Raw genomic sequence first — 230,686 nt, 5'->3', positions numbered from 1 at the left:
ATCTCTCATGATCGAATTTATGAAGTCACACTACTGGGATCCTTATGTAGCCAATTTTGTGAGTCCGAAGAAAAAATTCAAGGTAAAGCTCAAAGACGCCGACAAAGAATTCATTTTTGATGAGACCAAAGCCGACCTCAACAAGTTTGACAGACTGATAGACGAGGTAGAACCGGGAGAACTGAGGCTTCCTGTGCTTATAAAAAAATACATCAAGCAAAATGCCAAGTGTGTTGCCTTCAATGTAGACCCCTTATTCAATCATTCTGTAGACGGGTTGATGTATATCCGTATTGCCGATCTGCCGGAGAGTACCGTCAAGCCGGTCATGGAAGAATTTCAGATCGAACTGGAAAACCGGTTATCAGGCAAGACCAAGGAGAAAGAATAAATATCGTATGCTATTTTTTCAGGAGAAGTCCTTCGAAAAAATTTGATCAGAATTTGGAGCTTCTGCGCTCCAGCAGCACATTGTCGTACCATTGACCCTTTCTTTTGGCAATACGCTCTCTTATGCCCAGGATCCTGAAACCATTTTTAATATGCAGTCTTAAACTGGATGTATTTTCAGGAAAAACAGCAGCATGCAACGTCCAGACCCCGTGCTTCTCACTTTCATCTATGAGGGTTTTCATAAGTGCATCTCCCACGCCTTGTCGGGCAGTAGCTGGGTGCACATAAATACTTACTTCCGCAACACCGCGATATACCAACCGTGTTGAAACCGGACTTAAAGCAGCCCACCCAACCACTGCATTATTCTGCACAGCTACCAGTCGGGCAAATTCCAGGTGCCTCGCAAACCAGGAATCTTTATCGGGTACGCGGGTTTCAAAAGTTGCAATGCCTGTATCCATCCCAAGCTGATAAATATGGCTTACCTCCTTCCAATGTTCAGGCATCATGGGCAGTACAGACAGGCTCGTCATGCGTTAATAACAGTTCTCGTGGGTGGTATTCAGAAAGTGATTCAACACCTGTTTTACCTCGTAAAGTTTATCGATATTGATACGGTAGTACATTTTTTTACCATAGGCTTTCCCTTCAATGATGCCGGTCTTTTTCAACTCGATCAGATGCTGGGAGATCGTAGATTGCGCCAGGTCTATTTCCTCTACCATATCGGTACAGATAGAGTCAGGCTGGGTAGATATATACTGAAGAATTGCGATCCTTGCCGGATGTCCGAACGCTTTAAAAAGTTCTGCAAGCTGATTTTGTTCCAGGGTATGAGCCATGCGCTTGGTGTGTCCCATAATAGCAAGGTTTTAATTTATGCCGTCAAGAGTTCCTTCAGAACCAGGGTTTATCGCCGGCAACATAGGTGTTATAGAAATCAATATCGGTTTTAGTCAGGTAGATCACCCCCTCTACAAACCCTAAAATAGCAACCAAAGAAGCAGCCATTCCACAGGTAAAAGGCGACAACACCAAAGTGACCCCAAGCATGATCAATCCCTCTTTAGTGTAGCCCAGCAAAAATTTATGAACTCCAAAAGCCCCTAAAAACAGGGCTGTCACCCCGGCAAGTATTCTTTTATTCTCCCCGTTACCAAAGGTCTCTTTTGCATTCTCAGAAAACTCTCTTGCCGTTTCCCTGGCCTCTTCTCCGGCTTCATTAAAGAATTTCCTGGCCTTTTCTCCAAGATTATCCTCCTTATCGGTCATGGGTGTTCAAGTTGATTGCTCCTATCTAAATTAGTAAAAATTAAATCTTTGCGCTTAAAATTCGTTCAAAGGCTGCCATAATTCTATCTTATTCCCTTCGGGATCGAGAATCCAGCCGAATTTTCCGTAGCTAAACGTCTCGGGGCTTCCCACGATCTCTACCCCTTCTTCTTTCAATACCCCCAGCAACGCATCGAGATCCTCTACCCTGAAATTGATCATCCACCGCTGTTCTGAAGGCTTAAAATAATCGGAGGTATCAGAGAACACCCCCAACTGGGTCAATTGTGCAGGCATCGTGTCATTCTCCCATTTAAATGACCAGCCATATTCGTCGGTGTCAATACCAAGATGTTTCTTATACCAATCCAATAACGCCTTCGGGTCTTTGGCCATAAAAAAAACACCTCCAATGCCGGTTACCCTCTTTTTCATCGCTTTACATTCTTTTCATAGAGTTCTATCCATTCATCAGGAGTCATTTTCCCAAAAAGTTCTCCCAACAGATCATAAGGTATGTCATCCATCCTTTTAAAACGAATACAGCTCTTACCCATATCCAGCTTTCTGCCGGAATGATTTGGATACTCCTCCACGAACCATTTATAAAGAGCCTCATTGGCATAAACACCACTGTGATATACGGCCACATGATTTTTCTGAGAAGCAAAATTCAAAAAGGGTAATGGCAGTTGAGGATCACAGTGATACCCTGCCGGGTAAAGTGTATGAGGCACCACGTAACCGATCATACCATAACTCATGGTTTCTTCAAATCCTTCCGGCAGATGATCCGCAGCCAGTTGTCTAAGCCGTGCGATCACCTCTTTACGATCCTCCGGCAAAGAATTCATATAATCATCGGGGGTATTCACATCGTATTTCATGATCTACGGGATTTCGATGTTTTCTTAAAAAAGGATATTCTGATCTTATCAACAATGGTTTGGGCCAGCTTTTCCTTACTCTCCACCGTCCATCCGGCTATATGAGGTGTAAGTACCACCCTGTCTGAATCAACCAGGTACTGATACGATTCAGGGGCCTCCCCTTCTTCAAAAAGGCTTTCAAAAGATGCTTTTTCGTATTCCAGCACATCAAGGGCCGCCCCGAGCACCTTCCCGGATTTAAGGCCTTCTACAAGGTCTTCGGTTACCACACTTTTACCCCTGGCCGTATTAATGAACCAAAATGGTTTTGCAAAAGAGTCTATAAACTCTTTATTAACCAGGCCCAGGGTTTCAGGTGTTTGAGGGGTATGCAGACTTACCACGTCAGCATTTTTGCAGAATTCAAGGATACCCACCTGCCTTGCATTATCATCGCCAACACCGCCTAGAATATCATAGCAGATCACCTCAGCATCCATTCCCCGCAGTTTCCTGGCAAAGGCCTTCCCCATATTACCGTAGCCATAGAGCCCTATAGTTTTACCTTCGAGCTCTACCCCGCGATTTTCTTCACGAAGCCATATTCCCTGCTTCACTTCGGTATGTGCCTTGCCCATCTTATTCATCAACATAAGCAGCATACAAAGGGCATGCTCTCCTACGGCATTACGGTTACCTTCCGGCGCATTAAACAACAATACATCGCGCTGCCTGGCGTATTCCGTATCAATATTTTCCAGGCCGGCCCCGACCCTGCCAATAAATTTCAGGTTTTTGGCTGCATCGAGAAACTCCCTGTCTATAGGAAACCGACTGCGTATGATCAGACCGTCATAAGTGCCGATCACTTTCATGATCTCAGCTTTTGAAGAGGTGTAATCTTCATGATTAATGGTGCCGAGCTGCTCCAACTGCTCCTTGAGCAACGGATGATTGCTATCAACGTGAAGTATTTTCATCGAATAAATATTCCTGGATTAAGCGGATGAGAAGTTCAACGCAAGATCTTCCGGAGGACTTATCTCAAAGTTAGTAATTATGAGGTGATTCTCCCTGAAACTCTTCGTTTAAAAGCCTAAAATTACTTTGGCGATATAAAAGAAAAGAAAGATCCCGAAAATATCATTGCTGGTAGTAATAAAAGGTCCGGTCGCGATGGCGGGGTCGATCCCTCTTTTATCAAGAATGATAGGCACAAAGGTACCGATAAGGGCGGCCACAACGATCACCGCAAGCATGGACAGGGCAATGGTAGCACTGACCTCCAAAGGCTGATTGATCAAGAATCCGAAGGCAATCACCAACAAAGCGAGGGCGCCGCCATTGATCAGGCTCAGGCTCACCTCCTTTATCAAACGCTGCAATAAACTACCTTTCACCGCATCATTGGCAAGTCCCTGCACGATGATCGCAGAAGACTGCACCCCTACATTTCCGGCCATCGCTGCGATGAGAGGTGTATAAAAGAAAAGGCTGCGATAATTCGGATTCGACATGACCTCTTCAAAGCCTTCCATGATAAACACTGCTCCAAGACCACCTAACAAGCCCAGTACCAACCACGGTAAACGCGCTTTGGTAAGCTGCCAGACACTGTCATCAGCCTCTACCTCCTGGGTAATACCCGCTGCAAGCTGGTAATCTTTTTCGGCTTCCTCTTTGATCACATCCACCACATCATCAATGGTAATTCTACCCACCAACCTGCCGATCTCGTCGATCACGGGAACGGCTTCCAGGTCGTATTTAGACATAACCCTGGCCACCTCTTCAGCTTTATCTTCTACCCTTACGTAATCTACCTTTGGAATGTATACCTCGCTGATCTGCGTTTTGGTCGAGGTTGTCAAAAGGTCTTTAAGAGACAGGCGTCCCTTTAATTTATCCTCGTCATCAACCACATAGATAGAATGCACCCGGGTTACATTTTCTGCCTGTCGGCGCATCTCTTTCACACAGGTAAGTACATTCCAGCTTTCTCTTACTTTGACAAGCTCTTTTGCCATCAACCCCCCCGCAGTGTCCTCATCGTAACGCAGCAGCTCCACAATATCACGGGCATGCTGCCTGTCATCGATCTGACTGATGATCTCCCTTACCCGCTCTTCAGGTAATTCAGCAATAATATCTGCGGCATCATCGGTATCCAACTCCCCGATCTCCTCTGCGATCTCACGGGCAGATAACCTTTCCAAAATCTGCTCCCGTTTATCTTCATCGAGTTCCGTAAGCACATCAGAGGTGCGTTCAGTATCGAGAAGTTTGATCAGGTAGGTCCCCTCTTCCAGGTTGAGCTCGTCAATGATCTCCGCAATATCAGCATAGTGAAATTCACTCATGAGCTCCAGGAGCGACTGATCGCTCTTGGATTCCACAAGACTTCTGATTTCTTCAAGAAGTTCATCACTAAGCTTAAAAGGAGTCATTGGCAATATTTTTTTGTGGACGATTCACCCCTGTGAAACCTTGCTGCGTAGTTTCACGGGGTTTCGTGGGTTACTTTTCTGCCTCCAGCATCTGAACCAGTTCGATGAACTCATCGACACTTAGGGATTCCGGACGCCGACCAAATATAGTATGTTCTTTTAAATTATCGGGCACCCCTAAGGTTTTTAAGCTGTTTCGAAGGGTCTTCCTTCGCTGCTGAAAGGCCTGTTTGACCACCCTGAAAAACAATCGTTCATCACAAGGTAGATGAAAATTCTCCCTGCGTTGCAGCCTCAATACTCCCGAATCAACTTTAGGAGGCGGATTAAACACTCCCGGAGGCACTGTAAAAAGATACTCCGCCTTATAGAATGCCTGGGTTAATACAGATAAAATACCATAGGTTTTACTCCCTTCCTTTTCACAGATACGTTGAGCCACTTCCTTCTGAAACATTCCTGTGAACTCCGGAACCTGTTCCCGCCATTCGAGGGCCTTAAATACGATCTGCGATGATATATTATAAGGGTAATTCCCGGTAATGGCAAAGGGCTCATTGCCAAAGATCCCGGCAAGGTCGCATTTTAAAAAATCTTCTTCGAGCACCTTGAAAACTTTTTCCCGTTTGGGCAGCTCCTGGTATTGGGGGGTAAATTCTTCTTTGAGATAAGCTACCGACTCTGTATCCAGGTCCATGGCGTACACGTCTATCGACTTTTCCAATAAGTACTTGGTAAGCACCCCCATACCGGGCCCGATCTCCAGAACCCGTTCATACCCATTCAGCGTCAGGGTGTCAGCGATCTTACGGGCAATATTCTCATCTTTGAGAAAATGCTGACCCAGATGCTTTTTTGGTTTTACCTTACCACCCTCCGCAGCGGTTCGGGCAGGATGTGAGCGGGAACTTTTGTTCTTTTTCATCTCAATGTTCACTTATGACCTCCAGCTCCGTCCTGAAAGCCACGAATTTATTCGGAAACTTCCTTAGAGCATCCGCACGAAGCCTTTCGGCATCTTCCCGGTAATAACGCTCCAGGGTATTTTTATCTCTGGTATAATATTGCACTGAATAGGTGACACCTCCCATTTCTTCTTCTACCAGCACCCTGACCATGCGTGCACCGGTAAATTTACCCGTGCCTATCATATCCGGTATATGCTGTTCCCGCATCCATTGCACCCACTCTTCTTTTACCGCTTCTTCAACATTGATGGTGACGTTATAAATAATCATAAACTTATGTTTAACCGTTTGGAAAATCTTCTTAATTGACCGCATCTCCCCGAAGCTCTCTGAATTTCTTCCTGGCCTCCGGGAAATAAACGCTGTCAGGGTGGTCAAAGATAATACGTTCTAACAAGGGTTTTGCTTTTTCAGGCTGGTTGAGTTCATCAAGGTAAAGACCTGCAAGGTTGTAAAGGGCGTCATCCATGTAAATATCATCAGCGTAAAACTCTATAACCTTCCTGTAATTCATAACTGCCTTTTCCCAATTCCTGTTCTTTGAAAAAAGAGAGGCCTGCATCATAAGGGCTTCGTCTTCCACCGCTTCACCCTTATGAACCTCGAGGATCTCATCAAGCAGTGCTGCAGCGGCATCATCCTGCCCCTGGTACGCCAAAAGATGGGCGCGCGCATATTTTTTCAAGGCTCGCTGTAAGGTATCCTGAACAGAATTATCAGAGATCACCAATTTCAACTGCAAGGCATCATTGGCAATGAGCTGAGAGGTCGATGATTTAAGCACCTTAAGCTGGGCTTCTGCCCAATCAAAGTCTCCTTTGTAAAAACTGGTCTGTGCCACCTTGAACCGGGCTTGCTGTCCGACCACATCGTTTTTCAGCTCCTTTTGAATTTGCGAGTAATAGATCAGGGCCTGGTTAAAATTCTCCTGGTAGACTAAAATATCTGCAAGCTCCATTTTTACCGCCGCCCTGCTATACCTGTCCATAGGCAATTCCAACATTCGTCTGAGGTCTTTGACTGCCATCTCGGGCTTATTCATTACAAAAGCCATAAAGTTGGCCTTTTCCACCTGTATGGGTATGGTTTCCTCTTCGGTACCGTAGGTAGACAGCAGCTTATCAAATTCTGCAATCAATTCTTCTTCATCATCCTTTCCGGCATCCATTACTGCCATCTTCATCAGGTAATAATGTGCCTGAATCTTCAGCGAAGGATCAGCAGAATTGACCACCATAAATTCATAGGCATCACGTGCCACTTCAAAATCTTCATCATTAAACGCTATCAACCCAAGATCGGCAATCCCGTCCAGGGTAGGCTCTTCGGCGCGTTTATAGATCGCTTTTTCCTGCGTAAAAGCATTCCTGTATAGCTTCTGCTGAATAAACAACCAGCTCAACAACTCGTTCCAAATAATATTGGGGTCGGCCTGTACCCTTTGCAACAACACCTTACGCAATACCTCATTACCTTTTTCATTACCATCTTCAAAGAGAAACCTTCCAATATTGCGTTTAATATTTTCTTTCATGTTGGTGCGCATCAGGATAAGATCCAGATAGGTATTATACATCTTTTCCAGATCACCCTGTTCTCCATATATATAAGCCAGATCGTAGTTGAAATTCAGTTTAGGGTTTAACTCCATACCCCTTCTGAATGCGGTAACAGCCTGATCCAGCAGTTGTTTTGACCGAAATCCCTGTCCGACCATATAGGCATAAGAAGGCTCCTCTTCTATGGCCTGCATTGCCTTTTCATAGGCTGCGGCTGCCTCTTCTTCTTTGTTCTGTAACTGGTAATTGTATCCCAGTTCTATATAAATAGCAGGATGCACCCTGGGACGTTCCAGCTGCATCAATAAAAGGGCTTCTGCCTTTTCTGCCTGCTCCAGCTGCTGATAACATTTAACCAGCGATTGGAGGTAATTCATATTGTACGGGTTACCATCGTAGAGTTTTTCGTAGTAATAAAGTGCCTTTTCATATTGTCCTTTATCGAGATAGGTCTTAGCCAGCGCATCCTCTGCCTGGGCATAACCCGCCAGAAATACACAGCCGAATAAAAGGGTTAGAAAAAATCTTTTCATGATTATCGCACTTACTCAAAGATAGTTCACAGCTTGCAAACTTGCTGTTAATTTAAAAATATAAAGCCCGGGAACTGAGCAGTCCCGGGCTTGATGTATCATAGAGGATATCTTATTTCTCTTATGAGATCATATCAAAACCGGTGTAGGGTCTAAGCACTTCAGGGATCACGATACCTTCAGGGGTTTGATAATTTTCCAGGATCGCTGCCAATACTCTTGGAAGGGCCAAAGCACTTCCGTTCAGCGTATGCGCAAGACTCTTATTGCCATCGGCATCTTTAAATCGGAGTTTCATCCTGTTGGCCTGAAAGGTTTCAAAATTAGAAACCGAACTGATCTCTAACCATCGTTCCTGGGCCGTAGAAAACACTTCAAAATCATAGGTAAGGGCCGATGCAAAAGTAAGATCGCCACCGCAAAGTCTCAAAATGCGATAAGGCAGCTGGAGCTCTCTTAAAATACCTTTTACATGATCAACCATTCCTTCCAGCGCCTCATATGATCTATCAGGGTGTTCAATACGAACGATCTCCACCTTATCAAATTGATGCAACCTGTTCAAACCGCGTACATGAGCGCCATAACTCCCCGCCTCTCTTCTGAAACAAGGGGTATAGGCCGTACAAAGCTTCGGAAGTTCTTTTTCTGCAAGCAGTTCATCTCTGAAAAAGTTCGTAACCGGAACCTCAGCGGTGGGTATCAGATACAGATCGTCCTGACCTATATAGTACATCTGTCCTTCTTTATCAGGCAACGAACCTGTTCCCAGACCTGAAGCCTCGTTCACTACATGCGGCACCTGGTATTCCCGGTAACCGGCATCGGTATTCTTATCCAGGAAATAAGAGATGAGGGCTCTTTGCAATCGCGCGCCTTTGCCCTTGTACACAGGAAAACCGGCTCCTGTGATCTTAGCCCCCAGGTCAAAATCAATGATGTCATATTTCTTTGCCAGTTCCCAGTGTGGCAATGCCCCTTCTGCTAACTCTGGCACAGAGCCTTCTTCGAAGACCACTTCATTATCTTCATCTGTAGTCCCTTCCGGAACAGATTCATGAGGAACATTAGGCAGGGTATAAAGCAATTCGGTAAGTTGAGCCGACACCTCATTTAACCGTTCTCCAAGTTCTTTAGATTCTTCTTTTAAACCGGCGGTTTTCTTTTTAACCTCATTCGCCTCTGCTGCCTTCCCTGACTTGAAAAGCATCCCTATCTCCTTAGACAATTTATTGGATTCGGCCAGGGTGGCGTCAAGTTGGGTTTGGGTAGCCCGACGCTCTTCATCCAGTTGCAATACCTGCTCGATCAGTTCAGACACTTCCAAATTTCTTTTGGCCAGCTTGCTGATCACTTCTTCTTTATGGTCTCTTATAAATTGTACCTGAAGCATAAATTAAAGGGATTTAAAAATTGACCAGGCCCAGGCGGGCCTGAATTAAGACCACAAATTTAATGGCAATATGCCATTTTAGGAAATCTATTCTTCTTTTTTAAAGGGCAGGATCCAGGGTTGATGTTTCCACCAATACCAGGACGAGGCCGCAAGATCGGTTTCAGGGTCAACAAATGGCTGATATGGCCTGCCGTTAACACTAACCCCACTCCGGCTCACATATACTTCAACATCCCTCCCCTGGGCTGCATACTTCTCTTTGAGGTGTTGGGCAAATTGCCAGATCACATCAGGCTTACTTACAATAATGCCCTGCTGTTTCCTTGAAAGATAGTCTTTTGGCTCTATCTTGTATTCTATTCCCGTTTCCTTATCCTTTACCCGGAAAGTAATGTACCCCGATTTACTTCTCAACATCATCCTCCAGCTTAACCGATGACCTTCTTCGGTCCATAACACATCACCAGGTATTGCCCAATGTCTCAAAGGCAAAAGAAGCTGCACCAACAAGTATACACCCCCAACCCCAAGCAACCAGGGCCTGTAATTGGGCAACACCACTTCTCCGGCTGTGTAGGCCGGCTTCCTTTTCAGGAAGATCTTTCTTATGGTTTCCGGTTCAAAAAAGAACAGGGTAAAGGCCAGGGCCAAATACGGGAAGATCCCGATATGAAGCACAAAGGAATTGAAAAGATGAAAAAAGACAGAAACCAAAAATGCAAACTTACGGGTAGGCTTCCATAACAAAAGAGGCACTATAAGGAGGTCATAAAATATGCCGGTGTAAGCAATGGCAGCATGCACCCATGTTTGCTGTAAAACTTCTCCAACTACAGGAAAATGGGCTCGCGATTTCATCAGGTTGGCTGCAAAGGTCAGATCAAGCCAGTCAGGGTACCACTTGGCAACAGAGGCGTAAGTATACACGATCCAAACCTGGATAATGATCAGCCAGGCACACCACCTGGGCATCCATAACCTCTTAAGTGTTGGATCTCTTTTCACATCAAGAGAGGCATACCTGTGTACGGGAAGTATAAGCATGATAAAGCAAAGCAGCATCAGCAGGTAATAGTGATTATTATAACTGGCCTTCTGCATCAGGTACACCCCGCACCACATGAGCGTAAACACCAGCATACTCAACCGGTATCGGTATCCCAGCATTACCAGGAAGCCGGCAAGCCCCATCACTGCGAAATAAATATACATGCCATTTCCGGGCAGGGGTTGCAGGAAATCAAATCCGATAAAATTAAAGGTGAAATCAGGGTCGATAAGGGTGCGCTTAACCCATCCTGTAAAAATAGCGCCCACTGACTCCAGAAAGATCAGCAGACCAAAAAAAATACGAAAAACGATCAGGGCACTGTTATCTATGCGTTTAAATAACCACGTATTAAGCATAATATTGAGCAATGTAGGCCAGAGAGCGTTCTTTATCCTTACGCAATTGTTGTTTTAATTCATCAAGCGAATCAAACCTTGTCTCATTGCGCAGACGATGCAGTAAGGACACCCTCACCGGCTTTTCATACAGGTCTTCGTCAAAGTCAAAGAAATGTACTTCAATGGATTTTTGCTTTCCATCTACCGTTGGATTATACCCTATATTCATCATCCCAAAAACTTCGCGATCGCCCAGCCGGCTCTTCACGACATACACCCCGTTTTCAGGCACCAGTTTATAAGGCTCTTCGATATGCAGGTTTGCTGTTGGAAACTCCAACTGCCTTCCCAGCCCTTTCCCTCGTGTTATAATCCCTGACAACATATAACTATACCCCAGGTATTGGTTGGCCGTCTCAATATCTCCAACCGCTAACGCCTTCCTTATCTTCGTAGAACTCACAGACACCTCGTCAACCTCTTCTACAGAGATCTGCTCAACATCAAACCCGTATCGTTCTCCGTAAACTTTCAGATCCTCAATAGTGGCTGTGCGGTTTCTGCCAAAACGATGATCGTATCCGATGATCACTTTTTTAGCCTGAAGAGCCCCTACCAGCACATCTTTTACGTATTCCTCAGCCGTCATGCGCGAAAACTCTTTGGTAAAAGGATGAATAATGAGCTGCTCTAAGCCCGTTGCTGCAAGAATTTCCTTTTTCTCATCAAGGGTATTAAGAAGTTTCAGATCACTGGCCTGCTGCAATACCATTCTGGGATGAGGAAAAAAGGTAAGTATGGTCGACCTGAGATTATTGGCCTTGGCATTGGCTACCAATTTTCGAATGATCTTCCGGTGCCCCACATGTACCCCGTCAAAAGTCCCGATAGTTACCACCGTATGATGGTTGTCTTTAATCTCAAAAAGGTTACGCTTTACGATCACTTAAAAGCTCTTTTAATAAAACATGGTAGCTACCACAAATTAACAAATTATAAACCGAAAAAATAACTATTTCAACGAGAGGGTGAAGAATTGCCTCTTTTACGCCAAGGTATTTTTATTAAATTTACCGTACACCGATGCAGAATGAAAAAGAAATTACACCTTACTATACTTACTACCCTTGTTTTAAGTTTACAATTTTTCTATGCCCAGCATGAGAATTTCTGGCAACAAAGCAGCGATCTGACGGCACATCCCACCCTCAGGCAGGGAGTCACGGTAAACAGTTTCAGACTCAATACCGATCGTTTTACAAATACGCTGAAGCAAACCCCGGTCAGAAATATCAAATCAGGGGTTTTTAACAAGGACGGGGTTCTCATGAATTTTCCGACCCCGGAAGGAAAAACAGAAACCTATGTGGTGAGCAAAACCAGGGTTATAGCTCCTGAATTAACCGCCAAATATCCGGGGGTGGTCTCTTATACCGGTATTTCTGCAGAAAATCCGGCCAGGAAGATCTACTTTACCATTGACCCATCAGGCTTTCACGGGATGATCAGAGAATCCGGACGATCCTGGTACCTGGATCCTGAGAGTTACGGAAGTGACCGGATTTTAGTGGCTTCAAAATCACAACTATCTCCTTCCGACTTCAACTGTTTGACGGAAGACAAGATTGTGAAGGAGGCTTCCCGAAAATCGCAGGTACAACAACGTCTGTTAAACGATGTCACCCTGAGAACCTTCCGGCTGGCACTTGCCTGCACAGGAGAATATGCAAACTATCATATTTCGGAAGCCGGGGTAACCGGTGGTACAGACGCAGAAAAAAAAGCAGCGGTTCTCGCGGCTATGAATACGACGATGACTCGGGTAAACGGGATCTTTGAAAACGATCTTTCGATCACCATGGAGATCATATCCAATAATGATGAGCTTATATTTCTTGACCCTCAAACCGACGGCCTGACCAATAGTGATGGGCCTACATTACTCGATGAAATCACCACTGTAATAAACAGTGCCGTAGGTTCCAGCAGTTACGATATAGGACATGTATTCAGTACCGGAGGAGGAGGAATCGCCCAGGTAGCCTCTCCCTGTACTTCAAATAAAGCCAAAGGGGTAACCGGGCTGGCCAGGCCGGAAGGACGTACGTTTGAAATTGATTTTGTAGCCCATGAAATGGGCCATCAGTTTGGAGCCACCCATACCTTTAACAACTCCTGCTCAGGAAACCGAACTGATATTACGGCTGTAGAACCCGGCAGCGGATCGACCATTATGGCCTATTCCGGGATATGTCCTCCCAATGTTGTGGGCCAAAGTGACGAATATTTCCACGCCATCAGCATAGAACAGATCTGGACGAACATCACCATAGGCAATAGTCAATGCGGCGCTGTTTCCACCCTGGCAAATGCACCTCCTGTATTGGCCGAACCCATGGAATATGTTATTCCTGCAGGAACTGCTTTCGTTTTGGAGGCTACCGCCACAGACCCCGACGGTGATATTTTGACCTATAGCTGGGAGCAGCAAGACAATGAGATCACCACCCATCCTCCCCTGCCCAATGCAAGTGAAGGTCCGGTATTTCGTTCCCGACCACCCAGCGAAAGTCCGAACCGGTTCTTTCCGAATCCCGAAGCACTGCTGGCAACCAATGTTTCCAATAACCTGGCACCCACCTGGGAACCTATTCCTACCGTATCAAGAGAACTTAATTTCTCTATCATGGTAAGAGATAATAACGCTGTAGGTGGACAAGGAGCCAGGGCCGATACAAGGATCGAAGTTTTTAAAACAGCTACCCCTTTCAGGGTCACTTCTTTAAATGAATCGACCATACTCGAAGCCAGTGAAGTACAAACCATTACCTGGGAGGTAGGAGAAACCAATATGGAACCCATCAACACCAATGCGGTTGACATCTACCTTATTGTTGACGGTGATTTCGACAATCCGGTGGTCATAGAAGAAAAAACACCCAATGACGGAAGCCAGGAAGTGGTGATTCCTGCCGGAATAACCACCAGCAATGCGCGGATCATGGTAAGAGGTTCAGACAACATCTTTTTTGCCATCAACAAGGCTCCCTTAGAAGTACGACAATCTGAATTCGCTCTTGAATTGAGTACCCTGGAATACAGTGCCTGCCAACCTGACAACCTGCTTATTCCCTTTACCTATCGCGCCTTTGCAGGTTTTAATGAGACTACCACCTTTTCGGTGGCGAACCCCAGCCCCGGACTGGCCATTGACTTTAATACCCCAACGGCCAATTCTGATGAAACGGCAGTGGTTGCCACAGTAAGCGGTACAGCTAATGCCGCAGCAGGGGCTAATGGTTTTACCCTGGTAGCTACGGCCTCAGGTGGCCAGGTAAAAGAATACCCCATTACTGTTAATGTATTTGACAGCAGCTTTGAAACTATCACCCTGAACTCTCCAGCCAATAATGCAACCAACCTTTTGGTAGAAACTGAGCTTATCTGGACCCCCATTCCAAATACGATAGGATACAGGGTTGAAATTGCTACCGACGCAGGTTTTACAAACATTATTGAAGCAGCCGACGTGAGCAATCCCGTTTACCTGCCTGAAAATCTTGAAGGCAGCACCCAATACTACTGGAGAGTACGGCCTGAAAACGACTGCGGACAAGGAGCTTATACAAATGTGTTCAATTTTACGACCATAGCGATAAATAGTGCGCAATTTGAAAACAATGAGGTGATCGAGATCTCAGAAAACGGAACTCCTATAGTTTCTTCCAGTATTTTGATCAACCAGGAAGGCGATCTCAACAAATTAAGGGTAGGGGTTAATATCTCACATACCTATGTGCAAGACCTGACGGTAACCCTGACCTCGCCAAATGGTCGTAACGTCACCCTGTTAAACCTGCCCTGCGGAGAGAATGACAACATCGATGCGATCTTTGATGACGAAGGCAATGATCTCAGCTGTGGTAACAACCCGGCCGTGGGGGGTATTATAAAACCCCGCGACCCGCTTTCAGCATTTAAAGGAGAACCTATCCTGGGAACGTGGACCCTGACCGTTATTGATGGGTTTGATCTTGATGGTGGGTCGATCAACAATTTTAGCCTTGACATTTTCGTGAACGGTAATTTTGAGAATGATTCAGACGGAGACGGTGTTCTTGACATCAATGATGCCTGTGATAACACTCCCCCGGGAACCAAGGTTGACATTACCGGCTGCCCCCAGTTCTCTTTAGCAGCCTCTAACTACCTGATAAGAACAGAAGGAGAGAGTTGTATAAACAATGAAGATGGCCTGATCGAGATCAATACAGAAGAAAACCTGAATTATACTGCCACACTTACGGGTACCTCCACAAACTTAAGCAGCAGCTTCACTACCTCTACGAATTTTGAAGGGCTGTCTGCAGGGAATTATGAGCTCTGTTTTACCGTAGAAGGGCAGCCTGAATATCGGCAGTGTTTCGAGATCTCCATACAGGAACCACAACCCCTCTCAGTATTGTCAAAGCCAGATTTGGAGAACAGAACTCTTGAGCTGGACCTCAACGGAGCATCCCTTTATTTCATCGAGCTCAACGGCGTAACAACTTCAACAACTGAAAACAAAATCACCCTTACCCTGAATGACGGGCTGAATTCTTTAAAAGTCAGCACAACCAAAGGGTGTCAGGGCGTGTTCACCAAGGAGTTTGTGGTAGGAGACCTGTTCAGAGTTTACCCCAACCCGGTTAACAACAGTCTGCAACTTCAAACTGCGGAACGAAACACTAAACTTGATCTCGCCATCTATGCGGTTACCGGGCAACGCATCTGGCAGGGAGAAGTAACCACGAATGATTCCGGCCGCTCAGATTCAGACATGTCATTCTTGTCGGGAGGCATCTATATTCTTGAAGTGAAGGGTGGCAACACCCATAAAAAGATCAAACTGATAAAACAATGAGAACAACGGGATATATATTTCTTTTAGCATTGGTTTTAAGCCTGTTTTCCTGTGGAGGGGATGAGAGTCCTGCCGGTCCGCCCGAGTCACCCCGGCTGGTATTTCCTGAGAATAACAGCGAATGCCTTGAAGGCGAAGTAAGCGCACAAAGTCCCAATATATCCACTATTCAGTTCCGCTGGGAAGCATCTTCCGGTGCCTCAGGTTATACCCTGACCATAAGAAATCTGAATTCAGGAGTTACCATTACAGAATCGACCACTTCAACCTCTTTTCCCGTTACACTGATAAGAGGAACACCCTATGCATGGAGTGTAAGAGCAAATTCTGAAACCACCAGCTCTCCCGAAAGTGCTACCTGGAAATTCTTTAATGCAGGAGACGGCGTCACTTCATATGCCCCTTTTCCGGCAGACCTGATATATCCTAAATCGGGTGCTACAGTAAACCTGGATGCTTCGGGAAGCCTGGAACTAAGATGGGAAGGCGCCGATGTAGATAACGATATCGCTGCCTATGAGGTGCTTTTCGATACCCAGGACCCCCCGGTGACCAATATTGGAGGTAATGGTCCGGCAGAATCATTAATGGTCAATGCATTGCAGCCTGGAACCACCTATTACTGGAGAATCATCACCACCGATGAATCGGGTAACCGCTCAACGTCTGAGGTATCTCAATTTGCAACCGCCAATTGATCAGGTGTTATTAAAAGTATTCATGGTATTGGCCATTCCGGCTGTACCGAAGGATCGCACCAGGGCAGCGCTGCGTTTCAGTCGCTCCTTCAAGACATCAGCCTCCTCAGGGGTCCATTCGCCAAGAACATAATCGACCTGTCGTCCTTTAAAAAAATCAGACCCGACCCCAAAACGAAACCGGTTGTATTTGGTGGTGTTCAGCTTGGCCTGAATATCTTTCAATCCATTATGTCCGCCATCGCTCCCTTTTCCTTTGAGACGAATGGCACCAAAAGGAAGGTTGATATCATCAGTGATCACCAACAGATTCTCCGGCGCTATCTTTTCCATCTGCATCCAATAAAGAATGGCTTTTCCGGAAAGGTTCATGTAGGTACTTGGTTTAAGCAAGATAAAGGTGCGTCCTTTATACCTGAAGCTGGCCATATCGCCTAATTTCCTGGTCTCAAAACTCACCCCCTCTTCTTCAGCCAGGGCATCGAGCACCTTAAACCCTATATTATGACGGGTTTCTTCATACTTAGCTCCGATATTTCCCAATCCGGCGATCAAAAACTTTTTCATATCAGGCTCGCTTTCTTTTTTAATAATTCCCAAGCGCTCTAAAAGGGCGTTGAACATAGGTAGTTTTTTAACAAAAATAAAAAAGCACCCCAATTCAGGGGTGCTTTTATTTGAGACTTTAAAGAAATTACTTCTTCGCAGCTTCTTTTTCTGCTTTGGCAGCTTCCTGAGCAGCTTTCATAGCCGCACGTGAGATTCTTACCTGACATACAACCGTGTTGTCCGGGTGCATGATCTTAAAGTTCTCCTGAGAAATAGCTGTAACATAAAGTTTGTTACCGATCTGAAGCTCAGATACGTCTGCATCGATAAAATCAGGAAGGTTGGCAGGAAGTGCCTTTACCTTCAGTTTACGCTGGTTCATACGTAAAACCCCACCGGCAATAACCCCCGGAGAGTTTCCTTTCTTTCTAACAGGAATGTCGATAGTAACTTCTTTGTCTTCGAACAATCTGTAGAAGTCGATGTGCAGGATTTCGTCAGATACAGGGTGGAATTGAATATCCTGTAAGATCGCATTTTGCTCCTTACCATCCTCCAACTTGATCACCACAGTGTGTGCATTTGGAGTGTAAACCAAATCTTTAAATGCAATTTCATCTGCTGAAAAGTGCAGTGGCTTATCCCCTCCGTAAAGCACGCAAGGAACCTTTCCAGCATTACGTAAGGCTTTAGTCGCTGCTTTGCCCACGCTTTCTCTTTGAGATCCTTCAATAGTGATAGACTTCATTATATATAAATTAAATTAATATTCTACATTAAAAACTTCGAGGCGATCGAAGTATTGTGGTGCACCCTGTGCATCACATCAGCAAAAAGATTGGCACATGTAAGTACTTTGATCTTTTCACTTTCCTGTTTAAGCGGGATCGAATCGGTAACGATAAGCTCGGTAAGCTTTGAGTTTTCGATACGCTCATAGGCATTTCCTGAAAGGATGGCATGGGTGGTAATTGCTCTTACGCTGAGCGCACCCCGCTCCATCATCAGGTCGGCTGCCTTGGTCAGGGTTCCGGCAGTATCTACCATATCGTCAACCAATACCACATGACGTCCTTTTACTTCCCCGATAAGCTCCATATGGTCAATCACATTGGCCTGCTTACGCTGCTTGTAACAGATCACTACCTCACTACCCAGGAATTTCGAGTAGGCATAGGCCCTTTTCGAACCTCCCATATCGGGTGAAGCTACCGTAAGGTTCTCCAGCTTCAGGCTTTCCAGATAAGGCAAAAAGATGGTAGACGCAAACAAATGGTCGACCGGTCTTTCAAAGAACCCTTGAATCTGATCGGCATGCAGGTCCATCGTAATAATACGGGTGGCTCCTGCCGCCTCTAATATTTTAGCGATCATCTTGGCCCCTATCGGAACCCTTGGCTTGTCTTTTCTGTCCTGACGCGCCCATCCGAAATAAGGCATCACGGCAGTAATATGACGTGCTGAAGCTCTTTTCGCTGCATCCAACATCAGTAACATTTCCATGAGGTTGTCAGAGCTGGGGTGGGTAGACCCTATGATAAACACACGGGCACCGCGCACCGACTCTTCAAATGAGGGTTGAAACTCCCCATCGCTATACCTTGAAAACTTTACATTTCCTAATTCCTGCCCAAAAGCCTTGGCTATTTTTCGCCCGAGTTTCTCACTCTGGGTACAGGCAAAAATCTTTGGATCCGGTACTGAATATGGCATCTTAATGTTCTGTTTAGTAGTTCGTTAATGTTGTGTTGTTTTAAACAGGGTGCAAATTTAGAAATTTATTCGTAGTGGTAAAGGATAAATCTTGGTAATTTTAGTTTTGCAAATAAAAATATTTTATAGTTTTGCACTCTCAATGCTCGAGTGCCTGCCTGTCGGCAGGCAGGTCGGAATTGGTAGACCTGTCTGCCGACAGGCAGGCGCGCTGGATTCAAAATGATTTACGTTTACGCCATATCAAGTTTGGAACACAACTATATTTATGTTGGTCAAACGAAGGATATTGAAGAACGAATTCGGCGACATAATAAAGGAAGGGAAAAAACAACCAGACATTATCTTCCTTTTAAACTAATTTATCACGAAGTTTGCAAGGACAGAAAAGAGGCCAGAATTCGTGAAAAATATTGGAAGTCTGGAATTGGAAAAGAAAAATTAAGATCTCTCCGAGATCAAACATAATGCTCGAGTGGCGGAATTGGTAGACGCGCTGGATTCAAAATCCAGTTCTTTCGGGAGTGTGGGTTCGATTCCCACCTCGAGTACTTTTAAAATTCCAATTCACATCAAAACCCCGTAAAACACCAGTGTTTACGGGGTTTTTCTTTTTTACTGATTTCATTTGATATCAAAAAATATCACTTGAAAGGTGTCTAATTCGGTGACTATCATCAGCGCAGATCTTGCGCCACCGAATTAAACGCAAACCCTTGAAAACAAAGGCACTCCCGTTTTATTTTAAGATTCTTTTCGTCTATCTTTAATTAGAAATCAGGCACTTTTTTATGCAAGATCTGCTTTCCATATTGTTCTACATCAGAAAAAACAGGCTTAAAGACCCGGAAAAAGGGATGATCTATTTACGCATCACCTACAATGGCATGCGTGCAGAAGCCAGCACCTTCCTCTCTGCAAATCTCAAAAGATGGAATGCAAAGGCCAATAAGGTGATGGGACATTCAGCAGAGGCAAAACATGTAAACCACCATCTGGATATTATCAGAAAGCATGTATTTATCACCTATCAGGAATTATTAGACCGGGAAGAGGAGATCACAGCTAAAAGGATCAAGAACAGATATCTCGGTATTGAAGAGACCCACAGGTACATCCTTGACGTTTTAGAAGTTCACAATCAGAAGATGGAGAAACTGGTAGGCAAAGAATTCTCCTTCCGCACCCTTCAGCGCTATAAGACCACCAAGAGCCATCTTAGTGACTTCATTCAGGCCAATTACGACGCTGAAGACATCAATGTCAAACGCATTCAAACCACCTTTATCAATGCGTTTATATACTACTTAAAAACAGAGAAACACCTGGCACATAACTCGGCAATGAAATACCTGGCATACTTTAAAAAGATCGTCCGGATATGCTATGGTAACGGATGGATCGACCAGGATCCCTTTTACAACTTTAAGGTGAGGCTTCAACAAAAGGAAAGGGAGTTTTTAACCCGCAAAGAATTGGTGAGTATCATCCAAAAGGAATTAAGGTACAAGCGCCTGGAACAGGTAAGGGATCTGTTTATTTTCTCCTGCTATACCGGACTCTCCTATAGCGATGTCTGCAAACTTACCCCGGACGATATTGTTCTGGGTATTGATGGTGATCAATGGCTAAGGGTGAAGCGAACCAAAACAGGAACGATTAGTAACATCCCCTTACTGGAAATGGCCCAGGAAATCATTGAGAAATACAATGAACAGGAATACCCTAACAACGCCCTCCTACCCTATTCCAGCAATCAAAAGACGAATGCCTTTTTAAAGGAGATCGCTGTGCTCTGCGGCATCACCAAAGACCTTACCTTTCACATGGCCCGTCATACGTTTGCCACCACGGTAACCCTGGCGAATGGCGTACCTATTGAATCGGTAAGTAAGATGCTAGGTCACCGATCCATCAAAACCACCCAGCATTACGCCAAGATCATCGACCGAAAGTTGGGAGAAGACGTGGGTCTGCTCAAAGAAAAATTGAAGCAACTGGACCAAAATAACTCCGCTATCAAATAACCCTTCTTTCCCTATTAATTTTTCACCCTTTTATGTTTGGCTTGTTTGGATGGTTTCCTGAAAAGGGAAGTATAAAATAGCTCGTTTACCTAGCCTGGTTTGAGGGCCTGTAAACGAGATGAAAGGAAGTTTTAATTATGCTTTATATACAGAATTAGGCAACGTTTTTTATTACATTTTTAAGAATCATGGCAACAAATTCAACTAATTCTTTAGATGTCTTTTTATCAAAAATCTCATTCAAAGCTAGTACTATCCATTTATTTTTTCTACTTGTTCCCAATTCCATCCAACCTTCTAATTCGCCAACTGGTAAAATAAAAATATTCTTTTCATTGAGCTCCTCTATTATTTGATTCACTTTTGGTTTTATTTCTTCACTGAAACCCTCAACCCCATTTTTTTTTGGTAAGCTCCATTTTGAAGTTGCTTTTCTAATCCGATTTAATGCTCCTCTAGCCCCTCCAAAAGAATGTTCATTATCATTTAACTGTTGATAGAATTCTGCGATATTTTCTTTTAAGTTTTCTAATGCTTTTTCTTCAGAAGAATTATCAACTGATTCAGCAATTTCCTTTCTAGAAGCAAGTAAATCAGGTGGTGTTACTGATTTAGTTACGGCTTCATAAAGATTTTTAAAATCAGTTTCATCATTCAAAATATCGATATCGGAAATAACTCCTACTGGAATTTTCGTAGCAATAAGTAAAGAGGCAACATCTTTAAGGGTTTGCTTATTATGAGAATAGACAAAAAGAATTTCTTGATTATTATGATGTAGGGCAGAAACAGTCTGATAAACAATTCTATCAGCATCAGCTTCACAGACAATTACGGCTTTGTGGAAAATAGCTTCAAGAACTCTTTGACTAGACAGCATTGGCGATTTTGATAAATTTTCAGTTGCATCTGGTGGAATTAACTGGAATGTTGTAACATCATCCACTCTATTTAGTCTATATATATCTACTAATTTATCACTTTGCAGTAGTCCACTTAAAAAGTTGGAATTGTGTGTAGAAACAATAAGTTGTCCAGAAAGTTTATCTGAATTATCTGCAATCCACTTGCCCAAATAACGAGCTTGAGCTGGGTGTAGGAATGCCTCTGGCTCGTCTAATAATACAATTCTATCTTTTGAAAATAGCAAGCTCAATACAATGCCAACAAAACTTCTAAAACCATCACCTTGATTATCTATCTTATTAAAGTCTTTTGTAATCAAATAAGCCTTGCGTGGGTCTTCAGGTATTTCTGGAAACTCTTTGGCAACCCTTAAGCAAAAATCCTTTAAACCACTATAATCAAGCATAATTTGCATACTAAAGGCTTCATTGAAAGCAAGTCTCAATAGTTCCTCATTTTTCTTATTTAGAAAAAGATTTTGAAGAATATTAGTAGGGTCTTCTGAATCTGGATTAAATGAGTGTGTTGTTTTAATTAAATTTAATCTGGTCGAGGAATCTAAATGAGATACTTTGAACTTTGCAATATTTCCAAGAATCCAGTCCAAGTTTTCTTCCTGTTCAAATCTATTTTTTGAATGATCATAATTCAATTCAAAACTATCTTGTTCAGTTAGATTCTTATTAATTCCAACGATTATTTTATTGCCTATGTGTCGTGGACTGTCAGATACTTTCAAAGCGGATAATAAATCATCGAAACTATCTGGTTTTTCAAAATTAATATGCTCTAGTAAAACAAATTTACTCGCCAAACCCTCTTGCATTCTCCCTTGAATATCTCTTAAAGTTTGGGATTTACCTACATTGTTTGCACCAACAAGTACCGAGATTTTACCCAATTCAATTCTTTGCTCATTTTTTAATTCTAAACTTTTAATTTTCATAGGTCTATCAACTGTTTTCTACCAGTATGGCAATGCACAGACGTGGGTATCTGGCCTTGTAAGGTGACACTGGCCGTTGCCTCTCGCAAGGGCTATGGCAACAAGTACGAGAGCATTAGTTATTAATGCTGATGAATATAAAGAAAATAGTCTAATTCTTACAGGAAAGTAGCTTTGGGTATAACCGAAGTTGCAACAAGTTTTACATTTAAGATCATATTTATTTATCCGATTCAAGGTTTTTAATTCTATAAAGATCTAATTGTTTTTTGTGGTAATTAAACTGTTTAACTGCAAAAATGAGATAAAATATGATAGGGGATAAAACTGAGTACTTATATGGGTTTATTGGGGGCAGAACTAATTGATTAATTTTCCAATTAGCCTCTCTTAAATGGAGGATGTAAAATATCAGAAAACACGAAAATATAAATAAAGTCAAGTATCTTACTTTGACCTCCCATTTCGCTAACTCCTTTTTGTGCAGACTTATATACTTTCCTATGTTACCTTTTTTAGCCATATTACCCAAATAATACTGACGTAAAAATATTTTATAACTAGCTGACAACCACCTTGTTGGTCGAATAGTTATCAACGTGATTTTGTAATATATAGTTATATTCTAATAGAAATTTTGGGTTATCCTGATATATTAATAATGATATCTGTTAAAATATGCTATAATATATAGTTATATTACAAAAATTGTTGACAAATAATTGCTATGAAGATTTATATAGTTAAGGGAGTTTCTTTAAATGAAGGACCAGAAACATTCTCTATTAAAAAATTAAAAAGATTTAATGGATATTTCACAAACCTTAAGGAAATCTATAATCAATTTGATAAAGCCACAATTCAATCGTATTCTACCATTGCAACAAGGATTAGAGAGAAATCTTTCTGTAAATTCGAAGGAGCTAGTTTTAAAATAGAAGATAAATACGTGAAATTTGAACAAATTTCAATTGCAAAAATTGAAGCAAATAAGGTGTATTTAGAAGAAGAGTATTTTAATGTTAGAAAACTTATTTCTGAGCAATTAAGAAGGTTCGATTAGTTTGTATTTTCTAAAAATGAGTTACAACGGTCCGGCTAACCGCAGGCATAATTAGGGCCAGTGGCGGACCTTTTGGCCTTTGACGTACCTGCTACCATCAGTTGGGGCGGAGACGGCAACCGAAATGCAGGGGCAATTTTCCTTTTCTGGTAATAGCCTTAAAATTAAATATTCTAATTCTTATAGAAATGTAAGCATTTGAATAGATCAAATAGCATGACCCCCCTTTAATAATACCCTTTGCCTTTTATACAATGCCTAATGCCCCCTCTTGGATTCTCCATATCTCCCAAGAACCTGGGAATTACATGACAATGAAAATGCATAACGGTTTGACCTGCTGCCTCACCACAATTCATCCCGATGTTATAGCCGTCCGGTTTATGATCCTTTTCTATTATCCTCTTTGCCTCTTGTATCAGGGAGGTTAGCTCATTCTGCTCCTCTTTGTTTAACGAGAAATAATCTAGCTTCTCTTCTTTAGAAATGATTAGAATATGTCCGGGAGATACCGGGTATCCGTCATAGATCAAAAAGAAATGCTTCCCTGAATAGATCCTTTTGTCTTCTGGTATAGTTAAAAATACGCTCATTAAAATGTTCCTTGAAGTTCTTCACTGGGCGTCCAGGTTACGATGGAATTTTCCAGTGCTATATTATATTGTTTTTCTAAAAAGGCACGCCTTACCTCTTTTGATTTGCCAGTCTGATTGATGATCGTTTCAGCTAACGGATGTTTACTGCTTATATAAAACTCATTGCGGTTGAATAACCTTTTCAGAAATTTACGATCCGGAACTTTCGCACCCTTCTCCTTAGTGCTATTCATAGATGAATGCGCCAAAACCAAATTCCAAACACCATTGATGTTTGCCCCGGCATCTGCATGAAATTGCTTATTTACATGAGGTAGAAAGTGATCCACATGACATATATCTGGGCTCCCCTGGATTATTGAAATGTCCATAAAGCTGTAGAAGCATTTGCCCTTTTGGTATCCATTGAGAGAATCTCTAACAGAGGTGATATCTACTCTTCTCATGAAATCATTTTCGAGAAAGAAGAGCGAAGCGGCTTCGTCATACTTCACTTCGAGAAGGTTGGGATTGATCTGTAAATTCCAGGCAGTTTCGACTAATTTCCACCTTGCTTCCGTTTCGTTTTCAAAGTTTTGAAAGTGAAAACTTTCCTTAAGTCTTAGCAGGTCGTCTGTAATTACGATTCGCTTATCCCCTTTAGAATAATCCTTTTCATAAAATAAGTTTGGAATTTGTCCGCCATTCACGTTCTGAAAGGCGTCAACTACGTTTACAAAGCCTAACTTTTCAGTCTGTTTTAATAATTGAGCTTCATCAATAATCCCATTGTTATAATTCCTGCAAAAGTTTAAAAACTTACTTGAGCTGGAATTACCTTGTTTATCGCTAAGCTTTAGGTGTTCTGTTATGTTTCGGGAAAATGGCCTGGCTAATTCTTCTAAGGAGATGGAAGTAGTCTCTTTTTCAATCAATTCTAAAAGACTTTTCGCGAAAGCGAATTTATAGGTCGCTGAATTTTTCCCAAATAGAATTAATGCCCTCCATTGAGATTCTAAACTAGGATCGTTTATTTGGAATTCAGTCATTTGCCTTTAATAAAGCACTACACCCGTAATAAGGCATAGCATTATGCACAGTTAGTTTTCTTCGAAAAAGTCGTTGTCAAGTTCCTTAACTTCATAAACAGTTTTCACCTGTACCCCAACATTATATTGATGCATTAAATCAACCAGTTTAGCACCATCAATTAAAATAATTGAGTGATGGGCTTCCCTTGCCTTTTTAATAGCTGAATCGTCAAATGTAGATGTAGTTATAAACACCCCTTTACTTGTATCACCACTCATAGCACCAATGAAGTTCCTGATGTCTTTCTCTCGGACCTTGTTTTCATTATAACGCTTTGCTTGGGTATAGATTTTTTCTAACCCTAATTTGTCTTCATTTATTATTCCATCAACCCCACCATCACCTGACTTGGAAGTTTCAATGAAGTCACCATAGCCCATTTTTTTCAGTAGGATCAGGATTACCTTTTCAAAGTAATAAGGATCTATCTCCTTAAGCTTTTCAAGCAATTCCGTCTTCACCTCCGTTTCTATCGTCGAAAATCCTGAGTCGATTAAATCTTGTGGAGAAGCATTCTCGACTTTAATTGAATCAATTTCAATCTCCGATTCTTTTTCACTTTTAACCGCATTCCGATGACTGATGAAATCCGGGTCATTTTGAACTTCTTCCAAGGGTAAACTACCTTTGTGCAGCTTATTTTTGCCTTTTTCGGTTATTTGCACCATTCCTCTTTTAGGATATGAAACAAATTTTGCCATTTTCAAATATGACTTACCCCAAAGTATTCTATCTATAAGGACGTTAGCACCGGAGCTAGTTTTTTGAGATAACAACTCTTTTGGTAAGTATGCATAATACTCATCACGAACCCTGGAAGCCAGGTCACGACTTTTAATAGACTCTACCGTATTTAGAATTTCTAAAATCGGGATAAAGGTTTCATGATATTTTGGTAGCTCCATAAGATTCTTTACTTTTTTCTTTCAATGATTGGCTATGACTCGTGGGAGGCGATTTTGCTTAAACTAATCCTTTGAACTTTCACTCGGATTTTCCAAATCTATCTATCTCAGGTGAAGTTGATACTGTCTTTGCCTTAGCCTTAACCATAGTTTCAGATACAAATACCACCTGTCCCTGTTTATTCACAAATTTTTTAGATCGAAGGTGTCTAAAATGACCTTTCCTGAAATGTGGTCTTCTTGAGGGATTGGAACCTTCTATTTCCTTGACCTTATCCGATAATTGCAACGAAAAATTCCTTGCCGACAAATTTTCACTTCGTTCTAACAAATTCTTTGGAACTCCATCAGCCACACATTCGGGGAAGCAACTCATGTAAGTGATTGTATTAATTGCCAGACGAAACATTTTGGAGTGTGTTAATGAGATTTCGTCATTTTTATTGTTGACGTCTTTATAGAACTTATCAGACATACGCCCTCCATTTTCTGCTCTGGAGTAGTACAGTTCTATGCTGCCATCTTCTTCTACACTTATAGAAAAAGCATATCCCTCAGATTCATATGGAATATGTAAAGCAAATTGAAATACTATGTGTTTACTCTGTTTATTTGAATATAAATGAAATACACTTCGGTTATGGCCCTGTTCCAGGAGGAAGTCTTTAATACCTTCTAAATCCGATAAAGTCGTGTTTTCAAGGAAATCCTGTAGGTCTCTGTCAACAAAAAATACATGAAGAAGTTCACCTTTAGCGTCCATCCTCCACATTTCCCACCCTGAAACAATCAATTGTTTTGATGCCGCTGTCTCAAAAGCTGCTGCTGGCTTATTCAAAATATTATTTCTTATTATTTCAAATATTTGATCATCCGTATATTCTGGGGTGTAATTCTTTTGTGTTCGATAAAGATGCTCCCAAAAATATTTGAGTGGCTTACTATAATAAACTTTCCTAGCCATGTTGATGTTTGTTCATGGTTTAAATTTTTTCTATACTAGTCGGGCTATTATTCGTAGCGAGCAGTATTGATAATTCACCCGACAAAGATTGAAAGCCTTCCAGGCTCTTGAATTTATTATTTTTTGAGGTAATAAACTAGCTATGAAGCATAGCCAATGAAAGCTACAGTGCTTTTTCTTTCTTTAAAAAGTTCTCTATTGTTGCATTTATATCATCCTTATTTAAAATTGGTTTAAAGCTTAGTTCATTTCTAAATCGTCTTAATTTTTTCCTGTTGAATTTAAAAGAATAGAACAATTTTCGTTTAAGATGTTTTCTATCTTTTTTGTTTTTTATCCTGATTCCAATGCGAATAAGCATTATTTGATAAAGTGACCAAAGACTTAGGAAATATAAAAACGGTATAAATGATAATGTTAGGATTATTGGCAGTAAGAAACTTTTCAATGTTTTTAAACTAGCGAATTCATTAAATCCTTGCAGTATATTAAACATCGTATAGCCTAATATTATTAGTGAGAAAATAAAAGTCAAGCTATTTAGAAACCTTTTAAGATCTTTATTTTTTTCCTTCTCTTGTGTCAATAATGTAGTAAATGCTATAATGGTCATAACTGGAATTAGAATGAGTTCAACCAACAATGAAAAGCTATAAACATTCGCAATAAATTCAATGATTATTATTCCTTTAAAGCTATTTTGCAAGATTGAATACAGGTATTGATCTTCATCATTTATGGAGCTAAGTTTCATTGCTAGGGGAAAGGCGATAAAAGCTACAAATAGTAAAGTATCTTTTAAAAGGTATATTTCCCAAAATTCAATAAGAGTTAATCCAAGAATTATAATTTCAAAATAAAGAATAATAAAAAAGACGATATCGATTATGCCTTCACTAAAGAAAACATTTATCAACCTCTTCATAGATTTTCGCACCCCTTGTTTGGTTATGTAGTAGGCTAGAAAAATGGAAATCCATAAAAAAATGGCCCATTCACGGTTACTGAATATTTCAAACATATTAAAGTTCAGGCATTTTAGCTAAATGTATTTTAATGCAATAATCTCTTGAATTTAACTAAAATAAAAATGGTTTAAATGTGACTAACCATATTTATGAATGTTGAATGAAATAAAAGGGGAATAGCAAGAGGGCAACGCGCTGAAGCTCGTTGCTTTTATCCATAATTCCCCTTAGCCCCTATCATTACTGAAGAAATCGCATGTTGCATCATGAACATGTGAATTAGCGTTTTTACCACAATTTTATCCCAAACATTGCATAGGTTAGTTATGGAAGATATGGGGGGACCAAGCGTTAAAAAAAGGTCCCGTGGACCTTTTTAGCGCAGGTGCCAGCCGGCGCGAGGGCATACATAGCAAATTCGGGAATGGAAAGGGGGTTGAAAGCATCATCTATGCAACAACCCTCCCCGTCTCAGGGTTGCACCCTGAGCCACCCCGCCCTAACTAGGGCGGGGATCCCATATTTTGTTTTAGTTAATAGAAAATCCATCCAAATCGCAGCAGGATTCAAACGCCAGGAAGTTAAACTTTGTTAAAAGTTTCGCATTCGGTGGCACTCCAAAAACAACCTCTGGAAAGATCTATAAACACTAGGAAGAAGCCCCTTCAAACTACTCCCACCTCGAGTACAGATGAATACAAAGCCAGGACGAAAGTCCTGGCTTTTTTGTTTCCAGACGGGCGTCAAAAGCTTGCTTTTGAAAGGCAGGATGGAAACAAAAAAGTAAGACCCGAAGGGGCTTGGCTTTGTATTCTCAGAATGACGTTAAGGGAATCCAGCGACCGAAGGGAGCTAACTCCCGCCACAGGGGACGAGTTACGAGGTACGGGTTACGAGTTTTTCGGAACTCCCGAAAGCCTGACTGTCGTCAGACAGGCTTACTTTCAAAGGAGTGCAGGGAAACAAAAAAGTAAGACCCGAAGGGGCTTGGCTTTGTATTCTCAGAATGACGTTCACAGGAGGACCGAGCGTTAAAAAAAGGTCTAGTAGACCTTTTTAGCGAAGGGGCCAGCCGGCGAGAGGGGGCAGAAGGGAGCTAACTCCCGCCACAGGGGACGAGGTACGGGTTACGAGTTTTTCGGAACTCCCGAAAGCCTGACTGTCGTCAGACAGGCTTACTTTCAAAGGAGTGCAGGGAAACAAAAAAGTAAGACCCGAAGGGGCTTGGCTTTGTATTCTCAACATGACGCACCGGGAATCCAGCGACTGCAGGGAGCTAACTCCCGCCTGCGGCTAACCACCCCGTCCTATGGCAAAGCCATGAGACACCCCTCCTTTAGAACCACCCCGGCGTATGGCCACCCCTCCTTGAAAAGGAGGGGAGTTATTACGTTTTCAAAACAGGCTTTTGTACCGGAAGGCTTTCCGGCAAAGATTCCACCAATAAAAATCACAGATCTCATAAATATGGAGCATTCTACTTCAAAAAAGACTTTCTTCTGCCGGTCTCTTTAAATGTCTCGCTATCTTTGCCCTGCATTTCGGAGGGCTCCGTTTATCCTTCCAATTAAAAAGCAAAACCATGTCATCTTTTCAAGAATTCAATTTTTCCAAACGATTACAGCAAGGCCTGAGTGAACAGGGGATTACCAAACCCACCCCTATTCAGGAAAAATCATTTTCGGTTATTAAGTCCGGGTCTGACATGCTCGGAATAGCACAAACAGGAACCGGAAAGACCCTGGCCTACCTGTTACCGGTTTTAGATCAACTAAAATATTCTAAAGATCCGCATCCCAGGGTACTTATCGTGGTACCTACAAGAGAGTTGGTCGTTCAGGTTGCCGATACTGCTGAGACCCTATGCAAGGATCTGAATCTAATGGTTCTTGGGGTATATGGAGGCACCAATATCAACCGTCAAAAAGAAATGCTGAGTTTTGGCTGTGATATCCTGGTAGCTACCCCCGGAAGGCTATACGACCTGGTCATTTCCCGGGCTGTACAATTACGTGCCATAAATAAATTCATACTTGATGAAGTGGATATTATGTTGGACCTCGGGTTCCGTTTTCAGCTTACCAATATTTTTGATCTGCTTCCTGAACGCAGACAAAACATTATGTTTTCTGCTACGATGACTGAAGATATTGAAGCCTTTATATTGAATTTCTTCACCAATGTGACCAAGGTTTCGGTAGCCCTAAGCGGAACCCCTCTCGAAAACATAACCCAAACAGCCTATGCCGTTCCCAACTTTTACACCAAAGTAAATCTGCTGCGTGATCTCCTTGCAGATGAGGATGAATATCGAAAGGTGCTGGTGTTTGTTTCCAATAAAAAAAGTGCCGACCTGCTGGCTGGAACCCTGGAAGACACCTTTGGAGAATCGCTTGGAGTTATTCATTCAAATAAAACCCAGAATTACCGCCTGCGGTCCTTAGAGCAATTTGAAAAAGGAGAACTGCGCATTTTGGTAACCACTGATGTGAGTTCCCGCGGACTCGATCTCGATAAGATCTCACATGTGATCAATTTTGACACCCCGCATTATCCGGAAAACTACATTCATCGTATAGGGCGTACCGGCAGGGCCAAAGAAAAGGGAACCTCTATATTACTGTTCACTGAAAAAGAAAAACCCCTGAAAGAAGCCATCGAAACCCTTATGGATTTCAAGATTCCTGAAATTGCGATGCCCGAAGACATCACGATCGCAACCCAGCTCAGCCCCGAGGAACGGCCACATAAAAAAGAAGCCCACAATCCATTGACCTATACTGATAGCGATGCCCCAGGACCGGCATTCCATAAAAAAAAGGAAAAAAATCAGAAGACCAACCAGGGAGGCTCCTATCGCAGGACCATCAAACAGAAATATAAAAAGCCTAAAACCAGAGGTGATAAAAGATCTAACAATCGCAAAAAAAAGAAATAGTCCTCCCGGGCTTCAGACACTTTATCTTACAGAATCACTGCACACCTGAGGTGTTACCCTCCTTCATAAGGAGGGGAATAATTTCGATTTCAAAATGGGTTTCTGTGCTGGAAGACCCCCTCAGTCCAACGCATCGCCTGGCTCCCTCCCTGAAAGGAAGAGGAGAAAGAATATCATTAAACATTCAGTAAAAAAAAGCTCGTTTACGCGGCCTGGTTTGAGGGCCTGTAAACGAGCTTTTGGAATTATTACTTGTAGTATAGATACGGTTGTTAGCAGCTTTTATTTTTTATAGTTCAGCATCTCTTCTCAACGGGTTAAAACGAAAACTTTGTCATGAATTGTATACGTTCAGCCCGTCCAAATGCATCATTGGTTGTTCGTTGGGCTCCCCATATATATTCCAGGCCTGTTGAAATATGATTGATTGGGCTATAAATGAGGTTGAGGTGTCCAATGCCGCCTCTTTTCAGGGAAAAAGGTGCTCGTTCGGGTGGTGCTTCCAACCAGCCATAGGCGTAATGAATGTTCGAAGCCCATTTTTCAGTCCATTTGAAATTCAAGCCTACGCTGGCAGATAATGCGGGTATGGTTTTCAGGCCTTCATCGCTTAGTACTGCATTTGCATTGCTTCCTGCAAAAGCAATAATATTCTCTCCTGCGCCCATACCATAGGTTATTCCCGCTGTAATGAAGCCCTTGTTTTTAAGGTAGTATTGTCTCAGGGCAACTGCCCCATTAAGCTGAATGGCTTCATGGTTTTGTCCATTTATACCGCCATCCCATGCAAGCTGCGCAAAGCTTCCACCAGCAAACAACACCCCCGTTTTCCAACTATAATCCATTCTTAATGCTAAAAGCGGCAATTTTCTTGTTGCCTGGCCGGGTAATGTATCGGGATTCTCTATACCCAGAAAACTGAGTTGTTCTAAACCTGCCGCAAAGAGAATTTTTTCATTGACTTTTTTTTGGTATCTCACCTGAACGGTGCGACCTCCATACAAGGCATCACCCGCGGCAAAATCAAGCATATCAGGCATCGCTTCCAAAAATGAAAGTGTAGTCCAGGTTTGTCCAATAATAAAATCACCAACTACCATGTAAGCATGGCGCAGGCGGAAACGCGTTTCATCATTAAAAAAATCACCTTCTAAAAATAGTTTAAGCGGCACTTTACCCTGTTCAATTCTGCGAACATCTATGTTGAATCGGGTTTCTTTAGCAAAGAAATTCACATAACCTGAATTGCCATATTCTGGTTGACCTTCCACTGGTATGGTAGACATCAGAAATTGTGAATTATCCAAAGTGCCATCCAGGTCGGCCACAAAGTCTGCCTTCACATAACCCCCTATTTTCATTCTAAGGTCAGTGCCGAACATAGGCCAAGAGCCTGAAAATAATTCATCAACTAAATCGCCTCCGGTATGGAGTACATTTTGTTCTTTGCGGTCACCCTCGGGCACGATTTTCTTGGTCAGATTCAAGGAGTCTCTTACTATACTATCTTTAACCACAATAGTTTGCCCATTGCTAATTACCACAAACCCCAGGAACAAGATGAGCAATAAGGAAAATCTTATTTGCAGGATTTTCATTATTAGTTTTTAGCCGAATTTTTATAAATCGCACCATCTTTCATGATTAGAACAAAATTCTTTTCCGGATCAGACACCAATTCAATATCCTCAAGTGGATTACCATCCACGAGAATCAGGTCAGCAAGAGCACCTTCCTTTATAACACCTAAATCACCTGGATAAGGATCACGTGGGCCACAAAGTTTAATTAGTTGTGCATTGTCGTGCGTTGCCATTTTTAAAACTTCAAAGGGCGTGTAATAGCTTTTTAGTTTGGCCAAAAGCTTACCTTGTTTATCTGCAAGTGCCGGATCAAAGATCACGTCTGTACCAAAAGCGGTTTTAACACCATACTTCTTTGCCAACTCAATTCCTTTTGCCGTGCCATCTGTGACCTGAACAAACTTGGCCTGATTGGGAGATCCGGCTGGAAAAGGGATGGCATCTTCGTCATTGAAAATCGGCTGCATGCTAAGCCATGCCCCTTTATCGGCCATCATTTTAAAGGTTTCATCTGTCATCAAATTACCGTGTTCAATACTCATAACACCGGCTTTTAACGCAGACTGAGCGCCAGCATCGGTAAATACATGCACCATCACATAGGTGTTCCAGGTCTTGGCAACATCCACAGCAGCCTTTAACTCCTCGTAGGTGTATTGGGAAACATCAACGGGATCAAAAGTCGAGGATACGCCACCACCAGCAGCTAACTTAATTTGTGACGCACCCAACCGAAGTTGTTCGCGTACACGCTTCGTCACCTCCGGCACACCATCAGCAACCATAAGCATACTGTTGCGCTCTTGATATGTCAACGGATCGGCCGGATTGGCAGGGACATCATTGGGCCCGCGAAAATCGAAATGACCCGAGGTCTGGCTGATCGGGGCACCCGAAGGATAGATACGGGGTCCCGGAATCATCCCCAGATCGATCGCTTTTTTCACGCCAAAGGCATTACCTCCTGCCTCACGTGTCGTTGTAAATCCACGCATGAGCGTTTTTCCAGCCCCCTGGGCCGCCGCAATATTGATAAAACCAACATTCGAAGTTATTAATTGGGCCTGTGAGAGATAGGCGAACATGGTATGCCAGTGAGCATCAATCAATCCCGGGATAAGGGTTCTCCCATTTGCATCAATGACCTCTGCATTTTGCGCCTTGAGATTTTTGCCAATTTCCTTAATCAAATTACCCTCTACCAGCACATCTACTTCGTTCAGAAGTTTTTCATTTACGCCATCAAAAACATTCGCATTTGTGATTAATATCTGCTGTTTGTCCTGTGCCCTGAGGCTCATACTCATTGACAGTAGGAATGCTACTAATAATGTTACTTTATTCATGATTTTAATTTTTATTACAGGTTGTTTAACGTCTTTCTTAAAATTACTGCTAACGGTTGGGGTCTTAGGTTTGCTCTAGGTGTTTTTCGGTTAAGAATTTTCTTAAAAGTAAGATACTATAATTAGAGCAACAATATTCATATCAACAAAAAGGGATAGCATGGTCGGGCTAGATATATAGTAATGATATCCTTGCATAGAGTTAGCTCCCTTCTTTTTACTTTTTTCGAAACTGCCCTTATAAAAAACATACTGAGCATTAACAATACAGAACACTAAAGCTTAAAAAAACACCCCTCATAATGGCCGGAATACTTTTGTCAGCAACCTAACCCTGGCCAATGGGGTCCTTTTAAATACGTAAGTAGGATGCCAGGTTATCTAACCCACAAAACTACCCAGTATTACGCTAAAATCATTGAGAGAAAGCTCGGAGAAGACGTAGGTTTGCTCAAGGAAAAATTGAAGCCACTCGATCAGAGCAATGACGCTACTAAATAACCCGAATCCTTTTTATTTTTTACCCTTTATAAGATTGGCTTGTTTGGGTGGTTTCCTTAAAAGGGAAACATAAAAAAAGCTCGTTTACCCGGCCTGTTTTGAGGGCCTGTAAACGAGCTAAAGAAATTTTAATTATGATTTATTCACCGTGTTTAGCTACGGTATGCTGAAATAGCTATTCATTAACATGGTCTATTTTCTTTACTAATAATTCTGCCACCAATTCTGATGAAGCCGGGTTTTGACCTGTAATTAAATTTCCATCTTCAATAGCATACGCTGCCCAATCATCTTTTTTAGAGTAGATACCCCCGTTCTTTATCAACATATCTTCTACTAAAAAAGGCACAACATCAGTTAGTCCCACTGCTGCTTCTTCAGAATTTGTGAATCCTGTTACTTTTTTACCTTTTACTAATGGATCTCCATTTACACCTTTAACCTCCTTTAATGCAGCCGGGGCATGACATACAAAGGCAATAGGCTTTTCCTGGCTATTAAATTTTTCGATTAAAGCAATAGAAGTCTTATCGTTTGCTAAATCCCACAATGGGCCATGTCCGCCCGGATAAAAGACAGCATCAAAATCGTCCGGATTCATATCTGCCAATACTTTTGTGTTCGCAATTCTTTCCTTTGCTTCGGCGTCATTGTTAAAACGTTCTGTATCTTCAGTGGCGGCATCCGGCGAATCACTACTCGGATCAATTGGAGCAGCACCTCCTTTTGGTGTTGCAATGGTAATATCTGCCCCCTGGTCTAATAATGTGTAATATGGATTCGCAAATTCCTCCACCCAAAATCCTGTCTTTTTTCCTGTATCTCCTAACTTATCGTGAGATGTTAATACAAATAATACTTTCATTTCTTTTGGTTTTTGTGATTCAATGTTTTCTTCTGAAACTTTTTCAGAAGATGTTTCTTTTTTTGTGTCTTTACAGCTTGATGCTGTAATACACATTAGTAGTAACACTACTATTTTCAATCTCTGCATAGTTGACGTTAATAAGCCATTTCAACAATTTCCCTGACTTTTTCGGGCGATAATGACTGATGTTCTCCTAAACCTAACCAACCACGGTCTGTAAAACGTTTTGCAATTTCTTCTGCTGTTCCTTCGTAATCGTTCGTATAATCAGACAGTTTCGTGTCGATTCCCAAAGATTTGAAAAATGCAGTTGTTTTTTCGATAGCGGCATGGGCTTTATCGTCTACACTTCCTTCATTAATATCCCAGACGCGTTCACCATATTGTGCTAATTTTTCTTTTTTAGCTTCAAAATTATATTTGTAATGACTTTGTGTTATGATCGCTAATGTTCTCGCATGATCTATACCATATAAAGCTGTTAATTCATGTCCCATGGCATGAATAGCCCAGTCTGTAGGCACTCCTTTCTGAATTAACCCGTTCAAAGCCATGGTGCAACTCCACATAAAATTCGAAGCTGCTTTATAGTCAAATTCCTCCTTCAGCATGGTTGGTGCAATTTCAATCAACGTTAGTAAGATGCTTTCTGCAAAACGATCTTGTAGTTTAGCATCTACCGAATAGGTCATGTATTGTTCTAATACATGGGTAAAGGCATCTGCTAAACCATTTGCTATTTGACGTTTAGGAATCGATTTTATGACTTGCGGATCCAGGATTGAAAATTTTGGAAATAAACCCGGCCCGCCCATAGCAAGCTTTTCCCTGGTTTCCTTACGGGTAATTACAGCTCCGGAATTCATTTCAGAGCCTGTTGCCGGCAAGGTAAGCACCGTTCCAAAAGGCATTCCTTTTTCGGTCCTGATATTTTGGGTTAAAATATCCCAAGGCGTATCACCCTCGTATACGGCTGCGGCTGATAAAAACTTAGTACCGTCAATTACAGAACCCCCACCAACAGCTAATAAATAGGTGATATTTTTTGCTTTAATCACTTTTAAAGCGTCCATTAATATTTCATATTCCGGATTTGCAGGAATCCCCCCAAACTCCGTGAAATCGACATTTGCTAATGCCGTTTTTACCCCGTCGTAAATACCATTCTCTTTAATACTTCCTCCACCATAAAGTAATAGTACTTTAGCATCTGCAGGAATTTCTTCTTTTAGTTTTTCTATGGTATCCTTTCCAAAAATAATTTTGGTTGGGTTTTTAAATTCAAAATTGTTCATCTTTCTTTCCCTATTTTTTTATAGTAAATCAGTTATTCAATTACTGTTACTAAATCTTCTGTGCTTTTTCTAACCTTCACGAGATTTACCAACCAATCGTTTTCGGCATCTCTGTAACCAAGGGGTAGCATTACTGCACTACGCAAACCTTTCGCTCTTAAACCCAGTATTTCATCTAACTTATCAGGATCAAAACCCTCCAGAGGGGTTGCATCCACCCCTTCGTAGGCGGCAGCAGTAATAGCTTGTGAAAATGCAATGTAAGCTTGTTTGGCAGCGTGATTAAAGTTTACTTCTTCATCCTGAGACGGATACATTTTCAACAACATTTGACGGTAGTTTTCCCAACCTTCATTTTTGAAGCCTCTAATCTCGTTTGTTAAATCAAACATATAATTAATCCTATCTTCTGTATAGGTATCCCAGGCAGCAAAAACCAGCAGGTGAGAACAGTCTGTTATTACAGATTGATTCCATGCTATTGGTTTAATTTGTTCTTTTATCTCTTGATTTTTAACTACAATGATTTCGAAAGGTTGCAAGCCACTCGATGTAGGAGCTAAACGCGCTGCTTCGATAATATTATCAATTTTATATTGAGGCACTTTCTCACCATTCATTGCTTTTGCTGCATACCTCCAGTTTAATTTGTCTAATAATTCCATTTTTTGAATTTTTATTTATTGTAATCCTTTTTCATTTAGCGTTTAATACTATCCCAGGCTGATAGAAATGCTTCTTCAACATGTGTTTTATTCAATTGAAATTCGTACTGTTTTTGAGCTATCATCAAATATGATAAAGGGTTTATCGAATAAGCATATAAAATATAATCTGAAATGGGCTTGATAACCCCTTCCTTCTTCCCGCGTTCCCAAAGGTCGAGCAAGGGTTGCAGATGCCTTATGCCTTCCTTTCTGCTGGGCTCATCAATTATTGGAGTGTTATTGCATTGATTTAAAAAAAAAGAATATTCACATTCATTAATGTTAAATTCTGCAATACGCTTCCATATAAGTTCAAAGCCGGTTTTAACGGATGTACTCTCATCATAAGTCTTAAAAACAAAATCTGTGTATTTCGTTTTTACTTCTAAATACGTTTGATTTACCAGGTCTTGCTTATTTTCAAAATATAGATAGATCGTTGCAGGGGAGACATTTGCCATTTTCGCAATTTTACTCATAGGCGTTGCATGGAAACCACTGTTATTCACTAATTCGATGGTAGCCTTTATGAGTGCATTACGCTTATCTATGCTTTTTTGAAGTTTAGCCATGAAATTGTGTTTGAGGCTACAAAGATACAAATAAAAATGAATGTTCATTCTTTTTTGTGAAAGCCTTAAGAATTGCTTTGAAGGTAAAGGGCAGCCTTCGATAGCTGTTAACGGCCATGCCATGAAGCGTTAGCTAGCAGCGCTGAAAGCGGTGACGGAAGGGGTCGTCCTGTACTACTTAAAACAGCTATAAAAAATCCCTTCCTCGTTCATAAACGTGCTATCCTTTCTGTTCAGATCCAATCTTCCTCCTGCAAAAGTGGTTGCAGGCAATCCCAATTCATAGAATATACATGCGGTAGCAGCAAAGTCCCATATGCTCCCTCCGCCTGCTTCCTTTTTCGGAAGCTTTAGCATACATGCCGGACCGTTTTCGAGCACACGAATGGCATTCAGCACCGAACCCGCTCCTGAAAGTTCTACTACCCCTTTTAAGTTAAGTTTTACCACCTGTTCATACAGTAAAGCTTCTATTTCGGAGGCCCGAGGTGTATCCTTTAATTTCTTATCGGTAACATAGGTTAAATAGTCGTTTGTAGGGGTTATCCTCCAGGGTTCACCCTTCTTAAAAGCCCCTTTCCCTTTAACAGCGTGATACAAGGTATTCGTTGCAGGATCAAAAACCACTCCGATATACGGGGTTCCATCTTTTGCGATCAAGGCTATAGATACTGAGAATCCGGGTTGCTTATTGATAAAGGGAAGGGTGCCGTCCATAGGGTCAATACACCAAAAATAATCGGCTTCGAACCTGCTCCCGTCATCTTCGATCTCTTCTGATAAAAACCCCAGACCGAACGCTGCACAGGTGGGGTGCAGATGCGAAAGAATGTCTTTTTCACAGGCCATGTCTACCGCGGTTACGACCTGAGAGGCGTAGCCCGAACCTCCCTCTTTTTTCATTACTTCAATGTCATCATTCATGTATTGCTGAATGACTTTTCCTGCGGCAATGGCGGCTTCTATGGCTATATCAGTAAGTTTTAAAAAGTCCATGGCTACAAATTATCGATCACTTCTGCGGTGACACGTTCACTATAATCATTGATCTTCCAGTGACCGGGACTCCACCCTTTCAGAAAGCGATGAAAATCTGCCCAGGCTACCCGATATAATGATCGCCATTCAGCTTCCAGGGCCTCATTTCTTTGTTTCAATGCTCCTTGTAAATACTCAAAATAGGTATCAAGGATAAGACCTTCCAAACGCTCACAATCCTTATCACGAAGGCAGCTTCCAATAAAATAAGCGACATCTTTCATCCCGCATCCGCCACCGACATACTGAAAATCCACCCCACTCACCTGTCCGTCTTTTGAAAAACAGAAGTTGGCGAGTTTCGCATCACCGTGAACAAAGGTTTTGTACTGACAGGTGTTTAGTTTTTCATCAATGACCGGGGCTGCCTCTTTCAGCCTGAGATCATCCAAGGCTTCCAACTCCTGGGGCCTTGTTTCCAAATGCCAATACGTCCCTGTTTCCCAAAGGCCTTCCGGAGCTGCCCCCAGGTAACTGGCATGAAATCTAGCCAGCCACTCCAGGCACCGGGCAATCTCATCCCATGAAACCATATCCTTACGCAAAGAATAGCCGGCTTCATCAAGATCTTCCAGGATCATAAGCACCTCATCTCCTTTCTTCTCAATACCCAGACATTTCGGCAAACGGGCAGCGCTGACCTCGCTGTAGCGATCATACCAGGTCGTTTCCACTTCATATGACTTCACCTTGCGCTGATGACCGACATCGGTATTCCATCCGCGGGGGTGATTGCTTTGTGTGGGCATCTGCACATGCTTTACCACCACACTGTTTACATGAGCATGTTCCAACCCTACCCGCATAATTTTTCCGTACCCACTCCACAATTCCTGGATCATCTCCTTTTCAGTGCAGGAAGAAGCCCCTGTTTTTTGCAGAATGAACGATCTAAAAGATGCTTTCATAAGGGCGTAAAGATAGCAAAATACAGATGGGAGGATAGGTCGACACCATTACACCTTTGCCCCTAAAGCTAATGAGTCTAACCAAGCGTACACCAACGTTTGCAAGGCTTAAGAATATAAGAAAGGCTACATCAACTCATAATAACTTCTTCAATCCTCCTATTATCATCCTTACTCTGAACGTGCTTAGAATGCTCAAGCAGCACACCTGCCTTCAAGGAGGGGAATATTCGTTTTGCTCTTTTGAGCATTTTTTTTCCCGGAAAGATGACGTCATGACGCGCTGCAAAAATGGTTATCGGGGTTTTGATACCGGACGCTTTTTTCGCATTGATCACAGGTACCGGGGTAAAGTCCATGTCGAACTCGAGAAACACTTTCGAAAGGAATTGAATTCCAAATTCGTCCCTCTCTGTGAAAACCTCAGCCAAAAACTGCTCTACATATTTGGGTCTTTTGGTCTTCATATACTGCTTCATCGGAATAAAGACTTTGAACAAGGCCTTTAAGGGATTGCCATTCACAATATATGCAGGTGCAGATAAAAATACTTGTTCAATTCTACTTTCATCGTATTCGAGCGTTTTCAGGATCACTAACCCCCCAAACGAAAAACCTGCCATGGTAACAGCATCCAGCTCCAGATTCCGGATAATCTCATTCATCCATTTCCCATACGATTCATCTTTCATGCTTAACCTGGTCTCGGCACTTTTATTGGGCTGAGCCAGGACGTCAACAGCATATACCCGATAGTTTTTGTAAATATTTGGGTAGGTTTCCAGGGCGATAGGAGCACAGGCATTAGAACCATGAACCAGGAGGATTGGTGGATTTGACGGGGCTCCCGCAGAAATTATGTTTGTCTCTCCATACGATGTTTTTACTTTAAAGGAGTCATATGGAATTTTAAGTTCATCAAGCTTTTGATCATAAAGCTGTAAAATATCCTGTTTTCCTTTTGCCGTTTTAAAGAGTGACTTCATATGCTTGTATACATTAAATGGAGAATAGTGATGGACTCTGCTTTCTTATTAAAAAAGTTTCTGACGTTATCAAGACACTTCTTCAGAACACTTTTTTCAAATTCCAAAAACCTTTATTGTTTCTATAAGTCAAACGTAAATGATTTACTGGGCGGAGTATGATCCTTTGATTGTAAAAGCCTATTTACAAGGGTTAATAAGAACAACAGGAATTCGTTACCCAACATTGCAAGGCAGCAAAGTTATTTATAAAATTCTTGCTCATTCACTTTAATTGTTGTCAGCTCGACAGTATGCCCGTCAGGGTCTTTGGTGTAAATGGAGTCAAAGTAATAATGGTCCTGGATCTTAAACTCCAGACCCAGTTCCTGATACTTTTCTTTAGCTTTTTCGAAATTTTCCCGCGTTACGTTAAAGGCAAAATGGTCGATCTTCACATTTTTAGAATTCGGATCCATTTCAGGGTCGGCCACATTAGCAGGGAACAAGGCAATGCCCGACTTTTTTGACATCATAAAAATCGGGTAATCACCCCACTCAGGCAGCCGGCAGGGCTTGAGACCTAAAACATTTTCATACCATTGCGCAGAAGCATTGAGATCTGACACCCGTAGGGCTATATGGTCTAAAAATTCAATATCTATATTATGCTCCTTATCTTTCAATTTACACGAATTATACACCACTACAGATCAAGTTAAGTAATATAGACGAAACTTGTGGGAGACCTTTGTAGGTTTACAGCCATTGTTTGCCGGATTGGGAATCATCTAAGGTAGGTTATTGACTAATTGATGACTTTTCCGGATTGCTGCATGCACCGGGCATAAGCAGGGCGATCAATACTGTAATTTGACTTTTTATCCTTTAGATGTATTTATTTTAATTCTTACCCAGCTCCTGTAGAAGAGAACTTGCCTTATCTTTCAAAAGATTCTTAGCGATCAGATCTTCCAGTATTTCCGTTGCTTTCTCTTTTTCACCCAAGGATTGATACGCCTGTGCCAGTACCATTTGAAGGTTTTCATCGAAAAAATAAGGCATACTCAATTCGACCATCTTCACACCCTTCTTCATTTCATTTTGGTCTTCTGCAGAGGCCAAGATCTTGTAATACCCCCAAACAGCGATCAACGGCATATCATAAGCTGCCTGATTTTTCTCCAATTCCACCACAGCCGATTCGAATGATCTTTTGCCATCAGACACCTCCTGAACAAGGTAGATACTGCGTTCATCTTTATAGAGATCTCTGGGCGCAGGGGTTATTCCCAGGGCTTTCACCACTGCCTCTGCAGATCCGGTCGTAGAGAATGGATTCTGGCCGGTAATGAACTTTCGGGATACAGCCACCCCCGAAAGCATAAAATCGGCCTGAGAAAAGACAGCCCCCCTGGCTTTGAGCTGATCCTCCAATCTAAAGGGAAATTCCTTTACCCATTTCTTACCAAAGAGGTCTTCTTCCAGATTGCAAAACCCGGTCATCTCTATGCCTTCAATGATAAATTTATCCCCATCCTTTACATTTACAAATGCAGCGGGACCATGACATACGGCAGAAATTACCGTTCCTTCCCTTCGGTATAAATTCAACAAAATATCCTGAAGCGAAGGGTCGTAGGGCAAATCGAACATAGCCCCTTTCCCCCCAACAACATAAACGGCATCATACCCGGAAGGATCTACTTCAGATGTTGCCAGAGTACTACGCAAAACCTTCATCACTTCCTGGTCATTCAAAACGGCCTGGTTATAGATCTTATCTTTATTGAACTGATCGGCTTCGACACTTCCTCCTTTGGGACTGGCCACATCTACCACGAGACCATTTTTCTTAAATATCAAATAAGCCTGGGTAAATTCATCAAACTCATATCCCGGTCTGGTCTCTCCTAAATCCTTACCGTAGCTGCTTACCACCATGAGGATCTTTTTAGGATCGTTCTTTGCCTGGGCTAAAAGCATAAAAGGCAATATAAGGACAAGGCATATCATTGCTTTTTTCATAATGTAATATTGTTTTAAATACATGTTTAAACTCGACGAGGAGGTCAAGGATTTGTTACATGGGTAGTTTTTAAATTAAAATGCTCTCAATACTTGATCTCCTTATTCGATCGACGGAGCATTTAGATGATATTTATGACTATTCCGACTTGGCATAAGGAGCATTCCAAGTACTAACAAACACAAATAATAAGGATAGGAAGTTCATAGTCTTTTTCATTTTATTCATCAATTAGGTGTTATACTAACCAAGACTTTCAACTCCATTAGATGTTACCAAAAGCCCTGTAAGAATTCTGCGATCATACCAAAAAAAACCCCAAAACATCCATGATAGCTGCGCCCCTGCTTACCTCCCTATCCAACTATACCCCGGAGTGAGCTATATTTGCATAAAATTGTTGCAATGGCCAAAGATTCGGCATTAGAACAGGCAGTAAGATTACTACAGAACGATGAGCTGGTAGCCATTCCTACCGAAACAGTATATGGTTTGGCGGCAAACGCCTTTTCTGACACCGCTGTGGAAAAGATCTACCAAACCAAGAACCGTCCGGCAAATAATCCGCTCATTGTTCATATTGCCAACAGGGTTCAATTGACAGACCTTGCTGTCAACATCCCGGAGCAGGCCCTCAAACTGGCGGAACACTTCTGGCCGGGACCCTTGACATTAGTACTCGAGAAGGCCCCACATATTTCAAAGAAGATAACGGCAGGAAAGAACACCGTTGCGGTGCGGATGCCAAATCATGAGCTCACCCTTTCCCTGCTCAGAAAACTGGACTTCCCATTAGTGGCCCCCAGCGCTAACCGGTCGAACCATATCAGTCCTACCCGCCCCGAACATGTGAAAGAATCTCTGGGCAACAAAGCCCCTTTTATTCTAGATGGAGGAAGTTGTACGAAAGGGATAGAATCTACTATTGTAGGATTTGATAACGGGCAACCTGTCATCTACAGGCTGGGAACCGTGTCTAAAGAGGACATCGAAAATGTACTGGGCAGATCTGTCCGAATAATGACAAAAGAAAGTAAAGAGGTGGTCACCCCGGGAATGTTTAAAAAGCACTATTCTCCTAAAACGCCCTTTATAGCCACCCACGACCTGCATTCCGAGATCGAAAAACACCCCGGAAAGAAACTGGGTATCATCAGCTTTACCACTTCAGTACTTCCAACCGACGAACACATTTGGAAGGTACTCTCTCCGGGGAGAGACCCCATGGAGGCTGCCTCCCGGTTATATGCCCTCATGCATGAACTCGATGGGGCCAACCTCGATCTTATCATAGCAGAATACCTGCCTGAGCAAGGGGTTGGGGCTTCGGTTAATGACCGGATGAGAAGGGCTTCTTCAAAGTAAGTTTTTTGGGTTAAGGGTACGGGTTACACGCTAAAGGCTAATGGGGTAAGAAAACCAAATCATCCATCAAAAAGAAGATCCTGCGCCCCGGCGAAGGACCTCGCCATCCTAACATTCTACCCAAATCCCCACATCCCTTAAGTAAAACGTATTATCAGATTTTTCTGATATTATTATATATTTACCCCTTAGTTTATGAAACCAACCATCTTATGAGATTCCTCTTGCCAACCCTGCTACTCACCCTATTGTTCATCACCTGCAAGGGTTATGCTCAACGGGCAAATTTCATTCGGGTATACGACCTCGACGGAGAAAAGCTTTATAAAGGGTATATCACGGAAGCCGACGAGAATTTTCTTCACCTGAAAAGAGGTGGTATGAATTACTCTGTACCCTACAATGCCATCGGCCACATCAAAGGCTATCGTTCCTTCGGGCATTACGCCGGAGGAGGTGCCGGGTATGCTGCCCTGGCAGGAGTTGGCGCCGGACTTGTTATATTTTCACAGTCAATGAATGATACTTCCGGAATCGGGGGAGCCGTTGGAGCGGGTATGGCTGCTGTCACCCCGGTGGTTTTTGCCCTTGCGGGTTATATCGGGGGTTTGGTGATCTATGCCACCAAGAAAAAGATCTCCTATGACGTCAATGGAAATAAAACGCAATGGGACTACTTCCGTAATGTTTACTATGGCACCACAGAAGATGCCACTACGGTAGAGAATGAAATAAATAACGGCTTATTATCACCGGACACTAATGGGATATAGCTGTGGACAGGCCTTCCTACCCTAAGATGGTGAATGGGTTAAAAATTCAGGTTACGGGGTACGGGTTAAGGGCTAAGGGCTAAGGGCTAAGGGCTAAGGGCTAAGGGCTAAGGGCTAAGGGCTAAGGGCTAAGGGCTAAGAAAACTAAATCATCCATAAAAAATAGATCCAGAGCTCGCGGGAGAAGCTCCCATTCTTTACAGTGGCCCCACTGCACCACCTATCGTACCCGATTAAAGGCGAGATATTAAAAAAAACAGTTGTTTGCCAGCGCACCTCCCGAGGCGTCAGGATGACTCCCCTGGCTGCCGCCAGGCAGGCCTGTTTGCCGACAGGTAAATTCGCTAAAAAGGTCTACTTCCCCACGCACCACCTGGCTCCTCACTATGAAAGGTTCACAGAACCTTCCATTGCCGTTCGGCCCTTTAAACGCTCGGTCCCCCCACATCCCCATATCCCCACATCCCCACATCCCCATATCCCCATATCCCTAAAATATTCCGTATCTTGATAACAGCTTTCGCTCGTTGAAAAACCACCATGAAAACCACTGAAAAATTTGCGCAACACCTGAAACAGCTCTACACAGGAGGCAACTGGACCGGTGTCTGTTTAAAGGATGTATTAAAGGATGTCACCTTAAAAATGGCGACCCAAAAAGTACAGAACCTCAACAGCATCCTGGCGCTTACCTATCACATCAACTATTACATCGAGGCCGTATCCGGGGTACTGAGTGAAGGGGTTTTAGATGCCCATGACAAATTCAGCTTCGATCATCCTGAACTCACTACCGAGAAAGAATGGCAGGACTTTAAGGATGAAGTACTGCTGAATGGCAGCCACCTTTCTGAAGCCATTGCTGCCCTGCCCGATGAGATCCTGGATACCTTTTTCACCGATGTTAAATACGGCTCCTACCACCGGAACTTTATAGGCCTGCTGGAGCATACTCATTACCACCTGGGTCAAATGGCCATCCTGAAAAAGATCCTTCCCTCCTGAATTCATTTAAAACCCGGTAGCTTATCGGTACTTACTGTCATATACCGATAAGTCTTACAAAACCTCTGAAATTGAATATCTTGAAAGTTATTTTTGCTTTAAAGCACCTGCCATGAAAAGACTCTTCATATTACTTCTGATCTGCTGCTATAACGGTTTACAAGGACAGGAACCCAATATCCTGACTCCTGATGATGTGGCCCGCATTCAGGAGGCTAAACAGGTCCTGATTACGCCCGATGGCGAGCATATCTTTTACACCATCACTGTTCCTGCAGATCCGAGGGCAGAAAATGCCCTGCCCGCCACCGAATTATACCGTTATGATACTGACAGTGGAGTAAGTATTGCGTTGATCAATGAAAAGGCGATTGCCAACCTGGCACTGCGCCCCAAACACAACACGCTCAGCTTTACAGCCCGACCCGGCAACCGAAAGAATACAGCCATCTATGAGCTTTCCATTGAAGGGGACTACCTCTCCATGATCGCTTCCTATAAAACCTCTATAGCTTCTTATACCTGGAGTCCTGACGGTACAACGATCTTATTTACAGCTCCGGAACACCCGAACCAACCCAAACCGGAACTGCCTTACCAGCCCGAGATCTTTGAAGAAGATCTGAAAAGAAATGCTGCATATACTTTAGAAGTGGCTTCAGGTGCAGTTAACATACTGCCCATTGCAGGTCATGTCACTGCGGTTAATTGGAGCTTAAGCGGCGATCAGATAGCACTGCTTGCAGCTCCCAGCTCTTTGATCGATGATATCTACACCAGCCAGAAGATCTATTTTCTAAACCCTGAAAACTACACCGTTTCTTCAGAGATCGATCACACAGGAAAAAAAGGTGAAATGACCTGGGCACCCGATGGTACCCGTCTGGCCTTTATTGCCGGAGCCGATAAGCACGACCCTATTGCCGGTCGCCTTTTCCTGGCATCCGGTAAAGACAGCAAACCTGTGCTTATGACTGCAGCAATGGGAATGACCTTTGAAAAGCTTCATTGGAAAGACAATAATTCACTTTGGTTCTCAGCAAGCAAAGGAGTAGGCACCATACTGGGTGAAATGAAAAACGGAGGCACCATCTCCCCCATTATCCAATCTGATCAATTAGCTATTCAGGATTTCAGTATAGCCGCTAACGGCAGTTTAGCTTTTATTGCAAACAGTCCGGAACATCCCAATGAAGTCTTTCTGATAGAGAAAGGAAGCAAGAGCCCGAAAAAGATCACAGACCTAAACCCCTGGCTTCAGGAAAAAGAGCTGGGCACACAGGAAGTGATCACCTATAAGGCTGCAGATGGCCTGGAGATAGAAGGGTTATTAATAAACCCTGTAAAGCAAACCGGCCTGACACCAATGATCACGGTGGTACACGGAGGGCCCGAGTCCCATTTTAATAATGGCTGGCTAACCACCTATTCCAGACCGGGGCAAATGGCTGCCGGGAAAGGGTATGCTGTATTTTACCCCAATTACCGCGGCAGTACCGGAAGAGGGTTAGAGTTTGCCATGTCGAGCCAGGGTGATCCGGCAGGGAAAGAATTTGACGATATCATTGACGGCATCGATCACCTCATTGAAACGCGAAATATTGATAAAAGCAAGGTTGGCGTTACGGGAGGATCTTACGGTGGATATGCCACGGCATGGATGGCCACCAGGCATACCGATCGGTTTGCAGCGGGAGTCATGTCTGTCGGTATAAGTAACAATCTCTCCAAATGGGGCACCAGTGATATTCCGGAAGAGATGTTTCTGGTACACAGCAGAAAACGTATCTGGGATGACTACGAGTTCTTTTTGAAAAGAAGTCCGATCTATTACGCCGATCAGGCCAAAACACCCTTGTTGATCATGCACGGTAAAAACGACACCAGGGTAGATCCGGGGCAGTCTTATGAACTCTACCGCCATATCAAAACAAGAACAGACACTCCGGTACGCATGGTGCTCTATCCCGGAGAAGGTCATGGAAACCGAAAGTCTACCGCCCGATACGATTTCAGTTTACGCATGTTACAATGGTTTGACCATTACCTAATCGAAAACAAAAAACAACTTCCCTCCATGAAGGAAGAACTTCTATTTAAAAATTAATATTTAAACCATGTTTAGGATACTCTTACTAGTATTTGTTTTGTGTCCCCTCTTATTGAGCGCTCAGCTCAAGGCGAGTGATGTAGACACCTTCAGGCTTGACAATGGAATGAAATTTCTGGTTGTCGAAGATTTTTCCATTCCCAATGCCAATATGTATCTCTTTTATAAGGTAGGCAGCAGGAATGAATACCAGGGCATCACCGGTCTGTCTCATTTCTTTGAACACATGATGTTCAACGGTGCTAAAAAATACGGTCCAAAAGAGTTTGACCGTGTCATGGAATTCAATGGAGGTGCCAACAACGCCTATACCACCAATGATGTAACCGTATATACCGACTGGTTTCCGGCCGCGTCTACAGAAGTGATCTTTGATCTTGAAAGTGACCGCATCGCCAACCTGAGTATTGCACCGGAAATGGTAGAGAGCGAGCGAGGCGTTGTTCTGAGCGAAAGAAGAACAGGACTGGAGAATTCACCCTGGCGTGAATTGATCTACCTGATCAATGGAATGGCCTTTATGGAACACCCGTACCAATGGCCCGTGATCGGTTATGAAGATGACATGAAGAACTGGACCCAGGAAGACCTGGAAGCCTATTTCGAAACTTACTATGCTCCCAATAACTGTGTGGTGGTTATCTCCGGAGCCATCACCACAGAGGAGGTTAAAAAGCTGGCAGAGCAATACATGGCCCCCATTCCTGCTCAGCCTTCCCCCCCCAAGGTTCACATCACAGAGCCTGAACAAAAGGGAGAGCGGCGCTTCACCCATTACCGCGAGGTAGCCACCCCCTATATGATGATCAGCTATCATGTGCCTGAAGCCACCCATGAAGATTATTATGCCCTGAGCTTATTAAGTGCTGTGCTGAGCAATGGAAATTCTTCCAGATTATATTCAAGCCTTGTTGATGACAAACAACAGGTGTCTCAAATAGGCACCCTGTTCGATGCCAGTTTTGACCCGGGATTATTTACCATATATGCCCTTGCCAGCCCTGAGGTCAATACAGAGGCCATTGAATCCGGTATTTATGAGGAAATAGAAAAGATCCTGACCGAAGGGATCACCGAAGAAGAACTGCAAAAAGTAAAGAATCAGAAGCTTATAGAATTTTATCAGCAGATACAGACCATCAACGGTAAATCTAACAATATAGGCACCTATGAGGTGTTTTTTGGAGATTATGCAGAAATGTTTAATGCACCCGAGGCCTTCAATAAGGTTACCCAAGAAGAGATAAAGGAGGTCGCCCAAAAATACCTTACCCATCAGAACAAAACCGTGGGGATTATTCGTAACCAACCAGAAAATTAGTCATGAGATCAAATATTCAACACCACATCATCTTCATAGGGATACTTTTTTTAACAGGCAATGTCCTGTTCGCCCAGAGCTATACATTCCCCGAATACACTTCTTATCAGCTGGAAAATGGCCTGACCATTAATCTGATGGAACAAAAGGAGGTGCCTTTGATAAGTATCTCAGCGCTCATCCCCGCAGGGGCTGTCAACGATGATACTAAGCCGGGGATTGCCTACCTTACGGCAACTGCTCTCAAACATGGTACTACCAACTATTCTAAGGAGGATATTGATAAGACCCTTGATTTTTTAGGGGCAGAGATCAATACCTATGCAGGGAAAGAATTCGCCGGCTTAGAAGCAGGGTTCATTTCCAAAGACCTCGATAAGGTAATGCCCATCCTGGCTGAGATCATGACCCAACCAGGTTTTGATGCAGAAGAACTGCAGAAGGAAAAAGACCGTCACCTGGCCGGGTTAGAACGCAAGAAAGAGCAGCCAAGAGCCGTTATTGGTCAGTTCTTTGACCAATTGATCTACAGCGATCACCAGTATGGCACCATTACCGATGGCAACCTGAGTTCGGTACAGTCAATCACAAGAGAAGATATCCGGGAGTTTTTCAACGAACACTATCATCCTTCAAAAGCTGTGATAAGCATCGTAGGCGATTTTGACCTGGAAGCCATGAAAGAACGTATGGAGAACTATTTCGGCTCATGGAAAGGAAAAGAGGCTGAGAGCACCTCTGTTGACGGCCTTCCCGAATTGGCCGAGAGCAACCAGGTACTCCTGGTTAACAAAGATGATGCCACCGAAACCACCTTTTATATTGGTGGTAGAGGTATCAGCAGAAACAACCCGGATTATCTCGGCATCATGGTGGTAAACACCTTCTTTGGAGGACGTTTTACCTCCATGCTCAACGATGAATTAAGGGTTAATTCAGGGCTTACCTATGGTGCCAGAAGTCGGTTTGATACTATGAAAGAAGGCGGCAGCTTCTATATAAGTACCTTTACTGCCACCGAAACCACAGAAGCAGCCATGGATAAGGCCATTGAAGTACTTAAAAAACTGCATGATCAGGGAATCTCAGAGCAGGATCTTACCTCAGCAAGGAATTACGTGAAAGGGCAATTTCCTCCTCGATTTGAAACCAGTGGTCAACTGGCCGGTTTACTCAGTGAAATGTTCTGGTACGGTTTTGACGAATCGTTTATTAACAATTTCAACACCAACGTTGATCAAATGACCACAGAAAAGGTCAAAGAGATCATCAGCATTTATTTCCCGAAAGACCACCTTAAGATCGTCATGATAGGAAAGGCTACAGAAATTGAGGGTATTGCCGCCAAATACGGGGAAGTAAGTAAGGTTGAGATAGAAAGTATAATTCAATAGATGAACACATAGAAAAGGTGTCTTAATAAGGCAGCATTGGGATAGCTCTTATGGAGAGTTTTTCTCCTTAATGCTGCTTATTTTACCCTCGTAATTGATAAAATCTCTGTTTGAACTGTTGACCTTCAAATAAGCGGTACGCCCCGGGTATACGGTAAGGATCATCCAGTAACTGTTTGTTTTATCGGTTACCTCAAAGCGCACTTCATAAAGTTGTTTCTCGGGTTTATAGGTTAGCTCGAAACCCTGATAGGGTTTATGAAAGTTAAAGCCATTCTTTCGAGGGTCTAAGGATACGTTCATTCGTTGCACCCCGTAATACGGCAGGTTAACGTCCACCGAGTCACCGGTCATACGAAGATAATTGGGGTTACCAACAAGGTTGATCCTGTTTGGGGTATCGCCATTTCTCAACAACCCTGCATTGGCCAACGCCGCCATTTCCCGGGTGGTCTGCGGCAGCGCCCAAAGCGCCTGGAATTCAAAATCCCTTTCTTCCAACAGTGCTTTCAAAGAAGATAATTCTTCGGGTGTAGGCTCTGATTTTGACGAACCACAGGAGACCATCAAAAGCACTAGCAGACAAAAAACAAACAACCTTTTCATTTTCAAATATTTGCCTGATTAATTTACAATCTTTACCTTAGATAATTATGGTCTGACACTAATAAAACATCAACTTTAAAGGAGGGTGGAAACTATTTTATCTCTGCATGAAAGGAGTCTGGCATAAAAACTGCTATTTCGATCATTCAAACTTCAAAATTTTATAAAACATGAAAAACGCTAAAAGAATTCGGCTTAACATCCCTTATATCATGATCTGGGCATTGATCGTGATGGCCGGCTGCGGACCCGTAAATGAAAAAAACAAATCCGCCAACCAAGGCAATGATTCCATAACCGGAACCGAAGAAAGTATGAGCTCCGGAAAGACCGTTACTGAGGCTGCTGACCTTACCGACGGACAATGGATACTAATCAAGCTTGGCGGAGAGGCTATAAATCCTGAGGAGGGGCAAAAACCGGCCTACCTTGTTTTTGATGAAGAGAACAGTCGTTTTGGTGGCAATAACAGCTGTAATGATATCGGAGGAAACTACAGCCTTAAAGAAGGAAATCGCATAACATTTTCGCAGATCATTTCTACCCAAATGGCTTGTATGCCTAATGAGATCGAACTGCCGTTTATGGAAGTACTGGATAAGGTTGACAACTACACTATTAATGGAGATACCTTGTCTTTGAACAAAGCACGTATGGCCCCTTTGGCAGTTTTCGTATTAGGTAAAAAGGAGTAAAAACTTTGAACTCAGGGCATGCTGAAGTTTGAAGTTCAGGAAAGAGGATTCGGGAAATGGTCAGATTCATCTTCATTGGGCCGTTTATGCAGGCATTTAAAATCTTTTTCCACCAAAATATAGGGAGTTGGCAACACGCCTTCCTTTTCCCGGTTATCGAAACCAACCTGCCCGGTTTCCGTCCATTTCCGGGCTATGGCCTTCGGAACGTGTATTGTAATACTGTTATTTGAAAAGGAGGCGCAGAGTTCCCTGCCATTCTCTTCTGTTACCAGGGCGTATTCCAGGGAAGATGATGACGGGGTAGAAAAAGTAGTCGTATCGGTGACGCGGCCTGTATTACGAAATTCATCCACCTCCCCCTGTGTGAGTCGCATTCGAATGGTATCACCCTTAATTCTCAATTTCATGGCTATGGCTTATTAGGTGTTTTATAAACTACAATTCCGGGTAAACTGAACAGTATTTCTACTTTAAAATCCAAATTATTTCACAATTTATGCCGTGATCAGCCCAATTTCATCAGGGTATATAGATTTTATCTATGATCCTCACCAATGAGACACAATAGCAGGAATTCAAACGATATCGAGTTTGACATAATATGGCCCTTACCCCCTATGCCATAAGCTCTAAGAGAGCCCATACACTTAGGATCAGGTCATGCCCGAATGGCACCTGTGAACATACTAATTTACTTCTTTTTCTGACAGATATTCCGGAAAATTCTATTTTACATAAGATATAACTATTTGACTTAAGAGCCTGAAATAGCGTTATTTGCTACAATAATTCTATAGTATGTCTTTAATAAGCATTAGCAGAAAAACAAGATTAGAAAAAAGGTACAGCAAAAAAATGGGAAGTATAAGCGTGAAAGTAACTTATGTTAAGAAGATGCTTTTAGGTTTGGTACCTCTTCAAACATTGCACAAGTACCGCGAAACCTATTATGGAAAGGTAAAAGATTGTAAAGACTGTGTGATCACAGCTTAAGAAAAGAAAAGCCCCGGAAAGGGGCTTTTTTTATAGCTTAATCTTTTCAAGCGTTTTTTCGAGATCTTTCTCTACTTTCTTAGCTTCTTTTTCGATGGCTTCTCCCGCTTTTTCTGCAGCTTCTCCGAGATCTTCACCCGCCTCTCCGAGCTTTTTGCCTGCTTCTTCTAGCTTACTTCCCGCATCTTTAAAGGAGTCTTCTATTTTCTCTGCGGTGGTCTTTTCACGACAGGAAATAGTGGTTAATCCAACGCCCATCAGGATTACTCCGAACACTAACATTTTTCTCATAGTCTCATTATTAAGGTTAAATTCTTCAGGTAATTATTATTCCGCTGACGGAACCTCACCGGCAGCAACTTCGGCTGAACGATCGATCTTCTTCACCAATCCCTGGAGTACTTTTCCGGGGCCTACTTCCGTAAATAACTGAGCTCCATCTGCGATCATTTGCTGTACACTTTGGGTCCACTTAACGGGGGCGGTTAATTGTGCTATTAAATTCTCTTTGATGGCTTCAGGATCTGTTACCGCAGTAGTGGTTACGTTCTGATACACGGGACAAACAGGGGTATTGAAAACAGTCTGTTCAATAGCCGTTGCCAGGGCCTCTCTTGCAGGCTCCATTAAAGGAGAGTGAAAGGCACCTCCCACGGGGAGTAAAAGCGCTCTTTTTGCTCCTTTTTCCTTCATGCCCTCACAAGCCTTTTCAACAGCTTCGATCTCTCCCGAGATCACAAGTTGTCCGGGGCAATTATAATTGGCGGGTACCACCACTCCGTCAATACTATTACAAACCTCTTCTACCACCTCATCGGCCAGTCCAAGAACAGCCGCCATGGTACTCGGTTTCATTTCACATGCCTCCTGCATGGCCAAGGCTCTTCTGGAAACAAGCTTTAGTCCATCTTCGAAATTCAAAGCTCCATTGGCTACCAGAGCAGAAAATTCGCCAAGAGAGTGACCAGCCACCATATCCGGACGAAAACTGTCTCCCATTACCTTACTCAATATAACCGAATGTAAAAAGATTGCCGGCTGGGTTACTTTGGTCTGTTTCAGGTCATCTGCAGAGCCTTCAAACATGATATCAGTGATCCGGAATCCAAGGATCTCATTGGCCTTTTCAAAGAGCTCTTTTGCCTCGGCCGATCTTTCATAAAGATCCAGACCCATTCCTGTGAATTGCGCACCCTGTCCGGGAAATACATATGCTTTCATCCTAGTTCTTTTGATTATTTAAATGCAAAAGTAGCTAATTAATTCAAACGTCATCACCCTCTGTAAACCAGGAGGCGTAGGTTACATAATTATTAGCGATACGTTCGATCTCACCGCTGCTCAATTCCGGGCGCACCTTCGCGATCTTTTTCGCGGGAACACCGGCATAAATATATCCTGACTCCACCCTGGTATTGGCGGTAACCACTGCACCTGCCGCTACAATGGCATTCGATTCCACCACACAATCATCCATCACAATACTTCCCATACCGATAAGCACATTATCATGTATGGTACAACCGTGTACGATGGCATTATGCCCTATAGAAACATTGTTGCCAATATTTACCGGGCTCTTTTGATAGGTACAATGTATGACGGCTCCATCCTGAACATTTACCCGGTTGCCCATTTTGATGTAATGGACATCGCCCCTTACCACAGCATTATACCAAACACTGCATTCATCACCCATGGCGACTTCGCCAATAAGGGTAGCTGTTTCTGCAAAGAAGCATTTTTTACCATATTGCGGTTTGTTACCGCGAACCTCTCGTAAAATCATAGTCGAAATTTTATCTGGTTGTAGATCTTTTTTCAAGGATCACATCAGTAATTTACTGCCGGGCATTTACAATCATAAGGTTGTTTACCTTTTAAGAAATCGTAACCCAGGGTTATCTGATGAAATCCCCCGGCATCAAATATAGCATCTCCTGTCTGATAAGAATAGGTGTACGAAAACATAAAATTCCCGTAATTAAAACCTGCAAGAGCGGTTAACAGATCAAGGCCCTGTCCATAAGTTGCTGCATTCAATGCTGCTTTGCTTCCGGATTCAAGACTGGTTCTGTACGACATCCCTCCCCAGAGTGTTATACCTGTGAGCTGCTTGTATACCTTGAAATTAAGGTCAGCCATAGACTCACGGGTATAGTCTGCATATTGAAACAGTACCGATGGTTCATATTGCCACGAATTTTTTCCGAAAACGTATCCTGAAGTCACCAGGTATCGCCTCAGGTTATCGATCTCTTCAACGGTGTAAAGGTCTCTCCCTGTACCCAGGAGATTTTTAAGGGTAACGTGAAAGAAGAATTCAAGGAAATGATAGGATAAACCGAGGTCAACGTTGTAGTATGTACTCTGCAGGTTACCACCACTTACTATAGGGTCGGGAACCAGAGACATAAACTCAGATTCATCTAACCGGCTTTGCAGTAGTCCAACATTCAATCCAAAAGAAAGCTGATGGAGGTCAATCAGATCTCTGGAAAACCGAAGGTGATGTGCATAGGTAAGTTTTATTCCGGTTTGAGAGTGATAGCCATTCTCATCATTTAAGAGAATGATCCCTGCCCCGCTGCGGTCGCTTATTCGCATATGAGCATTAAGTGTTTGTAAGTTGGGAGCACGTTTTGCGTCAAACCATTGCTTTCGGGCGGTAAGTCGCACCTTCCCTCCCTGGCCCGCACCGGCCATAGCCGGATGTATCAGGTACCAGTTATCAGAAAGATAATCGTGATATACCGGGAGTCCCTCCTGGCTGGAACACAAAACAGGGAGCAGGAAGAAAAGGAACAGTGCCGTTAATTTAGAAATGGCCATCCGGGTTGAGATTACTGTTCAAACAGAACCATCTCAAATATAAGACAGTTCGCCAGTGATTTTGTAATTTTGCACCAAAATATAGTTAATGAATAAGATAGAGATCCAAATAAAGCCTACTAACAGGCCTGCTATTGTAAAGTTTGAAGCTAACAAGTTTATTTCAAGAGATAAAAACTACGAATTCAGGAATGTAGATGAAGCAGCCAACTCGCCTCTGGCCAAGCAATTGTTTTATCTGCCTTTTACAAAAACAGTTTACATCTCCGGAAATTTCATTGCCATAGAGCGCTACGATATCGTACAGTGGCCCGATGTTCAGGAAGAGGTGGCAGAACAGATAGAAAATTACCTGAATTCAGGAGAGCCTGTATTTATTAACCAGGACTCTAATGAAAAAGTTCCTGTAACGGTTTATGCCGAGTCTACGCCGAACCCTGCTGCCATGAAATTTGTGGTTAATAAAAAGCTGGTATTGGCTCCGTATGAATTTAAGAACATCGAAGAAGCTAAACCCTCACCATTAGCAACCGGATTATTTCATTTTCCATTCGTGAAAGAGGTATTCATCGACGAAAATTATGTTTCAGTATTGAAATATGATATTGCTGAGTGGAATGATGTTGCCATGGAACTCAGAGAATTCCTGAGAAGCTATCTCGAAGAAGGAAAGACCATTGTTAGTGATGAGGCTGTAAGCGTACAACCCGGTCAATCGGCCGATACTGCGGCATCAGCAGCCGCTTCGCCAGCCCGACCCGATCTTTCCGGTCTTGATGATACCTCACAGCAGATCGTTGCCATTTTAGAAGAATACGTAAAGCCGGCCGTTGCCAGCGATGGAGGAAATATCATGTTCGACTCCTACGATGAAGCGTCAGGAACAGTGAAGGTAATACTCCAGGGAGCCTGCAGCGGTTGCCCTTCTTCTACTTTTACCCTGAAGAACGGAATCGAGACTATGTTGAAGAATATGCTCAATGAAAAAGTAAATGAGGTTATCGCCATAAACGGCTAAAACATATACCACAATATAAAAAGCCGCAAGAATGCGGCTTTTTTATTTTTTTGACCTTACGGTTTTGTCGGGGGAAGCCCGTAAAGTAAGCATATCAGATTTACAGTATTACCGATCAGATCGCGGGTGTCTTTTAGAAGGTTAACATAAAGTTTTATGTTAGATGCCACGATCCGGTCATCTTTCAACCGTACCTTCTGCGTTTTGGTAAGTCCCGAAACATACTTAAATAATGAAAAAGACTCCTCCAGGTCTCTTTGTATGTTCTTCGGCCTCCTGTTTTCAAAATAAGCGTTTAACAACTCAAAAACACATTCAGAACGCTCGTATATTCTCCTGAGCTCCCTGATCTGATTGAAGCTTAAATTACGATGATGGTTAAGTAGATGGTCATAACTATCAGCAGTAATATTTCCTACCGATCTGATCATGCCCTGTAGATGATCTAAAATGGAAATATAGGGTTTACCGATCTTTACAGAGGTCTTTTCCGATGAACAAAGAACAGCCCTTATTTCTTCCGATATTTGACCAATTTCTGCTTCCAGGGCCGATAGTTTGACCATATTTTTTTGCAGGTCCTCAGGATCTTTTATGGCCAACCCTCCTATCGTATCCGTGTAGATCATGCTGACCTCCATGATCACCTGCCTCATCCTGCCTGATGCGCCGGGCACCCAAGTATCTAGTTCATCAAGCCTGTAACCTCTTCTCTTCAAGAGTGGTTTCCTTGTTGTCAATAAATAAACTGCAACACCCAGACATAGTATGGTCAACATCAGAATGAACCATCCATTTGTACCATTAATAGCACAGGAAAAAATACGCAGTATTCTCCCGGCAAATAAGGGAATATAGTATTTGACAAATGGAGAAAAGATCATATCACAGAAGTAATTCAGCCGCTGTATTAATAGTGCAAAAGTGTTACAGTCTTGAAAAAGAGCTGTTTCCGTAACATTAAATAATAATTAACTTAAGAGCGCTAAGCTTTTAACTATTTGTTTTACAGTGCTTTATCTTTATTTCAGATATGAATCATTATCTTTATTGCTAATACGTATTGTTCAACCTAAAAATCAAAACCAATGTCTGTTTTAAAAGTTATTGAAGTACTGGCCGATTCTGATAAAAGCTGGGAAGATGCAGCAAAGAAGGCTGTAGAGAAAGCCTCTAATTCTGTTGATAATATAAAATCGGTGTATATTAATGAACAAAGTGCCACGATCAAGGATGGAGAGATCCAGTCTTACCGGGTAAATGTCAAGATTACCTTTGGTATAAAATAATTCCATGAAGGGAATCTATTGATCAACGTCCCGGGAGGGACGTTTTTTTTGTAGAAAAAATCTATATATGACCAACGAACTTCACACTTCAAATAGTCCGTACCTTTTACAACATGCCGGTAATCCGGTACATTGGCAAGTCTGGAACGACGAAACGCTTCAAAAGGCCAAAGCCTTGAATAAGCCAATCCTTATTAGTGTTGGTTACGCCGCATGCCACTGGTGTCATGTCATGGAAAAGGAATGCTTTGAAGATCCAGCGGTAGCACAGGTTATGAATGAAAACTTCATCAATATCAAGGTAGATCGGGAAGAACGTCCTGATATCGATCAGGTGTATATGTCGGCCCTGCAGATCATGACCAACAGCGGAGGCTGGCCCATGAATATTGTTGCCCTTCCTGATGGAAGACCTTTCTGGGGAGCCACCTATCTTAAAAAAGAACAATGGGTATCTGTTTTAAAACAACTTGGGGAACTCTACCAAAACGAACGTGATAAAGTTGAGGATTACGCCTCGCGGTTAACCGAAGGCATAGGGGTTCTGAATAGTTTAAACCCCCCTGCCGATAGTGACCTTCCGGGAAAGGACTTGTTACATACCGCAGTTCAACATTGGAAACAATATATGGATCAGGAGTATGGTGGCAGAAAGGGAGCCCCAAAATTCATGATGCCAGTAAACCTCAATTTCATGCTCGCCTACACCCACCTGGAGAAAGACGAATTTACAGAATCACATCTTGAAACCACCCTGAAAAAAATTGCCCATGGAGGTGTTTACGACCAGCTGGGGGGCGGATTTGCACGGTATTCCACTGATAACAGGTGGCATATTCCCCATTTTGAAATGATGTTGTATGACAATGCCCAGCTATTATCTGTTTATGCCCTGGCCTATAAAAAGTATAAGGATCCTGAATACCTAAGTGTTATTGATGGCATACATTCATTTATTAGCAGAGAACTTACAGGGCCTAAAGGAGAGTTTTATTCCAGTCTTGATGCCGACAGTCTAAATGAAAAGGGTGTTCAGGAAGAAGGGGCATTTTATACCTGGACCGAGAAGGAATTGGAAGAACTTTTGGGTGAAGATCTTGAGATCTTCAGAACGGTATTTAATATCAATGCTAAAGGATATTGGGAAAACGGACGCTATGTATTATTCCGAAGCTCAGACTTCGGCAGTATCGCTGCTGATAAGGGTATGGATAGCACCGAATTTGACGAACTCGTTAAAAGTATGACCGGCAAGCTTCTTTCTGCAAGAAGTAATAGACCACATCCCGGTCTTGATGACAAGTGCCTGACCTCCTGGAATGCGATGGCTATAACCGGACTCGTTAATGCCTTCCTGGCTACAGGTGAAAACAAATACCTGGAAACCGCGCTTCGTAATATTACCTTTCTCGAGCAGCATATGTTCAGTAACGATAACAGCTTGCTGCACAGCTTTAGAAAGGGGAAGGCTGCTATATCGGGGTTCCTGGAAGATTACTGTTTTCTGATAGAGGCCTACATTCTTCTCTACCAGGCAGGCTGTGGTGAAAACTATTTGATTCGGGCCAGAGACCTGTGTAACTATACTCTTGATAATTTCTTTAATGAGAAGCACAAAATGTTTGGGTTCACCTCAAAGAACGAACCCGGCCTCATAAATACTCCTGTTGAGAAAAGTGACAATGTGATCCCTGCTTCGAATTCGGTCATGGCCCACAACCTGCATACCCTGGGTACTATTTTCGGCAATACCGCCTACTTGAACCTTTCAGAGGCCATGTTGGTGCGTATGAAGGATGATATGAGGTCTTACGGGTATAGTCATGCCAACTGGCTTCACCTGGCCCTGAAATTTACCTACCCTGCATTCGAAATTGCAATTACCGGGAGCAATGCCATGCAACACACCCTGGAAATCCAGAAAACCTACCTCCCCAACGTGGTGGTTGCTCATGCAGAGATACCCAGTAATATACCCCTGCTAAATGGGCGTTTTCAAAACGGAAAAGAACTGTTCTATGTTTGTCGCGATCAACGATGTGACCTCCCGGTCTCTGATCTTTCGTCTTGCTTAAAACAGGTTACAAATAGCTCAAAATAACGACCTTAATCGCTGTTTAACAGGTTATTTAATCGGGTTTGTAAGTAGTTTTCTTAAATTTGTTAAAAATTCTATTATGCAAGAAAGCACTCAATCAAACGATTTTCTGGAAAAAGCTCTTGAATTCATTCAAAATATTGATCTGCAAGCTATAGCCCTTAAGGTCCTCGCCGCTATTGCTATCTATATTATCGGGGGATGGCTTATTGGCCGTGTTGTAAGAATTGCCGATAAGATCATGGCCAAACGCGATTACGAATCCAGTTTGCGCGGATTTTTGAAAAACCTTATCAGTTGGTCACTAAAGATCTTATTAATTGTTGCCATTTTAGGCACCTTCGGGATAGAAACCACTTCTTTTGCCGCAATCATCGCTGCTGCCGGTCTGGCCATTGGTCTTGCTTTGCAGGGCTCTATGTCTAATTTTGCCGGAGGCGTATTGATCCTGATCTTTAAACCCTTCAGAGTGGGCGATTTTATTGAGGCCCAGGGCATGTCAGGAACTGTTAAGGAAATAGGCATTATCAATACACGTCTGAGTACTTTCGGCAATCAGATCGCCATTATACCTAATGGTAAGCTTGCCAATGACAACATTCTCAACTACAGTGCTGAGAACACCAGAAGGGAAAACCTGACCTTTGGGATCAGTTATGATTCTGACATAAAGAAAGCTAAAGAAATACTCACAGATATAGTAAATAACTTTGACAAGGTCATGAAAGACCCTGCTCCGCAAGTCATGGTAGCCGAACTTGCAGAGAGTTCTGTGAATTTATCATTGCGTTATTGGGCCACCAATGCTGATTTCTGGGATTGCCGCTGGCATATTATTGAAGAAGCCAAGATGCGCTTTGATGCCGAAGGTATTGAGATACCGTTCCCACACATGGTAGAGATCCAGAAAAAAGCTTAATCTCCCCAAATACCAGATTGCTTTCCCTTCCATTGCAGGTTATTAATCACTAAACCTTAAAATTACTATTATGGAATTGGAAAATTGGTTAGACAAAGGTATTGATGCTATAATTCTCTACGGTCCGAAGATCATCGGAGCCATCCTTATATGGATCATAGGTTCCTGGCTCATCAAGCGAATTGTAAAAGTATCTAAACACCTGATGGAGAATCGGGAGTACGATATTAGTCTGACCAAGTTTCTTCTAAATTTCTTAAGGTACGGTCTCAAAGTACTACTGGTGATTGTCATTTTGGGCACGCTGGGAGTAAGCACGGCCTCCTTTGCTGCCATCATTGCCGCTGCAGGTTTGGCCATAGGTCTGGCGCTGCAAGGCTCACTTGGCAATTTTGCCGGGGGTATCCTTCTCATGATCTTTAAACCCATCAGGGTTGGTGATCTTATAGAGGCCCAGGGAGAACTTGGTGTAGTTGAGGAGGTCCAGATCTTCAATACCGTGATCATTTCCCCGGAAAATAAGACGATCGTTATTCCCAATGGAGCCCTCTCTAACGGTAATATTGTAAACTACAGTAAAAAGGGCACCCTAAGGGTCGATCTGGAAATAGGAGTTGATTACGGATCAGATCTTCAAAAGGCTCAGGAAGTTCTGATAGAAGCTATTACCTCACACCCGAAAACCCTTAAAAATCCTGCGCCCACTGTTGCTGTTTCAGCCCTGGCAGATTCATCGGTAAACTTTGTGGTAAGGCCATGGGCAAAAACAGAAGACTACTGGGATGTCCGTTTTGATTGCTTGAAGGCCTGTAAGGAAGCCCTTGACAAGGCCGGAGTGGAAATACCTTTCCCACATATGGTTCAGATACGAAAGCAATAGATAAAAAGCCGAAAGTGGTCAGGCTTTTTTAGGAGTAACCATAAAATCCTTTAAATAATAAGGCTCAAAATAAGCCACATCCTGAAACAGATTTTCCTGAAAACGGTGTTCTGCAAGCATTGCCATTTCTTTTGCCGAAGGTAATTGCAGGTCAGTATGAAAGATGGCGTTGGGGTCCTGTATTATTTCAGCAGTTTTTTCGCTGGCATTTCCTAAAAAGTGCACCTTCCCCTTGCGCAATTCCTCCCCGAAAGAATGTTCATCAAGGATCACAGCTCGGGTCTCAACGACCCGGGTGCCTTTAATATCATAAACAGCCGCATAAACTTCCATACGTCTGGCATCAAGCATGGGTATAACCAACCCTTCGTTAGGTTTCAATTGGGCATTTAAGATATCAAGGGTGGGTATGGCAATAAGCGGAAGATCTGCAGCAAAACAAAGCCCCTTAGCCGCCGAGACTCCTATTCTGAGTCCGGTGTAAGACCCTGGGCCCATGCTCACGGCAATGGCGTCTAATTCAGCATAGGTCAGTTGCAATGCTTCCATCCCTTCTTTTATAAAGGTGTGTAGATTTTCAGCATGTGAATACCCCTGCCCAGCTGTTTCGCGTAAAAAAGCCACCTCCCCTTGCCTGCCAATACTAACAGAACAATTGGTGGTGGCTGTTTCTATATTTAAAATGGTTGCCATGTCGCAAAATTACAACTCGTCTATGGGCACCCCAAAATAAAATTCTAATACTTTTAAATTAAATATATAATTGTATTTAGCCCTGATCAATTCTGCCTCAGCATTATCAAGACGCGCCTGGGCCTGACTGAACTCAAAACTATTCATCAAACCTACATCATAACGCTCTTTGGCATACTGATACGCCAGTCTGCGTGCTTCTACCGATTTGGTAGCCGCCTCATACGATTTATACGATCCTTTTACATCGGCATAGGCCTGGTTTACATTGGTCTCCAGATCCAGTTTGTCACTTTCATACTGTAGGCGTTGACGGTCTAAGGCTATCCGACGACGCTCAATATTATTTCTCACCCCGAATCCATTCAAAAACGGAATATTTAATCCGAAACCATACGAGATACCATCATTAAGCCACAACTGTTCAACAAAGGGAATAGTATTAAAACTCTCATCAACATTTAACTCACTATAACGAGTGTTGTAATTCATACTCGCTCCCAATGTAGGGTATCTTGCACCCTTTGCAATTGACAGGTCTTTCTCGGCTAATTCTACAGTAACCTCAGAGGCTTTTATAACATTAACCACCCCCAGCGACTTGTTATAGATCTCTTTCGGAGTGTAGTTAAGAATATTAGACTCAGGAATGATGTATCCCTCATCCACAACATCAAAATTCTCATAATCGGTGATCTGCAATAACTGGGCAAGGTTGATCCTCGCGATCAGTGTGTTATTTTCTGCATTGATGATCTGCTGTTCCTGGGTAGCAGCGGTCGATTCGATCTCGAGTAGATCTCCTTCGGGCAGCACCCCATTCTCTACCAGCTCCTTGGTACGTTTCAGATCCTGTTCGGTAGCCCTGAACTGGGCTCGAAAGGTATTGGCAGTTTCTCTGTTAGCCAACACTCTTAAATAGGCATTGGAAACTGAAAGCCTGATATCATCTTTCATTCCTTCTAAACGATAGCGTGCAGAAAGCGAACTCAGTTTAGCCCTGTTGAGCTGATTAAAGTTTCGCATCCCGTCAAATATGGTCAGGTTAGAAGAAACACTTGCATTAGCCGAAACAATATTTTCGGTAACGAAGTTGTTGGTTGTCGGGTCAATAGTAAGACCCTTATTAAACCCAACACTCGAATTTGCATTTAAACTCGGAACAAAATTCCCGATCGCATCTTTCTTATCAACCATGGCATTTTCCAGGTCGAGTTCAAATTGCTGTACGGTAATATTATTCTCTATGGCATATTCTACACACTCCCTCAAGGTCCATTTTTTTTGCTGGGCCAGGGAGATATTCATCCCGGAAAGGCACAACAAAATAACAAACAGCTTCAGGCTATTTTTTAGTCTCATAATAGTAGTTATTAGAAATTAGGCGTCGTCTTTATCCGTATTTCTCTTTACGGGTTCAGTTTTATTCCAAACCTTGATCTTATCGTTTTCATCAATCCCGGATAGGATCTCAACATTAATTCCGTCTGATATTCCAAGTTCAACATCTCTCCGTTCAAATTCCTGATCTCCTGTTTGTACTTCCACATATGGATCATCAGTTTTTTTATCGTATTGCAGTAAGGCTTCCTTAATAGCCAGCACCTGCTCTTTACGTTCCAGGATCATAGACGCATTGGCACTGTAACCGGCACGTATAAAAGAGTTAATGCTGTCAAGGTTGATATCTCCTTCGATCTTGAATTGAACAGCACCCTGTTCTTCTACTCCTTTAGGTGCGACGAATTTAAGGTCGGCCAACAACGTCTCTTCCTGAAGTGCCCCAAGACTGATCTCTAATGGCATGCCAAGTTCAAGTTTTCCAACCTCAGCTTCATCTACCTGCCCTTCAAAGATCATTCTGCTCATATCGGCAATGGTAGCGATGGTGGTACCATCGTTGAAGTTATTAGCCTGGATCACCTGGAAACCTTCTTCAACAGGTATTTCAAGAATAGTTCCTGAAATGGTTGCCCTGATGTTGGTATTGGCGGTTGCCTCTCCTCCGGCAGATCCGCTTTTGATGATCTGGTAGTCTACCTTGGCGTTTTGCAATTCCTGAAGCGCCTGGTTGTAGCGCAGCTCAATGGTAAGAAAGTCCTGACTTGCCACTACCCCCCGGTCAAAAAGGGTCTTGTTTCGTTCGTATTCAATTTTGGCATTTCTTAAAGCAATTTCTGCATTGCTTACCCGACCTCTGGCACTCATTAAAGCCTGTTCGTTCGGTACTACCTTGATGCGGGCAATAAGGTCGCCTGCTTTAATCTGATCGCCTTCCTCTACCAGGATCTCATCAATGATCCCTGAGATCTGAGGCTTAATAAGTACCTCTTCCTTGGGGATCACTTTTCCGGTAGCCACCGATTTCTCTTCGATATCGGTTTTGAAGGCCGTTTCGGTTTCATAGGTTATTGGCGATTTTGCATTCGATTTTATAAAGAATGCTGCCGCTCCCAGGGCACCGATCACCAATATGGCTATTCCTAAATATTTGACGATTTTCATTGGATTTGAATTAGGTATTTAGTTTTCGTTATAAATTATTCTTCTCTTAAGGCATCAATCGGTTTAATGCTTACCGCTCTTTGCGCCGGTATAAGTCCGATGAGGGTTCCAAGAACCACCATGATCACCAGGGCACCCAGTACAAAAGGAATAGGTACCGTTGGATTTGTATAGGGGAAATCTCCGTCTTCAGGCAGTGTCGCTTGTATCAGGGCCAATACACCTGCTCCCAGGATGATCCCAATAATTCCGGCAACCACCGTAAGAAAAACAGACTCGAGCAATATTTGTGCTTTTACTTCCCTAGGGGTTGCCCCTAAGGCTCTTCGCACTCCTAATTCTCTTGTTCGTTCCTTAACAGAGATCAGCAATATATTTCCGATGGCAATGACTCCGGCAATAATGGTGGCTAACCCCACCACCAATGAAAGAAGGTTCATTCCTTTTGCAAAACCTTTGATCCTTCCAAATTCTTCACCAAGATTAAATCCTCCCACTGCCCGCTCATCATCAGGATGAATATCATGAAGCTTCTTGATGGTACTTTTCACTTTATCTTCCAGGGCCACAATATCAGCGTTATCATAAGCAGCTACGACCATCCATCCAACTAAATCTCCGGAATTATAGACCTTCCTATAAGTGGTAAATGGCATAAAGATCGAATCATCGCCTTCGAAACCAAAGTTGTTTAATTTATAAACACCTATCACCTGAAAATAGATGCTTCCAATCTTTATGTAGCCCCCTACAGGGTCTTCATCCTTATCAAAAAGCTCATCGCGAACCTTTTCACCGATCACTACTACCTTACGGTCATACTTAATATCATCATCGTTTAAAAAACGACCTCCATCAAATATTTTCTTTTTATTCACCTTGTCAACCACCGGGTAATCTCCAAAAACCTGGTAGGTACCGGTTTTAAATCCTCTCACCACCTGGGGTGGCTCTCCTCCGAAAACTCCCTGTACATTTCTAGGTGCTATAAACTGAATTTCCGGATGTTTATTCTTTAAGGTTTCTACATCGCTTACTTTAAGATTAAATCTCCTCCCGGTTTTAAATCCTTTATGAGGTATACTGGTGCTCTGGGCCCAGATGAACATACTGTTACTGGCAATATCCTGAAACTCCTTTTCAAAACCATTGTCCAGACCTTTTGCCGCTCCTGATAAGGCAATGTATACGAAGATTCCCCAAAGTACGCCAATAACCGTAATTACCGTACGAATCTTATTCTTGCTTATGGAGCCCCATATTTCCTGCCAGGTGTCTTTATCAAATATAAATCTGAACATCTTATTCGTCTCTTAATGCTACAATTGGTTTAATGCGGGCCGCTCTTCTGGCAGGAATATAACCTGCAAGTGCTCCGAAAAATATCAGGATGACCGTAGCCCCGACCAGGGTGCCAACACCCACTGAAGGATTCACAATAAAGTAATCTTCCAGGCTGTCTCCCATAGAGCGCAGGATCAGGATACCGATCACCAATCCGATATAACCGGCAATAGCGGTGATAAATACAGATTCCTGTAATACCAGGCCAATCACCGACCAGGGGGTGGCTCCAAGGGCTTTTCTGACTCCCAGTTCTTTGGTTCGTTCTTTTACAACGAATACCATGATATTACTGATACCAATTACCCCGGCTATCAGGGTACCGATACCTACCAGTAAAACGACCATCTGGATAACATTGGCAAACATCATGTTCTGCTGTACGATATCAGCCAGGTTTCTTATAAAGATCCCGCTGCGGTCCTCCGGTGCTATGTTGTGCTTATCCTTAAGGTACTCTGTAAGACTTCTTTCAAAGGCCATGGCCCCGGCATGCCCAATAGAGGTATCATAACCCAGGACGATCCTGCTAATTTCATCGTTATTTTTTTCTACCAGCTGCAAGGTGGTGTAGGGAACATAAAGCACGCGTTCTTCGTTATCTCCTCCGTCATCCTGGAAAACTCCAACAACCTTGTAAGCCACATTATTAAAAACAATATACTCCCCAATGGCGTTGGCATCCTTACCAAAAAGGTCTCGTTCTACCAGACGTCCTATAACCGCAACCTTCGTTCTATTATCTATATCGTGCTGATTGAGGTAACGCCCCTTCATCATAATGGTCTTCTCGTTCAATCGGTAAGAGGGTCCCACGCCGCCAACACTATAGGTATTGCTTTCGCCCTGGTATTTAACCATGCCTCTACGCTGAATATTCGGGCTGATATAATCCAGGAAATAAGCAAAGTCTTTCTTTATATCTTCTACATCATCATTCCTGAATTGAATTCGCCTACCTTGTTTAAATCCTCTGTAAGGTTCAGTCGTGCGACCGGGAAAAATAAAGAAGGTATTGGTGGCATCGTCCATGAAAAATTCCATAAAGGCATTCTTCAGACCATTACCCATTCCAAAAAGGACGGTAAAAATGAGGATTCCAAGAGTCACGGTGAACCCTGAAAGAAAGGTTCTCAGTTTGTTCTTTTTGATCGTATCAAAGATCTCCTGCCAGCGGTCTCTGCTAAACATTTGCCTCTGCTCTTTGTTGTTCTACAAACTCGTCACTAACAATCACCCCATCTTTAAGATGCACGATACGTTTACACATATGAGCAATATCCTCTTCGTGGGTTACCACCAAAATGGTTCTCCCTTCGTCATTGATCTTTTGAATAAGGGCCATCACCTCGTGAGAAGTAACACTGTCCAGCGCTCCTGTAGGCTCATCAGCCAAAAGCACTTTAGGTTCTGCCGCCATTGCCCTGGCTATGGCTACCCGTTGCTTCTGTCCACCGGATAATTCACTGGGCAAATGTTCAGCCCAGGGCTTTAAGCCGACAGTTTCCAGGTGGTGCAGGGCCCGATCCTTACGTTCCTTTCTTTTAATACGCTGATAATAGAGAGGCAGGGCAACATTCTCCCATGCCGACTTATAATTGATCAGGTTAAAAGATTGAAAAATAAACCCAAGAAATTTATTACGGTAATTGGCTGCTTTTGTCTCGTTGAGATCCTTGATGAGCACCCCATCGAGATGGTAGCTCCCGGTATCATACCCGTCAAGCATTCCCAGAATATTAAGAAGTGTGGATTTTCCGGAGCCCGATGACCCCATGATGGCAACTAACTCGCCTTCTTTAACAGAGAAGTTTATTCCTTTCAGTACATGCAGGGAGTTACTGCCCGTCCTGTAAGACTTGTGCAGGTCTTTAATCTCGATCATGATGGTTAGTGTATTTTAACAGCTCAATTTGAACTGTAAATATTATTAACATACCCATAAGGGTTCATCATGTAAGACTTTCGAGACCGGCTTTTGTTACAATGATATTACTAATATATTGTTAAAACTGCCAAAATAAAGGTGAATCACTTCATTTTCCGATAGATGACGTAACCCAGAGCACCTATCAGAACATAGGGTACCGCCATGAGGTAGATAATTCCATTATTCAGTCCTTTGGCAACTTCCTGGTCATCTCCACTTTCCAGAACAGCACGACACATAGCGCACTGGGAAAACCCTTCTGCAGGCATCAGCAGCATCAGCAGCGCAAGAAGGAGAAAAAGATACTTGAATTTCATAACAGCTAACAACTTAAGATTACTGGTAGTAGGGAGATATCATCAGATAAACAATAACCCCTGTTACTGCCACGTACAACCAGATCGGAAAAGTGATCTTTGCGATCTTTCTATGTTTGTCGAACCTTTGAGAAAGGGCTTTCACAAAACTGATCAACACCAGGGGAATAACACCAATGGAAAGTACAATATGACTAACCAGCAAAATAAAATAAACAGTTTTTATCATCCCCTCTCCTCCAAAGGGAGTTGGGTCTGAAGTCATATGATAGGCCACATACATTACCAGAAACGCTAAAGATAATCCTATACACACCTTCATCAGGTTCTCATGAAGTGTTCGGTTACCCTTTTTGATAGCCACCACAGCCCAAACCAATAGGACAGCTGTTAAGGCGTTAATGGAGGCGTAAACCGGGGGTAAAAAGCTCAAAGGCTCCACATTGGGAATTCTAACCCGAAAAAGTACCGCAACCGCTACCGGGATAACTACTGATAAAACCCAGATATACTTATTGTACTTCTTTTCTAATGCTTCCGGTGATGCTGACATATTACTCATTTAATAAGGTTCTGATATCCTGTTCAATTAAACTAACTCCTTCATCGGTGGTACCGTCATAGTAAAAAATAGGATTGCCAAACTGATCGGTTCTGGAACGAATCCTTCCCTCTCCATCTATAAGGGCAAACATTCCTGAATGTTCAAATCCGCCTTCCACATTAGGATTTACCCCCGCATAGAGATTAAAACCTGTGTTAGAAAGAGCCATAACATCCTGAAGGTCTCCTGTAAGCAGGTGCCAGTTCGGATGGGTTATCCCATAGGTTTCTGCATACTTGGTCAAGACCTCAGGAGTATCATTTTCCGGATTGATGGAAATGGAGGCCACCCCAAAATTATCACGATCTTTAAATGCGCGTTGTAACTTCACAGTATTGCTGGTCATAACCAGGCAAATAGTAGGACAGGTTGTAAAAAAGAATTCCACTACATAAACCTTACCCTTATAATCTGCATTGGTTATGGTATCTCCGTGCTGGTTAATAAAACTGAATTCGGGTACTTCTCCCATTACAGGTAATTCATCTGCCGAAAAAGATCTCACTCCGACCTGATGACGATCGGTATCTACTACCTGGCCGGATCGCAACCTGGAAATAATATCAGGAATAAAAATAACACCGAAGACCACTACAACCAGGGCGGTCAGGATATACTTCTTGTTTTTCATTGTACGTTCTTTTTGAGGATGGAATTTCTTCCTCCCTCAGATCCATTATTGTTTTCTTTCTTTGCTAAACGATATTCCGCAAGGATGATCTTTACATCATCTACCATTATATTATTGATCACAGCAACAGAAGTTGCATCATACCCATAAAGAGGCTTTTCGTTATCATCCTTTTCACGTCCTCTTAAACGACCTTCCTTATCAATGATAAAGACCTCATTACACCCGTAATACTCATCAAGAGTAAGAGGTGTTCCTAAGCTGTTAAAAACCTCGGAAACCTGATTTGGACCGGCCTGAATAAAATTCCAATTGGATATATCGGCTAATTGCCCCAGTTCTGACTTCAGCTCTGCTATCTTATCGTCATTACCCTCCGGCAATAACATCACGAACTGCAGATCATCAAAACCATTAAATCGCTTATAGATCTTTTGGTTCAAATTAAGAGCATTCGTTTTCTTTTGATCGAGCTGATCTCCGGGAAAGCCAAGAATAGTAATCCTGCCTTGCAAAGAAAGCCCTTCCACAGACGGAGCTGTAACATCATCATTGAGTATCGGGAGCTTCCCAAAGTTATTTACCCCTGAAGCAAAGAACATATAGGCGAGAATAGGAAGTACGAATAAAATTCCCAGGACAAGATACTTTTTCATGGAGCATTAATTTATGTGCAAAAATAAAAAAAGACGGTTGAAAAACCGTCTTTTATACTGAGTTTGTATGTCTTAGAAATCCCACTTTACAAAACCTGCGCTATACACATCGTGAATGTAGTTTCCTTCTACCAGCAGTATAAATGCCAGGTAAGGAATCAGGATCACTAATGGTAGAACGATAGACCATCTAAAGCTTCCCTTTTCACCTTCAAGGTGCATGAAAGCCCAGGCAATATAGTAGGCCTTAACAATGGTCAGGATAATAAAGATCCAGTTCAGGATCTTCATCCCTACAACCGGTACCATTGACCATTCGGGTTTAACGATACCCAATGCTACCTCAACTATAGTTACGACAGACAGGATAATAAAAACTGTCCAGATTCTTGACGTGTTAGATTCGTGTGCGTGTGCCATTTTATACTTTAAATATTTTTTATACCAGATAGAAGAATGTAAATACGAATACCCATACAAGGTCTACAAAGTGCCAGTACAAACCAACCTTCTCAACCATCTCATAATGACCTCGCCTTTCATAGGTTCCGAGAATAACATTGAAGAATATAATGATATTAAGTACTACCCCTGAGAATACGTGGAATCCGTGAAAACCTGTGATAAAGAAAAAGAAATCAGCGAACAGTCTGTTTCCATATTCATTGTGTACCAGGTTAGCACCTTCAACAACCATCACCGCCTGAGTTAAACGCTCTTCTGACTCTGCTCTTGAAAGAACCGTTTTCTCTCCCTCTTCGTTCAAACGCTCAGTTCTTACTACCAGGTTTTTATTTGCCTCAAATCCGGCTAATACTTCTTCCAGAGAATAGGTTGGCAACCCACTCTCAGACTGGTACCAAACACCATCTTTAGACTGATGCGTAACACGGTCTGAAGCTACAGGTACCGCGAATTCAGAGATAGCCACTCTTTCACCGGTAGTACCATCCAGAAACTGAAGGATCCTTCCTGATTTAAGCTCTACCGCTCCGTACTCTCCTTTAATGAAGTTTTTCCACTCCCATGCCTGAGACCCAACGAACACCAGACCTCCTATAATGGTAAGCAACATATACCAGGTAACCTTGGTCTTCTTCATTTGATGTCCGGCATCTACCGCCAATACCATGGTTACAGAAGAGAAAATAAGAATAAAGGTCATCAATGCTACGTAGTACATTGGCGCATCAACCCCGTGTAAGAAAGGGAAGTGAGTAAACACCTCATCGGCAATTGGCCAGGTCTCGATGAATTTAAATCGAGAAAATCCGTAGGCCACCAGGAATCCTGAGAATGTCAGGGCATCTGATACGATGAAAAACCACATCATCATTTTCCCATAGCTGGCCCCAAGAGGTTCATTGCCTCCGCTCCATACTTTTTCTTCTGTAGCTGTTGTAACAGTAGCTTCCATAAACGTTTTTAAGTAATCTGTTTTAAAAAATTTGTCAAATTTACGGTTTTTATTTATCTAAAGAAATAGAAAAAGAAAATGAGGTAGACCCAGAGAAAATCAAGGAAGTGCCAGAAAGAAGCTCCCAGCTCGAAACCAAGCATTTGAGTCGCATCGTACTTCTTTTTAAAATGATTATAAATTACCACCAAAAGCACAATAAGTCCCGCAATAACGTGCACCACATGAGAGAACACGATCGCATAAAGAAAAGAGGTCGTTACCGTACTTTCCATTCCTGTAAAATAATACCCTGCATCGATCACTTCTGCGAACCCGGCAAATTGCAGGTACACAAAGGCAAGTCCTAACAAAAGAGTACCCATAAGCAAGCCCGAAGCCTTTTTATCGTTTCCTGACCGTATACTTCTTCCGGCCAGATGAAATGTAAGACTACTAAGCACTATTGCTACGGTACTGTAGTAAAAAGCAACGGGAATGGAAAAATCCTGAAGCCAGTCAGGCCTCGATTTACTCACAACATAAGCCGAAGTTAACCCGGCAAACATCATGGCAATACTGATCATACCGAACCACAGCATCATCTTTTTAGCTCTGGCATTCTTCTGTTCAAAATTACCGTCGGTCAAATCCATAGATCTATAAAAATTTATCTACTACATAAACGATCTGCATCAGGGTGATATAACTCACACTGGCAAGCATAAGTTGTCTTGCAGACCGATTACTTCTGTTATTGTAAAGTTTAAAGGCAAAAAGCAACATCCCAAGCCCCAGTATGAATACGATCACCGCCGCAGGCACACTAAGGGTTAACGTCCCTGTAAGCCCGGTTACCGGAAATACTGAAGCCAGGATCATCCAGAAAGTATACATAATGATCTGAATGATGGTTGCTGTATCTTTTTTATCTGTTGGCAGCATTTTAAATCCTGCACGCTTATAATCATCATCAAGCATCCAACCGATTGCCCAAAAATGAGGAAACTGCCAAAAGAACTGTATCATAAACAAGGTTCCCGGCTCTATTCCAAAGTCATTGGTAGCTGCCACCCACCCAAGCATGAACGGAATTGCACCCGGAAAGGCCCCTACAAAAACCGCCAGTGGCGTACGAGTCTTTAAGGGTGTATACATACACACATACATAAAAATAGAGATGGCCCCGAACATAGCCGTCTTAGGGTTTACCACATAAAGGGTTACCACACCGAGAACAGTAAACACACTTGCAATGGTTAAGGCTGTAGGCACCGACATCCTGCCTGAAGGCACCGGGCGTTTTCTGGTACGTTTCATCAAAGCGTCCAGATCTTTTTCAATAACCTGGTTAAAGGCGTTTGAAGCACCTACCATAAAATAGCCCCCAACAGAGAGCAGCAGTAAGACTGTAAGATCTATTTGATCTGCACCCAACAGGTAACCGGCAATAGAAGAAAATACCACGCTGAAGGCCAGTCCGGCCTTGGTAATTTGCTTGAAATCAGCAATCGCCAGAGGCAATGTCCTGGTCTTTACTGCGGTATTAATTGCGGTCTTCATGTATTATCTGTAAAATGGGGTGCAAAGATAACTCACAAAAGCTTCCTATGCAATGGTTTAACAGTTTTATCAGGACCGCACCCGCAGCGGTAAAAAGCCAATTCATGTAATGAGCAAAAGGTTCTTAGCAACAAAAAAAGCCCGGACTTTCATCCGGGCTTCAATATTTATACATCTTATTCGTTTAGTTCAGTTTGAACACGATAGGATAAGCAAAGGTTACAGGAGTTGGATTTCCTCGCTGCTTACCAGGAATAAGCTTTGGCAGCTTATTGATAATACGTCTTGCTTCCTCATCAAGAGACTTATCGGGAGCACGGGTATTAAGAATAGTAATCGTACCATCTTTGTTAATACGGAAGTTCACATATACTCTTCCCTGAATTCCCATTTCCTGAGCGATCTCAGGATATTTGAAGGTTTTACGCACGTGCTTATCAAGATTCTCTTTGAAACAAGCAAACTGCTGAGCCTTTGGCACTCCCTTACAAGCAGGGAACATAGGCTTATCTTCAATTACTGTAAACGGTACATCTACAGCAACCTCTTCTTCAACTTCTTCGATCTCTTCTACCTCAACGATCTCTTCTTCCTGGTCAGTTTCAGTAGACTCGATAATAGTCTCTTCAACCTCTTCCTCATCTTCTACAACCTCGATCACCTCGGGAGCTGCCGGTGGTGGTGGTGGTGGTGGCGTATTTAACTGTTCTGTAATTGGCACTTCTTCGTCTAAAAGCTCCTCAACTTCCATCGTGTATTCGAAGTTTTCTTGCTTTTCATAAGTCTTCCAGTCAATGGCCTGCCACGTTATGAACAGCACTAATGCCAGTCCAATCGCGAAGTAGAGTCCACTATTTCTCGTCAGATCCGCTTTGGGATTCTTTTTCGGTTCCATAGGTTATAGATGTTTATGTTCGCTAATTTAATTATTTATTCACATTAATTGCAACTAAAATTTACCCTTTCCCTGACCCGCAGGGCTTAAAACAAACTTTATCAGCATAATAGCTAAAAGGATTCCGAAACCATTCGCCATCATGTCTGCCCATTCAAAACCTCTGTTGTACGGAAGGGCGTATTGCAACACCTCAATAATCATTCCATACCCAAAACAAAACATGGCGATCTTTAATAAGATTCGGGGTTGTTGGCTGTTTCGAAAATGCAAATAAAGCAAAAAAGTGGCAACCATGTAAAACGCAGCGTGCACCAATTTATCTAAATAGGTCACATCAACCTCAACATCCGGAAGATAATTAGCAGATATCAGGCTCGCTACGGCTACAGAAAGAAGCCACAGGGAAGCTGCTAAAAGAAACTTCAGTCTTTTAAGCACCCACGAGTTGTTTATAATCATCACTACTCATCAGATCTTCCACCTCGGAAGTATCGGTCATTTTAATCTTGATCATCCATCCTTCACCATAAGGGTCTGAGTTTACCATTTCAGGCTCTTCCTCAAGCGCTTCGTTGAATTCAATGATCTCTCCGGAAACCGGCAAGAACAGATCAGAAACAGTTTTAACAGCCTCTACGGTTCCAAAGACCTCTTCCCGCTCAAGCTCTTCATCTACAGTCTCTACTTCAACATAAACGATATCTCCCAGCTCACCCTGGGCAAAATCTGTAATACCAACAGTGGCAATATCACCTTCGATCTTTACCCACTCGTGATCTTTGGTATACTTCAATTCCGACGGAATGTTCATAATTATAGTGATTTAATATTCAGAAGCACAAATGTAATTCATTCTAACCTTCCATTCAAAGGCCTCCGGAGTTAATTTCCAAAATTGTAACGCAGGGTAAACCCTGAGCGTATGGTAGTCTGAGGAAAAGCTGTAGACACTTTAAATTGTGAGAAGGTATGATCGTAAAAGAACAATACATTCAGACTTTTGGTCAAGGCATAATCGGCCGTAAACTTCAGGGCCCAGATATTCTGTCCGGCTGTTACCTGATTGGTATTGATATCAAGGTTTCTGATCACGGTTACGTTATCCCTCAATGAAAGGTCTGCTTTCAGATTAATATCTCCTCTTAAGATGGTTTGTCTGCCTCCAATATTGGTGGGCAGTCTCACGTCTGAAAAACGATACCCCAAGCCAACAACATACTCATCTCCCCACTGTTCGGTTAGCAGGTTATTATCAAAACTAAGAGCCAGGGCCCGATCTTTTCTTAACTCCGCCTGAATACTGACCGAGTTCTTCATCTCAAAATCAACCCTTACAAGTGGGTTAAACATCTCGATCAGGGTAGCATTGGTATACAAGATCTCATTCTTAAAATTCCCCGCCTGATCAAAGCCGGTACCATCCTCATAATCCAGGTTGGCTCTGAATCCATTAATACTGTAACTGGACCTGTAAGCATGGGTCAGGGAAAATCTTCTGAACTTCTCTCTGAACCAGCCCATTCTCATCAAACCGGTATATTTCATGGTCCAGTTGGGCAGTGGCACATCTCTAAAAGCCTTCAGTGCAACATCATTCGCATCCTGCCCTGTATAGGCCGCCACAAAAGCAGGCAGTAAAACAGACTGATTGGTAGGGCCATACCCGGCAGGGAATTCTGTAGCATTCGGATCGGCAGGCTGCCCGGCCAGGCGCTGAGCGATCAACAGGCGATTTGCACTAAACTCATTAAACAAGTCTGAATTATCCTGAGATTGTGAAGAGAAGGAGGTCTTCAGCATGATCCCTGAAATAGAAAAGTCTCCAAACCTGTTTTGGATCAAAGGATTATAATCCAGCAACCCATCTCCGTCAAGATCAGTAACATTGTAATTCTCTGAGTAGTTCTCAGAAAAAGTCCTGTCGGCCACGAGATCTATGGTCAACTCCGGTAAGGGTTCAAGATTAGCAGTCACATTTAACTGCTCTCTCTCGCTTTGAGTATACTGCTGGTTGAATTCGGGGAAGGTTGTTAACCATCCCTTCCTGGCGGCTTCATACCGCACCTCTGCCTGGCTTCCGAAAACGAATCCCGGAGATGGCCGCAAGGTTCCCAGAAACCCGATAGACTGGGTATACCCGGGAAGTAATTTACCGCGGTTATTGGTATAGGTCATATTGATCCGTTTCAGCATAGTCACCAATCCAACAACAGTGTTCCTGAAACCATATTTCTTGTTCACATTCACGGGCCCTCGTTCATCTCTTCCCCCGTCCTGATCAGGAATAGCACTCCTGCCCTGTCTACGGGCCGAGGTACCACTGCCGTCTTTCTGCACCAGCCCCAGGTAAGAATAAAGCCTGTCCATCCCTAAGGCTGCATTAATATCATGGGTGCTTGCATTCTGGACCGTATTCAGATCTTCTCCGGCAACCTGGTTTAAGACATCACTTCCTCTTTGCCAATTAAAATCACCGGTATAAGAGTAGGTCGCATCAATAAAATTAAGGAGCGGAATCTTATTAAATGGCAGCGTATAATTAAGTTGCAGCTGCTGATTTCTTCGGTTAGGATCACCTGTATTCCAAAAATCATCCCAGAGCCCAAGCGCAGGGTCTACTATACGATCTCCATTAGTATCCTGGGTAAAATAATTTCGTACGATATTATTATTAGAAGCCGTAAAATTCAGCTGCAATGATCTTGAGAGATTGTAATTAAGGGCAAACTGCCAATCATAAAGATAGTTTCGCTGTTGAAGCTCGGGAAGCCCTAAAAGGTCTGCCCCACCACCAAAACCGAGCACCTGTCGGAAACTCTGACGGTTAAAGGTCCTGGTATATCCCGTATTGGCAGAGATACTTGTTGGCAGTAAATTAAAATTGAAATCTTTAAGCCATTGCCAGTAAGCTCCCTTCAAAATGGAGTCGGCATTTTTAAAAGGTACTACTTCAGCGGGCTCAAAATTATAACTGTACAATACGCCGGTCTTTACATTCTGATCGCGGAAATTTTCAATTTCGAAGTCCCTGTGATCAGTTTGATTATAGGCATAATTAAAGGTGAAGTTCTCTATATCAAAGAAATCAGCGCGCTGCTCCTCACCCCTGGCCTTACGAACCCCGATCAGGTTGATACTTTTTCTTTTGGTATAGTCCTGGGCCTGTTCTTCAATGATCTGTGCTTCCTGAGGCGTTGCGGCGGCCGCAATACGGTCGTCCAGCTTAAGGTCCTGGTAGAGCGGATCAAATTCAGGAGTGATCAAAGCCTCAGACACACTGTAATTCAACGGCACCTGGATACCCCAATTTTTTGGCAACAACTGACCGAGATTCACATTGGTATTCAGGTTGTACTGTTGCACATCTTCGCGCGCCCTGTCGTTTGGCAACTGATCAAGGGCTCCAAAACCGGAGGTGCTCATACTTCCGGTAGCAGAGATATTGGCAAAATCGGCCAGATTGGCATCAATGGTAGTAATGGCCGCCCAGCCTCCCTCATTATCTAACTCAGCAAGTCGTAATTCGTTAAACCACACCTCACCGCAAACATCATCACCCAGGGTTTGGCTTGGGTTCTTTACCCCTACCATAACAGCCCTTATATTTCCAATACTCGGATTCCCCTTGATCCCGATACGCTGCTCCCCTATTTGTCGCGGCGCGAATTCAGGAACCGGATTTCCCTGTTCATCGTAAAAGGTAAGCTGCTGCAGACTCCCTGAGGCAATAGCCTGTGATTTCACATCAGAAAGCACCGACATCAACAGGTCGATACTGTTTTCTTCAGGCCAGATCCCGGCAGGATCTGAAGTCCCCGGCGGGGTAACTCTTAAGGGCACTTCTACCTGGTAATAGTTTTCACTGAAATCGGTACCAAAACGCAAAAAGCCAACCAGCTCTCTATCCCGGAGAGAGACGTTATTAAAGGCTTCAGCGTGCATGAACATCTTCAATCTTTTATATTGACGAATGTCTATGTTCACATTTTTAAACACCCCTCTGGAATCGGTAGGTTCCAGGTCGCAAACTGCAAACGAGAGCGATTGCTCATTCTGCCTTACAATGGTATTGTTGTTATTTAACTGCTCGCGAAAAACTCCGGGAGGTAAGCGGTAAGGTATCGGGGTACGCTGCTCGTTCTCAAGAATGTTTACTGTATTCACATCTACAAAGGTGCCGTCATCTTCCGGGTTCGGATCAGTTTCTTCCTGGAAGCTGCGGGTAAAGTTTCGCCAGTCTCCACGAACCAGGTCGAGGGTACCAAACCTCAAGGTTACCGGTTCAGCAAATCCTGTAAGAAACATTCTCATATAACTGATTGAACGGATGTCGGTAATGCCCCCTATAGCTTCATCAAAATCGTCAATCGGAACTTTAAACTGGATCCATCGTACACGGTATTGCTGATTATCGGGAGTCTGAATATCTACTTCCCTGATATCGGATACATAGTCGTCGGTACGTTGAATATTAGGCGTGATAGGTATTCTGTATTGAAAATAGCTATCTACCGTATTCATGGTAAGGTCGCGATTTATATCCTCCACATCAGGAAGGGTCGTGGCTCCTCTGCTGGTATTATCAACATTTACCGGAGAGTTCCCCTGGGGGTTATTGTAATTGAAATATCTTTCCTGAATACCTCCACTACGACTCAGGTAAAACTCGTAATTATCAAGGGCCGGATCAGGTCCGTTATTCCCATAGATCACCGCCTCTTCATCATCCAGCAATCCGTCAAAACCAGCATCCTGTATACTTCGGTTGGCCGTATCTGCATCAAAGGCGTAAACCAACGACTGAGAAGCCGGCACCTTACCAAAACTGGTGGTGTTTACCAGGGCAGGGTTATCGGTTACAGGCAACCCGTTCTCATATTGCTTTCGACCGTCTTTCAGGATATCTTCATTGATATTACCAAGATTAAAGACGAGCTCACCTCCCTGACCCGGCTGTACTCCATCCTGATAATATGGATCTAAAAGCCAAAACTGAATGTACTCCACATTGGCCTGCTCAAAGTTGGTACTGCTTACTGAACGCATAATACCACCCCATCTTTGATCGGCACTCAAAGCATCAAACGAGTTATTGGCATTATAAGGCCCCTTAGTATCCGGATAATACACCACATCAAGGGTAGGCTGCACCAGGGTTTGTCCCTGGGCAACATCCTGCTGCGGAAAGATCTCATCTATAAAGATCCTTCGGGTCCTGTTATCAGAAAGATCTGCATTGGTTACTCCATCGGGACGCTGCGAACTGTAAAAGATAGGGTCAATGGTATACCACGACATCTTAGCGCGCTGACCTCCCGAAGCCAGGTTATTATTTTCCAATTCACCCCCATACCCCAAGGGCGCACTGGCCAGCGACCAGGCCAGGGCCGATCGAATATCTATAAAAGCCTGGGCTCCTTCAAAATCGTCGAGGTAAGAAGTTGTTTCCCCATTAAAATCGGCATTTTTAGGAGATCCCGGCAACAGGTATGCAAAATCACTACGCACAGAAATATTGGAAGGAGCATCCGTATCAATATTCGGAAGCTTATTGACCAACCTGGTCATGAATGGCATTTCTGTGGAATAATTGAGATTTACCCCAACAATGGTATTGTTTACCGGCTCTACCCCGAAATTGGCTTTTTGGGTGAGAGGTCTTTCGTTTAAATTAAGTAAGGTACCTCCAAGAGTTAACTTCTTACCAAAGCGATGCTCGATGTTCAACCCTGAGAATCGCCTGGTCTGCTGACCGAAGACCGCATTATTTTCAACAGAAACCTCTATTGGAACGTTGGAAGCCCTTAACCCCTCATCAAGTATCTGCACCGTACCGGCCTGGTAATTTACAGTGTAATCAATCCCTTCCTGCAGCAATCTTCCACCTGCCCGAACCTGTACCGAGCCGCGGGGTACATTAAAGGCCCCAATGGGAATTCCGCCGGAACTCTCTGCCTTATAGCGTCCCTTAAGCATGAACTTGTTCTTGTCTGCTTCTTCAAGCGCTGCCGCCTTAGTCAGCTTATAAAGGTCCCGAAACACATAACGCTCCTGGTTGGGGTTGTTTGGGGTAAAATTAGGATCATCGTAATTAGCTCCATCTCCCAAAAGATCGTACAAGTACTCTCCAAAAGGTTCCACCTTAGTGAAAATAATACGTCCGTTCTGGGTATCTACCGTAATCCCCGGCAGAAAATCAAAGAAACCATCTCCACCATTCTGTGGGTCATTGTAAATATTAAGTCGATCCAGGTTAAACACATCCAGTAAGATCCGCTCTTCAAGGCCCTGGGGCCAGGTAGTCTCATCAACAGGAGAAATATAATTTACCGGACTGGGGTCTACATAAAGCAGGTTCATACGAAAATCTTCCTGTAATAACTGGTAGGCTCCGGTGGCATAGATATTCTTCATCATCAGGTCCCAAACCGGATCGTTCACATTGGTTATGTTACTTTTTAACATCTTCAGCACCAATGCCTGCGGATTTACTGCGGAAACGATCCCATTGGTAGATTCGAAGGTGGTGGCATTTACCCCATCATTGGCAAATTCACCCACCTGGTAGACCTCTCCGTTATAGGTATATTGATAGGCTACTGCCAAAACCTCATCATTACTGAGCTTCTGTGTAAGGGAAATATATCCAAGCTGTGTATCCAATTTAAAATCCCGACCCTCCTGCAATTTCCTGGCATTCTCAAGAATAGCGTAATCAAAGCCCTGGTTGGTCATATAGGCCCCGGTATTGAACCCTTGCTGTACCGTGGCAATATCTCTGATATTGTCGTTAAGCGCAGAGCCCGCTCCTCCCATATTTAAAGGGTTATAGGCATTGGCATCATTCCTTGGCAGATTATTACCCAGTGCAAAAAAGCCAGCCGGAGCATTTGCATTGATCCTTGTATTTTCAGGTGTAGGCTCCCCAAGATCTTGTACTGCAACAACATTTCTTACATTTTCGGTACGTTGGATCCTGTTGGTTACCCAAACCTCAATTCGGGTAATCTGCACCTGGCTTCTGATAAAGGGATAATTCTCTAGAGCCGTGTCATATTGATCCCTAAAAAACTGAGACAGGAAAAAGTGCCTGTCTTCGTCATAATCAAGGGCAAGAATTTCGAACTCATTTATGGTACCCCCTCCCTGGGCGGTTATATTTCTGCTTTGTGATCGTTGCTCTGAGAAAACGCCGGTTACCGTTGTATTTCCGAACTGCAGCTGTGTCTTAACCCCGAAGAGGCTTTGAGCCCCTTTAATCAGGGAGCTGTTAATGGGCATAGACACATTACCGATCTCTATTTTTTGAAGTATCTCATCTTCAGTGGGGGTGTACTCCATCTTTATGAGATTCTGAAAATCGAAGGTAGCTTCAGTATCGTACTGGGCATTAATATTCAGCCGTGTACCGATTTTCCCTAACAGACTCAGCGAAATACGCTGATCAAAGTCAAACGAAAAATTACTTCTGTTTCGTGGCGATAAGGCCGGGTTGTCATTTTTCTGATATCGCAATCCGAGATCCATTGCCACAGACCCCTGGGGTATTACTTCTATGGTATTACCTCCGAAGACACTTTGAAAGAAATCGGAATTCACATAAAACGAGGGCAGTAGATTTTTCTGCCCCTCTTCATCGCCTGACCTGCCCGTAACAGCATCGATCTTTTCATGAAAATAAGATCGCATCTCCTGCTTTAATATCAGTTCCCTGTATTGGTCGGGAGTGAGGATCAAAGGGTACCTGGTATCAAAAGCCCCTACTTTTTCCGTATAGATATACCTGTCAAGAGCAGGGTCATAGGTGTATTTACTGATGATGTCAGCCGGGTTTTTCAGCTTAATCTTTCCAAGCGATACCCCGGTCTGTACCGAGTCTTGCGGCTGTGGATCTGTCTCCTGAGCGTAAGACAGCACACCTACAAAAACACAGAGAATTGTGAATACAGCTTTTTTAAGTTGGTTAAGCAATTTGTTGGCTGATTTGATAAATCCACAGAGCGCCTATAAACTTTTCAGGGCTCCTTTAATTATTTCTTCCACTCCGGAGTCGGGGGACTCTTTCATGATCTTATTAACTACTTTTTCTGATTGTTTTCTTGTATAACCCAATACCTCTAATGCAGATAACGCTTCATCTCTTGCCGTATTGTCCTGAACTGCGGCCACTTCTTCCATGCCGTACAATTTCACCACCTTATCTCTAAGGTCAATGATAACTCTTTGGGCTGTTTTGGCTCCGATTCCTTTGACCGACTGAATAGAAGTTACATCATTAGATGCTATAGCCTCCATGATCTCCTGTGGTGTCATTGAACTCAACATCGTTCGGGCAGTACTGGCTCCTATACCGGAAACAGAGATCAGTAACTTAAAGATCTCCCTTTCTCCCTTATCAAAAAAGCCGTATAAGGTATGAGCATCTTCCCTGACGATAAGATGAGTAAACAATTTAATGTTTTCTTGCGAAGGAATTCTGGAATAGGTGTAGAGTGAAACGTTGATAAAATATCCTACTCCATTACATTCCACGATGACCTCGGTCGGATTTTTCTCAACGAGTTTTCCGTTAATATGTGCAATCATTACAGCAAATAGGTTAACGCCTCAAATGTACTAAAATAAATCACAATTAAGGCATTAACCATCTGCTGCCACCCGCCTTAGGGGACGGATTATAAATTAGCCCTCTTCTCTTTCTCCTGGGCGTCTACCACTGCCACAGCAGCCATATTAACAATTTCATCTACCCCGGCTCCCAGCTGCAATACGTGAACCGGCTTTGCCATACCCAGTAGAATAGGACCTACCGAGTCGGCATTGTCCATCTCCTTGATAAGTTTATAGGTGATGTTTGCCGATTCAAGGTTCGGAAACACCAGGGTATTCACCTTCTTCCCGGCGATCTTTGAAAATGGGAATTTGCTCTTCAACATTTCCGGGTTAAGGGCAAAATCCGATTGGATCTCCCCATCTACACAGATCTCCGGAAAATATCGGTGAAGATATTCCACTGCTTCACTTACCTTGGTTGCATTCGGGTTCTTAGACGACCCGAAGTTAGCATAAGACAACATGGCAATTACAGGTTCTTCTCCAAACAATTTTGCAGCCTGAGCTGTTAACTGAGTGATCTTTGCAAGTTCTTTGGCTGTAGGATCTATGTTGATAGAGGTGTCTGCCAGGAACAACGGACCGCGATCAGTGATCATCAGGTTCATAGCCGCTACCCTTGACACTCCCGGAGCCTTTCCGATAAGCTCAAACAAAGGCTTTATCACTGTTGGGTATGAGCGGGAATATCCCGATATCATGCCGTCTGCATGACCTTCATTAACCATCATGGCCGCATAATAGTTGCGGTCGCGAATTTTTTTCTGCGCCTCGTATAAGGTGATACCATCGCGTTTGCGAAGTTCCCAAAGATTTCGGGCATAAAGTTCCTTATTAGGATCTTTCTCATCACCCTTAGGGTCTATGATCTCGATATCACCTTCAAATTCGATCTCTTCCATCAACTCATGGATCACTTCTTTTCTTCCTAAAAGAATTGGAATAGCGATCCTTTCATCATAAACGATCTGGGCAGCCTTTAAAACATCGAGATGATCTCCTTCGGGGAAAACAATTTTCTTCGGGTTTGTTCTTGCCCTGTTATGAAGTAACCTTACCATTTTATGGTCGTTACCCAGTCTTTGCAGCAGGTCTTCCTTATAGGCCTCCCAATCTGTAATAGGTGCTTTAGCCACTCCACTATCCATAGCTGCTTTGGCTACTGCCGGAGGAACAGAACCGATCAGTCTCGGATCAAAGGGCTTTGGTATGATGTAATCTCTGCCAAAAGTCAGCCTGGTCTCACCATAGGCAATATTTACCTGCTCGGGCACCGGTTCTTTAGCCAGTTCGGCCAACGCTTTTACCGCTGCCATCTTCATTTCTTCATTTATACTGGTAGCCCTTACATCCATGGCTCCCCTGAAAATAAACGGAAAGCCAAGTACATTGTTCACCTGGTTAGGGTGGTCTGAACGCCCTGTAGCCATAATGATATCTTCTCTGGTATTGATAGCCAGATCGTACTCGATCTCCGGATCAGGATTTGCCATGGCAAAAACAATAGGATCATTGCTCATAGATAACAGCATTTCCGGACTCACGATATTGGCTATAGACAGCCCGATAAACACATCAGCATCCTTCAAGGCTTCCTCGAGGGTATCTATTTTTCTATCCGTGGCAAATTCCAGTTTCTCAGCAGAAAGGTTCTCGCGATCTTTACGAATAACTCCTTTACTGTCAAGCATTACGATATTCTCTGAACGGGCTCCAAAAGCCTTGTAAAGACGGGTACAGGATACTGCTGCTGCTCCGGCCCCACTGATCACGATCCGAACATCTTCTATCTTTTTTTCAGCGATCTCTAAGGCATTTAACAAGGCAGCCGCAGAAATTATGGCAGTACCATGCTGGTCATCATGCATTACAGGAATATCCAGCTCTTCTTTTAAACGTCTCTCGATCTCAAAAGCCTCAGGAGCCTTGATATCTTCGAGGTTGATCCCTCCGAACGTAGGTGCAATGGTTTTTACGGTCTCCACGAACTTGTCAACATCTTTGGTATCCAGTTCAATATCGATCCCGTCAAGGTCTGCAAAGATCTTAAAGAGCAACCCCTTCCCTTCCATTACAGGCTTGGAAGCTTCCGGACCAATATCTCCCAGTCCGAGAACCGCAGTTCCGTTCGAGATCACAGCCACCAGATTACCCTTGATGGTATACTTGTAAACGTTCTCTACGTTTTTCTCGATCTCAAGGCAGGGCTCTGCCACCCCCGGCGAATAGGCCAGGGCCAGATCTCTTTGGGTTGAGTATTTCTTAGTAGGTACGATCTTGATCTTTCCCGGCCTGGGCTTGGCGTGGTAGATCAAGGCTTCTCTTCGTTTAGTAGCTTTGCTCATAGTCGTTTGTTTGTCTTGCAAAGTTAAAAGAATAATGAAGCTAAAATCCTAATAAACGGAAATGAAATTGAAATTAATTAGAGGGCCTCTTCCGGAGGTACAAGCGCATCGAGTTTAATCCGCAGGTCATCAGAAATGATATCAAGACCCAGCTGGTATGACGCATTCATCCATCCAAATCCTGAGGTAGTAATATAGTCGAACTCGGTACCTACATTACCGTATTCAGCATACACCTTATGGGTACATTCAACCACATCGTACTTTTCAGGAATGGTGCCGTTGTAATCAACAGCGTTTTTGGTGATCATCCACAACCAACGGTAAGCCAACTCCTCGGCCTCCTCCTGGTATCCGTACCGCTGCAATCCTGACCAGATCATCATTTGGTGAGGTGCCCAACCATTTGGGTAATCCCATTGCCGTTGAATATCATTGAGCGCATACTTCTCTACCGATTCTTTTGAGGTTGAAGCAATACCACAGTGCTCTACCAGGGTTTCATTTAACCGGTTGAGCATTAATTCAGCCTGTTCAGCACTAGCCAGCCCGGCCCATAAAGGAATATAATTGGTGGCCGATTCAAAATCTGTTCTCGATCCTGTTGCAAGGTTATAATCATAATACCCTCCTTTTTCCTGGTCCCACATAAGAATATTCATCATTTCTCTTCGCTCCTCTGCCCTCTCCTCCCAATAAGAAGGGGTATAACTTTTACCATTGGGATGATCAAAGTTGCCACCAAAATACTTATCGATCAGAAACGCAAGGTCCTTTTCATATTTATACAACAGGGCGTTCAAGCCTACCGTATTAAGATCGGCACACACCTTCTCCAGTCGCCAGGAAGTGTCATGACCGCTTTCACGTAGGCTGCGATCATGTAAAAAGTAGTTATCCAGTAACGGATCAAGGATCTCTCCCGATTGATACTTTTCTACGAATTCGTGCATGGTTAACCCTTCCTTTTCAAATGAATCTCGAGATTCGTTATACCGGTCAGCAAATTCCTGAAGTATTTCGTCAAAATGCCCCTCTTCCGTCTCTGGCGGTATGCCTATCCCTTCTGCATAATACCTGTTCAGTCCGTTGGGAGTCATCCGCTTATTTTCAACCATCCAAACGGTTTCATATTCATCTATGGCTACGCCGGTAACATACCGCAGCCATTCCAGGTCCTCCACCTCCATGGCTTCATATACCCCCCTGATAAAAGAGCTGAGAAAAGGTGGTTGGGTTCTTGTAAGATAATAGGTGCGATTGGCGTTGAGGATCTTTCCGTAATGATCTATCTGGTAGCAGAAGTTATCTACCATTGCCCTGGCAAGGTCTATTCGGCCATCAAGTATGAGACCGATGCTTTCAAAATAACTGTCCCAGCCATACATTTCATTAAACCGTCCGCCGGGCACCACAAAAGGCACCCCTTTACCATTCTCTATCTTAAGTGATAGTATACCGGGTTTATCATTTATTGACTTCACATATTCAGGTGTAACATCTTCGGGAAGAACTTCCATTTTAAAATTGGAGAATTCCCTTTGTAAAGCCCTGAAATAATTCTGAGCAAGGGTGTCTTTAAACGACACATAGATACGTCGGGTTACAGTATCTGATGACTTAGTATCCTCCAGAACACGTTTCAACCCTTTTCGGTCTACCGTTCGGGTCAGGTCGTCCCAATACACCTCCCTAATATTTCTTGAAATTCTTCCCGAAGGGGCCTCTTCAATTCTTTTGATATCAAGAATAGCCACAGAATCTCCCGCTTTCTTTCTCAACGCAAGTTCCTGCAACAGGTTCGAGATATGATAAGTAGACTTGATGGCCACTTCCTTCCCGTTGAGCAAAACAAGCTCAAATCGTTTATCTCCATTATCATCTTTGGTGATCTTCTTATCGCCATCAGTATCTTCATCTTTCAATAAAGCCTCAATACTTTTATTCACATCAACTTCAAGAACTATGTTCTCATGGTTCTTACAACCATAAAATACCATAACACCTAAAACAAGAAAACAAAACAGTTTAATCCTCATAATTTTATGATTACCAAAAATATCCTACAATAAAGGCTGTTAACACCAATAATATTACTGCAAGCTTACGATAGTTCTTATACCAGGGCAAGGCCTGCATCTCTTTGGTTTCCTGGTGAAACAAGGCTGTTTTATAGGTATATTCTTCAACCTTTTCTGGTGCAGGAGGCGCTGTTGCCAACGAAGCTGCCACCAGTATAACAACGCAGATCAAAAACAGAAGCGATGCCTTGGCCAAAAAGTGAATATCGTTAACCACCGGCAGCCATTCATAGATCTGAGAGAAGATCATAAACAACGCCAAAGCTCCACCGGATAATAAGCTGACAATGGCCCCGGTACCGTTAGCCCTTTTCCAAAATAATCCAAGGACAAAGGCTGCTACCGCCGGCGGACTCGTATAAGCGATCACTAATTGCAAATACCCCCATAAAGAATCACTGACACGTTCAATGAACGGCACCCACGCAGAGGCCAGGACCACAAGAATAAGCGTGGCTATCTGCCCAGCTCTTACCAGCTGCTTACTGGTTAACCTGGGATTGATGTTGCGTACAAAATCCATGGTGATCAGGGTTGAAGCAGAATTAAAGGTTGCCGACACCGAAGACATCATGGCGGCCAGCAACCCGGCCACTACCAACCCAAGGATCCCTGTTGGCAATAATTGAAACAGCAATACCGGGTAAGTAAGGTTAGGACACTGAGAAAGATCTGAACAAACCCCTCCGTCAGGCAGGGGGTAATTCAATCCGGAAATATCAAGCCCCTTAAAAAGCATGATGGCCAGAACTCCCGGCACCACCATTATAAAAATTACGGGTAGTTTTAAGAACCCTGCAAACAAGGCTCCCCACCGACCGTGATTAAGATCTTTTGCACCCAAAACCCGCTGAACCATGAACTGGTTATTGGCCCAGAAATAAAAACCGAGCAAAGGTACCCCTGAAAGCAGTCCCCACCAAGGGAGAAATTCGTCATTCCCGGGACGGACAAGGCTGAATACCTCATCTGAATTTTCAGGAATATAATACCCTTCAGCGGCCCTGTTCCCAAATTCAACCTCTCCGTTATTAAGCATGGTATCAAGCCCTGTCATCATTGCCTCCCAACCGCCACCTAACTGATCAAAGGCAAAATAGGTTAATAAACAAGAGCCGATGATCAGTAAAATTGCCTGTATCACCTCAGTCTGTATCACAGAATTCAACCCACCCGGTATCGTATAGGCTGCTGCTGCAATTGCCAAGACAATAATGATGGTGGTTGAGGAGATATCAGGAAAGAGCAACTTTAATACGATACTCCCCACATACAACCCTGCTGCCGTATCAACCAGCACATTCCCAACAATGGTTATAAATGAAAAGTAATACCTAGATCGGCGGTCATAGCGCCTTTCTAGAAATTCCGGCATGGTATACACCCCGGAGCGCAGGTAGAATGGAAGAAAGAATATCGCAAAAAATATGAGTACTACTACTGCATACCATTCATAATTGTATACATGAACATTGGTCTGGTAGGCATCAGATGCCAGGCCTACCAGGGTAGAACTGGAAATATTCGCAGAGAATAATGCAATACCCACAATGGGCCAGGTCATGGTTCTTCCTCCTAAAAAATAATCTTCAGAGCTGTTTCTTTTAGATTTGGAGATTCCGTAAATGATGATCCCAACAAGGTATAGCAGGATCACGATCACATCCAGCGTTTGTAATGAACCCATAATAGTTTTCGGTCTAGCAGTTTAGTATGATCCCCGGAAGCTGTTTTTTCAACTTCCTACATTCCGGGGCAGATTTATGCGTAATTCCTATAAATCATCGCATTTGCTTCCAATATACACAATATTAGACGATAATAAAATTAGGATTATTCCTTCTCCGGTGGAAGCAGAAAGTCGAGGTTGCGTCTTAAACCACTATACTTGGTACGCTTTACGGCCGACTTCTTAAACACCTTTTTAAAAGTCTCTTCCGTGAGTTCAAACCAGTCTTCCCGAGTCATGTCAAGAAGTTCCGGATGGGGTTCAAAGGCTTTTTCCTGGTGAGGTCTTGCAAATCTGTTCCACGGGCATACATCCTGGCACACATCACATCCAAACATCCAGTTGTCCATTTGATCACGAAATTGCCCGGGAAGCTCGTTTTTTAATTCGATCGTCAGATAGGATATGCATTTACTGCCATCTACCACATAGGGCGACACGATGGCTTCAGTAGGGCAGGCATCAATACAGGCCGTACAACTACCACAATGATCGGTTACAGGAGTGTCATATTCAAGTTCAAGATCGATGATTAGTTCTGCTATGAAATAAAAAGAACCCTGCTGCTTGGTAAGAAGGTTGGCATTCTTGCCGATCCACCCCAAACCACTCCGCGCGGCCCATGCCTTGTCAAGTACGGGAGCAGAATCTACAAAGGCCCTGCCATTTATCTCCCCTATCTCGTCCCTGATAAATTGCAGAAGCGACTTGAGCTTATCTTTGATCACAAAATGGTAATCGGTTCCATAGGCATATTTAGATAGTTTCGGTGCCTCAGGGTCTTTTTGCCCTTCTGCAGGATAGTAATTTAACAGCATAGAAACAACAGACCTGGCCCCATCTACCAGCAGAGTCGGGTCGAGTCGCTTATCAAAATGATTTGCCATATACCCCATCTCTCCGTGCATATTCGCATTTAGCCATGACTCAAGTCGCGGAGCTTCCTCCTCCAAAAAACCGGCCCTGGAAATACCACAGGAAAGGAACCCCAGTCTTTTGGCTTCTTCCTTAATAATCCGGCTATATTTTTCTGCCTTACCCATCAACCCAAAGGTAAACAATGATTGAGTTTAATGACGCTAAAGTTATTCCAATAAAAAATGGCCGCTACCCCGGTTGAAGCAGTGACCATCTTTAATCTGTTAAGTTTTGGATCGGCCTAGTTAGAAGAGGCAACGATTGATTTTACTTCATTAATTTCATCAGCAGGAACTCCCAGGGTTTCTGCATGCTTCCTGATTAATTCCTTGTTCTTAGCCTTGTAAATACAGTAGATCTTATCTCCTGTAAAATAACTCTGAACCCACTGTATATCTGCAGACCCCATTTCATGCAATACACCGCAGGAGCCTTTGGTAACCCCCTGAAGATCGGCTACCGAGGAATTCCCGATACCTTCTACATTTCTTTCAATTACATAAGTTTTCATTTCAGAGGTCTCATCGAGCTTTACGATATCCATGTCACCTTCTTTAGCAGTCTCCTGGGCGGAAACAGCAGAAGCGGAAACAACGAACATAGACAGAACAAGAATGCTTTTCAAATTAGTTTTCATATCGATTATTTTATTGGTTACGCTATATTACAACCTCCCTGGCATATACAGCTAAACATTTCAATCAATTCCTACTACATATCATTCACAGTGGAACTTGACAAAATATAATCTGTAGGGTTCATACCATAAGACTGCAGAAAGCAGCGTGTAAAATAAGAAGGGGTATTAAAGCCGCATTTAAAACCTACTTCTGAAATTGAAAGCAAATCATCCCGGAGTAATTTCTTGGCCTTGTACAGACGAAATACACGAACAAAACGGTTTGGTGACATTCCGGTATATTCCCTGCACATCCTGTATAATTTTGAATTGCTGTAATTCATCCTGGCCGAAAGCAATCCAACATCCAGTTCCGGATTCATATAAGAGGCTTCCAGGGTCTGAACCAGTTTAGACAGGAAAGCCTCACGGTCTGCGCTAATGATCTCAATAAGCTCTGAATGCTCTTTCAGACGAGAGTGAAGTAAGCCCTTTGTGGCTCTGCCCAATTCTGAGGACACCAAAATATTGCCACGAAAAGCAGGGTAACTAAGTGATCTTATAGTGGAAAAGGCTTTTTCAAAAAAACCTGAATCAGGGGTTAAAGGCTCTCCTCCACCAACAATAATCTTCAGCTCAAGGGCCGGGGACTTTTGCAAATAAGTGTTGCGAATTTGAAGTGCACATTCCAATAGCTTTTCCAGGGCGACAAACGAATACAAAAACTGACCTTGTTTCAGCATCACCCTTCGGCCTTCAAAAGTACCTGCAAAATTATTCAAAGAGTCATAGGCATAATCTTCCAGAAGTCTAGCCTCATCACGACCATATTGACCGGCCAGCAGGTTAAAATCAGGCAACTTTACATACATCAGGTACCGATAGGCAGAATCTTCGAATATCTTCAATTCTGACCCTTCAACAGCTACAGCGTCTGCGGGATCGGTGAGTCTTCCAAGAAAAGACTCTACAAGGGAGGGATCAACGGGAACAACCTGATTCGGGATCAGCCCATGAGCTTTTTTATGCAACTCATTCACGGCAGCCTCGTCAGGTGCTTCTATCAGGCAAAAAGCCTTGCCCCGTTCTTCATCGAACCAATACGTAATGGCCTTGCAACCATATTCATCCTGGCAATACAAGTCTTTAACGTGAGCTTCTGCAACATCCTCGGCTTTTGCACCCGGAATGATATGCAAATCCATGAACAATGGCATCGGTATTATTGGTTGGTTTGTTAAGAACGTGAATTTAATGAAAATAATCGATATTTAATTGTTTAGCGTTGATTTTCAATACAATGAACAAAAGAGTAAGTCTTTTTTAGGGATGTGTGGTAGGGGGACCGAGCGTTTAAAGGGCCAAACGGCAATGGAAGGTTCTGCGAACCTTTCATAGTGAGGAGCCAGGTGGTACGAGGGGAAGTGGATCTTTTTAGTGAACCTGCCTGGCGGCAGCCAGCGGGGGGCATCCCGACACTTCGGGAGAGGAATTGAGGAATCGAGGAATCGAGGAATCGCGAATTTGAACCTCTTTAATCTCTTAGTAACCAAGTCACTCAGTAACCTGGTCACTTAATTCTGGTCTGTGGTCGGAATATTGTAAGACTGAGGTCCCGACACTTCGGGAGAGAAATCGTAAAATTGATGATCACTTAGGAACCTGGTCACCCGGTAACATTAACCCAATGGCTTATCCGCCAATTTGCCTTATAAGGAAAACAGGTTACTCTGCCCTCCTCCGGGAGTACGCCCAAGGTGTTTATAGGCTAGTTCTGTAACTTCTCGGCCTCTAGGGGTTCTCAAAATAAATCCCTGCTGTATAAGAAAGGGTTCATACACCTCTTCTATGGTCTCGGCACTTTCAGAAACGGCTGTAGCCAGGGTGGTTATTCCTACGGGGCCTCCTTTGAACTTATCGATTATGGTTGCAAGGATCTTATTATCCATCTCATCCAGGCCAAAGGCATCTACATTTAATGCCTTAAGGCCGAATCTTGAGATCTCAATATCGATCTTTCCATTCCCTTTGATCTGGGCAAAATCGCGCACCCTTCTTAATAGGGCATTGGCTATTCTAGGCGTACCGCGACTTCGACCGGCTATCTCGATAGCGGCCTCCATGGTAATGGGTACTTTTAAGATCTGCGCACTTCGCTGTACAATATCTGCAAGAAGTTCGGTGGTATAGTACTGTAATCGGCTGCTAATTCCGAATCTCGCGCGCATGGGTGCGGTGAGCAACCCCGATCTGGTGGTGGCCCCCACCAGGGTAAAAGGACTCAGGTTGATCTGCACAGTACGTGCATTCGGGCCGCTTTCGATCATAATATCGATCTTATAATCTTCCATGGCCGAATACAAATACTCCTCAACCACAGGACTCAGCCGGTGAATTTCATCTATAAAGAGTACATCGCGTTCTTCCAAATTGGTAAGCAAACCGGCCAGATCGCCGGGCTTATCGAGTACCGGTCCTGATGTTACTTTAATATTCACGCCTAACTCATTAGCAAGAATATGGGCCAGGGTAGTCTTTCCCAGTCCGGGGGGACCATGAAAAAGGGTATGGTCAAGAGCCTCGGTTCTCAGGTTAGCCGCCTCGGTGAATACCCGGAGATTCTCCAGCACCTGGTCCTGCCCGGCAAAGTCATCAAAAGACAATGGGCGTAAGGCTCTTTCGATATCGGTTTCTTCCGGGCTAAGGTGGTCTCCTGTGGGGTCTAAGTATTCATTCATATGGCGCGAATATGCAAGCCTTAGGGCTTTGGACAAATATAAAAAAACAAATACTAGCAGGCCACGTACTTATTTAAGGAATAGCTACATAAAAAAACCCCGCCAATAGCAGGGTTTATTAAAAATATGAATTGTGATTTATTCCGCTTCTGCAAGAATGGTTTTTACCTCGTAATCTCCCTTGTATTTGTTGAGAATGGCAATTCCTTCTTCGCGTGTGGTATTGGCATCTATTTTAAGATCCGTTCCATCAGGAGTATGAACAATATAGAATCCATCTTTGAAAGAGCTTAAAGGAATAACTTCCCCATTGGGCTTAATGGCATTCCAGCTTTTTTCATGTGGCCGGTAAACAAGATCTACTTTTTCACCGGTTTTAGGACCATCTACCACCTCGATCTGCATACGATTTGTAGTGGCAGTCATTTTATACTTGTTACCATCCCTTTCTACGTACTGAACCTCCTTCTCTCCTTCTTTCATGGCCACAGGATTGTTACCGGTCCAGAATTCTAAAACATTAAAAATAAAAAGGTCACCTACAACGAAGATCTCATAGACAGGCAGGATCCAGAGACCCCAAAATACAAGGTTATTAAGGAATTTACTGTCGGTCATTCCCATATTCCAATCTTTCAATCCGTTGAAGGCTGAAAACGAACCGAGGCAGCTCGAGAACATTAATGAGCTCGCCAAAGCGATACAGATAATTTTTTTCTTCATAATGATAGCTTTTAGTTGCCTTTTAAAGATAGAAAAAATATACTATAATTTCATCCAACTACCTTATTATTAAAATGTTATCGTTGTACAGTGTCATCTGACCGCTAAAATTGGCACATAAAAAAACCCTTTCAACGAGTGAAAGGGTTTTAACTATCTTCTTTATGCTTTCTTAAGCCTCGAAAGGCTCGATAGAAACATAAGATTTATTATCTCTCTTCTTCTGGAATCTTACGATACCGTCAACTTTAGCGTGCAGGGTATGATCTTTACCCATGTAAACGTTCTCACCCGGATTATGGGCAGTACCACGCTGTCTTACGATGATGTTCCCGGCGATAGCAGCCTGACCTCCGAAGATCTTCACCCCGAGGCGTTTCGATTCTGATTCTCTACCGTTCTTGGAACTACCAACTCCTTTTTTGTGTGCCATTGTATTAGAGTTTTATTTCGTTATCAGATTAAACAATTAACTCAATGCCTCGATCAGCTCGGCTTTCTTCATTGAAGAATATCCGCTGATCCCTTTGTCCTTAGCCATTTCTCTAAGCTCGGCAACGGTCATATCTTTAAGATCGTTAGTTGCTTCTGCTTCGGCCTTAGGGGCATCTGCTTTTTTAGTTTCTTTTTTAGGCGCAGCCTTTTTTGCTCCGCTTGCAGTGATCCCTTCGATCACGATCTCAGTAAGGGCTTGTCTGTGTCCGTTCTTTACACGGTACCCTTTACGTCTTTTCTTTTTGAAAACGATCACTTTGTCACCTTTAAGGTGCTTTACGACTTTTGCCTCTACTGCGGCTCCGTCTATAGCCGGGGCGCCAATAGTAACGTTACCGTTGTCATCCAGAAGAAGTACATTGTCAAAAGACACTTTTTCACCTTCTTCAGAAGCCAAACGATGCACGTAAACCTTTTGGTCTTTCGCAACTTTAAACTGCTGCCCTGCTATCTCTACAATTGCGTACATATACGTATGAATTAATAAATTAACTTCTAACTCGATCCTAAAAATTAGTTTTTAGGCGGGTGCAAATATACTGCTAATTCATTAAAGCGCAAATGTTTTTATGCCTTTTGAGCTGTTTTTTTAGGATTCCAGCTTGGCTTGAATTTTTGCATAAAGGCCAGGGTAAGCACAACTGTAGAGGCAAACCCCTCAACAACCAGAACAAACATAAGAATACCCGGCCCCTGGTAGTAGTCTTTCATCCAGGATTCCATGAGTTTTTCGGGAAACCCGGGGTCAATATGAAACATATAAACAGCCATAAACCCAACAAAAACAAGGGTGGCAAGAAAGCCGGAATAGAGCCCTGTTTTAAATCCTTTATAATAATCAAACTTTTCTCCTTCCAGAATTCTGCGCAACCGAATGGCAGCATAAACCCCATAGGCCATAATACCTCCATTGAGTAGTCGAAGCCATGGATTTTCATGTAATCCGAAAAGACGAACCAATAAAAAGTAGGCAATAAGAACAACAGCAATAATGAGACCGTATCTGATGTGTATTTTACTGGGATTCATTTGGATGACTTTTCAATTTATGTTTTCTAATTTACAAAAAATCAGAGGGGTAACATTTATATTGGGGTTAATTTTTATTTGCCTTAACATTGCAACGAGGGAAATTTCCTATATTTCGAACAAATTGAACTTTGGCTGCCTTAAATACAGCTACAACACATCTTTTTAGAACCAAACCTATCATCAATTATGAAAAAGACTATCCTATCCTTATTCTTCCTGGCTACGGGAATAAGCATGACCGCTCAGGAAGTAGCTTTTGAAGAATACGATCTGGACAATGGCCTGCATGTTATTCTTCATCAGGATAACTCAGCTCCCGTGGTTACCACTTCAGTAATGTATCACGTAGGAGGTAAAGACCGTGAAGACGGAAGAACCGGTTTTGCACATTTTTTTGAACACCTTTTGTTTGAAGGCACTGAAAACATCGAAAAAGGAAAATGGTTCGAGATCGTTAGCTCAAGAGGCGGAAATAATAATGCAAACACCTCCAACGACCGAACGTATTACTATGAAACCTTTCCTTCGAACAACCTGAAGCTTGGATTATGGCTGGAGTCTGAAAGAATGCTGCACCCCGTGATCGGACAGGATGGTGTAGATACTCAGAACGAGGTGGTAAAAGAAGAAAGAAGAAGCTCTTATGACAACAGACCCTATGGAAATCTTTTGAGCGCAGTTACCGAAAACCTTTTTAAAATTCACCCATACAAGGATCCGAACATTGGCTATATGGAAGATCTCGATGCGGCAACGCTTGAAGAGTTCCAGGCCTATTTCAAAAAATACTACGTACCCAACAATGCAGTATTGGTAGTTGCCGGAGACATTGAGGTTGAAGAGACCAAAAAAATGATTCAGGACTATTTCGGACCAATTCCTTCTGGAGAACCGGTAGTTCGAAATTTCCCGGAGGAAGCTCCCATCTCGCAAACCATTAGGGCAACCTATTACGACAAAAACATACAGTTGCCGGCGCTGATCAATGCGTATAGAACTCCCGGCTTTGGACATAAGGACGCTTATGTACTTAATATGATCTCTACCTATTTAAGCGATGGAAGAAGTTCTAAGCTTTATAAAAAACTGGTAGATGATCAAAAGCAAGCCCTGCAGGTAGCTGCCTTTAACTTAGAACAGGAAGACTATGGCATTTACCTGGTATTTGCCCTGCCTTTAGGTGACACCTCCCTTGAAACCCTTGAGCAGGAGATCGAAGAAGAGATCCAGGCCCTGCGCACCGACCTGATATCGGAAAAAGAATTCCAGAAACTGCAGAATAAATTTGAGGCAGATTTCATTAGTTCAAACAGCAGTATCCAGGGAATTGCCAACAGCCTGGCCAGGTACCATATGCTTTATGGCGATACCAACCTGATCAATTCTCAGATAGACATCTATAGAAAAATCACGAGGGAAGACATTCAAAATGTAGCCATCAAATATCTGATGCCACAACAAAAAGCTGTTATTGAATACCTTCCGGAACAAAACCAATAAAAAAATCGTTATGAAAAATATATTTGCACTACTACTGTTATTCAACCTGGCCATAGTTTCAGCCCAGGTAGATCGCACTGTTATGCCCGAACCGGGGCCCAGCCCGGAGATCAACCTGGGTAGCCCGAAAGAATTCACCCTTCCCAACGGCCTTCAGGTGTTGGTTGTTGAAGATGCGAAACTACCAAGGATCACCTTATCTCTCGACATAGATAACCCCCCAATACTGGAAGGTGATAAGGCCGGAGTTTCAACCCTAACTTCCAACCTTTTGGGTCAGGGATCAGTCAATATTCCAAAGGACGCATTCTATGAAGAAGTAGATTTTATGGGTGCCCGCCTCAATATTGGTATCAGCGGAGCTTTTGCAACCGGGTTATCAAAATACAGCGAAAGGATCATGGAGCTCATGGCCGAGGCTGCCATCTCTCCGAACTTTACACAAGAGGCGCTGGAACTTGAAAAAACCAAGTTAAAAGACAACCTTAAGAGCAGTACTAAGGATGTTGGTTTCATAGCTACTCGGGTTTCCAGTGCGCTGGCCTACGGCAAGAAACACCCTAAGGGAGAATTCACCACAGCTGAAACGGTAGACAATGTTACCCTTGAGGATATAAAATCATTCTATAGTAACCGATTCGTGCCTGCCAACGCCTACCTGATCGTTTCGGGTGATATTACTTTTGAAGAGGCCCGGGAAATGGCAGGCAAATACTTCTCTAAATGGAAAAAGGCTTCTCCGTTAAACCTAAGTTACTCCACTCCAAAAGATGTGCAGTATACCCAGATCAATTTCATCGATATGCCCAATGCGGTACAATCTGAGATAAGGGTGCAAAACCTGATCGACCTGAAACTGGGCGATAAAGATTACTTCCCTGCACTGTTAGCCAACTATATCTTAGGTGGCGGTGGTGATGCAAGACTATTCCAGGTATTGCGAGAAGAAAAAGGATATACCTATGGTGCCTATTCAGGTGCTCGTCCAAGCAAATACGGAGCCTCATTGTTCCGTGCACAAGCCAGTGTAAGAAATGAGGTTACCGATAGTGCCGTTGTTGCCTTTTTAGACGTTATAAATGACTTTAAAAACAATCCTGTCTCACAAAAAGAGCTTGACATAGCCAAGGCAAAGTATTCAGGTAATTTTATCATGTCTCTGGAAGATGAAGAGAGGGTTGCCGAACTTGCATTGAACATCAAGCAAAATGAGCTGCCAGCCAATTTCTATGAAAACTACCTGGAGCAGATCAATAAGGTAACTGTTGAAGACATCAGCGATGCAGCACAGCGATTACTTCAACCTCAAAACATGAGAATTGTTATTGCCGGTAAAGGCAGCGAGGTACTGGAAGCGCTCGAAAAGATGACTTATAATGGTAAAAAGTTGCCGGTTAAGTACTTTAACGCCGAGGGAGATCCTGCGGAGAAACCTGATTATACTGCACCCCCTGCAGATAATGTTAGCAAGAAAGAAATCCTTCAAAAATATATCAAGGCTATCGGAGGCACTGAAAAACTGCAGAGCATTTCGACTATGTATGCCAGTGCTTCTACCAGCATACAAGGCATGACTCTTGACATTGAATTTAAAAAAGGGAACGGGAAATACCTGATGGATACCAAAATGCAAGGCAACAGTATTAGTAAACAAGTCTATGACGGGGAAAAAGGATTCACTTTTGCCCAGGGACAGAAGATAGAGGCGACAGGAAAGGCTGCAGAGGAAATGGCAAAATCGGCGATCATTTTTCCTGAGTTAAAATGGTTAAACGATGAGAGTGTGGTTGTTGATCGGGTTGACATGGTTGAAGGTAAACAGGCCTATGTACTGAAAGTCTCTGATGACAATTATTCATTCTACGATACAGAATCAGGACTGAAGATAAAACAGGAAAGCTCAACACAAATGGGCCCTAATACCATTAAGTCGACATTACTGCTGAGTGATTACCGTGAGGTTGAGGGGGTAAAAGTACCTTTTAGCATGCAGCAGAACGTTGGGCCTCAAAGTTTTGATCTTGAGGTAACTGAAGTAAAATTCAATGAAGATTTCCAGGTGTCAGATTTTGAATAAACACCACCTTATTCCAAAAATAGCCGGTCTGTTTCAGATCGGCTTTTTTATTTACGCCCCCTGTTAACCAGGTACACCCCCATAAGAATGATCAGGGCACCCGCCACCTGTATAAATGTGAATTTTTCTCCATCCAATACCCCCCAAAAAATACCAACTACGGGGATCAAATAGGTCACTGAAGTCGAAAATACCGGGGTAGAGATCTGAATAAGCCTATTAAACATGATCTTAGCCAGTCCGGTGCCAAATACCGATAACACTCCTACGTACCCAACGCTTGACCAAAAACGTGAAGGCAGTTCTTCCGAGCCACCTGCAAACGGCAAAAAAGAATAGACAGTGAGCGCAATGGCGGCAGGTAACATAAGAAGGAAGCTACCTGTGGCAATAGCCATAGCAGGCATTTTCTGAAGTTTTGATTTGATAATATTGGCATTAATTGCATACATCAAAGCAGCCAGCACCACCAACAGGGTGTAAAAATAGTTCTGATCAGGGTTCACCTTAGCCCCCTGAAAAATAAGAACCCCTGCCCCTGCAAGCCCTAACAATACCCCTATAACCTGCGACCAAAAGGTGCGTATCTTAAAAACAACAAAGCCTATTATAATTGTAAATAGGGGCACCAGCGAATTAAGAATAGAAGCTATAGCACTGTCGATCTCCGTTTCGGCATAGGCAAACAGAAAAACCGGGATGAAAGTCCCGCAAAGAGCTGATGCGGCCACCCACTTCCATTCTGATCTTTTGATCTTCTTTACAGAGCGCAAACCTACCACAGCAAGAAAAGCTGTTGAGAATATGATCCTTACCCCACCAAGCTGGATCGGATTCAGCCCTTCCAGTCCTTTTTTTATCAGGATATAGGAACTACCCCAGATCAGGGAAAGTACTACCAGGTAAAACCATTTGCGCTGTTCGTTGTTCATACAGAAATTTAAGCCGCAAAATTCAGGTATTTTTTTGAAATAAATGACCCCCGCCCCTACTTCATTCAACAACCGCCTCTGCACAGCTGTATATTATCAATTTCATAGACAGATTAACCCTTATCTTTGTTATTGCAATTAATAGGTGATCTCCTCATCAAAACACCGATCCTTTACATCTGATAACATGAAAAAACTCCTGTTTACCGCCTGCATCTTAACAACAATATTACTTAGTGCCCAGGCTCCTAAGGAAGATCTGTGGACCGCTGACCGTCCGGACGGACAGGCTCCGATATCGGTATTGGGTGATCATATGCATAATAAAGGGGAATGGATGTTTTCATACCGTTTTATGCAAAAGGATATGGCCAACCTGAAGACCGGAACTGATGACGCCTCTTTTGCAGATGCCCTGGACCGTTACATGGTTAGCCCTGCTAATATGTCGATGCAAATTCATATGCTGGGAGTGATGTTCGCACCTGCCGAACGGATCACCTTGATGGTCAGGGCAAATTACATTTCTTTGGAGATGGATCATACCACCCGAATGATGCCGCAAGATCCGGGAGTATTTACTACTCAAAGCTCTGGTTTCGCCGACACTAAAGTAACTTTGATGTATGGGATACACAATGGTTCAGGGACACACTTGCATGCGCAGTTGGGGGTATCACTCCCAACAGGAAGTATTGACATTACGGATCAGACACCTGCCTCTGCCCCCAATGAAATGATCCTATCCTACCCAATGCAGCCCGGTAGCGGGACCTACGATCTGGAGCCCGCAATGACCTGGCTTGATCAATGGAAAAACCTCTCCTCAGGCATGCAGATCAGAGGTACTTTCAGGTTGGGCGAAAATGACAATGACTACCACCTGGGGCACCGCATAAGTATACAGAAATGGCTTGCCGGGAAAATTTCACCCTGGCTCAGTATTTCAGGAAGACTGGAATGGGGTGCTCACGGAAAGATCTCAGGTGCAAATCCAATACTTACCCCCTCCACGGCACTGACTGCTGATACAGAAAACTCCGGAAAAACCTACGCCAATGCAGGGTTTGGTGTCAACCTTTATGCTTTCAAAGGAATTTTGAAAGATCTGAGACTGGGCGCTGAAGCTATTTTACCTGTTTATCAAAATCTTTATGGAATACAACTCAAGGAAAAAAACACCCTGGTGCTGGGGTTACAATATACCTTGTGATCGCAACAAAAAGTAATCTTAAGATGAAAAATCGAATTTAAACGTAAACAACACACCCATGAAACAACTTCTATTCGCATTTGCATGTCTTGTCGCAATTACGACTTCCTGCAAGCAAGAATCAAAAAAAGAGCAACCAAATAGTAAAATGGCAGAGGTTATGGCCATACATGACGAGGTGATGCCAAAAATGGGCACCATAGGCAAATTAGTTGCAGAATTAAAACCCATGGCTGACACCAGTCAGACAGACTCAACCTATATCAAGGCAGTGACCGACCTTCAGGATGCGCATAGATCAATGATGGACTGGATGAAAGGATTTGGAGAAAGATTTGACTCTGAAGAGATCCTAAAAGGCAAACCATTAACCCCTGAAAAGCAGAAGTGGCTTGAAGAAGAAGAGATCAAAGTAAAAGCCATGAGAGATGAAGTAAACCAAAGCATAAAAAACGCTGAACAACTACTATCCCAATAAAAAACGCCCCGAACGGGGCGTTTAATTTTTACTAACTAACTAACCTGAACTTCATAATGAACTTCAGGGCTAAAATAGCACAAGCTTTTAAGTATAATTATATGATTAAGAATTATTTAGGATTTTCACTCCCAACTCAGGGTCTCCATGATAGTTCTGATATCCTTGCCAAGGTAATGGGCGGCAGGAAGTACTGAATCGTAATTAGGTTTCGCTTCAAAATACAGGGACCCGGTAACAAAGTGTTTGATACTGTCAGTGAGATAAAACTGGGTCTGAGAAGCAGCATTACCCTCAACATTATAGAACATACCGTACACCCTGTCCTTCTCATTTACGAAAGGCTGTTCTGTAATATTATCTGCTTTCACCACGTGTTCGTAGGTGAGCTTTTGAGCATCTCTAAGCAGTTTATCAAGGTCGTTATCCACCTCTTTATAGGTAAGGAAGATATTAGCATTCATTTCAGGGTATTGCATCACGAAGGAACAATCGGATTCACTATGCAATGATGCTTTGGTATTTTTTTCAAACTGAAACGGACATGGAAGGTCGGTCATGGCATATTTCTGCCCCGAATACTCCAGTCTAAGCATAGCCTTAGGTTTCGGTACGGGAGGCTCTGAACATGCTGCTGTAAGCAATATCAAAACAATAACTCCCATAAATCTTTTCACCACATTCCTCATGAATCAAGCATTACTTTTATTTGTTTTATTCTACGGTTGTCAAGGGCTTCAATAACAAAGGTATATTGTTCAAACCTAATCTTCTCGCCCTTTTTAGGAAAGCTTCCGGCAATCTCCAGAACAAAGCCGGCAACTGTTTCTGACTCTCCCTTGTTAGATTCAAATAAAGTATTATCATCAAGCCTTAACACGCGATAGAAATCCTTAAGAGATGTCTTCCCTTCAAAGACATAATTGTTCTCGTCCAGCTTGGAGTAAATAAGGTCTTCATCATCAAATTCATCACTGATATCACCAACGATCTCCTCTATGATATCTTCAAGGGTCACAAGTCCGGAAGTACCCCCATATTCATCAACAACAATGGCCAGGTGATTCTTCATGTCCTGAAACTCTTTCAGAAGATCATCCAGCTTCTTATTTTCCGGCACAAAGTAGGGCTCTCTTTTGAGGGAAACCCAATCAAAAGATTTACGGTCCAGATAGGGCAAGAGGTCTTTTACATACAACACTCCGGTTACCTGGTCCATATGTTCTTTAAATACGGGCACCCTTGAGTAACCGTGATCAATGATCTCAGCGACTACTTCCTCAAACTTCATTTCTTCATTCAGAGCAAAAATATCTATCCTGGGGCGCATGACCTGTCTTGTATCGGTATTACCGAAAGTAACGATACCTTCCAGGATCTTTTGTTCTTCGCGGGTGGTGTCTTCTCCGGAGGCAAGCTCCAGGGCGTGAGAAAGCTGATCGACAGAAATATTAGACTTCTGTTTTCCCAGTTGATCCTGCAGATAAATGGTTACGCTGCGCATGGGTATATTAAGGGGAGCAAACAGCTTATTCAGAAAATGAAGCGGATAAGCCATGAATAGTGAGAACTCCACCCTATTCCTGTTTGCATAGATCTTTGGAAGGATCTCTCCGAATAGCAAGATCAGAAAGGTAGCTACCACCACCTCAGCAATAAATCTAAGAGGAATAATTCCGAGGATCTCCCCGTCAATACTGCCAAAGAAAAATGTACTTAGAGAGCTTATCAGTAAAACGATGGCAATATTAATGAAGTTATTTGCCACTAAAATTGTAGCCAGCAACTTTTTGGGTCGCTCTAACAGGGCAGTTACTATATGGATACGCTGATCACCTTCGTTTCTGGTTTGTAACATATCTGAAGGGGTCAGAGAGAAAAAAGCAACTTCGGCTCCGGAGATCAAGGCAGAACTTAAGAGCAGTATGAACAGCACCGCAATCTTTACGACCGTGACTATATCTACAGCAAGGATAAAAGAAACTAAACTCGAGGGTTCAGGGTCCAAGTGAAAACAATTTAGTTAAACTCAATTAAAATGGCAGATCGTCATCTTCCTCTTCCTGAGAGAGAGAGGGTGATGAAGGCGAATTCTGAACAGGTCTTGCTTGTGTGGGAGCTTCAGAGCTGGTTGACGCTCCTCCGTAAGCACCCGGATTGGAGCCGGGCTCAGGCTTATTAGATAGAAATGTAAAGTCGGTTACATGCACCTCTGTGGTATATCTCATATTACCATCTTCTCCTTGCCATTGACGGGTTTTAAGGCGGCCTTCCACATACACCTTATCGCCTTTCTTTAAATACTTTTCACATACTTCGGCTGCTTTATTTCTGACAACAATATTATGCCATTCGGTATTGGTAACCCGTTCTCCGGTCTGACGGTTGGTATATGTTTCATTGGTAGCCAGTGGGAACCGGCCAAGGCAATTACCTCCTTCAAAATAATTCATCTTCACATCGTCACCCAGGTGACCGATCAGCATTACCTTATTTAATGTTCCACTCATTATAGTATGGTTAAGTTTTTAAGTATTTATAAATGTATTTAAAATTTACCTAATTGGAAAATTCAAATTCATGCACAAAGTTAGCCAGTAACACGGGCATGGCATAATCCTTCACCCTAGATTTTTTGACTGCTCCCGGAAGCTCATCTTCCAGGTTAACGATCCAGAATCGGGTAAAGATATGCTGGTGAGACAATTTATGCACTATATCATCCTGGTTATAAAGCCAGATTTTTGACGGATCTGCTCCGGGAATAGAACGAAATCTCTCTTGTGCAATGATCTGATCAAGATTTGCCGGGCCTTGAGTTTCAATGAGGGGGAACTGATAAAGATCTCTCCAGATGTCTTTCCCGGTACGCTTTTCCAAAATGATCTCCGTGCTGTTGAAAGGCACGAGATAATTAAAATAACGTTTTTTGATCTTTCCTTTCTTGAGTTTAACCGGCAAGGAAGCAACCTTCTTTTCCTGAAGGGCCACACAAGAGGAGTTTAACGGGCACTGCTCACAATCGGGGTTTTGAGGTTTACACTGTCTTGCTCCAAACTCCATAACTGCCTGATTATAGGTGGCAGGATCAGAGGTATGCATCACCTCCTCTGCGAGGGCTTTGAAATACTTAATCCCCTCGGTCGCATTAATAGGCAGATCCACCCCGAAGTAACGGGAGAGTAAACGGTAAACATTCCCGTCTACTACGGGTGCAGGCTCATCGTATGAAAAGGAAGCTATGGCTGCCGCTGTATATTCACCAACCCCTTTCAGCTTTTTCAGATCCTTATAATTATCAGGAAACCTTCCGTCAAGCTCGTGGCTTATATATTTTGCCGTGGCATGCAGGTTCCTGGCCCGTGAATAATACCCCAGACCTTGCCACATCTTCATTACCAGATCTTCTGATGCTGCTGATAAATGATGTACTGTAGGAAACTTATTAACAAATTTATTGTAATAAGGGAGTCCCTGCTCTACACGGGTTTGTTGCAGCATTATCTCCGAAAGCCATATTTTATAGGGGTTACGGGTATTTCTCCAAGGGAGATCACGCTTATTATCTGTATACCAGTTAATTATGTGTTGATAGAAAGTCATTAACAGAACTAATTATTTTTCCTATATTGCCTTTAGTTGATTAAATTTTAATCAATTACACTTTATTTATTGACTAATTAATTTATATATTTGCAACCCCTAAATTATAACACTTAAACAAAAATACTAAAATGACAAAAGCAGATATCGTAGCGAAGATTTCAGAGAAGCTTGGAATGGAAAAAGGTGATGTTCAAGCCACTGTTGAATCATTCATGGAGGAAGTGAAGAATTCTCTGGAGAGCGGAGATAATGTTTATTTGAGAGGTTTCGGAAGCTTTATCATCAAGACAAGAGCTGAAAAGACAGGAAGAAATATCTCTAAGAATACTACTATCAAAATACCTGCTCACAACATCCCTGCATTCAAGCCTGCGAAAGTATTCGTAGAAGGTGTAAAAACCAATGTAGAAGTAAAGTAAATAAGTATTAATATAAATTCATTAGTCAATGCCAAGTGGTAAAAAAAGAAAAAGACATAAGGTAGCCACGCACAAGCGTAAGAAAAGAAGAAGAGCTAACCGCCACAAGAAAAAGTAGTTAGATTAACTACTTTTTCTTTTTTAATGGTATAACTATCCTATACTATTCGTTCCTTGAAATAGGAATAAGCGGCCCACACGCCGGTTATTCTGCCGGGTTATAATTTAAAACCTGTCAAACATCAAAAAAGATTTAAAAACCTCAGGTTTTTAGATGATTGTTTAATCCATCGGTCCGGGATATCCGGACAGATATAAATTCATTCAGAGTGAATAAAGAATTAATCGTAAGATCTGGTTCCTCTGACGTTGATTTTGCCATATTAAAGGATGGAAAACTTACTGAATTACACAAGGATCAGGAAAGCAGCGACTTCTCGGTGGGCGATATCATGCTTGCCAAGGTGAGAAAACCGGTATCGGGACTCAATGCCGCTTTTGTTAATGTAGGTTATGAAAAAGATGCATTCCTTCATTATCACGACCTGGGCCCTCAATTGAGGTCCTTGCTGAAATTCATTAAACGTGTAAGCACAGGTAAATTAAAAGATTTTTCTCTTAAAGGCTTTCCTTTTGAAAAGGATATAGACAAGAACGGTAGCATCAATGATGTACTCAAGGCCAATCAGTCTATATTGGTCCAAATCGTAAAAGAACCTATATCTACAAAAGGACCCAGGATAAGTTCAGAGCTTTCAATAGCTGGACGATACCTGGTATTGGTTCCTTTTTCTGACCGCGTTTCTGTTTCACAAAAGATAGAGAGCAAGGAAGAAAAAGACCGTTTAAAAAGGCTGGTACAAAGTATTAAACCGAAAGGATTCGGAGTAATCGTACGTACCGTAGCCGATGGCAAAAAAGTCGCCGAACTAGACAAAGACTTGAACAATCTGCTGGTCAAATGGACCGCAATGTGCAAGAAAATCTACAAAGCAAAGTTACCGTCAAAGGTACTCAGTGAACTCAATCGTGCCGCATCTATTTTAAGAGATGTATTTAACGATGATTTTACCGGAATCCATGTTGACGATGAAACGCTTTATTATCAAATTAAAGATTATGTGCAAGAAATTGCACCTGGAAAAGAATCAATTGTAAAGCTGTATGATTCCAACGTGCCGATCTTCGAAAAATTCGGGATCGAACGTCAGATCAAAACTTCTTTCGGACGCACAGTCTCTACCAGTAAGGGTGCCTACCTGGTTATTGAGCATACCGAAGCGCTTCACGTAATAGACGTGAACAGCGGGAATCGCTCAAACAAAGCCAAAAACCAGGAAGACACAGCGCTGGAGGTAAATCTGATCGCAGCTAAAGAAGTAGCCAGGCAACTCAGACTTCGCGATATGGGAGGTATTATCGTGATCGATTTCATCGATATGTCCTCTGCTGATAACCGTAGAAAACTATATGATCATCTGCGGGAAGAAATGAAAGACGACAGAGCCAAACATAAAATACTGCCCCCAAGTAAATTTGGGCTTATACAGATTACAAGACAAAGAGTGAGACCGGAGGTTAATATCAAAACCAGAGAAGAGAATCCTAATGGAGCGGGCGAAGTTGAAGCCCCCATTGTTCTCATTCACAAAATGACCGCCGATCTTGAACGAATCATTTCCAACAAGGCCCATAAGAACGGGATCATACTTAATGCGCATCCCTTCATTGCAGCCTATGTTACCAAAGGATTTCCATCCGTTCGTTCTAAATGGTTTTTAGAACACAAAAAATGGGTTAAAGTCTTACCCAGAGATGCTTACACTTATTTAGAATACCGTTTTAAAGACAAAGACGGAAAAGAATTAAAATAAAAAAACCACGCCTTCCGGCGTGGTTTTTTTGTTTATACCCATTTGAAAAACACCTGCTGCATTAACCCTTCCCTTCTTCTCCCATAACAGAAGCGTCCAGTAACAAGCCTTTTTATACATTTGCAGGGTGAAGTCACAGATATCATATACCGTAGACGAGGCCACCCAGAAAATGGAGCATTACTGCGCCTATCAGGAGCGATGCCATAAAGAGGTTATTGCCAAACTGAGATCTATGAACATGATACCCCTGGCTATAGACACCATCATTGCTCACCTCATAAAACACAATTACCTGAACGAAGAACGTTTTGCCAAGGCCTTTGCAAGAGGAAAGTTTCGCGTAAAAAAATGGGGCAGGAACAGGATCGTAAGAGAGCTGAAATTTCGTGATATCTCCAGGTTTAATATTCAAACAGCCTTAAAAGAAATTCCTGAAAAGGAATACCTGAACACATTTCATGAGCTGGCCCTTAAAAAGCACAAACAGATCAGGGAAACCAATAAACTTAAGGCAAAAAAGAAACTCGCAGACTACCTGCTCTACCGGGGCTGGGAACCTCACCTGGTGTATGAGAAGGTGAATGAGGTTATGGGGTAATGAGGTTATGCGGTTATGCGGTTATGCGGTTATGCGGTTATGCGGTTATGCGGTTATGCGGTTATGCGGTTATGCGGTTATGCGGTTATGCGGTTATGCGGTTATGCGGTTATGCGGTTATGCGGTTATGCAAAACTAAAATTTTGGAAATAGAGCTCGTTGAAGCACAGTACAACAGACCTACTTCCCTACCTCCCTACATCCCTAAAAAAAACGGTCACCCTACTTCTGTAAGATGACCGTGAAAATTTTAAGATCTATTTATTTTGCCGACTTACTTATCGGCGTTTTTTAGCTCTTTCGCTTTTGACTTTGCCTCTTCATTTCTATCGATCTTATGACCGGGGCGTGTCCATTTGGGCTTTTCACCAAGTGCCTGGAATTGAGAATTCTCTGCTTCTACCGTTTGCGGCTGCATTTTCTTTATAAAAGGCTTCTGTGGGTTCAAGCCCAATTGACGAAACATATCCATATCCTCATTTACATCAGGATTTGGAGTCGTCAGCAACTTATCTCCGGCGAAGATCGAATTGGCTCCTGCAAAGAAGCACATAGCCTGTCCTTCACGACTCATTTCAGTTCGTCCGGCAGAAAGTCTTACCTGGGTTTCCGGCATTACGATCCTGGTCGTAGCTACCATACGGATCATCTCCCAGATCTCTACCGGTTTCTGATCTTCCATCGGAGTACCTTCTACGGCCACAAGGGCATTGATCGGCACTGATTCCGGCTGAGGGTTCAGACTGGCTAAAGCTACCAGCATACCGGCTCGATCTTCAGCAGACTCGCCCATTCCTATAATTCCCCCGCTGCAAACGGTAACATTGGTTTTACGAACATTGTCTATGGTCTCCAGACGATCTTCATACCCACGGGTAGAGATCACCTCCTTGTAATACTCTTCAGAGGTATCCAGGTTATGATTGTATGCGTACAATCCTGCTTCTGCCAAACGTTTCGCCTGGTTTTCGGTGATCATACCAAGGGTACAGCACACTTCCATATCAAGCTTATTAATGGTTCTTACCATTTCAAGCACCTGATCGAATTCCGGACCGTCCTTAACGTTTCTCCAGGCAGCTCCCATACACACCCTGGAACTCCCGGATGATTTAGCACGAAGTGCCTGAGCTTTTACCTGCTGCACAGTCATCAGGTCATTTCCTTCAACATCGGTATGGTACCTTGCTGCCTGCGGACAATACCCGCAATCTTCAGGACATCCTCCCGTCTTGATAGACAGCAGGGTAGATACCTGAACAGTATTTGGGTCATGATATTTTCTGTGAACGCTGGCCGCCTGATAGAGCAGATCCATCAATGGCTGGTTATATACTTCCAGTATCTCCTCCTTGGTCCAGTTAAATCTTATGTCTGCCATATACTTCTATTTCTGCCCGATATTCTCAAAAGGGCAACACGGGTTGATTAGTTTTCTCTGTGACAAAAATAAAGAAAATGCCCTTGGCCACCTCAAAGCATTGTAATTAATTAGGGGGGAGAATAAAGCCTCTGCTGTCATACAGTTTATGGATCAATGAGAAGACCCCTACGTATAAGGTTTATGAATATTATCTTACTTGCGCTATCTTTAATGAAAATGCAATCTTCACATTGGTCAGGTCAATCATTATTACGGGAATACTCCTAACGCTTCAAGTTAGTGGCCAACACGTGGCAAAAACTGAAAATCACTTGCACAAGCCCGCCCGCATTATTGGCGACAGCCTCTGGGTATCTAAAAGCGCCTATGCCGACAAGCTATACGGCTTTTGGCTGGGGCAGTGTATCGGGAATTGGACAGGATTGGTTACCGAAATGGATAAGATAGGGAACGTTGGTGATACTAAAACCGGGGCATTTTATACGAGGGATGAATGGGGACAACCCGATGAACCCAGCATCTGGGGAGAGGGAGTGCCAAGTGAATTATCAAAAAATATTGATTTTGTATTTAAGGGACAAGGAGAGATCTGGGGAGCAGATGACGACACCGACATGGAGTACATGTACCAACATCTACTTTTGACACATAAAACTCCTTACTTAACCCCGAAGCAAATAAGACAAGGTTGGCTGCACCACATTCACGAGAAAGAAGAAAATTATTTATGGGTATCTAATCAAAAGGCTTTTGACCTCATGCAAAATGGCATGCTGCCCCCAGCTACCAGTGACCCAGAGAATAATCCGCACTTCGACATGATCGATGCCCAGCTCACAACCGAGATCTTCGGTCTTTTTGCTCCTGGCCATCCGGAAACAGCATTGAAGATGGCCTGGTTACCTATAAGAGTTACTGCCAGAAAGGAGGCTGCCCTAATTGCAGAATTCTACATTACCATGCACTCCCTGGCTATACTGCCTTCAAACCAGGAGCCTGAATCACAGATTATGGAAATAGCCACGATAGCCAGGGCACAGGTACCTGACACCACATATGTGGCGAAGATGTTTGATTTTGTAGCATCGTGCTACATATCCGGAATACCCTGGGAAGCCACCAGAGATTCTGTTTACAACCGCTATCAGGTACAACAAATGGACGGCTACACTGTAACTTCCAGAAACCTATACTGTAACGGATGTTTCGCTGGAGGCATTAATTTTGCTGCAAGCCTTATCAGTCTGTTTTACGGAAAGGGTAATCTCCCGGAAACCATTAAAATCGGAACACTCGCAGGATGGGATTCAGACAACCCGACCGCGACCTGGGGAGGCCTGCTAGGGTTTATTTACGGGAAGGATGGCATTGAGAAAGCTTTCGGCAGATCATTTTCAGACAAGTTTAATATTCACCGAACAAGGAAAAATTTTGAGCCTTATGCCATTGATAATTTCAGGCACATGGCCATTAATGGGGTCAAGGTAACAGAAATGACTATCCTTAAAGAACTTAACGGAAGAGTAGATAAGGGCTCCAACTCCTGGGTAATTCCATGGAACATCCCCAAAAAATAGAATTTAAAATCGTTCAGTCTATCGGGATCCTATTGACTTTTCTCCATATCTGCATGGGTAAAGGTTTCTAAAAAATCCCGCAAACCATCTTCATGAGTTATCCCTAACTTCTTTCTTAACCTGTATCGCGCCGATTCCACTCCCCGTAAAGAAAGATTCATGATCGGAGCAATTTCTTTATTGGTAAGGTCCATTTTTATCAAAGCACATAACTGCTCTTCTTTTTTGGAAAGATTAGGATTTATACTTTTTAACCGGGAAAAAAAATCCTGGTGAACTCTTTCAAAATTCACATCAAAAATCTCAAGATACTTTTCCCCAATGCGACTACTTTCCAATTTTCTGAATACAGAATTAATTGCCTTTTTAGATGCAGGCTTTTGAACTTTTAATCTAAGTTCCTGCAAATCTTTATAGATCTCATTAAACAGCTCTTTTCGTTTACTTAAAAGCAGGGTATAATTAGCGAGCTCTTTGCTTTTATCGATTACATTCTGCTCGAGAAAAATCTTTTCCCGTTCCATCTCTCTTTGCTTTGCAGTTAACTTATACTTTTCCATTTCCAACTGCATCATTTTCCTGGTATGTTTTACTTTTTTCTCTGCTATCAACTGTTCTTTTCTGATTCTTTTAATCACCAGAGTTCTCAACCCAAGCACAAGACCCGTAAACAAAAGAATAAGAACACCCTGCCAAAAAGCAGTCTCATACCAGGCAGGACTTAACACGAATGCATAACTCACGCTTTCACCCAAATCGCCCTCCGCATTCCTGCTTTTTACCTTCAGAGTATAGTCTCCACTATCCAATCCGGTAAATGTGATTTCAGGGTCATTGCTCCAGGCAGACCAATCCTCATCACTACCCTCAAGAAAATGACTGAAATACACTTTTGACCGGGTGCCAAGCTTTGGATTTGCCACGTGAAAAGCTAAAGATCCCAAGGGGTTATTGCCAATTACTAAAGGCTTTTCCGGTTTAAGAGGCAACATCTGATAACCATTCTTTTTCTCCAATCCCACCCTATTTATCATTGTCTTGGACATAACTCCTGATTTCTCAACCCTACTCCTGATATCAAAAAGATAAAGTCCGTTAATGGTGCCCACAGCCACAAGATCCTTAGTTAGTGGCAGCAAGCTTTCCATAGATTTCACAAAGGAGTTACTCAAAGGAGCAAAGGCCATGGTGTGCAATGATGCATCTGCATCCTCTTTCAGGTAATATCCCAATTCATTTCCATTGACAAACCATATTTTATCAAAAGCGCTTTTAAGAAGGGTAGTATTCTTTTTTGGATTTAGAATTTTATTGAGGTCGGGGTCTTCAACAAACTTATGTCCCTCTTCATCAAAAGTAAATACACCGGTATTCGTTGTAAAAATCAACTGATCTTCAAAAGTACGTGGCATGATATTAAAGGGTGACTCCAAGCCATTGTAAACTGTAAAGAATTCAGTAGATATTACACGGCTGTAATTCTTGTCGAACTTCACGCGAAAAACCCCCTTATACCCATGACACACCCAAAAAGTAAAAGGATCTGTCAAAGAAGGGGAAACGTCCCGTGTAGATTCATCAAAACCTGACACCCGTTCTCCAATTCTAAATTCACCATCTTTATAATGCACTTTATAAAACCCACTGTAGGTAGTACCCAAGTAAAGATCCTCCCTGCCTGGTACAGGGCAAATTCCCCAAAATCCAGTTTCCTTGCTAACGGAGATGGCTCGATCTTCACGAATCTGAAACAGGCCGTCGTTATGACCAACCAGTAAATGATCATCTATTTTATTGATACTCCAAGCCTGGCCGGGCAAATTATGTACCTTTTGAGACACCCCTGTATACAAAGAATCAAGTGACAACATAAACACTCCCTGATTTGTGGCGGTGTAAATATTACCTTGATTTAAGGCAACATCATAAACAGGTATATTATCTAAAACCTGGGTATAACTGGCATCAAAAGAAATGTGGTCAATACCCTGATTTTGCAAAACCCAAAGATCACCTTCCTCATCCAGGTAAACATTCTCTACCGTTCGGTTTTTTATCTTTGGATTTAAATAAAAGTTACGATTTACAGTATTATCCGGTCTGATCTCCACAAGTTTACTACCCTGAGTGGCGAGAATATAACTACCGCTCTGAAGCTGAATGGCCCTGTTTACCTGATCAATTTCCTCCTGATCAAACACCTCCAGTACCTTGAAGACTCTTCCTGTGCTAAGATCAGCTTGAAAGTATCCTCCTTCCTTGGTGATCAAGACAACTTCCCGTTCAGATTTACCCGGAAGAATGGCCTTTACACTTTGATCATAAATGGCCTTGGCGCTGATACGCAATTCTAACTCAAGTGTAATTTCATTAAGTTCAAAAATACCATGATTCAAATCCTGAACCAGAAGTCTGTCGTGCACCTTTTCAGCATGAAAAAGAAAATTTCGCGCTTTAATTCTCGCTGCAATATTATCCTTGATTACCACCAAATCGCGATCGTATCGCAATACCAATGAGTTTCTAAAAGGGATTATTTGCCACAAGTTCTCTAAATCTGAATCAGTTAAACCGAGTTCAGCAGTCATCGATTTGAAATGATGCTCACCTTTGTCATCTTTCTCTAGCGTACCGACCTCATTATATCCTCCAACCCAAACTTTGCCTTTATGATCAAGACCAAGGCTTCGTACAGAAGAAAAATTGGGTAAAACAACAGTCTCCCATTCAGCACCATCCCAGATCAATACCCCCTCATTATTTCCAAACAATAAAATTCCATTATCCATCTCTTCCATGGTCCAGAATTGAGCATCAGATTTAAAATCAGATTTCCCATAATAAGCTACCCTGCTTAGCTTCAGCTCTGAAAGTTGCGGAAGATTTTGTTTAACCTGTGCGGAGAGATAAAAAGTCTGGAAACAGATTAAGAAGAGGAGTGAAATAAAGGGGCTATGTGATTGGAATTTCTGGAAATGCATGAGAGATAGCTGGGGTTAAGGTCAGATAAATATAGTTAAAATTTAATTAAAATTTAACATTATAACAATCCTGTTTTTCAGTCTCATAAGTGTAAATGCGTAGCTAAAACGTAGTGTGATTCTTCTTTCTGGCGTATTCGTGAAGTAATAAAAAAGCCTGTTCAATATTAAGGGAAGCTTAATTTTCGATGGTTAAAATTATCGAATTCTCAAATTCAAACGATTTCGAATAATGAATTCTGATTTATCAGGATAATGTCCTTAAAGCATTAAACAAACTAAAACAACCCAAAATCCAATTTATAAATGAAAATTCAATATTTTTTGACCTGTTTCTTGCTGTTCGTTGTAGGTATAATACACGCTCAGCAAGCTCAAATTCAGGGTAAGGTGGTTGAGTCTGAAAACCAGGTTCCCCTACCCGGAGTGAACATCGTCATTAAAGGTACTGACCAAGGGGTCGCTACCGATTTTGACGGTAATTTTTTTATCAGCGCTGACATTGGTGATGTACTTGTCTTTTCCTATATCGGATTTCAAAATCAGGAAGTGGAAGTAACCGGCAGCACGAATTTAGAGGTGATTATGCAGGCTGATGACACTTCTCTTGAAGAAGTGGTTGTTGTAGGTTACGGAACCCAAAAGAAAAGTGTGGTAACCGGGTCTATTTCAAGTATCAAGGCTGAAGACATTCAGGTGGTTCCCAATAACGGCCGGGTAGAAAACGTGCTTCAGGGGCGTACTTCCGGGGTCGTTATTGCTGCCAATTCCGGACAACCCGGTTCAAATTCGACCGTGAGGGTACGTGGTATTACCACCTTTGATACTTTCGGAGGGAATGAACCCCTTTGGGTAGTAGATGGTGTTATTGTTGATGCTGGCGGTATCGGATTTATTAATCAATCAGACATCGAATCTATTGAGGTTTTAAAAGATGCTGCTTCCCTGGCTATTTATGGAGCCAGATCAGCTGCAGGGGTTATTCTAATTACCACAAAAAAGGGCCGTGCAGGCAGAATTACCGTTAACTATAATGGTTACTCCGGCGTATCCTCCCCTTCCAAGACACTCAATCTCCTTAATGCCACCGAATATGGGGCAATCATGAATGAAAAATCTGTTGCAGACGGGGGCGACATTCTCTATCCTGACTTATCAATATTAGGCAGGGGAACCGACTGGCAGGATGTGATCTTTAATAATAATGCGCGCCGATATTTGCATGAAGTAAGTATTACAGGAGGTAATGATGTTTCCAGCTTCTTCAGTTCATTCGGAACTGTTGACCAGGAAGGAATCGTAACACCGGAAATATCAAAATACAACAAAAAGAACTTTCGACTTAACTCAACTCATAAACTTTCCAAGATTTTTACTTTAGGACAAAGTTTCGGGTATACACACGAGAAAACCACGGGAATTGGAAATACCAATAGTGAATTTGGCGGCCCCTTAAGTTCTGCTATTAACCTAGACCCTCTTACCCCGTTTGTGGTTACTGATCCGGCAGAGGCCGCAAGTAATATTTATTCTGACCCCCGAGTTATTAGAGATGCAGATGGCAACCCTTATGGCATTTCAACCCTTGTGGGCCAGGAAATGAGTAATCCTGCCGCCTATGTCCAAACCCGATTGGGCCAATATGGCTGGTCTGACAACCTGGTAGGAAATGCTTACCTGGAGGCCAATCCATTGAAAGGCCTGAAATTCAAATCTTCTTTTGGAGGAAAGCTGTCCTTTTGGGGGTTTGAAGGGTATACACCAGCATTTTATCTAAACCCATCCAATGCAAATAGTCAAAACAACCTAAGTAGAAACACCAACAGAGGATTTGGCTGGAACATTGAGAACACTCTTTTATATAATCAATCTATAGGAAAGCACAATTTTTCAGTACTTCTGGGGCAGGGTGCCTATGTAGACGGTATCAGTGAAGGAACCGGAGTCACGTATTTCAATCTCCCCGTAACTTCTTATAAAGACGCCTCCTTTAATTTTGACATTCCAACAGAAGACCGTTCAGTTTACGCCTGGGACGGAGCTGAACATAAGCTCACTTCCTATTTCTCCAGGGTAACCTATGATTTTAATGAAAAATACCTCTTTACAGGAATTGTAAGACGTGATGGATCCAGCCGCTTCGGCCCTAACAAACGGTATGGCACCTTCCCTTCTTTCTCCCTCGGTTGGGTCTTATCAAACGAAGGGTTTTGGAATGAAAATGAGGTTTTCAATACCTTTAAAATTCGAGGTGGTTATGGAATCACCGGTAATGACGGCATAGGTGATTTCGGCTATCTGGCTCTTATTTCGGGAGGACGTAACTATACCTACGGCAACACCGGCTCTACCATTGTGACCGGGTACAGTCCGAACGCACCCGATAATCCGGACTTACGCTGGGAAGAAACCGCTCAGGGTAATATCGGTTTCGATGCCCGATTCCTGGGGTATATGAACCTAACCGTTGATTATTTTAACAAAACTACTACGGGAATTCTTCAGGCGGTTGAAATACCAGGTTTTGTAGGAGCCCCCGGAAGTCCGTTAGGAAATGTAGCAGACATGGTTAACCGTGGTTTGGAGGTTGAATTAGGATATCGCAATCAATGGGGAGATTTTAATTTTAGTGCTAATGGTAATTTCTCTTACCTGGAAAATGAGGTTACCTATCTCGGCCAGGGAAAAGAATTCATTACCACCGGCACCGCTGGTTTCCAGGCTATGGGCCCTATAACACGTACCCAGGTAGGACAGTCATACAACTCTTTCTTTGGATTTGAAACCGATGGCATCTTCCAAAATATGCAAGAGGTAATGAATTATACCGGAGCTGACGGCACCCCAATACAACCAGGAGCTGTTCCGGGAGATTTCAGATGGAAAGACACCAACGGAGATGGAAGCATTACTAATGACGATCGTGTCTTTCTTGGTAGTCCGCTTCCAAAATACACCTTTGGTTTGACCATTAGCATGAACTGGAAAAGCTTTGACTTTACAATGTTTACCCAAGGAGCCGCCGGAAATAAGATCTTTCAGGGTTTGCGAAGGCTTGACATACTTAATGCCAACTACCAAACCAAAGCCCTCACCAGATGGACAGGAGAAGGAACATCTAACGATTATCCCCGTCTTTCTAACTCCGATCCAAACATGAACTTTAGCAGAATGTCTGACTTCTTTCTCGAGGATGGAGACTACCTGAGATTAAAAAACCTACAGATCGGTTACAGCCTGCCAGTAGGTGTTATTCAATCTATTGGAGCAGAACGTTTACGAATCTACATGACAGGAGAAAACCTGCTCACCTTCACCAATTACACGGGTTACGATCCGGAGATTGGAGGAAATGTACTCGGTATTGATCGCGGATATTATCCTCAAGCACGATCTTTCATGCTTGGTCTGGATGTACAGTTTTAATAATTAGAAAAAGAAGAACACAATGAAAATACTTAATTATATTCTAGCACTGGGGTTACTTTTTCCATTGGCATCATCTTGTTCAGACGATTTCCTGGAAGTAGAACCCAAGGGACAATTCTTATCCAGCAGTTATTACAATACGGAAGATCAGGTTTACTCGGGTCTGGTTTCAGTATATGACATTTTACGCAAAAACACCGGTGGTTTTGAGAATATGGTCGCCCTTTTAAATTCAGGATCTGATGACCATGTTGCCGGAGGCGGTGGAGCTACCGATGGTATTCAGCTACAACGCTTTTCTACGCATGATTTAAGCTCTACAACTGTGGGGGCAAGCTACTGGGACGATCACTATGAAGGCATCTTCAGAGCCAATGTTATGATCCAAAAATTACCGGAAGCACCTGTAAGTGATGCGTTAAAGGCACGTTATACAGCAGAGGTAAAAGCCTTAAGAGCCTTGTATTATTTTAATCTTGTCCGGCTTTTCAGAAATATTCCTCTTATCACTGAACCCCTGACCCAAGACCAATATAATACCATCACTCAGGTAGATCCCGGCGAAATATACGGACTCATTGAGGCTGACCTCAAGGCAGCAATACCAAACCTTCCGGACGTTATACCCCTGGATACAGAAGCAGGAAGAATTACCAAAGGAGCAGCAACAGCCTTATTAGGAAAGGCCTTATTGCAGCAAGGCAAAAACAGTGAGGCGGCTGCCCAACTTGCTTTGGTAAACGGCACACCGGGAACTCCAAGTCCTTATGGATATGAACTACTGAGTAATTTTGAAGATCTCTGGGTTGTGGACAATAAGTTCAATTCTGAATCTATTCTGGAAGTAGCCCACACCAATAAAGGAGAAAGTCATTGGGGAATATGGGGAAGTGGAGCCGATGAAGGCAACACCCTCAACGTGATGGTTGGCCCAAGAGGTTACAGTAAAATCAGTGAAGATGCACCGGAAATACCTTCCGGATGGAGCTTTAATGTATTCACTCAAAAGTTTTACGACATCATGGCGGGCGACCCCAGATTTGAAGCCACCATCCTAGACCTGAAAACCATGAAAGAAAATGGAGAGGTTGATTATATAGCCGGATATGAAGATACCGGGTACTTCCTGAATAAGTTCACTCCAACCATAGCTGTAGAACATACAGGGGCGGGTGATGCTGTTCTTAACTACAGACAGAATTCTTACATCATCAGACTGGCTGACACCTATCTGATGGAGGCAGAAGCACTTGGCGGAACAGGAGCACGAGCGCAGGCACTTCTCGATGCCGTTCGTGCACGGGTAGGGTTGCCCTCGGTACCGGTATCTCCTGATGCTATTGCCCTTGAAAGAAGAAAAGAGCTGGCCGGAGAAGGCCATCGATTCTTTGACCTGGTAAGAACCGGAAAAGCAGCTGAGGCATTATCTGACAGAGGCTTTGATACCGGAGTGGATGAAATTCTTCCTATTCCATTCAAGGAACTGGAAAATACGCAATTGGTACAAAATCCGGGTTATAATTAATAAAGCACAGTACTATGAAAAAACTTTCGATATACCTTAGCGGCCTGCTTCTTCTGGCAGCAAGCACAGCCTGCACTAAAGACGCGCTGAACGATGTGGACGCCAACCTGCACAATACCGTTCCAAAAGAACTGAATGCCGTATTAAATATTTCTGAAGACAATTCCGGAAATGTCCAAATTACCCCAATGGCAGAAGGAGTTTTGGAATTTGTGGTAGACCCCGGACATGGAGAAGACGGTGCCGTAACTCTAAAGCCCGGAGAAAGTCTTCATCACAGTTACCCGGAGGGCAATTATACCATTGACATCCAGGCCAAAAGCATTACCGGTGCTATCCAGGCCTCCACTCACAATCTTGACATGGTTTATCGTGCTCCTGAAAACATCAGTATTTCTGCTAGCCAGGACGCCTATAACCTCACCATTTCAGCAACAGCCGATTTTGCCAATGGATTCCTGGTTTTCTTTGGCGATGATCCAAATGAAGAAGGCACTCCTCTGAGTGTTGGAGAGACCCTCCCGGCTCACACCTATGCCTCAGCAGGTTTATACCAGGTAAGAGTAATTGCCTTAAGTGGAGGTGCTGCCACCTCAGAGGAGGTCATTGAAGTACAGATCTATGATCCCTACGGCTTACCGATCACCTTCGAAGATCTTAATCAAAACTACGCTCATGGAGGCACCTTCGGTGGAGTTGATACGGCCATAGTTGACAATCCTGCCCCGGGTGGTATTAACACCTCTGCTAAGGTTTGGCAATACACTAAGAATACTGCTGCCGCCACGTGGAGTGGTACATGGACACCTTTGCAAACTCCCCTTGATTTATCCCAGGGTAAAAAAATCAAGATCTGGGTATACGCCAATGAAGTTGGGAAAGAAATTAACCTCGAGCTGGAATGGGCAGTGGATAACGTTGTAGAAAATGGAGTAGCTGTTCTCAAGGTGGCTAACACCGTTGCTAATGAATGGGAAGAGCTCACCTTTGACTACAGCACGATAGCTGCCCTGCCCGATGACGTGAAGTTTACTCAATATGTATTCAGGTATAACGATAGCGCTGAAGGCACAGGAGAAGTGATCTATATTGATAATATACACCAAACTAATTAATACAACGAAGGAGATGAATAAACTATCTAAATATGCCGCCATAGCCCTTGCAGGGTTAAGCACCTTATTCTCATGTGATGGCAACGAAGATTACACTCTGGACGAACTAAATGGTCCTTCTGACATACAGATCATCGCAGAAGTTGTGGGGCAGGATGAATCCAATCCTAATGGAGACGGATCTGGAGATGTCTTATTTACCATCACAGCTAAAAATGCCATTAATTATAAAATCGATTTTGATGAATCAGATGGCATCAATATGGAATCCATTCCAGGGGGTATGACTACTAAAAAGTATACTACCATTGGTACCGAAACCTATACCGTGAATGTTGTGGCCTACGGAGCTGGAGGCAGCAGTTCTAATGCAAGTACTTCAGTGAGCGTTCGGTTTGAATACCAGCCGGATCCCGAAATTGTTACAAATCTGACCAATAATGCCTCAAAAACCTGGGCTGTAGACCCGTCGCTTCCCGGACATATGGGCGTTGGACCCTGGGATTTCGACGACTACACTACTCCTAACTGGTGGGCATCAGGAGTTAATGAGAAGGTCGGTGTAGCTGACTGTCTCTACAGCAGCACTTATACTTTTGGTTATGATGAAGGTGCAAATTCATACACTCTGGATGTTCATACCCCGGAGGGTGCCTTCACTAAAACCGGGAATCTAAGTGCAATTCCCAACATACCAGAAAGCGGAGATGAAGGGTGCTATTCCTATAGTGACAGTAGTTCAAGCTTTTCATTTATACCATCCTCCAGCATATTAGATGAATCCCTTTCTACAAGAACGAGTATCGTTCCAAATGACACCTTCACTTTTGTAGCCTTTGGACATATGATACGGGAATATGAGATTCTTGAGGTTACCCCTGACTATTTATATATCCGATCTCAGGGTACCGGGGAACCATGGACCGCCTGGTATTTTAAACTGACCCCTGTGGAGTAAGTTATAAGTAAGGATTAACATTGTTTTCATATAGTTTCAACACCACCCTGAATCGGCTTGTCGATCTGGGGTGGTTACCTTAAAAATATGGCGAGCAGATCGCGGGTTTGATTTAATCACGGAAATGAATTTGTTTTAGTTCGTACGCCCTTCAGCGTTCAATCAGCATCTGCTCCCTTTTTTAAGGCAAACATTCACGGTTTAATATCTATCAACTAAATTATGAGTAACAGTTTTAACTATTTATTTATCCTTAGCTCATTCTGCCTGTTCATTATTTCAGGCTGTCAGGAGGAAGGACTAATATCGAAGGACGACCCTCCGCAACAGATCCCGGAACAAACCGGGGAGGTCAGTTATTGGATAACCTTACCGGATGAATCAGAAAAGCTAAAAGCGTATCCGAACCAGCTTTCCTTTTCAAGCACTCCCAATACGCATCCAAATATTTCACTTGATCCTCAATCAACTTTTCAGCAAGTTGATGGTTTTGGGTTTACACTTACCGGGGGAAGTGCTCAACTGATCAATGAATTAGATCCTACAGTCAAGGCAGACTTATTAAAAGAATTATTTGGTCGTGGCCGAGAGGAGATCGGGATTAGCTACCTGCGAATAAGCATCGGCGCTTCGGATCTCGATGCATCTGTTTTCTCTTATTGTGATTTACCGCCAGGAGAAAAAGATCCTGAGCTTCAAAATTTTTCAATTGCAAACGATCAAACCCACCTTATCCCTGTACTCCTCGAAATCTTAGCCATTAACCCTGAGATCATGATCATGGGAAGTCCATGGTCTGCCCCGGTATGGATGAAAGATAATCAACATAGTATTGGAGGCAGTTTACTTCCTGAATATTATGCTTCCTATGCAAAATATTTTGTAGAGTATATCAAGGCTATGAAAGCAGAAGGCATTCCTATAGATGCCATCACCCCACAAAATGAACCCTTACATCCTGGAAATAATCCCAGTATGTATATGACTGCCCTACAGCAGTCAGATTTTATTAAAAATCATCTGGGGCCAGCATTTGAGGAGGCCGGACTAACAACCAAAATAATTATTTATGACCACAATTGTGATCGTCCCGATTACCCCATCAGTATATTAAACGATGCCGACACCCGTAAATATGTAAACGGATCTGCTTTTCACCTTTATGGCGGTGATATATCTGCTCTGAGTAAAGTCCATCAGGCCCATCCTGATAAGGCCCTTTACTTTACAGAACAATGGACCTCAGGTAATGGGCACTTTGGGGAAGATCTTTCATGGCACACAAAAAATGTAATCATAGGTAGTCTGAGAAACTGGAGTCGTGTTGTCCTGGAATGGAACATGGCCAGCGATCCGGAATTTAAGCCCCATACCGAAGGAGGTTGTACCTTATGCAAAGGAGCTCTTACTATTCATTCTCCTTTTACCATCAACAGAAATGTCAGCTATTACATTATTGCACATGCCTCTAAAATGATTCCTCCAGGCTCTGTTCGCATTGCCTCTACCCTTGCAGGAGAAATTCACAATGTGGCTTTTGTAACCCCGGAAAATAAGACCATCCTGATCGCAGTAAACACCTCCGATAAAGATCAGATGTTTAATGTGAAATATCAAGGTAAGTGGTTTACAGCATCGTTATCCAAAAATGCTGTTGCCACCTTTGCCTGGTAAAAAATAAAAAATATGAAATATTGGTGCTTAACCCTTACTCTACTCTTTTTGTCAACACCTGCTATCGGTCAACAGGTTACCATTTACACAAGTAGTAAGGACAGTCATGACAGACTAACAAGAACCGCCCAAAGTTCATTTACAAAAATGGATCAACCTTTAGAGACACAAACCTGCATATTTGTAATGCCTGATAAGGAAAAGCAAACCGTACTTGGGTTTGGCGGAGCTATTACAGATGCAAGTGCTGAAGTATTCGCGACCCTAAAACCCAAAGTACAACAAAGGTTTTTAGACGCCTATTTTGATCCTGAAAAAGGTATTGGATATAATATCTTGCGAACTAACATACACAGCTGTGACTTTAGCTCGGAGAGTTATACTTACATAGAAGAAGGCGACAAGGCGCTCAATACGTTCTCTATCGAACACGACAGACAATTTAAGCTTCCCTTAATTAAGGCGGCAATGGATAAGATAGGCGACAAAGCAGTCTTTTATGCAAGCCCATGGAGTCCGCCTGCTTTTATGAAGGATACCGGAAAAATGTTGCAAGGAGGTAAGCTTCTACCCGAATACTATCAGAGTTGGGCTGAATATTATATCAGGTTTATTCAGGAATATGAAAAAGAAGGGGTCCCTGTCTGGGGTCTCACCATACAAAATGAACCTATGGCAACTCAACGATGGGAATCGTGTATTTACACGGCAGAAGAAGAAAGAGATTTTCTTAAAAATTATCTTGGCCCCACCCTTCATAAAAATGGTATGGAAGATAAGAAAGTTGTGGTTTGGGACCACAACAGAGACCTGATCACCCAGCGTGCTACAACTATTCTCGATGATCCAGAAGCTGCAAAATACGTTTGGGGCGTAGGCTATCACTGGTACGAAAACTGGAGCGGGGGTGACAATATGTATCAGAACGCAGGTATTGTTGACGCCCTTTATCCTGAGGTTAATATGTTATTTACGGAAGGATGTGTGGAAAAATTTAACCCGGAAAACTATCAGCTCTGGGAGAACGGAGAGCGATACGGGAGGTCCATGATCAATGATTTCAATAACGGAGTTGTGGGCTGGACTGACTGGAACATCCTCCTTGATCAAAATGGAGGCCCTAACCATGTCGGGAACTTCTGCTTTGCCCCTATTCACGGGGATACTGTAACCGGAGAATTAACCTTTACTCCCTCATATTATTTTATTGGTCATTTTTCAAAATTTGTAAATAAAGGCGCAAAGGTGATAGCTTCAGCTACCAGCAGAAGTTCACTACTCAGCACTTCCTTTAAAAATCCAGGGAACACTATTATTACAGTAGTTCTCAATCAAAATGATAAGCCTGTTGAGTACTACCTGAATACAGGAACTTCTGCAGCCCCTGTAAACATCCCGCCAAGATCAATTCAAACTCTTGTTTATAAAATGCCCTAAATACTAAAGAGCTAAAAATTCATTAATGGATACCCAGCTGTAACAGGCTGGGTTATAAACTACTAGTACGAGGTTCAATCCTGAGCCTCTATAAGAGTTATGACTACAAGGAATTACCAGATACCCTCTAACAGCACGCTAACAGCATTCCCCCCAAAACCTACGGCATTCACCATTACTTTTCTAATGGTTTTGGGAACACGGAAATCCTTATTTCTCGTAAAGGGAACCCCAATGAATTGCTGATGTTTCAGCATTAACAATCCCAACTCTAAGCTCAGAGCACCTGAGGCGCCAAAAGTATGGCCTATCTTCCATTTATTACTGGTTACTGCAGGAAGACTATTTCCAAAAACAGCCTCTATGGCTTTTAACTCTGACGCATCGCCTTTAATGGTTCCGGGCGCATGCATAACCACCACATCCACCTCTTGCGGTGAAAGCTCCCCCAGCGCCATCCTCATGGATTTCTGAAAGCATTTAGCATCTGATGAGATGGAAATATTGTGCTTTAATCTTTCTGTCGCGTAACCTATTCCCTTGATATAACCAAGAGGTACTGTGTGAGGTTTTGATTCCATACAGATCACAGAAGCACCTTCCCCCAGCACCATGGTATTTCGCCTTTTTGCCATATCCAGTGCCTTACACGGGTATTGCTCTCCTGCAGAAGCATATATCTTCAGCGAACGCATTTGGGCCAGCGTAAAGGGCGTTAAACTCGCCTCACTGCCTCCGGCCAGAAATTTGTCCGTCAGTCCTGATCTCAGCCATGCATAACCATTGAGTACGGCATGCAAGGCGGTAGAGCAGGTAATGGAATGTGAAATTACGGGTCCGTCTGCCTGAAGGTCATGCCCTACCCATGATGCAATATTGCCAAGTGTGGTTGTGGGTGAAGTAAGGGTTGGTGCATATCCTTTGTCAAGGTAGGTCTCATGATATTTTTCAAAAAGACCTGTAGCGCCCCTGGAAGAACCAATGTTCACGCCAAAATGATCGCCTTTAGTCCAACCAGCACCCTGTACTGCCCGTCTTGAAGCCTCTATAGCAAACAAAACCGAAAGATCGAGGTCCTTGTAGCGATGGTCGGAACTTCTGAGAGTATCGATCTTTTCCATTTCTTTCTTGCCAACAAGGGCAACCGGATATATTCTACCCTGATCCTCTTGCTCTGTAAAGCAATGGTCGGCATCCAAATACCGTTGCCACACCTCTTCTGAGGTACCTCCTATTGGCGAAATACTGCCTATTCCTGTAATTGCTATTCGTTCTCCGGTCATTGCTGAAGATTATAAAACCCGTCTCATTCCGTTCTTCCTATCCGACTACCGCGACCTCTTCAAGTAAAGATTCTACAGCATCATAAAGGATGTTCATTTGATCATTCGTAGTAACATAGGGAGCCAGAATATAGATGGTATTACCGAGGGGTCTCAAAAATGCACCCTTAGAAAGAAAATATTCATACAGCCTTTTTCTCAGATCACCATACCTCTCCATTTCCACGTCCAGATCAAGGGCATAAATGACTCCCAGCTGCCTGGTTTGCTTTACTCTTGGGTTATTTCTGATCTTCTGATCAAACTCCCGATGAAGAGCTTCGATCCTTTTTATATGAGCTTGCATTTCAGCTGAAAGCAACAGCTCAATCCCGGCCATGGCAGCAGTACATGCCAAAGGATTAGCGGTATATGTGTGCCCATGAAAGAACCCCCGCCCGATCTCATCATCATAGAATGCTTCATAGATTTCCCGTGTGCAACTGGTGGCGGCCATAGGCAATAAACCAGCCGTAAGGGCTTTACTTAAACAGATCATATCGGGTTTAACTTCCAACTGATCACTGGCAAAATTTGTTCCTGTCTTCCCAAAACCGGTCATTACCTCGTCTGCAATAGTGATCACCCCGTGTTCCTTTGCCATAGACATTAAAGCCTCCAGACCATCCTTATCATACATGATCATTCCTGCCGCCCCTTGTACCAGAGGCTCGAAAATAAAAGAAGATACCTGCTTGTTTTTCAGGATCTGCTCAAAACGCTTTAAAACTTCCTCATTATTCTCACCGGTAGGCAGCGGCAGTCGCTCTACTTCAAGAAAGAGATCCTCAAAAGGACCGTTATATACAGACAGACCTGAAACCGACATGGCCCCAAAAGTATCCCCGTGAAACCCGTTTTCGAAGGCTACAAGGGTATTTCGTTTCTGACCACGATTAAAATGGTATTGCAAGGCCATTTTTACAGCAACTTCAACAGAGGTAGACCCATTATCAGAGAAGAAGATCTTAGCCTGGTTGTCAGGAAGGATCTCCATCAGCATTTCCGATAACCGCACAGCAGGTTCATGGGTAAGCCCGGAAAAAATAACATGATCAAGCTGCTGCATTTGCTCCTGTACTCTTGAGATGATATGAGGGTTGCAGTGGCCATATACACAGGTATACCAGGACGCAATTCCGTCTACATATTCATTTCCTGATTCATCAATAAATACAGCACCTTCAGCCCTGGTTATACCCAACATATCCGGATGGGTCTTATGCTGGGTTAAAGGGTGCCATAAATACTTCTTATCTCTGTCTGCGATCGTCATCTTTTCTGCCGTATTTCCGGAGTTACTTAAGAGGTACAAAGATGCTAATATTTAACCTTAAGAAGAAATAACAAAAGCATAGATATTGGCAGATAGCAAGGGCAGATCAAAGCGCCTGAAGTCTTTCCCGGAATTTAGATGCGTAATTACGTATAACCTCCTTGGTGAATTCCTTTTCTTCATCGATCCTGCCAATAACAGGCACCCCGGTCATTTTTTCAATGATCTGCTCTGTAGTTGGATGCTTTTTACCACTAAAAATGATGGAAATATCAAATCCTTTCTGTTTCAGGAAATGAATGGTAAGTAAGGTATGATTAATACTCCCCAAATAATGACGGGAAACTACCACCACCTTATAATCAGGTTTCATGATATCAAGAATGGTAGCATGATCATTTAAAGGCACTAATAGCCCACCGGCTCCTTCTATGACCAGACTGTTTTCCGTCTCTGGCTCCGTGATGCGCTCACTGTGAATGGTAATACCATCAATAGCCGCAGAAGCATGCGGACTTATGGGTACCTTAAGGGCATAACTATTCGGGTGAAATTTAGTTACGGGGTTGCTCACCATGGCCTTTACCCTGTGTGTATCTGAATTTTCAAGATCTCCTGACTGAACAGGTTTCCAATAATCTGCCTCGAGGGCTTCAACAATGATGGCAGACGCGATGGTTTTGCCCACATCGGTAGAAATCCCTGTAACAAAGATCCTTTTACTCATAAATCATTATCATGTAATAGTTAAACATCTAACAGATAGGGCTTAACAAAAATAAGAAGTCTGTCGAAAAGACTTTCAATTTCTTCAAAAGAATTATACGAATGAAGGCAAATACGCAACCTCTCTTTCCCCTTGGGTACGGTAGGCGATACTATAGGCTTTACCCGGAAACCTTCATCATTGAGTAATTTTGCCACCTCTTTTACATTTTCATTACCGGGTATCACAATAGTGGCAATAGCAGAATCGCCACCTTTAAACTCCATGAGCACTTCTGTGGTGTTTAATTTGTTCTGAAAGCACCTTATTCTGTCCCATAACTGATCTCGCCTGCCATCATCGATCATCAAGCGGTGAGATGCCATAATACCGGCCACGGAGTGAGGTGGCAAGGCCGTGGTATAGATCAGACTACGACAAAAATTCACCAGATAATCTTTAAGTTTTTGGGAGCCTAAAACAGCAGCCCCGTGAACACCGGGTCCCTTGCCAAAAGTTACAATTCGAGCAAAAACAGACTCTCTGCGGCCTTGGCTGAAAGTAAGCCCTTTACCCTTTTCACCCACAACCCCTACTGCATGTGCCTCATCTACCACCAGGTTCACATCATAGGCCTTACACAAGTTGATCAATCTGTCTAGATCGGGAGAATCTCCATCCATAGAAAATACAGATTCTGTAACCACATAACATTCGTTGTCATCAACAAGATACTTTTTTAACAAAGATTCCAGGTGTTCAAGATCATTATGTCGGAACTTAAAGCTGCCTGCATTTCCCATACTTAAACCATCGCGTATGGAGGCATGTATGTATTCATCGTAAAACACAATATCTCCCCGCTGAGGAACCGATGAGAAAAAACCTATGTTGGCATCGTATCCGGAGTTAAAGATCAATGCTGATTCAGATGCATACCAGGTGGTAAGCATATCTTCTGCCTCCTTGTAAAGCTTATGATTTCCACTAATAAGACGAGATCCCGTGCTACCTTCACCAAAATCATACCCCTCTAAGATCTCCCCGATGAACTCCTTTAGCTTCGGATCACGAGATAAACCCAGGTAGTCATTTGAGCAAAAGTCAATACCCTCTGCTGCTGAGGGAAGTCGCCTGAAAGCATTATCCGCCAGCCGTTGTTCAAGTTTCTTATTGAGCCTCTTCGGGAATTTCATCAGATGGAAATTTTTGCAGGGTAAAAATACAACACTTAAAAAATTCCTCCTTCCAAACCCTGTATAGAAAGGATAATAATCGATAAATTCATGATCTCATTAATTTACCCATTCTATGAAACCTTTAATTACTTCGCTATTTATATTGACTTCACTTTTAACATTCGGTCAGCCGACTGTTACCTACCATCTGAGTTTTGAAAACGCCTCCCAACATGAGGCAAGGATAAAAGTTCAATTCAATCAACTTGATAATGACCCGCTGCTCATTACCATGAGCCGAAGCTCTCCGGGCAGGTATGCTTTACATGAATTTGTAAAAAATGTGTACGACCTGCACGCTTTTAATGCAGAAGGTGAAGAACTGAAATTGATCAGGAAAGATCCATATAGCTGGGAGCTAAAAGGTCACAACGGAACCGTAGCACTCCATTATACTCTTTTTGCAAACAGAGCTGACGGCACCTACAGTGATGTTAGTGAATCGCATGCCCACCTGAATATTCCCGCTACCCTGATCTATGCTCCTGCCCTTGCCGACAGAGAGCAGGTACTAAACTTTAATTTACGGGAAGACCTGAAATGGAAGGTGGCTACCCAATTGGTAAAAGAAGATGAAGACACATATACGGCCCCCAACCTTTACTACCTGATGGACAGCCCTGTTGAAATATCGGATCATGAGGTAAGGTCATTTAAGATTGACGGACCCCAGGGAGAGCAAACAATAGAATTTGCCCTTCACCACCGTGGGGGCTCCATGATCTTTGATGAGTTTTTTGAAGGGGTAAAAAAGATCGTAACAGAAGAGATAGCCGTATACGGGAAGGCTCCGGAATTTGACTATGACAGGTATACCTTCCTTGGCTGCTACCTGCCATGGGCGAGTGGTGACGGTATGGAGCACAGAAACTCAACCATTGTAACAAGCAGCAGAGAACTTACCTCCCCTGAAGGTATGAGAAACCTAAGCACGGTAGCCCATGAATTTTTTCATGCCTGGAACGTAGAAAGATTACGGCCGAAAAGCCTTGAGCCTTTTGACTTTCAAAAAGCCAACATGAGCGGCGCATTGTGGTTTGCAGAAGGCTTTACTTCCTATTATACGAACTTGATCCTGAAAAGAACCGGAATAATTGATGAGGCAGCCTACCTTGAGTCGATCACCCCCACCTTTAACTACGTATGGAATTCTCCCGGAAGGCAATTTTTCAACCCTGTGGAGATGAGTCAACAGGCACCTTTCGTAGATGCGGCCACCTCTGTTGATCCGGTCAACCGTGGCAACACCTTTATATCCTATTATTCATACGGTCATATGCTTGGGCTGTCCCTGGACCTCTCGCTTAGAAACAACGGGAAAACCCTGGATGGTTATATGAGCTTATTATGGGAGAAGTATGGAAAGGAAGAGAAGCCATACACCCTGGAAAACCTGCAAACTACGCTGGCCGAATACGGGGGCAAGGCCCTGGCTGAAGAGTTCTTTGAGAATTATGTTTACGACAGTAAAATGCCCGATTACAATGATCTATTTAGTTTGGTTGGTATCCAGGCTCAACGAAATAAGGATAGGGCTTTTACAGGAATGACGGTAAACAACAGTGTGGTGAGCAACTACCCTGTTATAGGGGGACCTGCAGCGCAGGCCGGAATAAGCAAAGGAGACAAGATCTTATCGGTCAACAATAACCCTGTAGACAATCTGCATACTGACGATTTCACCAAGGATATGAAACCCGGCCAGGAAATCATACTCGAAATTGAAAGATATGGTCAAAAGATCACCAAAAGCATTACACTGGGAAGTGACCCTAAATACACCCTTGAATTAATGCCCATTGAAAGTGAAAAGACCGGGACGGCCCGCACATCCTGGTTGGGCGCTCAATCCGAAAAGTAATAAAACAAAAAAGCGCCGGTAATACCGGCGCTTTTTTTATATCTAAAGTACATGTCTTAGTCTGCAAGAACGATCACTTTGTTATCGTTCATTTCTATGGTTCCACTGTTGATGGGCAGAATGGTCTCATTCTTTTCACCCTTTGAAAACCGCCCTGCAAACTCTTTGGAAATATTAACATCTCCGTAGATCTTCACCTTACCTTTTCCTAAAATAGAAACGATAGGGGCGTGGTTATTCAACATCTGGAACTCCCCGTCTACACCAGGAACGGCAACTGAGGTTACCTCTCCTTTAAAGATCGTAGCTTCGGGTGTTACTATTTCTAAATACATAGTTTATAATTTTCAGTATTCAACATTGGGTTACCCCAGGGAAACCGGTTTCAGATTATGCTTCAGCAAGCATTTTCTCTCCGGCCTCGATAGCTTCCTCGATGGTTCCTTTAAGGTTGAAGGCAGCTTCAGGAAGATGATCAAGCTCACCATCCATGATCATGTTGAATCCTTTAATAGTATCTTTAATATCTACAAGAACTCCGGGGATACCGGTAAACTGCTCAGCTACGTGGAATGGCTGAGAAAGGAAACGCTGTACCCTTCTGGCTCTTGATACTGCCAGCTTATCTTCTTCAGAAAGCTCTTCCATACCAAGAATAGCAATAATATCCTGCAGCTCTTTATAACGCTGTAGAAGCTCTTTAACACGTTGTGCACACTCGTAGTGATCTTTTCCGATAATCTCAGGAGCAAGAATTCTCGAAGAAGATTCTAATGGATCTACCGCAGGGTAAATACCAAGCTCAGCGATCTTTCTTGAAAGTACCGTAGTGGCATCAAGGTGAGCAAAGGTAGTTGCAGGTGCAGGGTCAGTAAGGTCATCCGCAGGTACATAAACCGCCTGTACAGATGTAATAGATCCTTTCTTGGTAGAAGTAATACGCTCCTGCATAGCTCCCATCTCGGTAGCAAGTGTTGGCTGATAACCTACCGCAGAAGGCATACGACCAAGAAGTGCAGACACCTCAGAACCGGCCTGTGTAAAACGGAAGATGTTATCTACGAAGAAAAGAACGTCCTTTCCTTGTCCGTCTCCGGCACCATCACGGAAATACTCAGCGATAGTAAGACCTGAAAGGGCTACTCGTGCACGTGCTCCCGGTGGCTCGTTCATCTGACCGAATACGAAGGTTGCTTTTGATTCTTTCATAGCAGCCTTGTCAACCTTGGTAAGGTCCCAACCACCTGCTTCCATAGAATGCATGAAATCATCTCCGTACTTGATAATTCCTGATTCAAGCATCTCTCTTAAAAGGTCATTTCCTTCACGAGTTCTTTCTCCTACTCCTGCGAATACAGAAAGACCACCGTGACCTTTTGCGATGTTGTTAATAAGCTCCTGGATCAATACGGTTTTACCTACTCCGGCTCCACCGAAAAGACCAATCTTACCTCCTTTTGCGTAAGGCTCGATAAGGTCAATTACCTTGATCCCTGTATAAAGTACCTCAGTAGAGGTTGATAATTCTTCAAACTTTGGGGCTTCACGGTGAATTGGAAGACCGTTTTTCCCTTCTTTAGGAAGATCTCCAAGACCGTCAATAGCATCACCCATTACATTAAACAGACGTCCGTATACATCATCTCCGATCGGCATTTGGATAGGACTACCTTTGGCTACCGCCTCAGCTCCTTTACTTAAACCATCGGTAGAATCCATAGAGATAGTTCTTACAGTATCTTCTCCGATGTGAGACTGTACTTCAAGAACCAATTTTGATCCATCCTTTTTTATGATCTCCAGTGAGTCGTAAATTTTTGGCAGTTCAGCTTCTGAACCAAATTCCACGTCCACAACCGGACCAATAATCTGTGCAACTTTACCTGTAACTTTAGACATTACTTAAGTGTTTAATGTTTAGCTTAATCGATACGAAAAAGTCACCTGCATTTCTATCAAAACCGACTTTTTTCGCGGTGCAAAGATATGCTTTTAATTGAAAAATAATTCATTTTACAATTTTTTTTTAACCCCCTGATTGTAACCTTAAATAGGAAGGTTTACCCATAAAAAAACCCGGTATCTGAACCGGGTTTTTTTATCTCTGTTTTAAGGATGTTTTTAAGGCATCGGCACTGGGTAAGCCACCGCAAAATCACCGGCACTGTATCTCGGCAACACAGCTCCGTAATTTTCTTCAATGGCTTCCATGAACTTATTTGCCACGTAGGCATTTGCTCTTGCCGTAAGGTGAATTCCATCTAATGAGAAAGTGCCTCCCGTAACCAGATTATTGGTCAGGTTAAACTCATCAAAAGGAATACCGGTAAAGGTCTCGTTGATCAGACTATAAGCATCTACAACTGCAAGCCCGTTCTGAGCAGCAACATCACTGATAACCTGGTTAAAAGCCATGGTAGCAGCATCGATCTCCTCAAGCTCGTTAGCTGTCAAGGCCCATTTATCTGCCAATGGCACTGAAACCCCATTAACAAGGGTTGGATCGTCGTTCACCAGAGTACCTAGGAAAGCAGCACTTGGCAATACCAAAAGCTCCCCTTCTTTCAATTGACGGTATGGAGGTAGTCCGAATCCGGAAAGATCGGTCAGATCCTCATCAACGATCACAGGGGCATTCTGCCCTTCTACGAAATTGATAGTTCTGGCCTGTGCTTCTTCTGGAGAAATAGCTCCACCCGCTGCCAGTTGTTGCAGTCCACCATTATATTGTGCAAAACCGTTATTAACAAATGCTGCTGTAGCTGCATCCAATGGAATAGCATTATAAGGTACCGTAGTAAAATAAGGTATAACGGTTACATCGGGTACATTGGCAACAACTCCTTTTGCTCCACCTGAGGTCAGGGTTGAAACAATAGTACTGTAAACAGACCCGAACACCTGAGGATCGGTTATATCACTTGAACCATAGGTAGAAGGGTCAAAATTACCAGCCTGGTTTTCTCCATCACCTCCATCTACTGCATAACCAAGTACATCATTGGCTCCGATCCAAAGTGTAAAGAAGGTTGGCGACTGCGCCATGGCATCACCCAAAATAGTAGCTCCTTCACTGGAAGAGAACCTTGCGAAATACGGATTGGCCTGTCCTAACTGCAGGGCTTGAAGGCTGCCATAACCTTCTGCAAGCAGGTGAAAACTTTTAGCACCGGGCACTCCCATATTATTAAAAGATCCTGTTAGTTTTTGAGTTACCTCGGTAGTTGGATCACCGGGAAGACGTGCAGGACCGGAACCGTCAAAAAACAAACGGTTTTCAAGGAATTTAAATCCTCCGATAAGCATTCCTCCAAGATTATCAGCCATCAGTGGCTGTGTAAACTCACCACCTCCTACTTCAGCGAACTGACTGGCAAGAAGGTTCGGAAAAGAATTCATCTGACCGGCCTGAAACAAGGCCCCATCAGTATATCCTGCTGTTAAAGAGTTTCCAAGAGAAACATAGGTCGTAAAATCTGCAGAACCGGCAGAATACTCTACCACATCCTCACCTTCCATCATCCCCGCCTGATCGTCACTCTCACAGGCCATAAAGCCCATAGCAACAACCGGAAGGATCCATTTATACGATAATTTCATAGTTGTAGTGTTTTAATATTATAAGTTGTTGATTGTCCAGGAAATGTAGTATTGAGACCCAATTCTACCGGTACCAATAGCAGTGAAGTACTCATCACCACCAAGGTTGGCAGCTCCCGCCTTGAAGGTCGACTTCAGGCTTGGAACTCTCAGGTTGATCTGGGCATCGATCACCGAGTAAGAAGGGATCATTCCGTCACCAAAGGTGGCCTGCCAGAAGTAGCTGTCGCTCCATCTGTAGCTCACGTTAAATCCGAAGTTATCGAAAACATTGGCGTTCCCGAAGCTTGCCTTAAACTTGTGCTTTGGAGTGTTGAAGTTCGGACGAAAATCAGGATCATCCAATTCAAAATCGGCAAAGGTGTAGTTAAGACCTAGATCGAAATCACCGAAAAGCTTGGTCGTAGTAGCAATGGCCGCACCATAAGATCGTACCTGGCTCGTTGCGTTTGTGTATGTCTGGTAAACACTAAAATCTTCATTTTGGAGCGCGAATAATGCACCTTCAAATGACTCCTGAGGTGGAAGTGCTGAACCCGGAGCAGCATTTACATCTCCATAATAAGGAACAAGCACGTTCTCATTAGCTATGAAATCATCATACCAGGTATAGTAACCGTTCATATCAATAGTAACCGGTCCAAGAACACCACGATAACCCAGCTCGGTAACCTTGGCCTTTTCCGGTCCTACCAAACCAACATTAGCCGCTGTAGGAGCACCCGCCTGCACAGAACTTAAAGAAAATGCATTCTCATAAGCCTGACGTCCTACTACATCAACCGTTGGAGATCCAACAATAGCCTGCCCATTTCCTGAAACATCAAAGGTTCTTACATCCCTGTCTAAATTCGAAATTGCAGATCCGACCAATACAGCACGCCCAGCATCAAGTCCAATAAAAAGGTCCTGGGTAGTTGGGTTACGGAAGGCTGTCTGGAAGGAAGCCCTGATGTTGTGATTTCTCCCTTCACCGGCAGTATACCCTAAAGAGAATCTTGGAGTGAACTGTCCGTCAAACAATTCAGACTTATCATATCGAACCGATCCTGTAAGCTTTAAACGCTCGTCAAAAAGCTGTTTTTGGATCTGAGTATAATACCCTTGTTCACTGTATCTGATTGGTCCGTCTCCATCAGTATAGATCGTTCCGAAAGAGTTCAATTTATACTCTCTGAAAGATCCCCCTACCTGGATATCTGCAAACCCATGAGTCAGGTGAGAAAAGTTATAATTGAAATCAACATGCTTTAACTGAGAGGCATCCTGGAATTTAGATCCTTTAGAAAAATCAGGATCTGCTGTAATTCGGTCAAAAGACTCCTGGAATTCAGGAGTACCCGGAATAAGTCTCCCGGTATCTGCAACCCCTCTTGCTATGTTATGAGCCTGGTCGCTGTTTGCTCCGCCCAGAGTTGCCTGGATGTAGGCACCGGCGTATTCTCCAAACCACTGGCTATCACTTTTCCAGTCGCGGTTAATGTTGATCCCTGTAAACACCATGTCATAAGAATTTCCGGCATCCTCATCAGTCATGTATCCGCGAACAAAGAAATTATCATTTCGGATTTCCAGCTTATGCTGTTGCAGGAAGAAATCCTTGATCGTATATCGGTTGGTACCCTGGTAAATTGTGGTTCCCTTACCCATCTTTGCCTGATAGATCATTTCAAAATCATCAGCGAAAGGTCTGTAATGAAGGGCTGCATCAAACTTAACACTCTCTGCATTATAATTGGTCAGGTCCTTTTCAGCATATCCGGTACGACTCACATTTTCGTCCGGCAACAGGTTTACAAGCGCAGGATTCGGTAATACCCCTGCCGCAACAAGACCGGGTCCAACATTCTCTCTAAGGTTAGTACTCACCTCATCACCGTAAACATTGAGACCATTATAATTAACATCATTGGCTCTTGTTCCAAGCGGATTACTAAGATCCTGCTCATCTACCGCCCACCAGTCTGTACCTTTCAGATAAGAAAAATTAGCCTTGGCCGCAAACTTGTCAGAAAAGGCTTTGGCGAAACGAATTCCAAGATCCCAAAATTCATTATCTCCTGCAGCCTCCTGAGAGGTTAGTCCTGTTTTTACATAACCACTCACCCCTTCATAGTCAAAAGGACTTTTACTTCTCATAAAAAGGATACCGTTAAAAGCGTTAGCACCATAAAGTGCAGAAGACGCCCCTGGAAGAAGTTCAACACTATGAACATCTACCTCGGTAATACCTAAAAGGTTACCAAGAGGGAAGTTCAAGGCAGGGGAAGAGTTATCCATTCCATCTACTAATTGCACAAAACGTGTATTGGCGAAGGTGGCAAAACCACGGGTGTTAATCGACTTAAATGTTAAAGAGTTGGTATTAATATCAACCCCTTTTAGATTTTCAAGACCATCATAGAAGTCTACAGAGGGTGTATTTTTAATCTCTTTTATACCAAATCGCTCTACGGTTACCGGTGATTCAAAAATACGTTCCGGTGTTCTTGACGCAGAAAGTACGATCTCCCCTAACTGGGTGGTCTCTTCCTCTAATTGGATCTGCAAAGGAGAGGCAGCTGTTGTTACCGCAATCGATTGCGTTTTAAACCCAATACTACTCACAGAAATTGAGAAAGGAAGTGATTCCCGGGTTTCAAGAGTGAATTCTCCATTAAAGTCGGTCACCGCACCTACATCTGCCCCGACTACTTTGACATTGGCTCCCGGTACAGGCATCCCCTCTGGGTCGATCACTGTTCCGGAAAGTGTTGTCTGAGCAGATAAGGTAGCCCCGATCAGAAAAACACATGCTATTAGTAAAGTTCTCATCATAAAAATTTATAGTTAGGCGGGAAAGATACAGAAAAAAATAAATCCCCGAGCATTTTTCTGACGCCCGGGGATTCCAAAATCTTTAACTAACTATAAAAATTATAATTATTCTACTGTAACCGATTTCGCAAGATTTCTTGGTTGATCTACATTACATCCTCTCATCACGGCTATATGGTATGACAACAACTGAAGAGGGATGGTTGTCAACAATGGCGTTAAAAGCTCATCAGTTTCAGGAACTTCGATCACGTGATCTGCTAAAGCACTAACATCCTTGTCGCCTTTGGTTACCACAGCGATGATCTTTCCTTTTCGGGATTTGATCTCCTGAACATTACTCACTACTTTTTCATAGTGACCCTTTTTGGTTGCGATAACGATCACAGGCATTTGCTCATCGATAAGAGCGATCGGCCCATGTTTCATCTCTGCAGCCGGATATCCCTCTGCGTGAATATAGGAAATCTCTTTTAGCTTAAGAGCTCCTTCCAATGCAACCGGGAAATTATACCCTCTACCAAGATACAAGCAATTACCCGCATCCTTATATATATCTGCAATGGCAGCAACGTGCTCATCTGATTTTAGGGTTTCTTCAACCTTATTAGGAATCACCTCCATCTCAGCCAGGTAATTGTGGAATTCTGAGTTGGTGATCTTTCCGGTACTCTTCGCGAGTTTCAGAGCGATCAAAGTAAGTACTGTGATCTGAGTGGTAAAGGCTTTTGTAGAAGCCACCCCGATCTCCGGACCGGCATGCGTATAGGCTCCGGCATGTGTTTCTCTTGAAATGGTAGAACCTACCACGTTACAAACTCCAAATACAAAAGCGCCTTTTTCTTTTGAAAGCTTAATGGCAGCAAGGGTATCGGCTGTTTCTCCTGATTGTGAAATAGCGATCACGACATCCCCGGGGCCGACAATAGGATTTCTGTAACGGAATTCTGAAGCATACTCAACTTCCACCGGTACCCGCACCAATTCTTCAAAAATATATTCTGCCACCAAACCTGCATGCCACGAAGTACCGCAGGCTACAATGATAATGCGCTTGGCATTGAGGAACTTTTCGAGGTTATCTTCAACACCCGCCATTTTGATGATCCCGTCATTGATCCTTAAACGACCTCTGTAGGTGTCTTTAATAGCTTCCGGCTGCTCATAGATCTCCTTAAGCATAAAATGGTCGTAGCCATTCTTTTCGATCTGCTCCAGATTCAGCTTCAACTCCTGAACATAAGGATCAACCGGAGCATCACTTTTGATCTGACGCACACGAACATCCCTTCCTTTCCTAACGATAGCCATTTGCTCATCTTCAAGATAGATGGCATTGTTGGTATACTCTATAAAGGGAGAGGCATCACTGGCAATGAAGAATTCATCTTCACCTACACCAATGGCCAATGGACTCCCTAATTTGGCCACGATGATCTCATCCGGTTTCTTTCTATCGAAAACAGCTATGGCATAGGCTCCTACCACCTCGTTAAGTGCCATTTGCACAGCCTTTCCGAGCTTGACCTGCTTATTGATCTTAATATCCTCGATCAGGTTAACTAAAACCTCAGTATCTGTATCTGAAGAAAAAGTATACCCTCTGTTGATCAAAGCTTCCTTTATAGTCGCGTAATTCTCAATAATACCGTTATGGATTATAGCAAGCTCTCCACTATTTGAATAATGCGGGTGAGCATTGGTATCATTAGGTTCTCCGTGGGTGGCCCAACGGGTATGACCGATTCCGATATTACCCTGCACTACACCCTCACTTTCTGCCTTTACTCTAAGGTCATCCACCTTTCCTTTGGTCTTACACAATTCGATAAGACCCTTATTATATAAGGCAACTCCGGCACTGTCATAGCCCCTGTACTCCAGGCGCTGAAGCCCTTTCATTATGATCGGGAATGCATCTCTTTCTCCAATATATCCAACAATTCCACACATAGTATTCCTTATTTATTTAGTTTGATATGCTTTTAGGCTCCGTATATATAAGCTCTAAACGAATTCTTTTACCCTGTTCTTCAGCCGGAAGGTTTGCACCATATAAAACCACGCTAAAAGGGTAATAGTTTGCTGCCTGAGGCACTTGAATTTCTTCCGACATCTGATCGAAAGCAGTAACGAATGTAGCACTATTCACATTTGCCGTAAGACTCAACCCAAGTTTCACGTTAGTAGAGTCGTTGTTGACAATATTTTTTACATGCTCGGTAATTCTGAACCTGTAAAACGGATCTTCTCCATCTTCGTCTTGTAGAATACCATCATAAAACGGATAGCTGGACAAAGGCAAATCTTGAACTAATCCAACAGGATCAAAAATATAATCGAACAATGTAGTATTATTCTCGAAGTCATACAAAAACATCCTTCCAGGAAGCCCCTGATTCCCTGCGAGTTGGGCGTCCGGATAGATATACAAATTGGCTTCATTAATAAGCCAGTTATTCTCTTTGGCCTCTTGAATGAATCCTTCCAGTCCCTGCCCGGCGCTCAGGTCAATGGTTGCAGCAACACCCGACTCTCCTTTAAGATATAATCGCTGAGCCGCTTCTCCTGCAGTAATCTCTTCCTGTATAGAAGTCGGATAAGGCGCTTCATTGTAGATATTAAAAGACTTGCCCTGCCCGATATTCAGAAGAAAACTGTCTTTGGCAACTTCAATCTCGTTATTCTCTGAATTGCGGAAGTCATAATCGTATTTTACCACCACATTCCCTTCGTTGGCATTAAGCAGCAGCTTTAAGTCATCGGTAGGATGATCCAGAGCCACATAGATCCCTCTTAAAAAGTCCTGAAATAACTCCTGGTTGGTCAGCACTTCTTCTCCCTCATTATCAAGAATCTTATTCTGAAAAAACTGCGGATCTAATGACAAACGGATACGAGGTGAAAACCTTGAAGAAACATCCTGAGACTCATCTACATCAGGAGTATCCGGATCGTCTTCATTCTCAAAGAAAAGCAACTCCTCAAAATTCAGAGTATAACTCCCATCAAACAACACTGTGGACAAAAACGGTACAGGATCTTCATTAGAGTAATACTCCTGCAGCGACTGAAAATTAGTGGCCGGATCCAGGTTTCTCAGATACTTGGTATATTCCCGTACAGTTACCTGCAAGGGAGCATCTGTATCTCCGAAAACAGAATCAATATCGTAAGGAATGGGAGCATTGTTATCACTCAAGGTATCATTTGCTCTACTAAAGAAGGGCAGATCAAGGATCACCTCAGTAACACGCTCATTCTCATTAAAGGAAGAGTCTATCTCGGCCTGCTTTGACAGGTCTCCAAAAACGGGAGAGGTTTGCGAAAGAGTTAACTGTGTCACATATGAAGCCTGCGACTTTCCAAAAAGCGCATCAGTATAATCTGATAGCTGATAAAGCGGCATCGCATCGGTTCTTACGGCAGACAAATCGATGCTGGCCGCAGTAACATTAAAGGATTGGGTTCGAATATCAAAGTTATTGTCTTCGATCAGGTCAACTCCCAACTCATTAAATTCCTTTTCACAACTACTAAAAAAAACAACACCACTCAAAATGAGCAGTGCCTGTAAAGCATAACTTTTCTTTAAAAACATATTCGGTGGTAGGTTAACTTAAAACTTCATTCTCATAAAACTCATTATATGCTTCCTCGAACTCATATATAGATTTATGGGGTAAAACCGGCTTTGAAAGGGACGACAGATATTGTTGAAGCTCTTCATCAATCTCTTCTGAGGCGATAATAACAGCGTCAGAATTATCAACAGCCACTTTTAAGATGTTATTATAGGTCGGATCTTCAAGGGCTTTTACCTGATCTTCTTCAATTCCATCAAATTTGACCTTATTGATCATCTCGGCATCAAGGCTCCCTTCAAATTCTTTGCTGTAAACCGAAGTAACAATTTTACTTTCTGCAAACAATGGCTCATCAGCGTAATACTTTCTAAGGTAAAGAGGCAAAAGAGACGCCATCCATCCGTGAACGTGGATAATATCAGGATTCCAATTCAGTTTTTTCACTGTCTCTACTACTCCTTTAGCAAAGAAGATAGCTCTTTCGTCATTATCAGGAAATAAGTTCCCGTCTTCATCGGTAAAGGTTGCTTTACGTTTGAAGTATTCTTCATTATCGATAAAATATACCTGGATTCTTTCTTTTGGGATGGAAGCCACCTTAATGATTAGCGGCATATCCATGTCATTCACTACAAGGTTCATCCCTGAAAGTCTGATCACTTCGTGTAATTGATGTCTTCGCTCATTGATGTTTCCGAATCGGGGCATAAAGATTCGTATTTGCCCACCTCTGTCATTCACCATTCTGGGACTTTCGTAAGCCAAGGATGAAACTTCGTTTTCCGGAAGATATGGTATCATTTCAGAAGCGACAAATAATACTCTTTTGTCTGTCATATAGTCAAATTGTTTCTTTACACATTAGGTCTTAGGAGTGCAAAATTACAAAAAATATGCCTAATTTATTTAAAATGCATAGTTTTGCACGCTGTTAATTTTTTCTCAAATGCTTGTTTTCAAACATAAAGCAGACCTGAAAGAGCACCTGGATCAATCAAGGGCTCAAGGAAAAAAAATTGGATTTGTCCCCACCATGGGAGCTCTTCACCAAGGTCACCTTTCTTTGGTGTTGAATTCGGCTCGTGAAAATGACCTTACCCTGGTAAGTATTTTTGTGAACCCGACACAATTTGATAACCCGGAAGACCTGAAGAACTACCCGTCCTCACTGGAGAAAGACCTCGACTTATTGGAAAGCACAGGTAAGGAGATCGTGGTATTTACTCCTAATACTGAAGAAATGTACGCCAACAAAGTGATTTCCGGTTCATTTGATTTTGACGGACTGGAACATCAGATGGAAGGCAGGTTTCGTCCCGGACATTTTGACGGAGTCGGTACCATTGTAAAAGCACTTCTCGAACTGGCAGGGGCCGACCGGGCTTACTTTGGCGAAAAAGATTTTCAACAACTACAGATCATCAAGAAACTGGCTGAAAAAGAAAACATTTCAACAGAAATTGTCGGATGCCCCATTTTAAGGGAAGCCAATGGCCTTGCCATGAGCTCGAGAAATGAGCGACTCACCCCTGAGCTGAGAAATCAAGCTTCGTTTATCTACAAAACTATTGTCGCTGCCCGGGAACAATTTGGCATGAAAAATGCCGAAGACCTATGTGAATGGGTTGAAAATCAGTTCAATACAATAGACTATCTTAAGCTGGAATATGTTGAAATTGCTGATGAAGCCACATTAAAACCTGTTAAATCATTTAATAAAAATGATCGATATCGTTTGTTTATTGCGGTATTCGCAAATGAAATACGACTTATCGACAATATTGCTCTAAATTAATACCTTTGCGCCATGCAGATTGAAGTAGTAAAATCCAAGATCCACCGCGTTACAGTAACGGGTGCCGATCTGAATTACATTGGAAGTATTACGATTGACGAAGCCCTGATGGAAGCTTCTAATATCATTGAAGGAGAAAAGGTGCAGATCGTTAACATCAACAACGGCGAACGCCTTGAAACCTACGCTATAAAAGGCAACAAAAACAGTGGAGAGATCACACTGAACGGTCCGGCCGCCAGAAAGGTTCAGAGAGGAGATGTTATTATCATTATCTCTTACGCTCAAATGGATTTTGAAGAAGCCAAAAGTTTTAAGCCTTCGTTGGTATTCCCTAACGAGAAAAACAATACCTTAACCTGAATTTGAGTAAAGGTTTAAAACATAAATTAAAGATCATACTCCCACTAACCCTGGGAGTTTTTCTTGTTTGGTATTCTTACCAACAAACCACCCCACAAGACCGAAAACTCATTCTTCAAAACATTCGTGAGGCCAACTATTTCTGGGTAGTCTTATCGCTTTTTGCAGGCTTGTTAAGCCATTTTATGCGGGCCTGGCGATGGAATCTTATGCTTGAGCCCATGGGGTATCGGCCTAGAATGGGTAATAATTTAATGGCTATTCTCATTGCCTACCTTGCCAACCTGGGTATTCCGCGCTCCGGTGAAGTTTTCCGCGCCACTACCCTGAGCAGCTATGAAAAAGTACCTTTCGACAAAGGCTTTGGTACCATTGTAGCTGAAAGGGTGATTGATCTGGGGATGCTATTAATGGTGGTCGTGATAGCCGCATTACTGCAAACCGATGTGATACTTGACTTCTTTGCCGAAAAGGGGATCAATCCTATTTACACCCTGCTCTCACTCCTCGCTCTAGGTATCGCCGGCTTGATCGGCATATACTTTCTCAACAGGACCCGTATCCCGTTCCTGCAAAAAATACGACAATTTCTGAGAGGCCTGTTGGAAGGCCTGACCAGTATTTTTAAGATGAAGCGCAAAACAGCCTTTATCGGTTACACGATAGGCATCTGGGCCCTTTATGTTGGAATGTTCTGGTTGATCAAATACAGCATCCCAGAAACCTCAGGCCTGGGGATCAACGAGATACTGGCAGCCTTTGTTGCCGGTGCTTTTGCTATGAGCACTACCAATGGTGGCATAGGCGTTTACCCTCTTGCCGTCAGCAAGATCCTGGTATTTTATGGCATTTCAAAAGCTTCAGGTGATGCCTTTGGCTGGATCATGTGGACCTCTCAAACCCTGATGGTGGTTCTTTTTGGTGCCTTATCATTCTTGTATTTGCCTTTTTACAACAAAAGCAAATAATTTCTTATCTTCCTGTCCCAAATCAACCAGACATGAAAAACATTATCTACCTGTTAGTCATATGCTTATTGAGCACAAAGTTCTCATTAGCACAAACAAGTCTCGGGACTATCGATTCTTATAAACTGGGAGAAAAAAGAGGTTACCGTCTTTATGTTCCCAATGATTACGATGCTGATAAGACCTACCCCCTGCTGGTTGTTCTTGATGCTGATTACCTGTTTGACCTCACCGTTGCCTCTGTAAAATTCTTCAGAAACAAGGAGGAAATACCGGAATGTATCGTTGTTGGTGTCAACCAAAAGACTTCCAGAAGCAGGGATCTTGAGATCAATCCGGCTTCCGGTTTCCCTGAAGGTTCAGGAGCTGCATTCTTTGAATTTTTGGGAATGGAGCTGATTCCAAAGATAGAAAAGGAATATGAACTGGCCCCTTTTAGAACTGTTATTGGCCATGGCCTTACAGCCAATTTCGTCAATTACTATCTTTTTAAAGAAGACCCGCTTTTCCAGGCTTATATCAACCTGTCGCCTACCCTTCCTGTTCAAATGGAACAATATATTACCGAGCGGCTTACAGCAAATTCGGATAACTTGTTCTATTTCCTGGCAACTTCCAAGAAGGATGAGAAGGAAAACCGGGAGGCCATTCACAGGCTTCATGCAGGATTGAAAGATCTGAAAAGTGAGCAGCTTCACTATTACTTTAAAGAGTATGAAAATGCTGATCACCATGCCGTTGCCGCCTACGCCCTGCCGGAAGCACTCGACAGGATCTTTGAAATTTACAACCCTATTAGTGTAGAAGAATTCCGCACCAAACTGATGACCTATGTTGGTGAACCTTATGAATATCTCGAAAAGAAATACAACACCATTGAAGAGCTTTACGGTTTTAGAAAACCAATCATTCTAAATGATTTCATGGCCGTCTATTCGGTGAGCAAGAAAAACGACCATCTCGAATCTTTAGAACAATTGAGCAGACTGGCTAAAAAAGAGTTTCCTGACTCCATGCTCGGTTTTTTCGTAGAGGCCGAATACCTGGAGCTTTCAGGAGAACCTAAGAAGGCCATGCGAACTTATGAAAAGGCTTTCAGCATGCCTGAAATAGACTTTTTAACCAAAGATCTTGCCCTGGAAAGAATTGACAAGATCAAGGAAGATTTTGGATGGTAAACAACAAATGATAAAACATTCTTTTAATACCCCGTTGATTCGGGGTATTTTTATGCGACAATAATCACATTTATGGCGAAGGTTAAAACCACTTTTTTTTGTCAGAACTGCGGAACACAATACTCGAAATGGCAGGGCCAATGCAATTCCTGTAAGCAATGGAACACCATTGCTGAAGAAATGGTTCAAAAAGAAGAAAAGCGAACCTGGAAACAGGAAAGCAGCGGCCAATCTAAAGTCAACAAACCTTTGCGTATTCAGGAAATTGACGGAAGTACCGAAATGCGCATCCCATCCTGTAATGCCGAACTTGATCGGGTACTTGGCGGGGGTATTGTTCCCGGATCGGTCACCCTGCTGGGAGGAGAACCGGGAATTGGCAAAAGTACCTTGTTGTTGCAGATCACTTTGAAACTCCCCGTTAAATCACTTTACGTATCCGGAGAAGAAAGTCAAAAGCAGATCAAGATGCGGGCAGAACGCATCGATCCCAAAAACACCAACTGCTATGTACTCACCGAAACCAAAACTCAGAACATCTTTAAGCAGATCGCCCTTATCGAACCTGAGATCGTGATCATAGATTCTATTCAAACCCTTCAAACCGACCATATAGAGTCATCTGCCGGAAGCATCTCCCAAATCAGAGAATGCACCTCAGAATTGATCAAGTTCGCAAAGGAATCCAACACTCCGGTGCTTCTCATCGGGCACATTACCAAAGACGGTCACATTGCCGGGCCTAAGATCCTGGAACATATGGTAGACACGGTACTGCAATTCGAAGGCGATCGAAATCACGTATACAGAATACTCCGGGCCTTAAAGAACCGTTTCGGTTCTACTGCCGAACTCGGTATTTACGAAATGCTGGGAGACGGACTACGAGAGGTAAGCAATCCTTCTGAAATCCTGATCAGTAAGAACGGGGAAGAACTCAGCGGAACAGCTATTTCAGCAACCCTTGAAGGAATGCGCCCTCTTATGGTGGAGATTCAGGCTCTGGTAAGCACTGCTGTATACGGAACACCCCAACGCAGCTGTACCGGCTTCAATGCCAAACGACTCAATATGCTATTGGCAGTCCTGGAAAAAAGAGCCGGATTCAGGCTAGGCGCCAAAGATGTATTTCTGAATATTACCGGAGGTATCAATATTGACGACCCCTCTATCGACCTTGCTGTAATAGCGGCTGTACTTTCCTCTAATGAAGACATCTCAATAGGCAAGGATATTTGTTTTGCTGCAGAGGTTGGCCTGGCAGGAGAAATAAGACCGGTACAACGTATTGATCAACGTATCCTGGAAGCAGAGAAGCTGGGATTTTCAACCATTATGATCTCAGGGCACAATAAGATCACCTTAAAGAACCACAACATTCTTATAAAAAAGGTCAACCGAATAGAAGATGTTGCACAATTCCTATTCGGTTAACAAATGGGTTCTGCGCATTAAGGTCCCGGGTTAGGAATTTCGTTGTGAATGGCTTCAATGGCTGCCATAACTTCTTTGGTTAGCTCCACGTTAATACTTTCGATATTCTCCTGCAACTGACTCATGGAGGTAGCTCCGATAATATTGGAGGTCAGAAAGGGCTGCTGATTTACAAAGGCAAGGGCCAGATGTGTTAGCGACATCCCGTTTTTAGTCGCCAGCTCTGCATATTTTTCTGTAGCCCTAACCCCGTTTGGCTGACTGTACCTGTTGTAATTCGGGAATAATTTTATTCGCGATCCTTCCGGCATATTACCATTTAAATACTTCCCGCTTAGAGTTCCAAATCCCAAAGGAGAATATGCAAGAAGCCCAATATTTTCACGCATGGAAACCTCAGCATTTCCAACCTCAAAAAGTCGGTTCAGTAAGTTATAAGGGTTTTGAATGGTGATCATCCTCGGCAATCTGCTCTTCCTGCTCTCCTCCAGATACTTCATTGTTCCATAAGGATTCTCGTTAGACAGTCCTACATGCCTTATTTTTCCTGCCTTTATGAAGCCATCCAAACACTCCAGAATTTCCTTAAAATTCTCTTCCCACCTCTCATCCGGATCGTGCTTATAACCTCGGCTTCCAAAAAAGTTGGTATTCCTTTCCGGCCAGTGCAGCTGGTAGAGGTCTATATAATCTGTTTGAAGCCGCTTCAGACTCTCGTTCACGGCCTCCTCAATAGCCTCCTTTTTAAAGCCATTGGTTCTTATGTGTTTGGTAATAGCCGCAGGCCCGGCTATCTTTGAGGCCAGGATCACTTTATCTCTGTTCCCTCTTTTTTTAAACCATGTACCGATAATTCGCTCTGTCTCCCCCTGGGTCTCTGCCCTGGCAGGCACCGGATAAAGTTCTGCAGTATCAAAGAAATTAACTCCCTTATCAATTGCATAATCCATTTGCTCATGCCCTTCCGCTTCTGTATTCTGCTGTCCCCAGGTCATGGTACCCAGGCATATTTTACTCACTTTTATATCGGTGTGAGGTAATAATGTGTATTTCATATAGCATTTTTTAAAAGAAAAAGTCTTCCGCATATCTATACAGAAGACTTCAAAATTACTAATTCTATTCCTATCAGATCTCACTGAGCAACTTGCTAACCTCATCAAGTTTCGGCGTTAACACTACTTCGATCCTCCTGTTTTTTGCCTTCCCTGTGGCTGAACCATTATCAGCTACCGGAACATATTTACTTTTACCGGCTGCAGTAAGGTTAGCCGGGTCAATTTGTGAATTCTCTGAAAGAATCTTTACGATAGTAGTAGCTCGCTTTACAGAAAGGTCCCAGTTATCTTCAAGGCTACCGTTACCCGCATAAGGAACATTATCTGTATGCCCTTCTATTAGAACAGAAATATCAGGATTTGAAGCCAAAACACCTCCTAATTGATTTACAGCCCTGCGCCCTTCCGAATTGATCTGCCAGCTACCGCTATTGAATAACAGTTTATTCTCCATAGACACATAAACTTTTCCATCGCGCTGTTCTACCGTTAGGCCTTTGCCTTCAAAATCTAATAAAGCCTTTGAAATAGCATCTTTCAAATTCTTCATAGCGGCTTCTTTGGCAGCTAAAATACCTTCCAGCTCGGCAACCCTACCGGATTGACGCTCCATGGTTTGCCTTAATTTTTCCAGTTCACTCCTCTTTTGATCGAGAATTCGTTCCTGCTCCTCAAGGTCGGCCAAAAGACTTCTGTTGCGTTGTGCATTTTCGGCAAGAGCACTACTGCTTTGCTTCTCAAGGGCATCATAAGAGGACTCTAATTGGGCAAGTCTTTTTCTTGCTCCTTCATACTCTAACCTTAAACGATCGCGTTCTGCCCGCATTTCTTCGAGCGATTTAGATAACCCAATCTTTTCATTCTTCAAGGTATTATTCTCACGTTCGAGCATCTGATTCTCATCTGCCAATAAGGCTCTTTCCTCCTTCAATTCATCATACCTTGACTCCAGGTCTTTGTACACTTTAGACGAAACACAGGAACTAAGCATGAGTCCCGCCCCCACAATACATAAATAGGTTTTCATAAGCTAGGTTAATTATTTGTTCTAAGATCTCTTAAAGTTGTTCAGTTATTCAATTCCAAAAGCACGGGGCAATGATCACTGTGCTTAGCCTCCTTTAGCATGACAGCCCTGTTAATACGATCGGTCAGGGGCTCTGCAACCATATTATAATCGATACGCCATCCTTTATTATTGGCCCTGGCATTTGCCCTGTAGGTCCACCAGGAATATTCATGGGCAGTTTCAGGGTGTAAATGCCTGAAACTATCTGTAAAACCACTGTTTATAAAATTATCGATCCACTCCCGCTCTACCGGCAAAAATCCGGACACCTTAGCATTGCGCACAGGATCGTGAATATCAATAGCTCTGTGACAGATATTATAATCTCCGCAGACTATAAGGTTTGGCCGCTCTTTTCGAAGGTCATCAGCATAACGCTGAAAGTCATCCATATATTGCAGTTTAAGGTCCAGACGATCCATGTTGGTCCCTGAGGGCAAGTACATACTCATTACCGAAACATCTCCGAAATCGGCTCTGATATTACGCCCTTCAGCGTCCATATAATCAATTCCTGTACCATACTCCACGTGATCTGCCTTTGTTTTAGAAAAAATGGCAGTACCACTGTACCCCTTTTTCTGAGCGCTGAACCAATAACTGTATTCATAACCGGCTTCCTTAAAAACATCCAGGTCTACCTGCTCTTTATGGGCTTTGGTTTCCTGCACACACAAAACATCAGGATCGGCAACCTTCATCCACTCTACAAGGCCTTTTCTTACGGCAGCCCTGATACCGTTCACATTATACGATATGATCTTCATGTACAATTTTTTTCCGCCCTAAAAATAAGGATTAAATATTGGCTTCCTAAACCCTTCAGCAAGCATTAGAAACCCTTTGTTTGAGAGCTTATGTTTATTTTTACCTCATGAAAAAAACAGCCCTGCTTCTTTTCCTGTTACTTTCCGCGGCCTTAGGACATACCCAACAGACACCTGACACTCTCAGCGCAGTTATCCTGGAATCAAAACGCCTGGAACGTCCGAAACAACTCATCCCCGCCACCAAAATTTCTCCTGCCACTTCAAAACGGTATAATCCTGCTGATATAGTTTCCAATCTTAACGAGGCACCGGGCGTATTTGTATTTTCCGGCAGCCTGAATACCAACAGACTTACCATTCGCGGAATTGGATCAAGAACACCCTTTGGCACGAATAAGGTTAAAGCATACATCAACCAGATCCCTGTGACAAACGGGGTAGGTGAAACCTCCTTTGGGGTTTTCGACCCGGAAGCTCTTGAAAGTATAGAGGTGGTAAAAGGCCCTAAAGCTACTGTTTACGGCTCCAACCTGGGAGGCACTCTTTTATTGAACCCCATTTTACCATCAAAAGAGAACTACCTCAGCACCAGCCAAACCCTGGGCTCCTTTGGTCAATTCAAACAAAGCAGCCGGATCGGCTATGACGAAGAAGGGCTCACGCTGCTGTTTAATTATGACCACCTTGAACAGGAAGGATATCGCGATAACAACAAATACAGAAGGAACGGATATCTGCTGAACATGAAAAAGGCATTCAGCAATAACTTTAATCTTAAGCTGCTGTTCAACCACATTGACTATTTTTCAGAAATTCCAAGCTCCCTTAACCGCGAAGACTATCTCAACAACCCTGAAAAGGCTGCCAATAACTGGGCCGTATCGCAGGGATATGAAGACGACAACACTACTCTTGCAGGCCTTACTTCTGAATTGCGAATTCATCGCAAATTGATCAATATCAGCAGTGTTTTTACCACCTACAACGACCACTATGAACCAAGGCCATTTAACATCCTGAATGAAGCTACTACCGGAGCCGGCTTCAGGAGTTTATTCCAGTATTTCCACAATGATCAGATCCAGGTACACACAGGGATAGAATACCTGCAGGACCGATATACCTGGAGCACCTATGAAAACCTTTATGAACAAAATAACGGAAGGGGAAGTCTTCAGGGAACGCTCTTAACTGATAACCGCGAAAACCGGCGGTTTCTGAACGCCTTTACCGAAGTCAGACTGTCTTTTAACAAACTATCTGTACAAGCAGGAATAAACTACAACAATACCCTTTTTCGATATCGCGACCTGGAGACCGGAACAAATGAAATAGAAAGGGATTTCCCGGGAGTTTGGTCTCCAAACCTATCTCTGGCCTACCATTTCAATCAAAACCTTAACTTATTCATCAATAGCTCTCATGGTCATTCCTATCCGAGCCTGGAGGAAACCCTTAATCCGGAAGGTACTTTAAACCCTGAGATCAGACCGGAATCAGGGTGGAACTATGAAACCGGATTCTTATTCCGCAAAGAAAGCTGGAGTATCGAATCGTCTGTTTACTATATGCAGGTAAAAGACCTGTTGGTGGCACGTCGTACAGCAGAGGATGCCTTTATTGGCAGAAATGCGGGGCGTACCGGCCATTTCGGGGCGGAGTATTCGGTCCAAAAAATATGGATGGTAAGTAATAGCCTGGAGTTTCAATTTTTACTCAATGGCACCCACAACTGGCACCGGTTCGAGGATTTTATTGACGGGGAGAATGATTTTTCAGGGAATGAGCTTACAGGAGTTCCGGAATATGTAGTGATACCGGGCATTCAAATATCCATGAATAACTACTACGCTAATCTTAACGGACAAATGGTGGGAAAAACACCGGTCACTGATGCAAACAACTTGTACAACGAAGCTTTTGAGATCATGAACCTTAGAACAGGTTATTCTTTTTACCCCTCAAAAAGTATGTCCTTAAACCTGCAAGGTGGCATCAATAACGTATTTAACATCAAATACGCCTCATCGGTACTCATCAATGCTACAGGATTTGGCGGAGCCAGTCCACGATATTATTACCCCGGACTGCCAAGAAACTTTTACATCAATCTTAACCTACGCTATATTTTATAAAAAAACCCCTTGTGTTAACAAGGGGTCTTAATACTTTATATTTACAGAACTATGAAGCTGCATCTATTTTTTTCAGCCAGCTGCTCATAGATATTTCTTCAGAGATCAGTCCTCTTAATTCCGAGATCTTCACCCGTTTTTGTTCCATCGTATCCCTGTGGCGCAGGGTCACAGTATCATCTTCGAGCGTTTCGTGATCTACCGTAATACAGAAAGGTGTTCCGGCGGCATCCTGACGACGATATCTTCGCCCTACAGCATCCTTTTCATCATAATCAACACTCATATCCCATTTAAGATCATCAACGATCTTTCTGGCCACTTCCGGCAGGCCGTCTTTCTTAACAAGCGGTAATACGGCCACCTTGGTTGGAGCGAGAACGGAAGGAATTCGCAATACCACCCGGGTACTGCCATTCTCCAATGTCTCTTCCTGAAGTGCATTGGAAAAAACAGCCAGGAACATCCTGTCAAGTCCGATAGAGGTCTCTAACACATAAGGTGTATAGCTCTTATTTTCTTCCGGATCAAAATACTGCAGCTTCTTCCCGCTGAATTCCTCGTGTTTTGCCAGGTCAAAATCCGTTCTGGAATGTATTCCTTCGAGTTCTTTAAAGCCAAATGGGAATTTGAACTCTATATCAGCTGCCGCATCGGCATAATGAGCCAATTTTTCATGGTCGTGATAGCGGTAGTTATCCGCTCCCATCCCAAGAGAAAGATGCCATTTAAGCCTCATTTCTTTCCAGTAATCATACCACTCCTTCTGGGTTCCCGGCTTAATAAAGAATTGCATCTCCATTTGCTCGAATTCTCTCATTCGGAAAATAAACTGACGGGCAACGATCTCATTTCTGAAAGCTTTACCGGTTTGGGCGATCCCAAATGGTATCTTCATCCTGCCACTCTTTTGCACGTTCAGGAAATTCACAAAAATTCCCTGGGCAGTTTCCGGCCGCAGGTAAAGATCCATTGCAGAGTCTGCACTTGCCCCCAGCTTGGTACCAAACATCAGGTTAAACTGCTTAACATCTGTCCAGTTTTTACTTCCCGTTTCAGGATCAGCAATACCCAACTCTTCGATAAGAGCCTTTACATCAGCCAGATCTTCCTTTTCAAGAGAACTGCCCAGGCGCTTAAGTATGGTATTGATCTCCTCCTGATACCTGAGCACCCTCGGATTGGTAGCCATGAACTGATCTTTATCAAAGGCATCTCCAAAACGTTTTGCTGCTTTTGTGACCTCCTTTTCGATCTTGGCCTCGATCTTAGCCGTATGATCTTCTACCAGAACATCGGCACGATATCTTTTTTTAGAGTCTTTATTGTCGATGAGCGGATCATTAAAGGCATCTACGTGACCGGAAGCTTTCCAGGTTGTAGGGTGCATAAATATAGCAGAGTCAAGCCCAACTATATTTTCATGCATCTGCACCATGGCCTTCCACCAGTACTCACGAATATTCTTTTTTAATTCGACACCTTTCTGACCGTAATCATATACGGCACTTAAACCATCGTAGATCTCACTGGAAGGAAAAATATATCCGTATTCCTTTGCATGTGAGATCACTTTTTTAAATTGATCTTCTTGTTTTGCCATGGCGCAAAAATATGGTATTTGAAAAAAAGAAACCCTATTTCAGGGTAAAAACCGAAGTAGCCAGGAGACTCTCCTCATAGAATACATTGACCCTGTAATTACCTGGATTTTGCAATCCATCCACCACGATGAAATCACATATATTCATAGGGCGATTTTCATAATCAATAACAACCTTTTTACTGTAAAAGACCTGGTCTCCACCCTCGCTGCCTTTGGCTGCCGGGCCCAGGATCTCATTTTCAGGATCTACAAATTGAAGAAAGAACACTTTTTCTCCGGGCTGCAGCAACGTATTGGGAGCGATATTGAAGCAGGCTCTTAATCGCTCGGCACTGCTTAACCTTGTTGTTTTAACTGCCTTGCCATTTGAGCGCACCTTATAAGCCGACCCTTTAAGAGCGGTAATTGTCAAGGCCTTACTGCCCTTTACCTTGGCAGTCAGCTGAATATTCTCATTAATAAGGGAATCTGTGAATTGGGTCAGATCTTCATTAGCGATCTCCAGTGCCTCAGAATAACGTTCTAGCTCTGAGTATCTCAGTCGGGTACTGTCTATCTCCTGGTTCAACAAGGCATTCTGAAATCGCACCGAGTCTAATACAGCATGCAGTCTTCTGTTTTCCATACGAATAGTGGCCAGCTCCTTACGGTAGCGTCCCAATATCTGATAGTCGACCTCCATACGCTTTATAGAATCCATCAGCAACGCAATTCGCCGTCTGCTGGTTTGGATCTCATTGGCATAGGCGTCATTTTCCTTTGCCAGACCATCCAGGTCTGATTCTATTTCTTCAAGGTCATCCATGATCATGCCCTTGGCATTCTCAAGGAATGACACCTTTTCTTCAGTTTCTATATAGTTCAGATATGAAAATCCTGTTAGGGCTATAATACACAGTAGCAGGACTCCCAGAACTATTTTTTGTCCAATCTGCTTCTTTTGGGAGCTCATTAAAAATAATTAGCTTTGAGAATAACTTAATGTTTCAAAATTGACAGGCGCTGTAAAGATAATAAATGATCTCCAAAACCTTTTATTTCCCGCCTCTTGTCTTTGCTGCAAGGCGCTCATTCCTGATTCATCTCAATTTATTTGCGTACAATGCTCTCATCAGCTGCCTCTGACTGCCTTTACAGACCGTGAGGCCAATCCTTGTGAAAAGATCTTTTTCGGACGCGTTCCTATTGAGCAGGCCACCTCTCTTTTATGGTACCATAAGAACGGTCCGGTGCAACATCTTATCCATGAACTAAAATACCACGGCCGGCAAAAGGCCGGAACCTTTCTGGGGAACTGGCTTGGGGAAGAGATGAAAACTTCTCCCCGATTTAATAATATTGACCTGGTAATTCCGATGCCCTTACAGAAAAGGAGGCATCGCAAAAGAGGCTACAACCAAACCGATAATTTTGCCAGGGCTCTGGCTCAACATCTAGAAGCCCCATTCCGGAATGATCTTTTGATACGATGCGACACAACCTCCACCCTCACCCATCGCGGCAGAAAAACAAGAATTTTTGATGCTTCACAGTCATTTGAGGTCATTTCTGAAGATTTGAGATCCTACCGGCATGTATTGCTTACCGATGATGTGGTAACCACAGGAACCACTCTCGAATCTGCGGCCAGGGTTATTAAAAAGTATTCTGATATCAAGGTCAGTATCGCTACCATGGCTATCACCTATTGATTTTATCTTTACTAAAAATAATCGTTATTTTGCAGCACTAAACCACTTTGGATGAAATCCGGTAAAATACTTTATTACGCCCTGTTTTTTGGGCTGATGATAAGTCTGATTAACTGCGCGAAAAGAGGAACGCCAACCGGGGGAGCCAAAGATGAGACCCCTCCGGTGATCATATCCTCTGACCCTGAAAATTTCACCACCGGATTTGAAAGCAAAAGAATTCGAATCACTTTCGACGAATATATCACCCTGAAGGATCTTCAAAAACAATTAGTGGTTTCTCCCCCTTTGAAGTATCCCCCAAACATAAGCCCTCAGGGAGGAGCGGCTAAACGAATCACTATTGAGCTGCTGGACACCCTGAATGACAACACCACCTATGTTATGAATTTCGGTCAGAGCATCGTTGATCATAACGAAGGAAACCCCTATCCGTTTTTTAGTTATGTTTTTTCAACAGGAGATTATATAGATTCTCTGGAATTAGGCGGATTGATCAAAGATGCCACCCAAAAAGAATCTGACAATTTTGTCAGTGTAATGCTTTATGAGGTCGATTCAGCCTATAACGACTCTGTTGTATATCAAAAACAGCCCACCTATATTACCAGCACACTTGATAGTGCCGTTGACTTCAGGCTGACCAATCTCAAGAAAGGGAAATACAAACTCATTGCTCTCAAAGATGAAGCAAATGACAATCTTTTTAGTCCTAAAACCGACAAGATAGGCTTTGTAGAGGAGGTTGTTGAGCTGCCTACCGACAGTGTTTACCAACTTACCTTATTCAAAGAGATCCCGGAATTCAGGTTGGGCAGACCCGTCATGGTGAACAAAGACAAGATCGCTTTCGGGTACGAAGGAAACCCAGAAGGCATGGAAATCACCATTCTTTCACCAACCCCTGAAGACTTCAGATCCACGACCATAAAAGATGCTAAATCAGACTCTGTTAACTACTATTTTACGCCATTCGAGACAGATTCTTTATTATTTGAGGTACGCAAGAAAGAGCTGATCGATACTTTTACGGTAAGGGTGCGAAATCTTTACAGAGACAGCTTAAATATAGAAAGTCCTATTCAGGGTAATCTGCAACTAAGCGACACCTTCAATATTACCAGTAATATCCCTCTGCGATCTTTTAAAGCCGACAGCATTACCGTAATGGACAGGGATTCCACATTCCTGGATTTCGAATTAGATCTTAATGAGGTTGAAAATAAACTCAATTTTATATGGGATGTTCAACCGGGCAATCAATATACCGTTTCCCTTGCTCCGGGAGCGGTAAGTGACTTTTTCAACAACACCAACGACAGCCTTCAGTATGCGGTGAACACCAAAGAACTTGGTCAACTGGGAACCATTCGTATCAAACTTCAGAATGTTTCAGAGTTCCCGGTGGTCATAGAACTTACAAACAATCGGGATGAAGTAAAGCATTCCATGTTTATCACCGAACAAAAATCGGGATATGAATTCAGAAATATTGATCCCGGCACCTATTACCTGAGGGTGATCCATGACTCCAATGGCAATAAAAAGTGGGACACCGGAAGATTTCTTGAAGGACGTCAACCTGAAAAGATAAGTTATTACCCGGAAGAGATCGAACTAAGAGCAAACTGGGAGATCGAACAGATCTTTATTCTGGATGAATAGTAAAGCCATCCCGGTCATTTAAAAACCCTAATTTATTCCGTGTTTCCATCATTTTGTCTTTATCCAGGGTAAAAGAGCACACCTCTTCTTTCTCTGAAAAAGCTAAACAATTCCCTAAATGATCATAGGCACCGGAGTGCCCAGGGTAATTGTACCCGTTAGCATCCGTACCTATTCTGTTCACTCCAATACAATAAGACATATTTTCAATGGCCCGGGCTTTCAGGAGGGCGTCCCAGGCATTTATTCGTTTTTCAGGCCAGTTCGCTACATAGATCAAAAGATCGTAACCCACATCATTACGGGCAAATACCGGGAACCTGAGGTCATAGCAGATCTGAGGAAAGATCCTCCAGCCTTTATAATTAATTAACTTTCGTTCTTTACCGTGTTGATACTGCTCGTGCTCTCCGGCCAGGGTAAAGCTATGCCTTTTATCGTAGTACTCCGCCGTACCTTCCGGTGTTACAAAAAAGAAACGGTTCCTGTAAACTCCTTTCTCATTGATCACAATACTGCCGGCTATGGCCGCTGCATATTTTGCAGCCATACTTTTTAACCACTCAACCGTAGGGCCCTGCATCTGTTCTGCCACCAACTTCGGGTTCATCGTAAACCCGGTCGTAAACATTTCCGGCAGGATCACAAGGTCTGTCCCCGGTTTAAGATCTTCGAATTTCCGGGTAAAATACGCTCTGTTTAGTGCCGGGTCTTCCCAGGCAAGATCAGCCTGTATAAAGGCAGTATTGAATTCATTCATATCTTTAATTCTGGATAAAAAGGTACTTAAAATACCAGCGCATCACAAGAGTAATACCACTAAGACTCATGGTCATGCTCACCCGGGTCAAAATCATCAGGGGCTCTCTTTTCTCCTAAAACCGTTTGATGTTCGCCATGGGCATTGCAGATCTCCCACTCTTCAGCCATAAAGATATCGCTCCCGGCAACCACCCCGGGTTTCCTGACAGCCCTCCCGTCCTGAAAATCATGATTGGTTGCAGTACCATCTTCTCCCGGAATACCGAAAACATCGCGGTGTTGCCCTACCTCATCTACCAAAACAATATTATCATCTCCGTTACTGTCGGCCGCAGAAGAAGACCCTCCAACCTTATTGGGCGAAAAGCCATACACCTGTTCAAAATGGGCTCCGTTAGCTGCTATTACGAAAGTTGCTCCGGGGGCCAACAGAAACCCCGGCAAATAAATTACTGAGCTTTCAGTATAGGCACTATTGGCATTGGTATATCTCCTAAGCTCCCAACCCGATAGATCAGCCACCTGTTCTCCTGCATTATAGAGTTCAATAAACCGGGAATTGATTTCTGAGGTCGTATTTACAGGGTCTGCAATTTCAGAAATGATCAATTGGTCATTTTTGTTATCGGCATCTATGGTCAATTCATTACAATCATACACGAATCCCTCACATCGTTGGCCGTCCATAATCATATCATCCATTGTGTTTAAAACCAGCCGTGCAGCCTGCCCTTTATAAGTCAATATTCCTGAGGTAGCCCCCATACCTGAAGGCATGGTCTGATCATAGAAATCTGAATAACCACTATTTACAAGATCCAAAGTATTGCCATCGCAGGCTATCAACTTTCGAACAGTGGTCTCTCTGCGTTCTGCAAATTGATCACAAAGTTCATTTGAGGATAATTGCAATCCTTGAAAGCGTACATACATATACTGCCATTGAGAATTAAGGGAATTTAATTCCAGATCTTTGGGCGTAATATTGACCAGGGGAGCACAGGAAGCTATCAAATGTTTCTTGGTTATCTGAACCGGCAATCTGCCAATACTGAGATTCCCGAAACTACTCCATTTAGTACCCACTTGTACACCTCCTTTTGACTTGCGCACAAACAGTCCTTTGAGACGCAAGTAAACGGATGCACCTCTCGGATAAAGCAAATAGGCATCAGACAATTCTGTTCTTAATTCAAACCCCATTGAAGGCGACACAGGATCGTCCTGTAGATATATAGCTCCGTAAATGTTACCCAATCGATCTGAAGAGGTAACATAGAGTTTAATGCCAATGTCTTCCTGAACAACAGTTACCTCATCCCCAATTGTTGAAGTAAATTCTTCAACCTTCCAAATGCGTAGTCCCTCCGTCTCCTCACATGTGGCAAGATCTTCAAACTCTTTACCCGTAACACATGCGGTTTGGATAAGCAGTAATGCATATAGGCTGATCATCATGCTGCGAAATTTCATACTCATATGAAAAAAATTAAAAATTAACAGCCAGGTTAAGGAAGTAGGTACGCCCGTTAGAGCACCAATATCTCGAACCGAAAGATGGAGAACCGCTTAATGAGTCCTCGTACAAACCGGCATAGGTGGCCCTCCTGTTTTGTTCAAATCCACCGGTCTGATATATCGTATCAAAGAGGTTGTTTACACTGGCAAAAACAGATATGTACACAGTGTTAACCAGCCATGATTTACCACCTGCCAGATCCAGGTAATAAATAGGCTGTAATCGCTCCTGTTTTAATAATAAACTACTTATCTCTGGATCGATCTCTGTGAATTCCTCACCGGTTTCGGGATCCAGGTAGAAACTTGAAGTACGTCGCACGTTCGATAGTCCTATATAATTGTTATCGAGGTAGCTTATGGTTAAACCCGACCACCAGTATTCCGGAGACCGGTATTCAACCCCAAGGGCACCGGCTGTTTGAGGACCCTGGGCTATTTTAGTTCCTGCGATAAAAGCCGGGCCAAGATCCAGAGCTCCTTCAGCGTTTATACTGCTCTCGGTATTTACGGTATTAAACGTCAGTGACAAATTAGGGTCTGTGGTGTATTCATACACCCCATGAGCCCAGACAAGATCAAACTTGACATCAGAAGAAACGCTGTACTCTAAACTTAATTCCCCTCCATAGTGCCTCTTATTGATACCTGTATTAAGCTCCTGTACAAAGGCATTACCTACACCCCCTTCAAAATAAAAGTAGTTCACGTCGGTCAGATCAGAAAATAAGGTGAAATAGGCAGTTGCTCTTAGTTTAAGATCCGGCAGATCCATCCTGTACCTCAGATCGGCACCTGTTATCTGTTCAGGAACAGGATCCTTTATGGTAAGATGGTTTTCTCTGGGATTGATGTACAAAGAACCTGGCAGGGGTAATTGGTTTAACCAGGCCAATTCAAGATCGAGAATATGACGGCCACTTATCCTGTAATTGAGTCCTGCCTTAGAAGAGTGCCCTGTCATGGTAAGGGTCTGCCCTTCTCCAAAGGAATTTTCGGGGTATCTTTCGTTACGAAACAATCCATCTCTCACCGTGTTCAAATACTCTGCCCGGTAACTAAGGTAGGCCTGTCCACGATTAAAATTTCTGTGATACCTAATATATGCTTGCGCCTTCATCGTACGCTGTTGATAGTTATAACCTATGCGATCGCCTTTATAACTCATCCCTTCCGTGTTCAGATCATTCCTGGTTTCTGAAAAAGGATCCCGGTCAAGATGATAGTCAGCCCCCAACAGATCGATGATCCTGGCAAAGTACTGACTATTCGAAAAGCGACCATTAACACCGGCATGTAGTCTGCCCCTCTTTCCCGATCGGCTGGTGAGAGTTACTGATAATGACGAAAGAGAGCTTGAAACAATATCTTCGTATTCAATATAACTGGCCATACCCCCCTTCACCTCGGCCGCATTTATCTTATAAAGTTCTGCCCAGTTCAATTGAGGGTTTGACGAAAAACCAGCACCAACTTCCCTGGCATTCTCAAAATTGACCATGTTCCCGTTTAATTGCCAGGACGGGAGATACCTGTAGTAATCGGGAAAAGGATTGGGAGCATTGTAATAACCTAATCGGCTGCTTGCCTTGATCCCTGAAGTATGCAGAAGACCAATTTGCCAGCTCCCCCTGGATGTGTTACGGAAATAATTCAATAAAAATACCGGTTGCCTGTTACTTCTGGTCCTGGCATTTCTGATCTTTCCATCCTGCAACCCCCAATAAGGGTTATACCTTGCCCCTGCCAGGGAAACAACTTCTTCTGTTAAAGCAGACCGCATTCCTCTGCGCTGTGGAGCGTAGAAAATGTTAAACACCAGTTCCTGCCCTTTACCCAGATTCAGTTGAACGGCACCAAAAAGAGAATAAGCATCATATAAAGTCCCTTCTATATAGCCTTGCTCTGCCCATCTTCTCGAAGCGGAAAAACTGAATGCCCATTTTTGCGAACGCAACCCTGAATTATAAGTAAACATACCCCTTCCGAGATAGCTTCGGTTAGAGGCTGAAGAAGTAACCCTGAACCCGCTTCGGTTATTGGCAGGTTTTAGTATAAACTGGGTTGTACCCCCAATACTTCCAAAACTCTGTGACACACTGTTAAGCCCGGGGGCAAATTCTCTGTCACGAAACATATCATTAAGACCACCCCATAACGAAAAAGGAGCCCGCCCTGAATCCTCATCATAAACCGGTATCCCATTGATCAGTACTTCGCGGTATTTCGAATCATATCCTCGTATTCGATAAAAAGCTTTCCCAAAATTAAAGGCACTCCTCCGTTCATAGAGATCTTGTTGCGCATTTAAAACCGAAAAGTCGGCAATCATAGGAACATCCGTCAGCTCAGCAATCGACTCCTCTTCAACAGAACTTTCATAAGACTGAGCTTTTAAAGTTCTCTCTAAAAAGATCTTTCCAAGATCAAGGATCTCATCCGGCTTTAATACAACGGGTAAATTCACTTGCTGAAATCTCGGATGCGAAATGATGATCAGGTGCTTACCGGCCGACAGATCATCCAGGATAAATACTCCGGTCTTATCAGTGTTAACACGAACCATACACTCATCGAAACAAACCTCGACCCCCTTTAAAAATTCATAAGATTTGGCGTCTGCGACAGACCCGGTAACTGATGATGTGTTCTGAGAGATAATAAGGGCAGGAAAACATAAGCAGGTAAGCCACAAACCAAATTGAAACATACCTAAACAATTAACTATCACACAAATATAGATTATTTTCTATATTTATACTTATAAATCGCTATTTAATTATAAATGAGAATACTACTGTTTTCTACTTTGAGTGTTTGCATGACCGTTTCAGCCCAGGAATCTACCCCTTCTTTTAGAATGATGGCATTCTACAATGTTGAAAATTTATTTTTGCCCAATAATGAAGAAGCCTCACCTGATACCTATGTTTTCAACAGATCTTCATGGGATGAGGTTAAATATCAAAATAAGATCGATGCTATTGCAAGGGTAATAGTTTCTTTAGGTAATGAATGGGGTCTTACCGGACCTGACATTCTGGGAGTAGCAGAAGTGGAAAACATAAAGGTCTTGAATGACCTTAAATTACAATCCCTCTTATCGGGGCAAACCTATGATGTGGTCCATTTTGACTCTCCGGACCACCGAGGCATTGATGTGGCTCTCCTCTATAAAAGAGCCTCATTCATACCTGTCCGGTCACAACGACGCCCATTAATACTCCGCCTTCCGGAAGGGCAAATTATACGTAGCAGAGATGTTTTGGTAGTTACAGGATATTTCGGACCGGACCTGATCCATATTCTTGTAAATCATTGGCCCTCCAGGCGTGGTGGCAGTGAAAGAAGTGACTATCTCCGGCGGGAAGCGGCCCAATTGAACAGAGTAATTATTGATTCGATCTCCCGACTCTATAGCAACCCCTTCATTATAACCATGGGCGACTTCAATGACGACCCTACCAGCAACAGTATTTATAATATACTCGGAGGCCGTGAAGCAGGCTTCATAACCCCTTATCACAACCTGATAAACCCTATGCTGCCCCTCTTCAGAAAAGGTTTTGGGTCATTGGCGTACAGAGACAACTGGCATCTTTTTGACCAAATTCTCATGAGTCGTCCCGCATTCTCAGAAGTGCAGGCTACATACACCTTTCATCAGGCAGGAATATATATGCCCTCCTGGCTAAAAACAGATCAAGGACGTTACAAAGGCTACCCTTTTCGCACTTATATCGGAAATTCTTACCAGGGGGGCTACAGTGACCATTTTCCTGTTTATTTGATCTTCAAATCAAAAGAATCCTTAGGAAAACCAGATATCATAAGGAATCCTGAGTAAGATAAGAGCCAGACCTATTCCATAGAACAGGGCAATACTTTTAAACTTGGCTTTTGAGGTTTCCTTCTTCTTGTGCTTACTCCACCCTACAGTTATAAGAGCAATGGCAATGATATTGGTAAAGGGATGTTCTACAAGAAGCAGTCTTAAAAGACTATCGCCCATTACTCCACCGGTTTGCCAGGCAGAAAAACGGGGAGTTACAAAATATAGAGCCAGCCCCAGCAAAAGTTGAATATGACTAAAGATCAATGCGAACAATCCTATTCTAAGGTCTTTTGCCATGGTATATTCTTTATTAGAACTCAGACCTGATACGGCATTAACAACAGCAACGATCAGAATAAAGAGGGTAAGATATGCCCAATAGGAATGCAGAACATTTAGATAAGTATACATATATGTTGAGATTAATTAGCGATACCAAAAGTAAGCATTTTACTTATAAATAAGAGCAGGCATAAATTGTTGATGCGTGGCACACACTTCTTACGGGCCTATTGCCGGCTTATCTGAACTCAAAAAAATAAAAAACCGAAACCCAAGTAATCAGGTTTCGGTTTGGTCATTTATTATTCAGGCTTTAAAACCCTATTAATGCTCCATAAATCTTTTGATGAGCAGCGCTGTTGAAGGATCGTGCTCTGCAGTAGTTTCTCCTGCAAAATCTTTAAGGATATTATTGGCAAGTTGTTTACCGAGCTCAACTCCCCACTGATCATAACTGAAGATATTCCAAACCACACCCTGAACAAAGATCTTATGTTCATAAAGCGCAATCAATGCTCCGAGAGATTGCGGTGTAAGCCTGTCTATCATAAAGGTATTGGTGGGCTTATTTCCTTCAAAGATCTTAAAAGGAGTAAGAGCCTTTATTTGCTCTTCATTTTTACCCTGAGCTTTTAGCTCTCCGATAACAACATCCTCCACCTTTCCGTTAAGAAGGGCTTCGGTTTGAGCGAAAAAGTTAGACATCAATTTCTTGTGATGATCTTCTTCCCCATGCAGGGACTCAGTAAATCCGATAAAGTCTGCAGGAATCAATTTAGTACCCTGGTGGATCAATTGGAAAAAGGCATGCTGCGAATTCGTACCCGGTTCTCCCCAGATAATGGTACCGGTCTGATAGCCTACTCGTTGCCCGTTTCTGTCTATACTTTTACCATTACTCTCCATGATTCCCTGCTGCAGATAGGCTGAGAATCGATGTAAATACTGAGTGTAAGGAATGATAGCTTCACTTTCGGCATCAAAGAAGTTATTGTACCAGATATTAATCAGCGATAATACCACCGGAATATTTCTTTCAAAGGGCGTCTCTTTAAAATGCTGATCCATGGCCCTTGCACCATCCAGTAATTTAGCATAATTCTCATATCCTACAGAAAGCGCTATAGACAATCCTACCGCACTCCAAAGTGAGAATCGTCCTCCTACCCAATCCCACATTGGAAAAACGTTGTCGGCGTGAATTCCGAAGTCTGCAATTTTTTCCAGGTTGGTAGATACGGCCACAAAATGCTTTGCTACATCCTTTTCAGAAGCCGTTTTGAGGAACCAGTTCTTTGCGGTGGTAGCATTGCTCAGAGTTTCCTGGGTGGTAAATGTTTTAGAAACCACCACAAACAGTGTAGTTTCAGGATCAAGACCCTTCAAAGATTCCATTACATGATCTCCATCAACATTACTGATAAACCGAACATCAAGATGGTTTTTATAGTATGCTAAGGCTTCAGTAACCATGGCAGGGCCCAGATCAGAACCTCCAATTCCGATATTCACCACATGGGTAAATGCTTTTCCGGTATACCCTTTTCTGGAACCGTTGATCACAGAATCTGAAAATTGACTGATCTTTTCACGCACCTGATATACCTCCGGAACAACATTAACTCCATCCACGAGCACCTCATCATCCTTTCCGGCTCTAAGGGCTGTATGCAAGACGGCTCTTCCCTCTGTCTCATTAATGGTATCTCCTGAAAAATATTTTGAAATAGCATCTTGAAGATCTAACTCTTCTGCCAGGGATACCAAAAGATCAAGGGTTTCTTTATTAATGCGATTCTTAGAATAGTCTACATAAAAATCATTCCATTCTATGGCCATTTCTTTGGCTCTTTCAGGGTTCTTCCTGAAGAGCTCCACCATATGAACGTCTTTTATTTCTTCAAAGTGGGAAGACAGTTTTTCCCAGGCCTTTGTTTTGGTCGGATTTATTGCTTTCAATGCCATAATCTGCTAATTATTCGTTTGATGTTATTGTTGCTTCTGAATTCATTTCTTCTGCAGGCTCTGCAGGAAAAGTAATGGCATCAAGACGTTGCTTCACAGGGCTTATATGTTCATTATATTTTTCCTTCAATTCATCACTGATCGGTTCGGCATCCGGAAGATCCTGTCTGAATGGGTCTACCTGCTTTCCGTTCTTCCAGAAACGATAGCAAACATGTGGTCCTCCGGTATTTCCGGTCATCCCGATGGTACCGATAATGTCTCCCTGTTTCACAAAGTCACCCACCTTAACCAATCGTTTTTGCATGTGCAGGTATTGGGTGGTGTAGGTAGAATTGTGTTTGATCTTTACATAATTACCGTTGCCTCCCTTTCTTCTGGATTCGATTACAGTACCGTTGGCTGTTGCCAAGATCGGAGTCCCAATTGGGGCTGCAAAATCGGTTCCTTTGTGAGGTCTGACCTTATAACCATAGTAAGCAATTCTTCTTTTAAGGTTATATCTGGAAGAAATTCTACTGAATTGTACCGGAGACCTCAGAAATGCCCGTCTCAGGTTTTTGGCATTATCGTCAAAATAATCAACAATATGCTTTACCGAATCAGTTTCGAATGGAAAGGCATATACCGGCTCACCCTTATGCTCAAAATAGGCCGCCTTGATCTCTCCAATTCCAACTGATATACTGTCTTCTACAAATTTTTCGGTGAAGATTACTTTAAAGCGGTCTCCTTCCTGTATTCTGAAAAAGTCAATGGTCCAGGCGTAGATATCAGCCATTCTGTAAGCCACCAGGATATTCACATCATTCTCCTGGAAGGTTTCGTACAATGAACTGTTAATAACACCAGATACCTCGCGTTCTACCAGTTTCAAAGGCTTGCTTTCTTTGCGGACGGTTGTAGAGTCCTTAAAATCGATCACCACATAATCTACGCGATTTGGCTCATAGATAAAAGATACCGGACGCTGCAGACTATCTTCCTTTGAGCACAGAAGGGTATAAGGTTTCCCTGCCTGGAGGCTGGCCACATTAAATGAGTCTTTAGCGGCTTCAACAATATGGTATATTTCAGGATACCCCAGCCTGTGATTCTGAAGAATAGCTCCAAAGCTGTCTCCGTTCTTTATCGTATCCCGAACCACCTTGTAATCGGAAAGATTATACCCAAATTCATATTCGGGCTCCGGAATGGCTTCATTTTCAGCGGTTAATTCAGGGGTGCTCTCGACAGCTTTTTTTTCAGTTTCATTCTTACATCCTACTGCTGCAGTTAACAGCAATAATCCAACCATAACATTCTTAAGCATTCTTCTTTTTAATTTGAGGATTAAAAATATGTTCTACCCATTGTTTCCCCCAATCATTTATTTCGGCTTCAGACCAAAGCTCCGGGAAAAAAATAATTTTCTGGAAACTGGGAGGTAAGTAGTTTTTCCAATTCGTACCACCGGTAGCATCAATGGTGGTTTTGTCTTTGCTAAGGTGACGGTATGCCGCCCCCATATGCATGAGATTCCAATTTATATTGGCATTTTGATCAAGTGTTCTCATGGCCTTGATCAGGTGCTTATCTTTGCGGACTGTCTCAGGTAATTGCAGGTACTTCTCATAAATGGTATTCCCCTTAACCTGATTGGCTATTCGCAGAAATCTCGGAGTATATCGATATTCAAATTGTTTCAGCGTCAGGGTCTTTTCACCGGTTTCGGTATCAATGGCACCCCTTTTCCAATAAATATTTTCATAAAGCACTTCAAGATCGTCTTCCTTGCTCATGGTTTCAACAACCGAATTATGGAGCAGATTTTCCAGTGGCGTTGCATACAGTTCTATCATACGGAATTGCGCACTTTGAAAACCACTGGCCGGCAAGAGCGACATGCGGTACTGTAAAAATTGCTTCCGATCCATCCCTTTGATCATGATATCAAAAGAGGAGATCAGGGTCTTATAATAATTATTGATCCTGTTGATCTTAGTTACAAAGAACTCCACATCCTGCAACTTATCATCAATGATCTGTTTTTGTTCATGAATGATCAGTTTGAAATAAAGTTCTGTGATCTGATGATACATAATAAAGATCTCCTCATCAGGAAAATGTGTTTTAGGCACTTGTATGCTGAGAAGCGTATCTAAATGTATATAATCCCAATAGGTCAGATATCGGTCATGCAAGAGTCCGTCAAGATAAGAGCCCAGGTCCTGACCGGAGTTCTTGTACTTCTCCTCCAGTAATTGAATTCGTTTTTCGATCTCCGGTGAAATCGCCATTCTTACATTAGTATTTTAAATTGATACTTCAATCCTTTAAAAGCATCTAAATCGGCTTTTAAAGACCCTACCATAAGGTCGGCTTTAATTCGAACCGGCACCTTATTCTCATCATCAGAGACCCACAGCGTTAAGCTTTCTTCTTCTTTAAACACCCTCCCGGAATATACGTAAGGCCTGAATTTCAAACATCTTACCTTTCCGAATTTGGTTTGCAAAACTTCTCTTCCAAGGTATTTAAGCTTGAACTTAAATACATCATCATCGTCATCATAGAGAAGGTCCATCACAACCTCGTCTCCCCGAGTTAACGACTCTGTGTCATAATTATTACGCAAATAATAAAAACCCGAGAGCAAATCCTGTACCCCCTCTGTGGTTTCTATTATCCTTTTCGTATTATGTTTGCGATTGGTTATTAAAGCATTATTCGCATCGTGATTAAAATCGATCACGAGATCTTTAGTATAACCTCCTTCATCTATTTTTCTTATAAACCGGTAAGGCTTACCGGTATATTTATCAAAATAGGTTTCATAATTATCATCTACCTTAAAGAACCACCGGGCAAATCCTGTGGTGCTTCCTTTACCCACTACATGATAAACCTCTTTTCCCTTCAACCTTTCTTCCTGTAATGAAAGGGTTGCATAACTAGCGTTGAGAAATCCGAAATGAATTCGGAATCTAAACCATTCTCCCGACTGAAAGCTGTTGGGGCTGTCAGCACCTTCTCCTTGCAGGTCGAAAGCAGAAAGTAAGAGTAAGAGGATTGCTAAAATACTATATCGCAGGTATCTGAACATGGTGCAAAAATAAAAAATTCGGTAACATACTGATGCTAACGCAGTAATAAACAATTATTATTCCAAACCAAAATAAAAAAGCCCGGCGAACGCCGGGCTTTTTCCATTAACCAACCAAAAACTTTAAATTATGAAAACTTTACTTAAAGTCAGCAAAAGGGCACCACCCGCTTTTGCGAGTGCAAATATACTACAGGTTTTTAATTGCAAAACCCCGGCAGTAAAGTTTAACGCATTTGCTGTAAACTCTTTATAAATTAAAGTGTTTGCTTGCTATTTTGCTATAAAAAAGAGCCATTTATAATGTACCTCGCATTTCCTGCTCACGTTCTATAGCTTCAAAAAGGGCTTTAAAGTTTCCTTTTCCGAACGATTTAGCTCCTTTTCGCTGAATGATCTCAAAAAACATGGTCGGTCTGTCTAAAACAGGCTTCGTAAATAATTGAAGAAGATACCCCTCGTCATCGCGGTCGATCAGAATTCCAAGCTCCTTTAACGGCTCAAGATCTTCATCAATTTCACCGACGCGATCAAGCACAGTATCGTAATAAGTTTCAGGAACGTAAAGAAACTCAACACCTCTGGCCTTCAATGCCTTCACAGTTTCTATAATATTATCGGTTGCAACGGCAATATGCTGCACCCCGGCACCATTATAAAAGTCAATATACTCTTCAATTTGTGACTTCTTACGTCCATCTGCAGGCTCATTAATAGGAAACTTAATACGGCCGTTCCCATTACTCATCACCTTACTCATAAGTGCTGTATATTCTGTAGAAATGTCTTTGTCATCAAATGACACTAACTGAGCAAATCCCATGACCTTGGCATAGAATTCACACCATTTATTCATTTCATTCCAGCCTACATTCCCAACCATATGGTCAATATACTTGAGGCCGGTTTCAGGAGCCTTATATTCAGGATCCCATTTCTTAAATCCGGGCATGAACGGACCGTTGTAATTCTTGCGCTCCACAAAAATATGAACAGTCTCACCATAGGTATGTATTCCTGATAGTACGACCTCTCCGTTCTCATCTTCAATTTTTTTAGGCTCCATATAGCTTTCGGCCCCTCTCTTTATGGTTTCGTCATAACTTTTGGTTGCATCATCAACCCAAAGTGCTACCACTTTTACCCCGTCACCGTGTTCATTGATGTGACGATTTATATCGCCTCCCTTTTGCAAGGGAGAAGTTAATACCAACCGGATCTTATCTTGCTGCAGCACATATGAAACCCGATCCCTGATCCCGGTTTCAAGACCGGCATAGGCCACCGGTTGAAAGCCCCAGGCCGATTGATAATAATGAGCTGCCTGTTTGGCATTACCCACATAAAGTTCAACGTAATCTGTTCCCAGAATCGGCAGAAAATCTTCTGCTGTTTCTACTTCCTTATTTAAATTTAATGATGATGTATCTGTTGCCATTTTCTTTTACTTGTTTGATAGGTTATACTTGATCTATATACTTCAGTTCACCTGCCCTCACCACATGGCTCTAAGATGCGCAGTTATATCTATTCTATAATTCAACATATACTATTCCAACCAGGATTTATGATAGGTTTCGTCGGCAATTTCCATGGCCTGTTCTGTAACCATTAAAGGCTTAAATGTATCAACCATCACTGCCAGTTCTTCTGTTTTCTCCTTTCCTATGCTTCGCTCTACTGCTCCCGGATGAGGCCCGTGCGGTATTCCCGCCGGGTGAAGTGATATATGTCCGGCCTCAATATCATTCCTGCTCATAAAATCACCATCTACGTAATACAATACCTCATCAGAATCTATATTACTGTGATTATAGGGCGCAGGGATCGATTCAGGGTGATAGTCATACAGGCGAGGCACAAAACTACACACTACAAAAGCATCAGTTTCAAAGGTCTGATGCACCGGTGGCGGTTGATGAATCCTTCCGGTGATGGGTTCAAAATCGTGTATGCTAAACGCATAAGGAAAATTAAACCCGTCATATCCAACCACATCAAACGGATGGGTGGCATAAACCATATCGAAGATCTCATTCTGCTTTTTGATCTTCATAAGAAATTCACCCTTCTCATCAATGGTTTCTATTTCATGAGGCGCCCTCAGATCTCTTTCACAAAAAGGTGAATGCTCGAGCAGCTGCCCAAACCAGTTTCTATATCTTTTAGGAGTATAGATAGGCCTTCTTGATTCTACTATAAACAAGCGATTATCATCGGTGTCAAAATCGATCTGATAAATAATACCTCTTGGAAGCAGCAGGTAGTCTCCGTATTTGAAATCCAGGTTACCCAACATGGTTCGCAACTTACCACTACCCCGGTGAATAAAGATCAACTCATCGGCATCAGCATTCTTAAAAAAATAATCCTTTACTGAGCTTTTTGGTGCCGCCAGGTAAATGGTACAATCAGCATTGGTGAGCACAGGAATCCTGCTGTCCAGGTAATCGTCAGCCGGCTTTACCTTAAAGCCATGAAAACGGTAAGACTTCATATTGTTGGCGATGGCCACCCTGGGAGTAACATCTCTTTGCCCCCTGATCTCTTTAACCTGGGTAGGTCGGTGCAGGTGATACATATTGGTAGACATGCCGTCAAATCCTATAGTTCCGAATAACTGCTCATAATAGAGAGAGCCATCCGGCTTTTTAAAAATGGTATGTCGTTTATGTGGGATTTTACCCAGTTTATGGTAAAAAGGCATAACGCAATCGTTTGATATTTTAACAAATATCGGAATAATTGAGAAGGAATTCCAATAAGGATTTCTTAAAACCAGAAACCGATACTGAATACCCAGGAAGTATCGGCTATTTCAGGTGACCATGCAAACTTCACCTCAGCAGGTCCTACCAGCGATTCAAAACCATAACCCAGGGCATACCCGCTGTAATCGGGAAGGGTAAACCATTCTCCTTCCTTAAAAATACCATTCTCTGCATTGGCATAATTGGCGGTAAGATTCAGATGGTGTTTCCCGGCAAAGTTCCAATCGGTCTTAAAAACAGCCTTCACATAACTGTCACCCCCGAAACTAACAAAATCGTATCCGAGAAAGTCAGTCAGGTTATTTATATAAGCAGCCCCATACCCTCCCAGAACGAAATCCAAAGAGTTTACATCGGCCTCTCCTAAATTAAAACCTCCTTCGGTAAAGAAATTAAAGGCCCAGTTCGAGGTGATCGGTAGGGCAAACCCCATTTTGGCCTTGGCAATGGAAAAACTGCCGACATCTTCCAAGCCTTCCTCAGTCGTTAATAAATAAAGATGAAAATCACCATCAAAGAACAATCCACGAGTCGGAAAATACAGGTCATCCATCGTGTCCAGTTTTAAAAACCCATAAGTACTCAGATAGTTGGAATTATCGAGATCTATAGCCGGCCCCTGATCAGCGATCACGGTCTCTGAACGAAGCCGCAGCCACTTGTGTTCCAACCCCAGGCCGAAAACAAATTCTTCTCCCCAATTGGTTTGAGCGTAGATCTGGTTGGTAAAATCAAACAGCGTAATATCCAATTTATTCACCTGGGGGAGTTCTACCCCTATTTCTCTGCTGACGAATTCAAAATCGACATCTTTTTCAAAAGTATTGAACCTCGATCTGACTCCCAGGCTCCAGTAACTTCCTTTGTCGAGATAATAATCAAAGTTATACCGTATCTGATCGCCAATTATAAAGTCAAAAGACAAAACATCATCATATAAAAGGAAGTGCTTTCTTGTCAGGTTGATCAAGGCCCCTGTATTATAGAGACCGTCGTAATGAACTCCCAGCTTAATAAAGGTCTTATTGGTCTCTTCCTTAAGTCTCAGATCCATATTATACCCGGACTTGCCTTCAGAGGGCCTCAGAACATATTTGATGCTTCGAAAATTTGAGGTGGCAGCCAGGTTACTAAACCCCTGGTCAAGTTTATCAAAGGTGGTTGGTTCATTTAGCTCATACCTCAATTTCCCTTTTATATACCTGCGGGAGTACTGCTGATTCCCGCTTAGCTGTACGCTGTTCAATAATAAGGTATCTGCTATTTGCACACCCCGGGGTGGCAGAGGCCCCGCATCCTGCAGCAGTGCCAGGCTGTCAAGAGATACCTTCTTTCTTAAAGCGGCGTCATACCCACTTTTAATAATACTTGCGCCTTCATTAAACGAAATGACCGTAAAATCAGAAATATCAGGTTTTATAAAAATATCGGTTTTCTCCGCCTTTTCCTTCATCCCCCTTTGGGTGCGATAATTATTGATCTGTAATAATACCTGGGTGGCAGAACGCAATTGGTCGGCCTTGGCCAGGGAATCCTGAACATCGACCCCTATAACCACATCGGCCCCCATGTTTCTAACCTCTTCTATAGGGTAATTATCAACAACCCCCCCATCGATCAAGGTGCGCCCATCAATCTCCACCGGTTCAAAAAAAGAAGGAAATGCCCCCGAGGCACTGATACTTAACGGGAGGTAGCCCTTGTCAAGTTTCACCAATTCTCCGGTCTCTACATCGGTGGTCATACAGAAGAAGGGTATGGGAAGATCATTAAAATCATTGATGTCACTTACATGAAAAAGCAATCTTGAGAACAGGTTGTATACATTCTGACCACTGGAAATTGAGGAGGGAAAACTTAATTTAAACTCATCGAAAGGCAGCATCAGGGCGTACCGCTCATTATTCTGTTTTTCATAAAAACTCATGGACGACCTTGGAATATATCCCTGGATCAGCCGGTCAAAGTCAATACTGTTAAATAAAGAATCCAGTTGTTTGGCAGAATAGCCGCTGGCATACAAGGCCCCTACAATAGCCCCCATGGAAGTACCGCCTATATAGTCTATCCTTATCCCGGCATCTTCTATAGCCCGGAGGGCTCCGATGTGAGCCAGACCTTTAGCCCCACCTCCACTGAGCACCAACCCCACCTTGAGACTGTTTTCTCCCCGGGTTTCCTGGGAAATCACAATCCAGGGCGAGACCATCAACCATACGATGAGGACACACCATTTCATAGAAATAAAGATAATACGAATTTTAGTGAAAAGCCTTGTATATTTTCGATGCTTTTGACGGACCCACAACCTCCGTCAATTGCTCGAGACTGGCCTCGCGAATCCGTTTTACAGACCTGAACTTTTTGAGTAATTCACCTGCAGTTTTTTTACCAACTCCATCTATGTTTTCAAGTTCGGTATCTATTGCCGCCTTAGCCCTCTTCTTTCGATGAAATGTAATACCAAATCGGTGTGCCTCATTGCGCAATTGCTGAACGATCTTAAGGGTTTCTGATCGCTTATCAAGATAGAGTGGTACAGGGTCATCCGGATAAAATATTTCTTCCAGGCGCTTGGCGATACCGATAATAGCGATCTTGCCCCGAAGCCCCAGACGCTCAAGGCTTTTTAAGGCTGAATTTAACTGCCCCTTCCCTCCATCTATCACAATAAGCTGTGGCAGGGGTGCATCTTCCTCCAACAGTCTACGGTAGCGCCGATGCACCACCTCTTCCATAGAAGCAAAGTCATCAGGCCCATCCACCGTCTTTATATTAAAATGTCGGTATTCTTTCTTACTTGGCTTGCCGTCTTTAAAAACCACACAGGCAGCAACAGGATTGGTTCCCTGAATATTTGAGTTATCAAAGCACTCAATATGCCTGGGCTCTTTTGACAACCTCAGATCTTTCTTCATTTGCTCCATGATACGTTTAACATGGCGGTCAGGATCGGTAATTTTGATCTGCTTAAATTTCTCCTGCCTGTAGAGCTTGGCGTTGCGCTCTGAAAGCTCAACGATCCTTTTTTTATCACCCAGCTTCGGCACCGTTACCTTAATTTCTTCTCCAACATCTACCTCGAACGGCACAAAGATCTCCCTGGAATTGGAATGGAACTTATTACGCATATCAGTGATAGCCAGTTCCAGTAACTCCTTATCAGACTCGTCAAGTTTCTTTTTGATCTCTACAGTATGTGCCCGGATTATCGACCCGTATGATAATTGCAAAAAGTTCACATAGGCAAAGCCTTCATCAGAAATGATACTGAAAACATCTACATTACTGATTTTCGGATTTACTACGGTCGATTTTACCTGGTAATTTTCCAGGACCTCTATCTTTTCTTTGATGCGTTGAGCATCTTCGAATCGCATTTCAGCAGCATAGCTATGCATCAGGTCTTGAAAATGCTTCAGGGAATCTTTAAAATCTCCTTTAATGATCTTGCGGATCTCTTCGATCTGTTGATTGTAGACTGCTTCCGATTGCAAATTTTCACAAGGCCCCTTACAATTACCCAGATGATACTCCAGACAGACCTTATATTTACCGCTACTAACCTTTTCCGGGGAGAGGTCATAATTACAGGTCCTGAGCGAGTACAACCCCTTAATAAGATCGAGTAGGGTTCTTATAGTTTTCATGCTGGTGTACGGTCCGAAATACTCAGAACCATCCCTGATGACCTTTCGGGTAGGAAAGATCCTGGGAAAGCGCTCTTTTTTAATACAAATCCACGGGTAGGTTTTATCGTCCTTCAGCATTACATTGTACCGAGGCTGATACTTTTTAATGAGATTGTTCTCAAGAAGCAAGGCATCGGTCTCTGTTGGTACCACGACATGACGTATAGATCTGATCTTTTTAACCAACACCCTGGTCTTGCCGTATTCGTGAGTTTTTTGAAAATACGACGACACCCTTTTTTTAAGGTTCTTAGCCTTTCCTACGTAAAGCAATTTTTCATCCTTATCGTAGAACTGATATACCCCCGGGCTTTCCGGAAGGGTTTTCAATTGTATGTCTATTCCTGAGCTCTCCATCTAAAAAAGCAGAAAAGTTACTGAGAATTTTGGCCTTTAATACACTGTAAAAGTAACACCTGAAAGCCGGTTTAGACTTTTAAATTATATAAAATCCGGAGAAAGGCTTCTTATAACCATTAAATACAGCGATCACTTTTCACAGGAAACTTAGTACTCCCTCTTAAAGGAATGTGTAAGTTTGAAAGCCCTCAATAAATCTCAAAAGCATGGATAAACATCAACTGAGAACAAAATACAAAGAGAAGCGCAAGGTCTTAAAGAACGCGGAGCTGGAAGACCTAAGCATTGAAATTACCAATCAGGCATTGCGATCTCCCATCTGGGATCACGCCACTTATCATCTGTTTCTTCCTATAGAAAGGCAACATGAGATAGACACCTCATTTCTATTAACAGTGTTACAAGGAAAGGATAAAGAGGTGATCATTTCCCGTTCAGATTTCAACAACGGAAGTATGAAGCATTTTTTACTTACCGACAATACGGTTATGAAAACCAATTCTTACGGCATACCCGAACCCCAATCAGGTATTGAGATCGCTCCGGCTGCTATTGAAGTGGTCTTTGTTCCTTTACTGGCCTATGACCGTTTTGGTAATCGTGTGGGGTACGGCAAGGGGTTTTACGATCGGTTTCTTAAAGAATGTAATCCTGATACCCTAAAAATCGGGTTGTCATTTTTCCCCCCTGAAGATAAGATCAACGATGTTAATCAAGACGACATCGCTCTTGACATGTGTATTACACCCGAGGGGGTTTATGATTTTAGAAACTAGGCCTCTTCCTGCTCCTTATTTTTAGGAAAAGCTTTTTTATTAAATACAATAAGAATACCTACCCCGGTGCTAATGGCGGCATCGGCAATGTTAAACACCGGCTCAAAGAACCTGAAGTTCTTACCCCCCACCAATGGCATCCAGTCCGGCCAAACAGTATCAATAAGAGGAAAATGAAGCATATCGACCACCTTTCCTTTTAACAAGGCCCCATAAGGCTCATCGGCAAATAAAGTGGCTACCTGGCCGTAGCTGTCATTGAAGATCACTCCGTAAAAAACAGAATCAATTATATTCCCGAAAGCTCCGGCGAATATCAATGCAATAGCCGTGATCAGCACTGCTGTACCTCCTTTTTTAATCGTATCATACATCCAGTAGCCAATACCCCCGATAGCAAATAACCTGAATACAGTTAAGATTAATTTACCTGTACCATCAGATATAAATGGCAAAATATCGCTGAGCTTGGTTCCCCATGCCGCACCTTCATTCTCAATGAACAAGATCTTGAACCAACTGAACACTTCTGTATATTCTCCAAGTACGTAATGAGTTTTAATATAGATCTTAGACAACTGGTCAATAAAGAGGACCAGGAAAATAATCAATGTAGCTTTTTTTAATGACATTTTATCTTTCGTTCAATTAGTTCAGGACAGGCATTAGGCTTACACCTAAAAGCCTCAAAAATAAGAATATTATTCTTGTTTATTAATGTATATATCGCCGTTAACCGACTCCAGTTTTACCTTTGCGTTCCCCTCTGTAACAGCACCTCGAAAAACCTGACCATAATTAGAAACTGCGAGGATCTCTCCATGAACATCGGTAACAAGAATTTCTCCGGATAGGGTTTTAACCTCAATCATCCCGGTCACTTCTTCGAGCACAACAGGACCCTTTCCTGTTGATACCTCAAGGCTATTAAAATAACCTTTTGCCGCTACCCTGGTCCCAGTTCCGGAGACGACCACGCCAAGATGATCGGGCACCCCTACCTTTAAACGAACCGAAACTACTTTATGAGCACTTAACTTGTCGTTAGGGTTTTCAAAGGCGGGCATAAAAGAGCCTTCCAGGATCAAGGTACTCCCTTCTTTTTTTGAAGTTACGGTGAGGTCGTTCTGATACTCCCCTTCTATGGCGATCTCAGCCTGAATCCCCCCTGAAGAAGCACTATACAATTCCACTTCGAAGATCTGATCGGCTGCGATCTGCAATTGGGTGAGGTTGGCAGCATCAAAATTCCTGCTGCTAAGCTTTTGACCCCATACACAACCGCCACCAAGGAGTAAACCCAGGACAACAGCCATAAAAAAACGCCCTGAAACAGGGCGTGTTCTTTTATTACACCTACCTTTCGGCATTATCATTTTTGCATATTCTTTGCTTCGATACTCAAGGTTGCATGAGGCACCAGCTTCAGACGCTCTTTATTGATCAGTTTTCCTGTTACCCTGCAAATCCCGTACGTTTTGTTTTCAATACGTACCAGGGCATTTTTAAGGTCACGAATAAACTTCTCCTGTCTGAGTGCCAGCTGAGTGTTGGCCTCTCTGCTCATGGTTTCAGATCCCTCCTCAAAAGCTTTAAAGGTTGGAGAGGTATCATCGGTTCCATTATTACCATCGTTCTTATAGGAGCTCTTAAGCAAATCAAGATCTTGTCTTGCTTTATCTATCTTATTTTCTATCAGGACTCTGAACTCTTCCAGATCCTTGTCAGAATATCTTACTTTAATGTCTGCATCCATAGTACTAGTGTTTTTGAATCAACAATCTGGTGTTTACCTCATCAAACGCAATTTCCGTGCCGCTTTCCAGGGTCTCCTCAAAGCTTAGCGTTGCTGTAAGTGTTTCATTTTTAATGTAATCGAGATTACTCTGAACGGCATTTTCAACAACCCCATCCTTTTGAAGCATCACATCTATTTTGTCGGTTACCTCAAATCCTGAGTCCTTACGCAGGTTCTGGATCCTGTTGACCAACTCACGGGCAACACCTTCCTTGCGCAATTCTTCAGTAATGGTAACATCCAGGGCAACGGTAATCATACCTGAACTGGCTACTAACCAACCTTCTATATCTTGAGATGAGATTTCCACCTCATCGATTCCTAAAGTAATACTTTTTCCATTAATATCAAGTATTATTGAGCCTTCGCGCTCAATTTTCTGAATATCATCCTGCGTCAACGATTGTACTTTACTCACAATCAATTTCATATCTTTTCCGAACCGCGGACCTAAAACCTTAAAGTTAGGTTTGATCTGTTTCACCAGGATTCCTGAGGCGTCATCCAGCAGTTCAATCTCCTTAACATTCACTTCAGAACGTATCAGATCTTCTACAGCATGTATCTCTTTTTTCTGATTATGATCCAATACCGGAATCATAATCTTCTTAAGAGGTTGTCGCACTTTGATCATTTCCTTTTTACGGAGTGAAAGTACCAGGGAGGAGATCACTTGCGCTTTCTCCATTCTGCTTTCCAAACCTTTATCAACCAACGCTTCCTTGTACACCGGGAAATCTGCCAGGTGAACACTTTCAAAGGTTTCTTTTCCGGTTGCCTTTACCAGGTCGAGATACAGGCGATCCATAAAGAACGGTGCTATTGGTGCTCCTAATTTAGCTACCGTTAGCAAACAAGTGTAAAGGGTTTGATAGGCCGAGATCTTATCCTGACCATAATCGCCCTTCCAGAATCGTCTTCGGCAAAGTCTTACATACCAGTTACTCAGATTTTCCTGAACGAAATCTGAGATTGCCCTTGCTGCTCTGGTAGGCTCATAGTCAGCCAAAGAAGCATCAACCCGCTTAACAAGGGTATTTAATTCAGAAAGGATCCAGCGATCAATTTCCGGTCTGTCTGCGATAGCGATCTCTTCTTCACTGTAATCAAAACCATCAATATTGGCATACAAGCTGAAGAAAGAATAGGTATTGTAAAGAGTACCAAAGAATTTACGTCTTACCTCGGCTACTCCTTCCAGGTCAAATTTCAAATTATCCCATGGATTGGCATTGGCGATCATATACCATCTTGTGGCATCAGGACCGTACTCCTGAAGGGTTTCGAAAGGATCTACGGCATTGCCTAATCTCTTAGACATTTTTTGACCATTCTTATCCAGCACCAATCCGTTTGAAACCACATTCTTATACGCTACAGAATCAAAGACCATGGTACCTATGGCGTGAAGCGTATAGAACCAGCCTCTTGTCTGGTCGACCCCTTCAGCTATATAATCGGCAGGAAAAGCTTCTCCTCCGTCAATCTTGTCTTTATTCTCAAAGGGATAATGCCATTGTGCATAGGGCATGGAACCTGAGTCAAACCACACATCGATCAGATCGGCTTCACGCTTCATCGGGCTTCCTGACTCAGAGACCAGGACGATACGATCAACCACATTCTTATGAAGGTCAACCTTGTCGTAGTTCTCTTCACTCATATCGCCTACCACAAACTCTTCAAAAATATCTTTATCCATGAAACCGGCTTCCACAGACCTTGACATCTCCGCCTTAAGTTCTTCTACAGATCCGATAACCTTTACCTCCTTACCGTCTTCGGTTCTCCAGATAGGAATAGGTATACCCCAGAATCTTGATCTTGAAAGATTCCAGTCATTAGCATTCTGCAGCCAGTTTCCAAAACGACCTTCTCCGGTTGCTTTTGGTTTCCAGTTAATGGTTTGGTTCAATTCGAACATCCGTTCTTTAACATCAGTAACCTTGATGAACCAGGAATCTAAAGGGTAATAAAGAACCGGCTTATCAGTTCTCCAGCAATGCGGATAACTGTGGACATATTTTTCAACCTTAAAGGCCTTGTTAGCCTCTTTTAAGGCAATGGCGATCTCAACATCCACTGAGCGTTCAGGAACTTCTCCTTCGGCATAGTATTCATTCTTCACATATTTACCACCAACTTCAGGAAGCTCCGATCTGAATCTACCCTGGAGGTCAACCAAAGGAACTGCATTGCCATTGTCATCAAGGACCAACATAGGAGGAACTTCAGGAGATGCTTCTCTCGCCACCTTGGCATCATCGGCACCAAAGGTCGGAGCCGTATGTACGATACCGGTACCATCATCGGTGGTCACAAAATCACCGGCGATAATACGGAAGGCGTTTTCAGCATTTTCATAAGGCAGCGCATAGTTTAATAATTGCTCATATCGTGCATTTATCAACTCTGCTCCTTTCAATTCTTTAGCGACCAGGTAAGGCACCTTTTTAGCGTCGGCCTCATAGGCAATTAGCGCCTCTTCCGATTCCACGGGTTTGAACTTACCACTGAAAATATTTTTTACCAGGGCCTTAGCCAGTACCACTGTGACAGGCTCATGGGTATATTGGTTATATGTTTTAACCGCCACATAATCGATATTCTTACCAACTGTCAGAGCCGTATTTGATGGCAGGGTCCACGGGGTGGTGGTCCAGGCCAGGAAGAAAAGCTCTCCAAGACCTTGAAGTGCTTCAGGAAGACTGTCTTCCACAGCTCTAAACTGAGCCACCACGGTAGTATCTGAAACATCTTTATAGGTTCCGGGCTGGTTCAATTCATGCGAACTTAATCCCGTTCCGGCTTTTGGCGAATAGGGCTGAATGGTATACCCCTTGTAAATAAGTCCCTTATCGTAGATCTGCTTTAACAGCCACCAAACACTTTCCATGTATTTGGATTTATAGGTGATATAAGGGTCATTCATATCTACCCAGTACCCGATCTTACGGGTCATATCATTCCAGATATCAGTATAACGCATTACTGCCTTTTTACAGGCCGCATTATATTCTTCTACTGTGATCGATTTTCCGATATCTTCCTTAGTAATTCCGAGTTCTTTTTCAACCCCTAATTCCACAGGCAACCCATGGGTATCCCAACCGGCTTTTCGCTTTACCTGAAATCCTTTTTGAGTCTTATACCTACAGAAAATATCCTTAATGGCACGCGCCATTACGTGGTGAATTCCCGGCAAACCATTGGCAGAGGGCGGCCCTTCGAAGAACACATAAGGTTCTTGCCCTTCTCTCTCACTTACACTTTTTTCAAAAATATCATGTTCTTCCCAGTACTTAAGTATTTCATCTGCAGTCTGCGGAAGATTCATTCCCTTATATTCTGTAAAACTCATTTTAAAAATACCTTCTCGTATTAAAGTTGGCAAAATTACTAAATTCCAGTCAATTGAAGCCCTTTGCTGTGATTAAATAACACCCGGAGGTAGTATTACCCCTGCAACCTTACTCTTTTTTACCTCGGGATCAAAAAGTTTGACGTACAGACAAGATCAGATTGCGGCCGGGAGCAGCAATTCCGGAAGAATAGGTCCGGTAACGTTGATCGGTGATATTCTCTAAAGCGACCTGCAAGCGGGTATTTTTCAGCACCTCATAACCTCCCCGAATATTCAGGGTGTACCAGGATGGTGAAAAGGGGTTGCCATTAGCATCAACTGCATATAAATACGGCTTTCCTTGCTCAGACACGGCAAGGTCATCAAATGAGATCTCCCCGTTAAACTGTGTCCACAGATCCAATTTAACACGGCTCTTTTGCCATTCAAGCAACACGCGTCCGAATAGGGGCGCCGCATGTCTCAAAGGGGCAGTACTGCCGTTATCGAGCACCTCTTCTCCTTTTACATAGGTAAGTGTACCCAGGGCGCTTAACGTATTGCTGATTCGCCAGTTAGCACCGGCTTCTAATCCGTAAACCCTGGCTTTTGCCGCATTTTGAATGGCCTGAATATCTGACAATTGACCGTTGTACTCTATCTGCTCTACCCCCTGGTAGGTAAAATCTCTGCGAACCATGGCATCTTTAAGCCAGGTGTGATAAAGAGAAAGATCAAATTTAAATTTCTCCTTGAGATTGAGCTGAAAACCAAGGTCGGCATTATAAGCATATTCAGGTTTTAATGATGGATTTGGAACCACCACCGATCCGGGTTCAGAATCAAAGATCTTACCAACATCATCAACATTAGGAGCCCTGAAAGCTGTAGAAAACTGTACATGCCCCCTAAAAGTACGACTCTGACTCCAGTGCAGTCCGGCACTTCCGGTCAGGGCATCAGTATTGATCTTCGCAGTGGTAAAGGGAAAATTATAGAAGACATTATTTTCACTGAAGTCAGAGAATATATCCAGATAATTATATCGAACGCCTGCTCTCAATGTCATTCTTCTATCAGGCTGGTAGCTGAAATTTGCATAAGCCGCAAGCGACTGCCACCTGGAACCATCAGGGTATCGCGAGGCTATATCCTGCTCGGCACCCGAGGTAATGTTTTGGGAATATCCCGAAGAACCCACCTTGTTGTATACATACTCTACCCCGTAATATAAACGGGAACGGTTAGAGAAATGCTTTTCCAGATCGAGATTAGACGAAAATGCATCCACACGCTCTTCAGTTGCATACAGCCACTCTTCCATGAATCCGCGGTCATGCCTGCTTTCTTTAAATTGCTGGTAAGCATTGGTAAAGCGCATAGTGTCATACAACCACCCATTGCCAGAATGCTCGGCAGTAAGATTTATCATCAACCATTCTTGCGGGCCGTAATACCATTCTGCTGCTCTTGGCTCATTATCACGATATCGAATTAACCGATCGTAGCGGTCATAATTACCCGTTGTACTGTAGATAATTCCGGTTTTCAGCGACCAGTCTTTTACAGGTTGGTAGGTGAATTTTTGAAGGATATTCAGTTGTTCATATCCGGTTGGCGTTTGCTTTCTGTCGTTACTATTAGTCACGACCTGGTCAACCCCATCTTGCCTTACCACGTACTCAGGACGCAGGTATTCTTCCGGACCGTGACTACCCATTATAAGATCATTAAAATCTGATATTGTTACTGAGGTGACTCCGGCCCATTTTGCACTTCCATAATTTAAGACTGCATGGGCAGTTCTTTCATTGTTTGCAGTTGAATACCTAACCAAAGCCCTTCCATCCAGGTCATTACCTCTTTGTCGAATCTTCGGATCAAGGGTGTAAAAACTCATCACCCCTCCGATAGCATCACTCCCATAGGTTACAGAGCCGGGACCAAAGATCACCTCTGCCGAATCTACAGACAAGGGATCGATAGCTATTATATTCTGAATATTTCCACCTCGGAAAATAGCGTTATTCATGCGCACCCCATCTACCACGATCAACAACCTGTTGGTAGCAAACCCTCTGATCATAGGACTTCCTCCTCCTAATTGACTTTTTTGAACAAAAACCTTTCCGGTAGATTGAAGCAGATCTGCAGAGGTTTGAGCATTCGAAAAAAGCACCTCTTCCTTCGTTACTGCAAGTATTCGCTGATCAACACTTTGCCTGGGTTCAGCCCACTTTCTGGCAGAAAGCACCACTTCTTCCAACTCTTCTGAAAGAGGTGTCAGCATAACCTTACTACCGTCTCTCAGGAGCCGGCTTTTACGAATAAGCATACTTTGATAGGCTACATGGGAAATAACCAGCAGGTCATCTGAGGCAAAGTCTGAAAGATCAACCGATCCGTTAACATCACTGATCTTGTATGATTTTACCCCTTCTGCAGTAATGGAGGCATTTACCACCGGATCACCCGAAACCGCATCAACAACAACGATCTCCTGGGCATGGCAAAAGGTTATCATGAATACAAAAGCAATCAGACATGGTAGGAATCTCATAGCGAATTCTAATTAAAGACATCGTTCAACACACTTAGGGACCGGGGTTCTTTGAACCCCTGCAAATGTAATTGAAAATAGCTTATCAGTGATTTCAACAGTTCCCTGCGTTGATTTTTGTTCATTTTGATCGTTGACATTCCATCAAAATCTGTACCCAAAAACAAGACAAACTTCACTAACAGTTCTCCATTTATGGTTTCGTTCAGGGATTGCGCAGAAAACTCTCCTTCTCTCAGGTCAAAATACGGCAGGTCGGTATTACTGTCTTCCGGGTAAAAGCCCAGATACCTGCTTAGGTGAATTAAAAAAGCGATATGAAAATTGGCCGCCTCACTGTGATGATCAAGCCATTGAAAGGCAGTGCTGAGAAATTCAAATAAGGGTTCATTCGGCTCTTCTTCCTGAAGCGCTGTGTTGAGCAATTCTGAAAGAAACATCACCACTGTACTTTTCCTGATGTCAGACTGGAGGGTCTGGTAGTGTACCAGAAGTTTAACTTCTTTAAGGTATTCCAAGCCCCCTTTGTCTTTATGGTTCGCTACAATTTCGAGCTGGGTTAAAGGCTGAAAGTAGGCTGATTTCATTTTACCCTTCCGGGAAGAAAGCACTCCTCTTACCAAATATGATCTCAACCCTGATGAACGGGTAAATAATTTAACAATAAGGCTGTTATCGCCATACTTTATAGCCGAAATAACAAGTGCTTGGGAATGTATGATCATATATGTGCACAATTACCGCTCAACGGCCTCTAAAATATCAAAAAAAATAGCTTCCCTGTTGAGGGAAGCTATCTTGTATATTTCTAAGAGCGTAGAATTAAACTACCCCCTGTGCGAGCATTGCATCGGCTACTTTAACGAATCCGGCAATATTTGCTCCTTTCACATAATTCACAAAGTCACCTTCTTTACCGTATTCAATACACGAGGCGTGAATGTTCTTCATGATACCTTTCAAACGCTCATCTACTTCCTCTCTGGTCCAGCTCACTCTCAGGGAGTTTTGAGACATCTCCAGACCTGATGTTGCCACCCCTCCGGCATTGGAGGCTTTTCCGGGAGCAAACAGGATCTTATGATCCAGGAAGGTATTCACAGCATCAGGAGTACAAGGCATGTTAGCACCTTCGCTCACACAAATACATCCGTTATCAAGCAGTTTTTTAGCATCTTCACCATTAAGCTCATTCTGAGTAGCACATGGCAAGGCCACATCACATGCAACACCCCATGGAGTTCCACCTTCGGTAAACTCAGCGTTTGGATACTCTTTTACGTATTCAGAAATACGACCACGTTTCTCATTCTTAAGCTCCATTACGAACTTAAGCTTGTCTTCATCAATACCGTCTTTGTCGTAAATATATCCTGAAGAATCAGATAGGGTAACCACTTTACCGCCTAACTGCAACACCTTCTCTGCGGCATATTGCGCCACATTTCCGGAACCTGAAATTACTACGGTTTTTCCTTCTATCTTTTCTCCTTTAGTTTCAAGCATATTCTCGGCGAAGTACACGGTACCGTAACCGGTAGCTTCCGGACGGATAAGAGATCCACCCCAGGAAAGCCCTTTACCGGTTAACACCCCGGTGAATTCATTACGTATCTTTCTGTACATTCCGAAAAGGAAACCGATCTCGCGACTTCCCACTCCGATATCACCCGCAGGCACATCGGTATTTGGACCAATATGTCGAGCCAACTCTGCCATAAAACTGTGACAGAATCTCATGATCTCGTCATCAGATTTTCCTTTTGGATCAAAGTCAGAACCTCCTTTACCACCTCCCATTGGCAGGGTGGTCAAGCTATTCTTAAACACCTGCTCAAAAGCAAGAAATTTAAGGATACTCATATTAACGGTTGGGTGGAAACGAAGACCTCCTTTATAAGGTCCAATGGCAGAGTTCATCTGGATCCTGTATCCACGGTTAACATGAATCTCGCCTTCATCATCAACCCATGGTACACGAAACATGATCGCTCTTTCCGGTTCAACCATTCTTAACAGAATGTTCTTCCCGTTGTAAATTTCATGTTGAGCGATATAAGGAAGCACGGTTTCTGCCACCTCTTGTACCGCCTGGAGAAACTCCGGCTCGTGAGCATTACGGAGTTTTACTTCCTCCATAAATACTTCAATTTTTTTGTCCATCGATTTCATAAAAATCTAATAAATGAAAGATTTATAATTTGGGGTCAAAATTATGGAAATAAAAAAATATAGACCCCCATATTTTAAGAATTTCTCAAACGTTGTAGTTAAAAATGACTCAAGGCCTGTTCAAGATCATTCTTCAGGTCTTCCACATCCTCGATTCCAACACTGAGACGCACCAAAGAGTCAACCACTCCGCTCTTTTCACGTTCTTCCTTCGGAATGGAGGCGTGGGTCATACTTGCAGGGTGACCGGCCAATGACTCTACCCCTCCCAATGACTCGGCAAGCGTAAATACCTTAAGATTTTCAATGATCTTTACCGCATCTTCAAATTGCCCCCCTTTAGGAACAAAAGATATCATTCCACCAAAATCGTTCATCTGTGCTTTGGCCACCTCGTGATTGGGATGATCCTCAAAGCCCGGCCAGTATACTTTTTCAACCTTAGGATGCTTTTTGAGATAGTGTGCGATCGCAGCACCATTTTCGCAGTGTCGCTGCATTCTCACATGCAGTGTTTTTATACCTCTTAATACCAGGAAACTATCCATCGGACCCGGCACTGCACCACTAGCATTCTGAATAAAATACAAACGGTCTGCCAACTCCTTATTTTTAACGATCAGTCCGCCCATGATCACATCACTATGACCTCCCAGGTATTTGGTAGCTGAATGCATTACTATATCTGCCCCCAGCTCCAGGGGTCGCTGCAGATAAGGGGTGGCAAAGGTGTTGTCTACCGCCAGGAGAAGTTTATGCTCCTGAGCGATCTTTACCATGGCTTTCAGGTCGATAATATTCATCATTGGATTGGTAGGGGTTTCTACCCAAAGCAACTTTGTATTATCGTTAACAAGTTCTGCTACCTTGTGGGCATCTTTCATATCAACAAAGTGGAACCGAATTCCGAACCCTTCAAATATCTTTGTGAACAAGCGATAACTGCCCCCGTAGAGGTCATTGGTCGAGATCACCTCATCTCCGGGAGAGAGCAGCTTCATGACCGCATCAATAGCTGCCAGGCCACTGCTGAAGGCAAGACCGTATTCACCCCCTTCTATACTTGCCAGACTATTCTCCAGGGCGGTCCTGGTCGGGTTTGCACTTCTTGAGTATTCAAAACCCTTGTGACCTCCCGGGGTGGTCTGAGCGTAGGTGGAGGTTTGATAGATAGGAGGCATTACGGCCCCATAGGCTTTATCAGGCTCCTGACCACCGTGTATGGTCTTGGTATTAAATGCTATGTTCTTATCATTCATACTGGTATGGTATTTTTAACAAATGTAATTTTTGTTTTTCCCAATACAAAGAACCATGTATCTTTATACGCTTAGAGATCAAAAGTCCCCGATCATGATGAAGAAGTTGCTGTTTATTGCTCTCCTGTTTTCCCTTATTGCATGTCAATCTGATGCCGAAATAGAGGTTACTACCTACTCCATGGCAGATCCTGCCTGTGACGCCTGTGCCCGTATTGAATTACAATACCCCATGGCTGCCGGAAAAAATCGTAAAGAAAAAAAGATCAACGCCTCCCTGAATCGATGGGTGATCAGGGCTATCGACCTTTCTCCCGACCAGGAATCAGCTACGGTGGAAGAAGCGGTCGCTGAATTCAGAAAAGCCTATCAGAAGATCAAGAATGACTTCCCGGATGACTACAACATGAACTGGGAATCGACCATTGATGGAGAGATCTGCTACGAAGATGATCAGCTTTTGGTCATTTGCATGGAAACGTATTCATACACCGGGGGTGCACACGGATATGGCAGCTCTCACTACCTCCTGTTCAGCAAAACTGAAGGGGAGATGATAGACACTCCTCACCTGGTGCAAGACCAAAAAGGATTCATGGCCCTGGCAGAGAAAAAATTCAGAGCTCAATACCAGCTGGATGATGATTCACCCCTTAACGAACAGGGATTCATGTTTGAAGGCGATCGTTTTCACCTGCCGGAAAATATAGGATATACCACCTCCGGACTAAAACTGATCTACAATCCTTATGAAATAGCGCCGTATTCTGAAGGCCAGATCATTATTGACATTCCTTATGAAGAGGTGAACAACTATTTAAGATTTAAGGGGAAGAGTCGTATTTAACCGGTTACTATTCAAAAGTGAAGTCTTAACTTTAAGTATGAAAAAATTCTATTACCTCAGCACCTGCGACACCTGTAAAAGAATCATGAAAGAACTCGATCTCCCGGTAGACATTGAGCTTCAGGATATCAAGAAAACACCTATTACACCAGAAGAGCTCGATCATCTGTATGCCTCGACAAAGAGCTATGAGTCTTTGTTAAACAAAAGAAGTCAGTTGTACAAGCAAAGAGGACTCAAGGATGAAACACTTTCGGAAGATGATATTCGCAGCCTCATTCTTGAACAATACACCTTTCTAAAACGACCGGTTCTTGTTCTCGGCACGGAGGTGTTTGCAGGTAACAGTAAAAAAACAGTTGCCGAAGCAAAATCTGCACTGAGCAGCTAATCCTGATGAATAATCGTACCCTGGCCTTACTGGCGGCCTTTGGAGCCAGCGCGATCTACGGCATGAATCACACGATTGCCAAAGGCCTCATGCCTGTATACATCAAGCCTTTCGGACTAATCTTACTCAGGGTTATCGGGGCCTCCGTATTGTTCTGGATCATCAGCCTTTGGGGGCCGAAAGAAAAGATAGATCCCAGAGACTGGAAACGGCTTCTTGCGTGTGCCATATTTGGAATGGTCATCAATATGTTGATGTTCTTCAAAGGGCTGTCACTTTCAACCCCTATCAACAGCTCCGTGATCATTACGATCTCGCCCATCATTGTATTCATTCTGTCGGCCTTATTGATCGGAGAAAAGATCACTCTTAAGAGAAGTATTGGGATACTGATCGGCTTTGCCGGCGCGCTCATGCTTGTACTTTACGGGCAGGAGGTTCGCCAGGATGCCCCTAATATCCCTCTGGGCAATACGCTTTTTATTATCAACGCCACCAGTTATGCTATTTACCTTATTTTGGTAAAACCACTTACGGCTAAATATCACGCCATTACCCTTATGAAGTGGCTCTTTCTTTCGGCCATCTTTATTAACCTTCCGGTGACTTTGGGAGAATTTATGGAGGTTGAATGGACACAACTCCCCTTTGAAGCGGTATGGAAGATGGCTTTCGTGGTTATCGGCACCACCTTCCTCACCTACCTCTTAAATATCTTTGCCCTAAAAGAATTAAAAGCCTCAACGATCGGGGCATTTATCTACCTTCAACCTATAATCGCCATCGCCTTTGCACTTCTGGCAGGAGCAGATGAACTCAACCTGGTAAAGGCCGCTGCCTCCATCATGGTATTTTACGGGGTATTCCTGGTATCCCGAAAGAACAAGGCCTAAAGCTCAATATTGACCGGGCGCTTTTGATGTTTCCGGGTATCCTCTTTAGTCAGTACCCTGAATTCATCAGACCGGTCACTCTCTTTTAAAAAGGCACGAACCTCCTCAGGCAGACCAATAAGTTTTCTTGTTTCCAGGTCGATCCAGGCTCCCATGATCTCGCAGTGAGCTACATTGCGGCCTTTGTAGTCGTAGTAATTGTGGCGGAATTCAAAAAACATCCCGTCTTCACTCAATCCGCTGAGTTCGAGAGAAACCTTTACCGGTTTTCCCGCAAAAACCTCCTTGAAATAATAAATATGTTCAAAAAAAACAACCGGACCAATATTCAGCTTATCCAATAATGAATGATCAAACCCCCGCTCCAGCAAAAAGGACATTCTTGTGTGAGCAGCAAATTCTATATAAGCTTTGTTTGCCAGATGACGATTGGCATCCAGGTCATTCCATCTGATCTCAAATTCCTTAAAATACATAGTTCAAAATGTTATGCGTGCATAATACTATGCCAAAAGTAGAATCTTTTTAGTAAAACCTTGTTATCTTTATTTTAAAAGTTCGATCATGCCAATAGCATCCTCCAACTATAATCCGCCTTTGCTGTTCAAAAACGGGCATTTTGCCACCATATACTCAGGACTGATCAGGGAGGTTGAAAATCCCGGGCAGGAAAGAGAACGGGTGGAGCTTGACGACGGTGACTTTATAGATATAGACTGGAGTTTTGCAAAACAGCAAAACAACACTGTAGCCATTCTGCTTCACGGCCTGGAAGGCAATGCCCAAAGGCCCTATATACTGGGAGCAGCAAAAGCTTTTCTAAATGCTGGCATAGACATCTGTGCGGTTAACTTCAGGGGATGCAGCGGAGAACCCAACCGGCTGTACCGCTCCTATCATTCAGGCGTCACCGATGATCTGGATAGGATTATCCGCCATATACTGCAAACCGATAAATACGAGAATATTATTATAAAAGGTTTCAGCCTGGGAGGCAATGTTACCCTGAAATATCTAGGCAGCTACGACGACATCCCAAAAGAGGTTAAGGCCGGAATTGCCGTTTCTGTGCCCTGTTCACTGTTTCATTCCATGCTGGCACTGCATGAAACAGAGAATTATTTATACGCCCGCAGGTTCAAAAAACATCTCCTTGGAAAATTACGTGAAAAGCAACACTTCTATCCTGAAAAGATCAGGAACGAAGATTTCAACAAGGTTCGACTTTTAAGAGATTTTGATGACATTTACACGGCCAAAGCACACGGTTTTCTGGATGGACTGGATTACTATGAACGTGCAAGCAGCTTGCCTCACCTAGAAAATATAAACGTTCCAACTTACATACTAAATGCTCAGAATGACAGCTTTCTTTGCGAAGAATGCTACCCGGTTCCTATAGCAGAGAACCATTCGGAGGTCTATCTTGAAATACCGAAATATGGTGGCCACGTCGGGTTTTACGACACCAATAATCTGTACTACAATGAACATAGAGCCCTGAAGTTTCTGAAAGAAAAAGTCAAAAATGCCGGATCGATCTGACAGTCATGAAAACCATGTATTATATAGCGGTATTACCCCCCAATGAGATCAGGGAAGAGATCAAAGCATTTAAACTCGAGATCAGCAAGGAATTTAAATCCAGTCATGCCTTAAGGTCGCCTGCTCATATTACCCTTCAGATGCCGTTTCATTTCGAAGAAGAACAGGAGGCATTGCTACTGAATTCTTTAACTCTGCTTGCTGGGGAGCAGACCTCTTTTAACTGTTCGGTAAAAGATTTTGATCACTTTGATCACAGAGTGGTCTTTGTGGACGTTTTACCCGACAAGGAATTACGATCTTTACGTACTTCCCTACAGGATCATTTAAGAGAAGTTCATAGTTTTTCAGACAAGAAGCTCCCCGAAAGGTTTCATCCACATATTACCATAGCAAATCGCGATCTGTCTGCAGATCGTTTTCCTGACTGCTGGGAAGCTTTCAAAGACCGGAAATACCGACGCTCTTTTGAGGTCAAGTCTTTTTCCATACTAAAACACAGAGGAGATCACTGGGAAGTTTACCGGGATTTTCCGTTTAGCCAACCCTGAGAAATCCTTATATTAGCTTTAAAATAAAGATCAATTATGAACACTATTATCAGATTAGTAACCTGCCTCAGCCTTGTATTTTCTATTGGCTGTGGAGAGACCAAAAAAGAAGAAAAAAAAGAAGGTTTTCAATACGAGCAAGCCCAGGAAAATAAAGACACTTCTGAAGAAAAATCTCAGAACGAAGTGCTTATTACGGGCGACGACCTCATGAAATACAGCACCAAGGAAATCCGAGTTAAAGCAGGTGAGCCAGTAACCCTTACGTTGAAGCACATAGGAAAACTAGACATCAAGGTGATGGGACATAACTGGGTGTTGCTTAAAGAAGGGACAGACCTGGTTGGATTTGCCTCTAAAGCTTCGGCTGCCATGGACAATGACTACATTCCTGAAGGAACTGAAGATGTGATCGTTCACACCAAAATGCTAGGCGGAGGAGAATCTGACACCGTTACTTTTGACCCTCCTGCTCCGGGAACTTATCAATTTTTGTGCACCTTCCCCGGACACTTTGCTCAAATGCAGGGGACCTTTATCGTTGAATAACCCGGAAGGCATTTCATTATGAAATTTACTACCTACGTATTTCTATTGCTTCTTGTTGCGGGATGCAAAAGAAATACTAATTCAAATACAGAAGCCCCTCAGGAAGCCGTTGCTCCTGAGTGGGTTTCTTTATTTAATGGTCAGGACCTGGAAGGATGGACCCCAAAAATAAAAGGTGAGGAACCCGGAATGGATTCCCTTGGGACCTTCATTGTGAAAGACGGTGCTATTTCAGTTTCTTACCGCAATTATGAGAATTTTGAAAACCGCTTTGGGCACCTTTTTTACAAGAAACCTTTTTCCTCTTATTTCCTTTCATTGGAATACCGTTTTGACGGGGTTCAATCCCGCGGAGGTGAAGGCTGGGCCTTTAAAAACAGCGGCGTTATGTTTCATTCTCAGTCTGCTGCTTCTATGAAAAAAGATCAGAACTTCCCGGTAAGTCTGGAAGGCCAGTTCCTGGGAGGGAATGGCCAGGATGAACGACCCACCATGAATCTTTGCACTCCCGGCACCCATGTTAAAATGGCCGACACCCTGGTAACACCACATTGCATTACAGCAGATGCCCCAACATTTCATGGCAATGAATGGATAAGAGCGGGGTTTCTCGTACTCGGTGATTCCCTGGTGGTGCATTATGTAAATGGAAAGGAAGTGCTTCGATATACACACCCTCAATTGGGTGGGGACATGGCTGAAGATGCTGATGAAAAGTTCAGACAGGCAGGCACTCCCCTGAAAGAAGGCTATATCGCATTGCAAAGTGAAAGCCACCCTATCGACTTTCGGAATATTGCTTTGGTGAATCTTGAAAATTTAGTCAGTGATAAGGAGGTACTGGCGAAAATAATACAGGAACTACCGCAAGGGCCATCTTCTGAATAACCTATCTCCAGCCACCACCCAGGGCGCGGTACAGCTCAATTTTAGATTGCAATACCAGTAACCTGGCATTTACATAGTCGAATTCACTGATCAACTGATTGGTATTTGCGTTTAGCACTTCCAGGTAATCTGCATATCCCTGTGTTAATAAAATACCCGAATACCGGGTCGCCATGGTATTGGCTTCCAACTCCTTTAATTTTATAGTTGAGAGTCGGTCGGCTGCATCAATATTGTAGAGGGCATCAGAAACCTCTCTACCAGCCGTCAGCAATGAAAGTCTGAAATTATAAAAGGCCTGCTCCTGGCGGCTTTGGGCATTCTCATATTGGATACGTATTTCCCGTTGTCTGAATAAGGGCTGTGTTAAACCGGCTATGATGGAAGAAAATATTGAACTTGCACTTAACCAGTTATCAATATCCTGGCTCAACGCCCCTCCCGATGCATTCAGGGTTAAGGCAGGATAGAAATTGCTCCTGGCCAGGTTCGTGAACTCAAAAGCCTGACGGAAGGCAAATTCGGACGCTATGATATCAGGTCGATTCTGAAGAAGTTGATAGGGTACTCCGGTCTTCAACTCCACGTCGAGCTGTACATTTCTGAAATTGCCCCTTTCAATAGGTCCGGGTACGCGCCCAAGCAATACCGAAAATGCATTTTCAAGCACCCTGATCTGGTTCTCCACCTGAACCTGCACTGCCTCTGAGTTGTATTGGAGCGCCAGGGTTTGCTGCACCCCTACCTCGTTGGTCATCCCTGCCTCTTTAAGCCCTTTCATAGCATTAACAGCCTTACCCCGTATCTCAATAGCCCTGTTCACCAAGGCCAGTTTGGCATCCAGTGACAACAATTCATAATATAAAGAGGCAATACCGGCCACCAGAGAAGAGGTTACCGCATTCTTTACCGCTTCGGTCCTGTAGAAGGAGGCTTCAAGAGCCCTTTTATTACTTCTGATCTTACCCCAGATATCAGCTTCCCAGCTCAGATTACCACTCAGAGAAAATTCTCTGGAATCAAGGTTTGGGGGTGGATTGGTGACGTTTTCGGAGAATGAGTAACTCCCAAAACTCGCACGGGCATCCAATCTGGGTAAGAATCGTGCTTCCCCCTGTTTAAGCAAAGACTCAGCTATAAGCACCTGTTGTGCTGCGATCTGAAGATCCAGATTGTTCTCAATGGCTTCACTGATATAGTCATTCAGCAAACTGTCTTTAAAAAAGTTTCTCCAGGAGACCATGCCCAGTGACTGACTGTCTACTACCTCCTCTGAGATACGGTAAAGGTCCTGGCTTTCTATTTCCTGCACCTCCGGACGTTCATAATTTTTGGCCACGAAACAGGATTGAAATAACGAACCTGCTGCCAACAGGATAAAAATGACTTTTAATGCCCCTGCCTTCCTCATGTATTTTTTTGTTTAGCGTTATCCACAGCCTCACGTTTTCTAAGTTCTTTAGGTAGGCCAACAATCTTTTCCTGCAGCCATTGGAAGATCACAAATAGTACAGACACTACAAACACTCCACATACGGTACCCACAAGCATTCCACCTGCGGCCCCTGTACCTATTGACCGGTTACCTGCGGCTCCTGCACCCGTAGCGATGGCCAGAGGAAGAAGCCCAAGCACAAAGGCAAAAGAGGTCATAAAAATAGGCCTGACCCTCTGCACAGCTCCCTGTATGGCAGCATCTTTCAAGCTCTTTCCTTGTTTACGAGCCAATAAGGCGAACTCCACGATCAGAATGGCGTTCTTAGCAAGAAGACCGACCAAAAGGATCAAGGCGATCTGGAAGAACACATTGTTCTCATAACCCAGGAATTTGGTAAACAGAAATGCCCCAAGTATCCCGATAGGCAGGGACAATAAAATGGCGAATGGTAAAAAATAACTTTCGTATTGGGCCGATAAGAAGAGGTAGGTAAAGATGATGCAAAGCAGGAAAACCATTATGGCTTGGTTCCCGGCGCTGACCTCTTCTCTGGTAAGGCCCGAATAATCCACAAAATAATTTGCTCCCAGTTCTGAAGCCTTTTCTTCAATCACCCTTATAGCATCTCCGGTACTGTAGCCCGGATTTGATTCTCCTGTGATCTTGGTAGAATTAAACAAATTGAACCTGGTAACCGACTGGGGGCCATATACCCTTTTCATGGTAACGAACTCTGAAACGGGTGCCATTGTTCCTTCATTATTCCGAACATATAACTGATTGAAGTCATTTAGGTTGTTTCTGTCGTTAGGATAGGCTTGTATCTTAACGCGAAACTGTCGGCCGAAACGGGCAAAGTCGGCCGCATAGATCCCTCCTATGTATCCCTGTATGGTACTGAGAATATTACGCACAGAAACCCCTCTTTGCTTTGCCGCCGCTACGTTCATGATCAATTCATACTGAGGATAGCGTACATCAAAAGAAGATCTGGCATATTTAATGACCGGATCGGTATTCAGGGCCTGTAAAAACTCATTATTGGCCTGACTGAGACTTTCGGCAGACCCTCCGGAACGATCGAGGAGATTCACCTCAAATCCTGATGCAGCACCGAAGCCCGGCACACTGGGAGGGGAGAAGAAAATAATATTCGCCTCGGGAATGGTGGCCCCGACAGCAAAAAGCTTTTGCAATAAACTTTGAACAGATAAAGAGTCGGCCTCGCGTTCTTCCCATGGGAGAAATTTAATCATCCCCAGGGCAAAATTACTCCCCGACCCGCTTAATACGCTAAATCCTCCTACGAGGGTCGTTCCCGTTACCCCGTATATGTCTCTCACCTTTACGTTCAGTTCCTTCATGATCTCATCAGTGCGATCAAGAGAAGACCCGGGGGGCAACTGAATGTCTACAAAGACCATCCCACGGTCTTCATTAGGAACAAACCCTGATTTCGTTGTTTTGGAGGCCCAAATAATTCCTGCCACCGCCAACACAAGAATGCTTACCACCACCCATTTATGACTCACCAGGAAGGCCAGCGAATTCCCAACCATCCGCTTGAATGCTTCAAACCTGCGATTGAACCAATCAAAGAACTTTTGCAGGATATTGCGCTTTGCCCCCTCCTTATGATGGTGGGGTTTAAGCAAGATAGCACTCAGAGCCGGGCTCAGGGTTAAGGCGTTAATAGCCGAAACAAAAATGGCCATGACCAGGGTTACCCCGAACTGTTTATAGAACACTCCTGTCGGACCCGATAGAAAGGTTACAGGCACAAAAACAGCCCCCATTACCAGGGTCATGGATATAATAGCCGGAGTGATCTCATCCATAGCTTCCAGGGTTGCATCGAGTGCATTTTTAGCTCCCTCCTCAAGCTTTGACTCTACAGCCTCCACCACAACGATGGCATCATCAACAACCACCCCAATGGCAAGGATCAATGCAAATAAGGTTAAAAGGTTCACTGAATACCCGAACATCTTAAGAAAAAAGAAGGCACCTATTATCGATACCGGAACGGCGATTGCCGGAACCAAAGTTGCCCTGAAATTCTGAAGGAATATAAAGACGACCAGGAACACCAGGGCAAACGCCTCAAAGAGGGTATGGGTTACCTTTTCAATGGAAGCTTCCAGGAATTGATTGGTATCATAGGCAATATCAACCTCCAACCCTTCCGGAAAATCTTCTTCCATGACTGCAAGCTCCTGCTTTAGCTCTTCGATAAGGGCCTGTGCATTGGAGCCTTTAACCTGGTAGACAGCCATAACGATGCTTGGCAGGCCATTAGTGTAGGAGGTATAAGAATACGAGTAGGATTCAAATTTTACGTCTGCAATATTTTTAAGCCTCAGGAACTGTCCGTTATCCAGTGCTTTGATCACAATATTCTCGTATTGTTCCTGCGTTCTAAACCTTCCGCTATACCTGATCTTATAGGTAAAGGTCTCTCCGCTGCCCTCCCCCAGGTATCCTGGGGCAGCCTCTAGGGATTGTTCATTCAAGGCCGCGGCCACATCCGACGGCTGCAGGTTATAGGAGGCAAGCTTTTCCGGCTTGAGCCAAATTCTCATAGAATAGTTACGGGCAGAGAACACCCTGACGTCACCCACTCCGCTAATTCGCTTAAAGGCCGGTACCACGTTAATGTTAAGATAATTGGTGATAAAGGTCTCATCATATGTATCGGAAGTAGAATATACCGACATGAACATCAAGGCACTGGTTTGCTGCTTTCGCACCATCACCCCCATTTTCACCACCTCCGGAGGAAGAAAAGGAGTAGCCTGGGCTACCTTATTCTGAACATTTACCGCCGCTATATCCGGATCAACCCCTTGCTCGAAATATACGGTGATGGTACATCCCCCGCTATTGGTAGCCCTTGAAGTGATATAGGTCATTCCTTCAACCCCATTTACCTGTTCTTCAATGGGTATAACCACACTTTCAATAACCGTCTCGGCACTAGCTCCGGGAAAGGTAGTCACGATCCTCACCGTTGGCGGTGCAATATCAGGATATTGCTCCACCGGCAAAGTCAATAAGCCCAAAACCCCGAGGATAACGATGATGATCGATATTACGGTGGATAGAACAGGTCGCTCAATAAAGGTCTTAAACATAGGGTTGATCTATTTAAATATCGATTCTATGGGCTTCGCTACACTGTCATAAGGAACGGGCTGCGGATCTATTTTCTGGCTGGGCCGAAGTTTTCCCGGACCAATAGCAACGATCATGTCTCCGGGTTGAAGCCCTCCTGTCACAACATATTGGGCGTCCACATTATCTATATATTCCAGCTTCACCCCTTCTACAGTATTATCATCTCTTACCCTGTAGGCAAAGATCTCTCCCTGAAGGTCGTAAACAGAACGTTCGGGAACCAGAAGATGATCATCATATACTGCGGGAACCTTGATCGTCCCACTGTTACCATCACTGAGAAGCATGTCCGGATTGTCAAAAACCGCACGAAAACTAACGGTACCCGATTCCGGATTGATCTGCCCGGAAACGGTTTCGATCTTCCCTTCCATACCATACACAGATCCATTGGCCAGCTGCAGTAAGACAGGCGGGAAATTTCTAATCTTTTCTTCTATGGTAGTTCCTTCAGACTCCTGTAAAAAATCGAGGTATTGGGTCTCATTCATAGAAAAGAAAGCGAATACTCGTTCAATATTGCTCACCGTGGTTAGAGGCCTGGGGTCATTAGGACTTACCAGGGTTCCTTCACGATAGGGAATTGACCCCACAAAACCGTTTACCGGGCTTTTTACCGTGGCATATCCGATCTTGGCGCTGATGCTGTTGTAGTTGCTTTTTGCCCTGGCCAGGTTGGCCCGCGCTGTTTCAAGCTGTACAGCGCTGATAATATTTTGTTCCACCAGAGGGATGAGTTTATCAACTTCTACCTGGGCGGCATTGACCGAAGCCCGGGCTGCCTGAGCATCTTCATCGAGGGTTTCTGTTTCCAGACGAAACATCGGCTGTCCCTGAACCACCCGCTCACCTTCATCCACCAATACTTCCTGGATATACCCTGAAACCTTGGCCCTGACCTTACTGCTTATGATTCCCTGAATACTTGTAGGAAAATTTTGGTATCCGGTAATACTGCCCTTTTTTACTTCGAGCACTTTAATGGGAGGTGGCCCCGAAGTTTCCTGAGCTCCTTCCGAACCCTTATCCTTACAACCCAATAAAACAATGGAAAACAGTAGAATAAAGAAAAACCGCATATACTTCATCTTGAATTTTGGTTCAAAAAACGAAAACAAGATTTGCGGCGATTGCTTATTTGTTCTTCTAAAAATAAGGCTAAAATATTGATAATCAATATTTTAGCCTTATAAATACAATTCTTAATATGTAGAGTTCCAGCCCTTTAACTGTCAAATACGATCCCTGATAAACCGGCCTCCTCTATGGGCTTTATACGGTCTTCTTTGATAGTACCGGGAGCCAGGGTAAAGTTCTTCTCGAACATTTTTTCCTGATCAAAATAGGTGATCAGATATTCATTTTTAAAAGCCAGCAATTCTTCACGAAGAATTTCTAAACGAGCATATGATCCCGGTTCCAGGCGACTCAGTGATTTTCTCATCACCGAGGTTTCACGGTCTTCAGAAGACCCTCTTAAAACCACCATGACAGTATCCATTACCCGACTACCTGCATTGTATAAGTAGATATTCCAGACCATTTCTCCAAGCTCTTCATGAAATTCCTGCACTGCCAATAATCTGACTCCTTCTGCTTTGGGTATTTCAATATCTTTTCTCATAACTGATCCCGGTCTCGTGTTGCTTACAATACGGTCTTAAACTGTTCCAGGAAACGCACATCATTTTCACTTAACATACGTATATCAGAGATCTGATGCAGTAACAAGGCGATCCTGTCAATACCCATTCCAAAGGCAAAACCCGAATACTCTTTAGAGTCTATACCACAATTTTCAAGTACATTTGGATCTACCATACCGCAACCCATGATCTCAAGCCAACCGGTACCTTTGGTCATACGGTAATCCGTTTCTGTTTCAAGGCCCCAGTACACATCTACCTCAGCACTTGGCTCGGTAAATGGGAAATAAGAAGGTCTGAGTCTTATCTTAGACTTACCGAACATCTCTGTGGTAAAATATTGAAGGGTTTGTTTGAGATCTGCGAAAGAAACATTCTTATCAATATAAAGTCCTTCCACCTGATGAAAGAAGCAATGTGACCTTGCAGAGATGGCTTCATTCCGGTACACCCTACCTGGAGAAATTGTTCTGATAGGCGGCTTGTTATTTTCCATATATCGAACCTGTACTGAAGAGGTATGCGTTCTCAGTAGAATGTCCGGATCTGTCTGAATGAAAAAAGTATCCTGCATGTCTCTTGCCGGATGGTATTCAGGAAGGTTCAGGGCCGTAAAATTATGCCAGTCATCTTCCATTTCCGGACCTTCAGATACATTAAATCCAATACGCGAAAAGATATCAACGATTTGATTTTTTACAATAGAAATTGGATGTCTTGCTCCTATCTCCATTGGCGTACCCGGACGGGTAAGATCACCATAGACCGACGCCTCAGAGCGGCTCTCTTCCAATTGTTCCTTTAAGGCATTTACTTTCTCAAGGGCAGCATTCTTGAGTTGATTGATGGATTGCCCGTATTCTTTCTTCTGCTCACCGGGAACATCCTTGAACGCAGCAAAAAACTCATTCAAGAGGCCTTTTTTACCTAAGTACTTAATTCTGAAAGCTTCTATATCCTTCAGGTTGTCGGCAGAAAATGCCTCTACCTGAGACAAATGATCCTTAATGGTATCTATCATATCGTTCGATCTTTGGATGGGCAAATTTAAAATAATTCTGGTATATACTTCAGGGTGCTGAGATCTTATTCAGAGAAAGTTGTTTGTCTTCATAAATGTATTTAAACATGAAGAATACGGAGACCCCGCCAAAGATATGCCACAGCCAGTGGGTACCAAAGGGCAACACCTCCTGTCTTCCGTCCAGGTACCTGAAAACTATGGCAACACCAAAACACAAAACAGCCGCAATAACCCAACTCCCATGTACCCATTTAGTAGCTCTGAGATAGAGGAAGATGGGAATAAGAACGGTCAGCGCAGAGATCACATAATCTATGGTCAGCACATAGCCTTTAGGAACCGGAAGCCATCTGAGCCCTACAGAGATTCCAATTATGATCGTCAGCAATGCCAGACGATAGGCTGCCGGACGTATTAATTTAAAAATGAAATACAGCACCGCTGCAAAGCACAACAGCAATATGGGCACCCAGTCCATCAGCAGCCAGATCTCATGACTACGGGTAGCATGATACAAGGTTCCTCCTATCCAGCCCACCCCAAGAACGGGTAATGCCAGGGAAAGAAAACGGTTCTCCTTTGGATTTTTATATACCTTGACACTCCAGTACACCAGGATAAAGAAAAACACCAGGTTACTGAGGGTGTTAAAAGGTTCTACGGGAAATCTTCCCGCTAAGGTTTCAGCATAGATAGGTCCGGTATCATTTGGGAAATGCTGAATAACCATGAGCGTTAATTTTTTACTCTATAAACTCCATTTCCAGGAAGTAGTTTACAATTGCTTCCTTCATCAAGACACTTTGCTCGCCGGGCTTAAGAACAGGCAATTCTTCTTTAAACCGGTAATGCGGCCAGCCATCGTCATCAAAAAAATCGAATTCGTAATATCCGTAAGGTTCCAGTAAACGGCAAATTGCGATATGCATCAGGTTGACCTTTTCGTCCTTTTTAAAACGACGGTGCAACTGACCGAGCTCCTGAACACCTACCAGGTAGATCACAGAATCCAGATCGAGTTCATCGCCATCGGCGAACCGATCTGATAATTTCCGGACAAGGGTATCCCATCTGAGCTTAAGTTCCGCATCGCGAGCCATAACAATCTTTTTTTGCAAAAATAAGAACTTCAAATCATATATTTGCTTAAATACCTGCTATCATGAATTTTATCGATATTATTCTTGGTGCCCTTATTCTCTATGGGCTGATCAAAGGATTTATCAACGGATTATTCGTTGAGGTTGCATCGCTGGTTGCCCTGATCGCGGGCGTTTTCGGGGCCATTCATTTCTCTTATATCGCAGGTATTTACTTATCGCAACGCCTTGACTGGAATGAAGATTATATCAATCTCGCCGCTTTTGCCATTACCTTTATCGTGATTCTTTTAGCCGTTTCCCTTATCGGGAAATTATTAACCAAGCTGGCCGACATCGCTGCTCTTGGTTTGCTTAACAAACTTATGGGAAGTGTTTTTGGAGCGCTGAAATTTATCGTGATCGTTGGAGGTTTACTCATATTTACCTCAAGACTCAACGTATCCATTCCTGTCATTAACGAAGAAAGCACAGAATCTTCAGTACTCTATTCCCCTGTGAAAGACCTGGGCAATTTTGTCTTTCAAATGATCTTAAAAGACGACACAGAATTGGGAGAACTCCGGGAGCAGGAAGAAAACCTGTAAGCAGGTATTGGATAGTGCTACACCATAAAAAAAGCCTCTGTGAAGAGGCTTTTTATTTATCCAAGATCGTAGATCTCCATAATATTTTCCAATATCCCTTCAAAATCGATCTCCAGGTCAATCAGTTTTCCTGAGTGAATGTCGAAAACCCAACCGTGAACTTTTAACCCTCTTTCCTTATAGGCTTTCTGTACGGCAGCCGTTTTGATCAGGTTTACACATTGCTCCTGAACATTCAGTTCCACCAGGCGATCATAACGCTTGCTTTCATCAGAAATAGCATTGAGTTCGTCTTTATGTAAACGGTACACATCTCTGATATTTCGGAGCCAGGGATTCAACAACCCTAGGTCTGCAGCCTGCATAGCCGCTTTAACCCCTCCACAACTGGTGTGGCCGCAGATCACCACATGATTTACCTTCAGGTGGTTCACAGCATATTCAATGACCGACATGGAGTTCAGGTCAATATTTGAAACCACATTGGCAATGTTTCTGTGTACAAAAACCTCTCCTGGCTCTAAGCCCATAAGCTCTTCAGCTGTTACCCGGCTATCAGAGCAACCGATGTAAAGCAATTCCGGGCTTTGTCCCTTGCCCAGTTTTTCAAAGAAGTCCTTATCTGTATCGAGCTTACCTTGAATCCAGGAAGCGTTATTACTAAAAATTGTTTTAAGATCCATTTCTAAATTAATTTATATGATACATGGCCCGGTACTTAAGCCACTTTTGAGGTTAAAAATAGTTTTGTAAAGCTTTTGGGATTCTCAAATATCCCTTTTTCTGAAATCACGGTAATAGTGATCTCTTTAGGACCTGCACGATATAAAAATTCATCCAGGATCTCCAGTATATCATAATTAAGACGAATACACTTCGTTACATCTAATTCAAGATGTGTTTTTTCGGGAAGTGAATTTAACTCCCGTAAAATAGCTCCCTTATTCAGAAAGCTCACTTCCTCAGAGAGCGTCATCCGAACCGTGTGTACTCCGTCATCTTTCTCCACAATGTGCAAAAAGTGCGAATTCTGGTAATTTTTGATCAGGATCATCAAAATACCGATTCCCAAACCAAGGCCAATACCTAACAGCAGATCGGTAAAGGCTACTCCAAGAACGGTAACTATAAAGGGAATGAACTGATCCCGGCCCAGGCTGTACATTCTTTTAAAGAGTGACGGCTTTGCAAGTTTATATCCCACTACCAGGAGTACTGCGGCTAATACAGCCAACGGGATCTTATTTAACAAGGTAGGTATAATGATCACAGAGGTCAGTAAGAGAAACCCGTGTATGATGGTCGACATCTTTGTTTTACCTCCTGATTGTACATTGGCACTACTTCGAATAATTACCTGGGTGATAGGAAGACCTCCGATCAGACCGGAAACAATATTCCCTGTACCCTGGGCAAATAATTCTCTGTTGGTGGGGGTTGTTCTCTTTTGAGGGTCCAGTTTATCTGTGGCCTCCACCGACAACAAGGTCTCTAAACTTGCCACAATACACAGGGTGATCCCGGTGATCCAGACATCGTAACGGGTTATCGCACTGAAATCAGGAAAGGCAAACTGACTAACAAAGTCGGAAGCGCTTTCCGGAACGGGTACAGAAACCAAATGATCTGCAGAGATGCCAAAGGCACTATCGGCAGCTATCAGGAAATTGTAAATAACCCCAACAATCACAGCTACCAGGGGCCCCGGTATAATTTTAAAAATATCTGATTTTTTAGTCAGCACAAGTTCCCACAACAGCAATATACAAAGGGAAATGAGTGTCACAGTAATGGCTCCTGGCGAAACATTATCTATCATATTAGCCAGGGCTGTAAGGGTATTTTCACCATCAGCCTGCCTAAAAGATATGTCGCCTTCATAATCAGAATCATACCCAACAGCGTGAGGCAATTGCTTGAGGAATATGATGATCCCGATACCGGCGAGCATCCCCTTAATTACCGAGGAAGGAAAATAATACCCTATAACCCCGGCTTTGATCACCCCGAGAAGGATCTGTAATACCCCTCCGAGTACAACGGCTACAAGAAAAATCTCCCAACTGCCAAGGTCGGTTATGGCATTGAGAACAATCACAGCCAGACCGGCTGCCGGCCCGCTTACCCCGAGATTGGAACCACTTAAGGCACCTACTACCATCCCCCCAACGATTCCTGCTATTAGTCCTGAAAACAGTGGAGCTCCACTGGCTAATGCGATACCCAGACATAGGGGTAAAGCAACAAAGAATACCACCAAACTTGCTGGCAGGTCATTTTTTAAATGCTTAAACATAAAAGTATATTAAGAGTTATCTATAAGTTCAAAAAGATGAGAACATATAGATGAAAATTGGTTTGTTTATAAGGTATCTGAGGTCAGGAAATAATTTCGGGAGGGGGTAATACCGGAGACAGAAAGACCTCATCTTCGGTGGGTTGAAGGTGAAAGAATACCTTATACTCCGTATACAGGCATACCATATCGAGCTCGTGGGTATGAAGCACGAAACTTTCGTTCATCTCATTTTCCTTCCCTTCTTCCTTGCTTTCCTCTTCTTCAGACACATTAAAATAATAGGCAATATCCTGGTGCTCTTCAAGCAGTACCAGGATAGAGGGACTGATAATAAAAGTGCAAAAACTAAAAAGGAAGGTGAACAGGTATATTCTTTCCTTAGTTTTCAAAAAATCTTCTTCTTCTTACAAGCTAAAATAGAAGTATTCGTGAAGAAAAGCATTATTTTTTGATAAAATCTTTAACCTTGCGAAGTTCATCTTCAGGTAACCAACCCACTTTACCGTCCGCCAGACGGATCTTTTTCCAGTCACTCATGGTATCCAGAATAAAGACTTTGGTACCCTCATGCAGACGAAATACCTCATCACTACCAAGGTTAGGTTCGGCCATCACCGTAGTCTCTTCGGCAAATACAATGGCCGGATTATTTTCACGTTCGATCCTTCGCTGTTGAAATGCAAAAAGAAGGCTTAAAACCGAGAGTAACATCCATGCACTACCCACTGCGAACAAAAGTCTTTTTCGTCCTTGGGTATAGGCAAAATAGTAGGCGATAAAGAAGCCTACGAACAAAAACATGGTTATGATAGCAGCTCTTGTCCATGACTGATAACTCAATTGACCAATGACACCATTGACAAGTTTTGAGACCCCTGTTTGAGGCATTTCTTCAATATCATCAATGGTCATATTTCTCGCATAAGAAAGATTGACTTCAATATCCTTATCGTCCGGATCAAGTAATAACGCCTTTTCGTAGTAAAGAATACTTGGTGCTATCTGGTTAAGTTTGTAATAAGCATTACCCATGTTAAAGTACAACTCTGCCGAATGAACCCCATTATCTGAGATCTTCCGGTACTGCTCCAGGGCTCCCTGGTAGTCTTTTGCATTATAGAGCGCATTCCCCTTTTCAAACAATTCCATATTCTGGGCCGGGACCGGAAGGCTTGTAAGGAAAAATAACCCCAGGAGTAGCAATGTTATACCGTTGGATATTTTAACCGTTCTGCTCATGATCTTAAATGTTTATCAAGTGCAGAGATCACCTCTGCGGCCATGTTATAATCATCTTTCATTCCCTGAATGGTTACCGGGGTATACCTGGCCAGCTCACAGGACGATAAAAGCTTGGTAAATTCTTCAATATCCCGATCTGCCGCCTGGTGTTGGGTAAGCAACTCACTAATACGCTCCTTACTCATATCTGAGGTCTCTAATTTCAGTTTTGCCTTGAGATAATTGTGTAATGCACGTTCGAGAGCATCGTAAAAGAGGTCACTGTCCTCCAGGTTCTTTTTAGCCTCAGAAAGGTATTTACGCACCAATCTGTTCGCTTTTCGTATTTTATTACCTTCTACATCAAGAGCTCTTTCCTTTCGCTTTTTACCGATAAAGATGGCCAACGGAATGAGCAGTAAAGGACCGAAGTAAACCAGGTAGAATTCAAGGGTGCCTAAAAATTCCTGTTGTATCTTAGGTGTAAGATCTGTTTTCAGTTTAAGGAACCTGAATTGATCTCCTACTACCGCTACCGGCTGTTTTACCACAGCATTTTCATCGGAAGCAGCAGAATCTGCCCCTGCTACAGGTCCGTCAAATACATTGATCATGGTTTGTACCGAACTCAGGGATTTGTACTCTTCCGCTACCGGGTCAAAATAATTGAACTCCACTTCAGGTACAGGATACTTTCCCTTATACTGAGGAACCACCGTATAACTCTCTGTTACCCTACCTTTCATTCCACTGAGGCGTGTACGTACTGATTCTGAAAATTCAGGCTCATAAACCTCAAGGGAGCTCGGCAGGATCAAATGAGGTAATTCAAATAATTTCAGGTTTCCTTCACCTTCTACTGTAACCTTGGCGGTTAGTGATTCATTGGCTCTTAAGGAAGATTTTGATACAATAACATCAAAATCAAACTGCCCTACGGCACCCGAGAAGTTCTCGGGCTTCCCTTGCTCAGGCAATGGTTTTACCCGAACCGTTCTTTTATTGGCTGCTACTTTTACAGCGGTTTGAGTATACACCCTTTCTCCGAAAATATTTCTCCTGTTGGTAGGCACCTCTACCTGCACCTCCAGAGTTAAAGGTTCTATTTCCAGGTTGCCGCTGCGCTGGGGGTATAACACAACACGCTTTAGCACTACCTGGGTATAAGGCTTTCCTTTATAGATAACCCTTTCCTGTTTTATACGCTTAACCTCAATATTCTGGGACCAGAAATTGTTATAGGTCGGATTGTCTACCGGTATAAAATTGTAAATACTTATTTCAGGACTTACATAGAGCTTGTACTCTACACTTACCGCCTCATTCAAGTAGGGATCGGTTTTGGAGAGCTCTGCTACCAGGTGCAGACTTTCTGAGGCAATATCATTAGCACTTGGCGGAGCATTCGGATCTTTTACCGCTGAAGTGACCTCAACCTTTACAGGCAGGGTCTTATACACCTTATCATCGATCTCTACTGTGGCCTGGCTAATGGTAAAACTTCCCTTTTTAATAGGAGAAAGTATATAGGAATATGATTTTGAAAAGCTCTTTTTACCATTGATCCATTGATGACTAACCGATTGATTAGGCCCCATTACCACTTTAAAGCCGTTAAAATCAGGAGGAGTAAAGTTATCTCCATCCTTATTCATGGAAAATTCGATCTTTAGTCGTTCATTAATACCCAGTTTACTTTTGCTTACACCGGCCTTAAAAGAAACCTCTTCTTCCTGGGCATGCAGCAACCACCCCGCACCGAGAACAAATAAAACTGTTATGTAAAATCGTAATACACTCATGAAAATATCGTCCTGATTTACCAGTCTTTTTCTGATTTAACGGGTATCCCCTTCACTTTTTTGGCATTCATCTTCTCCTGTACCTTCTTTTCCTCATTATTCATGGCTTCCAGAATATTCTTTATCTGTTGAGGAGACAGCTGACTCTGACGAGGTTGCTGGGGCTGCCCTTCTCCCTGCTCAGGTTTCTTTTGTTGCTGTTCTTCCTGTTCGCCCTCTCCTTCGTCTTTTTTATCCTGTTGGTCCTGCCCCTGGTCATTAGGATCTCCCTCCTGTTCCTGCTGATCCTGATTTTGTTGATCCTGATTTTGCTGGTCCTGATCTTGTTGCTGCTGTTGCTGCTGATCCTGATTGTCCTTGTTGTCCTGATTATCCTGGTTTTGATCGTCCTGGTTTTGCTGGTTTTGCTGTTGTTCCTTTTCCAGCATTTCTTTGGCCAATGCCAGGTTATACCTGGTTTCCTCATCGGTCGGATCATTTCTCAAGGCCTGCTTATAGGTCTCAACCGCCTTCTGATATTCCTTGTTCTTCATAAAGACATTCCCCATATTATGAAAAACCTTATGTCTCTCCGCCTTGGTTTCGGCACTCTCTCCGGCTTCCTTATACCTCATAAACGCCTCGCCCATACTTTTCTTATTGTAATAGGCATTTCCGAGATTATACGGAGCTGCGGTGTTTTTCTGGCTTTTGGCAATTGCCTTTCTGTATTTGGCCTCAGCCTCCACAAAATTCTCTTCTACAAGATCACTGTTCGCCTCATAGGTAAGGTCAACCGATTGCCGCAGACTTCGCTTATCTTCCGGCAATTCTTCTCCCTGGGCAAAAACAGCCACCCCTCCTGTTTGCAAAAACAGCCCTATAAAAAACGCTATGATAGTTTTCTTCATCATCTTTTGCTATCTATAATGTTTCTTCCTTTTCATTAAACAAATTGAGCTTTCTCAACCATGCTGTCTTTCGTTCCAGCAGGAAAACATCTATAAACAGGAACAATAAGGCTCCTCCAAGAAACCATTGAAACTGATCCTTAAAGTCGGCAAATTGCTTGGCTTCGAACTCCTTTTTATCCATTTGAGCAAGGGTATCGGTAACGTATTCGATTACCTCCTCTGTATTGGCACCGTTAACATAACCTCCTTCTCCCAGTTCGGCGATCTTAGAAAGCATACTGTTATCCAGTTTGGTGATAACCACATCTCCGTTCTGATCTTTTTTGTAGGACTGGATCACCCCATTGTATCTCAGGGGAATCCGATCACCCTTGACCGTTCCTACTCCAATGGTAAAGATCCTAATACCTTCTTCCCGGGCTCTTTCTATAGCCTCCTCCACCTCACCGGTATGATCTTCTCCGTCTGATATAATAAACAGTACACGGTTGGTCTGTTCCTGGTCATCAAAGTAGGTAGTTGCCAGTTCAATGGCCTGGCCTATGGCCGTACCCTGTGAAGACATCATATCGGTATTCATATTCTGCAGAAACATTTTAGCTGCTGCATAATCGGTGGTAATTGGCAATTGCGGATAGGCCCTTGCGGCATAAGCAATAATACCGATACGGTCACTTACCAGGCTGTTGATGATCTCTGAGGTTAACCGTTTGGCCTTTTCCAGACGATTGGGCGCAATATCTTCTGCAGCCATACTTTTAGATACATCTATGGCAAAAACCAGGTCAACACCCTCCCTTTTCACTGTTTCAAGTTTGGTCCCGATCTTAGGATTTACCAAAGCTACTGCCAGACAGGCAAATGCCAGGCACCACATAACCAGTTTGAGAACCGGTTTAAACCCTGAACGGTCCGGACTAAGCCTTCTCAACAGGTTCTGATCACCAAATTGCTTTCTGGCCCGGGTTTTCCATAATTGCAACAACAAATACAGCACGATCAGTACAGGAATAACCGCGAGCAGGTAAAAATAATTATGTTGATCTAACTGATACATTTACACAAAACTTCTAAACAGGGTGAATCTCAAAAGAATTTCCATAAAGATCAGACCTCCTGCCAACAAAGCAAGCGGACGGAAGCGTTCTTCGAAATTCGTATATCTTATTTCTTCAACTTCGGTTTTTTCCAATTTGTTGATCTCTTCATAGATCTCTGAAAGGGTCTCATTATCGGTAGCCCTGAAATAGCGCCCTCCGGTACTCTCGGCTATTGACTTTAGCAGATCTTCATCGATCTCCACTTCCCGGAAAGCATAACGAAAACTCCCGTCCAGATTGTAGGCCACCGGAGTCTCTGCCTTACCATTGGTTCCAATGGCTATGGTATAGGTTTTAATTCCGAACTCTACGGCCAGTTCAGCAGCTGTAGCCGGCTCAATAAATCCAGAATTATTAACTCCATCCGTCAGCAATATGATCACCTTACTTTTAGCCTTGCTTTCCTTGAGTCGGTTTACCGAGGTAGCCAATCCCATGCCTATGGCTGTACCATCTTCCAATTGACCGTACCGGATCTCATCAAGAGAAGACAGCACGATCGACTTATCACTGGTGATAGGGGTTTTGGTAAAGCTCTCACCTGAATAGACCACCAGACCGATCCGGTCACTCACCCGATCTTTAATAAATTCGGCAGCCACCTCCTTCAATGCAGTAAGCCTGTTGGGCTTCAGATCTTTCGCCAGCATACTTGAAGAAACATCTATGGCCATAACAATATCAATACCTTTTGTTGATTTTGTCCTGGTTGAAACGTCCTTCGTTTGAGGTCTTGCCATGGCCGTTATCAGAGCCGCGATGGCCAGTAAGCGCAATACGAACAGTAAGGGTTTCATACGCGACAAGAACGATGAGCGTCTTTTAAACCCGGAAACACTATGCAATGTAAGGGTCGCTAATTGCTTTTTTCTCGTAAACAGATACCAAGCCAGCGCCAGTGGCAGCAGCAACAGCAGCCAAAAAAATTGTGGATTTGCAAATTCTATATTCTCCAACATGCTAACCAGCCTTTTTAAAATCAACCGAACCAATGATCCTTTCCACTAATTGCGGGGCATACGGATCATCCTGTTCAAAAACCATTAATAATTGATGTAATCCTCCGGCATGCACAAAGTTGAACATGGCATACTCCATCTTCTTATATTTTCCGCCTTTTACCGGAACTCCCATGGTACCAAATATCTTGAGACCTTCTTTCCCGGTCATGGTTGTATAATCTTCCTCCTTGACCAACATATTGGTCACCCCGGAATCTTCCAGTAATTTGATAGCATTGTTCATAGCCTCGCTGCCATCTATCTTTGATTCCTTTTTAAAGGTGGTCACCCTAAGGTTAATGTAAAAGGGCGCTCCCAACTCATCCAAATGAAAAACCTGGCTCCCAAATATCTGATTCCTTATCTCTTCAGGCCATGGCTGATCGGTACGCAGCAAAACCTCAGGGGTTTCCACGTAAATGGAAGGATAACCATAATCACTGCCAATCCATTCCTTATCAAGCAATTGCTTGGTAGGGTGCAACAATACGGTATCCTTTACGCTTTTAAAGCCATAAAAGTAACTCAAACTCCCGAATACAACGATCAAAAACCCTAAAGAAGCCAGGGAGGCATAGATCACTTTTTTCTTGCGTTGCTTTTTCCTGATCAACTCCAGGGCCACTTCAGGATCTTCCTCACTTTCTTCCGGCTCCGGAAGAGAGTCATGCGTCTTATTTACCAGGGCCTCTGCCAGCTCACGATCATGTTTTATGACGGAGTCATCAGGAACGTTCTTGGCAAATTTGACAAGATCGGCCGTTTCCAATACTTCCTGGAATTGTGATATGGAGGCATCATCAAGTTTTAAGGTACCGGAATCCCTGAGCATTTCCAGTTTCAGGATCAGTTCTGAGGTTGTACTCTCCAAGGCGGTAATATGCACCTCATCCTCCAGGTAAGAACGCACAATATTGGTCAGATCTGAATAATATTCCTTGTACTCAGATTGTATCAGATACTTTGAGTTATCCAGTTTTTCAAGTGCGAGCAACGCCCTGTCGTAAGGAGGTAACAAGGCAGCAGCCTCCTCCTCTGTCAAAGGTTTCTTTCTCCACAGGAACCAGTACAAAATTCCGAGTATTCCACCAACAACAAGCAACCCGATCAACAAGTATTGCCACCAATGAGACAAACTTCGATCAACCGGTTGCAGCCCCTTGATATCATACATTTTCTGCTTTAAGGTATCAACCTCCACGGTGTTCACTGCAACCCGAAGAGAATCTGTAAAGTAAGCCTTATCGCCAACCATGATCTGCTGGGTAGGCAGGGTATAACTTCCCGAATCAAATTGGGTCAGGGCGTATTTTTTTATCAGGCTGTATTTGTCTTCAGCCTTTAGGGTATCTACCGGAAAGGCCTCTACCACCTCCAGCGGCAAAAAGGTTTGTCCATCAGGAAAGAAAACAACGTTCGAAGAATCTGTTTCCACCTCAATGCGGAATTCGATCTGTTCTCCTATTCTCATCCGGGTGGTATCTGCAGACGACTGTACCCTGGCTTCCTGTCCCTGCACAAGAGTACTACTCATCATGGCAAAAAGCATGATCAGAAAAGCAAGATTCAAGGATATTCCTCTCCTTTTGGTATGTATTTTAAATGGCATTCTCATGGTCAGGCTCTACGTTTAAAATACCCTAATAATTTTTTTACATAGCTCTCATCTACACGTGAGCTCAAAGCTCCCGCACCACTCTTACTGAAAGCACTTTTAAAATATTCTACTCTTTCATTATAATCGTTCTCATAGGCCTTTCTGACAGCCCTGGAGGTAGTATCCACCAGGCAAATCTCCCCTGTCTCGGCATCCTTCATATTCACCACTCCTAAATTAGGCATGGTTTCTTCCCTCTTATCATAAACCCTGATACCGGTTATATCGTGTTTGTTTGCGGTGATCTTTAAACTGTTTTCGTATCCCTGAGAGATAAAATCAGACAACATAAAAATTATGGCCTTCTTCTTGGTTACCCTTGAAACGAACTGAAGGGCATTATCAATATTGGTTCGTTTACTGCCGGGGGTAAACTCTATCAATTCACGAATGATACGCAGCACATGAAACCTGCCTTTCTTGGGCGGAATATAGAGCTCTACCTCATCAGAAAAAAGTACCAGCCCGATCTTGTCATTGTTCTGTAAAGCTGAAAAAGCCAGGGTAGCAGCGATCTCTGTAATCACTTCCCGCTTGAACTGACCTGTAGAACCAAACAGCTCTGAACCACTCACATCGACCATCAGGATCATCGTAAGCTCGCGTTCTTCCTCAAACACTTTTACATAAGGCTCATTGTATCTGGCGGTAACATTCCAGTCAATAGACCGAACATCATCACCAAATTGATACTGACGAACTTCACTAAAGGTCATTCCCCGACCCTTAAAGGTAGAATGGTACTCACCCCCGAAGACATGATCGCTCAGTCGACGGGTTTTGATCTCGATCTTCCTAACTTTTTTGAGTATTTCTTTGGTATCCATATTCAGGGTTGAATCAACTGACTAAGGTGTTTTTCAGGGTTCGGATTTCGATCTCTGTCTATGGCACCTCTATAGCGTTGACCACCTTATTGATAAGGTCTTCTGAACTGATATTTTCTGCTTCGGCTTCGTAAGTAATTCCAATACGATGTCTGAGAACATCCATTACAACCGCTCTGACATCTTCAGGAACAACATAACCGCGACGCTTTATGAAAGCATAACATTTTGCTGCGGTGGCGAGGTTAATACTACCACGAGGAGATGCTCCAAAACTGATCAACGGCTTTAACTCTGACAGGCCGTATTTTTCGGGATAACGTGTAGCAAATATGATATCCAGAATATATTTTTCGATCTTCTCATCCATGTACACTTCTCTTACAGCAGCCTGTGCATTCAGGATCTGCTCCAGAGTTACCACGGGCTTCACCTCTGCAAAACCGCCTTTCAGGTTTGCTCTCACGATCATCTGTTCTTCATCAAGCTTTGGATAATCAATAACGGTTTTAAGCATGAAACGGTCTACCTGAGCCTCTGGCAGCGGATAAGTTCCTTCCTGCTCTACAGGGTTTTGGGTAGCCATTACAAGGAATGGCTTATCCAGCTTAAAAGTTTCGTCTCCAATGGTCACCTGCTTTTCCTGCATAGCCTCCAGAAGAGCAGACTGCACTTTGGCAGGCGCCCTGTTAATCTCATCCGCCAATACAAAGTTGGCGAAAATAGGACCTTTCTTGATGGAAAAGTCATTTTCCTTGATATTATATATCAGGGTTCCGATAACGTCGGCAGGCAGAAGATCTGGTGTAAACTGTATCCTGCTGAAACTTCCGTGAACAGCTCTTGAAAGTGTATTGATAGCCAGCGTCTTCGCAAGTCCGGGCACACCTTCAAGCAATATATGCCCTTGCCCCAGCAAACCGATAAGCAATCGCTCCACCATATGTTTCTGGCCAACGATCACCTTGGTCATTTCTTTTGTCAATACATCAACAAAAGCACTGTCAGCAGCGATTTTTTCATTGATCTGACTGATATCAATAGTACTTTCTTGCTCCATATGTTAATTTTTTGAAAATTGAATATAATACCACTTCCTCTAGCACGCAAATTGAAAATTAATCTCCGCTCTTGTTGTTAACAATTGGTTAAAAATAAAAAGAGCGGCCTGTGTTTAGGCCACTCTTAGTATTTTTTTAGCAGAAATTAACGCTACTATAGGGCTATAGCTCCAAGATCGATATAATTAACCTCTCCTTCGGCTACCTCAACTGTTTGTGTAGTTGCCGTAGCTCCTTCTTCATCAGGAGTGATCTCCAGTGAATAGCTACCAACAGGTACGTTATAGAAAGTGAAGCCTCCGTCAGTGCTGTAAACAGCTTCGTATTCGGTCATGTTCTCATCTGTTCCGGTCACTAATTTAGCTGTAAAAGCCGCAAACGGCATGTCTTCTTTGGTTACTTTACCAAAAACATTATAGCCATCAGTTAGCTCAGGCAGAAGGATGGTCTCAAGAACAGTGGTTTCTCCGTTCGTTACCGTTACTCCTGTAGCAACAGCGTTAGCATAACCTTGTGTTGGGTCCGGAGCTACCATCAGATCATAGGTTCCACCGGGAACTCCATAAAGGAAAAAGTTTCCGCCCTCATCAGTGTAGGCGCTTATACCTTGACCTTCAACGCTAACTTTTACGTCGAATCCTACAGGCTCAACCTTACCGGAAATGATCCCGGAAGTAGCAACAGAGCTCGCATGAATTACCGGCTTAAGACTCTTAATACCGGAAGCACCTGCAATGACTACAGACGCGTCCACATCAAAGTCAAGAACGATGTTATAAGTGTATCCTGCCTCCACGGTTTCATTCAATAGAATCTTTAATCCGGATTGCTGTGAGCTTGGTGTTTTTAGTGCATGTTGTTCTCCATCAATAACTACAGAATTCTCTTCTCCTAAAACCAGTCTCACCTGGCCTAGTTTTCCTGCAGGCAATTCCACATCGGCTAAAAGCACGTTTTCACCACCGGTAAGTTTTAAAAGGTCATAAACTCCGGTATTCACATTCTCCAGACTCACCCATCCTGATTCAGGGTCTTCAGAAGGGTTGATCATCACATCCTGTACATCAACGTACACGTGATCATAGTCTCCGGGTGCATCGGTTAGTCGCACGGTTAATCGTGCCGTATCAGACAATTTGGTATCGTCCTGATCACTACAGCTTACCGTAGCTCCGGTTAAAACGAACAACGCCAAGGCGTTGCGTAAGAATTTGTTTAGCATAACTATAGGTAATTTATTAAAAATTAAGGGTTTAATACTATATACGTTGGATAACGCATTTTGGATCATTTTATTTTCAGAAGATGTTGTAAAGTGATATCACAACCTTGTTTCAGATCCATGAAGCAGATAGGCAAACCTACATAATTTCGAGAGCTTTTAAAAGCGATTTTAACAAGTATTAACCGCAAAGGAAGGCTATTAATTGCTTATTGGTTAACTTGCTTTTAAAAAAGAAAAACACATGAAGTTTTCCAAGATTATTGCCGGAACCATGACATGGGGTAAATGGGGTAAAGACCTATCCACTGCGCAGATGTCAGAGTTGATCAAATACTGCTTTGACAACGGGATCACCACCTTTGATCACGCTGATATTTATGGAGGCTATACCACAGAAGCCGCCTTTGGGCAGGCGTTTAAGAAAAGTGGTGTGAACCGGGATTCGGTTGAATTTATAAGTAAGTGCGGTATCCAATATATGGCTGAGACCAGGAATAACAAGGTAAAGCACTATGACCTGTCTGAAAAATACATCATCAGCAGTGTAGAACAGAGCCTGAAGCACCTGCACACCGATCATCTTGACCTGCTCTTACTGCACCGCCCAAGTCCGCTCATGCATCCCGATGAGATCGCAGCTGCCTCACAAAAATTAAAAGAACAAGGGAAGATCAAAGCGCTGGGAGTTTCAAACTTTACTCCTTCCCAGACCGATCTTGTTCGATCGAAGACAGAAGTGGCCGCCAATCAGATCCAATTTTCTGCCACTCATTTTGAGAGTATGCTTAACGGCGACCTTGACCACATGATGCTTCACAAGATACAGCCAATGGCCTGGAGTCCATTAGGGGTTCTTTTTAAGGAAGACACCCCCCAGACAACCCGGTTAAAAACCCTCATGTTCGATCTCATAGAAAAATATACTGCTACTGCAGATCAGCTGCTGCTTGCCTGGATCATGAAACATCCTGCGGGTATCATTCCGGTGATAGGAACCACAAATACCGAACGTATTGCCAATTCCATAAAAGCCACCGAGATCGATCTTGACCTGGAAGACTGGTTTGAGATCCAGGTTGCAAGCCAGGGGCATAAAGTACCATAACAAAACCCAACAACTATGAAAACTGCAATGATAACAGGTGCCACCAGCGGCATCGGAAAAGCCATCGCTTATGAGTTCGGAAAACAGGGCTTGAGACTTATTCTTTGCGGCCGCCGGAGCGAACGGCTGGAAGAGCTCAAAAAGGAACTTTCTGCCATCACCGAAGTCACCACCCTCCGGTTTGATGTAAGAGACCGGGAGAAGGTATTGGAAGCCGTCAGTTCGTTGGACGACTCTTTTTCAACCATCGATATTCTGGTAAACAATGCAGGGAACGCTCACGGCCTGGACCCTATTGATGAGGGCAACCCGGATGACTGGGATGCCATGATGGATATTAACGTGAAAGGACTCTTGTATGTAACCCATGCGGTTTTACCTAAGATGAAAGCCCAAAAAAGCGGGCAGATCATTAATATCGGTTCTACCGCCGGGAAGGAAGTGTATCCGAAAGGCAATGTATACTGCGCCAGCAAGCATGCCGTTGATGCGATCAACCAGGGCATGCGGTTAGACCTGAATGGAACCAACATCCGCGTTGGTGCCATAAATCCGGGCTTGGTAGAAACCGAGTTCAGCGAGGTCCGCTTTAAAGGCGATAAGGAAAAAGCATCAAAGGTGTATGAAGGCTATACCCCCTTAAGTCCGGAGGATGTAGCTGAGATCGCCTGGTTTATGGTATCCAGACCTCCCCACGTTAACATTGCCGACCTGGTAGTTATGTGTACCGATCAGGCAAGCAGCACCATAGTGAACAAGAATCCTTAAATTTATAATTACCCCATAAACCCTGCATTTAAAGCCTTCGAGTGCGTGAAAAGCGCCAATTCTTCAACGCCATGATCAATAAACGTTTACTTATCAAAAATCTACTGGCTCATAATGATGAGAACAGTTTTTATGATAAAAAACGAAAATTAAACATTGGCGACAAAGAGGGTAAGGCAAAGTTTATAAAGCATGTATGTGCGCTTGCCAATTCAAATCCGGAAAACAACTCCTACATCGTTGTGGGCATAGAAGATGAAGATAACAGTATTGTAGGCGTTGACTTTTTTGATGACAGTAAGATCCAGAACCTGGTTAATGCCTACATACAAAACCCACCTATTATCACCTATGAAAACATTCCCTTTCCCAATCTCCCTGAAGACAAGGTGGTGGGACTGGTTACCATACGCTCCGAAGGTAAACTCTGTGCCCTGAAAAAAAATATATGGAAATATTGGGGTGGCTCTGTGTTCTTCAGAGATGGAAGCATGAGCATGCCCAAGGTATTTGACATTGAGATGAAGGATATCAATTCGGCCATTGTGGCCGAGATTGAACAACACGCAAGAAACAACATAGAATTAACCCTTGACGGGGTGGTCGATTTTATAAATCACCGCCATCCCGACCTGGAATCATCTTACAAGGTATTTAAAGAGCAATTTGTGGTTTGTTGGGCCGGGCAAACAAAAAATGTCAAAGGCAAAACCTACTATTCCCGTTTAGATATCGAATTGATCAACGAGCAGGTACGTCTTTTTTATTCTGCCCTTGATGAGGTAGAGATCCATTTTGATGCCAACAGCTTTACCACTACCGAATATGTAAAACTGGGATTACAGCAACATAAAAAGTTTTACCCTCTTGAACGGATGACCATTACTTTTAAGGATAACGGCACGTACAGAATTCACAGCAAATTACTTTTTGAGCCTCCGGAGTACGATAAAAAAATGCTGTACCATATTTTCAACACCAACAACACCATTCTTGAAAAATTAAAAAAGAAAACCGAACTCTCTTCCAAAGACTTTAAAGACCTGGAACAGTTACCGGCCACCCATCTTATTTGTTATCTGAATGGTTTTGAAGGTGCCAAACAAATGCTGGAAGATTATAAGGAATATGTCAGAGCGGCCGATCAAAAGGTTTATCAGTCACTAAAAGAGGCTTTGAGAATCTTAAGAAAGGTACGTTATAATTAATTCACCCCGAGGTCTGCCTCATAAGGTAATGCGGGTATGGCTCCGAAAGCAGTGGTGGTATGAGCGCCCGCCCGGTTGGCAAGCATTACAACATTACTCATTCGGTCAAAATCACGAATCAGAGACACAGGGTCACCGGAACGGGATAATTGCCATAAAACGCAACCCACAAAAGCATCACCGGCTCCCGTGGTATCCTTAGCTTCTACCGCAACTGAGCCTATTGTGGTATTTTGCTCTCCTACGCTCAGATAAGTACCCTGTTCACCAAGGGTTACCGTGATACAGAAAACCCCTAATTGATGTATAAAACGGCACGCTCCCTCCAGGGTTTCACTTCCGGTGATCAGCCTGGCTTCTTCAAGACTTAATTTTGCGAAATGGGCGCTTTTTAAATAGTAGATACACTGATCAATAAAGTAGTCTCTCCCCTCTTTCCAAAGGTCGGTTCGGTAATTAGGGTCAAAACTTATCAGACAGCCTGCAGCCCTGGCTTCTCTGAGATACTGGCGATAGGCAGTTTCAAGTTTTCCCCCTAAGAAACAGGTTGCAGCACCAAAGTGAACCACCTGTCCTCCAAAGACAGAAACCAGTTGAGGGTCGTATTTCAGTTCTCTATCTGCCCCCCTATTGAAAACAAAGTCCCGTTCTCCGGTATGATCTAATGAAACAAAGGCCAGGGTGGTAAAATGCTCTACCTGTTGAGCATGAGCTACATCAACCCCCTCCTCCTGAAGACAATGCAATAAAAAACTTCCGAAGGGATCCCGGCCAACAGCGCCTACAAATACGGCCTTGCCACCGAGTCTGCTTACAGCCGCCGCTACATTGGCAGGAGCACCCCCGGGCTTCTTTGAAAAGACAGTGGCATTTTCCAGGTTAGTGCCTTGGGATTCGGCTACAAAATCGATCAGGATCTCTCCGATACAAAACACCTTTTTCATGACAACTCATCAGATTTGGTTCTCTATTAAAGATAGCGAATTGGGTTCTATTGGCGAAGGTTATATAAAAGTTATCTGTGAGCTCACTATCTTTGAAGATTAAACGCAATTATTATGGGTGCAAGAACTTTGGTCATCGGAGATATTCACGGAGGATTAAAGGCCCTGGAGCAAGTTATAGAACGCGCTGCGGTTACCCCGGATGATAAACTCATATTCCTGGGAGATTATGTAGATGGATGGAGTGATGTTCCGGGGGTCATGGACCATCTTATCAGCCTGCGAAGCAGCCATGATTGCGTATTCATCAGGGGAAATCATGATCAGTTGTTTTTAAAATGGCTGGAAACGGGAGAAGAGAACCCTATGTGGCTGCAGCACGGCGGACAGGCAACTGTTGATGCCTACCGGGATCTGCCAGACTCAAGAACAACCCTTCACCGCCAATTTCTTGAACAACTTGACAACTACCACCTGGACGGCTCCAACAGACTCTTTGTACACGCCGGCTTTACTAATCTTCATGGAGTTACCCGTGAATATTTCACTGATATGCTGTTTTGGGACCGATCACTATGGGAGATGGCCCTGGCACTGGATCCCGACCTAAGTCCTGACGACCCCTTTTACCCCGAGCGCCTTACCCACTATCATGAAATTTACATCGGTCATACCCCAACAACACGTATCGGAAAAACCACCCCGGTAAACAAAGCCACCATATGGAATTTAGATACAGGCGCCGCCTATAAAAGTCCGTTAACAATTATGGATGTCGCTACAAAGGAATTCTGGCAAAGCGATAATGTTCATACGCTTTACCCTGAAGAGAATGGTCGAAATGGATAAGGCAAAAGTCATTTAAAGCAAAAAAGCCTTCCGTAAATGGAAGGCTTTTATTTTTTGAGGTCGTTCTGCTTACAGATCGAACTTTATACCCTGAGCTAAAGGAAGCTCAGTGGTGTAATTAATGGTATTGGTTTGTCTTCTCATATAGATCTTCCAGGCATCAGACCCACTTTCACGACCACCCCCGGTCTCCTTTTCTCCACCAAAGGCACCTCCGATCTCTGCACCACTGGTACCAATGTTCACATTGGCGATCCCGCAATCGGAACCTGCAGCAGAAAGAAAACGCTCTGCCTCTCTCAGGTTGGTGGTCATAATGGCAGATGATAATCCTTGTACAACCCCATTCTGCAATTCAATGGCATTTTCAACATCTCCTGAATATTTCATCAGATAGAGTATGGGTGCAAAGGTTTCTTCCTGAACAATATCCCAGTGATTTTCAGCTTCGGCAATGGCAGGCTTGACGTAGCAACCGCTTTCAAATCCTTCCCCTTCAAGAACACCTCCCTCAACAAGAATATTACCGCCATGCTTCTTAACCTGGTCAAGGGCATTTAAATAATTACTCACAGCATCCTTATCTATAAGCGGTCCTACATGGTTATTCTGATCAAGAGGATTTCCAATCTTTAATTGTTTATAAGCATCAGTAATAGCCTCCTTAACCTGATCGTAAACATCTTCGTGAACGATCAATCTTCGGGTAGAGGTACAGCGTTGACCACAGGTACCCACAGCACCAAATACCGCCCCGATCACGGTCATTTTTATATCGGCATCAGGAGTTACAATAATAGCGTTGTTTCCACCCAACTCCAGCAGGGATTTTCCTAATCTTTTGGCCACTTCCTGTGCTACGATCTTACCCATTCTGATAGATCCGGTAGCTGAGATCAGAGGTACGCGCTTATCGCTGGTAAGCCATTCACCAACCTTGTAATTACCATTGATCAAACAGGAGATCCCTTCGGGAAGATCGTTCTTTTTCAACACTCGTGCGATCAGGTTCTGACAAGCTACAGCCGTAAGCGGAGTTTTTTCTGAAGGCTTCCAGATACACACATCACCACAAACCCATGCCAGGGCCGTATTCCATGACCAAACGGCCACAGGAAAGTTAAAGGCAGAGATAATACCCACGATACCTAACGGATGGTATTGCTCATACATTCTGTGCCCCGGTCTTTCTGAATGCATGGTCAAACCGTGAAGCTGACGCGATAAGCCCACTGCAAAATCACAGATGTCGATCATCTCCTGTACTTCTCCATACCCTTCCTGCAGGGATTTACCCATTTCGTAAGATACCAGTTTTCCAAGAGGTTCCTTAAACGCTCTCAATTCTTCTCCAAACTGACGTACAATCTCACCACGTTGAGGAGCAGGCATCGTTCGCCACTGCTTAAAAGCAGCTCCGGCAGTAGCCACTACTTTTTCATAGTCCTCCTTATTGGTTTGACGCACTTTTCCGATCACCTGATCATCCACCGGCGAAACTGACTCGATCAGCTCACCTTCTCCAAACCAATGCGATCCGGTAGAAGTACCTTCATTTATCTCTTTAACCCCCAGTTTTTCCAGGGCTTCTCGAATTCCATAATCTTCTAAAGTAATTGACATTATTTAACTATTTGGGTGTTTTTTGTTATGAATATCACAAATGTACAAAGATTTAATACTTTTGCCCACTGTCTTAAGTACAATTCCTATTCAGCGTCTTCAGCAACAAATCTTTTATCAACAGGCATTACATGACCACATTGGTCACAGGTTCTAAGTGCTTCCGAACCGTAGAATTTTTTGAAATGCCCGAGAAAGTCCTTTTCAATATCGTGTAAAGGAAAATACACTTCGTACAGCTTATTATTGCAATGGTCACAAAACCAAAGCAACCCGTCTTTTCCTGACTCAGCAGTACGCTTACGTTCAACCACCAGCCCTACGGAGCCTTCCTTTCTAACCGGAGAATGCGGTATACCTGCAGGGTGAAGATACATATCTCCCGGCCCCAGCTTCATGGTTTTCTTATTCCCTTCGTCCTGTATGTGTACTTCGATCTCTCCTTCCAACTGGTAAAAGAGTTCTTCGGTTTCATTGTAATGGTAGTCTTTCCGTGCATTCGGACCGGCTACGACCATAACGATATAATCTTTGGATTCTTTATAAAGGTTTTTGTTTCCCACAGGGGGTTTAAGAAGCTCTCTGTTCTCTTCAAGCCACTTATGTAAATTAAAAGGTGGGCTAACTGACATAGCGTTTTATTTTTTCGGTTTCTAAAATTAAGAAATGCAGGCCGATTGAAGGGTTAAAACATTATCAAAATACTACGCTTGAATGTTTCCGCCGGGATCTATGATCACTCACCGGCTGTTTTGAAGAAGAGTTGGGTGTAATACACCTGTCCGTCTTTAGTGCTTACCACTGCCACAGCAGTATGGGTATAATCGCCCACTATATTTGCCAGGTGTCCCGGGCTTTCTCGCCAGCCCTTAAGCGTTTCGAAGGGATCCGGATAATTTCTGGAGAGGTTTTCTGCAACCAATACGGCGTTCACCTCAGCGGCCAGCTGTTCTGCCCGTTGTTGAAAATTATCGTGGGTTAACTTACCCGTTCCGGCCATATAGACAGCATGTTCAAAGGCCAGATCATAGGCCTTTTCATTATATTTCAGTATACCAAGGTTAAGTGAACTTCTAAAGTCATTCACCAGGTTCAACGTCTGAGATTCCAATTGCTTTTCAGCAACCACCTCCCCGACAGCCCTTGGCGCGGGGGCTTCCAATCCTTCATTATTGCAAGAAACCAACACCCCCCCAAGGAATATGGTCATCATTAAAAAAACATTCTTCATTACCTGCCCGAATTAACAAGCCATGATCAGAGAGGGAGCATTGTTAAAATAAACGGGGCCTTAAATGAAATGGGGTGTAGAAAAACTTAAAGGAAAGAGGCAAATAAAAACCTCTTAAAAAAACAGGAGGTTCTTTTTTAATTCTTTTCGAATCACCTAAATTTAAACGCTTTTAATCAAAATCTAACAGAACTCCATGAAATTTGTCAAAATTTTCGTCCTAATGCTATTGTTCCTGAATTGCAAACCTTCAACCGAGGAACAGAGTACCACGAACACTGCTGAAGATACAGCTGCAACCACAGAACAGGAGCCTCCAATTGGTATTGTAATCCATGGTGGAGCCGGAACCATTTTAAAAGAAAACATGACTCCTGAACAGGAGGAGGCTTACCAGGCCAAACTAAAAGAAGCAGTAACTGCCGGATACGAAGTGTTAAAGAACGGCGGGGAGAGTCTCGATGCGGTCATCGCGGCCATTCAGATCATGGAGGAATCTCCATTATTCAACGCCGGAGTTGGAGCTGTTTTTACCCACGAAGGCAAAAACGAACTTGACGCCTCGATCATGAACGGGAAAGACCTCAATGCCGGAGCTGTTTCCGGGGTAAGCACGGTAAAAAGCCCTATTCAATTAGCCAGAACCATCATGGAAGAATCAGAGCATGTAATGCTTTCAGGAGCAGGCGCCGAAACCTTTGCCCAACAGCAAGGGCTTGAGATCGTATCTCCTGATTATTTCTACACTGAAAATCGCATGCGGTCATTAGAAAGGGCAATTGAAAGAGAAAAAGTAGAACTGGACCACGACGGACAAGCAGCCTTTTATGATCCCTACATTAAAAATTCCAAATACGGTACCGTGGGTTGTGTGGCCTTGGATAAGAACGGAAACCTTGCGGCAGGAACCTCAACAGGAGGTATGACCAATAAAAGATATAACAGAATTGGTGACGCCCCGATCATCGGAGCAGGTACCTATGCCAACAATAAGAGCTGTGCCGTATCTTCTACCGGATGGGGTGAATACTTTATCAGAGGAGTCGTTGCCTACGACATTGCAGCTAAAATGGAATACCAGAATAAATCGGTTGCCGACGCTTCTAAAGAGGTTATTCAGGATAAACTAACCGAGATGGGTGGTACAGGAGGTATCATTGCCATTGACAAAAACGGAGAGATCTCTATGGAGTTCAACACTCCGGGAATGTACCGGGCGAGCATCGATGCCAATGAAGAGCTTTACATAGGCATTTACGAAGAGTAAAACATCATGATACCCGGCCTAGCAGCCGGGTATCTTTTTGAAAATAAAGGGGTTTCCAGTATCTTTAAGGAAAACCCGTACACCTATGAAACAAGAGTATATCGTTGCCCTCGATCAGGGTACGACGAGCTCTAGAGCCTTGCTGGTAGACCTCAACGGTCGTATTGCCGGCATGAAACAAAAAGAATTCAAGCAATACTTTCCCGAGCCCGGATGGGTCGAACATGACCCTGAAGAGATCATCAGTTCTCAGATCGAGGTTCTCAAGGACCTGATCTCCGACCGGCAGATTCATCCCGATCAGATCAAAACCATCGGTATCACCAACCAAAGAGAAACGGTTGTGGTTTGGAACAAACTTACCGGTAAACCTATCTACAACGCCATTGTATGGCAGGACTCCCGCACAGCATCTATCTGTGAATCTTTAAAGAACCAAGGGCTCTCCGACTACGTATCCGAAAACACCGGTCTTCTCATTGACTCTTATTTTTCGGGAACCAAGATCAGATGGATCCTCGATAATGTAGAAGGAGCCCGGGAAGAGGCCGAAGCCGGAAACCTGTGTTTTGGGACTATTGACACCTGGCTCATACAGCGTCTTACCATACAACAGCAACATCTTACAGACCTGACCAATGCCTCCCGTACCATGTTATTTAATATCCGGGACCTGTGTTGGGACAGCAAGCTCTTTGAAGCCCTGGAGATCCCCAAAAGTATGGCTCCTGAGGTTTTACCCTCAGCAGCGCATTTTGGTGATATTGAGATTGACGGCAAACCCATTCCTGTCATGGGTATAGCAGGAGATCAGCAGGCAGCCCTGTTCGGCCAGGGATGTTTTACGGCCGGAGAAGCCAAAAACACCTATGGTACGGGTTGCTTTATGCTCATGAATACCGGGAAGAAGATCAAAAGATCAAAAAATGGATTGATCACCACCATTGCCTGGGGTCTTGACAACGAGGTCTATTACGCCCTGGAAGGTAGTATTTTTGTAGCCGGGGCCGCCGTGCAGTGGTTAAGAGATGAATTGAAGTTTTTTGAAGACGCCGCTGAGTCAGAGCCGATAGCTCTTGAATTAAAAAAAGAGAATCCGGTTTATGTGGTCCCTGCCTTTGCAGGCCTGGGCGCCCCTTACTGGGATATGTATGCCAGAGGTGCCATTTTCGGATTGACCAGAGACACCGGGATACCTCATATAACCCGGGCTACCCTTGACAGCCTCGCCTATCAAACTCGAGACATTCTCGATGCCATGCAGAAGGATGCTCAAACCGAATTGACCGAACTCAAAGTTGATGGAGGCGCCAGTTCCAATAATTACCTGATGCAATTCCAGGCCGATATTCTGAACAACGAAGTTATACGCCATCAAAGCGTTGAGAGCACCGCTTTGGGGGCGGCCTCTCTGGCCGCATACGCTTCCGGCATCTGGACCCTGGAGGAGATCAGAGAACTTAAAACCATTGAGCGGGTATTTACCCCGAATATGAGTCACGAACAACGCAGCAAGCGCTATACCGGCTGGAAAAAAGCGGTGGGCAGATCTCGACAATGGCTTGAAGAACATGAAAACGCAGACAAGAAACTATGAAACCATTTTCAAATATCAATCGGACAGAACATCTTTCAAGGCTGGAAGAGGCGTCATACGATCTGATCGTTATTGGCGGTGGTATTACCGGCGCAGGTATTCTTTTAGATGCAGCTTCAAGAGGAATGAAAACCCTGTTACTGGAAATGGGTGATTTTGCCTCGGGAACCAGCAGTAAATCGACCAAGCTTATTCATGGAGGATTGCGATACCTGAAACAATTCGATTTCTGGCTGGTCAAGGAGGTAGGTTCTGAAAGGGCCATCGTACATCAGCTGGCTCCTCACCTGGTGATCCCTGAAAAAATGCTTTTACCCCTTATAGAGAATGGGTCCTACGGAAAGTGGCTTACCTCTATCGGACTGAAGGTATATGACATTTTAGCCCAGGTAGAAGGAGATGATCAAAGACGGATGCTGGAGAAGGAAGAAGCCCTGGAAAAAGAACCCCTGCTACCTGAAAAACTATTAAAGGGAGCAGGCTACTACGCCGAATACAGAACCGATGATGCCCGGTTAACCCTGGAGATCATTAAAACGGCATTGAACTATGAAGCTGAAGCGATAAACTATATGAAGGTCACCGAATTTACCTATAAAGATGAGAAGGTTAGCGGGGTCATCGCTAAAGATGAGGTTACGGGAAAAAGTATTAACATCAGGTCTGATTACATCATAAATGCCACAGGGCCGTGGGTAGACGAGCTGAGAAGCCTGAACAATTCTAAAAAGGGAAAACAGCTTCACCTCACCAAAGGAGTTCATGTGGTATTTCCATATGAAAAGCTGCCGGTAAAGCAATCGGTCTACTTCGATGTTCCTGATGGCAGGATGATCTTTGCCATTCCAAGGGGGCGTGTTACCTACGTGGGCACCACAGACACCAATTACAATGACCAGAAAGAGCAAGTACATACTGATATTGCCGATGCCATCTACCTGATCTCAGCGGTAAACAATATGTTTCCTTCCATCAACCTCGAAATGGAAGATATTATTTCGAGCTGGGCCGGCTTACGTCCGCTTATTCATGAAGAAGGAAAGTCACCAACAGAACTCAGCCGTAAAGACGAGATCTTTACCTCCGACAGCGGACTTGTCAGTATTGCCGGTGGTAAGCTGACAGGATATAGAAAAATGGCTGAAAGGGTGGTTGACCGAATTGCTGAAAAATACCGGGAAAGCAGGGAGCAGGAATTCAACCCCTGCATTACCGACAGCATTGACCTGTGCGGAGGGCCCTGGAAAAAAGGATACAAAGAGGTTTTGCAATATGAAAAAGACCTGTTACAGGAATTGGAAAAGGACGGTTTCGACGCAAAAGATGCACGTTACCTGGTGCATAATTATGGCAGGCAAACCGATCAATTGTTAGACATATACAGGTCTATCGATCAAGGCAGTCCTAAAGAACGAATGATCAGGGCAGAATTTCAATTTGCTTGCGAACATGAAATGATCTTAAATGTGTTCGATTTCTTTATTCGCCGTACGGGTAGAATGTACTTCTATATAGACAGCGTGCGCGAGTGGCTGGAGGTGATCCTAAAAGATTATGGGGAAAAGTTTGATATAGATCCGGAACAACTCGATGACGAAAGATCAGATCTTCTTCACGCCATAGAAGAACATTCAAATTTTAGTTTTGACCGGGTTTAATCTAACTTCTCGGTAAGCTTTTTGAATACAGGCATAGGGTCTTTCCCCTCATAGAGCACCTGATACACCGCATCAAGAATAGGGGTCCTTGATTTGCGCTTGTAGTCTTTGGCGAGCTTATAAGCACTCTTGGTAGCATAATACCCCTCAGCGATCATATTCATCTCCATCATGGCGCTCTTCACCGTATACCCTTTCCCGATCATATTCCCGAACATTCGGTTCCTGGAAAAAACAGAGTACCCGGTTACCAAAAGATCCCCGAGGTAAGCACTGTTATTGATATTGCGCTTCATTTTATGAATTCGCTTTATAAAGCGCCTTGTTTCACGGATGGCGTTACTCATTAAAACAGCCTGAAAATTATCTCCGTAACCCAGACCGTGGGCTATGCCCGCTGCTATGGCATAGATATTTTTTAAAACTGCTGCATACTCCGTCCCAATAATATCATCGGTGATCTTGGTTTTGATATAATCACTTCTCAGATACCCGGCAACGGTCTCTGCCTTTTCACGGTCAAAGCAGGCAACGGTAATATAGGAAAGACGCTCTAATGCCACTTCTTCTGCATGACAGGGCCCGGTGATCACGCCGATAGACTCTAAGGGCACCTGATAGTGCTCATTAAAATATTCTCCGACTATCTGCCCCGTTTCCGGTACAATTCCCTTAATGGCAGAAAAAACGATCTTGTCGCTTAATGGCAGATTAAGTGCCTCCAGTTCCTTCTTTAAAAAAGCACTTGGAATGGCAAAGATGAGTATATCTGCCCAGGCGACGATCTCATTGATATCATTGCTTAGTTTTAACTGCTCTGTATGAAATTCAACTGAACTGAGGTAATTCGGATTATGCTGTTGATTCAGCAAGTGTTCCTTGGCGTAAACACTACGCATATACCAGCCGATCTCATCGAGATTCTCGCTTAACATCTTTACAATTGCGGTGGCCCAGCTTCCTCCTCCGAAAACAGCCACTTTTGCCTTGTTATCCATACCTGTTCATTTCGAAAAATCTTCCCAAAAATAAAGGATATAATTCAATTCAGATACCGTCTTCATCATCATTTTGGCATGATGGTTGAAAGGTTGTAAATACAAACCCGAAATTCAGGCCTGCATAATGCTGTGCCCTCGTATGGTGAACTTGCCCATTCCTGTTCATCCATGCAGCCGGGATAAAACTTTAACACATGATTATGACATGAAGGACAATGAATTTTTCAAAAGCAGCGTTCTGTATAATAAAACTATCAAATTGTTTCCGCCGCCCGGGAGTCTTTTCTGATCTAAAAGGTCTAAAAGACATGAGATCTTCAATCATCCGGTTGATTGGATGAAATCAACAGGAGCTGTTTGAGAACACCGTAGTGAGTTCCTGAACTTGAAGGTAAAGACGGAAAAACTGCTCCGAAGTTTTGGAATAATTTAGTTAGTTGATTTTTTGGTTGGTTATTTAGTTGGAGAACCGTTCTTCCTGTTTTGGAAGGGCGGTTCTTTTTTTGAGTTTGCCAACCCTTGCTCAAGCTACGGTCGGTAAAAGGGATGAGTTTCAGGGACGAGTTTGGAGATTCAACCATTAACGGTAAAAGTTCATTTCATCGATATAGGCCCACACCGGTTCAGGAAGCATGGGGCGCACATCCTTACCCTGGGCAATAGCCTTTCTAATAAAAGTTGACGATAGCTCCATAACGGGGGCATCAACCTTATGAATTCGCTCATGGGTCATTGCCGGAGTCTTTTGCCGATCTCCGCTTATCCTTGGATACACATAAATATCGTGTCTTTGCAGAATCAGCTCGTGATTCTTCCATTTGTGAAAATGATCCAGGTTATCTTCTCCCATGATCAGGGCGAAGTTCAGGTCCGGGTATTTTTCTTCAAGTACCGCCAGGGTATTCACTGTATAGTTAGGCTGAGGCAGTCCAAACTCCACATCAGAAGGTTTTAGATGAGGGTAGTGTTCGGTAGCTCTGTAAACCAGCTCGAACCGATGGTGGTCTTCGAGCAATGTTCGTTTGTTCTTAAATGGGTTATGGGGGGTTACCACCATCCAAACCTCATCGAGATCACTAAACTCTGCCATATAATTGGCAATAACAAGATGCCCAATATGAATGGGGTTAAAGGTACCGAAATACAATCCTACCTTTTTCTTCATGGCGATCGCTAAGAGTTTTTTGTCTCCGAGGTACTTATTCCGATAAAGTCAGCTACCAGGTTATAGGCTTCCTGTTTAGCCGTGTCGAGGTCGTAATTTTTAATAATGGTATCGAACTGCGGTGCTGTAGCCAATTCAACAGAGGCTTTAGCAATGCGCATGTTTATACGGTCTTCGCTCTCTGTTTTACGTTTCTTCAAACGTCTTTTCAATTCATCAACGCTGGGTGGCTTTACAAAAACTGCAAGGGTTTCTTCCGGAAACTTCTTTTTTATACGCAGTCCGCCCGCAACATCAATATCAAAGATCACATTCTTGCCTTCAGCCCAAAGTCGCTCCACCTCCGATTTCAGGGTTCCGTAGAAGTTATCGCGGTACACCTCTTCCCATTCGAGAAAATCACCGGCTTTGATATGATCTTTAAACTCACGTGCAGATAGAAAGTAATAGTGTTGGCCGTGCTTTTCATCGCCCCTCGGCTCCCTGGAAGTGGCCGAGATAGAGAATGCCAGATTTAATTCCGGGTGCTTCAGTAAGTGTTTTACTATGGTCGTTTTTCCACTGCCTGAAGGGGCAGAAAAAATAATTAATTTGCCTCCTGATCGATGCTCCTCCATAAATCTCCTTATAATACGTTGAGTACTTGTTCTTTTATTTTTTCCAATTCATCTTTCATCTGTACCACCAGCTGTTGCATGGGAGCATAATTGGCTTTTGACCCGATGGTATTGATCTCCCTGCCGATCTCCTGGCAGATAAAGCCCAGCTTTTTTCCGTTGGAATCTTCCGAATTCAGACTCTCATCAAAATACTTAAGGTGATTCTCCAGGCGAACCTTCTCTTCTGTAATATCGAATTTTTCCAAATAGTAGATAAGCTCCTGTTCAAACCTGTTCTCGTCTACATTCTCCTTCAGGTCTGATACCGCATTTTGCAAACGAATACGAATGGCCTCAGTACGTTCCGGGTCAATGGCTTTTACCTGCTCCAGCAGGTCGGCGATAGCCGTCACACGGGCCTTAAAATCATTTTCCAGAGCCACCCCTTCCTGAGCACGAAACTCAGATATTTGATCCAGGGCCTCCTCGAGGGCTTCCAGGATCACTGCAAATTCTGACTCATCGATCTCATCTTTTTCAGTTTTAAGGGCATCGGGCATTCGCACAGCCATTTTCATCATCTCTACCTTCATGCTATCATCGACTATCTCCGGAAATACCTCCATCAACTGATGCACATATTCTTTAACAACGCCTTTATTGACCGCCGTAGATGTAGTTTCTCCGGTAATCTCGATATACAGGTTAAAATCAACCTTTCCCCGCATCATGCGATCGGCTATGAGTTTTCTCATAGACAGCTCCTTTTCCCTGTAATTGGAAGGTATCCTGGCATTCAGGTCTAATGATTTACTGTTTAACGACTTGAT

Annotated in this window: 201 protein-coding genes and 1 tRNA gene (2 of these 202 cut by a window edge); 61 read left to right on the top strand and 141 right to left on the bottom strand. The window is 43.2% G+C overall.

All coding sequences use genetic code 11. The annotated features are described in order from the left end of the window. Positions 1-391: the end of a GNAT family N-acyltransferase gene (locus tag E7Z59_RS04780; protein WP_136335135.1), read on the top strand. The gene continues 1,424 nt to the left of window position 1, outside the view; 391 of the gene's 1,815 nt are visible here — the last part of the coding sequence; its start codon lies beyond the left edge, outside the window; its stop codon occupies positions 389-391. A gap of 46 nt (positions 392-437) precedes the next feature. Here E7Z59_RS04780 and E7Z59_RS04775 read toward each other — a convergent pair whose 3' ends face one another. From E7Z59_RS04775 to E7Z59_RS04715, 13 genes are all read right to left on the bottom strand, one after another. After that, positions 438-929 carry a GNAT family N-acetyltransferase gene (locus E7Z59_RS04775; protein ID WP_136335134.1) on the bottom strand — a complete coding sequence of 164 codons (492 nt, stop codon included), beginning with the start codon at positions 927-929 and terminating at the stop codon, positions 438-440. Positions 930-932: 3 nt separating this feature from the next. Then, on the bottom strand, positions 933-1,256 hold the full coding sequence (locus E7Z59_RS04770) for an ArsR/SmtB family transcription factor (RefSeq protein WP_136335133.1): 324 nt from the start codon (positions 1,254-1,256) through the stop codon (positions 933-935). A 37-nt stretch (positions 1,257-1,293) separates the two neighbouring features. Continuing rightward, positions 1,294-1,668: a TM2 domain-containing protein gene (locus E7Z59_RS04765; RefSeq protein ID WP_136335132.1), complete on the bottom strand. Its 375-nt coding sequence runs from the start codon at positions 1,666-1,668 to the stop codon at positions 1,294-1,296. Positions 1,669-1,722: 54 nt separating this feature from the next. Next, complete coding sequence (locus E7Z59_RS04760) at positions 1,723-2,103, bottom strand: VOC family protein (RefSeq protein WP_136335131.1); 381 nt, start codon at positions 2,101-2,103, stop codon at positions 1,723-1,725. Beyond that, a complete protein-coding gene (locus tag E7Z59_RS04755; protein WP_136335130.1) occupies positions 2,100-2,555 on the bottom strand; it encodes a DUF1801 domain-containing protein in 456 nt (151 codons plus the stop codon). The genes E7Z59_RS04760 and E7Z59_RS04755 overlap by 4 nt, the downstream gene beginning before the upstream one ends. Further along, positions 2,552-3,517, bottom strand: a complete 966-nt coding sequence (locus tag E7Z59_RS04750; RefSeq protein ID WP_136335129.1) for a 2-hydroxyacid dehydrogenase — start codon at positions 3,515-3,517, stop codon at positions 2,552-2,554. Before E7Z59_RS04750 ends, E7Z59_RS04755 begins: the two co-directional genes overlap by 4 nt. Positions 3,518-3,625: 108 nt before the next feature. Next, positions 3,626-4,984 (bottom strand): magnesium transporter, encoded by a 1,359-nt coding sequence (gene mgtE, locus E7Z59_RS04745; RefSeq protein ID WP_136335128.1) that lies wholly within the window; start codon positions 4,982-4,984, stop codon positions 3,626-3,628. 70 nt (positions 4,985-5,054) lie between these two features. Further along, the gene (gene rsmA, locus E7Z59_RS04740) at positions 5,055-5,909 is read right to left on the bottom strand and encodes a 16S rRNA (adenine(1518)-N(6)/adenine(1519)-N(6))-dimethyltransferase RsmA (protein ID WP_136335127.1); all 855 of its coding nucleotides are present in this window, start codon (positions 5,907-5,909) and stop codon (positions 5,055-5,057) included. 1 nt (position 5,910) lies between these two features. Continuing rightward, complete coding sequence (locus tag E7Z59_RS04735; RefSeq protein WP_136335126.1) at positions 5,911-6,222, bottom strand: DUF4286 family protein; 312 nt, start codon at positions 6,220-6,222, stop codon at positions 5,911-5,913. Positions 6,223-6,253: 31 nt separating this feature from the next. After that, positions 6,254-8,044, bottom strand: coding sequence for a tetratricopeptide repeat protein (locus tag E7Z59_RS04730; RefSeq protein WP_136335125.1), 1,791 nt, complete (start codon positions 8,042-8,044; stop codon positions 6,254-6,256). Positions 8,045-8,165: 121 nt separating this feature from the next. Next, complete coding sequence (serS, locus tag E7Z59_RS04725; protein WP_136335124.1) at positions 8,166-9,437, bottom strand: serine--tRNA ligase; 1,272 nt, start codon at positions 9,435-9,437, stop codon at positions 8,166-8,168. An 87-nt stretch (positions 9,438-9,524) separates the two neighbouring features. Continuing rightward, positions 9,525-10,847: an HTTM domain-containing protein gene (locus E7Z59_RS04720; RefSeq protein ID WP_136335123.1), complete on the bottom strand. Its 1,323-nt coding sequence runs from the start codon at positions 10,845-10,847 to the stop codon at positions 9,525-9,527. After that, positions 10,840-11,775 (bottom strand): bifunctional riboflavin kinase/FAD synthetase, encoded by a 936-nt coding sequence (locus E7Z59_RS04715; RefSeq protein WP_136335122.1) that lies wholly within the window; start codon positions 11,773-11,775, stop codon positions 10,840-10,842. Before E7Z59_RS04715 ends, E7Z59_RS04720 begins: the two co-directional genes overlap by 8 nt. A 144-nt stretch (positions 11,776-11,919) precedes the next feature. Between E7Z59_RS04715 and E7Z59_RS04710 the strand changes: the two genes are divergently transcribed. Both E7Z59_RS04710 and E7Z59_RS04705 read left to right on the top strand, forming a co-directional pair. Next, complete coding sequence (locus E7Z59_RS04710) at positions 11,920-15,735, top strand: reprolysin-like metallopeptidase (protein WP_136335121.1); 3,816 nt, start codon at positions 11,920-11,922, stop codon at positions 15,733-15,735. Beyond that, on the top strand, positions 15,732-16,433 hold the full coding sequence (locus E7Z59_RS04705) for a fibronectin type III domain-containing protein (protein ID WP_136335120.1): 702 nt from the start codon (positions 15,732-15,734) through the stop codon (positions 16,431-16,433). Before E7Z59_RS04710 ends, E7Z59_RS04705 begins: the two co-directional genes overlap by 4 nt. On the opposite strand, the gene pth is transcribed toward E7Z59_RS04705, so the two are convergent. The 3 genes from pth to E7Z59_RS04690 form a co-directional block, all read right to left on the bottom strand. Continuing rightward, on the bottom strand, positions 16,434-17,057 hold the full coding sequence (gene pth, locus E7Z59_RS04700) for an aminoacyl-tRNA hydrolase (RefSeq protein WP_242015612.1): 624 nt from the start codon (positions 17,055-17,057) through the stop codon (positions 16,434-16,436). Between the two features lie 70 nt (positions 17,058-17,127). Next, the gene (locus E7Z59_RS04695) at positions 17,128-17,730 is read right to left on the bottom strand and encodes a 50S ribosomal protein L25/general stress protein Ctc (protein ID WP_136335119.1); all 603 of its coding nucleotides are present in this window, start codon (positions 17,728-17,730) and stop codon (positions 17,128-17,130) included. Positions 17,731-17,753: 23 nt separating this feature from the next. Then, the gene (locus E7Z59_RS04690; RefSeq protein ID WP_136335118.1) at positions 17,754-18,695 is read right to left on the bottom strand and encodes a ribose-phosphate pyrophosphokinase; all 942 of its coding nucleotides are present in this window, start codon (positions 18,693-18,695) and stop codon (positions 17,754-17,756) included. A 222-nt stretch (positions 18,696-18,917) separates the two neighbouring features. On the opposite strand from E7Z59_RS04690, the gene E7Z59_RS04685 reads away from it, so the two are divergent. The 3 genes from E7Z59_RS04685 (at position 18,918) to E7Z59_RS04675 (ending at position 20,722) form a co-directional block, all read left to right on the top strand. Then, positions 18,918-19,163 (top strand): GIY-YIG nuclease family protein, encoded by a 246-nt coding sequence (locus E7Z59_RS04685; protein ID WP_136335117.1) that lies wholly within the window; start codon positions 18,918-18,920, stop codon positions 19,161-19,163. A 1-nt stretch (position 19,164) separates the two neighbouring features. Then, a tRNA-Leu gene (locus E7Z59_RS04680) sits at positions 19,165-19,246 on the top strand. 240 nt (positions 19,247-19,486) lie between these two features. Further along, positions 19,487-20,722 (top strand): site-specific integrase, encoded by a 1,236-nt coding sequence (locus tag E7Z59_RS04675; protein ID WP_136335116.1) that lies wholly within the window; start codon positions 19,487-19,489, stop codon positions 20,720-20,722. Between the two features lie 154 nt (positions 20,723-20,876). Here the strand turns inward: E7Z59_RS04675 and E7Z59_RS04670 are convergent, their stop codons facing one another. Beyond that, complete coding sequence (locus E7Z59_RS04670) at positions 20,877-22,574, bottom strand: ATP-dependent nuclease (RefSeq protein WP_136335115.1); 1,698 nt, start codon at positions 22,572-22,574, stop codon at positions 20,877-20,879. 727 nt (positions 22,575-23,301) lie between these two features. On the opposite strand from E7Z59_RS04670, the gene E7Z59_RS04665 reads away from it, so the two are divergent. Beyond that, entirely contained in the window at positions 23,302-23,637 is a 336-nt protein-coding gene (locus E7Z59_RS04665; protein WP_136335114.1) for a hypothetical protein, read from the top strand. 227 nt (positions 23,638-23,864) lie between these two features. Here the strand turns inward: E7Z59_RS04665 and E7Z59_RS04660 are convergent, their stop codons facing one another. The 5 genes from E7Z59_RS04660 to E7Z59_RS04640 all read right to left on the bottom strand — a co-directional run bounded on the left by E7Z59_RS04660 (position 23,865) and on the right by E7Z59_RS04640 (position 28,194). Then, complete coding sequence (locus tag E7Z59_RS04660; protein ID WP_136335113.1) at positions 23,865-24,230, bottom strand: HIT family protein; 366 nt, start codon at positions 24,228-24,230, stop codon at positions 23,865-23,867. After that, positions 24,230-25,261 carry an HNH endonuclease family protein gene (locus E7Z59_RS04655; protein WP_136335112.1) on the bottom strand — a complete coding sequence of 344 codons (1,032 nt, stop codon included), beginning with the start codon at positions 25,259-25,261 and terminating at the stop codon, positions 24,230-24,232. The genes E7Z59_RS04660 and E7Z59_RS04655 overlap by 1 nt, the downstream gene beginning before the upstream one ends. A 51-nt stretch (positions 25,262-25,312) precedes the next feature. Continuing rightward, complete coding sequence (locus E7Z59_RS04650) at positions 25,313-26,209, bottom strand: restriction endonuclease (RefSeq protein WP_136335111.1); 897 nt, start codon at positions 26,207-26,209, stop codon at positions 25,313-25,315. A gap of 79 nt (positions 26,210-26,288) precedes the next feature. After that, positions 26,289-27,173 (bottom strand): hypothetical protein, encoded by an 885-nt coding sequence (locus E7Z59_RS04645; protein WP_136335110.1) that lies wholly within the window; start codon positions 27,171-27,173, stop codon positions 26,289-26,291. Positions 27,174-27,336: 163 nt separating this feature from the next. Further along, on the bottom strand, positions 27,337-28,194 hold the full coding sequence (locus E7Z59_RS04640) for a hypothetical protein (RefSeq protein ID WP_136335109.1): 858 nt from the start codon (positions 28,192-28,194) through the stop codon (positions 27,337-27,339). Between the two features lie 1,529 nt (positions 28,195-29,723). On the opposite strand from E7Z59_RS04640, the gene E7Z59_RS04635 reads away from it, so the two are divergent. Continuing rightward, positions 29,724-31,079, top strand: coding sequence for a DEAD/DEAH box helicase (locus E7Z59_RS04635; RefSeq protein WP_136335108.1), 1,356 nt, complete (start codon positions 29,724-29,726; stop codon positions 31,077-31,079). 317 nt (positions 31,080-31,396) lie between these two features. On the opposite strand, the gene E7Z59_RS04630 is transcribed toward E7Z59_RS04635, so the two are convergent. The 11 genes from E7Z59_RS04630 to E7Z59_RS04580 form a co-directional block, all read right to left on the bottom strand. After that, on the bottom strand, positions 31,397-32,677 hold the full coding sequence (locus E7Z59_RS04630) for a DcaP family trimeric outer membrane transporter (RefSeq protein ID WP_136335107.1): 1,281 nt from the start codon (positions 32,675-32,677) through the stop codon (positions 31,397-31,399). A gap of 2 nt (positions 32,678-32,679) precedes the next feature. After that, positions 32,680-34,008 (bottom strand): metal-dependent hydrolase family protein, encoded by a 1,329-nt coding sequence (locus E7Z59_RS04625; RefSeq protein ID WP_136335106.1) that lies wholly within the window; start codon positions 34,006-34,008, stop codon positions 32,680-32,682. Between the two features lie 676 nt (positions 34,009-34,684). Beyond that, a complete protein-coding gene (locus E7Z59_RS04620; RefSeq protein WP_199287201.1) occupies positions 34,685-35,503 on the bottom strand; it encodes a type 1 glutamine amidotransferase domain-containing protein in 819 nt (272 codons plus the stop codon). Positions 35,504-35,511: 8 nt separating this feature from the next. Next, complete coding sequence (locus tag E7Z59_RS04615) at positions 35,512-36,672, bottom strand: iron-containing alcohol dehydrogenase (RefSeq protein WP_136335105.1); 1,161 nt, start codon at positions 36,670-36,672, stop codon at positions 35,512-35,514. Between the two features lie 32 nt (positions 36,673-36,704). Then, a complete protein-coding gene (locus E7Z59_RS04610) occupies positions 36,705-37,337 on the bottom strand; it encodes an NAD(P)H-dependent oxidoreductase (RefSeq protein ID WP_136335104.1) in 633 nt (210 codons plus the stop codon). A gap of 35 nt (positions 37,338-37,372) precedes the next feature. Then, positions 37,373-37,951 carry a TetR/AcrR family transcriptional regulator gene (locus tag E7Z59_RS04605; RefSeq protein ID WP_136335103.1) on the bottom strand — a complete coding sequence of 193 codons (579 nt, stop codon included), beginning with the start codon at positions 37,949-37,951 and terminating at the stop codon, positions 37,373-37,375. Between the two features lie 174 nt (positions 37,952-38,125). Further along, the gene (locus E7Z59_RS04600; protein WP_136335102.1) at positions 38,126-38,947 is read right to left on the bottom strand and encodes a 3'(2'),5'-bisphosphate nucleotidase CysQ family protein; all 822 of its coding nucleotides are present in this window, start codon (positions 38,945-38,947) and stop codon (positions 38,126-38,128) included. Between the two features lie 2 nt (positions 38,948-38,949). Continuing rightward, positions 38,950-39,897: a phosphotransferase gene (locus tag E7Z59_RS04595; RefSeq protein WP_136335101.1), complete on the bottom strand. Its 948-nt coding sequence runs from the start codon at positions 39,895-39,897 to the stop codon at positions 38,950-38,952. 131 nt (positions 39,898-40,028) lie between these two features. After that, complete coding sequence (locus E7Z59_RS04590) at positions 40,029-40,883, bottom strand: alpha/beta fold hydrolase (protein ID WP_136335100.1); 855 nt, start codon at positions 40,881-40,883, stop codon at positions 40,029-40,031. Positions 40,884-41,125: 242 nt separating this feature from the next. Continuing rightward, a complete protein-coding gene (locus E7Z59_RS04585; protein ID WP_136335099.1) occupies positions 41,126-41,548 on the bottom strand; it encodes a VOC family protein in 423 nt (140 codons plus the stop codon). A 217-nt stretch (positions 41,549-41,765) separates the two neighbouring features. Then, a complete protein-coding gene (locus tag E7Z59_RS04580) occupies positions 41,766-42,890 on the bottom strand; it encodes a type 1 glutamine amidotransferase domain-containing protein (protein ID WP_168731239.1) in 1,125 nt (374 codons plus the stop codon). 406 nt (positions 42,891-43,296) lie between these two features. Between E7Z59_RS04580 and E7Z59_RS04575 the strand changes: the two genes are divergently transcribed. The 6 genes from E7Z59_RS04575 to E7Z59_RS04550 all read left to right on the top strand — a co-directional run bounded on the left by E7Z59_RS04575 (position 43,297) and on the right by E7Z59_RS04550 (position 50,859). Beyond that, positions 43,297-44,256, top strand: a complete 960-nt coding sequence (locus E7Z59_RS04575; RefSeq protein ID WP_136335097.1) for an L-threonylcarbamoyladenylate synthase — start codon at positions 43,297-43,299, stop codon at positions 44,254-44,256. A gap of 212 nt (positions 44,257-44,468) precedes the next feature. Continuing rightward, positions 44,469-45,029, top strand: coding sequence for a hypothetical protein (locus E7Z59_RS04570; protein WP_136335096.1), 561 nt, complete (start codon positions 44,469-44,471; stop codon positions 45,027-45,029). A gap of 540 nt (positions 45,030-45,569) precedes the next feature. Beyond that, the gene (locus E7Z59_RS04565) at positions 45,570-46,034 is read left to right on the top strand and encodes a DUF1572 domain-containing protein (protein ID WP_136335095.1); all 465 of its coding nucleotides are present in this window, start codon (positions 45,570-45,572) and stop codon (positions 46,032-46,034) included. Positions 46,035-46,146: 112 nt separating this feature from the next. Beyond that, a complete protein-coding gene (locus E7Z59_RS04560; protein WP_136335094.1) occupies positions 46,147-48,141 on the top strand; it encodes a S9 family peptidase in 1,995 nt (664 codons plus the stop codon). Between the two features lie 10 nt (positions 48,142-48,151). Then, entirely contained in the window at positions 48,152-49,465 is a 1,314-nt protein-coding gene (locus E7Z59_RS04555; RefSeq protein ID WP_136335093.1) for a M16 family metallopeptidase, read from the top strand. A gap of 2 nt (positions 49,466-49,467) precedes the next feature. Beyond that, positions 49,468-50,859: a M16 family metallopeptidase gene (locus E7Z59_RS04550; RefSeq protein ID WP_136335092.1), complete on the top strand. Its 1,392-nt coding sequence runs from the start codon at positions 49,468-49,470 to the stop codon at positions 50,857-50,859. Between the two features lie 48 nt (positions 50,860-50,907). On the opposite strand, the gene E7Z59_RS04545 is transcribed toward E7Z59_RS04550, so the two are convergent. Further along, positions 50,908-51,465: a DUF4251 domain-containing protein gene (locus E7Z59_RS04545; protein ID WP_136335091.1), complete on the bottom strand. Its 558-nt coding sequence runs from the start codon at positions 51,463-51,465 to the stop codon at positions 50,908-50,910. Between the two features lie 170 nt (positions 51,466-51,635). On the opposite strand from E7Z59_RS04545, the gene E7Z59_RS04540 reads away from it, so the two are divergent. Then, positions 51,636-52,160, top strand: a complete 525-nt coding sequence (locus E7Z59_RS04540) for an META domain-containing protein (RefSeq protein WP_136335090.1) — start codon at positions 51,636-51,638, stop codon at positions 52,158-52,160. Positions 52,161-52,195: 35 nt separating this feature from the next. Here E7Z59_RS04540 and E7Z59_RS04535 read toward each other — a convergent pair whose 3' ends face one another. Next, positions 52,196-52,570 carry a DUF7009 family protein gene (locus E7Z59_RS04535; RefSeq protein WP_136335089.1) on the bottom strand — a complete coding sequence of 125 codons (375 nt, stop codon included), beginning with the start codon at positions 52,568-52,570 and terminating at the stop codon, positions 52,196-52,198. A gap of 391 nt (positions 52,571-52,961) precedes the next feature. Here E7Z59_RS04535 and E7Z59_RS15395 point away from each other — a divergent pair, with 391 nt between their 5' ends. Further along, a complete protein-coding gene (locus tag E7Z59_RS15395) occupies positions 52,962-53,156 on the top strand; it encodes a hypothetical protein (RefSeq protein ID WP_136335088.1) in 195 nt (64 codons plus the stop codon). Between the two features lie 30 nt (positions 53,157-53,186). Here E7Z59_RS15395 and E7Z59_RS04525 read toward each other — a convergent pair whose 3' ends face one another. Genes E7Z59_RS04525 through E7Z59_RS04510 form a run of 4 tightly spaced genes read right to left on the bottom strand, consistent with a single transcriptional unit; the run spans position 53,187 to position 55,988 of the window. Beyond that, positions 53,187-53,447, bottom strand: a complete 261-nt coding sequence (locus E7Z59_RS04525; RefSeq protein WP_136335087.1) for a DUF4175 domain-containing protein — start codon at positions 53,445-53,447, stop codon at positions 53,187-53,189. 36 nt (positions 53,448-53,483) lie between these two features. Beyond that, positions 53,484-54,377 carry an ACP S-malonyltransferase gene (fabD, locus tag E7Z59_RS04520; protein WP_136335086.1) on the bottom strand — a complete coding sequence of 298 codons (894 nt, stop codon included), beginning with the start codon at positions 54,375-54,377 and terminating at the stop codon, positions 53,484-53,486. 43 nt (positions 54,378-54,420) lie between these two features. After that, on the bottom strand, positions 54,421-54,945 hold the full coding sequence (locus E7Z59_RS04515) for a gamma carbonic anhydrase family protein (protein ID WP_136335085.1): 525 nt from the start codon (positions 54,943-54,945) through the stop codon (positions 54,421-54,423). Positions 54,946-54,989: 44 nt separating this feature from the next. Further along, on the bottom strand, positions 54,990-55,988 hold the full coding sequence (locus tag E7Z59_RS04510; protein ID WP_136335084.1) for a PorP/SprF family type IX secretion system membrane protein: 999 nt from the start codon (positions 55,986-55,988) through the stop codon (positions 54,990-54,992). An 88-nt stretch (positions 55,989-56,076) separates the two neighbouring features. Here E7Z59_RS04510 and E7Z59_RS04505 point away from each other — a divergent pair, with 88 nt between their 5' ends. Further along, entirely contained in the window at positions 56,077-57,006 is a 930-nt protein-coding gene (locus tag E7Z59_RS04505) for a NifU family protein (protein WP_136335083.1), read from the top strand. 56 nt (positions 57,007-57,062) lie between these two features. Here E7Z59_RS04505 and E7Z59_RS04500 read toward each other — a convergent pair whose 3' ends face one another. After that, a complete protein-coding gene (locus E7Z59_RS04500) occupies positions 57,063-57,725 on the bottom strand; it encodes a hypothetical protein (RefSeq protein WP_136335082.1) in 663 nt (220 codons plus the stop codon). A gap of 369 nt (positions 57,726-58,094) precedes the next feature. On the opposite strand from E7Z59_RS04500, the gene E7Z59_RS04495 reads away from it, so the two are divergent. From E7Z59_RS04495 to E7Z59_RS04480, 4 genes are all read left to right on the top strand, one after another. Then, complete coding sequence (locus E7Z59_RS04495) at positions 58,095-58,295, top strand: dodecin family protein (protein ID WP_136335081.1); 201 nt, start codon at positions 58,095-58,097, stop codon at positions 58,293-58,295. A 67-nt stretch (positions 58,296-58,362) separates the two neighbouring features. After that, a complete protein-coding gene (locus E7Z59_RS04490) occupies positions 58,363-60,396 on the top strand; it encodes a thioredoxin domain-containing protein (RefSeq protein ID WP_136335080.1) in 2,034 nt (677 codons plus the stop codon). Between the two features lie 76 nt (positions 60,397-60,472). Then, positions 60,473-61,312 (top strand): mechanosensitive ion channel family protein, encoded by an 840-nt coding sequence (locus tag E7Z59_RS04485; RefSeq protein WP_136335079.1) that lies wholly within the window; start codon positions 60,473-60,475, stop codon positions 61,310-61,312. A 70-nt stretch (positions 61,313-61,382) separates the two neighbouring features. After that, positions 61,383-62,192: a mechanosensitive ion channel family protein gene (locus tag E7Z59_RS04480; RefSeq protein ID WP_136335078.1), complete on the top strand. Its 810-nt coding sequence runs from the start codon at positions 61,383-61,385 to the stop codon at positions 62,190-62,192. A gap of 18 nt (positions 62,193-62,210) precedes the next feature. On the opposite strand, the gene tsaB is transcribed toward E7Z59_RS04480, so the two are convergent. The 30 genes from tsaB to E7Z59_RS04330 all read right to left on the bottom strand — a co-directional run bounded on the left by tsaB (position 62,211) and on the right by E7Z59_RS04330 (position 96,019). Further along, complete coding sequence (gene tsaB, locus E7Z59_RS04475) at positions 62,211-62,885, bottom strand: tRNA (adenosine(37)-N6)-threonylcarbamoyltransferase complex dimerization subunit type 1 TsaB (protein ID WP_136335077.1); 675 nt, start codon at positions 62,883-62,885, stop codon at positions 62,211-62,213. Positions 62,886-62,894: 9 nt separating this feature from the next. Next, positions 62,895-64,247: a TolC family protein gene (locus E7Z59_RS04470; RefSeq protein WP_136335076.1), complete on the bottom strand. Its 1,353-nt coding sequence runs from the start codon at positions 64,245-64,247 to the stop codon at positions 62,895-62,897. 18 nt (positions 64,248-64,265) lie between these two features. Beyond that, positions 64,266-65,390: an efflux RND transporter periplasmic adaptor subunit gene (locus E7Z59_RS04465; protein WP_136335075.1), complete on the bottom strand. Its 1,125-nt coding sequence runs from the start codon at positions 65,388-65,390 to the stop codon at positions 64,266-64,268. Between the two features lie 35 nt (positions 65,391-65,425). After that, complete coding sequence (locus tag E7Z59_RS04460) at positions 65,426-66,691, bottom strand: ABC transporter permease (RefSeq protein WP_136335074.1); 1,266 nt, start codon at positions 66,689-66,691, stop codon at positions 65,426-65,428. A 1-nt stretch (position 66,692) separates the two neighbouring features. Beyond that, the gene (locus tag E7Z59_RS04455; RefSeq protein ID WP_136335073.1) at positions 66,693-67,925 is read right to left on the bottom strand and encodes an ABC transporter permease; all 1,233 of its coding nucleotides are present in this window, start codon (positions 67,923-67,925) and stop codon (positions 66,693-66,695) included. Further along, a complete protein-coding gene (locus E7Z59_RS04450; RefSeq protein WP_136335072.1) occupies positions 67,918-68,619 on the bottom strand; it encodes an ABC transporter ATP-binding protein in 702 nt (233 codons plus the stop codon). The genes E7Z59_RS04455 and E7Z59_RS04450 overlap by 8 nt, the downstream gene beginning before the upstream one ends. 146 nt (positions 68,620-68,765) lie before the next feature. Beyond that, positions 68,766-68,981 (bottom strand): hypothetical protein, encoded by a 216-nt coding sequence (locus tag E7Z59_RS04445; RefSeq protein ID WP_136335071.1) that lies wholly within the window; start codon positions 68,979-68,981, stop codon positions 68,766-68,768. 19 nt (positions 68,982-69,000) lie between these two features. Further along, on the bottom strand, positions 69,001-69,543 hold the full coding sequence (locus E7Z59_RS04440; RefSeq protein WP_394346647.1) for a DUF420 domain-containing protein: 543 nt from the start codon (positions 69,541-69,543) through the stop codon (positions 69,001-69,003). Further along, positions 69,536-70,216 carry an SCO family protein gene (locus E7Z59_RS04435; protein WP_136335069.1) on the bottom strand — a complete coding sequence of 227 codons (681 nt, stop codon included), beginning with the start codon at positions 70,214-70,216 and terminating at the stop codon, positions 69,536-69,538. Before E7Z59_RS04435 ends, E7Z59_RS04440 begins: the two co-directional genes overlap by 8 nt. After that, on the bottom strand, positions 70,213-70,872 hold the full coding sequence (locus E7Z59_RS04430) for a hypothetical protein (protein WP_136335068.1): 660 nt from the start codon (positions 70,870-70,872) through the stop codon (positions 70,213-70,215). Before E7Z59_RS04430 ends, E7Z59_RS04435 begins: the two co-directional genes overlap by 4 nt. A gap of 72 nt (positions 70,873-70,944) precedes the next feature. Next, entirely contained in the window at positions 70,945-71,292 is a 348-nt protein-coding gene (locus tag E7Z59_RS04425) for a cytochrome C oxidase subunit IV family protein (RefSeq protein WP_136335067.1), read from the bottom strand. A gap of 19 nt (positions 71,293-71,311) precedes the next feature. After that, entirely contained in the window at positions 71,312-72,289 is a 978-nt protein-coding gene (locus E7Z59_RS04420; protein ID WP_136335066.1) for a cytochrome c oxidase subunit 3, read from the bottom strand. A 53-nt stretch (positions 72,290-72,342) separates the two neighbouring features. Beyond that, a complete protein-coding gene (locus E7Z59_RS04415) occupies positions 72,343-72,924 on the bottom strand; it encodes a cytochrome c oxidase subunit 3 (RefSeq protein ID WP_136335065.1) in 582 nt (193 codons plus the stop codon). Positions 72,925-72,928: 4 nt separating this feature from the next. Then, positions 72,929-73,831 carry a heme o synthase gene (gene cyoE, locus E7Z59_RS04410; protein ID WP_136335064.1) on the bottom strand — a complete coding sequence of 301 codons (903 nt, stop codon included), beginning with the start codon at positions 73,829-73,831 and terminating at the stop codon, positions 72,929-72,931. Between the two features lie 184 nt (positions 73,832-74,015). Then, positions 74,016-74,726: an energy transducer TonB gene (locus tag E7Z59_RS04405; RefSeq protein WP_136335063.1), complete on the bottom strand. Its 711-nt coding sequence runs from the start codon at positions 74,724-74,726 to the stop codon at positions 74,016-74,018. A 54-nt stretch (positions 74,727-74,780) separates the two neighbouring features. Continuing rightward, on the bottom strand, positions 74,781-75,167 hold the full coding sequence (locus tag E7Z59_RS04400; protein ID WP_168731238.1) for a VanZ family protein: 387 nt from the start codon (positions 75,165-75,167) through the stop codon (positions 74,781-74,783). Then, a complete protein-coding gene (gcvH, locus tag E7Z59_RS04395; protein WP_136335061.1) occupies positions 75,160-75,540 on the bottom strand; it encodes a glycine cleavage system protein GcvH in 381 nt (126 codons plus the stop codon). Before gcvH ends, E7Z59_RS04400 begins: the two co-directional genes overlap by 8 nt. Positions 75,541-75,611: 71 nt before the next feature. Beyond that, positions 75,612-82,667, bottom strand: a complete 7,056-nt coding sequence (gene sov, locus E7Z59_RS04390; RefSeq protein WP_449421213.1) for a T9SS outer membrane translocon Sov/SprA — start codon at positions 82,665-82,667, stop codon at positions 75,612-75,614. 66 nt (positions 82,668-82,733) lie between these two features. Further along, positions 82,734-83,315, bottom strand: coding sequence for a Holliday junction branch migration protein RuvA (ruvA, locus tag E7Z59_RS04385; protein ID WP_136335059.1), 582 nt, complete (start codon positions 83,313-83,315; stop codon positions 82,734-82,736). Between the two features lie 89 nt (positions 83,316-83,404). Then, a complete protein-coding gene (locus tag E7Z59_RS04380) occupies positions 83,405-85,687 on the bottom strand; it encodes an NADP-dependent malic enzyme (RefSeq protein WP_136335058.1) in 2,283 nt (760 codons plus the stop codon). 77 nt (positions 85,688-85,764) lie between these two features. Continuing rightward, positions 85,765-87,726, bottom strand: coding sequence for an alpha,alpha-trehalase (locus E7Z59_RS04375; protein ID WP_242015573.1), 1,962 nt, complete (start codon positions 87,724-87,726; stop codon positions 85,765-85,767). A 10-nt stretch (positions 87,727-87,736) separates the two neighbouring features. Continuing rightward, positions 87,737-89,455, bottom strand: a complete 1,719-nt coding sequence (locus E7Z59_RS04370) for a sodium:solute symporter (protein ID WP_136335057.1) — start codon at positions 89,453-89,455, stop codon at positions 87,737-87,739. Between the two features lie 146 nt (positions 89,456-89,601). Beyond that, a complete protein-coding gene (gene queG / locus E7Z59_RS04365) occupies positions 89,602-90,540 on the bottom strand; it encodes a tRNA epoxyqueuosine(34) reductase QueG (protein ID WP_136335056.1) in 939 nt (312 codons plus the stop codon). 116 nt (positions 90,541-90,656) lie between these two features. Continuing rightward, positions 90,657-91,052 carry a DUF4242 domain-containing protein gene (locus E7Z59_RS04360; protein ID WP_242015574.1) on the bottom strand — a complete coding sequence of 132 codons (396 nt, stop codon included), beginning with the start codon at positions 91,050-91,052 and terminating at the stop codon, positions 90,657-90,659. Positions 91,053-91,126: 74 nt separating this feature from the next. Next, on the bottom strand, positions 91,127-92,239 hold the full coding sequence (locus E7Z59_RS04355; RefSeq protein WP_168731237.1) for a nickel-binding protein: 1,113 nt from the start codon (positions 92,237-92,239) through the stop codon (positions 91,127-91,129). A gap of 504 nt (positions 92,240-92,743) precedes the next feature. Further along, positions 92,744-93,772 carry a Holliday junction branch migration DNA helicase RuvB gene (gene ruvB, locus E7Z59_RS04350; RefSeq protein WP_136335054.1) on the bottom strand — a complete coding sequence of 343 codons (1,029 nt, stop codon included), beginning with the start codon at positions 93,770-93,772 and terminating at the stop codon, positions 92,744-92,746. A gap of 138 nt (positions 93,773-93,910) precedes the next feature. After that, positions 93,911-94,495, bottom strand: coding sequence for a DUF3332 domain-containing protein (locus tag E7Z59_RS04345; RefSeq protein ID WP_136335053.1), 585 nt, complete (start codon positions 94,493-94,495; stop codon positions 93,911-93,913). Positions 94,496-94,667: 172 nt separating this feature from the next. Further along, positions 94,668-94,928, bottom strand: a complete 261-nt coding sequence (rpmA, locus tag E7Z59_RS04340; protein ID WP_136335052.1) for a 50S ribosomal protein L27 — start codon at positions 94,926-94,928, stop codon at positions 94,668-94,670. 36 nt (positions 94,929-94,964) lie between these two features. Continuing rightward, positions 94,965-95,459: a 50S ribosomal protein L21 gene (rplU, locus tag E7Z59_RS04335; protein ID WP_136335051.1), complete on the bottom strand. Its 495-nt coding sequence runs from the start codon at positions 95,457-95,459 to the stop codon at positions 94,965-94,967. Between the two features lie 98 nt (positions 95,460-95,557). Further along, positions 95,558-96,019: a DUF4199 domain-containing protein gene (locus E7Z59_RS04330; protein WP_136335050.1), complete on the bottom strand. Its 462-nt coding sequence runs from the start codon at positions 96,017-96,019 to the stop codon at positions 95,558-95,560. A gap of 189 nt (positions 96,020-96,208) precedes the next feature. Between E7Z59_RS04330 and E7Z59_RS04325 the strand changes: the two genes are divergently transcribed. Then, on the top strand, positions 96,209-97,522 hold the full coding sequence (locus tag E7Z59_RS04325) for a M16 family metallopeptidase (RefSeq protein WP_136335049.1): 1,314 nt from the start codon (positions 96,209-96,211) through the stop codon (positions 97,520-97,522). A 10-nt stretch (positions 97,523-97,532) separates the two neighbouring features. Beyond that, the gene (locus tag E7Z59_RS04320; RefSeq protein WP_136335048.1) at positions 97,533-99,599 is read left to right on the top strand and encodes a M16 family metallopeptidase; all 2,067 of its coding nucleotides are present in this window, start codon (positions 97,533-97,535) and stop codon (positions 99,597-99,599) included. Between the two features lie 47 nt (positions 99,600-99,646). Here the strand turns inward: E7Z59_RS04320 and E7Z59_RS04315 are convergent, their stop codons facing one another. After that, a complete protein-coding gene (locus tag E7Z59_RS04315; protein WP_136335047.1) occupies positions 99,647-100,531 on the bottom strand; it encodes a DMT family transporter in 885 nt (294 codons plus the stop codon). Between the two features lie 187 nt (positions 100,532-100,718). On the opposite strand from E7Z59_RS04315, the gene E7Z59_RS04310 reads away from it, so the two are divergent. Beyond that, entirely contained in the window at positions 100,719-101,744 is a 1,026-nt protein-coding gene (locus E7Z59_RS04310; protein WP_136335046.1) for a transporter family protein, read from the top strand. Positions 101,745-101,802: 58 nt separating this feature from the next. Further along, positions 101,803-102,222: a hypothetical protein gene (locus E7Z59_RS04305; RefSeq protein ID WP_136335045.1), complete on the top strand. Its 420-nt coding sequence runs from the start codon at positions 101,803-101,805 to the stop codon at positions 102,220-102,222. A gap of 125 nt (positions 102,223-102,347) precedes the next feature. Here E7Z59_RS04305 and gldD read toward each other — a convergent pair whose 3' ends face one another. Genes gldD through mutY form a run of 4 tightly spaced genes read right to left on the bottom strand, consistent with a single transcriptional unit; the run spans position 102,348 to position 105,825 of the window. Continuing rightward, entirely contained in the window at positions 102,348-102,911 is a 564-nt protein-coding gene (gene gldD / locus E7Z59_RS04300) for a gliding motility lipoprotein GldD (protein ID WP_199287159.1), read from the bottom strand. Further along, positions 102,908-104,230 (bottom strand): gliding motility-associated protein GldE, encoded by a 1,323-nt coding sequence (locus E7Z59_RS04295; RefSeq protein WP_136335044.1) that lies wholly within the window; start codon positions 104,228-104,230, stop codon positions 102,908-102,910. The genes gldD and E7Z59_RS04295 overlap by 4 nt, the downstream gene beginning before the upstream one ends. Before the next feature lie 25 nt (positions 104,231-104,255). Beyond that, positions 104,256-104,732, bottom strand: coding sequence for a single-stranded DNA-binding protein (locus E7Z59_RS04290; RefSeq protein WP_136335043.1), 477 nt, complete (start codon positions 104,730-104,732; stop codon positions 104,256-104,258). Positions 104,733-104,781: 49 nt separating this feature from the next. After that, on the bottom strand, positions 104,782-105,825 hold the full coding sequence (gene mutY / locus E7Z59_RS04285; protein ID WP_136335042.1) for an A/G-specific adenine glycosylase: 1,044 nt from the start codon (positions 105,823-105,825) through the stop codon (positions 104,782-104,784). A 131-nt stretch (positions 105,826-105,956) separates the two neighbouring features. Between mutY and E7Z59_RS04280 the strand changes: the two genes are divergently transcribed. The 3 genes from E7Z59_RS04280 (at position 105,957) to E7Z59_RS04270 (ending at position 108,722) form a co-directional block, all read left to right on the top strand. Then, positions 105,957-106,247 (top strand): HU family DNA-binding protein, encoded by a 291-nt coding sequence (locus E7Z59_RS04280; protein WP_136335041.1) that lies wholly within the window; start codon positions 105,957-105,959, stop codon positions 106,245-106,247. A 329-nt stretch (positions 106,248-106,576) separates the two neighbouring features. After that, complete coding sequence (locus E7Z59_RS04275) at positions 106,577-108,121, top strand: Rne/Rng family ribonuclease (protein ID WP_136335040.1); 1,545 nt, start codon at positions 106,577-106,579, stop codon at positions 108,119-108,121. Between the two features lie 172 nt (positions 108,122-108,293). Next, positions 108,294-108,722 (top strand): regulatory protein RecX, encoded by a 429-nt coding sequence (locus E7Z59_RS04270; RefSeq protein WP_136335512.1) that lies wholly within the window; start codon positions 108,294-108,296, stop codon positions 108,720-108,722. Positions 108,723-108,996: 274 nt separating this feature from the next. On the opposite strand, the gene bioB is transcribed toward E7Z59_RS04270, so the two are convergent. Continuing rightward, on the bottom strand, positions 108,997-110,103 hold the full coding sequence (gene bioB / locus E7Z59_RS04265; protein WP_136335039.1) for a biotin synthase BioB: 1,107 nt from the start codon (positions 110,101-110,103) through the stop codon (positions 108,997-108,999). Positions 110,104-110,417: 314 nt separating this feature from the next. Between bioB and E7Z59_RS04260 the strand changes: the two genes are divergently transcribed. Further along, a complete protein-coding gene (locus E7Z59_RS04260) occupies positions 110,418-111,683 on the top strand; it encodes an ADP-ribosylglycohydrolase family protein (protein ID WP_242015576.1) in 1,266 nt (421 codons plus the stop codon). Positions 111,684-111,712: 29 nt separating this feature from the next. Here E7Z59_RS04260 and E7Z59_RS04255 read toward each other — a convergent pair whose 3' ends face one another. Further along, positions 111,713-114,481, bottom strand: coding sequence for a helix-turn-helix and ligand-binding sensor domain-containing protein (locus E7Z59_RS04255; protein WP_168731236.1), 2,769 nt, complete (start codon positions 114,479-114,481; stop codon positions 111,713-111,715). Between the two features lie 489 nt (positions 114,482-114,970). Between E7Z59_RS04255 and E7Z59_RS04250 the strand changes: the two genes are divergently transcribed. The 6 genes from E7Z59_RS04250 (at position 114,971) to E7Z59_RS04225 (ending at position 124,802) form a co-directional block, all read left to right on the top strand. Next, complete coding sequence (locus tag E7Z59_RS04250) at positions 114,971-118,090, top strand: SusC/RagA family TonB-linked outer membrane protein (RefSeq protein ID WP_136335037.1); 3,120 nt, start codon at positions 114,971-114,973, stop codon at positions 118,088-118,090. A 22-nt stretch (positions 118,091-118,112) separates the two neighbouring features. After that, the gene (locus E7Z59_RS04245; RefSeq protein ID WP_136335036.1) at positions 118,113-119,618 is read left to right on the top strand and encodes a RagB/SusD family nutrient uptake outer membrane protein; all 1,506 of its coding nucleotides are present in this window, start codon (positions 118,113-118,115) and stop codon (positions 119,616-119,618) included. 14 nt (positions 119,619-119,632) lie between these two features. Next, complete coding sequence (locus E7Z59_RS04240; protein ID WP_136335035.1) at positions 119,633-120,733, top strand: hypothetical protein; 1,101 nt, start codon at positions 119,633-119,635, stop codon at positions 120,731-120,733. A 13-nt stretch (positions 120,734-120,746) separates the two neighbouring features. Next, on the top strand, positions 120,747-121,691 hold the full coding sequence (locus E7Z59_RS04235) for a hypothetical protein (RefSeq protein ID WP_136335034.1): 945 nt from the start codon (positions 120,747-120,749) through the stop codon (positions 121,689-121,691). Positions 121,692-121,913: 222 nt separating this feature from the next. Further along, entirely contained in the window at positions 121,914-123,365 is a 1,452-nt protein-coding gene (locus tag E7Z59_RS04230) for a glycoside hydrolase family 30 protein (protein ID WP_136335033.1), read from the top strand. A 186-nt stretch (positions 123,366-123,551) separates the two neighbouring features. Continuing rightward, positions 123,552-124,802 carry a glycoside hydrolase family 30 protein gene (locus E7Z59_RS04225; protein ID WP_317130455.1) on the top strand — a complete coding sequence of 417 codons (1,251 nt, stop codon included), beginning with the start codon at positions 123,552-123,554 and terminating at the stop codon, positions 124,800-124,802. Between the two features lie 113 nt (positions 124,803-124,915). On the opposite strand, the gene E7Z59_RS04220 is transcribed toward E7Z59_RS04225, so the two are convergent. The 4 genes from E7Z59_RS04220 to E7Z59_RS04205 form a co-directional block, all read right to left on the bottom strand. Beyond that, positions 124,916-126,085 carry a beta-ketoacyl synthase N-terminal-like domain-containing protein gene (locus E7Z59_RS04220; protein ID WP_136335031.1) on the bottom strand — a complete coding sequence of 390 codons (1,170 nt, stop codon included), beginning with the start codon at positions 126,083-126,085 and terminating at the stop codon, positions 124,916-124,918. A gap of 37 nt (positions 126,086-126,122) precedes the next feature. Next, positions 126,123-127,400, bottom strand: coding sequence for an adenosylmethionine--8-amino-7-oxononanoate transaminase (gene bioA / locus E7Z59_RS04215; RefSeq protein ID WP_136335510.1), 1,278 nt, complete (start codon positions 127,398-127,400; stop codon positions 126,123-126,125). Between the two features lie 106 nt (positions 127,401-127,506). Then, entirely contained in the window at positions 127,507-128,127 is a 621-nt protein-coding gene (gene bioD / locus E7Z59_RS04210) for a dethiobiotin synthase (protein ID WP_136335030.1), read from the bottom strand. Between the two features lie 20 nt (positions 128,128-128,147). Beyond that, positions 128,148-129,302, bottom strand: a complete 1,155-nt coding sequence (locus E7Z59_RS04205) for an aminotransferase class I/II-fold pyridoxal phosphate-dependent enzyme (protein ID WP_317130454.1) — start codon at positions 129,300-129,302, stop codon at positions 128,148-128,150. 115 nt (positions 129,303-129,417) lie between these two features. Between E7Z59_RS04205 and E7Z59_RS04200 the strand changes: the two genes are divergently transcribed. Beyond that, positions 129,418-131,205 carry a M61 family metallopeptidase gene (locus E7Z59_RS04200; protein ID WP_136335028.1) on the top strand — a complete coding sequence of 596 codons (1,788 nt, stop codon included), beginning with the start codon at positions 129,418-129,420 and terminating at the stop codon, positions 131,203-131,205. 56 nt (positions 131,206-131,261) lie between these two features. Here E7Z59_RS04200 and E7Z59_RS04195 read toward each other — a convergent pair whose 3' ends face one another. From E7Z59_RS04195 to E7Z59_RS04165, 7 genes are all read right to left on the bottom strand, one after another. After that, a complete protein-coding gene (locus E7Z59_RS04195; protein ID WP_136335027.1) occupies positions 131,262-131,540 on the bottom strand; it encodes a F0F1 ATP synthase subunit epsilon in 279 nt (92 codons plus the stop codon). Positions 131,541-131,595: 55 nt separating this feature from the next. Next, positions 131,596-133,104 carry a F0F1 ATP synthase subunit beta gene (gene atpD, locus E7Z59_RS04190; protein WP_136335026.1) on the bottom strand — a complete coding sequence of 503 codons (1,509 nt, stop codon included), beginning with the start codon at positions 133,102-133,104 and terminating at the stop codon, positions 131,596-131,598. Positions 133,105-133,326: 222 nt separating this feature from the next. After that, positions 133,327-134,805 carry an SGNH/GDSL hydrolase family protein gene (locus tag E7Z59_RS04185; RefSeq protein WP_136335025.1) on the bottom strand — a complete coding sequence of 493 codons (1,479 nt, stop codon included), beginning with the start codon at positions 134,803-134,805 and terminating at the stop codon, positions 133,327-133,329. A gap of 18 nt (positions 134,806-134,823) precedes the next feature. After that, a complete protein-coding gene (locus tag E7Z59_RS04180; protein WP_136335024.1) occupies positions 134,824-137,619 on the bottom strand; it encodes a TonB-dependent receptor in 2,796 nt (931 codons plus the stop codon). A 108-nt stretch (positions 137,620-137,727) separates the two neighbouring features. After that, positions 137,728-139,575 (bottom strand): glutamine--fructose-6-phosphate transaminase (isomerizing), encoded by a 1,848-nt coding sequence (gene glmS / locus E7Z59_RS04175; RefSeq protein ID WP_136335023.1) that lies wholly within the window; start codon positions 139,573-139,575, stop codon positions 137,728-137,730. Between the two features lie 16 nt (positions 139,576-139,591). Beyond that, a complete protein-coding gene (locus tag E7Z59_RS04170) occupies positions 139,592-141,223 on the bottom strand; it encodes a DUF4270 domain-containing protein (protein WP_136335022.1) in 1,632 nt (543 codons plus the stop codon). 13 nt (positions 141,224-141,236) lie between these two features. After that, positions 141,237-142,046, bottom strand: coding sequence for a glycogen/starch synthase (locus E7Z59_RS04165; RefSeq protein ID WP_136335021.1), 810 nt, complete (start codon positions 142,044-142,046; stop codon positions 141,237-141,239). 109 nt (positions 142,047-142,155) lie between these two features. On the opposite strand from E7Z59_RS04165, the gene panC reads away from it, so the two are divergent. The 5 genes from panC (at position 142,156) to radA (ending at position 146,947) form a co-directional block, all read left to right on the top strand. Beyond that, positions 142,156-143,004, top strand: a complete 849-nt coding sequence (gene panC, locus E7Z59_RS04160; RefSeq protein WP_136335020.1) for a pantoate--beta-alanine ligase — start codon at positions 142,156-142,158, stop codon at positions 143,002-143,004. A gap of 12 nt (positions 143,005-143,016) precedes the next feature. Continuing rightward, positions 143,017-143,367, top strand: coding sequence for an aspartate 1-decarboxylase (panD, locus tag E7Z59_RS04155; RefSeq protein WP_136335019.1), 351 nt, complete (start codon positions 143,017-143,019; stop codon positions 143,365-143,367). Between the two features lie 2 nt (positions 143,368-143,369). Continuing rightward, positions 143,370-144,335, top strand: a complete 966-nt coding sequence (locus E7Z59_RS04150; RefSeq protein WP_136335018.1) for a lysylphosphatidylglycerol synthase transmembrane domain-containing protein — start codon at positions 143,370-143,372, stop codon at positions 144,333-144,335. A 32-nt stretch (positions 144,336-144,367) separates the two neighbouring features. Continuing rightward, positions 144,368-145,513 (top strand): alpha/beta hydrolase, encoded by a 1,146-nt coding sequence (locus tag E7Z59_RS04145; protein WP_136335017.1) that lies wholly within the window; start codon positions 144,368-144,370, stop codon positions 145,511-145,513. Positions 145,514-145,585: 72 nt separating this feature from the next. After that, a complete protein-coding gene (gene radA, locus E7Z59_RS04140) occupies positions 145,586-146,947 on the top strand; it encodes a DNA repair protein RadA (RefSeq protein ID WP_136335016.1) in 1,362 nt (453 codons plus the stop codon). A 17-nt stretch (positions 146,948-146,964) separates the two neighbouring features. Here radA and E7Z59_RS04135 read toward each other — a convergent pair whose 3' ends face one another. The 3 genes from E7Z59_RS04135 to E7Z59_RS04125 all read right to left on the bottom strand — a co-directional run bounded on the left by E7Z59_RS04135 (position 146,965) and on the right by E7Z59_RS04125 (position 149,841). Beyond that, the gene (locus E7Z59_RS04135; protein ID WP_136335015.1) at positions 146,965-148,002 is read right to left on the bottom strand and encodes an NADP(H)-dependent aldo-keto reductase; all 1,038 of its coding nucleotides are present in this window, start codon (positions 148,000-148,002) and stop codon (positions 146,965-146,967) included. A gap of 73 nt (positions 148,003-148,075) precedes the next feature. Further along, entirely contained in the window at positions 148,076-149,032 is a 957-nt protein-coding gene (locus E7Z59_RS04130) for an OmpA/MotB family protein (RefSeq protein ID WP_136335014.1), read from the bottom strand. A gap of 41 nt (positions 149,033-149,073) precedes the next feature. Next, positions 149,074-149,841 (bottom strand): exodeoxyribonuclease III, encoded by a 768-nt coding sequence (locus E7Z59_RS04125; protein ID WP_136335013.1) that lies wholly within the window; start codon positions 149,839-149,841, stop codon positions 149,074-149,076. 107 nt (positions 149,842-149,948) lie between these two features. Here E7Z59_RS04125 and E7Z59_RS04120 point away from each other — a divergent pair, with 107 nt between their 5' ends. Then, positions 149,949-151,979, top strand: coding sequence for a TonB-dependent receptor (locus E7Z59_RS04120; RefSeq protein ID WP_136335012.1), 2,031 nt, complete (start codon positions 149,949-149,951; stop codon positions 151,977-151,979). Between the two features lie 49 nt (positions 151,980-152,028). Here the strand turns inward: E7Z59_RS04120 and E7Z59_RS04115 are convergent, their stop codons facing one another. Both E7Z59_RS04115 and E7Z59_RS04110 read right to left on the bottom strand, forming a co-directional pair. Beyond that, positions 152,029-153,582, bottom strand: a complete 1,554-nt coding sequence (locus E7Z59_RS04115) for a glycine--tRNA ligase (RefSeq protein WP_136335011.1) — start codon at positions 153,580-153,582, stop codon at positions 152,029-152,031. A gap of 34 nt (positions 153,583-153,616) precedes the next feature. Beyond that, positions 153,617-154,537: a coiled-coil domain-containing protein gene (locus E7Z59_RS04110; protein WP_136335010.1), complete on the bottom strand. Its 921-nt coding sequence runs from the start codon at positions 154,535-154,537 to the stop codon at positions 153,617-153,619. Between the two features lie 40 nt (positions 154,538-154,577). Between E7Z59_RS04110 and E7Z59_RS04105 the strand changes: the two genes are divergently transcribed. Both E7Z59_RS04105 and E7Z59_RS04100 read left to right on the top strand, forming a co-directional pair. After that, a complete protein-coding gene (locus E7Z59_RS04105) occupies positions 154,578-155,276 on the top strand; it encodes a ComF family protein (RefSeq protein WP_136335009.1) in 699 nt (232 codons plus the stop codon). A 51-nt stretch (positions 155,277-155,327) separates the two neighbouring features. After that, the gene (locus tag E7Z59_RS04100; RefSeq protein WP_136335008.1) at positions 155,328-156,941 is read left to right on the top strand and encodes an Ig-like domain-containing protein; all 1,614 of its coding nucleotides are present in this window, start codon (positions 155,328-155,330) and stop codon (positions 156,939-156,941) included. On the opposite strand, the gene E7Z59_RS04095 is transcribed toward E7Z59_RS04100, so the two are convergent. Genes E7Z59_RS04095 through E7Z59_RS04085 form a run of 3 tightly spaced genes read right to left on the bottom strand, consistent with a single transcriptional unit; the run spans position 156,925 to position 161,931 of the window. Next, positions 156,925-157,701: an amidohydrolase gene (locus tag E7Z59_RS04095; RefSeq protein WP_136335007.1), complete on the bottom strand. Its 777-nt coding sequence runs from the start codon at positions 157,699-157,701 to the stop codon at positions 156,925-156,927. The genes E7Z59_RS04100 and E7Z59_RS04095 overlap by 17 nt on opposite strands. Positions 157,702-157,760: 59 nt before the next feature. Then, complete coding sequence (locus E7Z59_RS04090; RefSeq protein ID WP_136335006.1) at positions 157,761-159,182, bottom strand: DUF5689 domain-containing protein; 1,422 nt, start codon at positions 159,180-159,182, stop codon at positions 157,761-157,763. A 10-nt stretch (positions 159,183-159,192) separates the two neighbouring features. Continuing rightward, positions 159,193-161,931 carry a TonB-dependent receptor gene (locus tag E7Z59_RS04085; RefSeq protein WP_136335005.1) on the bottom strand — a complete coding sequence of 913 codons (2,739 nt, stop codon included), beginning with the start codon at positions 161,929-161,931 and terminating at the stop codon, positions 159,193-159,195. Positions 161,932-162,006: 75 nt separating this feature from the next. Here E7Z59_RS04085 and E7Z59_RS04080 point away from each other — a divergent pair, with 75 nt between their 5' ends. Beyond that, positions 162,007-163,068 carry an endonuclease/exonuclease/phosphatase family protein gene (locus E7Z59_RS04080; protein WP_136335004.1) on the top strand — a complete coding sequence of 354 codons (1,062 nt, stop codon included), beginning with the start codon at positions 162,007-162,009 and terminating at the stop codon, positions 163,066-163,068. Here E7Z59_RS04080 and E7Z59_RS04075 read toward each other — a convergent pair. The 9 genes from E7Z59_RS04075 to uvrC all read right to left on the bottom strand — a co-directional run bounded on the left by E7Z59_RS04075 (position 163,033) and on the right by uvrC (position 175,208). Continuing rightward, a complete protein-coding gene (locus E7Z59_RS04075) occupies positions 163,033-163,467 on the bottom strand; it encodes a hypothetical protein (RefSeq protein WP_136335003.1) in 435 nt (144 codons plus the stop codon). The two genes, E7Z59_RS04080 and E7Z59_RS04075, sit on opposite strands and share 36 nt — an antisense overlap. Positions 163,468-163,662: 195 nt before the next feature. Further along, positions 163,663-165,303, bottom strand: coding sequence for a glucose-6-phosphate isomerase (pgi, locus tag E7Z59_RS04070; RefSeq protein WP_136335002.1), 1,641 nt, complete (start codon positions 165,301-165,303; stop codon positions 163,663-163,665). A 10-nt stretch (positions 165,304-165,313) separates the two neighbouring features. Continuing rightward, the gene (locus E7Z59_RS04065) at positions 165,314-166,615 is read right to left on the bottom strand and encodes a M23 family metallopeptidase (protein ID WP_136335001.1); all 1,302 of its coding nucleotides are present in this window, start codon (positions 166,613-166,615) and stop codon (positions 165,314-165,316) included. Continuing rightward, entirely contained in the window at positions 166,608-167,582 is a 975-nt protein-coding gene (locus E7Z59_RS04060) for a tryptophan 2,3-dioxygenase family protein (RefSeq protein ID WP_136335000.1), read from the bottom strand. The genes E7Z59_RS04065 and E7Z59_RS04060 overlap by 8 nt, the downstream gene beginning before the upstream one ends. 2 nt (positions 167,583-167,584) lie before the next feature. Beyond that, a complete protein-coding gene (locus tag E7Z59_RS04055; protein ID WP_136334999.1) occupies positions 167,585-168,388 on the bottom strand; it encodes a DUF3108 domain-containing protein in 804 nt (267 codons plus the stop codon). Positions 168,389-168,686: 298 nt separating this feature from the next. Further along, positions 168,687-169,826: a 4-hydroxyphenylpyruvate dioxygenase gene (gene hppD, locus E7Z59_RS04050; RefSeq protein ID WP_136334998.1), complete on the bottom strand. Its 1,140-nt coding sequence runs from the start codon at positions 169,824-169,826 to the stop codon at positions 168,687-168,689. A 111-nt stretch (positions 169,827-169,937) separates the two neighbouring features. After that, entirely contained in the window at positions 169,938-171,095 is a 1,158-nt protein-coding gene (locus E7Z59_RS04045) for a homogentisate 1,2-dioxygenase (RefSeq protein ID WP_136334997.1), read from the bottom strand. A 65-nt stretch (positions 171,096-171,160) separates the two neighbouring features. Beyond that, complete coding sequence (locus E7Z59_RS04040; protein WP_136334996.1) at positions 171,161-173,398, bottom strand: patatin-like phospholipase family protein; 2,238 nt, start codon at positions 173,396-173,398, stop codon at positions 171,161-171,163. A 22-nt stretch (positions 173,399-173,420) separates the two neighbouring features. Beyond that, a complete protein-coding gene (uvrC, locus tag E7Z59_RS04035) occupies positions 173,421-175,208 on the bottom strand; it encodes an excinuclease ABC subunit UvrC (protein WP_136334995.1) in 1,788 nt (595 codons plus the stop codon). 209 nt (positions 175,209-175,417) lie between these two features. Between uvrC and E7Z59_RS04030 the strand changes: the two genes are divergently transcribed. Next, positions 175,418-175,987 carry a 5-formyltetrahydrofolate cyclo-ligase gene (locus tag E7Z59_RS04030; RefSeq protein WP_136334994.1) on the top strand — a complete coding sequence of 190 codons (570 nt, stop codon included), beginning with the start codon at positions 175,418-175,420 and terminating at the stop codon, positions 175,985-175,987. Here E7Z59_RS04030 and E7Z59_RS04025 read toward each other — a convergent pair. The 8 genes from E7Z59_RS04025 to E7Z59_RS03990 all read right to left on the bottom strand — a co-directional run bounded on the left by E7Z59_RS04025 (position 175,984) and on the right by E7Z59_RS03990 (position 187,119). Continuing rightward, positions 175,984-176,619: a lipoprotein signal peptidase gene (locus E7Z59_RS04025; protein ID WP_136334993.1), complete on the bottom strand. Its 636-nt coding sequence runs from the start codon at positions 176,617-176,619 to the stop codon at positions 175,984-175,986. The genes E7Z59_RS04030 and E7Z59_RS04025 overlap by 4 nt on opposite strands. A 69-nt stretch (positions 176,620-176,688) precedes the next feature. Further along, entirely contained in the window at positions 176,689-177,357 is a 669-nt protein-coding gene (locus E7Z59_RS04020) for a DUF4097 family beta strand repeat-containing protein (protein WP_136334992.1), read from the bottom strand. 2 nt (positions 177,358-177,359) lie between these two features. Further along, entirely contained in the window at positions 177,360-177,743 is a 384-nt protein-coding gene (locus tag E7Z59_RS04015; protein ID WP_136334991.1) for a TraR/DksA family transcriptional regulator, read from the bottom strand. Between the two features lie 4 nt (positions 177,744-177,747). Continuing rightward, entirely contained in the window at positions 177,748-181,146 is a 3,399-nt protein-coding gene (gene ileS / locus E7Z59_RS04010; RefSeq protein WP_136334990.1) for an isoleucine--tRNA ligase, read from the bottom strand. 130 nt (positions 181,147-181,276) lie between these two features. Continuing rightward, positions 181,277-183,688, bottom strand: coding sequence for a TonB-dependent receptor (locus E7Z59_RS04005; RefSeq protein ID WP_136334989.1), 2,412 nt, complete (start codon positions 183,686-183,688; stop codon positions 181,277-181,279). 8 nt (positions 183,689-183,696) lie between these two features. Continuing rightward, on the bottom strand, positions 183,697-184,413 hold the full coding sequence (gene recO / locus E7Z59_RS04000; RefSeq protein ID WP_136334988.1) for a DNA repair protein RecO: 717 nt from the start codon (positions 184,411-184,413) through the stop codon (positions 183,697-183,699). Between the two features lie 97 nt (positions 184,414-184,510). Beyond that, complete coding sequence (gene gdhA, locus E7Z59_RS03995) at positions 184,511-185,851, bottom strand: NADP-specific glutamate dehydrogenase (RefSeq protein WP_136334987.1); 1,341 nt, start codon at positions 185,849-185,851, stop codon at positions 184,511-184,513. Positions 185,852-185,958: 107 nt separating this feature from the next. Beyond that, complete coding sequence (locus tag E7Z59_RS03990) at positions 185,959-187,119, bottom strand: cystathionine gamma-synthase (RefSeq protein ID WP_136334986.1); 1,161 nt, start codon at positions 187,117-187,119, stop codon at positions 185,959-185,961. 94 nt (positions 187,120-187,213) lie between these two features. On the opposite strand from E7Z59_RS03990, the gene E7Z59_RS03985 reads away from it, so the two are divergent. From E7Z59_RS03985 to E7Z59_RS03975, 3 genes are read left to right on the top strand one after another with little or no spacing between them, the layout of a single operon-like run. Continuing rightward, the gene (locus E7Z59_RS03985; RefSeq protein ID WP_168731235.1) at positions 187,214-187,966 is read left to right on the top strand and encodes a DUF3298 and DUF4163 domain-containing protein; all 753 of its coding nucleotides are present in this window, start codon (positions 187,214-187,216) and stop codon (positions 187,964-187,966) included. Between the two features lie 37 nt (positions 187,967-188,003). Next, a complete protein-coding gene (locus tag E7Z59_RS03980; protein WP_136334984.1) occupies positions 188,004-188,357 on the top strand; it encodes an arsenate reductase family protein in 354 nt (117 codons plus the stop codon). Positions 188,358-188,362: 5 nt separating this feature from the next. Further along, on the top strand, positions 188,363-189,250 hold the full coding sequence (locus tag E7Z59_RS03975) for a DMT family transporter (RefSeq protein ID WP_136334983.1): 888 nt from the start codon (positions 188,363-188,365) through the stop codon (positions 189,248-189,250). On the opposite strand, the gene E7Z59_RS03970 is transcribed toward E7Z59_RS03975, so the two are convergent. Beyond that, positions 189,247-189,726 carry an acyl-CoA thioesterase gene (locus tag E7Z59_RS03970; protein ID WP_136334982.1) on the bottom strand — a complete coding sequence of 160 codons (480 nt, stop codon included), beginning with the start codon at positions 189,724-189,726 and terminating at the stop codon, positions 189,247-189,249. The genes E7Z59_RS03975 and E7Z59_RS03970 overlap by 4 nt on opposite strands. A gap of 88 nt (positions 189,727-189,814) precedes the next feature. On the opposite strand from E7Z59_RS03970, the gene E7Z59_RS03965 reads away from it, so the two are divergent. From E7Z59_RS03965 to E7Z59_RS03950, 4 genes are read left to right on the top strand one after another with little or no spacing between them, the layout of a single operon-like run. Further along, on the top strand, positions 189,815-190,795 hold the full coding sequence (locus E7Z59_RS03965) for a YheT family hydrolase (protein WP_136334981.1): 981 nt from the start codon (positions 189,815-189,817) through the stop codon (positions 190,793-190,795). A 5-nt stretch (positions 190,796-190,800) separates the two neighbouring features. Continuing rightward, on the top strand, positions 190,801-191,346 hold the full coding sequence (locus tag E7Z59_RS03960) for a 2'-5' RNA ligase family protein (RefSeq protein WP_136334980.1): 546 nt from the start codon (positions 190,801-190,803) through the stop codon (positions 191,344-191,346). A 36-nt stretch (positions 191,347-191,382) separates the two neighbouring features. Beyond that, entirely contained in the window at positions 191,383-191,895 is a 513-nt protein-coding gene (gene azu / locus E7Z59_RS03955) for an azurin (protein ID WP_136334979.1), read from the top strand. An 18-nt stretch (positions 191,896-191,913) separates the two neighbouring features. Then, a complete protein-coding gene (locus tag E7Z59_RS03950; RefSeq protein ID WP_136334978.1) occupies positions 191,914-192,783 on the top strand; it encodes a 3-keto-disaccharide hydrolase in 870 nt (289 codons plus the stop codon). A gap of 1 nt (position 192,784) precedes the next feature. Here E7Z59_RS03950 and E7Z59_RS03945 read toward each other — a convergent pair whose 3' ends face one another. The 7 genes from E7Z59_RS03945 to E7Z59_RS03915 form a co-directional block, all read right to left on the bottom strand. Beyond that, positions 192,785-194,194: an efflux transporter outer membrane subunit gene (locus E7Z59_RS03945; protein ID WP_136334977.1), complete on the bottom strand. Its 1,410-nt coding sequence runs from the start codon at positions 194,192-194,194 to the stop codon at positions 192,785-192,787. Next, positions 194,191-197,355 carry an efflux RND transporter permease subunit gene (locus E7Z59_RS03940; protein ID WP_136334976.1) on the bottom strand — a complete coding sequence of 1,055 codons (3,165 nt, stop codon included), beginning with the start codon at positions 197,353-197,355 and terminating at the stop codon, positions 194,191-194,193. The genes E7Z59_RS03945 and E7Z59_RS03940 overlap by 4 nt, the downstream gene beginning before the upstream one ends. Positions 197,356-197,364: 9 nt before the next feature. Further along, a complete protein-coding gene (locus E7Z59_RS03935; protein WP_136334975.1) occupies positions 197,365-198,486 on the bottom strand; it encodes an efflux RND transporter periplasmic adaptor subunit in 1,122 nt (373 codons plus the stop codon). A gap of 137 nt (positions 198,487-198,623) precedes the next feature. Further along, positions 198,624-199,022 (bottom strand): hypothetical protein, encoded by a 399-nt coding sequence (locus E7Z59_RS03930; RefSeq protein WP_136334974.1) that lies wholly within the window; start codon positions 199,020-199,022, stop codon positions 198,624-198,626. Positions 199,023-199,045: 23 nt separating this feature from the next. Then, entirely contained in the window at positions 199,046-200,065 is a 1,020-nt protein-coding gene (locus E7Z59_RS03925; RefSeq protein WP_136334973.1) for a phenylalanine--tRNA ligase subunit alpha, read from the bottom strand. A gap of 49 nt (positions 200,066-200,114) precedes the next feature. Further along, positions 200,115-200,798 (bottom strand): ceramidase domain-containing protein, encoded by a 684-nt coding sequence (locus tag E7Z59_RS03920; RefSeq protein WP_136334972.1) that lies wholly within the window; start codon positions 200,796-200,798, stop codon positions 200,115-200,117. Positions 200,799-200,811: 13 nt separating this feature from the next. Beyond that, positions 200,812-201,168 carry a hypothetical protein gene (locus E7Z59_RS03915; RefSeq protein ID WP_136334971.1) on the bottom strand — a complete coding sequence of 119 codons (357 nt, stop codon included), beginning with the start codon at positions 201,166-201,168 and terminating at the stop codon, positions 200,812-200,814. A 62-nt stretch (positions 201,169-201,230) separates the two neighbouring features. Here E7Z59_RS03915 and E7Z59_RS03910 point away from each other — a divergent pair, with 62 nt between their 5' ends. Continuing rightward, complete coding sequence (locus E7Z59_RS03910) at positions 201,231-201,755, top strand: CvpA family protein (protein ID WP_136334970.1); 525 nt, start codon at positions 201,231-201,233, stop codon at positions 201,753-201,755. A gap of 56 nt (positions 201,756-201,811) precedes the next feature. Here the strand turns inward: E7Z59_RS03910 and E7Z59_RS03905 are convergent, their stop codons facing one another. The 12 genes from E7Z59_RS03905 to E7Z59_RS03850 form a co-directional block, all read right to left on the bottom strand. Continuing rightward, positions 201,812-202,438: a carbonic anhydrase gene (locus E7Z59_RS03905; protein WP_136334969.1), complete on the bottom strand. Its 627-nt coding sequence runs from the start codon at positions 202,436-202,438 to the stop codon at positions 201,812-201,814. A gap of 35 nt (positions 202,439-202,473) precedes the next feature. Then, on the bottom strand, positions 202,474-204,051 hold the full coding sequence (locus E7Z59_RS03900; RefSeq protein ID WP_136334968.1) for a SulP family inorganic anion transporter: 1,578 nt from the start codon (positions 204,049-204,051) through the stop codon (positions 202,474-202,476). A gap of 83 nt (positions 204,052-204,134) precedes the next feature. Then, positions 204,135-204,443: a hypothetical protein gene (locus E7Z59_RS03895; RefSeq protein ID WP_136334967.1), complete on the bottom strand. Its 309-nt coding sequence runs from the start codon at positions 204,441-204,443 to the stop codon at positions 204,135-204,137. A 52-nt stretch (positions 204,444-204,495) separates the two neighbouring features. Continuing rightward, positions 204,496-205,293 carry a tetratricopeptide repeat protein gene (locus E7Z59_RS03890; protein ID WP_136334966.1) on the bottom strand — a complete coding sequence of 266 codons (798 nt, stop codon included), beginning with the start codon at positions 205,291-205,293 and terminating at the stop codon, positions 204,496-204,498. Further along, on the bottom strand, positions 205,290-207,077 hold the full coding sequence (locus tag E7Z59_RS03885) for a BatD family protein (protein ID WP_136334965.1): 1,788 nt from the start codon (positions 207,075-207,077) through the stop codon (positions 205,290-205,292). The genes E7Z59_RS03890 and E7Z59_RS03885 overlap by 4 nt, the downstream gene beginning before the upstream one ends. A 17-nt stretch (positions 207,078-207,094) precedes the next feature. After that, a complete protein-coding gene (locus tag E7Z59_RS03880) occupies positions 207,095-207,967 on the bottom strand; it encodes a tetratricopeptide repeat protein (protein WP_136335509.1) in 873 nt (290 codons plus the stop codon). A gap of 13 nt (positions 207,968-207,980) precedes the next feature. Then, on the bottom strand, positions 207,981-209,027 hold the full coding sequence (locus tag E7Z59_RS03875; protein WP_136334964.1) for a VWA domain-containing protein: 1,047 nt from the start codon (positions 209,025-209,027) through the stop codon (positions 207,981-207,983). Continuing rightward, positions 209,028-210,029: a vWA domain-containing protein gene (locus tag E7Z59_RS03870; protein WP_136334963.1), complete on the bottom strand. Its 1,002-nt coding sequence runs from the start codon at positions 210,027-210,029 to the stop codon at positions 209,028-209,030. A 1-nt stretch (position 210,030) separates the two neighbouring features. After that, complete coding sequence (locus tag E7Z59_RS03865) at positions 210,031-211,686, bottom strand: hypothetical protein (protein WP_244932695.1); 1,656 nt, start codon at positions 211,684-211,686, stop codon at positions 210,031-210,033. A gap of 2 nt (positions 211,687-211,688) precedes the next feature. Further along, positions 211,689-212,555 carry a DUF58 domain-containing protein gene (locus E7Z59_RS03860; RefSeq protein WP_136334962.1) on the bottom strand — a complete coding sequence of 289 codons (867 nt, stop codon included), beginning with the start codon at positions 212,553-212,555 and terminating at the stop codon, positions 211,689-211,691. A gap of 58 nt (positions 212,556-212,613) precedes the next feature. Next, a complete protein-coding gene (locus E7Z59_RS03855; protein ID WP_136334961.1) occupies positions 212,614-213,615 on the bottom strand; it encodes an AAA family ATPase in 1,002 nt (333 codons plus the stop codon). Positions 213,616-213,770: 155 nt separating this feature from the next. Next, positions 213,771-214,838, bottom strand: a complete 1,068-nt coding sequence (locus E7Z59_RS03850; RefSeq protein WP_136334960.1) for a DUF4382 domain-containing protein — start codon at positions 214,836-214,838, stop codon at positions 213,771-213,773. 244 nt (positions 214,839-215,082) lie between these two features. On the opposite strand from E7Z59_RS03850, the gene E7Z59_RS03845 reads away from it, so the two are divergent. From E7Z59_RS03845 to E7Z59_RS03835, 3 genes are all read left to right on the top strand, one after another. Next, entirely contained in the window at positions 215,083-215,946 is an 864-nt protein-coding gene (locus E7Z59_RS03845; RefSeq protein WP_136334959.1) for an aldo/keto reductase, read from the top strand. A gap of 15 nt (positions 215,947-215,961) precedes the next feature. Continuing rightward, a complete protein-coding gene (locus E7Z59_RS03840; RefSeq protein ID WP_136334958.1) occupies positions 215,962-216,714 on the top strand; it encodes an SDR family NAD(P)-dependent oxidoreductase in 753 nt (250 codons plus the stop codon). Between the two features lie 71 nt (positions 216,715-216,785). Then, positions 216,786-217,922 (top strand): ATP-binding protein, encoded by a 1,137-nt coding sequence (locus tag E7Z59_RS03835; RefSeq protein WP_136335507.1) that lies wholly within the window; start codon positions 216,786-216,788, stop codon positions 217,920-217,922. Here E7Z59_RS03835 and E7Z59_RS03830 read toward each other — a convergent pair. After that, positions 217,919-218,866 carry a carbohydrate kinase family protein gene (locus E7Z59_RS03830; protein WP_136334957.1) on the bottom strand — a complete coding sequence of 316 codons (948 nt, stop codon included), beginning with the start codon at positions 218,864-218,866 and terminating at the stop codon, positions 217,919-217,921. The two genes, E7Z59_RS03835 and E7Z59_RS03830, sit on opposite strands and share 4 nt — an antisense overlap. A 114-nt stretch (positions 218,867-218,980) precedes the next feature. Between E7Z59_RS03830 and E7Z59_RS03825 the strand changes: the two genes are divergently transcribed. Beyond that, complete coding sequence (locus tag E7Z59_RS03825; protein WP_136334956.1) at positions 218,981-219,715, top strand: metallophosphoesterase family protein; 735 nt, start codon at positions 218,981-218,983, stop codon at positions 219,713-219,715. A 69-nt stretch (positions 219,716-219,784) separates the two neighbouring features. Here the strand turns inward: E7Z59_RS03825 and amaB are convergent, their stop codons facing one another. The 3 genes from amaB to E7Z59_RS03810 all read right to left on the bottom strand — a co-directional run bounded on the left by amaB (position 219,785) and on the right by E7Z59_RS03810 (position 222,569). After that, the gene (amaB, locus tag E7Z59_RS03820) at positions 219,785-221,338 is read right to left on the bottom strand and encodes an L-piperidine-6-carboxylate dehydrogenase (protein ID WP_136334955.1); all 1,554 of its coding nucleotides are present in this window, start codon (positions 221,336-221,338) and stop codon (positions 219,785-219,787) included. An 86-nt stretch (positions 221,339-221,424) separates the two neighbouring features. Continuing rightward, complete coding sequence (locus E7Z59_RS03815) at positions 221,425-221,970, bottom strand: 3-hydroxyanthranilate 3,4-dioxygenase (RefSeq protein WP_136334954.1); 546 nt, start codon at positions 221,968-221,970, stop codon at positions 221,425-221,427. Between the two features lie 104 nt (positions 221,971-222,074). Next, positions 222,075-222,569 (bottom strand): CAP domain-containing protein, encoded by a 495-nt coding sequence (locus tag E7Z59_RS03810; protein WP_136334953.1) that lies wholly within the window; start codon positions 222,567-222,569, stop codon positions 222,075-222,077. A 223-nt stretch (positions 222,570-222,792) separates the two neighbouring features. Between E7Z59_RS03810 and E7Z59_RS03805 the strand changes: the two genes are divergently transcribed. From E7Z59_RS03805 to E7Z59_RS03795, 3 genes are all read left to right on the top strand, one after another. Beyond that, entirely contained in the window at positions 222,793-223,836 is a 1,044-nt protein-coding gene (locus E7Z59_RS03805; protein ID WP_242015578.1) for an isoaspartyl peptidase/L-asparaginase family protein, read from the top strand. Positions 223,837-223,921: 85 nt separating this feature from the next. After that, a complete protein-coding gene (gene glpK / locus E7Z59_RS03800; protein WP_136334951.1) occupies positions 223,922-225,433 on the top strand; it encodes a glycerol kinase GlpK in 1,512 nt (503 codons plus the stop codon). Next, positions 225,430-227,091: a glycerol-3-phosphate dehydrogenase/oxidase gene (locus tag E7Z59_RS03795; protein ID WP_136334950.1), complete on the top strand. Its 1,662-nt coding sequence runs from the start codon at positions 225,430-225,432 to the stop codon at positions 227,089-227,091. The genes glpK and E7Z59_RS03795 overlap by 4 nt, the downstream gene beginning before the upstream one ends. Here the strand turns inward: E7Z59_RS03795 and E7Z59_RS03790 are convergent. The 4 genes from E7Z59_RS03790 to E7Z59_RS03775 all read right to left on the bottom strand — a co-directional run. Continuing rightward, complete coding sequence (locus tag E7Z59_RS03790; protein WP_136334949.1) at positions 227,088-228,089, bottom strand: NAD(P)H-dependent glycerol-3-phosphate dehydrogenase; 1,002 nt, start codon at positions 228,087-228,089, stop codon at positions 227,088-227,090. The genes E7Z59_RS03795 and E7Z59_RS03790 overlap by 4 nt on opposite strands. A 583-nt stretch (positions 228,090-228,672) precedes the next feature. After that, positions 228,673-229,257: a nicotinate (nicotinamide) nucleotide adenylyltransferase gene (gene nadD / locus E7Z59_RS03785; RefSeq protein ID WP_136334948.1), complete on the bottom strand. Its 585-nt coding sequence runs from the start codon at positions 229,255-229,257 to the stop codon at positions 228,673-228,675. Between the two features lie 8 nt (positions 229,258-229,265). After that, on the bottom strand, positions 229,266-229,874 hold the full coding sequence (gene gmk, locus E7Z59_RS03780; protein WP_136334947.1) for a guanylate kinase: 609 nt from the start codon (positions 229,872-229,874) through the stop codon (positions 229,266-229,268). An 8-nt stretch (positions 229,875-229,882) separates the two neighbouring features. After that, positions 229,883-230,686, bottom strand: partial view of a YicC/YloC family endoribonuclease gene (locus E7Z59_RS03775; RefSeq protein ID WP_136334946.1) — the 3' portion only. It continues 69 nt past the right edge of the window; only the last 804 of its 873 coding nucleotides appear in the window; the start codon falls outside the window, past its right edge; it ends in the stop codon at positions 229,883-229,885.

It is taken from the genome of Robertkochia marina, from assembly GCF_004799345.1.
Classification (GTDB): Bacteria; Bacteroidota; Bacteroidia; order Flavobacteriales; family Flavobacteriaceae; genus Robertkochia; species Robertkochia marina.
This window is presented reverse-complemented; position numbering and strand designations above follow the sequence as displayed.

Bases quoted from the DNA above. Each gene is read 5' to 3' on its own strand.
- E7Z59_RS04280 (WP_136335041.1), top strand. From the start codon at position 105,957: ATGACAAAAGCAGATATCGTAGCGAAGATTTCAGAGAAGCTTGGAATG.
- E7Z59_RS04595 (WP_136335101.1), bottom strand. From the start codon at position 39,897: ATGAAAGCATCTTTTAGATCGTTCATTCTGCAAAAAACAGGGGCTTCT.
- E7Z59_RS03915 (WP_136334971.1), bottom strand. From the start codon at position 201,168: ATGGCTCGCGATGCGGAACTTAAGCTCAGATGGGATACCCTTGTCCGG.
- E7Z59_RS04695 (WP_136335119.1), bottom strand. From the start codon at position 17,730: ATGAAGTCTATCACTATTGAAGGATCTCAAAGAGAAAGCGTGGGCAAA.
- E7Z59_RS04015 (WP_136334991.1), bottom strand. From the start codon at position 177,743: ATGGATGCAGACATTAAAGTAAGATATTCTGACAAGGATCTGGAAGAG.
- E7Z59_RS03795 (WP_136334950.1), top strand. From the start codon at position 225,430: ATGAAACCATTTTCAAATATCAATCGGACAGAACATCTTTCAAGGCTG.
- E7Z59_RS03920 (WP_136334972.1), bottom strand. From the start codon at position 200,798: ATGGTTATTCAGCATTTCCCAAATGATACCGGACCTATCTATGCTGAA.
- rsmA (WP_136335127.1), bottom strand. From the start codon at position 5,909: ATGAAAAAGAACAAAAGTTCCCGCTCACATCCTGCCCGAACCGCTGCG.
- hppD (WP_136334998.1), bottom strand. From the start codon at position 169,826: ATGGCAACAGATACATCATCATTAAATTTAAATAAGGAAGTAGAAACA.
- E7Z59_RS04450 (WP_136335072.1), bottom strand. From the start codon at position 68,619: ATGATCGAGATTAAAGACCTGCACAAGTCTTACAGGACGGGCAGTAAC.
- E7Z59_RS04775 (WP_136335134.1), bottom strand. From the start codon at position 929: ATGACGAGCCTGTCTGTACTGCCCATGATGCCTGAACATTGGAAGGAG.
- E7Z59_RS04765 (WP_136335132.1), bottom strand. From the start codon at position 1,668: ATGACCGATAAGGAGGATAATCTTGGAGAAAAGGCCAGGAAATTCTTT.
- E7Z59_RS04665 (WP_136335114.1), top strand. From the start codon at position 23,302: ATGAAGATTTATATAGTTAAGGGAGTTTCTTTAAATGAAGGACCAGAA.
- panC (WP_136335020.1), top strand. From the start codon at position 142,156: ATGCTTGTTTTCAAACATAAAGCAGACCTGAAAGAGCACCTGGATCAA.
- E7Z59_RS04685 (WP_136335117.1), top strand. From the start codon at position 18,918: ATGATTTACGTTTACGCCATATCAAGTTTGGAACACAACTATATTTAT.
- E7Z59_RS04600 (WP_136335102.1), bottom strand. From the start codon at position 38,947: ATGGACTTTTTAAAACTTACTGATATAGCCATAGAAGCCGCCATTGCC.
- E7Z59_RS03850 (WP_136334960.1), bottom strand. From the start codon at position 214,838: ATGCTAAACAAATTCTTACGCAACGCCTTGGCGTTGTTCGTTTTAACC.
- E7Z59_RS04455 (WP_136335073.1), bottom strand. From the start codon at position 67,925: ATGTTTAGCAGAGACCGCTGGCAGGAGATCTTTGATACGATCAAAAAG.
- E7Z59_RS04465 (WP_136335075.1), bottom strand. From the start codon at position 65,390: ATGAAAATCGTCAAATATTTAGGAATAGCCATATTGGTGATCGGTGCC.
- E7Z59_RS04195 (WP_136335027.1), bottom strand. From the start codon at position 131,540: ATGTATTTAGAAATAGTAACACCCGAAGCTACGATCTTTAAAGGAGAG.
- gmk (WP_136334947.1), bottom strand. From the start codon at position 229,874: ATGGAGGAGCATCGATCAGGAGGCAAATTAATTATTTTTTCTGCCCCT.
- E7Z59_RS04435 (WP_136335069.1), bottom strand. From the start codon at position 70,216: ATGAAAAACAAGAAGTATATCCTGACCGCCCTGGTTGTAGTGGTCTTC.
- E7Z59_RS04640 (WP_136335109.1), bottom strand. From the start codon at position 28,194: ATGTTTGAAATATTCAGTAACCGTGAATGGGCCATTTTTTTATGGATT.
- E7Z59_RS04430 (WP_136335068.1), bottom strand. From the start codon at position 70,872: ATGAAAAAGTATCTTGTCCTGGGAATTTTATTCGTACTTCCTATTCTC.
- E7Z59_RS04620 (WP_199287201.1), bottom strand. From the start codon at position 35,503: ATGCAGAGATTGAAAATAGTAGTGTTACTACTAATGTGTATTACAGCA.
- E7Z59_RS04760 (WP_136335131.1), bottom strand. From the start codon at position 2,103: ATGAAAAAGAGGGTAACCGGCATTGGAGGTGTTTTTTTTATGGCCAAA.
- E7Z59_RS04645 (WP_136335110.1), bottom strand. From the start codon at position 27,173: ATGGCTAGGAAAGTTTATTATAGTAAGCCACTCAAATATTTTTGGGAG.
- E7Z59_RS03935 (WP_136334975.1), bottom strand. From the start codon at position 198,486: ATGAAGTATATGCGGTTTTTCTTTATTCTACTGTTTTCCATTGTTTTA.
- E7Z59_RS04185 (WP_136335025.1), bottom strand. From the start codon at position 134,805: ATGAAATTATCGTATAAATGGATCCTTCCGGTTGTTGCTATGGGCTTT.
- E7Z59_RS03910 (WP_136334970.1), top strand. From the start codon at position 201,231: ATGAATTTTATCGATATTATTCTTGGTGCCCTTATTCTCTATGGGCTG.
- E7Z59_RS04495 (WP_136335081.1), top strand. From the start codon at position 58,095: ATGTCTGTTTTAAAAGTTATTGAAGTACTGGCCGATTCTGATAAAAGC.
- rplU (WP_136335051.1), bottom strand. From the start codon at position 95,459: ATGTACGCAATTGTAGAGATAGCAGGGCAGCAGTTTAAAGTTGCGAAA.
- E7Z59_RS04555 (WP_136335093.1), top strand. From the start codon at position 48,152: ATGTTTAGGATACTCTTACTAGTATTTGTTTTGTGTCCCCTCTTATTG.
- E7Z59_RS04310 (WP_136335046.1), top strand. From the start codon at position 100,719: ATGAAAAAACTCCTGTTTACCGCCTGCATCTTAACAACAATATTACTT.
- E7Z59_RS03835 (WP_136335507.1), top strand. From the start codon at position 216,786: ATGATCAATAAACGTTTACTTATCAAAAATCTACTGGCTCATAATGAT.
- E7Z59_RS03825 (WP_136334956.1), top strand. From the start codon at position 218,981: ATGGGTGCAAGAACTTTGGTCATCGGAGATATTCACGGAGGATTAAAG.
- mutY (WP_136335042.1), bottom strand. From the start codon at position 105,825: ATGACTTTCTATCAACACATAATTAACTGGTATACAGATAATAAGCGT.
- E7Z59_RS04720 (WP_136335123.1), bottom strand. From the start codon at position 10,847: ATGCTTAATACGTGGTTATTTAAACGCATAGATAACAGTGCCCTGATC.
- E7Z59_RS04090 (WP_136335006.1), bottom strand. From the start codon at position 159,182: ATGAGTATGAAATTTCGCAGCATGATGATCAGCCTATATGCATTACTG.
- E7Z59_RS04005 (WP_136334989.1), bottom strand. From the start codon at position 183,688: ATGAGATTCCTACCATGTCTGATTGCTTTTGTATTCATGATAACCTTT.
- E7Z59_RS04425 (WP_136335067.1), bottom strand. From the start codon at position 71,292: ATGGCACACGCACACGAATCTAACACGTCAAGAATCTGGACAGTTTTT.
- E7Z59_RS03985 (WP_168731235.1), top strand. From the start codon at position 187,214: ATGATGAAGAAGTTGCTGTTTATTGCTCTCCTGTTTTCCCTTATTGCA.
- uvrC (WP_136334995.1), bottom strand. From the start codon at position 175,208: ATGGAGAGCTCAGGAATAGACATACAATTGAAAACCCTTCCGGAAAGC.
- atpD (WP_136335026.1), bottom strand. From the start codon at position 133,104: ATGTCTAAAGTTACAGGTAAAGTTGCACAGATTATTGGTCCGGTTGTG.
- E7Z59_RS03890 (WP_136334966.1), bottom strand. From the start codon at position 205,293: ATGAGCAGAACGGTTAAAATATCCAACGGTATAACATTGCTACTCCTG.
- cyoE (WP_136335064.1), bottom strand. From the start codon at position 73,831: ATGAAGACCGCAATTAATACCGCAGTAAAGACCAGGACATTGCCTCTG.
- E7Z59_RS04110 (WP_136335010.1), bottom strand. From the start codon at position 154,537: ATGAGCTCCCAAAAGAAGCAGATTGGACAAAAAATAGTTCTGGGAGTC.
- amaB (WP_136334955.1), bottom strand. From the start codon at position 221,338: ATGTCAATTACTTTAGAAGATTATGGAATTCGAGAAGCCCTGGAAAAA.
- E7Z59_RS04320 (WP_136335048.1), top strand. From the start codon at position 97,533: ATGAAAAATATATTTGCACTACTACTGTTATTCAACCTGGCCATAGTT.
- E7Z59_RS04415 (WP_136335065.1), bottom strand. From the start codon at position 72,924: ATGGATTTGACCGACGGTAATTTTGAACAGAAGAATGCCAGAGCTAAA.
- recO (WP_136334988.1), bottom strand. From the start codon at position 184,413: ATGATCATACATTCCCAAGCACTTGTTATTTCGGCTATAAAGTATGGC.
- E7Z59_RS04255 (WP_168731236.1), bottom strand. From the start codon at position 114,481: ATGGAAGAGATGGATAATGGAATTTTATTGTTTGGAAATAATGAGGGG.
- E7Z59_RS04290 (WP_136335043.1), bottom strand. From the start codon at position 104,732: ATGAGTGGAACATTAAATAAGGTAATGCTGATCGGTCACCTGGGTGAC.
- E7Z59_RS04135 (WP_136335015.1), bottom strand. From the start codon at position 148,002: ATGAAATACACATTATTACCTCACACCGATATAAAAGTGAGTAAAATA.
- E7Z59_RS15395 (WP_136335088.1), top strand. From the start codon at position 52,962: ATGTCTTTAATAAGCATTAGCAGAAAAACAAGATTAGAAAAAAGGTAC.
- E7Z59_RS03885 (WP_136334965.1), bottom strand. From the start codon at position 207,077: ATGAGTGTATTACGATTTTACATAACAGTTTTATTTGTTCTCGGTGCG.
- E7Z59_RS04345 (WP_136335053.1), bottom strand. From the start codon at position 94,495: ATGAAGAAAAAAATTATCTGTATCGCTTTGGCGAGCTCATTAATGTTC.
- E7Z59_RS03830 (WP_136334957.1), bottom strand. From the start codon at position 218,866: ATGAAAAAGGTGTTTTGTATCGGAGAGATCCTGATCGATTTTGTAGCC.
- E7Z59_RS03845 (WP_136334959.1), top strand. From the start codon at position 215,083: ATGAAGTTTTCCAAGATTATTGCCGGAACCATGACATGGGGTAAATGG.
- ruvB (WP_136335054.1), bottom strand. From the start codon at position 93,772: ATGAATGAATACTTAGACCCCACAGGAGACCACCTTAGCCCGGAAGAA.
- E7Z59_RS03875 (WP_136334964.1), bottom strand. From the start codon at position 209,027: ATGTATCAGTTAGATCAACATAATTATTTTTACCTGCTCGCGGTTATT.
- bioA (WP_136335510.1), bottom strand. From the start codon at position 127,400: ATGACGATCGCAGACAGAGATAAGAAGTATTTATGGCACCCTTTAACC.
- E7Z59_RS04485 (WP_136335079.1), top strand. From the start codon at position 60,473: ATGCAAGAAAGCACTCAATCAAACGATTTTCTGGAAAAAGCTCTTGAA.
- E7Z59_RS04515 (WP_136335085.1), bottom strand. From the start codon at position 54,945: ATGATTTTACGAGAGGTTCGCGGTAACAAACCGCAATATGGTAAAAAA.
- E7Z59_RS03865 (WP_244932695.1), bottom strand. From the start codon at position 211,686: ATGAGAATGCCATTTAAAATACATACCAAAAGGAGAGGAATATCCTTG.
- E7Z59_RS04220 (WP_136335031.1), bottom strand. From the start codon at position 126,085: ATGACCGGAGAACGAATAGCAATTACAGGAATAGGCAGTATTTCGCCA.
- E7Z59_RS04180 (WP_136335024.1), bottom strand. From the start codon at position 137,619: ATGAGAACTTTACTAATAGCATGTGTTTTTCTGATCGGGGCTACCTTA.
- E7Z59_RS04040 (WP_136334996.1), bottom strand. From the start codon at position 173,398: ATGAAATGGTGTGTCCTCATCGTATGGTTGATGGTCTCGCCCTGGATT.
- E7Z59_RS04590 (WP_136335100.1), bottom strand. From the start codon at position 40,883: ATGAAGTCACTCTTTAAAACGGCAAAAGGAAAACAGGATATTTTACAG.
- E7Z59_RS04330 (WP_136335050.1), bottom strand. From the start codon at position 96,019: ATGAATCCCAGTAAAATACACATCAGATACGGTCTCATTATTGCTGTT.
- E7Z59_RS04060 (WP_136335000.1), bottom strand. From the start codon at position 167,582: ATGGCGATTTCACCGGAGATCGAAAAACGAATTCAATTACTGGAGGAG.
- E7Z59_RS03790 (WP_136334949.1), bottom strand. From the start codon at position 228,089: ATGGATAACAAGGCAAAAGTGGCTGTTTTCGGAGGAGGAAGCTGGGCC.
- E7Z59_RS04570 (WP_136335096.1), top strand. From the start codon at position 44,469: ATGAGATTCCTCTTGCCAACCCTGCTACTCACCCTATTGTTCATCACC.
- ileS (WP_136334990.1), bottom strand. From the start codon at position 181,146: ATGAGTTTTACAGAATATAAGGGAATGAATCTTCCGCAGACTGCAGAT.
- E7Z59_RS04380 (WP_136335058.1), bottom strand. From the start codon at position 85,687: ATGAGCAAAGCTACTAAACGAAGAGAAGCCTTGATCTACCACGCCAAG.
- E7Z59_RS04115 (WP_136335011.1), bottom strand. From the start codon at position 153,582: ATGGCAAAACAAGAAGATCAATTTAAAAAAGTGATCTCACATGCAAAG.
- E7Z59_RS04095 (WP_136335007.1), bottom strand. From the start codon at position 157,701: ATGAATGAATTCAATACTGCCTTTATACAGGCTGATCTTGCCTGGGAA.
- E7Z59_RS04305 (WP_136335045.1), top strand. From the start codon at position 101,803: ATGAAACAACTTCTATTCGCATTTGCATGTCTTGTCGCAATTACGACT.
- E7Z59_RS04565 (WP_136335095.1), top strand. From the start codon at position 45,570: ATGAAAACCACTGAAAAATTTGCGCAACACCTGAAACAGCTCTACACA.
- E7Z59_RS04355 (WP_168731237.1), bottom strand. From the start codon at position 92,239: ATGGATTTGCATATCATTCCGGGTGCAAAAGCCGAGGATGTTGCAGAA.
- E7Z59_RS03805 (WP_242015578.1), top strand. From the start codon at position 222,793: ATGCTATTGTTCCTGAATTGCAAACCTTCAACCGAGGAACAGAGTACC.
- E7Z59_RS04360 (WP_242015574.1), bottom strand. From the start codon at position 91,052: ATGAAAACTAATTTGAAAAGCATTCTTGTTCTGTCTATGTTCGTTGTT.
- E7Z59_RS04205 (WP_317130454.1), bottom strand. From the start codon at position 129,302: ATGAAATTCCCGAAGAGGCTCAATAAGAAACTTGAACAACGGCTGGCG.
- E7Z59_RS04270 (WP_136335512.1), top strand. From the start codon at position 108,294: ATGGAGCATTACTGCGCCTATCAGGAGCGATGCCATAAAGAGGTTATT.
- E7Z59_RS04755 (WP_136335130.1), bottom strand. From the start codon at position 2,555: ATGAAATACGATGTGAATACCCCCGATGATTATATGAATTCTTTGCCG.
- E7Z59_RS04100 (WP_136335008.1), top strand. From the start codon at position 155,328: ATGAAATCCGGTAAAATACTTTATTACGCCCTGTTTTTTGGGCTGATG.
- E7Z59_RS04580 (WP_168731239.1), bottom strand. From the start codon at position 42,890: ATGAAAAAAGCAATGATATGCCTTGTCCTTATATTGCCTTTTATGCTT.
- E7Z59_RS03870 (WP_136334963.1), bottom strand. From the start codon at position 210,029: ATGTTGGAGAATATAGAATTTGCAAATCCACAATTTTTTTGGCTGCTG.
- E7Z59_RS04440 (WP_394346647.1), bottom strand. From the start codon at position 69,543: ATGAGTAATATGTCAGCATCACCGGAAGCATTAGAAAAGAAGTACAAT.
- E7Z59_RS04540 (WP_136335090.1), top strand. From the start codon at position 51,636: ATGAAAAACGCTAAAAGAATTCGGCTTAACATCCCTTATATCATGATC.
- queG (WP_136335056.1), bottom strand. From the start codon at position 90,540: ATGGGTAAGGCAGAAAAATATAGCCGGATTATTAAGGAAGAAGCCAAA.
- radA (WP_136335016.1), top strand. From the start codon at position 145,586: ATGGCGAAGGTTAAAACCACTTTTTTTTGTCAGAACTGCGGAACACAA.
- E7Z59_RS04145 (WP_136335017.1), top strand. From the start codon at position 144,368: ATGAAAAACATTATCTACCTGTTAGTCATATGCTTATTGAGCACAAAG.
- E7Z59_RS04165 (WP_136335021.1), bottom strand. From the start codon at position 142,046: ATGACAGACAAAAGAGTATTATTTGTCGCTTCTGAAATGATACCATAT.
- E7Z59_RS03925 (WP_136334973.1), bottom strand. From the start codon at position 200,065: ATGATAGATACCATTAAGGATCATTTGTCTCAGGTAGAGGCATTTTCT.
- E7Z59_RS03940 (WP_136334976.1), bottom strand. From the start codon at position 197,355: ATGTTTAAGACCTTTATTGAGCGACCTGTTCTATCCACCGTAATATCG.
- E7Z59_RS04170 (WP_136335022.1), bottom strand. From the start codon at position 141,223: ATGTTTTTAAAGAAAAGTTATGCTTTACAGGCACTGCTCATTTTGAGT.
- E7Z59_RS04125 (WP_136335013.1), bottom strand. From the start codon at position 149,841: ATGAAGATCATATCGTATAATGTGAACGGTATCAGGGCTGCCGTAAGA.
- E7Z59_RS04405 (WP_136335063.1), bottom strand. From the start codon at position 74,726: ATGGAACCGAAAAAGAATCCCAAAGCGGATCTGACGAGAAATAGTGGA.
- glmS (WP_136335023.1), bottom strand. From the start codon at position 139,575: ATGTGTGGAATTGTTGGATATATTGGAGAAAGAGATGCATTCCCGATC.
- tsaB (WP_136335077.1), bottom strand. From the start codon at position 62,885: ATGGCAACCATTTTAAATATAGAAACAGCCACCACCAATTGTTCTGTT.
- E7Z59_RS04615 (WP_136335105.1), bottom strand. From the start codon at position 36,672: ATGAACAATTTTGAATTTAAAAACCCAACCAAAATTATTTTTGGAAAG.
- E7Z59_RS04045 (WP_136334997.1), bottom strand. From the start codon at position 171,095: ATGCCTTTTTACCATAAACTGGGTAAAATCCCACATAAACGACATACC.
- bioD (WP_136335030.1), bottom strand. From the start codon at position 128,127: ATGAGTAAAAGGATCTTTGTTACAGGGATTTCTACCGATGTGGGCAAA.
- E7Z59_RS04080 (WP_136335004.1), top strand. From the start codon at position 162,007: ATGAGAATACTACTGTTTTCTACTTTGAGTGTTTGCATGACCGTTTCA.
- gcvH (WP_136335061.1), bottom strand. From the start codon at position 75,540: ATGAACATTCCGTCGGAATTGAAGTATACCAAAGATCACGAGTGGGTA.
- E7Z59_RS04075 (WP_136335003.1), bottom strand. From the start codon at position 163,467: ATGTATACTTATCTAAATGTTCTGCATTCCTATTGGGCATATCTTACC.
- E7Z59_RS03810 (WP_136334953.1), bottom strand. From the start codon at position 222,569: ATGAAGAATGTTTTTTTAATGATGACCATATTCCTTGGGGGGGTGTTG.
- E7Z59_RS04445 (WP_136335071.1), bottom strand. From the start codon at position 68,981: ATGAAATTCAAGTATCTTTTTCTCCTTCTTGCGCTGCTGATGCTGCTG.
- rpmA (WP_136335052.1), bottom strand. From the start codon at position 94,928: ATGGCACACAAAAAAGGAGTTGGTAGTTCCAAGAACGGTAGAGAATCA.
- E7Z59_RS04625 (WP_136335106.1), bottom strand. From the start codon at position 34,008: ATGAATAAAGTAACATTATTAGTAGCATTCCTACTGTCAATGAGTATG.
- E7Z59_RS04710 (WP_136335121.1), top strand. From the start codon at position 11,920: ATGAAAAAGAAATTACACCTTACTATACTTACTACCCTTGTTTTAAGT.
- E7Z59_RS04635 (WP_136335108.1), top strand. From the start codon at position 29,724: ATGTCATCTTTTCAAGAATTCAATTTTTCCAAACGATTACAGCAAGGC.
- E7Z59_RS03975 (WP_136334983.1), top strand. From the start codon at position 188,363: ATGAATAATCGTACCCTGGCCTTACTGGCGGCCTTTGGAGCCAGCGCG.
- E7Z59_RS04660 (WP_136335113.1), bottom strand. From the start codon at position 24,230: ATGAGCGTATTTTTAACTATACCAGAAGACAAAAGGATCTATTCAGGG.
- E7Z59_RS04375 (WP_242015573.1), bottom strand. From the start codon at position 87,726: ATGAGGATTAAACTGTTTTGTTTTCTTGTTTTAGGTGTTATGGTATTT.
- E7Z59_RS04610 (WP_136335104.1), bottom strand. From the start codon at position 37,337: ATGGAATTATTAGACAAATTAAACTGGAGGTATGCAGCAAAAGCAATG.
- E7Z59_RS03945 (WP_136334977.1), bottom strand. From the start codon at position 194,194: ATGAGGAAGGCAGGGGCATTAAAAGTCATTTTTATCCTGTTGGCAGCA.
- pgi (WP_136335002.1), bottom strand. From the start codon at position 165,303: ATGGCATTGAAAGCAATAAATCCGACCAAAACAAAGGCCTGGGAAAAA.
- E7Z59_RS04770 (WP_136335133.1), bottom strand. From the start codon at position 1,256: ATGGGACACACCAAGCGCATGGCTCATACCCTGGAACAAAATCAGCTT.
- azu (WP_136334979.1), top strand. From the start codon at position 191,383: ATGAACACTATTATCAGATTAGTAACCTGCCTCAGCCTTGTATTTTCT.
- E7Z59_RS04085 (WP_136335005.1), bottom strand. From the start codon at position 161,931: ATGTTTCAATTTGGTTTGTGGCTTACCTGCTTATGTTTTCCTGCCCTT.
- E7Z59_RS04420 (WP_136335066.1), bottom strand. From the start codon at position 72,289: ATGGAAGCTACTGTTACAACAGCTACAGAAGAAAAAGTATGGAGCGGA.
- E7Z59_RS04545 (WP_136335091.1), bottom strand. From the start codon at position 51,465: ATGAAAAGGTTGTTTGTTTTTTGTCTGCTAGTGCTTTTGATGGTCTCC.
- mgtE (WP_136335128.1), bottom strand. From the start codon at position 4,984: ATGACTCCTTTTAAGCTTAGTGATGAACTTCTTGAAGAAATCAGAAGT.
- E7Z59_RS04730 (WP_136335125.1), bottom strand. From the start codon at position 8,044: ATGAAAAGATTTTTTCTAACCCTTTTATTCGGCTGTGTATTTCTGGCG.
- E7Z59_RS03860 (WP_136334962.1), bottom strand. From the start codon at position 212,555: ATGGATACCAAAGAAATACTCAAAAAAGTTAGGAAGATCGAGATCAAA.
- glpK (WP_136334951.1), top strand. From the start codon at position 223,922: ATGAAACAAGAGTATATCGTTGCCCTCGATCAGGGTACGACGAGCTCT.
- E7Z59_RS04470 (WP_136335076.1), bottom strand. From the start codon at position 64,247: ATGAGACTAAAAAATAGCCTGAAGCTGTTTGTTATTTTGTTGTGCCTT.
- panD (WP_136335019.1), top strand. From the start codon at position 143,017: ATGCAGATTGAAGTAGTAAAATCCAAGATCCACCGCGTTACAGTAACG.
- nadD (WP_136334948.1), bottom strand. From the start codon at position 229,257: ATGAAGAAAAAGGTAGGATTGTATTTCGGTACCTTTAACCCCATTCAT.
- E7Z59_RS04315 (WP_136335047.1), bottom strand. From the start codon at position 100,531: ATGAACAACGAACAGCGCAAATGGTTTTACCTGGTAGTACTTTCCCTG.
- E7Z59_RS04055 (WP_136334999.1), bottom strand. From the start codon at position 168,388: ATGTTCAGATACCTGCGATATAGTATTTTAGCAATCCTCTTACTCTTA.
- E7Z59_RS04535 (WP_136335089.1), bottom strand. From the start codon at position 52,570: ATGAAATTGAGAATTAAGGGTGATACCATTCGAATGCGACTCACACAG.
- pth (WP_242015612.1), bottom strand. From the start codon at position 17,057: ATGTTCAACGCCCTTTTAGAGCGCTTGGGAATTATTAAAAAAGAAAGC.
- E7Z59_RS04525 (WP_136335087.1), bottom strand. From the start codon at position 53,447: ATGAGAAAAATGTTAGTGTTCGGAGTAATCCTGATGGGCGTTGGATTA.
- E7Z59_RS04230 (WP_136335033.1), top strand. From the start codon at position 121,914: ATGAGTAACAGTTTTAACTATTTATTTATCCTTAGCTCATTCTGCCTG.
- E7Z59_RS03950 (WP_136334978.1), top strand. From the start codon at position 191,914: ATGAAATTTACTACCTACGTATTTCTATTGCTTCTTGTTGCGGGATGC.
- E7Z59_RS04510 (WP_136335084.1), bottom strand. From the start codon at position 55,988: ATGGCCATTTCTAAATTAACGGCACTGTTCCTTTTCTTCCTGCTCCCT.
- E7Z59_RS04200 (WP_136335028.1), top strand. From the start codon at position 129,418: ATGAAACCTTTAATTACTTCGCTATTTATATTGACTTCACTTTTAACA.
- E7Z59_RS03905 (WP_136334969.1), bottom strand. From the start codon at position 202,438: ATGGATCTTAAAACAATTTTTAGTAATAACGCTTCCTGGATTCAAGGT.
- E7Z59_RS04460 (WP_136335074.1), bottom strand. From the start codon at position 66,691: ATGTTCAGATTTATATTTGATAAAGACACCTGGCAGGAAATATGGGGC.
- E7Z59_RS04370 (WP_136335057.1), bottom strand. From the start codon at position 89,455: ATGGGTTCATTACAAACGCTGGATGTGATCGTGATCCTGCTATACCTT.
- E7Z59_RS03855 (WP_136334961.1), bottom strand. From the start codon at position 213,615: ATGGAGCAAGAAAGTACTATTGATATCAGTCAGATCAATGAAAAAATC.
- E7Z59_RS03960 (WP_136334980.1), top strand. From the start codon at position 190,801: ATGAAAACCATGTATTATATAGCGGTATTACCCCCCAATGAGATCAGG.
- E7Z59_RS03930 (WP_136334974.1), bottom strand. From the start codon at position 199,022: ATGAGAAAAGATATTGAAATACCCAAAGCAGAAGGAGTCAGATTATTG.
- E7Z59_RS04250 (WP_136335037.1), top strand. From the start codon at position 114,971: ATGAAAATTCAATATTTTTTGACCTGTTTCTTGCTGTTCGTTGTAGGT.
- E7Z59_RS04030 (WP_136334994.1), top strand. From the start codon at position 175,418: ATGGATAAACATCAACTGAGAACAAAATACAAAGAGAAGCGCAAGGTC.
- E7Z59_RS03980 (WP_136334984.1), top strand. From the start codon at position 188,004: ATGAAAAAATTCTATTACCTCAGCACCTGCGACACCTGTAAAAGAATC.
- E7Z59_RS04480 (WP_136335078.1), top strand. From the start codon at position 61,383: ATGGAATTGGAAAATTGGTTAGACAAAGGTATTGATGCTATAATTCTC.
- E7Z59_RS04245 (WP_136335036.1), top strand. From the start codon at position 118,113: ATGAAAATACTTAATTATATTCTAGCACTGGGGTTACTTTTTCCATTG.
- E7Z59_RS04120 (WP_136335012.1), top strand. From the start codon at position 149,949: ATGAAAAAAACAGCCCTGCTTCTTTTCCTGTTACTTTCCGCGGCCTTA.
- E7Z59_RS04240 (WP_136335035.1), top strand. From the start codon at position 119,633: ATGAAAAAACTTTCGATATACCTTAGCGGCCTGCTTCTTCTGGCAGCA.
- gdhA (WP_136334987.1), bottom strand. From the start codon at position 185,851: ATGGACAAAAAAATTGAAGTATTTATGGAGGAAGTAAAACTCCGTAAT.
- E7Z59_RS04630 (WP_136335107.1), bottom strand. From the start codon at position 32,677: ATGAAAATCCTGCAAATAAGATTTTCCTTATTGCTCATCTTGTTCCTG.
- E7Z59_RS04065 (WP_136335001.1), bottom strand. From the start codon at position 166,615: ATGCTTAAGAATGTTATGGTTGGATTATTGCTGTTAACTGCAGCAGTA.
- E7Z59_RS04325 (WP_136335049.1), top strand. From the start codon at position 96,209: ATGAAAAAGACTATCCTATCCTTATTCTTCCTGGCTACGGGAATAAGC.
- E7Z59_RS03900 (WP_136334968.1), bottom strand. From the start codon at position 204,051: ATGTTTAAGCATTTAAAAAATGACCTGCCAGCAAGTTTGGTGGTATTC.
- E7Z59_RS04505 (WP_136335083.1), top strand. From the start codon at position 56,077: ATGAATAAGATAGAGATCCAAATAAAGCCTACTAACAGGCCTGCTATT.
- E7Z59_RS04705 (WP_136335120.1), top strand. From the start codon at position 15,732: ATGAGAACAACGGGATATATATTTCTTTTAGCATTGGTTTTAAGCCTG.
- E7Z59_RS04690 (WP_136335118.1), bottom strand. From the start codon at position 18,695: ATGCCATATTCAGTACCGGATCCAAAGATTTTTGCCTGTACCCAGAGT.
- E7Z59_RS03965 (WP_136334981.1), top strand. From the start codon at position 189,815: ATGCCAATAGCATCCTCCAACTATAATCCGCCTTTGCTGTTCAAAAAC.
- E7Z59_RS04025 (WP_136334993.1), bottom strand. From the start codon at position 176,619: ATGTCATTAAAAAAAGCTACATTGATTATTTTCCTGGTCCTCTTTATT.
- E7Z59_RS03970 (WP_136334982.1), bottom strand. From the start codon at position 189,726: ATGTATTTTAAGGAATTTGAGATCAGATGGAATGACCTGGATGCCAAT.
- E7Z59_RS04560 (WP_136335094.1), top strand. From the start codon at position 46,147: ATGAAAAGACTCTTCATATTACTTCTGATCTGCTGCTATAACGGTTTA.
- E7Z59_RS04490 (WP_136335080.1), top strand. From the start codon at position 58,363: ATGACCAACGAACTTCACACTTCAAATAGTCCGTACCTTTTACAACAT.
- E7Z59_RS04020 (WP_136334992.1), bottom strand. From the start codon at position 177,357: ATGCCGAAAGGTAGGTGTAATAAAAGAACACGCCCTGTTTCAGGGCGT.
- bioB (WP_136335039.1), bottom strand. From the start codon at position 110,103: ATGGCAGACATAAGATTTAACTGGACCAAGGAGGAGATACTGGAAGTA.
- fabD (WP_136335086.1), bottom strand. From the start codon at position 54,377: ATGAAAGCATATGTATTTCCCGGACAGGGTGCGCAATTCACAGGAATG.
- gldD (WP_199287159.1), bottom strand. From the start codon at position 102,911: ATGAGGAATGTGGTGAAAAGATTTATGGGAGTTATTGTTTTGATATTG.
- E7Z59_RS04550 (WP_136335092.1), top strand. From the start codon at position 49,468: ATGAGATCAAATATTCAACACCACATCATCTTCATAGGGATACTTTTT.
- E7Z59_RS04130 (WP_136335014.1), bottom strand. From the start codon at position 149,032: ATGAAAACCTATTTATGTATTGTGGGGGCGGGACTCATGCTTAGTTCC.
- ruvA (WP_136335059.1), bottom strand. From the start codon at position 83,315: ATGATTGCACATATTAACGGAAAACTCGTTGAGAAAAATCCGACCGAG.
- E7Z59_RS04655 (WP_136335112.1), bottom strand. From the start codon at position 25,261: ATGACTGAATTCCAAATAAACGATCCTAGTTTAGAATCTCAATGGAGG.
- serS (WP_136335124.1), bottom strand. From the start codon at position 9,437: ATGCTTCAGGTACAATTTATAAGAGACCATAAAGAAGAAGTGATCAGC.
- E7Z59_RS03840 (WP_136334958.1), top strand. From the start codon at position 215,962: ATGAAAACTGCAATGATAACAGGTGCCACCAGCGGCATCGGAAAAGCC.
- E7Z59_RS03880 (WP_136335509.1), bottom strand. From the start codon at position 207,967: ATGAAGAAAACTATCATAGCGTTTTTTATAGGGCTGTTTTTGCAAACA.
- E7Z59_RS04735 (WP_136335126.1), bottom strand. From the start codon at position 6,222: ATGATTATTTATAACGTCACCATCAATGTTGAAGAAGCGGTAAAAGAA.
- E7Z59_RS04235 (WP_136335034.1), top strand. From the start codon at position 120,747: ATGAATAAACTATCTAAATATGCCGCCATAGCCCTTGCAGGGTTAAGC.
- E7Z59_RS03815 (WP_136334954.1), bottom strand. From the start codon at position 221,970: ATGTCAGTTAGCCCACCTTTTAATTTACATAAGTGGCTTGAAGAGAAC.
- E7Z59_RS04225 (WP_317130455.1), top strand. From the start codon at position 123,552: ATGCCTGATAAGGAAAAGCAAACCGTACTTGGGTTTGGCGGAGCTATT.
- E7Z59_RS04650 (WP_136335111.1), bottom strand. From the start codon at position 26,209: ATGGAGCTACCAAAATATCATGAAACCTTTATCCCGATTTTAGAAATT.
- E7Z59_RS03990 (WP_136334986.1), bottom strand. From the start codon at position 187,119: ATGAATGATAAGAACATAGCATTTAATACCAAGACCATACACGGTGGT.
- E7Z59_RS04675 (WP_136335116.1), top strand. From the start codon at position 19,487: ATGCAAGATCTGCTTTCCATATTGTTCTACATCAGAAAAAACAGGCTT.
- E7Z59_RS04605 (WP_136335103.1), bottom strand. From the start codon at position 37,951: ATGGCTAAACTTCAAAAAAGCATAGATAAGCGTAATGCACTCATAAAG.
- E7Z59_RS04575 (WP_136335097.1), top strand. From the start codon at position 43,297: ATGGCCAAAGATTCGGCATTAGAACAGGCAGTAAGATTACTACAGAAC.
- E7Z59_RS04750 (WP_136335129.1), bottom strand. From the start codon at position 3,517: ATGAAAATACTTCACGTTGATAGCAATCATCCGTTGCTCAAGGAGCAG.
- E7Z59_RS04670 (WP_136335115.1), bottom strand. From the start codon at position 22,574: ATGAAAATTAAAAGTTTAGAATTAAAAAATGAGCAAAGAATTGAATTG.